Source organism: Hoyosella sp. YIM 151337 (genome assembly GCF_026041215.1).
GTDB lineage: Bacteria > Actinomycetota > Actinomycetes > Mycobacteriales > Mycobacteriaceae > Hoyosella.
Genome location: NZ_JAPEIQ010000026.1, coordinates 115343 through 321315 on the forward strand (window position 1 = coordinate 115343; position 205973 = coordinate 321315).

A 205973-nucleotide genomic window follows, 5' to 3' on the forward strand; every position below is an offset into this window, starting at 1 on the left:
GGCACAGTGCGCGAGAGACACAGTGAGGTGCGGCAGCACTCGTCGATGGCGTCCGCGAACGAAGGGCACACCCGAGGCGGCGTTACCGATTTCGAGTTCCTGCGGATAAATGCCGCCCGGCTGGGTCTGCCAGAGATACTGCCGGACAGCGTCTTTCGCGGCGATGCGGCCCAGCAGCCATTGGCGCCGGCGCCGCGGCGGGATCGCGGCGTACTGTTCCCTTTCACTGCGGCCGAGCATTTTCCGCGCGACGAGTTCGCGGGTGGCGAGGTCTGGCCACATCTCTGTCACCTCCGCCCACCCTTCGGGCCGCAGCGTCGAGAGCGCGTGCTCCTCAGGTGCGCAGTCGGTGGCCCTGATGACCGGGTTGGAATCGAAGCGGCGATCCTGCCAGCCCGTTATTTGTGCCCACACCTGGCCGTGGACAGCGAGTTGCACGTCCGCGGTGATGAACTGGTCGTTGAGTTCGCGGATGACGACGGTGCAGTCCACCGCGGTGCCAGGAGTGGGATGGTCGCCGAAGAACTCGATGCGTCCCATCCCCACGGGAAACACAGTGGACCGCTCGGTGACGGTCGACTGGACCCAGTAGCCAAGGAGTTGGCCCGCGTTGTCGAGCAGTGCGCCCGGTGCGGCCGGGGTGGTGAGCACCCCGCGGACGTGCCGGGCACCGATCGCGGTGAGTTCGGTGACGCCCTGGAATTGGGGTCCGTGGAACATCCACCGCCGCGAATACAGTTCGGAGGCTTTGTCTTTAGGCACGTGCTCACGCTCGAACCGCCAGGACGCGGGCCGCCGCACGGGATAGGCCGGAGCGACGGTGACACGGGCACGCGCGTGGCCCTGAATCGTCACAGCCACAGTGCCGTCAGCCGACGGGACGGCCGTGACGGGCACCGTGACGGACGGGATGACTGGCAGCCACTTGTCGAAGCGAACATCAGTGAGCGTCATCGCGACTCGGCCTGGGGCCGCCTGCCGAGCGAACCCCGTCATGTGGTCAACGAGCGTGGTGGCTGGGACCACTGGCCACCGTTCTTCATGATCCGGCCAGTCCGGCGGAAGTTTGAAGAAGCTGTGGTCGATCAGATACGGCATCGCCCGCAGCGACACATCGAGTGACGTCTCGAGCGACGTGATCGGTGCGATTATGGGTGTGCTGGACCGTGGCGCGGCCGCTGCCGCCATCAGTTCCCGCGCGGCACGCTGCGTGTCCTCCACGAGCGCGGCGAACTCAGTGCCCCACGCGGTTGTGGGCATCTCCTGCGCAGCAGCGGTTTTCACCACCACCCGCTGATCCTGTGGGATGCTGATGAGCGAACCACTGAGATCGATGCGCACCTGCTGTCCCGCACGCACTGGAGCACCGCCTGACTGGTAGCCCTCAACCCACAGCGCGGCGCGGACGCGATCGAGTTGCTCCGCCGCCCCGGCTTTGGGGGCGTGCGCAGGAATCGCGAGATGGTCGCGGCCCTGCAGAATGTCGCCAATCAAGGCACTGACTTGTCCGGTGCCCATTTGGATGAACGCCGCGAACCCCGCGCCGTGCATGTTCGTGATCAGTTCGCGGAACCGCACCGTTTCGACGAGGTGCCGGATGTAGATCCGTCGGATCGTGGCGGGGTCCGCAGGGAAAGGCGCCATCGTGGTCGCTGACCAGACAGGTGTTTTCGCCGGATGCACGCTGAGTGATTCGAAGTCCCGGACGATCGGGCCGAGGAACGGGGCGAGCATCGGCGTGTGGAATCCAGACTGGAACGGCAGCACCTGGCTGATCACCCCGTCAGCCCGGAACCGCTCCACTACGGTGGCGATCGCGTCAGCCGGACCGCAGACGATGGACTGATTCGGTGCATTGTCGTGCGAGAGCACTACCTCCGGCCATTCGGTAATCGCTTGTGCCACATGGGGTGCGGATGCGCCGATCACAGCGAACTCCACGCCCGGCACCGTGACGGAACTCGGGTCGAACTGGTCAAGGAACGCGTCGATCTCAGTGTGGCTGAAAATCCCGCCCTCGGTCATGGCGGACCATTCACCGACGCTGTGCCCAGCGAACCCGTCTGCCCGCACACCCAAACGGGTCAGCGCGCGGTGCAAGATGCGGCCCAGCTGGAAAACCGCTGCGCCGTGGCTGCCGACGTGACCGGCGCCGACAGCCAAGTCACTGACACTCGAGATGCCCAGTTCGGTTGCGAGCGAACCGATATCAGGCGCGAATTCCGCTTCGAGACCGGGAAATACCATCGCGATTTTGCCGCCACCAGGTTCAAGCAGCGGCGTGGGCGTGAACCACATGTTCGACCTGCCGCGCCACGGAACACCACGCGCGACGGCCTTGCGCGCCAGCGCAAGGCGCTTGGGTGTGGGGTCGGCTATGGCAATGCGCACCCTGCCGTCGCCGATGTCATGCTGACGAAGGAGCGAATCCGGTTGGGCGAGAAGCTCCGCCAGGTCGCTCACCGTGCCGGCGGCGAGGCGAACGAGCGCGGCGGGCTCAGTGACCGTGATCGGCGCGGCGCGAATGAGCGACTCTTCGAGGATCACGTGCGCGTTGATGCCACCGAACCCGAATGCGTTCACCCCGGCGCGCCGTGCTGACTGGCCACCTGCCAGTTCCCATGGTTGTGCCGATTCGATTGGAGCGAAACGTGTTTCGCTCAGCGTTGGATGCGGTTCGGCGCAATGCAGGGTCGGGAGCAGGGTCCGGTGGTGGACTGCCAGCGCCGCCTTGATGAGGCCTGCCGCCCCGGCTGCGGGCATGGTGTGGCCGATCATCGATTTGACGGTGCCGATGACGGGGCGTGCCTCGTCGGGGCGGTGCGGACCGAACACTTCAAGCAGGGTTTTCAGTTCGGCCCCATCGCCCGCGACAGTGCCGGTGCCGTGGGCTTCGAGAAGACCAATCGACCCGGGTGCACGCGGATCGAGCCCCGCGGCTGACCACGCTTGCGACACCGCCTGGACCTGACCCGACGGGTCGGGATTGAACAGACTGGCGGTCCGTCCGTCGCTGGCGACACCGGTGCCCGCGATAACCGCGTACACCCGGTCGCCGGCACGTTCAGCGTCGGCGAGCCGCTTGAGGACGACAATCCCCGTACCCTCCCCGATCAGCACCCCATCGGCGCGGCGGTCAAACGGCCGGATCTGCTGAGACGCGGAGAGCGCACCGAGCTGGCTGAAGACACTCCACAGGGTGACGTCGTGACAGTGATGCACCCCGCCGGCGAGCATGAGGTCGCAGCGTCCGCTGAGCAGCGCCGATACCGCCTGATCGACGGCGACGAGCGAGGACGCGCACGCCGCGTCGACCGTGTAGGCGGGGCCGCGCAAATCCAGCCGATTCGCGATCCGTGACGCTGACAGGTTCGGTACCAGGCCGATCGCGCCGTCCGCGTTGGGTGGCCGCAACTGCGCCTGAAACGCGTCCTTCACCTGCTCTAGTACGCCGGGATCAATGCCGGGAACCACTTCGGTGAGCGTGCGCACCAACTGGGTCGCGGTGCGCACCTGCTGGTCTAGCCGGGCGAGACCGGGCGTCAAGTATCCGCCACGTCCCAGGACCACACCGATGCGTGCGCGATCCGCCGGCAACACCGCTGAGCCGCCCGCATCGTCAATCGCTTCCGCCGCGACCTTCAGCGCGATCAGCTGGTCGGGGTCAATGTCGCCGACCGAGTTCGGCATGATGCCGAACCGGGCGGGATCGATGTCGGCTTCGACGAATCCGCCGCGGCGGCAGTAGAACTTGTCGGCTCGCTTCTGGGTGCGGGCCGCCGGATCGTAGAACTCTCCGTCCCAGCGGTGCGCAGGCACATCCGTCACACTGTCGACCCCCTCCGACAGGTTCTTCCAATACTCGTCGAGGTTGTTCGCACCAGGGAAAAGCGCACCCATCCCCACGATCGCGACTTTGTCACCGCCGCGGTCGCGCCCTGTCGCGGACGCGGTCACCACCCGGACGCCGTGTACACGACCGCGTTCGCTGACTCGTCACCCCAGGCGAGTTCCCGAAGCAGACTGGCCGTTCCCTCCTCAGGATCGATCAGCGCGACCCCGCGCTTCGCGTACGACCGCATGAGTTCGGGGGTGACCATGCCGTTGTTCTCCCCCGTCGGCGCCCACGGGCCCCAATGCACGGTGAGTCCGCGACGCTTCCCCGCGACCGACCAGTTGCGGCCGAGTGCTTCGAGTTCGTCGTTCGCAGCGGCGTAGTCGGCCTGCCCGCGGTTGCCCAGCACAGCGGCGATACTGCCGAAGAACACCATGAAGCGCGGGCCGTTCGAAAGGCCCTCGGCGGTGGCGATGAGATGCCGGGCACCGGCGACCTTGGTCGTGTACACCCGGGCGAACGATTCCGGCGCTTTCTCCGCGATCAGTTTGTCCTCGATCACGCCCGCGGCGTACACGATGCCATCGAGGCGGCCATGTTCAGCATGCAAACTGTGCACAAGGTTCGTGACTGACTCAGGGTCGCGGATGTCGGCTGACCGGTATCGCACAGTGGCACCGAGTTCACGGAGGCGCTCTAGTGTGCCCCGCACTTCACGCTCAGCCAGCGTGCGGCTGACAGCGGACTCGATTTCGGCGGGTGTGCGCAACCCCATCTCGATCAGCGCGGCCCGGATATCAGACGCTGACGACGCGGCCGCGATCCGCGGATCCTCCGCCTCCAGCGACAGTGGCGTACGTCCGACGAGTTCGATGTGGCACCGGCTCGCACCAGCCAGTGTTGCGGCGAAACGCGCCGTGATGCCACGCGCGCCGCCAACCATTAAGACGACCGAATCCTGGTCGAGACCGAGCGCAGCGGCTTCTGCCATGCCGACGCCACTCGGCCCCGCGCCGGCCATCGCGGCGGCGCCGAGATCCGCTGACTCCAACGCCAGCCCGGACCGTTCACCGTTGTCGAGCAGCACGACCGGTTCGCCCGGCGCAGCTGCTGTTTCCGCGGCCAGCGCGGCCGCGAACCGGTGCACATCGAGATCGTTCGATTCAACGACGCTGGCATGCAAGTCCGGGTATTCGCGGCTCACTGTGCGGAAGAAGCCGCGCAATCCTTCGCCGGGGCCTGCGGCGAGGAGCCAGCGTGGTGACGCGGCGATCAGTTCACGCAGAATCGGGAACGCGTCCGGAAGCGACGGCGCGTCATCGCGGTCTTGACTACCGAGGTAGAACACCCCGTCAGCGTGCACGTCCATGGCGGCCCGGATGGCGGTGAAACTGGGCGCGGCGATGATTGGTGTCGCGTCGAGCGCGTGCAGCTGGTTCTTCAGCGCTTCGGCGAGCGGTCCGCCACCGATGACGAGAACCCGCAACCCAGCGAGCTGCGGTGCCGACTCGATGGGCGTTATCGGGACGGGGCGCATGAGAAGCCGCTGCGGCGCGATGACGGTGGCCGCGTCAGAAGCAGGGCTGGCGGGGTCACTGATCACTGCCGGTGTCGCCGCCGCCCCGAGCTTGCTCGCGAGCAGTTCCGCGATCGCTGCTGCGGTGCGCGCCTTCGACACTTCCTCGATCTCGCTGTCGTCAGCGGTGTCGAGCCCCAGTTCGGCCGCCAGTTCGCCGGCGATCTCAGCGCGTTTGATCGAGTCGACGCTGAGGTCCGCTTCGAGGTCGAGGTCGGGTTCGATCATGTCGACCGGGTAGCCGGTGCGGCGGCCAATCACCTCGTATACCCGCGACAACACCGACTTTTCGGTGTGCGCAGGGTGCTGCGTTTCGGCGGGTTCCCCAGTTTCGGCGGGCTCCGGCTCGAATGTCACCTGCGCAGGTTGCGGTGCGTTGATGATCGGCGCAGACGAAGGAACGTTCGCGCCCGCGCCGAGGTAGCCGAGCAGAACGTCGCGCTGTGCCGCCACCATTTCGCGACTGGTGCGCAAGAACTCACTGATCAGCGCTTCCGCGCCCGGCGAAGGTGGTGGGGTCGTACTCATGGCAGGCGTCAATCTCACTTGGGTCGCAGGTGCAAGCGCACCCTGGGGGATGGAACCATCAGCAGTCCGGACGAGATGACCATCAACTGTCCAGCCGGGCCGCTTGATTGTGACAGCTGGATCAGGGATCACCGCGTCCCGGCCGTCGAACAGCCAGCTCGTGCGCTGATCGACACCCGCCGCGGCAAGCTGAGCCAGCGCGGTCAACAGCCCCGCAAGGCCAGACGACCGCCCGTCATCGAGTGCCACAGCCGCGTGCTGCTTGCCGGCGAGGATCGAGTTCGTCAGCTTGGTGAGCACCGCTCCCGGCCCGACTTCGATAAACACGCGGGCGCCCGCGTCATACATGGCGCTCACTTGTTCACGGAAGCGGACCGGAGCGCTGATTTGCTGGGCCAGACCGTCACGTACCGCGGAACGGCTGTCGGGATAAACGGCGGCAGTGGTGTTCGAGTAGACGGGCAGTTCAGCCGGATACAGCGGGGTTTCCGCGAGCCGCTGCGCGAACAGTTCGGTGGCTGCAGCGACGACGGGGCTGTGGAACGCGCATGCGACGTTGATGCGTTTCACGGACAGGCCTGCCGCTTTAAGCGCATCAGCGGCGGCCGCGACAGCCGGGGTAGGTCCGGAAATCACGTTCTGCTTCGGCGCGTTCTCGTTCGCGATGACGACGTCGCGGCCGAGTCCTGCCGCATTCAGGACGTCGGATATGCCCTGCGTCGTTGCGGACACTGCCGCCATCGCACCCTGGTCGGTGAGGTCACCGGCGGCACGGACGATCGCCTCGGCGCGGGCGGCACTGAGTTCGAGCAGTGTGTCGGGATCGAGCACGCCGGCAGCGGCGAGGGCGGCGAGTTCCCCGTAACTGTGGCCGCCGACCATGTCGGGAACGATCCCCGCGTCACGCAGCAGATCATGAAACGCCATTTCGACGATCCCCAGCGCGGGCTGGGCCACCCTGGTGTCGGTGATCGCGGCGCGATGACGTTCTGCTGCCGCTTTGCTGAACGCGGCGGCTGGATAGAGGGCGTGCGCATACGCCGCACCGCGCTGCACATGGTGCTGCACGTGCGGGAATGCGACAAGCAGACCGGCGCCCATCCGCGGGCGCTGACTACCCTGGCCCGGGAACAAGAACGCGACTTTCCCGCCGCCTTCGGCCACGGCGTCGCGCACGAACACACCCTTCACCGCGTCCTGGGTCTCCGACGTGATCGACGTCAATATGTCGCGAAGCTCATCGGTGTGCATGGCGACGAACGCGATCCACACCGGCTCGCCACGGCTCGCCGCAGCATCGGAGGTGCGGGCCGCCGCGTACGCCCAATCGCGCAGCGTCCACCCGCCACCGGTGGTAGCGGCGAGGCCGATCCGGCTGAGGAACTCCCGTGCCTCACCCAGCGCGGCGTTTTCTGTCGCACCACGGAACGTGAATAGCTCAACCGGCCAGTCGTTGAAAGTGTGTGCGGGCGGCAGCGTCGCGTCGTGGCCGCTCAGCACGGCATGGAAGTTCGTGCCGCCAAAACCGAACGCGCTGACGCCTGCGATTCGTTCCCCAGGCGCCTTCTCCCAGGGCAGTGGCTCAGCTGTGAAGGCGAACGGATTGTGGTCTTCCTGCCACGCCGGATTGGGCGTGCGGACATGCAGTGTCGGTGGCTTCACACCCGTGTAGATCGACAGGGCAACCTTGATGAGCCCGGCTAGTCCCGCAGCGCATTTCGTATGTCCGATTTGGGATTTCACTGATCCAAGCGTGACTTGGCCAGCACGCACGCCCGCGTCAGAAAACAGTGCTGTCAGGGTGGCCAGTTCGGTGCGGTCGCCAACGACCGTGCCGGTGCCGTGTGCCTCGACGACACCCACCGCGGCGGGCGAAAGGTTCGCGTTGCGGTAGGCGCGTTCAAGGGCGGCGCGCTGGCCTTCGGGCCGTGGCGCAGTCAGCCCGAGCGACTTTCCGTCGCTGGCGCTCCCCACCCCCTTGATGACCGCGTACACCCGGTCGCCGTCACGCTCCGCGTCGGAAAGCCTCTTTAGCACCACGCAACCCGCGCCCTCACCGAGCGCGATGCCGTCGGCGGCACTGTCGAACGTCGCGGAACGGCCCGTGGGTGAGAGCGCGTGCACGGACGCGAACATCAGGTAATCATTGATGCCGTTGTGCAAGTCGATGCCGCCGCACAGCACCATCTCCGCCGATCCGGACACCAGTTCCTTGCACGCCGCGTCAAGCGCGGCCAGCGACGATGCGCACGCTGCGTCAACCGTGTAGTTGGCGCCGCCGAGGTTCAGGCGGTTCGCGATGCGGCCGCTAATGACGTTCGCGAGCACCCCGGGAAATGAATCCTCGGTGAGCTTCGGCAATTGCGCGTCGAGTTCAGTGGGCAGTTCACCGAGGTATGAGGGAAGAACGTTGCGCAGCACCCCGGCGTTGGAGAGGTCGCTGCCCGACTCAGCACCGAAAATCACGGCGGTGCGCTGCCGGTCGAAGGGGCGATCGTCATATCCGGCGTCACGCAGTGCGCGGTCGGCGATTTCGAGAGCGAGCAGCTGGGTCGGTTCGATGCTGGCGAGCGAAGCGGGCGGAATGCCGAAGCGCAGCGGGTCAAACGGAATTGGCGGGAGGAAACCGCCCCACTTGGACGGTGTCTTGCCCGCCTCGCTGCCGGGGCTGTAGTACAGCTCCGGATCCCACCGGTCAGCAGGCACCTCGGTCACCGCGTCAACACCGGCGAGGATGTTGGACCAGAACGCGGACAGCGTCGGTGCCTGCGGGAACATTGCCGCCATCCCGACGATCGCGATGTCGAGCGGCGCGGGCTGCGGCTCCTCGGCAGGGCGCAACCCGAGTGCATGGGTCAGATCGCTGCTTCGGTCGTGGTACCACTGCGCTGCTCCGGTCGTCATGGCGTCGTGGACATCCGCGATACTGACGACACGGTCTCGAAGCAGCGCCACGTCACCGGCCATGTACATGCCATCGCGACGCTGCCGGTCCGCACCTACCGTGACGAGGGCGTCACCGTCGCGGTCGAGACCTTTGCTCGCCACTCGAAGACGGCCGATGTTGAACTGTTCGAGGGTCTCCCACCGCTCGCGGTCGGGCACCCCTTGAGTCGTGAGTTTGTCACGCAGGCCGGCGAACTGCTGCGCGAACTCACTGTCGACGCAGCGTGTCGCGTGGCCGGGAGCAGTTTCCAGCAGCACCGTGTGCGTCGCAGCCACAACCTGCTGCTGAAAACCCGGCACGATCGCGCCACAGGTGACAGCTTCCGCGGTGAAAAGGTACGCCGTACCAGCAAGCAAACCAGTTTTCACGCCCGCAGCGGTGAGTGGATGCGCGAGCGCTGCGACCATCGCCGCAGAACGCTCGTCGTGAATACCCCCGGCGAAAAACACCTGCAGCTCCGCGGCGGCGGACGGATTGTTCTGCAGGAATGACTGCAACTCATCGAGCTGTGCCTGCCACAGCGGGAAACTGTGCCGCGGGCCAACATGACCACCACATTCCGCACCTTCGAAAATGAACTTGCGCGCACCCGCCCCAAGGAACTGGCGCAACAACCCCGGCGACGGAACGTGCAGGAACGTGCTGATGCCTTCGGCTTCTAACCGTGATGCTTGCGCGGGCCGGCCGCCAGCAATAATCGCGTGCGTCGGACGTGTCGCGAGCACCGCCTCGAGTTGTTCCTCCCGCAGCTGCGGGTCCGCGAAACCGAGGATTCCGACACCCCACGGCCGGTCCCCCGCCAGCTGCTTCGTCTCGTCGAGGATTTCACGCGAACGCGCCCCCGAGTTCACGGCGAGCGCGATAAAGGGCACCGCACCTGCGGCGGCGACCGCATGCGCGAACTGTGGCTGATCACTGACCCGCGTCATCGGCCCCTGCGCGAGCGGCAGCGCCGTGCCCAGCGCATCAGCAAGCGGAGATGCTGCCGCAAGCATGCTTGCGGCCGCGCCGGGTGCCGTGACGGAGGAGGTGATCGCGTCGCGCACTGCCCGGACCGCGGCCGCCACAGAACCGAAGCGGGTTTCGAAGGTGCGGGCGAGGTAACCGTCCTCACCGACCGGAAGCTCCACGCGGCCGCCGCGTGCCATCCGGCCGACTGTCCGCCGCCCGCCCTCGACGGCCGATTCCGAGCCGTCAATACCCGCAAGGATGGCGCGCACATCCCCCGGCACCACAGATTCCTGGAGCAGTGCGAGTTGAACGTCGAGGACGACTCCACGCGCACCGCCGATGACCGCTGCCGCGGCGGTGTCCGGCCCGATTCCACCGGCAAGCCACACCGGCCGCGTCCAGGTTTCGTCTGCCGCAAGCTGCTGCAGCAAGACGAAACTACTGAGATCTCCGACGGTCCCGCCGGACTCGCATCCGCGCACGATAACGCCGTCGGCACCGGCGTCGCGTGCAGCACGTGCCTGCTCCTGTGACGTCACTTCGGCCAGAATCCTGCGTCCGCGAAACTCGCTGGCACGGCTGATCGCGTCGACGGTAAGGACAACGAAGGTCGCTTCGCTGGGAAGTTCAGACACACCGATCGCGCAGTCAGCGCTGAGGCGAACACCAAACCCGCTGGATGCCATTCGCGCCGCGCGGGCGAGTTCGCGCCGGGCACCAGAACGCCCGTCAGCGAGGTCGAGAACACCCTGCGCACCGCTATGGGTTGCGGCTGCGACCAACTTTGCGTTCGGGTACCCCAGCGGCCCTACGGCCAGAACGAGGTCGCGGACGGCGTCGGCGATTTGCATACATGGCCTTCAGGATCGTGGGTCTGGGCGCCCAGAGTGACTGTGGAACGACAAGAGCTTAGCCAAGAGTACGTTACAAATTGGGGTTGTTGGCCAAGTACATTTTGAACATTTGGTTGACATCGTTTCGCTTTGTCACTTTGCTCCCAAACTGGGCAAAATACCGAGGTCAGCGCGGTTTATTCGGGCGTGTGAGCGCCATTTGCGAGCGCGGGTTAAGGTCACTCAGATTTAACAGGAGTGTGCTCGTGTCACTGCCAGGTCTGGTCATGTTGTTTTGGGTGTTTAGCACTGTGCTAAACACCCAAAACAACCACACCACTACTTGTCGACCCGGTCTTCCGTGTCCGACCGCACTGCCGACACAAGCAGCCGCGCGACAAGCACCGCAGCGAGCAAAACCACAACAACGACACCAACATCTCCGCTCGGTATTTCGCGGAACGGCAGCGAGGCGAGCGCAGCGAGCGCAAATCCTAGCGTCACGCGTCCCAGCACGTCACTGCTCACCCACCGCACCGGCGGTGTAGCTCCGCCAAGGAACGTCGCCGCGATTAAGAGCAGAAGTGACGACGCCTGCCACATCGACGCGACGGCCACAAAGGAAAGATCGAAGAACTCGATCATCATCTCCGTGTCGCCCAGTGTTGCCGCAACCAGGGCGAGAACGGCCAGCCGGTTTGCGGTCCGCTTCCCCTTTGCCTGGGCAAACCACACGATCGGCGCGAACGCCAGGCCCACGAATTGGACCACAACGGCGAGGAAACCCATCAGCCCGATGAGGGAGTCGACTTCGCCGTCGGCGTCACCGAGGATTTCGTCGATATCCCACAGCACGCCGAGCGCGAGCGCACACCCCGTGATAGCAATCAGATCCATACCCGCAGGGACGAGTTGTGAAGCCACCGGCTTCAACGCTAGCCCGACGATGCCGAGCACGGTAAAGATCGTGGCCAGGTTAAACGAGACCGCAGACACCCAGTCCGGTGAATCGACCCATCTTTCGGCATCGAACGCGATCACCATGTTGCCAAGGCCATTAAGCAACTGCCCCAGCGCGATGAGCTGCCACGGCGCGCGCGCTCCGGGAGTGAGCGACTGCGATGCAAAAGCACAGGCCATAGCCGCGGCAAGCCCTGACCCAACGAGCAGCCAGCCGATGGTCGCCTCGGCGGCGAAACCGACGACGAGCACAATCACGCTCACCGTTATGGCAGTCGCCTGCCGCGTCATCTGCAACCTCGCTTAGTTCGTTTTCCGCGGCACGTCTGCGCGCAGTCCGTCCGTCAGGTTATCGGGAGTGCGCGCGCGGCAGAAACTCACATGGTGTTCGCTAAGTCCGGATCAGGCCCTTGACTTCCTGCCCACATGCGCTAATCTACAACCAAATGGTTGTACATAATGATCCACGCGCTATCGAGCTATCCGACGACGAGGTTGACCGAATCTTCCGGGCACTCGCCGACGCGACCCGCCGGGACATCCTGCACCGCACGCTCACCAGTGACGCATCGGTCTCCCAGCTGGCCGCCCTGTATGACATGTCCTTCGCGGCAGTGCAAAAGCACGTCGCCGTGCTGGAGGGAGCCGGACTCGTGACGAAACATCCCCACGGTCGCGAGCGCCAAGTCCGCGGCAACCCCGAAATGATCCGGCGAGCACAAGCCTTGCTGGACCGCTACGAGCAAATCTGGCGCGGCCGCATCGACCGGCTCGATGCGCTCCTCGCCGAAGACGACCACTGAACTACTGGAAAGGGCCACTGCAATGCCAGTCACGTCTGTCACCCGCGATACCGAGAAACTCACCATGACCGTCGTCGCTGAATTCACCGCGCCTGTCGAACGGCTCTGGAACGCTTACCTCGACCCGCGCCAGCTCGAGCGGTTCTGGGGGCCACCCACCTACCCCGCGCAATTCGTTCGCCACGACGCCGCACCCGGCGGCCGGTCCGTCTATTCGATGACCGGACCCGAGGGCGACACTCACCACGGCTACTGGGAATGGCTCACCGTCCATCCACTGCACAGCTTCGAAGTCCGTGACGGTTTCGCCGCGTCCGACGGCACACCGAACGCGGACATGCCGTCAATGCGCATGGTGTACACCTTCGAGCCGACCGGCAACGGCTCGCGCGTCACCACTGTCACCCACTTCAACTCGCTCGACGACCTAGAGAAACTCCTCGACATGGGCATGGAGGAAGGCCTGCAGGAAGCGATGGGCCAGATGGACGAGGTTCTCGCCGACCTCACGTCCTTCGCCAGGGAGTTGCCCACCTCAGCCCAGATTCTCAGCGACACGCAGGTTCGCATCAGCCGCGTGATTCGCGGCACCACCGAGGACGTGTGGCGTGCCCACAACGACGCGGATCTGCTCCGTCGCTGGCTGCTCGGACCCGACGGCTGGACCATGCCGGTCTGTGAGGTGGCCGCCAATGTCGGCGACTCCTACCGTTACGAGTGGGAGCAAGCCGACACCAGCGAAGGCCGATTCGGCTTCGAAGGCGAACTCCTCGAGTCCGTCCCGCCCTACCGCGCTGTCACCACGGAGCGCATGATCGGCATGGAAGGCGAAGGCACGATCAACGAAATGACCCTGACCCCGGTCGACGGGGGAACGTTGCTCACCATCGTGATCACGTACCCGAGCGCAGAAGTGCGCGACATCGTCCTCGGGACCGGTATGACCGACGGCATGGAAACCAGCTATCAGCGACTCGAGCGGGAGGTGCTTGCCGCCGCTCACGCGTGACTTACTCGCGCGGGTCGTCATCCGGGTCGACATATGTCAGCGTCCAGGGGCCGATTGTGCTGAGCTGCAGCACCGTCTCGCCTTCGGCCTCGACATAATGTGCGTGCCCCGGCGGAATGGTGAGGTAGCTGCCCGTCGGCAGTGACGTTGTCGTCTCCCAGTCAGCTTCCTCACCATGCCCGAAGCTGAGCGTGCCTGCAATGACTGTCACCCGCTCCACCCCTCCGTGATGGTGCGGCGGAATCTGATACCCGTCCGGCAGCTTCAGGCGCAGCAGGAAAAAGCCTTCCGCTGCAGGATCTCCTTCGAGGACAGCGAATTCGGAACCTTCAGGCAGCGACCCGGGGCCCGGCTGGTAGTCGATTGTGTCAGGCGTGAAGTACTGGTGCGCTTCATTACTCGCTGGCTCGATCGTTGTGCCGCAACCCGCAATGAGGGCGGCAGCGGCCAGCATTGTGAGGGAACGTCGCATGGTCTTCTCTCCTTCATTTCTTGACAGCGCACAGCGAAATGCTCTTCACACCCCATTTGCGGGTCGCGTTTACTGCGCTGTCGGACAGGAAGCGGTACTCGTCATTCACCCGTTCAGCGGTGACGCTGAAACCTGCTTCTTCGATCGCTTTCCGGTAGTCATCAATAGGCATGGCACCGCCGATGCACGCCGCCCACAGCGCGGCATCGCACGTGACGCCGTCAGGGAGCTGACGATCTGTGACAATGTCGGCGAGAGCCAGGCGCCCGCCCGGCTTGAGGAGCCGTGACGCTTCAGCGAAAACTGCCGGCTTGTCGGGCGCGAGGTTAATGACGCCGTTGGATATCGCCACGTCAAAGGTTCGGTCAGGTACGGGAATTGCTTCGATAAACGCCTTCCGGAAGCCGACGTTCGCAATCCCCGCCGTGTACGCGAGACGGCTCGCTTTGCCGAGCTGCTCATCTGTCATGTCGACCCCGATGACGCGGTGGGCGTGCAGACCTGCGAGGAAAGAGTCCATGCCAGATCCGCTGCCCAAATCGACCACAGTGTCGCTCGATGCGATGTCGGCGAAGTCAAGGAAGTACCCGACGCCCGCGAAGGACTCGATAGCCCCCGCAGGAATCGCGTCGAGGTCGCGCGCGGGGTAGCCGAGCCGTTCAGCCAGCAGGCGGCCGGTCTCAAAGTGGAAATTGTGTTCGGGGTGCTCAGCGACTTCCCGGTACATCGCCTGTACACGGTGAGTGAGGTCGGGCCTGTTGAGTTCATGCGCCACAGTCATGGAAGGTCCCTTCGATTGTTCTTCTGTCCCCCTCAAGACGTCGATCGATTTGCCGGAATTGCGTTTTTCCGTCAATGCAATAACTCCGCTCGTGGGGACGTCCAAGATGGAGAGGAGGAGTCTGCGAGTGCTGACAAAGCGGAAGGCCGATGCTGTGCCGGAACACCAGTCGAAAGACGCGTTCCAGCAGCTCGCACGCGCGCAACTGCCCCGACTCGTTTCCCTTGCACGTGCCCTGACACGAGACGATGCTGAGGATCTCGTCCAGGACGCGCTGCTTCGCGGCTTTCAGGCGTTCGGCGAGCTGCGCGAGCCTGAGGCGGCAGGAAAATGGCTGCGGGTCATCCTGATCAATACGTTTCGTGATCGGCTGCGCAGACAGTCACACATGAACGAGATTCCGGTGGCTGATCCCGACGACTTTTCACTCTTCCGGACGATCACCGACGAAGACCCGTTTCCCTATTCAGATTCCCTGCACCTCGACTTCCTATGCGCCTTCGGCAAGGAGGATGTCCGCCAGGTGCTGTTGCGGCTGCCAGAGAGGTACCGGGTGCCACTCATCCTGTGTCATATGGAAGGTTTCGCGACGAAGGAAATCGCGAAGATGTTCAATGCGCCGCTCGGTACCGTCCTCGCCCGCCTGCATCGGGGACGAAAAGCGTTCGAGCGGGAGATGTGGAGTTACGCCGAGGAAAACGGCTTGCTCAAGGAAGGGGGACGCAATGAGTGACCATCTCATCCCCTGCCGTGAAGCGGTTCGGCAATTGTGGGATTACCTCGAGGGCGCCATATCTGACGCAAGCCGCGCGCAGATCGAGGCGCACGTCGCATTCTGCCGTCGCTGCTGCGGCGAACTCGAGTTCGTCGAACGCCTCCGCAGCCTATTGGAATCTCAGACCACCTCAGATGGCCCGCCGGAAACGATGAGCCGCCTCGAGCATTTCATCGACGAGCTATAGGGAGACCGCCATGAGCGACGACCTGCTTCACCAGGACGACATCAAAGCTGCCGTGCGCAGCGCGTACACCGCCATCCCGACGGGCGGCGGGGAAGCCGTCACGCGCCGCTCATACCGCCCCCAGGAGCTGGAAATGCTGCCGAACGGTGCGATCAGCTGGGCGCTCGGCGTGGGGAACCCGTTTCCGTACGCGGAGATTCAGCCGGGCGAAATGGTTCTCGACATTGGCAGCGGCGCCGGCATCGACACCATCATCGCTGCGAAGCTAGCCGGCCCGGACGGTCGCGCACTGGGGCTGGACATGCTCGACGAAATGATCGACCGTGCCCGTGCGCACGCGCAGGAAGCTGGCGTCGACGCGGAGTTCATTCAGGGCGAGATGGAGGCCATTCCGCTGCCCGACGCGACTATCGACGTCGTCATCTCAAATGGAGTGATCAACTTGTCGCCACGCAAGAGCCGCGTCCTCGCCGAGATATTTCGCGTGCTGAAACCAGGCGGCCGGATGTGCATCGTCGACCTCACCGTTGACGAGGACCTTCCGGCGCCTGTACTCACCTCACCCGCCGCGTGGGCAGGTTGCGTGTCGGGCGCACTCTCTGAGCAAGTGTTCCGGCGCAAACTCGACAAGGTGGGCTTCGCCGACGTCTGGATCGGAAACCCCGTCGCATTTGGCCTGCGCGAAGCCGCGCTGTACCCGCTGTTCACTCCGGTGCTGCTGGATGAGATGCGGCAGCAGTTGCCCGCTGATCGGCACGATGATGTTGCGACGAGTGTCATTGTGAAGGCTGCGAAGCGGTTGTGAGGTTCGGCGGCTGAACCAGTTGTCTCTTCACACGGTTTAGCACTGTGCTAAACACCCTGCACAAGCAGTCTGTGGTCGGAGACCCCTCACATATCAACGAAAATGTCCCCTACCAGTGGCTCCGCGCCACCGTACGTGGAGAAGTCGGTGATCCCGCGCCGGGCCAGTACCTCGACGTCGAGAAACGTCTGCCCGGTCTCGGTGCCAGCAGGCTGACTGAGAATGTCTATCGCCGCGTCGGCCATGATCTCCGGCGACCTCGAGTGCCGAAGACCTTCCTCGCCCCCGATGAGGTTGCCCACGGCGGCGGTTGCGATCATCGTTTGCGGCCATAGACAGTTACTGGAAATGCCGTCGTTCGCATATTCGGCGGCAATGCCCAGCGCTGCCAGCGTCATACCATATTTGGCCATCATGTAACCGGGATGCGCACCGAGCCACCGTTCTGACATGTTGAGCGGTGGCGACAAGGTCAGCACGTGCGCGTGCGAAGACTTCCGCAGGTACGGAAGACTTTTCCGTGTCAGCGCGAACGTGCCGCGGACGTTGACCTGCTGCATCAGGTCAAAGCGTTTCAGCGACAATTCCTCGGTCGCAGATAAATCGAGAACACTCGCGTTATTGACGATAATGTCGACTCCGCCGAATTCGCCGACGGCGGCGTCAACAGCTCGCTCGATATCAGCGTCGACACGCACATCACCGACAACGCCGAGCGCGTGCCCTCCGAGTTCCTCCAGCTCCCCCACCGCAGTGTGTATGGTGCCCGGCAACCGTGGGTCTGGGGTGTCCGTTTTGGCGAGCAGAACAATATTGCCGCCACGGGCGGCCAACGCGCGCGCGAGCGCGAGCCCGATACCTCGGCTGCCGCCCGACATCACCGTAGTTGTTCCATGGATGGGATTGTCGTGCATTCGATTGCCCTTTGCGTGCGGTGTGAGGAGTTCACCAACCGTAGGTGCGTGTGGTGGGCGGCCGCATCGTCCTGCGAGCACGAGAGCCCACCCAAGCCTTGTCGCGCGGAGACAAATTCACGCAAGCACCGCTGAGCGATACCAATGGCACAGCAGCAACGCGATCTCGACGTCGAGCCTGTCGTCAGCGATTGGCCGCCCCCGGCGGTCGATCGCGCGGCTCACCCGGTATTTCACCGAGTTGAAATGCAGGTTCAGCTTCTCCGCCGCGGCCTTGAAGCTGGAGCCGCAACCCAGGAAAACCCGCAGCGTGTCGCGCAGACGCTCATCATTCTCGTTATCGGAAGCTAGTGGGCCGAGCGTCTCCAGCACCCACACCCGCATGTGATCGATGTTGCCGGCGCTGAGCGCAGCCGCGGCCAATCCGGGATCGCTACTTGCCGCGAATCTGAGATCCTCGGAATCCGCTGCGATGACGACGGCGCGTGCCGCCAGCGCTTGCTGATGTGACCGCCGAAACCCGTCGAGTCCAGCAAGCGGCTGCCCGACAGCAAGGTACGGTGCATCCGTGCGGCTCCGCGCGAAACCGCGGGCACGAGTCTCAGCAAGCGTGGCCGTGCTGCTCTCGACTGGGATCCAGGCCCAGCCAGTCAGCTTGTCCTCCGCCATGAAGAGTGGGGGTGCGCACGCTCCAACGGCCTCGCCGAGGTCGCGAATGAAGCGCTCCATCGGGCCGAGTTCCTCGCTGCTTTCTGTGTGTAAACGCCACACGACAACGGCGAGATGGAACCGCTTAAGCGGATACCGAATCGCCGCCGTCATCGCATCTACATCGATTGATCCCGACGACAGTACCTCCCGGATCCGTAAGGCACGCAGCCGGTTACGATGCTCGACCCAGTGGTCGCGTTCCCGCTGGTAGGTGAGAATCACCTGTTCCGAAATCCAGTCGATGTAGCCGAACGTCACAGCCGTCATCTGCTCGAAGACGTCGAGCCGGAGCTCAGGCGATAGCCCCGAGGTACGGACTTCGTCGAGAACAATCCGCAGTAACGCCTGCTGGCCCACGCGATACGCGCGTACAAGAGCGTTAGGAGAAACCTCGCGCTGCGCGAGTCGGCGTGCGTACTCGAGCGCAGCCGTTGGGGGCTCAACTTGCTCGATCGGAATACCATGCTGGATGGCCGAAAGGATCGTGGTGATATTTCCTTCGACGCTGTCGCGAAGAAGCTCGATCAACTGCGCGTCGCCGCGCAGCTCCGAGACCGCCTCAACGATGTGCTTCTGAACAGTCGCGGTGACCCCGCTGACCCGCGTATCCAAGCGACTGATGATCGCCGCGGCAGCTTCCGCGACGACGGCGGCGTCGCGCTCTTTGTCCAATTCCGCCACACGCTGACTGTAGACCCGCTGCACCGTTACATGTCCCGCATAGCGGGGAAGTTTGTTGTCCGGAGACAAAAGCGTTCGCGAAGTTCATCTCGCCGCGACGGTGTGATCCCCACCACAACGTTCGTACCTTGAGGTTCACCATCACGAACCTTCACTGCGAGGACCTCATGCATCTTTCCGAAATCCCCGACTATCGCGCTCGGCGATATCCCGCGGAGCCTGCCATCGCCGACGACCTCATCGCGCGGGACAACGCCGCGTTCCTCGCCGCCGTGCAGCGCGCATCGGCAGTACTGAACAGGCGTGGTGTTTCGGAAGCAGACGTAGTGGCCGTCATGCTCCCAAACACGGCCGACCTGGTTATTACTCTGTTCGCGGCATGGCGCCTCGGCGCAGCCGTCACGCCGATCAATCCCGCATTAGCGCCCGCTGAGGTGGCGTATCAGGCAAAAGACTCGTCCGCGAAGGTGCTCGTCACCGACCAGCCGATCGACGCGGGCGGGCTGGCCGAAACTGTCACGCCGATCGAGTTCAACGAGTACGGCGCACCGTACGACACGGCGCCGGTGCAGAGTTCTGACGACGCCCTCGCCCTGATCATCTATACGAGCGGCACTACCGGGCGCCCGAAGGGTGTGATGCTCACACACCGCAACCTGAATGCCATGTGCAGCATGATCATTGATGCGTTCACGCTGACCAGCTCGGACCGCAGCCTGCTGGTTCTGCCACTTTTTCACGTCAACGGGATCGTCGTCGGTACGCTCTCACCGCTCATCGTGGGCGGCAGCGTCGCGGTTGCTGGCCGATTCAGTCCGAAAACCTTCTTCGGCCGGATTGAAGAGAGCCGCGCCACATACTTTTCCGCTGTCCCCACGATCTACACGATGCTCGCCAATCTGCCCGACGACATGCGCCCGGACACCTCGTCGGTCCGCTTCGGTGTTTGCGGTGCGGCCCCAGCTAGCGTCGAACTGCTCAACAAGTTTGAATCTCGCTACGGAATTCCGATCGTGGAGGGTTACGGACTTTCCGAGGGGACGTGCGCGAGCACCGTCAATCCCCTCGACGGGGTCCGCAAACCTGGCACGGTGGGAATCGCACTGCCAGGCCAGAAGATTCGCATCGTCGGCCCCGATGGTGTAGATGCCGCGCCTGGCGGGACGGGCGAGGTGTACATCTCAGGTCCGAATCTCATGAGCGGCTATCTGAATCGCCCAGACGCCACTGCGGAAACCATCGTCGACGGATGGCTCCGCACAGGTGATATCGGACGCCTGGACGACGACGGCTACCTCGTGCTCGTCGACCGCGCCAAAGACATGATCATCCGTGGCGGAGAGAACATCTACCCCAAGGAGATCGAAGCCACCACCTACCAGCTGCCCGGCATCGCAGAAGCCGCCGTGGTTGGCCGTCCCAGCGATGTTTACGGCGAGGAGCCAATTCTGTTCGCCGCGCTCAGCCCAGGTGCAGACGTCACCGAAGAAGCGATCCTCGCTCACCTTCACAGGAACCTCGCCACGTACAAGCTGCCAGTTGAGGTCACCATCCTCGATGAGCTTCCCAAGAACGCCGTCGGAAAACTCGACAAACCCACCCTGCGGCGGTCCCTCGCCGTCACTGCCGCCCGCTAACCCCCCAATAGGAGCTATCACCATGGGATTCACTAAACCGCATTTGCCTGCGGTCGACCCAGACACGTTCCTCACAAAGCCGCTGATGGAGCGGATGAGGATCCTGGCCCTTGACTGGGCCGAAAACGGCTTCGGCTCACCGAAAATGGTGCACACGATCTACATCCTCAAAGTTTTTGTGTTCTTTGCGATCGGCGGCCTCACCATCGCAACGTTGACCTCGGACCTGCCCCCGTTCTGGCACGTGTCCGAGTGGTGGAACGAGCCGATCGTGTACCAGAAAGTCATTCTTTGGGTGGTGCTGCTGGAAAGCCTGAACGTGGCTGGCTCTTGGGGGCCGCTCGCAGGCAAGGTCAAGCCGATGACCGGCGGCTTCCACTTCTGGGCGCGTCCCGGCACTATCCGGCTGCGACCGTGGAAGTGGGTGCCACTGACCGCTGGCAACCGGCGCACGTGGGGGGACGTCGCACTCTACATCGCGCTGCTCGGAAGCCTCGCGGTGGCGCTGCTGTCGCCAGGCGTCCCGAGCGCGTCACTGTCAGCGGCCCTGCCTGACAACACAACCGGGCTTGTGAGCCCGTACCTCCTGATAGCGCCGATCGCGTTGCTGATCATCCTGGGCTTACGTGACAAGACGATCTTCCTTGCCGCACGCGGTGAGCAATATCTTCCGGCGCTGCTGTTCTTCGCGATTCTTCCATTCGCCGACATGATCATCGCGCTGAAGATGCTCATCGTGGTCGTGTGGGTTGGCGCGGGGTTCTCGAAGTTCGGTAAACACTTCGCCAGCGTCATTCCGCCGATGGTCAGCAATAGCCCCGGCATGCCATTCAAGTCGGTCAAACGAGCCCATTACCGGGACTTCCCGCGTGACATGAAGCCGTCGCGCCTCGCCAACTTCATGGCCCACGTCAACGGAACTGCAGTCGAGATCGTTGCGCCACTGATCCTGTTGTTCTCCACCAACAAGTGGGTGACCCTCGGCGCGGCACTGCTCATGATCGCATTCCACCTTTTCATCGTGTCGACGTTTCCGCTGGCGGTGCCGCTGGAGTGGAACGTCGTCTTCGCGTTCGCGACCGCGTTCCTTTTCCTCGGTTTCCCCAATTGGGAGGGCTACGCTGTGACTGACATGTCGTCGCTCTGGCTGATCGCACTGATTGCTGCTGGGCTGCTCTTTTTCCCAGTGCTCGGTAATCTGCGGCCCGACAAAGTGTCGTTCCTTCCTTCGATGCGGCAGTACGCGGGCAACTGGGCGTCTGCCCTCTGGGCGTTTACACCGGGCGCGGAAGAGAAACTGAACCGCGTTACTCGTTCGGCTGGCAACCAGATCGATCAGTTCATCGAGTTCGGTTACGAACCGAAATGGGCGGAAGTCACGTTGCAGAAGACCATCGCGTGGCGCTCGATGCACAGCCAGGCGCGCGGCTTGTTCTCACTCCTCATCTCGCGGCTGCCCGATGCCGACCAAAGGACCGTCCGGGAAGCCGAGTTCCTCTGCAACTCCGTGATCGGCTTCAATTTCGGCGACGGGCACCTGCACAACGAAGATTTCATTCACGCCGTACAAGATGAAGCCCAGTTCGAACCCGGTGAGGCGGTGATCGCATGGGTCGAATCGGAAGCGTTTGGCAGTGGTGTGCAGCATTACAAGCTGATCGACGCAGCGCTCGGAGTCATTGAGGAAGGCACCTGGAAAGTTGCCGACGCGGTCGCTGAACAGCCCTGGCTGCCCAACGGGCCAATCCCGCTTCGCCGATCCTGGACGCTCCCCCAGCAGGCCTCACATCAGACTGTTGTGCAGAGCACTCCGAGCAGTGAGGGATCGCCGGCATGAGCACGGCAGTCGTCGTCGGCAGCGGCCCGAACGGTCTGGCCGCTGCCGTCTCCCTCGCCGCCGAGGGTGTACAGGTCACGGTGCTGGAAGCCGCCGACGAGATCGGCGGCGGCACCCGCACCAGCGAAGGAATCGTGCCAGGTCTGCTCCATGACCACTGCGCAGCCATCCACCCGATGGCCGCAAGCTCTCGATTCATCACGGAGATGGGGCTGAGCCGCTACGGTTTGCGCTGGCGCCGACCGGAAATTGACTGCGTGCATCCGCTCGACGACGGCAGCGCGGGAGTACTCCACCGGTCGGTGTCAGACACCGCCGCAGGTCTCGGCGGTGATGGCCGTCGATGGACGATGCTCTTCGAACGGCCCGTCGCGAACTTCGCCGCGATCTCCGACAGCATTATGCAGCCGGTGCTGCGCGTGCCGGACCACCCGCTCGCTATGGCGCGGTTCGGGGCCCCAACAGCCCTGCCAGCCTCAGCACTCGCGAGGGTCTTCCGCACCGAGCAGGGCCGGGCCTTGTTCGGCGGGGTTGCCGCCCACGCGTTCCGCCCGCTGCACTATCCGCTGACATCGGCAATCGGGATGGGCATCCTCACCGCCGGGCATTACAACGGGTGGGTGGTTGCCGAGGGCGGGACCCAAACGATCACGAACGCGATGGCCCGGCTTCTCGAAGATCTGGGGGGCAAGATCGAAACGGGAGTACGGGTCGACTCACTCTCGCAACTGCCGAAAACCAGCATCACCATGTTCGATCTCGCTCCAGACGCTATCGCCCGCATCGTCGGAGATCGTCTGCCGCAGCGAATTTCTCGGGCTTTCACCCGCTTTCGCCGCGGCCCAGGTGCGTTCAAAGTCGATTTCGCCATCGAGGGCGGGGTTCCCTGGAGGAATCCAGACGCCCACCGCGCCGGGACCGTCCACTTGGCAGGCACCTATAAGGAACTCGCGGCGACCGAGCGGGACATCCATGCAGGACGTATGCCCGCGCAGCCTTTCGTTCTGGTTGGTCAACAGTATTTGGCTGACCCGCAGCGTTCAGCCGGCACTATTCATCCGCTATGGACGTACGCCCACGTGCCCCACGGCTATACCGGCGACGCCACTGAGGCGATCATCGCGCAGATTGAGCGTTTCGCGCCCGGCTTCCGCGATCGTATCGCTGGATTCGCGGTCCGCTCGGCGACCGAGATGGCGAGGTACAACCCGAACTTCACCGGCGGAGACATCCTCACCGGCGCCAAAGATATCCGCCAGCTGATGTTCGGGCCGCGCGGCACACTGAAGCCGTACTCGATAGGCGTGCCAGGAATGTACGTCTGTTCAGCAGCTACGCCGCCCGGCCCCGGCGCCCACGGAATGTGCGGCTACAACGCGGCCCGTGCCGCGCTCGCGCACGTATTGAGAACGGATCCACGAACGACGTCGCTTCCCGGGGCGTAAAATAACCCGGGACGACAACGTCCTGCGGGGAGAATGCCATGGGCACAGTAGCGAACCAACTCGCGATGATTCAGGACATGCTGGACACCATGTCGTATGTGCTCGACATTTGGTTCGAGCAGCAGTACGACTTTCTCCTCGGAGTCATCGAAGACCCATTCAGTGCGGGCACAGGATCCGGCTCAGGTTCCGGTTCGCTGAGCTAGGCTTCAGCGGCCGCCAGTTCCCGCTTCCACACCCGGAACGATTCTTCCGTGCGCCCACGCCTCCAGTAACCGGAGATCGATGCCCACTCGGCGGTTACACCGCGTTCCTTGCGCACGTAGCGTCGCAGATTGTGCATAACAGCCTGTGCCTCGCCGTGGATAAACACATGGACGTTGCCTGCCAGCCAAGGGAGCGCGCGGACCGCGTCGATAATGGGAGCGTTATCGCCAGCCTGGTCGTCGGCTACTTCGTTCGATGCGGCACCACGGTGCACCCACTGCACCGTGAGGTCAGCTTCGGTGGCGAACTCGATTTCATCGTCACTCCCGGCGATCTCGATCACCGCCAGCGCTTTCGCGCCCGCAGGCAGCGCTTGAATAGCCGCGCCGATCGCTGGCAGCGCCGACTCGTCACCGGCAAGGAGATGCCAATCGGCGTCCGCGCGGGGGCTGTATGCACCACTGGGGCCGTAGAGCCGGACGCGCGTGCCTGGTTCGACGCTCGCAGCCCATGGCCCCGCGATGCCTTCATCGCCGTGCACCACGAAGTCGATCGCGATCTCGCGGTTCACGGGGTCGACCGCGCGAACGGTGTATGTGCGCAATGTCGGGTCATGCTCGGCACCGAAGTGAAGTTTGACGTAGGAATCGGTGTACTCGCTGGGCTCGAACTCGTCGAAGTCCGGATCTCCCAGGTAGACCCGCACGAGGTGTGGAGTCAGCTGTTCTTTTCTCGATACGTGAAGCGTCGTTATGCGTCTAGCCATGAGACAAGCCTAACCTAACTACGATTCGGCGGGTGTGACGTGGTAGCGCTCGATGTCATCGAGAATCAGCCCGAGGCCGACAATATCCGCGCTGTTCCAGACCCCCGAGCTGACGAAGTGCACGTTCCCGCTCCGCACCGCGTTGAGGGTGGGCCACAGCGGCGAAGATTCGACGGCATCTCGCTCACCCTTCGCATTGTCGTCGACGTACACAAAAAGCGTGTCCGCAGAGTTCAGAAGGGTGAGATTCTCCGGGCTCAGATCAATCCGGAAGTCTTCAGGGTTCCGCTGCCCGTCAGGCTGAGCGATCCCCAGCGCCCGCAGCGCGATACTCTCCGACGTGCCAACCCTGATGGAGTAGTCCCCATCCATGCTGAGCCGAACCACTGACACGGGCTTATCTGTAAGCCCGGCTGCCACAACTCGTTCCCGCAGCGCCGCGATCCTCGCGTCGAGTTCAGCGATAAGTGCCCGCGCCTCTGTTTCCTTCCGCAGCGGCTTCGCAACCTCGTTGAGATTCGTGTGAATGTGCTCGAGGTACACGTAGTTGTACATGTAGCCATACGTCGCCATGGCCGCTTGAGCACGTCGATAGTTGTTCTCGTTCCACGGGTCGTCCTCGGAACCCACGTACGTGATGAACAGGTCCGGGTCTAGCGCGAGCGCCTTTTCGATATCGAACCCGTCCGCGGCGGTGATGTTCGCGATGCCCTGCATCTGACTACCAAGGTGGTGAGGCAATGAGTTTACGTTTACCGCTGCGCCAACGGGTTTCACACCAAGGGCGAGCATGCTGCCGAGCGTGGCATCGTCGCCAGCAATAACGCGCTCCGGACTGTCTGGAATAGTGATCGGACCGAAGTAGTCTTCGACCACCCGCCCATCCTGGGCAGAGGCACGGTCGCTCGAGCAGCCCGCAAGCACCCAGGCTGCGGTGAGCGCGCTAGAACCCCAAAGGAAATCTCGACGGGTGACGTTACGAACATCGAGCAGCGCTGACATAGACATCCTTCACGGCAGCCTGGATTAGGTCAGCATAACCTAATCCAATTGCAGGCCGCGCCACAAGTGTGGGGTTCCTCAAAATCCATCTACACAGGTCAACAGCAAACCCCGAAAACCGGGCGTTGTGGTTGACCTGCGCAGATGGATTTGAGGGGCGGACGGCGGGCGCTATCCGTCGAGCGTGGGCGGGGCGCTGCGGTACTGCGGGGGCGTCGCCGACATCTCAATAGGATTCGCGATCTGCGGGGTGCGCGATCCCGGGACAGCGACGGTCGGTGTGAGCCCGAGCGACTCGGCGAAGCGGATCGCTTCCGCAACATCGTTGATCGGCCCTGCGGGCACTCCAGCCCCGGTGAGAGTTTTGAACCAGTAGTCCGCACCGTGGGGTGCGAGCGCGTCGCTGAGCAGCGTGAACAATTCGTCGCGGTTCTTCACGCGTTGCGGATTGGTCGCGAACCGCGAATCGCCCGCAAGCCCGCTAGCCCCCAGAGCACTGCAGAGCGCTCCGAATTGCTTATCGTTGCCGACCGCGATCGCTATCGGCCTGTCGGCCGTCGGAAACACCTCGTACGGCACGATCGACGGGTGCCGGTTCCCCAGGATGCCGGGCACCACGCCCGCGCCGAGATAGCCTGACGCTTGATTGACCAGCGAAGACAGCAGCGCTGACAGCAGATTAATGTCGATGCGCTGCCCTTCTCCTGTGCGCTGCCGGTGGAACAGTGCCGCCTGGATGCCTGCGAGTGCATGCAACCCCGTCAGCACATCGACCACCGCGACGCCGACCTTTGCCGGTGCGCCAGGTTCCGGTCCTGTGATACTCATCAGGCCGCCGACGGCCTGCACGAGCAAGTCGTATCCAGCGAGCGCAGCGCCTTCCGCGCGCCCGAAACCCGTGATCGCGCAGTAGATGACGTCGTCTTTCACGGCACGCAGATCGTCGTATCCGAGGCCGAGGCGTTCCATGGTGCCCGCACGGAAGTTCTCCACGACGACGTCAGCTCCCGCTACGATCTCCCGCGCACGCGCACGGCCGGACTCTGTGGTCAGATCGAGTACCACAGAGGTCTTGTTGCGGTTCACCGAGTTGAAGTACGTCGCTGTGCCGTCCGCGTCGAAGGGCGGGCCCCACGCACGTGTGTCATCGCCGGTGCCTGGCCGCTCGATCTTGATCACCTCGGCGCCGAGATCGCCGAGCAGCATCGTCGCGTAGGGTCCGGCGAGGACACGGCTGAAGTCCGCGACTACCACACCGTCTAGTGCAGCTCTGGTGCTCATAGCTTCGCCTCTCCTCCGCGCAGGTAGACGGTGGTGGTGTGCGTGAAAAACTCGCGCGCCGCCTGTCCTTGCTCCTTCGGACCATAACCGCTCTTCTTAGCGCCGCCGAACGGCACGTGGGGGTCCGCGCCTGCGGTTTCCGAGTTCACATGCAGGATTCCTACATCGAGGGCATCCATGGCCTCCATTGTGCGCGTCAGATCCTGGGTGAAGATCGCCGCGGACAAACCGAACTCACTGTCGTTTGCGAGGTCGAACGCCTCGTCGACCGTGTTCGCCCTGCGCACCGCCAGGACTGGGCCGAACAGTTCCTCCCGCCACACGTGTGGCTCCCCTGACGACAGTTCGAGGATCGTCGGCGCGACGAAGTACCCGGACGCGAGCGCACCATCGGTGTATGTCTGGCCACACATCCGCTGGGCACCGTCCGCTAGTGCCTGCTCGATGCCGGCGGTGATCGACTCCCGTGCGCTCGCATCGATCACCGGCCCCATCTCGATACCGTCATCAAGTGGGTCGCCGACATTCATCGTTGCGGCTCGTTTCACGAGCTCAGCAATAAAGTCGTCCGCGATATCGGCCGTCACGATCAGCCGTGAGGTGGCCGTACATTTCTGCCCCGAGGAGCGGAACGCGCCGAGCATTACCTGCTCAGCGGCGAGTTCGAGGTCAGCGTCACCGAGGACGATCGCCGCGTTCTTCCCACCCATTTCTGCCTGGATGGGAACCCCGCGCACGGCGGCGGCCGCGGCAAGTTTGCGCCCGACCCCCGTGGAGCCGGTGAAAGTGATCGCGTCGATCCCGTCGTGCGACAGCATCGCGTTACCGACGGCGCTGCCACCGAGTACCAAGTTGAGCACCCCGCCCGGCAGACCGGCCTCCGCCAGTGCCGCCGCGAGACGCATCGCGAGCAACGGGACCGTGCTAGCCGGTTTCCACACCACTGTGTTGCCGTACGCGAGCGCGGGCACGATCTTCCATGCCGGGATCGCGATCGGAAAGTTGAACGGCGTGATGACGCCAACCACACCAACGGGTTTGCGTGTGACGAGGATACGCTCCCCGCGGCGCGGCGACGAAAACATCTCTCCTGCTTGCCGGTCCGCGTCGTTGCCGTAGTAGCGCAGAATTTGCGCGGCGCGCTTCACCTCCCCGACACCCTCGGCTGCGGTTTTGCCTTCCTCACGCGCGAGTTCGCGCCCCCACTGCGCGGCAGCGCCGTCGACGATCGCCGCGGCGCGCACAAGAATGGCGCCGCGCTCATGCGCGGGTGTGGCAGCCCAAGTCTGCTTCGCGCGCCGAGCCGCATCGATCGCGGACTCAGCTTGGGCGATATCAGCCTGTCGGCCTGCCGCGACAACCTCCGCGGGCCGCGCTGGATTCCGGCTCTCAATGGCATCGCCGGCGCCTTGCGCCCACTCGCCGTCTATGAAGCTGTACAACTGAATCGGGCTGCTCATGTCACCCCTCACCTCCACGAAACAATGATCAGCGGAACGCGGCCTGGCCCGTCAGCGCCTTGCCGATCGAAAGCAGATGCATCTCGCTCGTGCCCTCATACGTCAGGACGGATTCGAGGTTGTTCGCGTGACGCAGCGGCGAGTATTCCAGCGTGATTCCGCTGCCCCCGAGAATCGTGCGGCATTCCCGGGCGATGGCGATCGCTTCACGAACGTTGTTCAGTTTTCCGAGACTAATCTGCTCCGGACGCACACCGTCCTCGTCCTTCATGCGCCCGAGTTGCAGCGCGAGCAGCATCCCCTTGCCGAGTTCGAGCGTCATGTTCGCCAGCTTCTCCTGCGTCAGCTGGAAACTCGACAGCGGACGATCAAACACCTCACGCGTCCGCGCATAATCGATTGCGGTTTCCAGGCTGTCCCGTGCCGCGCCGAGCGCACCGAACACGATTCCGAACCGCGCCTCATTAAGGCACGACAGCGGCGCACTCAGCCCGCGCGCCAGCGGCAGCTCCGCCGACGCCGGTAACCGCACATTGTCCAAAACCAGCTCGGAGGTTATAGAGGCACGCAGCGACAACTTCTTATGAATGTTGTTGGCAGTGAATCCCTTTGTTGACGTCGGCACGACGAACCCGCGGACGCCTTCGTCAGTCTGCGCCCACACCGTCGCGACGTCGGCGAGCCCACCATTGGTGATCCACATTTTCGTCCCGTTGAGCACCCAATCGCTGCCGTCGCGCCGGGCCCGCGTACGCATACCGCCCGGGTTGGAGCCGAAGTCCGGCTCGGTCAAACCGAAACACCCGATCGCGTCGCCGGCAGCCAGGCGTGGCAGCCACTCCTGCTTCTGCTCCTCCGACCCGTAGCGATAGATCGAGAACATCGACAGCGAACCCTGCACGGAAACGAAACTGCGGAAACCACTGTCGCCCGCTTCGAGTTCAAGACACGCGAGACCGTAACTCACCGCGTTCGTCCCCGCGCACCCGTAACCCTGCAGGTGCATGCCCAGCAAGCCGAGCTGGCCGAATTCCTTGGCGAGTTCCTTTGGCAGGGTCGCGGATTCGAACCAGTCTTCAACGTTCGGCTTCAGGCGCGTCTCGACGAGCTTGCGAACGGTCCCGGCGATGTCACGCTCATCCTCGCTGAGAAGACGATCGACACCGAAGAGTTCGAGCGGGCGTATTGTTCCGGCCTTCGGAGGCGCGGTGACAGTCATTGCAATCCTTTCAGAACGAACGAGTGATTCAGAGGGCGGCAAACGCCTCGCGAATAACGCCAAAGGCTTCCGCGAGCAAAGCGTCTGAGATCGACAGCGGCGGAAGGAAACGCAGGACGTTGCCGTATGTCCCGGCAGTCAGGGTGAGCACCCCGTTCATCAGGCAGTGTCGGGTAATCGCGGCGACGGCTTCACGATTCGGTGTCCGGGACCCCGGTACGACGAGTTCGGCGGCGATCATCGCTCCGCGTCCCCGAATATCTCCAATAACGGACGTGCCACCAGCGATATCACGGAGTTCGCGCATCATGAAATCGCCGATCTCCTGGGCGCGGATCAGCAGACCCTCCGCCTCGATTGTCTCGAAAACGCCCAGCGCTGCTTCACACGCCGCGGGATTGCCGCTGTACGTGCCGCCGATACCGCCAGCATGTGCGGCGTCCATGACGTCCGCACGGCCGGTGACAGCTGCCAGCGGCATTCCGCCCGCAAGCCCCTTGGCGGTGGTAATCAGGTCCGGAACGATGCCTTCGTGGTCGCACGCGAACCACGCTCCGGTGCGGGCGATTCCGGTTTGGACCTCGTCAGCAACGAGCAGGATGCCGCGGTCGCGGCAGAAATCAGCGGTCTTTCGGAGGAACCCGTCGGCGGGAACGATGAAGCCGCCTTCCCCCTGAATCGGTTCCACCACAACGCACGCGACGTTGTCCGCCCCGATCTGAGCGTCCACCAACAGCTCGAACTGCGTGAACGCCTCATCAGCGGCGTGCTCGGCGCCGCTGGGCCAGCGGTACGGATAGGCCATCGGCGCGCGGTACACCTCGGGCGCGAACGGCCCGAAGGTTGCTTTGTATGGCTGGTTCTTCGCCGTCATCGACATTGTGAGCAGCGTGCGTCCGTGGAACGCATGGTCGAACGTGACCACCGCGGGCCGTCCGGTCGCTGCGCGCGCGTATTTCACCGCGTTTTCCAAGGCCTCACTGCCGGTGTTGAACAGCGCGGTGCGCTTCTCGTGCGTGCCGGGGGTGAGCCGATTCAGCGCTTCTGCAACCTCGATGTACGGCTCGTAGGGCGTCGCCAGGAAGCAGGTGTGCGTGAACTTCTCTAGCTGACGAGAGGCCCGCTCAACGACGCGGGGCGCGGCGTTGCCCACCGTCGTCACCGCGATGCCGCTGCCGAGGTCTATAAACGAGTTGCCGTCGACGTCGACAAGCACACCCCCGCCCGCCGCGGCGGTGTACACGGGGGCCGCGCTCGCGAGTCCCGCGGGCAGCGCGGCGTTCCTACGAGCAGCGAGCTCACGAGAGCGCGGCCCGGGCACTTCGGTGACGACGCGGCGTACCTGCTCGAGTTGCGGGCCGCCTGCGAGTGTCTGCACAGCAGTCATGGTCTTGTCCCTCCAGTCGGGTTAGCGAAACTCTATGCCCGCCCGAGCCGCCCGTGGTATGTCCGCACCGTATATATGGTGAGCGCTCTTTCGACACTCTGGACAATGCACTTCGCTCTGTGACGACTGACACTTAGTGCACCGAATTCAAAGGGAGATCACGCATGAGAACGCACCCGCGGGCGGCCCTGGCAGAAGACCGGGAAGCAGGGGTCAACGGACATCCCCCCGTCTCACCACAGATGACGTTTCTCGCGCCGTCGAGCAAGCAACAGCCAGCACAAATTGCGGCACTCGTGTCGTGGCCAGATGGCGCGCCGCTGCTCGCCGAGATCACCGCGACGTTCGAAAGGTTCGGCCTCCGGGTCGCCGATCGTGAACATCTGCCACCGCGTGATGGCGCCCCTCCCAAGGCCGAGCTCCACCAATTCTGGTTTCGGGCGGAACACGCCACCACAGCTCACGCCCTGGATAGAGTCGCGCACGCGTTCACAGCGGCGCATACCGGTCACTTCGAAGTCGACAATTACGCGGTACTCATCGCGGCAGAAGATCTCTCCTGGCGTGACGTCGTCCTCATCCGTGCCGGCATGAGATTCCTGCGGCAAGCCGGTCTCGGTTTCTCACACACCTATATCATCGCAACGCTGCTGCGTCATCGGGGATTCGCCCGCGCGCTCGTCACGTATTTCGCGGCGCGCTTCGACCCCGCCAGCCCGAACCGGACCAGCGCGACGGAGACGGCAAAAACAACGCTGACCGACATGATCGAGCAGTCCGTGACAGTCGACGACGACCGGATACTGCGGGCCCTGACCTCGTTCGTATCGGCATGCCTGCGGACCAACTGGTATCAACTGAGCGAATCCGGCGCGACCAAGACCTACGCGTCGTTCATGCTGGAGCCCGCACAGTTGGATGCGATCCCAGCGTCCGCACCCATGCCGTCACGAGAGATTTTCGTTCACTCTCCCGAGGTCGAAGGCGTCCACGTCCGAAGCGGACTCGTCGCGCGCGGCGGACTGCGCCTGTCTGACCGGACCGAGGACTTCCGCACCGAGGTTCTCGGTCTTCTCAAGACACAGATCGTGAAGAACTCTCCGATTGTTCCCGTCGGGGCTAAAGGCGCGTTCGTGCGCCGTACGGCCTCGGCAAGTCCCGCTCACGCTTACACGACGTTCATTCGGGGCCTGCTGGACGTGATGGACAACGTGGTGGAGGGTGCTGTCGTCGCCCCGCCTCACACCGTCACGTACGGCGGGCCCGACGCGTATCTCGTGGTCGCTGCCGACAAAGGGACTGCGCGGTTTTCTGACCTCGCGAATTCGGTCGCGATCGAGAAGGGTTTCTGGCTGGGCGACGCGTTCGCGTCCGGAGGTTCAGCAGGCTACGACCACAAAGCGATGGGCATTACCGCACGGGGTGCGTGGGTCTGCGTCCAACAGCATTTCAAAACGCTAGGAATTGACGTTGAACGTGACACAATTCGTGTGGTGGGCATCGGTGACATGTCCGGTGACGTGTTCGGCAACGGGATGCTGCTTTCCCGGTCGCTGAAGCTGGTGGCTGCCTTCGATCACCGGCACATCGTCATCGACCCTGACCCGGACCCTGAGCGCTCCTACCAGGAGCGGGCGCGCCTCTTCGCGCAACCGGGGTCAACCTGGGGCGATTACGATCGGGACGCACTGTCTGCGGGTGGGTGCATCTGGCCCCGCTCCGTGAAGCGCATCCCGCTTTCGCCGACCGCACGTGCCGCTCTCGGTGTTGATACCCATGAGTTGACCCCGGGCGAACTGATCAAAGCGATTCTTGCGGCCCCAGTTGACCTGTTGTGGAACGGGGGCGTGGGCACCTATGTCAAGTCGTCCGCCGAGACGCACGCGGACGCGGCGGATCCCGCGAACGACGCGGTGCGGATCGACGCGTCACAGTTGCGCTGCCGCGCCGTGGGAGAGGGCGGCAACCTTGGCGTGACCCAAGCGGCCCGCATCGAGTACGCGCTGCGCGGCGGCCGGATCAACGCTGACTTCATCGACAACGCCGCCGGAGTTGCGACGTCAGATCGGGAAGTCAACCTGAAGATCGCGCTCGGCGCGGCAGTGCAGCGCAAAGCCATTGACTTGAGGACCAGGGATCGGCTTCTCTATGACGCCCGGGCAACCATCGCCGCGGACGTGCTCGAAACCAACAGCAAGCAGGATCGTGCAATCAGTCTTGCGGAGTCACACGCGCCAGCTCTCGTGCACCGGCATGAGCGGTTGATAAGCCACCTGGAAGGCACGATTGGGCTCGACCGGGCCGCCGAATCCCTGCCTGCGCGGCGCGAACTCGCATCCCGTGCACAGCGTGGGCGGGGCCTCACACGACCGGAAATCGCGGTGCTGCTCGCCCACTCGAAGAATGTTGTCAAAGCCGACATTCTTGCGTCCCCGGTGCCCGACGACACTGCCTTCCGTGACGCTCTATTCAGCTACTTCCCGCCTCCGATACGGGCGGCCGCCCGCGCCGAAATCGAGAATCATCACCTCGCGCGTGACATCATCGCGACGCGCCTCGCGGACGATCTCATCAACCACGTCGGCCCTGGCCTGATTTACCGGCTCGAGGACCGCTTGGCCGTCAAGACCCCTGCCGTAGCGCGAGCGTACGCAGTTGTACGAGCAGTGTTCGGCGTCGACACGCTGTGGACGGCAGCACAACGGTTCGGTGAGCCCGCGCTCCACGCGCTACAGCGGTTTATCGAACACGCGGCGTCGTGGCTGCTGTGCAATCGCGCGGCAGACTTCCAAGTAACCGCGGAGAGCGAACGGTATACCGCCGCTGTCGCCGCACTGACGCGTGAGCACCCCTTGCCGAACGTGAGCACAGCATTCGTGTCCTGGCTGGAATTCATGGTGGACGCTTTCGCGTTCCACGAAACCGCACTGGCGTGCTCTCACCCCGTCGCAGCGGTGGCTGAGGCGTTTCATCACATTGGCACGACCCTCGGTCTTGACTGGGTGGCGGCGGAGATTCGCACGCATCACCCCGTGGACTGGTGGGAGTCCATGGGGCTGGCCTCAATCTGGGACGCGCTCATCGCGCGTCAGCATGAGCTCACGGGCATGGTTGTGGCCTTGCCCGGAGACGCGGTGAACCGCTGGCAATGCGTCGCGGCTGACCCGATCGCGCGGTTCACGCGGCTTTCCACTGAAATGCAGCGGGACAACACCGTCGACGCTGCCCGTGCGTCAACACTGAACGCAGAACTCGCGCTGCTGATCCGGAGCACCCGAGCATGCATCACCACTAAGGAGGGCTGACATGAGTAGCAGCGGAGCAAGCCTGGTCCGCGTCCTCGGCCGATGGGACGTCCTGGCTGTTGCCTTCGGCGCCATGATCGGTTTCGGCTGGATCGTGCTCACCGGAGGATTTCTGGAAGACGCGGGGACGCTCGGTGCCGCGCTGGCCTTCGTCATCGGAGGCGTCATCGTCGCACTCGTCGGACTCACCTACGCTGAACTCGTCTCGGCGATGCCGGAGGCTGGCGGTGAACACAACTACGTGCTGCGCGGGCTCGGTTCGCGCGCGGCGTTCTTGACGTCCTGGACGCTGGTGCTCGGCTATATCGCGGTCTGCGCGTTCGAGGCAGTGGCGTTGCCCCACAGCCTGAAATACCTGATCCCCCAGCTTGATACGGGATACTTGTGGACGATCGCCGACTACGACGTGTATGCGGTGTGGGCGGCAGTCGGTATCGGCGGCGGCATCGTCATGGCCGTCCTCAACTACGTCGGCGTGCGACCAGCGGCAATCTTCCAGACAATCGCGGTGGTTTTCCTGGCAGCAGTTGGGCTGACCCTTGTTGTGGGGTCATTCGTCGGAGGCGAGACCGAACACATGCAGCCGCTGTTCGCCACCGGGTTCTCCGGCATCCTTATCGTGCTGATCGCTGTGCCGTTCCTGTTCGTCGGATTCGACATCATTCCGCAGTCCGCCGGCGAGATCAAACTGCCCTTCAAGATGATTGGCACGCTGCTGATCGTCTCAGTGGCCCTCGCGTCTGCGTGGTACATCCTGATCATCCTCACGGTCGGATCATCCATGCCCGCAGCGGAACTCGCTGGCGCGGATCTTGCTGCGGCCGATGGAATGTCAGCCCTGTGGAACAGCCAAACGATGGGTAACATCCTCGTACTCGGTGGAGTCGCCGGCATTCTCACCAGCTGGAATGGCTTCCTCATCGGTGGCAGTCGGCTCATTTACGCGATGGGTGAATCCGGCATGCTGCCTCGATGGTTCGCCAAAGTTCACCCCCGCTTCCACTCACCAAGCAATGCGATCCTCTTCATCACAGCGCTGAGTGTCATCGCACCGCTGTTCGGACGGCAGACACTGATATGGCTCGTCGGTGCAGGCGGGTTCGCCATCGTCGTCGCGTACATCATGGTCGCGATCACCTTCTTGGTGCTGCGGCGCCGCGAGCCGGGTATGGAACGCCCATTCCGCGTCGGGCCGGGCCGGACCGTCGGTGTTCTCGCCGTGGTGCTCGCGCTCGCTTTGCTGGTGCTGTTCCTGCCGGGCATGCCGGGCGGGCTGTCGGCACCTGAGTGGGTGGTGCTGGCTATTTGGGGGGTGCTCGGGCTGATTCTGCTGACACGCGTTCCGCGCATCACGCCGGGACCCGACGCGGAAGAGCGCATCAGGGCCGCGACCGGTGGGCGCCACCGCTCAACTGCCCCTCAGCGCTGACACCATGCGGCTGGCCTGAAGTGCGAGCCACAGGTCCGCACGCACGTAGGCCGAATCAGGGTCCCGTCCGATCAATTCCGTGATCTTGTGCAGGCGGTTGCGCATCGTGTGTCGATGCACACCAAGCACCGACGCCGCCACCTCAATGTGCCCGTTGCTTTCGAGGTACGCCGCAAGGGTGTCGACGAGTGACGAGCGGTGTTTCCGATCGTGTGTGTGCAGCGCTCCGAGGGCTGTCGCGGCGAGGGCTTCGAGTTCATCGCGGCTGCGGCTGCCGAGAAGCAGACTAAAGGTGCTGGACGTGGCGCAGTCGACGAACCGGCCCGGCTGAAACCGTCCGGTCCGTGCGGCAGCCACCGCTTGCCGCACGGATGTGGCGGTCTCGCTGATCGGCACAAGGAGGCCCGCACCACCGCTGATCTTCCGTTCAAGCTGAGCGCTGATACTGTCTCGCAGCCTCGGCGCCGCCGAACTCGCCGCCGCGGGAAGAATAATCACGATCTCTGTGTCCATGGCACCCATGAGGTACGGGGTGGCTTCCGCTTGCAGCACCTCAGCGGCCCGCCGAAGCGCCGTCAGTATCGGGCCAACGTCAGCGAGGGCAACAGCACCCACCTGGTCATTGCTGTCAAAACCGAAATAGCGCAGCACCGCGTCACTCACCTGGGCCGGTGCTGTGACAAGCGCAGCGGTGACAGCGTTCCGCAGCCGTTCCTCCGCGTCTGCGACCGCGGCTGGTTTGCCGAGCTCAATCGCGACGAGCGACACCGCATGCGCAGTGAGTAGCCGGTCTGGCGGACTCAGCTGCCCAGCAGTGAGCACCCCGAGATACCCGTGATGCTGTTGTGCCGCCACACTCTGGACCGTGCACACACCTGTGGCGCCCTCGACCACGCGGCTCATGCGCTGCCTTTTCTTCGTTCCGTGGCGGGCGATGGCGTGACGCATCAGCTCAGCGAGGCTTTCCGTATTCGCACCAGCCTCGGCGAGCACGCGGTTTTCGTTATCCACCACCATGACTGACGCGGTGAGCGCACGCGACAGCGACGACACAACTGCAGGAATACCGCCACGCAAAGTGGCCCGCACGAGGTTCTCCTGCTGATCGACGACCCGCTGCACCGCACGCACCTGGTCAGCGGTGAGTTCGTCGATCACCGCCCGGGTGATCGCGATGAACGGCGTTTCCGCCGGCACAGCCAGAATCGGAAAACCCAGCGCATCACCGGCGGCCCGGATGCCTTCCGGCACCGCTGAGTACGTGGTGCCCGTGTCGAATGCGAGCGCGACGGTGCCCGCATGAGCAAGCGCGGACACATAGCGAAACTGCTCGTCTGCGCTGCCGCCGATTTTGATGCCGGTGGTCATGACGAGTTCACCGCCGGAAAGCCAGGGTGCAGGGTCAGCTAGCTCGATCGCGTGCGCCCAGTCGATGACACGATCAGCCCCATCGCGGCCAGCAACAAGCGTTAAACCAAGCTCGGGCCGCTGCGTCAGACGGCGGACAGTGATCGCCACGGCTACGATCCTAACGGCCGATGTGGGCCAGAATGTCGTCCTGGAAAACGAGATAGAGGTTCGCGACAACCTGTGCGGATGTTATCGAGCCACCGACGAGATGTTCCACGTTGCGGAGACGGTAGCGCACCGTATTCGGGTGTATGAAGAGCAGCTCTGCCGTGCGCTTGACGTCCTGGTCGTTCGCCAGATACGTCACGATTGTCTCGACCAGATCAGGTGCGGACAGCAGCGCGCCGAACGTGCGATCGAGCCGTGCAGCCACCTGCGCATCGTCGCGGCGGATCAGCAGCCACGCCGCGAAGTCGACTTCGTCGAGACGGACAATCGTCGTGTCGGCGCTACGTTCCCGCCTTCGCTGCACCAGTTTCCACGCAGTGTCAGCCTCATTGAAGTATTGGGGTGCGACAGTAAGGTCGCTGAACGGTCCACTGACGCCCACGAGATGTGTGCGCCCCAGCTCCTCGAGCCAGGCCGTTGCGACTGCGCCCTCGGCGACGACAGCGGTGACTCCGATCGTGGGGTTTTCAGCGTCCTCCGTATCCGACATGACGATCGGAAGATTCTCGAGCTGCGCATCCTCAAGCAGCTGAGCTGTGTCAACTGGATCGCTCCGACCCGGCAGCGGGCTCGCCACGACCACCCGCAACCCGGTGCCCACACGAAAACGAAACGGGCGCAGGCGATCCCAAGTCTGCCTGATCTGCGAGGTGGTAATCCCCTGGCGCAGTGCCGAAATGACTCGGACCGCCTCCGCTCGTTCCTGACTCATGACCAGCGACCGCACCGCGTTCGCTGCCGCAAGAATGCGTTCCGCGGTTTCGAGAAGATCCGGCCCCAAGTCGCCGATCACGGTGCTGCTCCGCGATGCGATCGCGAGCCAGAACGACGTTCCGCGCAGGAAGAGCGGTCGTGTTGTCACCGCCCATTGCCCCACCGAGAAGCGCTGCGGAGAGGTGTCTCGGGCAGCAATCTCTTCCCACATCAGGAGGAGCGGCCCATGCCCAGTTGACGCGGCGATCCGTCCTGAACCTTCGTAGAGCACCGCCGTACCCCGGCACAGCGCACCGAGGCGCGCCACCAGTGAACTCACTGGGTCGGCTGCGGACAGCGACTGCAGAAGATCGTTCTGCAGCCAGACCGTCCGTTTGAGCAGGTACGTCTCCGCAGCCAGGACGCCACGGTTAACGAAATCCTCGATAGTTGCGAATGGAGTATCCGCGGCGACCGTGAGCAGCGGGAACTGCCGGGCCCGTGCCGCGTCCCGGAGTCCCTGCGGGACCTCCGCGAAGTGCACACCGATCCCGAAAAGCAGGGCGACGACACCGGCATCCTGGAGTTCGGTAATGAGTCGTTCCTGCGGCCGTGTGTCATGTGGCTTGTCAGCGAACCGCAGTCCGGTCGTCAGCATCAGTGAGCCCGGGCTCAGCCAGCGTGCTGCATCTTCAATCTCGATGGAATGCGCCGACCTGATCACTTCTGATCCGCCGCCGGACTGAACCACACCGAGTCGCAGACTCGGCTCGTCGATGAGCTGGCGCAGTGTCAGTGGCGTTGTGCGCTCGCTCATCGACCTCACTTTTTCGGACAAGCAAATCGATTTGTTCAATTGAACAAGACTAATTGGCTTCGACTGTAAATCTGACAGTGACATAGAACACGCCACCATGCAACTATCGTCCGCATACCGCAGCCGGCGCGGTGCCCCTCGCCCCATCCGAGCAGCCTGAGGAGGCCCTCACATGCCGAAGCACCGAGTAGCCGTCGACGTCGGCGGCACATTCACAGATGTCTGCGTATTCGACGAAGACGCTAGAGATATCCGGGTCACAAAGGTCCCGTCCACGCCAGACGATCCGATGCGCGCAGTCCTGCGCGGCGTCCAGCGCAGCGGTGTGAACCTCTCCGACGTCTCTCTGTTCTCGCATGGCACGACCGTCGCCACCAATGCGCTCATCACGCGCAACTTCGGCCCTGCCGCGATGGTAACGACAACCGGATTCCGCGACGTCATCGAGATCCGCGACGGGACGAAGGATGATCTGTGGGATGCATACAACGACGTTGCGCCACCATATATCCGCCGCCGGGACCGGTTCGAAGTCACTGAACGAATGGACTACGCAGGTCATGTCGTCACGCCTCTCGACGAGGTGGAAGCACACCGAGTCGCAGCGCTACTGCGTAAGCGCGGCGCCCAAACCGTCGCCGTGTGCTTCATCAACTCGTACGTCAATCCCGCGCACGAGATTCGGATGCGCGAGATCCTCGAGGAAGAACTGCCCGGCGTCGCGATCTCCACCAGCGCTGAGATCCTCCCCGAGATCTTCGAGCACGACCGCTTCAACACCACCGTCGCGAACGCCGTCCTCGCACCGAAGGTCAGCGGGTACGTCAACCGCCTCGCCGACGAACTCCAGGCGGGCGGCTACCGCGGGGACCTCCTTCTGCTGCATTCCGGTGGCGGATCGATGACACCCCGCATGGTCGAGCGGTATCCCGTTCGACTCGCTGCGTCGGGAATCGCGGCGGGCGCGATAGCCGCTCGTCACGTCGCTGCACAGTGCGGCTTCCCGAACGCCATCGGCCTCGACATGGGCGGTACCAGCACCGATATCGCCATGGTCCACGGCGGTGAATTGCGCGTCACCAAAGAATGGTCGGTCGAGTACGGATACCCGATCATCTTCCCGTCCATCGAGGTCCTGACGATCGGCGCCGGTGGCGGCTCGATCGCGCACATCGACAACGCAGGTTCGCTCCGCAACGGGCCGCAATCAGCGGGCGCTGATCCGGGGCCGGCCTGTTACGGCACTGGCGGTACGCTCCCCACGAACTCGGACGCCAACCTCGTCCTCAACCGTCTCGGAACGTCTCTAGCTGGCGGCGCCAAAACGCTCGCACCTGAACTTGCTGAGAAGGCACTGCTCGAGTATGTCGCACAACCCCTCAGCCTCGATCTTGATGACGCCGCAAGTGCAGTTCTGCAGGTCGCGAACGCGAACATGGCAGATGCGGTACGTCTCATCTCGATCCGCCGCGGCTACGACCCGCGGGAGTTCGCCCTGATCGCGTTCGGCGGTGCCGGTGCCCTGCACGGCGCGGAAGTCGCCCGCGAACTCAACATCCCGACAGTGATCGTGCCAGCAAACCCGGGCGTCACCTCTGCGCTCGGCTGTCTGCTCGTTGACATCCGTCACGACCTGTCCGCGATGTTCGACGCCGTCGCCGACGAAGCCGATCCCGACGAGTTCGACAGTGCATTCGCTGGGCTGGAAGCTGAGGCCACAACGCGGCTCCAGCATGAGGGCGTGGAGGGCGAGGACGCGCTGCTGCAGCGCACCGTTTCCATGCGCTACCTGGGCCAATGGCGATCGCTCACCGTCAACTGCGGAAGCGGCCCAGACGGTTTGGCGGAAGCGATCGAACGCTTCCATGAACAGCACGAACGCGAATATTCGTTCCGGCGTGACGAAGTGCCCGTCCAGATCTACCAGCTGGGGCTCACCGCGATTGGTGTGACGCCGAAGCCAACATTCGTGCCGCACGACGCGACCGCGACACCCGCGCCCGCGCCACGCGAAACACGCGAGGTCTACTTCGACGGGCACAAATGGCTCGACACCCCTATCTACGACCGGACATCGCTGCCTGCGGGCACCCAGCTTTCTGGTCCGGCCGTCATCGACCAGTTGGACTCAACAACCGTCGTACCGCCGGAGGCGCGTGCGGAAATCGACGAGTGGCTCAACATCCGCATTCACCTGACCGCCGATTTCACGACGGAGGCCTGATCATGACGACAACACTTCCCGAAAAGACCACGCCGCTGACGCCCGCAGGGCTTGACCCGGTGACGTTCGAAGTGCTTAAGAACGCCTTCGTCACCGCCGTCGACTTGATGAGCGAGCAGATTATGCGCACCTGCTACTCGTTCGTCATCTACGCCCGCGACTTCTCATCCGCGCTCTGCGACGCCGAAGGCAACACGGTGATGCAGGGCAGCGCTGACATCGCCGTGCACGTCGGCACGCTGCACTTCCAGTGCAAGGCAGTAATCGAGGAATTCGGCAACGACATCAATCCGGGGGACGTCTTCGCCATCAACGATCCCTACCGCGGCGGAACGCATTTCAACGACGTCAGCTTCATTCGCCCGATCTTCGTGGGCAACGAGATTATTGGATTCGCGCAAAACAAAGGCCACTGGGCCGATGTCGGCGGCAACGTGCCCGGCTCGTTCGACGTCAACGCGAAGGAGCACTTCAGCGAGGGGCTCCGGATCACTCCCGTCCGGCTCTGGCACCGCGGCAAGCAATTACGCGACGTCGCGCAGCTGCTCGTCTCGAACACGCGCTCCCCGTACAGCTGCATGGGTGACCTCAACGCGCAAGCCGAAGCCACCGCGGTGTGCGAGCGTGAAATACTGCGGCTCGTCGACCGGTACGGCAAAGATACGGTCGTCGCAGCAATGGGCGGCGCACAGGACTACGTCGAGCGCATGGTGCGGCACAAGCTCACCGAACTCCCGCAGGGTGAGTGGCACACCGTCGACTACCTCGATTCCGATCCCAGCAAGCCCGAGGGCCTCATCCCCATCTCGGTGAAGATGCGGATCGACGATGACGGCATCCACTACGACCTCACCGGCAGTGCGCCCGCTGTCGCAACTTTCCTCAACTCTGGTTACGGCACAACGCATTCGGCGCTGTATGCAGGCACGAAGACCTTCTTCCCTGACGTGCCGCTGAACTCTGGCCTCTATCGCGTGGTCCACGCCGATATCGGCCCTGAAGGCACAGTCGTCAACGCTTCGTGGCCCACTGCGGTTACCGGATTCTGTTCTGGCCCATACGAGAAGCTCATGAACGCGCTCTTCGAGATCTGGTCGCAGGTCATTCCGGAACGGGCGATGGCATGCGCGTTCAACCTTGAGTACCTCCTCGTGGGCGGCAAGGACGGCCGGACCAAGGAGCGGCCGTACTTCATGTGGTACGACTGGATGGCCGGCGGCTGGGGCGGGCGGGCCAGCAAAGACGGATCTGGTGCTACCGCACCAGTTTTCGGCCCCGGCCTCGCGGTCCAGCCGGTCGAGGGGCAGGAACGACTCTCGCCTGTCCTCACCAGCGGGCACGCCATCGTCACCGACTCGGGTGGTCCCGGGGAGTTCCGCGGAGGCTGTGGGCTCGAGAAAGGTGGCATCCTGACCGATTGTGAGAGCACGGTGATGTCGTACTGCTGCGACCGCGCCCGCTCCGTCACCTGGGGCATCAACGGCGGACTGCCATCGATCCCCCATGGCGTGTGGCTCAACAAAGGCACACCGGACGAGCGCTTCCTCGGCGCGACATTTTCCAACGTAGGCATCGAACCGGGTGACTCGTTTACTCGGCCGTCCGCAGGTGGTGGCGGGCATGGGGATCCGCTCAAGCGCGACCCGCAGGCCGTCGCTGAGGACGTGATCGATGGCTACGTCTCACTCGCCCGCGCCGCACAAGACTATGGCGTTGTCATCGTCGCCGTGGATCCTGAACTCGACGTTTACGAAGTCGATCTGGCTGCCACTGCCGACCTGCGGGCCACGATCGCGGGTGAGCGCAGCACCTGGTTGCATGCGGACCCACATGACATCGCCCGCAGGTACCGCGACGGCGAACTCGACATGTTCGATCTGGTCCGCCGCTACGGCGTCATCGTCGACTGGGGAACCGGGCAGCTTTTCGAAAGCACCACCCGCCAGTACCGCGAACTGCTTACCAAACGGGCCGCTGCCTACTGGGCACAGCCCGCCTGACCCCCTAACCAACCAGCGTGTCTGGCTGCTCGACAGCCAGACACGCCGGTGAAACCTGCCTTCACCAGATCCTCATTCCCCATGGGCGGAGACCTATGAAAACTTCACAGCAGCTTCAGACACTGCGCACCAGCACCACCGACGACCCCCGCGTACTCGCCGCAGCCGCGACAGAGGACTACTCACTGCACGTCGCCCCACCTACCTGGCGCATGCACCGAGCATCGCTGACCATGGCGTGGTATTCACTGGTCAGCGCGATGTTTTTTCTCTACATCGCGGCGAGCCTCGCGTCCGCGTACGGCACTGTTAACGCGCTCATCGGCTTAGGTTTAGCCGTAGCGGTGTACGGCAGCATCAACGCGGTGATCTCACGCTTCGCGGCGCGGACAGGGCTGACGGTGGCGCTGTTTTCCCGCGCTGTGCTCGGGCGCGCGGGCGCCACCCTCGCAACACTGGTTTTCGCAGCCACCGCGATCTACTACGCCGTCTTCGAGGGCAGCATCATCGGTGTCGCGCTGCACGCGTACTTCGGCGGCAACCTCTCGCTCTGGTATCTCGTCGTCGTACTGTACTCAGTGCCACTCGTCATTGGGGGCGTGCGCCGCTGGCTCGACAAACTCAATGGGGTTCTGTTGCCCATCTACTGGACTGGCTTGATCGCCGCGGTCGTGTGGGCCACGGCAGCGAACGGTATCCCCGAGGGTTTGTTCTCGAACTCTCACGCTGGTGAAGTGGCAATCAGCGCGGGGGGACCCGCCTGGCTGGCCTGCTTCAGCGCCTACATGGGCGTGTTCGTCCTCATGATGTACACAATGGACTTCGCCCGGCTGGCAAGACCTGAAGATGCCCGCTACCACGCCATTGTCACCTTCGGCTGGGTCTACTACTTGCTCGCATTCGGTGCTAACGGCGTGATCGGGATCTATCTGGTCCACGCGACAGGCAGTGACAGCACTGAGGGCGGCGTCGCAGTGGGAATCGTCGGCCTGATGGGCCTTTTTGGTGTGATCCTCGTGTGGGTTTCGCAGACCCGGATCAACACCGCGAACTACTATCTCGCTTCGAGCAACCTCGAAGCCTTCTCCGCACGGGCCCTGCATCTGCACCTTCCCCGCTGGCTGTGGACCACGATTGCGGGCGCCATTATTTATGCGCTGATGCTGACGCCCGTTCTTGAGTATTTGCTCGTCGCGCTGGCGTGGCAGGGCGCCCTCGTAACCGGCTGGGTGGCCATCACGCTGGTTCACATTGCCTTGGACCGGCGCCAGGGCATCGCCCCGGAGTCGGTCGAATTCCGGCCCGGCCGGGTACGTGCGCTCTGGTCGCCTGGACTCGCCGCGTGGGGTGGTTCCGCTGTCACCGGTATAGCCATGATCGAATCCGGCGTGCCCTGGGCAGCCACCTGGAGCTCGATTGTCACCTTCCTGCTGGCGGGTGGAGTTTACGCCGCCCTCCGCACTCGGTCCGGACAGCCTTCGGCCGCTATCGCGCGGCCCCACGATCCCCGTGACGAGGTGAAGGACCCGTGGGAAGTTCGAGTTGAATGCGGCACGTGCGGACTGAGTTACATCGCTCATGAGACCGATCGCGACGTAACTTCAGCTGACCACGCGCCCATTTGCGCCGACTGCGCGAGCAGTCACACCCAGTTCCTTCGGGCTGCGAGCAAACAAGGTTCGCCGCACATGGTTTAGCAGAGTGCTAAACATCCGGAACAGCATCAGTGTGGGGCCAGCCCGGGCCGTCAGCTTTGCCGCGCTGTACTTGTGGAGCTGACCGGACTTGCAGCCGGAATTCATCGGTTACGCCGCACCGGCTGGCAAAAGTGCCCGCACGGCGTCGATGGTGTCCGCTTCGGCTGCGGTTTTGTCGGGCCGGTATCGCAGCACACGCGCGAAACGCAGGGTTACACCGCCTGGGTAGACTCTGCTGACTTGTACACCGTCGAAGGCGATTTCGACAACAATTTCCGGACGCAGGTACACAGCGCGTTCATCCCGGGCCCGCTCGTGACGCGGGAACTCACTTGTCTGCCATTGCAGCAGCGCGTCGGTGAGCCCTTTGAATGTCTTCCCCAGCATGATCGGCGCACCACCGTTGGGGTCCCGCGCTCCCAGATGCAGGTTCGACAAGTACCCTGTGCGCCGTCCGTAGCCCCATTCCGCGCCAAGCACAATCAGGTCCAGCGTATGCACTGGCTTCACTTTCATCCACGCGCTGCCGCGCCGTCCAGCAGCGTACGGCGAGTCCAGTGCCTTCACCATGACGCCTTCATGTCCAGCACCGAGCGAGGACTCAAGCAGCGCGTGGGCTTCCCCGGCCTCAGGCCTGGTAACACCGGGGATGCGGTGTTGCGGCGCGACGTGTTCCAGCGCACCGAGGCGTTCCTCAAGTGAAAGGTCGAGCAGATCGGCACCGTCGACATGCAGGCAATCAAAAAAGAACGGCTGCAGCAGGAGTTCGCTGGCGTCGGCGCCGAATCTGCTCATGGTCTCCTGGAATGGCCGTGGTCGGCCATCGTCGTTCAGCGCGAGTGTTTCACCATCGAGAACCACGCTGCGGCATGGTAACTCGCGCACTAGCGAGACTAGTTCGGGCACGCCCGAAGTGACGTCACGCAAGCTCCGCGTGAAGATCCGCACGTCCCGGCCGTCGCGGTGCACCTGGATCCGTGCGCCGTCGAATTTGTATTCGACCACAATGTGCTGGCCGAGGTCGCGCAGTGCGCCTTCCAGTGATTTCGCCGGCGATGCCAGCATCGGACGCACCGGCCGGCCAACTTCGAGACGCATCGCTTCGAGACCCGATTGCCCGTCGCGCAGCGCTGCGGCGGCGGTAACGGGCAGCCGTCCCGACAACATGAAGGCTCTGCGGACCGCGTCGTGCGGAACGTCGGCTGCGGCAGCTATCGCTTCCGTCATGACGCCTTCCAGCGCGCCTTGGCGCAGCTCGCCGGAGATCAACTGCACCAAAAACTCTTGCTCCGCTACGGTTGCGGCACTGAACAGCTCCGTAAGCAGTTCGCGACGGCGAGCCACAGAACCGCTGCCTGCTTCCGCCGCCACACCGGCAAGAGCCTGATCCACACCGGAGATAGTCAGCGTCGGCGTTGCAGCTGGCTCGGTGCGAGCATCCGCGAGTGCGCGCCACCCAACGCCAATCCGGCCAGCAGTGAGCTCCCCCGCAAGCCAGGCAACCACTATTTCCACCTCACCCGGCTCCGCCGCACTGAGCAGTTCGCTGAGCACACCAATCTTCGACCGGCGAGAGCGCGTTGCGGCGACCGCGTGAGACGCAGCAACCACCGTAGAAAGCAGCATGGTTCGACGGTAGGCGCTACGGACGGTCGTGTCGCGCGAACGAGCCCAGCGCGCGCGCCTCATCCCCGAACAGCACGGTCATCGGCACGGGTGACTTGTGGATCCGCCGTGCGAACTCCTGCGATGGCAGCGGACTGTCACTGACCGCGACCACGACGTTCCCCTGACGCCGACCGCGCAGAACCGCGGCTTCACCGACAACCGCAAGCGTCGCGAATGAGCCGCCTAATGTTGCGATCTCGTCCCGCCAGCCTCGGGGGTCATCGAGGCTGCCCGAGTTCACGGCGAACACTCCACCCGGCTTGAGTATTCGCTTGACGTGGGCGGCAAACTCTACAGTTGTCAGCGCGTAGGGGGTCGCATCGCCAGCGAACACGTCCCGCACAACCAGATCCCGGCTCGCGGGATGCAACTCCTCGGCAACTTGCCGCGCCTCCCCTGCCCGGATACGCAGTAGTGGCGCTTTCGGCAGATCAAACCACTCGCGCACCAGCGTCGCGAGCCGTGCGTCAACCTCGACTGCCACGTGGCGCGAGGCCGGGAACGTCGCAGCAAGATAGCGCGGCAGCGTACACGCCCCCGCGCCGAGATGCAGCATCTTCAGCGGCTCGGGTGTGCTCCAGCGTGTCTCGGCGAGTGCTGCGATCCAGCGCATGTAGCCGAAATCGAGCTGATGGGGATTCGCAAGATTGATGCTCGAACTGGGCACACCATTAATCAGCACGGTCCAGCGATCGCCATCCTGGACAAGTTCGCATGTTCCGGTGTCGATCGTGTGTACGCCGACGGGCGGGACGCGCCTAGCGGATCCGCGGTTAGCCACCGTGCCGCTACAGGTAGAGGCCAGTGCCGTGGTCGGTGCGTTCACTCGCGACGGCATGCAGATCGCGTTCCCTGATCACGTAATACGCCTGCGTCTGGATCTCGACCTCAAATTGGTCATCCGCGCTGAAGAGCACCTTGTCACCGACATTGACGGATCGGACATGCGTGCCCACTCCGCACACTTCGCCCCACGTCAGGCGCTTTGCAACTTGAGCTGTCGCGGGGATGAGGATGCCCCCACCGCTGCGCCGCTCGCCGGATTCGGGCAGCCCCCGAACCATCACCCTGTCGTGCAGCATCTGAATTTCGAGTTTTGGTTCGGACACCGCAATATTCTATCGGCACCCAAAACGCACAGATCTGCACCCCGGTGCAACAGCAAGGCCGCACCGGACGAACTCAGCGCATCAGTAGTGGAACAAGATGTATGGCGTGTTGAGGAACCCGATACAGTTCACGCGCCACTGCCCTGCGCGGACATGATCGATCAGGCCCTGCACGCATTCTTGCTGCGTGTTGTAAACGTGAAATCCGATCCCGGTGTGTGCTGAAGCTGCGGGCGCCGCAACGACTCCTGCACCGGCCATCATCGCTGCTGATGCGGCAATTACCGCGATTCTCCGCCTCATTGCTACTCCTCGAGAATCAACCTTGATCATCTGACTGTATGCCTCTGCGTTGTACGCGTTTCACCGGGGTGGCAGTTACGGGGCTCCCCCATAGATAGCGGGTCGACGTCCATGTGCAATCAGTACAAATTGCTGCACAAAATGGTGTGTCTGTACACGGTGCTCGATCAGGGTACTAGGGGTGGCGGTCCGGGGCTGACGTCTCTGGCATACGGGCAGACCGACGGCTGTCGGCCGGGATCTCATGACGCCGCACCCCGCTCGCCGACAGTCTCAGCACCGTCGCCAGTGCCGGGCGCCCCGGCGGCAGAATCCTTGCCGTGACCGTGGTGTCGGCTGTCGCGTGGTCGAGTTCCGCATGCAGAGCGTTCGCGATACGCGTTTTCGCCGCGTCACGTTCCGCGTCACTGAGCCCATCTAGCCCGCCATCGTCAAGCAGCACGACCGTCGCGCCCCGGGCGCGCGCTTCACGAGCGGCCTCGAGCAGACTTTCAGAGGCGAGACCGCGGGCGCGGATTCGATCACGCAGTTGCGCTTCGGCGAGCGCGATTTCGGTGATATCAGCGTCGCTGAGCGTTTCGGCTTCGATGATTTTGTCGAGCAGCGGCCGCGCCGTCGCATTGAGATACACGAGTTGCCGATCGCGTTCAGCCGTGCGAGCTTCCGCGAGGGCTTGATCGACGCCCACTGACGCTGTGGTTTCGCGGAGTTCGTTGATGACGTTGACTTGATACCGCATCGCAAGCCCGAGCACCGTGCAGGTGCCAAGGAAGCTGATGTTCCACCAGCCTTCGCGCCACGCCTCGGTGACAAGTGTTTCAGCAGGTGCGCGGTACCACCACCACAACATGACCAGGCAGAGAAGGAATTCACCGAGCCACGCCAGTATCGGCCTGCCCCGCAGGACGAGGAAGCACATGATGATAGTTCCGGTCGGCCAGGTCCAGGCCGCGTACAAGCCGAATCCCCCAGGGTCACCGAGCATCATGACGTTCGCGAGCGCAGCGAGCGTCGGCAGCAGCGCTATCAGCCATGACGCACGCAGCGGAACGGGATCAGACTTTGCCCGCAAGAGCAGTCCCGAAGCAATGACAATGAGCGCGAAGGACAGCGCCCACCAGCCTGGCTGCCGAATCGCTGCACCTGTGACTGCGGCGCGCAGCGCTTCGGTCAAAGTCCACGCCGCTGCGATCGCGATTGCACCTCCTGTCCGCAGCCCCGCAAGGGTGGTCGTATCAGCGGGTGGCGGCGGTGCGAGTCTGTCAGGCATGCTGCCACCTCACCGTCACGGTGGTGCCGCGGCCGATCTCGCTGTCGATCGCGATTGACGCCCCCGCCACGTGCGCGACTCGGCCCCTCATCCCGGTGTTGATGCCCAGCCGCAGCGGTGGTACCGAGTCGGGGTCGAAGCCCGTCCCCGCATCGGAAAGCCGCACTTCGACGCGTTCCGGCAGCAACTCTGCCTGCAGCGCGCACTGGGCGCCGGGGCCTGCGTGCCGGAGGCTGTTGCGCGCCGCTTCCGCGATGACTTCCTGAAACATGCGCGCTACGTCGATCGGGTACTTCACCATCGGCGCTGGAATGTGAAAGTCAGCAGTGATGTCGTCACTGATATCGGTGACAACCTGCCGCAGTCGTGCGGAGAACTCCCGAGCGTCAACCGAGCGGTCCACATCGTCGACGTCAGCGAGCCTGTCGAGCGTGTCGCGGCTATGCCTGGCTGATTCGCGGACCGACTCGAGCGGTGCGCGACTGCAGGCGGAAACGAACGTCGATACCACGGTGTCGTGGACGAGCGCGTCGACACGTTCCCGTTCTTGCCAGATCGCAGCTGTTCGCGCGCGTTTGAGTGCCGCTTCCCGCAGGGCGCGCATCGCCTCATCGATGTTGCGTGCATTGTTCTGGACGCTGCGCACGACAGCCGCGAAGATGACGCCGATCATCGCGATCGAGACCCCTTCGCGCAGCGCCCAGGCGTAGGTCATGTCGAACTGGGCCCAGTACGTCGCAACGGAATGGATCCCCGAATAAAACAGTGCGAGCACGAGGACGGAACGCATGGGGAGGACGAACGACGCCGCGATGATCGTCCCCGAACCCACCAGCAGTGGCCACGGGTTATGCATGGGCGGGAGGTCGCGGTACGGGAAGGCCAGTGGAATGGTGAGCGCAACGGGAACGAAGCACAGTGGGTACACCGCGCAGATGGTCCGTACACCGCGCGCTGATCGCCACAGCGCCGCAGCGATCATGCCGCAGTACATTCCGGGTACGACGAGCACCGCGGGTACGAGCCACCACAGCGGATTACCGGACCATTGGGCGAGCACAGATCGATACTCGATGCCGACGAATGCGATGCCCGCGATTCCCAGCGCTAGCCCAAGCACCACGGTGGTGCGGTCGACTGCGCTGGTCTCTCGAGTCCGGCGCTGCAGATTCGGCATGGGAATGCACTTTATGGGACGGACCGCTATCGGCAAATTTATGTAACCATAAGCATTACCCGGGCGGCTAGGGGCGGCTGTAGTCGATGCTGCCGTCCGGATTCCACACCGCCACCGCGCCACTGTGCCCGGCGATCACCGTCTGCCACATGAGCGCACCCGCGCCCGCAACGAGCACCACCGACACAACGATCGCAAGTATCCCCCGGAACACTGACCTCCCAGGTATCGACAGGAGGTACGCGAGCACCGCGACAACCGCGTACGCGAGCGAGTAGTAAAACAGCCGGTCACCGTGTTCCTCATGCGCAACTGCGGCGGCCATTTCCTCCGGGGACGCAGTCGCGCTGATGGCGACCAGCAGGGCCTGCCCACTTTCGCGCGACACGTGCGCGACGGCCGCTCCGGCAAGCGCGACGATCAGCATCGGCAGCCGCGCCCACGCCCGAGTTTTAGGGATAACGAAGAGCACGCCAAGCAGACCGGCAAGGGGTATCAGGAAGACGGCCGCATGCACGATCAGCGGGTGCAACGGCAGGTCGAGCACTTGGTCGAACACAGCACCTCCCGCATGTCCGGTTTGTGACACCAACGTACCTTGCGGAAGTGCACTCACAGGAGCGAATCAGCGCGTGGCATTGTGGATGCCATGACGCACCCTCACCGCAGCCGCGCGGCCGCTCTGCGGCTCGCTGGTCTACTCATCGTCGCGGGCAGCCTTCATTTTGTGGTTCCCCGGTTCTTTGACGCGATCGTGCCGAGGTACCTGCCGGGCGATGTCCGGACCTACACGTACGCCTCAGGGGCTGCCGAGCTTGCGATCGGCGTGTCACTCGTTAACCCGGCGACCCGCCGACTCGGCGCCACCCTGGCGATGCTGCTCTTTATCGCAGTGTTTCCCGCAAATGTCCAGATGGCGGTCGACTGGTTGCGCAACGACCAGATCCCTGCTGCTGGCAAGGCTGGCGTGGTGGCACGTTTGCCGCTGCAAATCCCGCTCATCCTCGAAGCCCGGAAGGCTCGTGGGTAACCCAGGCCCTACAGAACGCCGTAGCCGACAATTCCGGAGTGGGCGGTGTTCACGTTCCGCGCCGCGACCGTTCCATAGAAGAACTCGTTGCCGCCCACCGTCGTGAGCTTGCCGTCGTCATTGCGGACGACGATCGCGGTGTGCTGCGTGAACTTGCTGCGGTTCGAGTACAGCACCACGTCGCCGGGCTTCGGGGCGTACCCGGAATCGCTGGCCCGGAAGCGCCCTTCAGCGCGGAAGTATTCTTCCAGCGTGTACACGCCCGGGATGCGCCACGACCCAGAGTTCGGGTTTGTGAATGGCATCCCGGCCTCACGCATCACCCAGCTCACGAAGTTCGCACACCACGCTTCGTCACTGCCTTCCGAATACTTCTCCCCCGGCGGATTGGCATCGAATTCGGCGCGCAGCACATCAATTACCGCCGTCTGCCGTTCATCGAGCTGCGCGGTTTCCACTTCCGGGAAACTCCGCGGCCCGATCATGTTCCACAGGTTGAAGTAGCTGAACAGGGAAAGGAGGATCGCCAGCGTGAGCAGCAGCGCAGCGGCGAATGTTAGTTTCCGGCCCTGACTGCGTCGCTGGGATGATGCTGAGTAATCCGCTGATGCTGCCCGCACGTCGCCAAGATTAGCCGAAAATCGGGCACATCAGCCGCTCATCTCGGCTCTGGCGGCCTCACTCAACTGGATAATTTGCACATAGTTGCCGTCCGGGTCGATCGCGGTGGCAAAGAAGCTGCCGTCGCGATCCTCTAGTTCGGAGAGCCATTCGGCACCCGCCGCCGTCAACTGGTCTGCCACAGCGCGTGCGTCATCCACATCGAAGTTGATAATCATGCGTCCCGGCTCCGGGTTCTTCGTGCCGACGTCGTCGCGGGAGTCGATCAGTACGTAGAAGCCGCCGAAGTCGAGTACTTGATACCCGCCGTCCGGCGGACACCTCCGCGGACACGCCGAATGCTTTCGAATAGAAGTCGCGCAGACGCTCCGGATCGCTGCTGGCAAGGAGCATGCTGTCGAGTTTTGGGGTTCCCATGTGTCGCCTCCGTACAGGATTGGATCAGTTCACCCGTACTGACCCGCAGCGAGCCGGAATATCATCGCTGCGGCCTCCCGCCTATGCAATCCATCTATGAAGGTCAACGAAAACGTCCGATTTGGGCCCGTTTCTGTTGACCTCCGCAGATGGATTGGCGGGCCGAGCGCCTAGCGGGCGGGGTAGAGCTCACCCATGATGGCCCTCGCGAGCTCGTTGGCGGTGCCGCCCTGCCCTTCGGGCCCATCCTGCAGATTGCACAGGACGATGAGGGTGATCTGGTTATCGGGGTCGTAGCCCATGAACGACTGGAATCCCGGCAGCGAGCCATCGTGTCCGAGCATGTGGCTGAACTGCGCCAGAGCCAGTCCGTAGCCCGGGCTGGCCGGATTGTCCGGGTCGACTGGCTCTATACTGGCGAGCCGCTCCGACTGCAGCCCAGGCGTCAGAAAGGTGTCACTTCCAACGAGCGCCTCCACGTAGTCTGCGAGGTCCTGGGCGGTCGAGATGCCCGCGCCAGCTGCCCAGCCCCACGACGGGTTCATGTCGGTGACGTCGTTAGGCAGCAACTCCCCCGCCTGAGCCGCAGCGATCTCGTCGTCAGTGAGCCTTGGGGATTCAAGCGTCGACACGTTAGTGCCGAAAAGGTAGCCGCGCGGATGTGGGTCCGGGATGGACACGTCGGTTATCGCAGGGAACCGCGTATCCGCGAGATCGAGTTCGCTGAAGATTCGTTCCTCGAGTACTTCCTCGAGTGGCTGCTCCGTTATTTGCTCGACGATAAGACCAGCGAGCACGGTATTCGTATTGGAGTAGTGGTAGCCCTCTCCTGGTGGGAAATAGGGGTCTTCAGCGAGTCCCAGGGCGAGGAGTTCCTCCGGGTCCCAGACCCGGGCAGGATCGTCATCTAGCGTCTGATTGAAGGACTCGAGTTCGCTGTAGCTGTAAAGCCCGCTGCGCATGTCGAGGATCTGGCGAATGGTGATGTTTTCGCCGTTCGGCACATCGTCCCGGTAATCCGAGACGGGATCATCCAGACCAATCTCCCCTTCGTCGACGAGCTGGAGCACCACTGTTCCGGTCATGGTTTTCGTGTTCGAGCCGATCCGGAAATGATCGTCCACCGTCACCGGGTCATCTTCGCCAGCTACTCTCGTGCCGAACGCCTCGATCCATTCGGTGCCGGGCCCGCGGACGAGCACGACAGCCCCGGGCGTCAGCATGTCGTCCATCGTGGATTCGATGACGGGGGTCAATGCGGCGCCAATATCGTCGGGCAGCTCGACGGTTTCGTCCGGTGCTTCCGTTTCCGTTGGGGTGGCGGGATCTGCGGTTGCGATGGTTTCCGGTGCCTCCGGTTCATCGGTGTCCTGCGCTGCGCATCCACTGACGACGAGCGCGAGAGCTGACAGGGTGATGGCTGCGCGGCGGATGGACCTCATGGCGCCTCAATTCATCAGAAGGTGTCAGGAAGTATCTTCCTCCTGAGCCGAGGGCGATGTATCCGGTTTTGCTCAATTACGGACGATGCGGAACCATACGTTCGTCGCGTGCGCCGCGAGGGACACATCGGTCCGCTCGAGCCGCACGTTCGTACCACCGGTGAGGTCGAGCAACCGGACCCCGTCGCCAAGGAGTACGGGCGCGATGCACACCAGCACCTCGTCAAGTTCTCCGCACTGCAAACATTGACGCGCGATCGACGCACCCAGCACATTCACGTACTTCTCACCCGCGGCGCGCCGGGACGCCGCAATCGCCTCAGCCAGGTCGTTCATGAACACCGTGCCTGGTGGGGAACTCGGCGGCGGCCGGTGTGTGACCACGAACTGCGATCCGCTCCATCCGCCGCCGAAAGCCTCGCCCTCGCCCTTGGTGCCTTTGTACGGATCATCGCCGCCGAAGGTGCGCCGCCCAACGAGAAGCGCCCCGACATCGTTAATCAGATTGTCGATAATCGGGTTCGGCCCAAGGTACGGCGCCAGCCACGACATGTCTCCGTCCGGCCCAGCGATGTATCCGTCGAGCGACATTGTCGCGGAGTAAAGCAGCCTGGCCATCGCCGACCTCCCGCCTCAGCGGCTGTGCACAGCGTACTCTTGGGACATTTCTTTTCGATCTTGACGATTCTCGCACGATTCGCAGGCAGGTGACAGATGGCGAGCACGCTGGCAGCTGCGACAGCTACCGGCGTCCTGCATGTTCTTCTCGCTGCGCTGATCTTCGCACCGGCGATGTGGCTCACCGCGCGGGCACGCGGGCAGCGCACGCTGGATCCGGGTGGCGTCCGCTTGCTGGGCGTGGCTGGCCTCATCTACCTCGTGAGCATTATTGTTCTGCACCTGCCGCGCATTGGAGTGTTCGCGCACCTCATGTGGAACTGGCAGAACAAACTCCTCCTCTTCGCCCTGTTGTTGCTGCTCGTGAGCCTGTGGCCCCAGTTGTGGGACCGTGCTGGCTTTACGCGACCGGCGCCGCACTGGTGGTTTCCTGTCCTATCAATCACGCTCGGCGCGCTGGGCGTCCAACTTGTTGCAGGCCCAGTCGCGCATATCCCAGTGACGACCGAAACGTTCCTCTTCCAGGCAATCGTGCCGGGGCTCGATGAAGAATTGCTGTTCCGGGGCGTCCTGTTCGGACTCATTGTGGCGGCGCTGCCGCAACGCGACAACCGTTGGGGTCCCGGTCCCGTGTGGGCGGTAGCGATTACCACCGTCCTGTTCGGGCTGGCGCACGGCATTCAGATGGATCCCTCCTTTACGCTTACTGTCGAACCTCGCGCGATCCTGTACACAGCTGTTACGGGTGCCGTTCTCGGCTGGATCCGGGTGCACACGGGCAGTCTGTGGCCAGCGATTCTGGTGCACAATGGAATCAATACAAGCCTTGTCGTCGCGGCGGCACTCACGTCCGTCTCGCTGGCGTGACGCTCGGGCGCTGGGCAGGCCGTGTCCCGATCACCCTCGTGAGCCGCCATATCGCTATTGCCGCTAGCACGTGCCACACGCCATGGCCCTGGAACCACGACTCCGGATTACACAGCGGCATTCCAGTCCGCGACAGTGTGCCAATAAGCGCTCCCGCACCCAGCACGAGGGCCGCGATGAGTATGGTTCGCCGTGCTGCAGGCCGCTTTACACTGCGCCACAGTGACAAGCCGATGGCCACCGCGCTGATAGCCGTTTGCGCGGCAATCCGCGCAGGTTCGCTGACCTCACTCACCACTAGCACGACGAGCGACGGCAGCACCCACCACGCCCACGAGAGTTCGCGGCGCCGCAGGTCTGACGCGGCATCCACCGCGACGAATGCCAGTAGCGCGATGAGCGGCGCGTCATGCGCAATCCCGCCCCACCAGGGTGAAGGCCCATGTTCGATGAAGGAACCGACGCCCGTGGCGACGGCGAGCACCCCGTAGGTGAAGTGTCCCCGCTCCTGCCGTGACGCCCAGCGCATAAGGATGAAGACACCCGCGAACACCAGCGCCAGACTCGTGACCGTGTTAACGGGCTGGCCCCAGAACCCCCCGATGTACAGCTCACAATCGGGGCTGACCGGCGCGAGCTCGCCGTGCGGCTGAGCTAGTAGGGACACTCCTCCACCGTACCCACCAGCTAGTCCATAGCGAAGAAGGTAATTCGACGGGCCCATGGCACGAATGGCGGCGAACCACCCCACCGGACAGGCCCAGATATGTTCCCAGTCACATGCCCGCCAGGACGCTTGGGTATCGTTAGTCCTGCTCCTGAATCCGCGACAAGGCAGGTTCGAGATGGCGATAATGGTTGTAGTTACTGATACCGACGAGGGCGTGTACGCGCTGTCGACGGCGATTCGTGAGGCGCGGGAATCGCAAGCCCCGCTCATTGTCCTGAATTTGACTAGCAGAAGTGTTGATGTGTCGTCGGTCGGTCCGGGCGTTTCGACCCGCACGATAACGCGCAACGACCCCGCTGATCGCGACCACGCGACCGTGATACTTGAGGAGGTCGGCAAGGCGCCAGATGTCACTAAGCTCGTACTCGGTGTTAGGCGCCGCAGCCCCGTCGGCAAAGCGACGCTTGGCAACGTCGGACAGCGAGTACTGCTCGAAGCGCCTGTTCCGGTGTTGGCGGTAAAAGTTCCGGAGTAGCTGGTTTAGCCCCGCACTGCTTCAACGATTGACGCGGGGCCCACCGTCGCGACTACGCGGGTAAGTGCGAGCCCGGCTTCGCTGAACAGCTCGTCGTATTCCCGCTCGGTGCGTTCCCGTCCGGTTGCTTGCACAAGCATCTCCAGGTCCAGCCATTTACTGAAGTGCGGCGAGTTTCCCTCGGGCACAACAGTCTCCACGAGCAGAACCTTGCTGTCCCGGTGCATGGCGTTGCATACGTTGCGCAGTATGCGCGCTGCGGTTTCGTCGTCCCAGTCGTGCACGATGTTCTTCAGGACGTAGGCGTCACCGTTTTCGGGTACGGACTCGAAAAATGAGCCTGCCACCACGGTGCAGCGGTCGGCGACGCCAGCGTCACCAAGTACCTGGTCCGCGCCCGCTACGACGGCTTCGAGGTCGAAAAGGACCCCGCGGCTTTTCGGTGCGCGCTGCAGGATTCCGGCGAGCAGCTGGCCGTGCCCCCCACCGATGTCCACTATGCGATCGAATTGTGTGAAGTCGTAGCCCGCGAGCACCGGCAGTGTGGCCATTTTGGATGTGGATGTCATGGCGTCGTTGAAGATGGCACCGAACTCGGGGTTCTTCTCCGTGAATTCGAACAGCGGCATGCCGCGAAGCTTCTCGAGAGCAGGCTTTCCCGTTTCTACGGAGTACCCGAGATTGCTCCAGTGTTCCCAGTGCACGGGATGGCCGAACATCAGAATGAGACCGCAAACAGTGTCTGGGGAGTCCTTACGTAAGGGATCTCCCGTTGGCCCGATGCTGAAACGTCCCTCTTTGTCCTCGGAGAAGACTCCGTACGTGGCCAGCGCCCGCATGAGCCGATACGTCGCATCCGGGTTCGTCCCGACTAGCCGCGCAACCTGCTTCGCTGTCCGCGGCTCCTCCGCTACAGCTTCAGCCAGCTCATACTTCGCTGCCACATACAATGCTTGCGCGACCCAGCCGCCGGTTGCCATTTCCAGCAGGGTGACGGGTGCGGGCACCATCCGCTGCGTGATGTGCTGCAGTGCAGTTCGTGCCTTGTTCACCGCGCCGACGAGGCGCTTCGGCGGAATCCAGCGGTCGCTATCGGGCATGATGCCTCCTGAGCCGATCGTGTGCGCGTCGCACTACCGCGACATGCTGTCACGGTACTTGGAGATCGGATACCCGTTGCGGGGATACGCGATACCCGTGCCTAGCCTTTTCTTGCTGGCACGACCCGGCCCGCGACTTCGCCGAATCCGATGCGCGCGCCCCCGGGCCCTGGTGCAGTCGCAGTAATGATGATCTCGTCGCCGTCTTCGAGAAACGTGCGTTTTTCACCGTTGACGGTGACAGGTTCTTTTCCACCGCACGTCAACTCGATGAAAGCCCCGCACTGGTCGCGCTCAGGGCCCGAGATAGTGCCGGAACCGAACAAGTCACCGGTGCGCGTGGCGGCCCCATTGACGGTCGTGTGCGCGAGCATTTGCGCCGGTGACCAGTACATCGGCGCGTATGGTGGGTGCGACACGGCCTGACCGTTCCATTCGATCTCGAGTTGGATGTCCAGACCCCACGCCTCTTCGCCGCGCAAGTACGGCAGCGGTTCAGGGTCCTGGACCGGAGTGGGCACGCGCGCATCCTCGAGTGCCGCTAGCGGCACAACCCACGCCGAGATCGACGTAGCGAAGCTCTTACCCAAGTTCGGGCCGAGCGGCACGTACTCCCACGCCTGGATGTCGCGAGCTGACCAGTCGTTGAGGATCACTGCGCCGAAGCAGTGCTGGGCGAACTCGTCCGGGGCGATCGCCTCCCCCATGCGTGAGCCGACTCCGACGATGAAGCCAAGTTCCGCTTCGACATCGAGACGGACCGTGGGGCCGAACACCGGGGCCGGGTCGTTCGGGCCTTTGCGCTGGCCGTTGGGCCGAATAATGTCAGTGCCAGACACCACGACGGTCGACGATCGCCCGTGATAGCCCACGGGCAGGTGTTTCCAATTCGGCAGCAAGGGATCCGATTCAGGCCGGAAAAGCCGTCCGAGGTTGGACGCGTGGTGTTCGGAGGCATAAAAATCGACGTAGTCAGCCACCTCGATGGGCAGATGCATGGTCACATCGCCGATTGCGAACACAGTGCCCTCGGCGAGGTCTCCCGTCACGAGCTCTCTGATTCGGGCGCGCGTCTTGTCCCATGACGTTGCGCCTTGCGCCATGAAGGGGTTCAGCGACGGCTGTGCGAATACGTCGTCACCGAGACCAGCAGCCAGGTCGACGACGTAGTCAGCAACGCGCACGCCGACGCGCGGGAGGGTGTTATCCCTGGTCGCGAACACACCGTACGGCAGGTTCTCGACCCCGAACAGGGAATCAGCGGGAATGTCGATGCGGGTCATACGCGGGTTTCCTGGCTTTCTTGGCGCAGAAGGCGAGCGGGTACAAGTCCAAGTGCGATCAGATCGGCGAGTGGTTCTGCGATGCTGCATGTTCCGAAGCCAGCGAATGTTGCGCGGATCGCTTGCACGCGGGTGTCATCGAGTTCGGTGATGCGCGCAGCGATGGCGTGTTCGTCACGCAGTGCGAGTTCTGACGCCACTTCGCTGACCGTCTTGCCCCGCAGCGCAGCGTCAACCGCCAGCATGACGTTGAGGAAACCGTGCTGCTCGAAGCCGGTGGCTGGCGCGGTATTACGAACAGCGTGATGCAGGCCAGCGGTGGCCTTGAACGGCAGGCCAGCTCCCACGACCGCCGTAATTGCCAGCGCGAGTTCCGCTTCGTCTGGATGCATGTCAGCTCTGACACCGCCGGTGCGGAACTTCGCCTTGTAGGGCGTCCGCGCGAGCATCTCGAGTATTGGCTGACGCCGGTCGTCACGCGGCACCTCAACGAAGACATCGTGGTCCGTCGCTGTTAGCACGGAAGCGAGGTCCGCGAAAAACTCGTCAGCCGCCCCCGGAACAGCAACCTCGATTGTCTTCACATCAACCGGAAGTTCCGGTACCTGCTTCAGGACCGCAGACAACTGGTGCGGGCCTTTCGGCGCGGTGACCGCGAGCGGAAGCGTGACTGTGCGGTCAGCGAGCAGCGCTGGCAGCTCCGGAACCACGTCAGCACTGACGATGAACGCGCCCACCATGTCGGAGTATGGGGCTCGTTCGTGCTCAGCGTGCGCGGGCACAGCCTGATCGAGTGGCATCAGACCGGGCGGAAAGATCGCGGCGTTGTCGCAAAGGCGCTGCAGCAGCGCAGGAATCACGGATGTCACGTGCCGAGTCCTCTTCCCCAGCTCCAGGCGTACTCGGGGTCTTCGCATGCGAGCCCGCCTTCACCGAGTTCGAGTGGGCGGAACGTGTCCACCATGACGGCGAGTTCGTCGAAGTATTCGACACCGATGCTGCGCTCGACCGCGCCAGGCTGAGGGCCGTGGGCGTGCCCGCCCGGATGCACCGAGATCGAGCCCTGGGAGATCCCCGACCCCTTGCGCGCTTCGTAGTCACCGCCGCAGTAAAACATGACCTCGTCGGAGTCCACGTTCGAGTGGTAGTACGGCACCGGGATCGACTGCGGGTGATAGTCGACCTTGCGGGGCACGAAGTTGCAGATCACGAAGTTGTGGCCCGCGAACACCTGATGCACCGGTGGGGGTTGGTGGATGCGGCCGGTGAGGGGCTCGAAGTCGTGGATGCTGAACGTGTAGGGGTAGAGGCATCCGTCCCATCCGACGACGTCAAACGGATGGTGCGGCACCACATAGCGGGTACCAACGATGCCTTTTGTGGTGCGATGCTTAATCAGCACCTCGACGTCAGTTTCATCAACGAGCAGTGGCTCGGAGGGCGCGTGCAGGTCGCGTTCGCAGTATGGCGAGTGTTCGAGGAACTGGCCGAACCGCGAAAGGTAGCGTTTGGGCGGCACGATGTGGCTGTTCGCTTCGATTGTGTAGGCCCGCAGCGGCTCATCACCTCCCGGGACCCAGCGATGTGTGGTCGCCATGGGAAGCAGGACATAATCACCAGGCTTGGCGGCAAGCTTTCCGAAGACGGTTTCGACTGTGGCGCTGCCGGATTCGACGTACACGATTTCATCACCGACGACGTTGCGATATAGCGGCGAAGGCGTCGTCGATACGGCGTATGAGATGCGCACGTCCGCATTGCCCAGGATGAGCCGGCGGCCCGTAACTACGTCGGTGCTCCCCCAGACATCCGCGAGGAACAGGTCGTGAAGCTTGAGGTGACGCAGCTTCAAGGGGTGGTTCGGTTGTGTGACCTGGCTTGGCAGTTCCCACTCGGTGGCGTCACTGATCGCAGACGGAATACTGCGGTGGTACAGCAGCGAAGAATCCGAAGAGAAGCCCTCCTCACCCATCAGCTCCTCGTAGTAGAGATGGCCCTCCTCATTCCGATGCTGTGTATGGCGCTTCGGCGGAACTGTCCCGACTGAGCGATAGAACGCCATGACCGCCTCCTCAGCGGACCAATTAGTTCACTCATGAATTATCTACATCCCAGGTTAGCTCATGCATGAACCATTGGAAACGGTGAGATGCTAGCTTTTGCCGCGCGCACCGAAGTCGTGGCTGCCCGCGATCAGCTTATTGAGAAGCATCAGCAGAAGCTGCTGTTCGACCTCAGTCAGCGCTGCCGCCCAGGCAGCTTCACGCTGGTTATGTTCGGCGAATACCTCGCGCATTTCTTGTTCGCCCGCCACCGTCAGCGAAAGGAGCGCGGATCGTCCGTCACTGTCTCCGCGCGAACGATGCACCACACCTTCCCCGACGAGCATCTTCACCAGATTCGAGACAGCAGCCCTGGTCATGCCCGACAATGCCGCCACGCGCCGCGGTTCCGCCGGGCCGACGATCCAGATAGTGAGCATCAACCGGAAAGCCGCCCACGATCGGCCGCGCGGGCGGTGAATCACCGATTCGAGGTCATATGTCACCACACTTGACGCACGATTAAGCGTCATCAGCAATTCAGTGGCCTGCGGATGCCCGAAGCCGAACTCCTCCCCGAGCCGCCGCTTCGCCAGCGCGATGTACGACCAGAAATCGAGTTCCTGCGTCTCTGCCGACGACATCCACGCTCCTCCGAAAGTAATTTACACACTAACTATATCCGTTGACTGGCTGAGCGGGCCATGACGGCAGCAGTCAGCGATCGAGCTTGCCTGCAGGGCGCTTAGTCACCTGCCACATCTTCCACATACCCCACCAGCCAGCTGCGGCGATTATCGGCGCGGTAATCATCCCCGGGAAGTAGCCGTAAGGTTCCGGCGTGAGCAATGGAAATACGAAGTGCCACAGCTCAATAACGCCGAATCCAGCAAACACGCTCCACGCCCCGAACTGACCCAGCGGGTGCCCGTAACGCAGCAAGAGCGGACTCAGCATCCACGCCAGAGACAGAACTACCAGTATCAGCGATCCGATTGAAAGAACGTCCACGGCTTCACGGCCCGCCACTTCCTCGATAGCCGGGACGAAGTCCGACACTTCCTCATCGATCCGGTGCACCGCGAACGCACCGAGCGCGACAAGGTAGGGAACCTTGATATCCGAAAAAGCAGCGCGCGCAGGACGCCCCAGCCACCGCGCAAGGCCTACAGCGAACCCCGTCACGTGCACGAATCCAACTAGCGGTGACACTGCGAATGTGAACGCCGCGACCAGTGCCGCAAGGAACAGAACTGCTGTTGCCACATCTCCGAATCGCTTGTCCCGCGTTCGCGTATCCGAGTAGGACATGACGGCCTCCAATTGCATCGGCGTCGGTACCGAATATGGTAGTTTACCTTCGCGACGGTAAGCAACCTTCGCGTAGGTTAATGACTAAAGAGGCATTGATGTCGACTCGACCTGACCGCCGCGACGGTCGCACTACGGACACCCGCGACCGCATCGTTGACGTCGCTCTCGAACTCTTCACACGAAAGGGCTTCGCTGCGACAACGATGCAGGACATTGCGGACGAGCTGGGGCTGACAAAAGCTGCGGTCTACCACTACCACCGCACAAAGGAAGACCTCATCCGAAGCCTCGTTGAACCAGCGATTGAGGACGTTGACGGCTTCTTCCGGCGTGCCGCGGCCGAGAGCTTCGACCGCGGCACGTTTCTCGCGGAGTTTTTCGACGTGAACTACCGAAACCGGCGCATCTTCACCGCACTGACGACCGACCCGACCGGGCTTGCTGTTGCCGACGCGCACGGCTGGGTCACGAGCATGGCCGCTCAGGCTCAGGAGCGTCTCGTTGGCGAGGACGCCACTGCGGATCAGCGAATTCGCGCACTAATGGCGGTGAATGGACTCAGCCGGTGCGCAACGTTGCTCACCCACATCCCCCGCGACCAACTGCGCGCCCAAACCGTTCGTGCCGCTCTCGAGTTGATCGAGAGCGCTGACCGGTCCAGCGAAATCTGACAGCTGCGAACAGTACGGTTGTCATCATGCCGACCTCATACCGCCACATCGTCGCGCTTGGGAGCAGCTTCGCCTCCGGCCTCGGTATTCAGCCGTATGCGGATAAGGCTGCCAAGCGTTCGCGGCTCAATTACCCGTCGATCTTGGCGGATCTCCTCCGAGCTCGGCTCACGGATCGCTCTGTCGCCGGAGCGACAACCGGCCATATCTTGCACCAGCGTCAGCGGACGGGGCTTCGTACCCACCCGCCGCAGATCGAGCACTTCCCCGCCGACGCTGATCTCGTCACCCTCACCGCTGGCGGGAACGACCTTGGCTACATCGGCTCCATGATCAGGCTGGCCTGCGCGGGCCGCCTGACGAACCCACTGGTCCGCCCGATCGCGCACTATCTGGAGACGCTCGACGCGTCCCGCCCGTCCGAAGCTGACGTCGCGCGCGTCTCCGAGTCACTCGCCTGTATCGTCGACACGGTCCGGGAGGCGGCCCCCCGCGCGGAGGTGGTGCTGGTCGAGTACTTGACTCTCGCTGGTTCTGAAACTCAGAGGGACTCTCGATGTCCCGCTGTCCGCGGCACAGCTTGGGGACGTTCGCTTCTACGCGGACTGCCTGAGTCGCGCGTTTCACGATGCCGCAACACTGACCGGGGCTACGCTTGTGCCAATGAGTGCTCTCAGTGCGGCCCACGCGCTTGGCACTGACGAGCCGTGGGTAACGGGTATGCCGGCGAATCTCACAGACCTCCTACGCTATCCCCCATTTCACCCGAACGCCGCGGGCATGAAAGCGACCGCGGTGGCTGTTGCAGAGCATCTCGCCAAGCACTGAAGCGCGCCCCGCTACACAATCGTTGGCGGCGCTAATCTGGTTACTCGCAAGAGGTGCGCATCGACCCAAGGAGGCTCCGCTGCGGTGCAAGCACATCACGACGATGACGCGATAGCAGAACTGGGCCAGGAGTTCGTGCGCTTCTGGCGACAGGGCCGCGCGGAAATGCGCCGAAGTGCCCGCGAGGTACACCCCCGGCTTGAGCCTCCTGGCTACCAACTGATGAACTTGTTGCACGCGGCCGACGCGGTCCCGACGTCTGAGTTGCTCTGTGAGATGGGGGCGGAAAAGTCCACCTTGTCGCGGCAGCTCGCGGCGCTCGAGCGCCTGGGTCTAGCCGAACGCACACCCGACCCGAACGATTCGCGGGCCCGGCTCGTCGCGTTAACAGCCCAGGGACGCACCCTTATCGACCGGCAGCGCGAACGCAATGCGGAACGCTGGCGAGCGAAGTTCGCGACGTGGGACGAGTCAGATATCCGCACGCTGACGGCGCTGCTGCGGCGTTCGCTGGGTGACTAATGCCACGCTCAAACTAGTTGCATATTGCAACTTTAGAGATATCCTTAATTGCAGATAGTTGATAGTTGCAACCTTTTAGGTTCATCTGCTTTAAGGACACGAATGGCCCCGATTACGCCCTCACCGGCCGCGCACGCGGCAATCCCCGTGGAACCCATGACACTGCGTCAGCGCCACGAAGCACTCGCCGCGATCCTGCTTGGCATGTTTGTCGCGTTCCTCTCGTCCACAATCGTTTCCAACGCGCTGCCCACGATCATTCGTGACCTGCACGGCAGCCAGGACCAGTACACCTGGATCGTTGTAGCCACTCTCCTCGCGTCCACGGCGACGACACCCATCTGGGGGAAGCTCGCGGACCGGATGAGCAAGAAGCTGCTCGTGCAGCTTTCTCTTGTCATCTTCACCGTGGGTTCGGTGCTCGCCGGCTTGGCGCAGAACGTACCCGAACTCATCGGGGCACGGGCGGTGCAGGGCCTCGGCCTTGGCGGCATCCAGGCGCTTGCCATCATCGTTATCGCTGCGATGTTCAGCCCGCGCGAACGCGGCCGCTACCAGGGACCCATGGCGATCGTGATGTCCGTTGCCACGATCGCAGGGCCGCTCATCGGCGGCATCATCGTCGACACCTCGTGGCTGGGCTGGCGCTGGACGTTCTTCATCGGGGTGCCGCTCGCACTGGTCGCGTTGATCGTCGTGCAGCGCACACTCAACCTTCCCGTCATCCGGCAACTTCACGGCCACATCGACTACCTTGGAGCCGCCCTCATCACCGCCGGAGTCTCAGCGCTTCTCATCTGGGTGACGCTGGCCGGTAAGCAGTTCGCATGGTCATCGGTGACGTCGTATGGTCTCGTCGCAGCAGGGACGGTGCTGCTCGTCATCGCGCTCCTTGTGGAGCTAAAGAGCCCCGATCCGATCATTCCCCTCCACCTCTTCCGTGACCGCACAATCACGCTCGCGACGATTGCCAGCATCGCGGTGGGTGTCGCACTCTTTGGCGGTTCGGTCTTTCTTGGCCAGTACTTCCAGATCGCCCGCGGCTACTCACCCACCGCCGCTGGCCTCCTCACCCTCCCGATGATGGCCGGCGCGATGCTGTCCGCGACGATCTCTGGCCAGCTCATCACACGTTTCGGACGGTGGAAGCGCTACCTCGTCGCTGGCGCGGCGCTGATGACCGCCGGGTTCGCACTGCTCGCGACACTCGACCACGCGACCGACATGCGTGCCGTCGGTGTGTATCTGTTCGTGCTCGGGGTGGGCATGGGAATGACGATGCAGAACCTCGTCCTCGCCGTCCAGAACTCCGTCAACCCCCGCGAACTCGGTACGGCGAGCGCTACCGTCACGTTCTTCCGGTCACTCGGCGGCGCGGCAGGAGTGTCAGTCCTCGGCGCGGTACTCTCCACCCAGGTCACCAGTTTTACCAACTCGGGCCTGCGTGCAGTCGGTGTGAACGTCCCCGTCGGCGCGGACGCCACTATCGGAAATCTGAACGAGTTGCCCCCGCCCATCGCGGAGGTAGTGCGCGGCGCGTACGGAGACGGCACTGCCAAAATATTCTTCATCGCTGCGATCCTGGCGCTGATAAGCCTCGTCGCGATCGGGTTCATCCGAGAAACTGTCCTCCGCACGCAATCCTGTGATGAGCAGCTGCGTGACGAACTGGCACCTGAGATGCTGCCAGCGGTTGTGCCTGCGCGCTGACGTTGCGGCATGCTGGACTCACCATGCCCACACTCACCGAACGCGTCCGCAATCCGATTGGCACGCACGTCCTCACTGGAAAAGGCCTGGCTGAGGGCGCGTACCAGAATGCCTGCAAGGTGGGGGCTGAGACCATTCAGGTCTTCTGTGGCAACCCACGCGGCTGGGCACTTTCCGCCGGCGATCCCCGGGACGACAGACGCTTCCGCGAGTTGTGTGCCGAAGCACAGATGCGGGTGTTCATTCACACGCCATACCTGGTGAATCTGGGTTCACCGGATCCCGTCTGCTATCAGAACTCGGTGGCCCTCGTTGCGCACAATCTAAAACGAGCTGCCCAGATCGGCGCGGAAGGGGTGGTCGTGCACACAGGCTCGTCGGTACAGCCGGGCTTGTATGACGCGGCGTTGCGTCAGGTCCGCAAGGCGCTGTTGCCAATGCTCGACGTGCTTGACGACAACAGCCCGTGGCTGCTTCTCGAACCGACCGCAGGGCAAGGGCAAAGCCTCTGCTCCCGTGTGGAGGAACTCGCACCGTATCTTGAGGCACTCAACTTCCATCCGCGCGCCGGTATCTGCTTCGATACCTGTCATTTCTTTGCTGCCGGTGAGCCACTCGACGAGCCCGGCGGCACTACTCGGGCGCTTGACCGCATCGTTGAGATCGGCGGTCCTGACCGCCTGCGCCTGGTGCACGCGAACGACTCGATGGATGTCCGTGGCGCTCGCCGCGACCGCCACGAGAAGATCGGTGCAGGCCATGTCGGGGTGGGCGCGTTCAAAGAACTGTTCGCACATCAAGCACTAGCGGGCGTGCCCTTCATTCTGGAGACACCCGGTTCACGAACGCCGGGCGATCCGAGTACCGCACTGCTGCGCGCACTGCGGAGCTCAAGTGCAGACCCTATGTAGAAGTGGATCAGGCGGTTTAGCGTTGTGCTAAACCGCCTGATGTGGGTGTGGGGTGGGGTGGGGTGTTTAGGGTTTGGCGTGGGCGTAGGTTGCTTCCAGTTTGTCCATGTCTTCGAGTTCGACGCCTTTGGTTTCGCGGATGAATTTGACGACGAAAATGATGGCCAGGAATGCGCAGAGGGTGTAGAAGCCATAGGCGACAGCGAGTCCGATGTCGGCGAGGGCGGGGAAGGTCATCGAGATGATGAAGTTGGCGGCCCACTGTGCGGCGGCTGCGACGGAGATGGCCATGGCCCGGATTTTGTTGTCGAACATTTCCCCGAGCATCACCCACACGACTGGGCCCCAGGAGATGCCGAAGAACACGACGAACAGGTTGGCCGCGATCAGGGCTATGGGCGCGGTGGCGCCGAGGTCGGGCACGCCATCGACCACCGGTGCCATGCCGAAGAGCACAGCGAGGGTGCCGAGGCAGACGAACTGTCCGGTGGCGCCGATCAGCAGCAGGGGTTTGCGGCCGATCTTGTCGATGAGCAGGATCGCGCCGATGGTGGTGACGATGTTGGTGACCGAGGTGATGACGGTGATCGCAAGCGCGTGTTGTTCGGTGAAGCCCACGGCCTGCCACAGCACGGTGGAGTAGTAGAAGATCACGTTGATGCCGGTGAATTGCTGGAACACCGATAAGAAGATGCCGACCCACACGATCGGGGCCAGGCCCACCGCGGCCCCGCGGATCACTTTCAGGCTCGGGCGTTCGGGTTTACCTGCGAGTGTTTTGCGGATCTGCTCGATTTTGGCGTTGACGTCACCGCCGACGAACCTGCGCAGCACCTCGGCTGCCTGTTTGAAGTCTTGTTTCGCGACCAGGAACCGTGGTGATTCGGGAATGGTCAGCGCGAGCGCCCCGTAGAGCAGGGCAGGAACGAGTTCGGCGAGGAACATCCATCGCCACGTTTCGAGCCCGAACATGACATTCGCCGCACCCCCGGAGAACGCGACCAGCGAATAGTTACTCAGTAGTGCCACGAAAATACCGACGACGATCGCCATCTGCTGCAGCGAACCGAGCCGGCCGCGCAGATGCGCGGGCGCGATTTCGGCGATATACGCCGGCGCGATGACTGAGGCGGCACCCACACCGAGACCACCGACCACCCGCCACAACACGAGGTCATACAGCGAAAACGCCAGGCCGCAGCCCAGCGCGCTGATCACAAACAGCGCCGACGCAATCAGCATCACCCGGATCCGGCCATACCGGTCCGCGATCCGGCCCGCGTTCCACGCACCAATCGCACAGCCGATCAGCGCCGACGCTACCGAGAACCCCAGCACCAGGCCCGATGCCTCGAACTGCTCCCCGATGGCCCGCACAGCGCCGTTAATCACTGCTGTGTCAAAACCAAACAGAAACCCAGCCAAAGCCGCCGTCGCAGCGACCAGCACAGTCCGGATAGTCCGTGGCCCCTCCGGCCCCCCAGCCCCCGGCTGCCCCCGCACAGGATCCCTACTCGGCGTCACTGACACAACAGCCTCCTCACGCCGGATGTCGCGGCACGCCAACCCATCGCTGACGTACGTGACCGCTCACCCAAACCCTGATTGAGTGTGAGTGAGAGCACAGCTATTGTCAATACTTGAACACATCCACGAGAACGGTCACAAAAACAATCAATCTCGTGAACATGAAGAGACCGGCGAGGCTTACCCGGACTATGGGAAACACAGCCTGACATACTAAGTAACGCCACACGAATACTCGGTGAGAGAAATCGCGAGGAATACATGGACGACACGATGGGCGCAGGGGGGCCTGGTTCGCAGAGCTCGCTTCGCGAAGCAAACCGGCGCAGGGTCCTCAGTCTCCTGCAGTCGGCCGGCGAATTGACCCAGGCTGAAATTTCAAGGCGGACGGGTCTTTCTCCGGCGACCGTGTCGAACATCGCTAAGGAACTCACTGGTGACAATGTCCTCGTAGCCTCTGAAGGTACTGGGCGCCGACGGGTACTCCGTTTGTCCTCGTCCGCTGGACTCGTCGCAGGCATCGACTTCGGCCATACGCATGTAACTGTCGCCGTCGCTGATCGGGCCCACCAGATCCTTGCGTCGCGGCAGGCAGCCCTCGACACGGATATCTCCGCGGAGAGCAGCATTAGTTTTGCAGCTGCGCTCCTCGATAAGGCCGTCCGCGAATCAGGCCATGACCGGGGCGCGATCCTCGCGGCTGGAATGGGGCTGCCAGCGCCCATAGACAGCACCACCGGGGTCGTCGGCGCACCATCCATTCTCCCTGGCTGGGTGGGAATCCCAGCGAACCAAGTGATGTCCGCGGAGCTTGATCTGCCTGTCTATGTGGACAATGACGCGAATCTCGGGGCGCTGGCTGAGCATGCGTGGGGCGCGGGTCGCGGCGCCAACAATGTTGCATACCTGAAGCTTTCGCAGGGTGTCGGTTGCGGATTGATAATCAACGGCGAACTGTTCCGCGGTCCTGATGGCACCGCTGGCGAGGTCGGCCACACAAGCATGGACGAGTTCGGCGCCGTATGCCGTTGCGGCAACCGCGGCTGCCTGGAAACCATCGTTGCGTCGAAAGCGGTTGTCCGGCTGCTGGAACCAAGCCGCGGACCGCTCACCATCGACGACGTGATTCGCAAAGCGAGCGAAGGGGACGTGGCGTGTTCCCGCGTGCTAACTGACACCGGGAGACAGGTCGGAGCGGCCGTCGCGAACCTGTGTAACCTCTTCAATCCCGAACGCATCCTCATCGGCGGCGACCTGGGCCGCGCGGGCGAAATCGTCCTCGAACCCATCCGCAGCGTCGTACAGCGTTCCGGCATCCCAAGCGCCGCACGGCGGCTCAAAGTAATCCCTTCCGAACTGGGTTCACAGGCACAGGTTCTCGGCGCTATTGCCCTCGCGCTGCAGCGTATCCCGAACATCGGCTAACACGAGGCCACGTTCATACGTTGAACACGGCCTGAACACCGTCGCACAATCGTCCTTCGCCCGGGCCACCGCGTCCTTCAGCCAAAGCACCCAACATGCGGTACCGAGTTGTTAACGTTCCAGTCAATACGCCCGCTGTCAGGGAGGCGGACGCATGGCGGTATTCGGATTCGAAGCCCAGGTGTTTGAGAACGCATCGTTCCGCGCCGAGCTTTCGATTCCGCCTGCCATTTTCGCGGCGCTCGTGTACAACCGTGTTCCGCTCGTGCAAATGCTCCGGATCGAGAACGTCGGCGATACCCCGCTTTCCGCTGTCACGGTCACGCTGGGCATCCACGGGCCGTCCGGCACGCTGACGGGGCCGTGGGTGCAAACAGTGCCCGTGCTGACGCGGGGCTCAGCGAGGACGTGGGACACTGTCCACGATCTGCGGCTGCGTGCGCCGGACGAGGTGCTGCGGGCCAGCGCGGCGTTCCCTGTCACTTACATTGCCGAGGTCTCCGCGCCTGGTGCGGAGACGTTGCACATCACTGTTGACTCGTGCGTCCTCGCCTGCAACGAATGGACCGCGTCGCCCAGTGTGTACGAGGCAATCTGCGCGTTCGTGCATCCGAAAGCAGCCGCGGTCGCGTTGGTGCTGCGCCGCGCAGCGAACATACTCCGCGCTGAGACAGGCTCCGAAGCGCTCGACGGTTATCAATTAGGCCCGCGGCGGGCCGCCCTGATCGGCGCCGCGATCTACGAAGCGCTCCGCATGAGTCAGTTGAGCTACGAGCAGTCTGCACCGCTCGACAACAATGCACACCGGATACGCACGGCGCCTGAAGCTCTCGATGAGCGGACCGGGACCGGCCTCGATCTTGTCGTCACCTACAGCGCGTGCCTCGACTCGGCAGGTCTGCGATCACTGATCTTCTTCTCCGGCGGAGAAGCTTTCGGCGGATTTCACCTCCACGACGAGCGACTCAGTGACGTCACGACAACCGACACCAACAGCATCATGTCGCTGATCCAGGCTGGCCGCGTCGTTCCGGTTGACCTGAAAGGCGTGACGATGGGCGGCGCGTCAGCGACGTTCGCCGTTGCGCACCAAGCCGCCGCGCAACGTCTCAATGACCCGCTTCAGATCCGCGGGCTTGTCGACGTGGCGTACGCGCACCGCATGGGGATCCGTCCGCTGCCCGGCACGGACAGCGATCTAACTCCCGCAGCGTCAACCGAATCAACGGGTGATGCCGCCGGTCTTCTTTCGCTTCCGACTGATCTGGCAGCCGTGCTCCGCGAAGCGGAGGACACCGAGAATCTGCAGCGGCGGGCGACAAGCGAGGACAATGCGCCGGACCGGATACTCGCGTGGCGGCGCTCCCTGCTTGACCTTAGTTTGCGCAATCCGCTGTTGAAGCTCCCTTCCTGGCGGGGTGTCGATTGCGCTATCCCCGACGGCTTACTGGCGCTGTTAGATGACGTGGTCCACGACGGCGAACGCCTCGACCTGCTCCCCCACGATCAGCTGACGCGAGCACAAAAGCGGACGGGTGCACGCACTGTCGACGATGTCGAACCCGCGATCCGGGCGGAGGAATTGCGCCGCCACCGCGCCCTGCGTCTCCGGCTGCCGGAGTCGTCCTGCCGCAACAGGATCCGATATCTCAGGTACGAATCCGAGCGGGCACAACAGGAAACCGGTGCGAACTATCTCTATCTCACTCTCGGCTCGCTTGTGCATCCCACCGCGACCGGAGACGCGCACGCGCCACTCTTTCTCCTTCCCATACGCATTCAGGGCGGCGCCGGTAACCGCGCGTACAGCATCGTGATGGATGGCGATGAGATCGCGGCTCCCAACCATTGCCTCGTGCAATGGCTTCGCGTGCGTCACAACGTGCGGATTAGCGCACTGGACGATCCTCCCACCGATGATGCCGGTATCGATATCACGGCATCACTGCGCGCGATCCGGGAGGCACTGGTCCACTATCAACTCGGTTTCCGGGTCGAGGAAACCGCGAGCATCCGGATCCTTCAGTTTTCGACGTTCCAGATGTGGCGCGACCTCGTGGACAATTGGCGCCAGTTCATGCGGAACCCAGTTGTGCGCCACCTTGTCGAGCGTCCAGGCGAGTCCTTTTCCGACCCTGCCGGGCCCGGCGCCGACGTCACCGTCAATGAATCCGCCCTGCAGCTGCCGATCCCAGCCGACGGCTCCCAGATGCGCGCGATCGAGCTTGCTGTCAGAGGCCGTTCGTTTGTGCTGGAGGGACCCCCCGGTACAGGAAAGTCCCAGACCATCGCGAACCTGATCGCACACGCCATGCAGCAGGGCAAGACCATTCTTTTCGTGGCGGAGAAGCAAGCTGCCCTCGACGTTGTGAAGCGACGCCTCGACGACGCTGGCCTCGCCGATTTCTACCTCGACCTCCACGGACGACAGCAATCACTCCCTGCGATTCGTGAACAACTGCAGTCGGCGCTCAACCACCGTCCTGCCGGAGACACAGGTCGTCTCGCCGCAACACAGGCCCAGTATCGCGCTCGGCTCGCAAACCTCTCCGCCTACCCGCTGCGGGTACATGGCCGAAACCCGGCGGAGTTGTCACTCTGGTCTGCGTACGAGCAGCGCAGCGGCCTCGGCACCGGTGCAACCGCGACCGTACCGGCGCGCTACTTCTCGCTCAGCACCACGCAACTACGGACCGTGCAGGACGCGGTGGCTGCGCTGGGCCCGGCGGCTGAATCGGCACAGCTGCGCCCCCACCACCGCTGGCGACTCAGTGCTCTCCGCACGCTTACCCCCAATTCAAACGTCTCAGGGTTTCTCGATGCTGCAGCGAGTCTTGAAGAGGCGCGGCGGATCTTCGATGATCTCCCGGCCGACGTCGCACAGGCACTCCGTAGCGTCACGTCCCCGACGCAGCTGGCGCTCAGTGCGGAATGCGCCACATACGCTGCCGCAGGACTGCTTCCCGATCCGGACCACACCATTCCAGCCGAAGCAATCACAGCGGTGGAACAATTCCACAGTCGCCACACGCCCACGTTGCGGTACTTTTCGGAGCAACTTTTTGTGGATCCGGATTTCGACGCACTGGCTGCCGCGGCGGAAAACGCTACACGGGGCATAATCGGCAAGAAGCGGCGCCGCCGCCACCTCGCCGCGCGGCTCAATTTGTACGTCCCCGGCGGCCATAAGCTCGACGAATCGACGGTGCTTGGTGCGATCGCCGCCGCGGTCCGTGCGCGCGAGGACGCTCAGGAACTCGCGTACCACACTCTGCACGTGCCGGTCGGATGGTTCCCCGCAAACACCAACGCGGTCACCGAACTCGACGCGGCGCGGCGTCGTGCCGAAGCTTCAGCCGTGCTGCACCGGGAACTGCCTGACGTATGGTCATGGCTGCGCGCGACCGGCAAGGGCACGCTCGCCGCGCAGATTCAGCAGATCGGCCGCGCGTGGACACAGTGGATTGACCTTCTGAACACCGATGACGAGAGCGTCAAAGCGTGGCGTGGCGATGCGCATTGGGCTGACGCATGGGACCGCGACGGGGCGTGCTGGCTCGGCGACCTCCACGAGCACGGCGTTCTCGCGTTGCAGCGCTGGGGCCAGCTGCTCACGCTCGCCGACATTCTGGCCGGCAACGGCCTAACTGAGTTTGCGACAGATCTTCTCGGCGGCCGGTTCGCGCCTCATGAGATCGAATTGGCGTTCCTGCGCGGTGTCACGGCCGCCGCTGTTGTGGAGCGCACGGCCGCAGGACGGCTCGAATTCTTCGATCACCACGCTCACGCGGCCGAAATCGAAACGTACCATTCCCTGGCAGCTGACTTGCGTGCCGGTCTGCCGAACACGATCGGCGCGAACGTCATTCAGCACCGGCCACACATCAGCCGCGACTCGGGCGGGGGGTTGGTGCGGCAGTTGCAGCGCAAACGTGGCGGCCTGCGGTTTCGCGAACTCCTCGCGACGTACCCCAGCGAGATCCTGGGCCTCACACCCTGCTTCCTCATGAGCCCCGCATCCGTGGCGAACTTCGTTGACCCCGCTGCCGTGACATTCGACCTCGTCGTGTTCGACGAGGCGTCGCAGATTCGCGTGCAGGAAGCGATCGGCGCGATGGGCCGGGGCAGCGCCGTCGTTGTTGTCGGTGATTCGCGGCAAATGCCCCCGACTAGTGTCATGCATGCGAGCACCACTAGTGATGCTGATGCGGACGACGTCACCGCCCCGGTGCCGGAGGACCTGGACAGCATTCTTGCCGAATGTGTGGAATCCGGTCTGCACCAGGAGTGGCTCACATGGCACTACCGTAGCGCCGATGAAGCGCTCATCGCGTTCTCGAACGCCCACTATTATGACGGGCGCCTCGCATCGCTCCCTTCCCCTGGTCGTGGCCGTGACACCGGCCTTGAGGTCCGGTGCGTCGCCGGTACCTTTGACCGCGGCGCGCGCGGCACTCGTACCAACCGTGCCGAGGCTGACGCGATCGTCGCAGAAGTCACAGCGCTCGCGGCAGCCACTCCCCAGTCGATTGGTGTTGTGACTTTCAATGTGCAGCAACGCGATCTGCTACTGAACCTGCTCGACGACAGCGACGACCCACATATTCAGCAAGCGCTCACCCGCACCGACGGGGAATCGCTCTTCGTGAAGAACCTCGAGAACGTGCAGGGCGACGAGCGCGACATCATCTTGTTTTCGCTCGGCTATTCCCGCGATCCCGAAACTGGAACGCTGCCATTGAATTTCGGGCCGCTCACGCACTCGGGCGGTGAACGCCGCCTCAATGTCGCCATTACACGTGCCCGGCGCAGAATAGTGCTCTTCAGTTCTTTCAGCGCTCGCGATATCGACCTGCGCCGCACAAATTCGGTTGGATTGCAGCACCTTCGCGCGTATCTTGACTACGCATCCGGCGACTCCCCACCGAGCAACGGCAACAGCAGCGGGACTGACGATATCTCCACGATGGGCCGTGCGATCGCATCGCGCCTGCGGGACCGCGGCCTCGAGGTCTGCCATAACCACGGCCTCTCGACCTTCACAGTGGATATGGCGGTGCGGCGCGCGGGATCCCCTCGCTGGGAGGCCGCTGTCCTCCTCGACAGTCCCCGCTGGGCAGGGTGGCCCACGGTCGCCGACCGTGACGGCGCACCCAGGCTGTTGAGCACGATCATGGAATGGCCGCACGTGATTCGTGTGTGGCTGCCTGAATGGCTGATCGACCCAGATGGCTTGATCGACCGCATTGCGGCGGCGCTCCCGCGACACGACGGACACAGCGCTGAGGACGATGATCCTGGGATCAAGAGCACAGCGGTCAGGCGAGATTAGTGAACCTAGGTTTGCGGCGCCGCGAAAAACTCGAGCGCGTTTCCGTCCGGGTCTCGGAAAGAAAGGCCCGAGCCGTACGGGGCATCCACAACTCCACCGTTCTCGACTCCCATTCCGTCGAGCCTTACCTTCCACCCTTCGAGTTCGCTCCGGCTCTCGCAGTGGAAGGACACGTGGTCCAGACCGACGCGGAGTTCGTCGAACCTATCGTCTTTCGGCGTCCCTGGATGCTCATGAATCCCGAGCAAGCCACCGCCAGGCAACGCCCACACCACGTGATACCAGGGGCCAGTGTTCTCATCTATGAGGGGCGACGTGCCAAACAAAGCTTCATACCAGGGACGGCTTACGTCACAGCTCTTCACGGTGAGAGCCACATGACCTAAAGGCGGAAACTCAGACATGGCCGCGCTCCCTTCCGAAACGCTCCCATTGGGCTGGCCCGTATTTTACTCCGTGCACCTCCGTGCGAATAGCAACACCGTACGGCACGTATTCTCCGATCGTGACCGAAAGCGCGGGGATCCTGCTGTACCGGACAAACCAGAGCGAGCCCGAAGTCTTCATCGCACATATGGGCGGCCCATTCTGGGCGCGAAAAACCGCCGGTGCGTGGACGGTACCGAAAGGCGAGTTCTCGCCGGGCGAAGACAAGCTCGCGTGCGCGCGCCGGGAGTTCGCTGAGGAAATCGGAACCGTGCCCCCGGACACCGCGTTTCAGGCGCTGGGGGCGTTCCGCTACAGCTCCGGCAAAGTGGTCCACGTGTTCGCGGGCGAAGCGCCCAGCTTCACCGTCTCGAAGGTCACGAGCAACACGTTTGAGCTTGAATGGCCTCCGCGTTCGGGCCGCCGTCAAGCATTCCCTGAGGTTGATGACGCGCAGTGGGTGCCGTTGAGCGAAGCACGGGGGCTGCTCGTCGCAGGCCAGCGGCCAGCGCTCGATGCGCTGGAGAACCTCATTGCGCCCCGTTGAGCTCCCCCAGTGGCAGCGATTCCCCCGCGAGGTGCACGTCGACCCCATTCTCGGTCACCTCGACGCTTTCCGCCCGCAACCCGTTCGGCAGTGCGGCGACAGATTCCTGCGTGCCGCCGCGGACCGCGGAAAAGATCTCGTCCGGAATCGCGAATCCAAGCACTTCTCCCCCGTCAGTTTCGGTGACGACCTCACCGTTGACGACGAGCGGCGTCACGAAGACGGATGCGACTCCGCCGCCGAGAACCACTTCCAGAGCGCCGCGATCGGGCCTGGCGCGCACGTCATCGATAGTGAGCACCACCCCCAGCGGCAATTGGACACCGCCGCCGCCCTGTGCCTCGATCGCGTTGAAGATCGTGCGGTTGCTGACGCTTACGGTGACGTTCACCCGCTGCGCGACGGGGTTCGAGCGGTCCTTGATGTCGACGTTGTCTAGCGTGGCGGTTACGGAGGACCCGCTCAGGCTGCCAGCTTGAATGGTGTCCGATTCGATCGACATTTCGCCGACCCGGTCGTCAAACAGAGCCGGGAGCAAAAGCTGAGTACCGAACGACGACGAAACTGGGGTCTGCCAGTTTGCCGCCAGCGGCTCGGTCACTTCCCGTCCGACGAAGTAACGTGCCCCCGCCTCGCCGGCCGCCACTGCGACTACCGCGAGTATAAGCAGCCCAACGACAAGTCTGATCAAAGTTCGCATTCCCCGCCCTCTCACAACATTTCGCAACCGGTCCTCCTTAAGGACCGGCCCCGACAATAGGCGGGAATTCGGAGCCCATCAATCAGCCGGGCAGTTGGCAGGCCTGAACTCAACGCTCAACAGGCAACTTTCCGGATTTCACAGCGTCTACGAGTGCCTGGTGATCTTCTTCGGTCTGGTCGGCATAGGCACGTGCGAACGTGGTGAGCGCGTCATCGACCTTGTCACTCTTGCCGACATACCCCGCGATCATCGATGCACCGCTCGTGCGCGCATGTCCTTTGGCGAGAAGATGCCCGCAAATGCGGGCATAATCCGCTAGCGCTTCCGCATCAATCCCCTCGATATCGATGGCGCCCTTCATATTCCGGAACTGCCGGACGTAGAACTGGAAGCCGTCGACAGAGGTCCAGCCCAGCAGCGGATCACTCGCCGTCTGCAGCGCATGCTGATACTCCACGACGCGCTGGCCCTGATGAGCGTGCCACGCAGAGTCACCGTGCACGTACCGGGCGATCACCGAGCGTCGCGCTTGTTTCAACTGCAGGAACAACACATCGTCTGGGCTGCTGCCTTCGCAGAAGACAACATAGGCTCGCAGGCCGACGCTGCCCACACCGACAACTTTGTGGGCGACATCGCGCACCGTGTACCCAGCCAGCACCCGTCGCCACTGTGAGGGCAGCGATGCGAGGTAATCGTCGAGGGCAGCCGTGAGGCGGCTCGCTTCGCCGGGCGAGAGACTCGTGATGAGTGGCGGCTCCTCGACTATGCGCCGTTCGCCATCGCGTTCCTCGGTAAATCGGGGCAGAGCGCGGTCGCTGGTGCGTTTACGGGCGCGCTTCGCTGACCGTTCGATGATTTTGCTCAACCCCGACTTCCCCGCGTTTTCCTGAAGACGCTCAACGTCGAGCCCTTCGAAAGCGCGCTGGAGCAATGGCATGTCGGCAAGCCGGCGGATCTGTTCGCGATAGGCGGCTACGCAGGAGCGCGCCGCGCTGCCACAGTGCTCCTCGGACGCGCTGTTCTGGCGGCCCGCCACCCAGATGCTCGCAACGAGTCTGCGAAGATCCCACTCCCAGCCGCCCGGGTGAGCTTCGTCAAAGTCATTGAGATCGAATACCAATGATCGCTCTGGCGAGGCGTAGAAGCCGAAGTTCCCCATATGCGAATCACCGCAAATGACCGGCATGATTCCGGTAGAGGGAAGGGTCGTCACGTCCGCCGCCATGAGGCCCGCGGTACCGCGAAGAAATCCGTAGGGTGACGCGATCATCCGGCCGACGCGGACCGGAATCAGCGAGTCGAGCCGCCCTTGATGGGAAAGGTTGACCTGATCCACCGGATCAGCACGGTTGTCTGGCTTCTTCCAGTCGGCAAACGACGTGCGGGGGACGTTCTCGCGCAGTGACTTCCCCAGCGCATACCGCTCTTCCCTGGACACTGGCTGTCCGCGCATTGACGCGTATGCGCTGTTGTCTTTTGCGGCGAGCACGCGGTGCATGAAGGCCTCCGTCGACGGTTGACTGCTCTGATCCTAAACCGGAACGAGCCCGCTTATCCCCGAGCCTTGGGCGTAACCGCGTGCTCTAGCGGCTCACCGCGCAAGAAACGGCCCACTTCAGCAGCGCAGATCTTCGCGGCGTTGTGTGCCGTCTGCTTACTCGCCCCCGCCAGGTGCGGGGTCATCACAATGCCGGGTGTGGTGAGCAGTCGTGAACCCGCGGGAATCGGCTCCTCCGGGAACACGTCGAGCGCCGCCGCGAACACATGCCCGGAATCCAGGGCATCGCACACCGCGCCATAGTCCAGCAGCCCGCCCCGTGCACAGTTGACGATGACGCTGCCCGGCGGCATCGCCGCGATCTCCTTCGCTCCGATCATGCCGGCGTTTTCCTTCGTCAGGCGAGCATGCAGTGACACTATCTGTGAGCGGCGCAGCAGTTCATCCAGTTCCACGAGCTCATCGACATCAGTGACGCTGTCCGCCGAAACATAGGGGTCATACACCAGGACGGTGGCGCCGAATCCTTTCAGAATCCGCGCGACGCGACGCCCGATCGCGCCGTACCCGACGAGTCCGACACACGCAGCACCGACTTCGATGCCCACCTCGTCGTACTGATAGTAGTCGCCCCGCCAGGTCCCGCCTTTAAGCTCAGCGTGAGTGTGCGGGATGCGGCGCGCAGCCGCCATCATCATCGCGACGGTGTGCTCAGATGTCGCGACAGCGTTACGGCCCGGGGCGCACGTCACTGTCACGCCGTGACGAGCGGCAGCTTCACTGTTCGCGTTGACGGGCCCGCCGCGGCCGACCGCGAAGAGCTCGAGTTCTGGGCATGCCTGCAGGATCCGTTCGCTGAGCGGCGCCATCTGGGTCACACAGATTCGCACGCCCTGCAGGGCCTCGATCATCTGTTCCTCGCTGCCGGATGCTTCGTCTACCTCAGCAATCCGCCCGAAAGGCTCGACCGGCCACGGCAGTTCGAGCGAGTGGACCGCGATGCCGTCACCGAGTTCACGGCGCAATTCTGCCGAAAACAATTCGGCACGAACGAATTTGTCACCTGCGGCGAGAATGCGGACAGTCATGGGGTGGTGTCCTTTCCAGGATCGTATGCGGGGAAGTCAATGGGGGTGTTGTATTCGATCAGCGCAGCCGGGCCGTTGCCGTCCCAGCGAATCGTCGTGACACCGCAGTTACGAATGAGCGGGAACATGGTGCGGTAGTGGCGCAGCGGGATGCCGAGCAGTGAGCACAGCACCAGACGTTTCACCGTGCCATGCCCAACTATCAAGACACGTCCCGAAAGATGTTTACGGGCAATGTCTCTCAGACAGCCGAGGGCGCGCTCGGCAGCCCGGATCGGGTCTTCCCCGCCGGGCAAATGGTGGGCAACCGGATCGCGTTCGAATGCGTGGCGCGAGTCTCGGAAGCGCGTGAGCATCTCGGTGCTCGTAAGTCCCTCGCCGTCCCCGAAGTCGAGTTCGGTGAGGCGTTCGTCAACGGACGCAGTGAGACCCGTTGCACGTTCGCTGGGGGCAGCGGTGTCGCGTGCCCGGACCATCGGGGAGACCCAGATGGCGTCGAGGTGGGCTTGTTTCGCCCACGCGGCGAGTTGCTCGGCCTGGTGGCGGCCCCGCTCCGTCAGTTCGATGTCAGTGGTTCCGGTGTAGCGGTTGTCCGCGTGCCACACGGTTTCTCCGTGCCGCACCAGCGTCAGATCAGTCACCGGTTGCTCCTTTCCTGAGCGTGGCGAGCCAGCGATTCAGGCAGCCAGCCCCGTGCGTGTAGCTCAGCGATCAGCGACGCGTAACCGTCGTCGTGGAATGCCGCCTCAGCGGTGCTGGGCTCGAAAGTCCGGGCGGGACGGCGGAAACCGTGCACGGCTTCAGTAAGTGAACCCGTCCCGGCGCGGGCAAGTATTGCCATCCCCACAGCAGCGTCGGCATTCTCGGGGACGACGACGCGGCGCTGCAAAACATCCGAACGAAGCTGATTCCAGTAGTTGCTGCGCGCACCACCACCCGTGAGGCTGAGCGTGCCGCCGACTGGCGCACCGAGCAGGTCAAGGTAGTCGAAACACAACCTCTCGACGTATGCGACGCCGCGCAGCAGCGACGCAAAGTAACCGACGTCGTCACGAGCATCGCCGATGGTAAATCGCTGCGCCTCAGGCGCAACGAACGGGAACCTCTCCCCCTGCGACACAATCGGATACGTCACCGCGACGGTTCTGCGCTGTGCGGCGCGAGCGCTCAGCGCATCGAGGTCGGCGTGTGGAAATTCCGCCGAGAGCACACCCGCACCCGAACTAGATGCACCACCCGGCAGCCAGTTGCCGTCAGGCAGGCGATGGCTGTACACGACACCAAGTGGATCGCGCAGCCGCTGCGATGTAACGCCCTTCAGAACCAGGGTCGTACCCAGCACTGCGTTCCACGACCCGGCGGTCAGCGTGCCCGACCCGAGCAGTGCCGCGCAACCATCGGTCATGCCGCCGCAGATGGGCGTGCCCGCCGGAATTCCCGTGTATTCCGCCGCGGATGTGCTCACCACGCCGAGGTGTGTCCCGGGACGCACCACTTCGGGCAGGACCTCCGCGGGGATGCCTAGCGCCTCGAACACGTCCACGGGCCACTTCTCGTTATCGAGGTCATATCCGGTCTTCAGCGCGTGGCTCGAATCTGCCGCTGTCGGTTCACCGACCAGCAGACCGGTGAGGTAGTCCGCTTGGTGCCGCAGCACCGCACCCGCACCGAAACTGGCATTGCGCTGCAGCCACAGCAGCTTCGGCAGTGCCCACGACGCCTGTGGCCGGTAACCGAGAGTGTGCCAGAGTTCGTGCCCCGCCGTCTCCACAGCGCGCACTTCCTCTGCGCCGCGAGTGTCGTCATACATGAGGCCAGCAGTGAGGGGCCTCCCAGTCCGGTCAGTGAGAACGATCGTCCCGGACGTCGCATCCAATGCGACGCCCCGCACCTCGACACGAGCTGTCGCGAGAGCCGCGCGGCATGCTCCCGCTAACGCCTCCCACCACGAGTTCGGTTCTTGTTCATGGCGATTCCCGTCCCGAGTACTCGTCAGCGGCTGCGAACCGCTCCCGACGATGTGCCCCTCGGCGTTCACCGCGACGCACCGCACACTTTGTGTGCCAACGTCGATACCGAGCCACGCTTCGTCAGACATGGGACTCTCCCTTCCGTGCGGCCTGGATGGTCCAGCCGTCGCGCGCTACATCCCGCAAACGCCGGAAATCGCTGTACAGGCGTGTATACATGGCCGCGAGGTGAGGATCCGGATCACAAGACGCGCACGTGCGCACGTACCGAGTCACAGCGGCTTCGAGATCGGGCTGACGACCGGTCGCAACCAGCCCAGAAAGAAACGCCCCTTTCGCGCCGACTTCACTGTCTGCAGATCGGAGCACCCTGACGCCCACGACGTCGGCGATCAACTGACACCACAATGTGTTCGCCGCGCCACCGCCGCAAACTCGCAACTCTTCAGTGTGCGCGCCAGAGGCTTCGAGGCAGTCCCGGATCACCAGGGTCAGGCCTTCAAGAACTGCCCGCGCGAAATCCGCGCGTTGATGTTCGAGACTCAGGCCCCAGAAGGTGCCGCGGGCGCGAGTGTCGAGGAACGGGGCACGCTCCCCGGCCGGAGAGAGGTATGGCAGGAAGACGAGACCGTGCGCGCCGGGCCTAGATTCGCCAGCGAGCGTGATGACATCGCGCGGGTGCGGCACGCCCAGCAGGTTCGCCGCCCACACGAGCACTTCCGCTCCGGCAAGCGTCGGAAAGGCACGCAGCACGCCGCGATCCGAACCGAACGCGATGGTAAGTCCTGCTGGCTCCCCGGAAGTGTCGACGGTGTCGCGCACCACCTCAGTGCAGATTGTGGTGCCGAGAATCGTGCAGGCCCGCCCGGGTGACGTCGCGCCCACCCCAATTGACGTTGACACAATGTCGTAGGGCGCGAGCACAACAGGCAGACCCGCCGTTAGGCCGAGTTCAGCCGCCGCCGCCGGGGTGAGCTTGCCTGCCCGCTCCCCGTCAGCCCGAATCTCCGGCAGCAGGTGCTGCGCCCAGTCCAGCCCGAACAACGACCGGATTTCCTGGGAGTAGGCGCGGGACGCGAGATCGAGGAACGGCGCGGACGCATCGGACTCGTCCGCGACACGTTCTCCGGTGCAGCGGAGAAACAACCAGCCGCCTGCATACAGTGCCGTCGAGGACCGTTGGAGACGTTCCGGATCGTTTTCCGCAAGCCAGGTGAGAATCGCATTGGGGAGCCCTGGGAATGTCAGCGAGCCACTGAACCGGAACGCTTTCTCCAGCAGACCGTCATGTCGCCAGGAATCGACGATCTCCGCGGCACGGCCGTCCGACCACAGAATCGCCGGGCCAGTCGGCGCCCCAGCCTCATCGACAAGCCAGCAACCGTCACCCTGCGCGGTGATCGACACAAAGTCGACCGGTTCTGTGGCTCGCGGGAGCACGCTGCGGATCGTGAAGACAACGGCGTTCCACACGGCCTCCATGTCTTGCTCAGCCCACCCCGCATGCGGGCGCTGGACCTCGGTGGCCTGCCGAGAGACCACGACTTCATTTCCCTCTGCGTCGTACAGCACCGTTTTGATCATCGAGGTGCCGACGTCCACGGCGAGTGCTGTCATCGTGATCTCCTTAGACCTTCTCCGATGGCGCGAACGGAATTGAGCTGGGAGGCATAGGCTCCCGGCCTGCGAAGCGCTCCAGCACGAGCGGCAGTCCGGTCAGCGAGCTGATCACTGCGTCCGGTTCAGATAGCTGACGTTCGGTCGGTGCGGGCGGCGCCTCACCACGGAGCATCCAGACCGCACGCATTCCGAGCGACTGGGCCGGCCGGATATCGGCGTCGAGCCGGTTTCCGACGTACACCGCACGATCGGCGGGGACACCAGCCAGCGCGAGCGCATGCTGGAAGATGCGGCGCTCGGGCTTTTCGGCTCCCACATGTTCAGCGAGCGCTGTCACCGTGAAGAGGTCACGCAGGCCGTCGCGCTCCAGCGCGTCGAGTACGTTGTCGCGGCTGTTAGCAATGATGCCGAGTGTGTACTGCTGGGCGAGGGCCGTCAGGACCGGCTTGACGTCCGGGTACAGCGCCTTTTCTGGATACTCCCAATGCACTCGGGCACGCTGGACGAGTTCGGCACGTCGGCCTGCGGTGAATCGCTCCGCAATTGTGCTCCGCAGCGACCCCTTAGCGTACTGCCGGTGCGCGTCGTAGGCGGCCCAGAACTCGGCATCGAGGACGTCGGGGTTCATCTCGTGCACGCCTTTGAGTAATGCCTGCGCGAAGCAGTCGTCATCGTAAATCGTTCCGCCGATGTCGAAGAAGATCGCGTCGACACGGTCTTCTGGGCTCGGACGGCGCAGCATGATCGGGTGACCAAGGACGCTGCCGCCCGCCATCGATGCCAGGTGACCAACTGGGCTGCCATCGGTTTCCGCACGAGCGGACTCCTCACCTGGAAGTTTCAGGAAGAGAACCAAGATGGCGCTGACGACGTACAGCCCAGCGAAGATCAGCATGACGCCTTGCACGCCGATTAGGCCGAGGAATAGTCCCGCGATAGCCGGTCCGACCATGACGCTGGCGCCAGCACCGAGGTTGAGCGCGGCCATCGCCTGCCCCTTGTGTTGCGGCGCGAGCGAGGGCATGAGCGCGGAAAGCGGAACGTAACCGGCGAGTGTTGCACCGTAGAGACCTGCGACGAGCAGCGCCAGTGCGTAGTTGGCACCTGCGGCAACTGGAACGTAGTAGAGCAGCAGGATGCTGATCGCGGACCCAATTCCGCCGAACCAGCAGACCGTGGTGCGCCAGCCGACTTTATCGCCAACGACGCCGAAGATGAGATTGAAGATGATGTTCACGGCGAACATCACGGTGAGTAGCCTGAGCCATTCACTGAGCGTGAAGCCTATTGTCTCGGTGAAGAAGGTCGGCAGGAACACGAGGAACCCGAATTGTGGTGCCGTGTTGATTGTGCGGACAATTGCACCGGCGCCGATGCGCGGGTTGCGCCATAGGATCGACACGCTGCCAAGCAGAGTTTTGACTGGGTGCTCCCCTGTAGGTGCAAGCCGGTGGAAGCCAGTTCGCTCGCGCACAGCGAGCAGTGCGAGCAAACCGCCGACGATGATGAGAATGAGGGCAAACCACAGGGTCTCGTACTCGCCGACGAGCGGAATCATGCCTGCCGCGACGAGGGCACCGAGCGTCGGCAGACCACCAGTAAACGCGAACCAGAACCACCCGACCGCGGTACCGAGGCGCCGCTGCGGAGTAGCCGCCGCAATCCATACGAGGAAGCCGTACGCGAAGAGCGGGTATCCGAAGCCGCGAAGGCCAAACGCGATGAGAATGAGTGTGAAGTTCATCGTCGGAATCGCGACAGCAAGGAGCAACACCTGTAGCGCTGCCCAGATACCGAGGCCCAGCCACATCACCTTGCGCGGCCCCCACAAGTCCGATAACGCGCCGGACAGCCAGGCCGCGATACCCACGGTGACGCCGTAAAGTGTCCACATCAGTGCGACCTGCTCTCCAGACAGGCCGCGCTCCATCATGAACGGTGACAAGTACCCGGCTTCGACACCGTCACCAATCATAAAGATCAGAAGTCCGACGTAGCCCCAAAGTAGAGCTCTTGGCATCCCGAACCGGTCTGCCCATGAGTGGCGGGGCTCAGTGTCTGGGCCCGGCAGACCAACTGAAGTAGTCATGTCTCTCTCCATTTCCTCGCCTCCAAGCCGGTTGTGTCCGGCCGGGAAGGGCTACTGATAGGAGACATCTCTGACTGTGACCCAGCCAACAGATCTGCGAAAGCAAACGTGAAGTTAGGTGCCTGTGATGTGAAAAACGCGATGCGTTATCGCAGCATGCTGGCAATTAACTAGTCCAATGCTGTGATGACCGAGTTAAAATAACGTGATGATGCCGAGGGCCGAATGAACGACGAAGAAGCCAGTGCGGGACAGGGGCAGCGCCGGGACCGCATCCGCGAACGCGTCATAGGCGAAGGTTTCGTACGTGCCCGCGACCTGGCGGGCGAGTTCGGCGTCAGCATCATGACGATTCACCGCGATCTCGACACCCTGCAGGCCCAGGGCTGGCTCCGCAAAGTCCGTGGCGGCGCAACATCATTGCCCTCCAGCGTTTTTCACGGCAACGTGAGCGAGCGCATGGCGGCGAAATCGGAGATCAAGCAGGCGCTTGCGAAGGCCGCGCTTGACCTCGTTGTCCCTGGGCAAACCATCATGGTGGACGAGAGCACAACGTGTCTTCATCTCGCACAGCATCTCCCCGAACGGACGCCGCTCACGCTGATCACCAATTTCCAGCCCCTGATCACCATGCATGCCGGCACCCCCGGCATCACGCTGATCGCTCTGGGTGGCGAATACTTCCCCGCGTACGAGGCGTTTCTCGGCCTCTACACTGCCGAGGGGGTTGCCAAGGTACGTGCCGATACGTTGTTCATGTCGACGACTGCAATCTCGCGCGGCCGCTGCTACCACCAGTCCCAAGAAACTGTGCAGGTCAAGCGCGCGATGCTGCAGTCTGCCTCGCGCAGGGTACTGCTAGTCGATCACACGAAGTTTCGCCGGGAAGGCCTCTACGCACTCACCGCACTCACGGATTTTGACCTCGTGATCGGTGACGACCGCATCCCGATGGCCGAGCAGCGCGCGATACGCGACGCCGGGGCCGAACTGAAGATTGTCCGCACCACGAGCACATAACGCCCGTCCCCTACACTCGCGCGGGCTGCAGACTGCGTACGGTGAGGATCTGGCTGGCGTATCCGACCTGCCCGTCAACGTCAAATAGACCAGCTGTCGTCGTACCGTGCCCGCTGGCACCGAACACAACTGTCGTCTCCAGGCCGACCCATCGTCCGCGTGGCTGCCGGAATAGATGAATGGTCAGGTCAAGATTGGGGAACATCCACTCCTGTGGCGACTCGCGCACCGAAATACCGTTCGCCGTGTCAACAAAGCCAATGAATTGTGCGAGGGTACTTGCGGATTCATTACCGACGAGCGGAACGTCGCTTGTTACCCACGCCGTCGTTCGGCCAGGTACCGGTGGCGCGGCAGCTCGCACGTCGAGCGAGCCGATGAAGCCACCGGGCCACACGTCAGCCATCCGCCACGATGGCATGGCTTCGGGCGTGGCGGGCGCTTGCTCTGCCCCGCCGGCCACTGTGCTGGTGTCCTGCGCAGAGAGTCGCCAGAAGCGCGCACGCACAGCGGCGCGCCCTCCAGCCACGACCGTCGCCTCGAGCAGTTCAATCGTGCGCCCCGCTCGAACAATGTCGACAGAGATCTCGAAGTCCTCAATGGGCAGCACCCCGAGGATATCGGCACTGATGCGCGCAATGTGGAGGTCGTCAGGTGCACGCTGCGCAAGGAAGCGTTCGACGGCGTGAACCATCAGACCGATGACCGGACTGATGTGCTGCTCGCTCGTCGACCAGGCACCGCTCGTCAGCTCAGTTGGCCGGTAGCGGTGATCGTCTAGCCGAAGAAAGTAACAGTTCTTGCTCGCACCCTCGTTTCGCACACCTCGACGTTACGACCGCTCATTCTGTTTTTCAACCCTAGAGTCGAAAAATCATCTGGAGGGATTCAGCCGTGGTAAGTTCGCACCAATTGCCAGCGCCGCAGCCGAGGAGAAATCTGGTGAGCCCACATCCGGGTCTTGGCAGTCCCGCCGCGACGGAGCAGAGCCAATCCCGACTGTCGCGCCGCCGTGAGCGCCGCAAATCGGAAATTGTCAACGCCGCGATCGCCCTGCTGGCTACCAACGGCTACCAAGGAATGAGCCTTGATGATGTCGCCGAACGTGCGGACATCGCGAAGCCAACCCTCTACCACTATTTCGCCAGTAAGGACGAGCTAGTTTCCGCCGCGCTGGAGGCACTGACCACTGGCGTTCTCACGTGCCTGACCAGCGTCCTCGACGCTACGTCCACTGCTTCACACCACGAGCGGTTGCGCGCTCTCATGACAGAACAGCTCAGGCTCCTGACTGACCAGTTCCCCGAAGTCGGCACTATTTTCTCCTGGCAAACATCCTGGCCGGCTATGCACGACGAAGCTCGCAAATCGATGCGCCGCCGCCATGACGCCGTATTTCGTGACGTCGTCAGCGCTGGCGTCAACGCTGGAGAACTCGACTGCGAGAATATCGACGCTGCCCTCCAGTGCCTGCACGGCACCATCAATCACGCCTCGATTTGGCTGTCGCACATGCGAGACCCGCACCAGGCGGAACGTTCGAAAACTGACCTCCTGAACGCCCTGATGCGGGTCTTCACCTCATCCGCGGCCTAAATCACCACGTCGTCCAGCACGGTGCGCGCCGCCTGGCTGATTCTGCGTACCCGAAGGCGGCGCCGCAGGTGGTCGCTTGGATGCGTCTGGATCAAGTTCAGCCGCCCGCTCAAATTCGCGGCGAACCTCCTCGCGCTCCCGATTCACTTCCGAAACGTCGTCAGTAGCTTTCTGGCGCAAACGCGCGGCCTCCGCTGCCCTCGCATCAGCTTCGGCCTTCGCTTGCTGCGCCCTTGCTTGCGCCGCCTCGGCCGCTGCCTCTCGTTCTGCGAGATCATGTTTATGTTCTACGGCCTCGCGCCGAAGCTTCTGCGCTTTCTGCCGCCGCCGATCTGAGCGAGTCCGCATAAAAACCGCAATGAGAGCGGCAATGACAAGGACTGCGACAATGGCGATGACAATAACTGCGATCGTGGTGTTATCCATTCCGGTTCCTCACACTCGCGCGGCTTGCGCCCGACCCGATGCGTGTACCCCGAAATCTCGTTTCTTACTCATTTATTTTCGCCGAGTCTTTCAGCGCGGGTGCGCAGCATTGCACGCTCCTGCTCGTTCGCCGTCATTTGCGCCGCCCGCAGCAGTTCAGCTTCAGCCTCATCGGTGCGTCCCAGCGCCGCCAGAAAATCAGCCCGAACAGCAGGCAGCAGATGGTATCCACGTAACGCAGGCGCATCACCGATCCGGTCGAGCACGGCCAGGCCCGCCTGCGGACCATGCGCGCGCGCTACAGCCACTGCTCGATTCAGCTCGACTATCGGCGAAGGTGACACCCGGCCCAGTTGTTCGTACAACACAGCGATCGCTGCCCAGTCGGTCTCTCCGGCTGACGCTGACCGCGCATGGTGCGCGGCGATCGCAGCCTGCAGCACGTACGCACCAGGGTTTCCGCCAGCAGCCGCTTGATCGAGCGCCGCGAGGCCGCGCCTGATGTGCGCGTAGTCCCACGTCGACCGATCCTGCTCGTCGAGCAAAATCGGCGTGCCGTCAGGACGGGTTCGTGCCTGCAGCCGCGACGACTGAAACTCCATTAAAGCCGTCAGCCCAAACACCTCCGGTTCACCAGGGGAGACGGCGGTCAGGATCCGCCCGAGCCGCAGCGCCTCCTTGCATAGCAACGGCCGCGTCCACATGTCTCCAGCCGTCGCTGAGTATCCCTCGTTGAAGAGCAGGTACACCGCAGCGAGCACGGCGGTCAGCCGTTCTTCCCGCTCCGCACCTTTCGGCTCTTCCAGCGCCGCGCCCGCCGCCGTCAGGGTGCGTTTGGCGCGAACCAGACGCTGCGCGATAGTGGACTCTGATGTGAGGTACGCACGCGCAATCTCGCGCGACGAGAGCCCAGCAATCATCTTGAGCGTGAGCGTCGTTTGCGCCTCGGGCGTCAAAGCCGGGTGACAACAAATGAACATCAAGCGCAGGACGTCGTCCTCGACCCGATCGACCGCGTCCGTCATGTCGACATCCAGATGCATCGGGATCGAACGACCAACAGTTGCGTAAATCTGCTGACGCCGCTCACTGCGCCGGAACATGTCGAGCGCCCGCCGTTTCGCGACCGTCATCAGCCACGCTCCCGGATTCGGCGGTACACCTTCGTGTGGCCATTGGTCCAGCGCAGCCAGTAACGCGTCTTGTGCAAGGTCCTCCGCGATCGCCAGATCGCGGACAACGCCCACGAGCCCGGCGATAAGACGCGTCGATTCCAGTCGCCAGACGGCTTCGACGGCAGCCCGCGTGGTCTGATCCGTCATCGTTGAATCAGACCACGCGGTAACAGCTCGCGACAACCGGATGCCGTCACGTACGCGGCGCTGAGCACCCGTCCACAGGGCCCTCGGGTTCATACACCTGACGTACCTCGCAGGTCCCTTCCCAGCCTGGCCACGCGTCTTTGTGCACCTGCAGGAATCGGCGGGCCACCTCGACCGCCTCCTCCCGGGAGCGGACATCGACAATGGCGTACCCGCCGATCACCTCTTTCGCTTCGGCGTAAGGGCCGTCGACCGCACTGATCTTGCCGCCAGCAAGCGTGACAATCGCCGCTTCCTCCCCCGGATACAAGCCCCCGTCGTCGACAAGCGTGCCGCTGGCTCGTTCTTCACGCGCAAGCTTGTCCATCGCCTCGAAAAGCTCCGGTGGCGGAGGTCCCGGCAGGTTTGCTTCATTTGCCCGGACTATTGACATGAATCGCATCGCGTTCTCCACTCTCTGTTCGCGGACACCCCATGGTGCGCCGTCACCAACGCATCGAATGCGCGCTCTGATTCTCGACACAGCTCCGAAAAAAATCTTTCCGGGCGCTCGCTGCGCGTGTCCACTACTCTGACGGTCTACCAGTTTCGGGAGGTCTCGCATGTACGCCGTGGTCCGGCTTAACCATTTCGACACCGACAAACTCACATCAAGCGCGGCCGATGTCGCTGAATTTGACCGCATCCACGGCGAACAACCCGGCTTCATCGGCAGCCTCATCGTGGACGTCGGCGACGGCAAACAGGCGACAGTCAACTTGTGGGATTCTGCGGAAAGTGCACAAGCGGCACTTCCGCGGATCGGTCCAGTAGTAGCGCGGTTACTTAGCCCGCTGATGAAAGCTGATTCCCAATTGCTCGGCACGGGAACCGTTATCAAAGGGGCCGACCTCATCAAGCAGTAAATGCCCACAGTTCTGGGGGCATGCCAATAACGGCTGGGTAACATATGTCGCGGCGCCGCAACATTGTTCACCGTTCGGGAGATTTCACGAGTGGAACACCGTCGTATCCACACGTGAGGACTATCTATGCGCTTCTCCAGTCGGCGAGCAGTCACGTTCGCGGCATGCCTACTCGCATTCGGCACCGTTGCGTGCACGACCGGCACCGATGAATTGGCCAGCGCGGACGCCACAACCACTACGGCGCACGCGCCCGAATCTACCGTCGAAGCGACCGCTGATGCCCCCGAACCCCAGGCTCCCGAACCCCACGCTCCCGAACCCCAGGCTCCGGAACCCGAGGTCCCGGTGCCGCCTGCGAACAGTGCCGCTCAATCGGGAACAGTAATCGTCGAGTCCAAAACGCTGACCGGAGCACCAGTGCCGGGTATGCCCGTCACGATCAGGCGTGCGTCCGCATGCAACCCTGAATCGCGCGACATCCCGCTCGACATCACGTACACGCACACCTTCGAGGGCGTCACGGATCACCGTGGCCAAGCATCATTTACGGGGATACCGATCGGCTGCTACGGCGCGCAGGCAACCCCGCCCGAAGGGAGCTACCCAGTGCCTGAGGGGATGCACTCCGTCTTCCTCACGAAGGAGTCGCCCGCGGACACCGTGTGGTTCCGCTTCTATGACGAAGACCCGGGCATCAACTGAGCGTTCCGCTTTTTCCAAGCCCGCACCTCGTCGTCCGGAGCACACTCAGCTTATGAACACGTCAACAGAAGCTCCGGTGATGACAGTCTGGCCGTGTCTGCAGGCGCGTCATGCACGCAGCCTCATCGACTGGCTTGTCACCACCTTCGGCTTTGAAGAAACTGCCGTCTACACCGAGGGCGATACCGTCATTCATGCGCAGCTCGACTGGCCACAAGGCGGCGGAATCATGCTGGGCGACAACGAGCCCACGGACGATTACGCCCGCCCTGCTGGCGCCGCGAGCTGTTACATCGTCACCGTGAACGTGGACGCGCTCTACGAGCGGGCCAAAACCGGAGGTGCTCGGATTGTCCGTGAACTGCGTGATGAAGACTATGGCAATCGCGCTTTCGTCGCGGCCGACCCCGAGGGAAACCTGTGGTCCTTCGGCACCTACCGGGGTGAGCCCCGCCGCTCCTGACGGGCGAGCTTGTGTGCACACATGTGATGGTTCAGTCGCGTTGCCTGCCGAACCAGCGGCGAATCCGGCCGGGCGTATCCGTCGCGGCATGGGTCGTTGCACGCAGAGCCGACATCGCTTCGTCAACAGCTGCCCGGATAGCCGCGCTGACCACAGCACCCGTGATGACCTTGTGGGCTGCCATCGCCGCGACCGGGCGAACACCAGCGGTGACAACATCAGCGACTGACCGGGCGACCGCGTCACGAAGCAATTGCTCGATCTCGATGCGGCGCTTGCCATTTGATTCGATGATCTCCCCCAGAGTTACGACGACAGAGTGCGTCATCGCAACGGGGATCTCGACGATCACCTCACCGGTGACTGTACGCACGATGTCACCGCGTGCCTGTTCCGCCGCACGGCGGAGAATCGGGGCAACCACCACAGCACCCGCCCGCCGGGCGGTCAGCGCCACCGCTTTCGCCACAAACCTCTGTGCCCCCGTCGTTAATCGATTGCCGGTCGCGAAACTGACCGCATCCGTGACGGATTCATGCCCGCGCCCGACCGTTGAAGCACCGTGCAGTGCACCGGCTTTCACTGCCTCGAAAGCCGCGTTGATACCGGCTTCCACAAGCATAGGTACGGCGACATCGACCGTCGCATCAAGCGCGGCATCGACAACCACGCCCAGAGCGGCGTGTGTCGCGTCGTTGACGAGCGCGCCGCCGATAGTCTCTTTCGCTGCCCGGTCGACGCGGCGCGCGATGGGGCTCGCTGCCACAATGCCCGCGACGTCCTTCGCTGCACGGCCCACGGGGGTGCCGGAAGCGAAAAACGCTGCCTTCGTGGCGGTTCGGCCGACGGGACTCGCGATGGTCAGCGCTGCCGCACGTACCGACGCCGCGAAGACAGGACTATCGATCACGAGGCCCGCAACGTCATCTGCGATGAACCCCGCTGTATCCGAAACTGCTTGTGCCGCAGCGTTTTCAGCTGCGTGACGGACGGGTTCGAACGCGCGGTCAATGGCGCGCCCTATGGCTTCCCGGCCAGGTGAGGGTGGCTCAGGCAGCGGCTCAGGCTTTCGCCATCTCAATGGGGCACCACCATCGGCGTTGGGCAGCGCTCCTGCGCGCTCTTCATGATCGGATGATAATCGGTGGAGCGCGAGCGTTGACAACCGTTTGCGGAATTGACCCGCACGCTTCGGGCGTACGGTGGCACCATGAGCGACCACACATCGACAAGTTTCGGCCAGGCAGCGGCGCTGTACGACCAGTCGCGGCCGTCGTATCCGCCAGAGTTGCTCAACCGTGTTCTTGAGACGGCGGACGGTCCGGTCGTTGACTGCGGCGCCGGTACCGGCCTGCTGACCCGCGTGCTCCTCGGGCTAGGGCACGAGGTCGTCGCCGTCGAGCCTGATCCGTTGATGCGGCAGCAGTTGCGGCGAGCATCACCGCAACTGACGGTGTTAGAGGGCAGCGCTGAATCAATGCCGCTTCCTGATGCGTCGGCACGCGCCGTGGTGTTCGGCCAGGCATGGCATTGGGTGGACGTGACCGCCGCATCGCGCGAAGCCGATCGCATACTCACCAGCGGCGGCTGTTTAATTCTCGTGTGGAACATTCGCAACGAGGGGGCCGGATGGGTGCGCGCGCTCACGGAAGTCATGGGCCGCAGCCCAGCTGAGAGTCTTATCCTGGGGCCGGGCCCTGCCGTCGCGGCGCCTTTTCGTCTGGACCGGCTCGAAACGGCCGATTGGGATCGGGTCGTCACACCAGAAACCATTCGGGGGCTCGTGAGAAGCCGCAGCCCTTACCTGAACGCAATACCCGCCGAGCAGCGCCGAGTGGACGCAGCAGTCGACCGCCTGCTCGCCGAGCACCCTGCCATTCAGGGGAAGGTGCAGTTCGCACTGCCGTATCGGACGTACGCGTTTCGCTACACCCGCTAGTTGTGCACCGGGAGATCACTGCAAATTTCGGGCAGCGCCACGACCTGCGCCGCGTACGACAACCCAGCACCGAAGGCAATCAGCAGCGCGATCCCGCCGGCCCGTGCCTCACCCCCGCGGATCAGTGTGTCTATCGCCAGTGGCACCGAGGCGGCTGATGTGTTGCCAGCCTCGGTGATGTCCCGTGCGATAGCGACGTGGGCCGGGATCTTGAGGCTGCGCGCCATCGCCTCCGTGATCCGCATGTTCGCCTGGTGCGGGATAAACGCGTCGAGCTGATCGATCGTGACACCGGCTTTGTCGAGTGCTTTGCGGGCGACCGGAGCCATCGTGAAGGGCGCCCACCGGAACACTGCGGTTCCTTCCATACGGACGGCGGGGCGCTCGATTGTGGGATCGCTGCGGAATTCGCCCCAGCTCGGCTCCTGGCGTATCGCGTGGCTTTGTGAGCCGTCAGACCCCCAGACGACGGGCCCGATCTTCGGAGTACGTGACGGGCCAACAACCACAGCGCCCGCACCGTCCGCGAAGATGAACGCGGTTGACCGGTCAGTCGGGTCCATGTTGTCGCTGAGCTTCTCCGCGCCAATGACAAGTACATGGCCCGCACTGCCTGCCCGCACCATGTCGGCGGCGAGCGCGAGCGCATGGCAGAACCCGGCACATCCAGCTGAGACATCGAACGCAGCCGCTCCCCGGATGTTCAATTGGTGAGCAACTTGTGGTGCGGCCGCAGGCGTTTGATACAGGTGAGTCGAGGTCGCCATGATCACGCAGTCGATGTCGCCCACGCCGATCCCGCTCGCACTAATAGCCCGCTGGCCTGCGCTTACACCCATTGTGATCACGTTTTCCGCGGCTTCGGCGAAGCGCCGCTGACGGATGCCAGACCGGGTCTGGATCCACTCGTCAGAAGAGTCGATCGCACTGGTCAGATCGACGTTGGGTACGACGCGTCGCGGGCGGCAAACCCCCAGGCCAAGCATCTGCGCATGCGCCGCGCCGGTGATGGCGGCAATGTCCGCTGACATTCTTCCCCTCTCCCACTGTGTGCCGCTATTGTCCCGGTTGGCGAGTGAGAACCCCGGGATTGTCGGCACGGCGGGTCCGAAGTGTCTACGCGCCCGAAACTTACTGTGGCGTCGGTTCCGGCGGATCGGCGTATGTCGGCACGAGGGCCGACGCGAAACATCATTTCTGAGTGTGTCAGTTCGCCAGATTTCTGCATGGCCTGAAATTCAGGCAGCGTCACCGGCCCGGATCCTGGGCCAACGATCACCCAATCAGGTTCGGCGAAGGTCGCGCACCTATGCTGACGATGAACGTCATGTGACGCGACGGCAGCCCTCTATGAAAGTCCCGGTGGGTACCCCGCCCTGCGGTATCCGAGGTACGAATCGACGAGCCCGCGTGCGCCCACCATGTCGAGCAGTGGCACGCCGTCTTGAGAACCCCGGGACGCAAACACCAGTATATTTCTGACTTGGACAATGCGACGCACATACGGTTGCAGTTTGTCCGCCACCGTTCACCGGATATGTTTATTAGTCGACGCAACAGGGGCGAAGGAGCCGGGATCAATGGTCAGCATTGCCTCCACAAGAGGCCACCAGAACGTATCGATGCTCGGAATTGGCGCATACCGGCCAAAGCGCCTCATCAGCAACGACGAGCTATGTGAGGTACTCGACTCCTCTGACGAGTGGATCTATGAACGCAGCGGCATCCGCAACCGCCGGTGGATCAGCGGTGACGAGTCATCGCGCCAGATGGCTGTCGCGGCGTCCGAGCGGGCTATCCAGAGCAGTGGTATCGACCGCGCTGAGATCGGCGCCGTGATCCTCGCGACGTCGACGTGGAAGACACTCGTTCCGCACGGCGCCCCGATTGTTGCTCATGACCTCGGCATGAATGGGGTGGCCGCGTTCGATATTACGGCCGGCTGCGCTGGGTTCGGCTACGGCCTGTCCGTCGCGGCAGATCACATCCGCGCGGGATCAGCGAAGTACGTGCTCGTGATCGGCGTGGAGACCATGTCGCTCGGCCTCGACCCCACCGACCGCGGCACTGGTTTCATCTTCGGCGATGGCGCGGGAGCCGTCGTTGTCGGCCCGAGCGAGGAGAACGGAATTTCTCCGACTGTGTGGGGCAGTGACGGTGAGAATTCGACGGCGATCTCGCAGGAGTACGACCTCGTTGAATACATGGATCGCGCGGAACGGCTGCAAGGCACCGGATCGACGGACGAGAAAGTCGGACGGCTCGTGATCCGGATGGACGGGCAGCGAGTATTCCGCTGGGCTGCAATTACTCTTCCGAAGGCGCTGCGCAGCGTCATCGAGAGCTCAGGTGTTTCCGCCGAGGATATCGACGTTTTCATCCCGCACCAGGCGAACGGCCGCATCAATGACCTCATGAAGAAGAACCTCGGGCTTGGCGAGGGCGTACCCGTCGCGAACGACATCGAAAACACGGGCAACACCTCCGCCGCGTCTATCCCCCTCGCAATCGAAGAGATGCTGGTAACAGGCAAGGCGAAGGGCGGCCAGATCGCGCTGCTACTCGGCTTCGGAGCCGGCCTCAGCTATGCCGGGCAGGTTGTGAAACTCCCTCCCGCCCCGGTCGAGCCGAGCTTCTGACTCAGCACCTCAGCCCGCCGTCAGACCGGCTTTGACGGCGGGCGTGGCACCCGCGTGAGTGCGATTGTGGCGCGCCCTTCATCGTCCAGGTAACCCGGCGTACAGAGGCCCTCGATGATGATCTGGCGGGCTTGATAAAGGCAGTCTTCCACGGCGTCGCGGGGAAAACGGAACGCTTCGCCCTGCAGACTCAGCGCGACAACTCCGTTCCAGGATCCCAACAGGAACCGGGCGAAGTACGCGCTATTGACTGGTTTCGCCTGTCCAGCTGCTATCGCCGCGTCAATCCTGCTTTCTAGGTAGTCAAGCAGCGCGGTTATCCGCTCTCGCATTTTTTCACCGACCGAGTCCTCCCCTTGCGCCATGGAACCCGACGCAATGAAGCGGACTAAGAATGGATGGTCGAGCAGCAGATTGAGGTAGGCGCTACCGGTAGCCACCACCTGCTCGATCGGCAGATCGCTCACCGCGTAGGCCATCGCAAGGTAGTCCTGAATGCGGTCGAATATCCGGTCGGCGGTCGCGACAACCAGGCCCTCTTTGTTGCCGAAGTGCGTGTAAATCGAACCTACCGAGACATCTGCGGCGTCGGCGATCTGTTCAACGCGTACCGCTTCGGCCCCCTCTGCAGTGAGTAGTCGCTCCGCCACATTGAGTATGGCTTCGCGGTTGCGCGCCCGGCGCCGACTGACTCGCCGACTCTGTGGTGCCGCACCTCCGGCCTGCTTGTGCTGGGCGTCTGCAGTCATCCCCACAGGTGCCACTCTGAACCGGGAACCCAACGGCGCGCAGCCCAGCCAACGGCGGCAGGAGTAATCCATGAAGAACAGACGGGTCCGCACTGGCATGTGGATCGGAGTGGCGGTCCTTTGCGTCGTCTACGGCCCGATGGCGATCGAATACACGCTGCGCTTCTTCAGCCCGCACGCACCGGCACTGTGGGATACGACATTCGCGTCCGTTGTCGGCGACAGAATCGTCTACGGTGAGGGGTCCGTGCATCGCGATCAGCGCGCAGCATACGAGAACAGCCTCGGATGGCTGCTCGTGCACACGATCGGCGGCGGATTAGCGATCTTGCTGGGCATCACACAGTTCTCGCAGCGCTTCCGTACGCGGTACCCCCACATCCACCGGCGGGTCGGGCGGACCCAAGTGGGCATCGTCATCATCTCGATGATTGCTGCAATTGCCTACCTCATTCGCACTGGACCCGAGGGCACCTTCTCCGGTCCAGCCTTTTATCTGCAGCTCTGGGCCCTGGCCCTCGGGACCTTAGCAACGTCAATTCTGGCTGTGGTCGCTATCATGCGAGGCCAAGTACGTGTTCACCAGGCATTGATGACGGCCAACTTCGCACTGCTGTTATCCGCGCCACTGCTGCGCATTGGCTATCTGGTTTTCGGGCTCGCTTGGCCCGACACCACCCACGATGTCATCAACGTGGCGAGCGCCGAGGCGGTACCACTTGTGCTCTTGCTCGGCGCGTTCGTGGCAATCAGGGCCTCGGACACGCGCCGGATTTCACGAGCCAACCAGCCAATCACCGTACCAATGTGGGTCAGCGCGACGATTTACCTGTCCTCGCTGCTCGCGCTCATTCTTCTCGTCGTAGCCGTTCGCTCGCACATCGGCGCGGTTGACCGTCTGCTGGCCACGCACCTCGTGACCTACGTCATCGCGCTGGCAGTGGTCGCTGTAATGCGGCACCAGGCTCAGCGCGACGGCGATCTCATCGGGGCCGGCGAGTGCAGAGTGACTCATCTGGGTCTCGTCGCCGCCCCGGCTGCTTTCGCCGCGCTGTGGGCAATCTATGCGGTGCCGTTCACGGTCTCGGAGGCCTTCTACGGCGCCACTCTGACCGGCGCAGCAGTCACGTTCTTTGCCGCCTACGGTGTGGTCACGTGGAACCGCCGAACAGTCACGCGCGCAGGTACGGGTTCCGCTGCCCGACAGCCTGCGACGCCGTCGTAAGCGCTGCCGGATAGCTGTGGGCCCGGGCGCGCGCCTCGTAAAGACTAGCGATGAGCTCCCGTTCGAGGGCCGCGAAGTCCGCGCCGATCGCCCCGCGCGCCTGGCGGTCGTAGAGAATCGCAAGTTCTGTGACGACGGCGTGATAGGACCTCACACCTTTGGCCGCCTCCGCTCCCTGGCGCTGCCTGATCGCGGCGCGCCACCGGCCACGACTCGTCAGGCAGGCCAGCGGCGCCACCTCGCCCGGATGAATGAGCCGCGCGGCTACCATTCGCGGCAGTTGCTGGGCGACCACGCGCTGAAGCCGCTTGCGCTGCCACACCACCAGCGCGATCGCACCCAGGAACACCGGCACCATGATGATGACGTAGACGATGAGGAATCCCGCACCGTCCATCACGAGGATCGAGCCGTTCCACAGGCCATGCAGAAGCATCGCGGTAATCAGCCCGAGGGCGGGGGCGATGATCTTCACCCAACTGCGCGATGACTGCACTGCGAGACCCAAACCCACGCCGAACATGATGGTGAACAGCGGGTGCGCAAACGGGCTGAACACGCAGCGGAGCACAAACACGACCAACCCGCCTGCAAGGCCATCTTCTTCCAGCGCGGCACCCAGGTAGAAGATGTTTTCCATAAACGCGAAGCCGAGCCCCACCAGTCCGGCATACACGATCCCATCCACTACCCCATCGATCTCGCGACGCCGGAACCAGAACAGCCACAACAAGAAGAGACCTTTACTGATCTCCTCCACAACGGGGGCTGTAACGGCCAAGCCGAACGCGTAAGTACTGTCCGCGGCGAGCAAGCGAGACCACGTGAGGTTGAGGGCCACGCTGCCGAGCAGTGCGGTGGCGACTGCGATGCTCGCTCCCCACAGGAACGCCGCAAGCAATAGCCGTCCGGGTTCCGGCTCCCAGCGGTCCACCCACAGGAAGAGCATGGCGATCGGAATCACCGGCATCAGTGCGAGGATCGTCGCGGTACCACCTACCGCGATTCCGGCCTGCAGCCCAAATACAGCGATAAGGAAGACCGCGACAACGGCCATGATGACCAGCACCACAATCGGAATGAGCGCACGCCGATTGTGCTCGACCGACCACGGTACGTGGTGCGGACTGTGCGGACCGGCTGGCTGGTTCATCGCATCGCCTCTCAGTGTTGACCCGACGGGAGCACAGTACTAGGCCCGCTGCGGTAGCGTACGGTGGTGGCTTCGTCCGGTGATTTCCTTACCCACCTTCGCGGACGTCTGGGCAGCGCCTTCGACGTTGGGCGCCGGATGGTTCAACGGTCCCTGCGCAACCTTGCGGAGCCCCGCGGAGGCTTCGATAGTGGGCATCACTGGTTCCTGACGAGCAGGGAACGCGGCAACCCAGCGACGAGTTTGTCACCCTGGACCTCCGGGAACACTGTGATACCGCACCCGCATGGCCACTCGTACTTCGCGCGGCTCGCCGCGGCGCTGAACGCCGCGGGCAGCGGTGATCTGGTGCTTTTCACGGATTGGCGCGGCGACCCTGAACAACTTCTCACCGATGACGGTCTGACGATCGTCGAGGCGTTCGTGTGTGCGGCGCAGCGCGGTGCGATCGTCCGCGGCCTGATGTGGCGTTCCCATATTGAAACGATGGGCTTTCACGGGCCCAAGAACCGTGAACTCGCCACGAAAATCAACGATGCTGGCGGCGAGGTCATCCTGGACCAGCGGGTGCTCGCGCTCGGCAGTCATCACCAGAAATTCGTCGTCATTCGCTACCAGTCACCGCGCATCGATGATGTCGCTTTCGTCGGCGGAATCGACCTCGCGCGCAGCCGCCGTGACGACGCCACACACGCGGGTGACCCCGTCGCGCGCCCCTTCCCAGCCGAGTACGGCCACACCCCGCCGTGGCACGATGTGCAAGTTGAAATGCACGGTCCGGCGGTCGCCGACGTCGAGCAGATTTTCCGGGAACGCTGGGAAGATCCCGCTGCGCTGTCCCGGCTCCCCTGGCACGCGATCCCCGACATTATCCACCCGCGAATTCCCCGCGAACCGTCCGCGATTCCGCGTTTCACGGAGGCCCCCGTGCGGCGCGGCACGTGCGACGTTCAACTGCTGCGCACCTATCCGCGACGCAAGCCCGCGTACCCATTCGCGCCACAGGGGGAACGCAGCATCGCGCGTGCATACGCAAAAGCGCTGCACCGCGCCCGTTCCCTCATCTACATCGAGGATCAGTACCTGTGGTCGCTCGACGTCGCGCGCGTGTTCTCCCACGCGCTGCGCACACATCCTGATCTGTACATGGTCGTAGTGGTGCCGAAATACCTCGACGAGGAAGGCGCGCTCACGATACCGTCAGCCCTATTGGGGCACGCCGAAGCGATGAACGAGTTGCAGGCGGCCGGGCCGGACCGCGTTGCGGTCTACAACGTCGAGAACCATGCTGCCGTACCGGTATACGTGCACGCGAAGGTGTGCGTCGTCGACGATGTATGGGTGACTGTGGGCAGTGACAACTTCAACCGCCGCTCGTGGACGCATGATTCAGAACTCACCGCGGCAATCATCGACAAGGAACGGGATCAGCGAGCGCCGTTCGATCCCGCCGGGCTCGGCGATGGCGCCCGGGTGTTTGCCCGAAACCTGAGACTCACGCTGGCGCGCGAGCATCTCGATCGCGCCGACGGCGACGACTCGGATTTGCTGCACCCCGCCGAGTTCTTCGCCGCCATGCAAGCCAGCGCCGACAAGCTTGAGGACTGGCACCTGAGTGGCCGGCGGGGGCCGCGCCCACCTGGGCGGCTGCGCCCGCACGCCGTGGCGCGCTCACCCAGGTGGCAGCGTGTCATCGCGGCCCCTATCTACCGCAACGTCGTGGATCCGGACGGGCGGCCACTGCGGATGCGGCTGACGAAGCGGTTTTAGCGGCTTCGGTGCTTCGCGACCGCTTTCTGGACTTCCTCCTGCACAAGGTCGGCGTTGATCTGGGCACCCGCGGCAGCACCCGCAGCCGCGGCAGCACCAACTTGGGCGGAGAGATCCGTGACATTGCCTGCCGCCCAGACCCCCTGCACCTCAGTACGCCCAGTCGGGTCGACGGGGATGTACTCGCCCATCCCAGATGGATGCGCTTCCGACCGCAGCCCCAACGATTCGAGGAAGCTCGCGCGTGCCACCATCCGCGTCGCCACCACCACGGCCTGCCGTTTGATCACCGTCCCCTCGTCGAGTCGAATGCCCACGATGGCATCGTCGGCGATCTCCAGCGCCCGCACTCTTTCGGGCACGGTGCTCACGCCAAGCGCGGCGAGCTGCTCGGACTCCTGATCGGTCAGTTCGGTGCCGTTGAGAAAGTACACAATGTCGTCACTCAGCTGCCGAAACAACAGCGTCTGGTGCATAGACATCGGACCAGTAGCCAGGATGCCGATCGCCTGGTCACGCACTTCCCAACCATGACAGTACGGGCAGTGAATGACGTCGCGTCCCCAGCGTTCCCCGATGCCCGCTATGTCGGGCAGTTCGTCGGTGAGCCCAGTCGTGACGAGGACGCGTCTGGCACGCACTGATCGTCCGTCTGACAGGCTGATCGTGAAGCCGTCGCCGTCGCGTGCGATACGCGCGACCGTCGCCGTGACAATTTCGCCACCGTAGTGCTGGACCTCGGCGCGGCCCCGCGTGAGCAGGTCCCCCGGCGGGATCCCCTCTCTGCCGAGTAAGCCGTGGACTCCGCTGGCAGGCGCGTTGCGCGGCTCCCCAGCGTCGAAGACGACAACCGAACGGCGGGCGCGCGCCAGCATTAGCGCACCGTTAAGCCCCGCGGCGCCGCCACCGATGACCGCGACGTCGAACACTGTTTCTTGTTCAAGATCCATCATTACCTCCCAGGAACGTATGCCACGATGGTGCAGGCCCCGCTCGTGATTTGGCAAGAATGTTTGCCGAGATGGCAAAATTGCCACTATGGACGCTGATTTTGGTGGGGCTCTCGACCAGGTCGGCGCACACTTGCGCGCGCTGCGGCTGCAACGCGAGATCACGCTTGCCGAGCTTTCGGCAGTGACAGGAATTTCGGTGAGTACCTTGTCGCGCCTTGAATCAGGGAGCCGCCGGCCCGCGCTGGAACTGCTACTCCCCCTTGCCCGGGCGTACGGCGTCACTTTGGACGAGCTGGTGGGTGCACCGGCAACTGGCGATCCGCACATCCATCTGCGGCCGATCACCTCCCATGGCATGACGATGATTCCGCTGACCCGCAGAGCCGGGGGCATACAGGCGTACAAACTGGTGTTTCCGCCGGCGAAAACCGAACGTGAACCCGTGCTGCAAACGCACGAAGGATACGAGTGGATGTACGTGCTGAACGGTAAGCTGCGCGTCCTCCTCGGTGCGCATGACGTCGTGCTGTCGCCCGGCGAGGCTGCGGAGTTCGACACCCGAGTGCCCCACTGGTTCGGCGCGGCGGGGGCCGAACCAGTGGAGATTCTCAGCCTTTTCGGTAAACAGGGCGAGCGCGCCCATCTGCGCACCCGCCCTGCTGACTAGACCAACCCCAACCCCTTGGGGTGCTGGTTTCGAAGGACGACGGGGCGGTGCGGATTCGTCGGGACGCTACCGCGCTCCACCCCCTGTCACGTTGATGATCTCGAGAGCACCCCGCAGGCCCGACTCTATCGCACCGTCAACATAGCCGGGGTGGTCGTTCGCGGTCTCGGTACCAGCGCAGTGGATATGCCCTACCGGCTGGTGCAGGAACGGCAGCTCGCTGGTCGACTCAGGTCTCGTCAGGGCGAGGTAGCCGCCGCCCTCGCTTTCGTCGAGGTGCCACGACTGTGCTTCTTCCGGCGGTCTGCTGGATCGAGCTCGTCGAGTGCACGCGAGGCCGGGCCGGCGACAAGAAACACCAGGTGGCCCGGCCCACCGGGTGAACCGCTATCGAAGACAGCGCGGCCCGGATCGTCGAGGACAATGAAGTCTCCGCCCGCCGTGCGTCGCCAGAACGGAGTGCCGTAAACGGCGATTCCCTAGTAGACCGCTCCACCGTCGAGTCCTGCCATCCGCGTGGCACAGAGATCCGGGTCAGCACTTCGATACCGGCAAGCGCACCCACGCGCGGGGTGAACTGCCTAATCCGAACGGCGCAGCCCCGCGACCGGCCGAGGATCCGCGAATTGAACGAGCATGTCGATTCCGCGCTCGAGATCCCGGCTGGCACGGCTTGGATCAGGATTCGTCACGTACTGGATGATCAGACCATCCATCAGCGCGAGCCACCTGTTCGCAGAATTCGCTGACGAGCACCGTGTACCGGTCGTATTGCAGCCGGGCCAGACCTTCCCGCACGGACTGAATACATGGCGAGTTCGTACTGCATGATGTGCAGTCCTTCGTCTGCCTCAACCGTGGCATCCCAGAATTTGGTGACGCCGTGGCGAAGAGCGTGCTCCACCCCCCAGATCGACCTCCAGCCCGGCACGCACCGTGTCGAGTGCGGTATCGATAATTGCCGCTATCACCGCGCGCAGCAGCTGATCCTTGGATGGGAAGACGTAGTGCGGCGTTCCCAGTGGAATGCCAGCTTCGGCCGCGACAAGGCGCAAGGTCGTGGCAGGGGCCCCCACGGAGCTGAAGACCCGAATCGCCGCGGCGACGATTTGCTCCTCTCGCTCGGCTGCTGTGACGTACGCCACAGCTCCAACCTGCAAAATGTCGGGACAACCGACTAAAAACCCGGCCAAATCGGTGTTGCGATTTTTGTCAGTAGGCGCGTGTAGTATCGCTCATATGTTCGATTTGCTGGTGGGGGCGCTCGACGACGCGGGCGTGGCAGGGTTTGACGAGCTTGACGATGCGGGAGTGATTGAACTGGCCTCTGTGTGGCATCGCCTGGAGTCCGTGGTTGCTGAGCGCAAATATGCGGCTGCAGCGGAACTGTTCCGTCGGTACCGCGAACGCGATGACGCAGATGGCGGCTGGGTTGTGGACGCTTACGACCAGGCCGAAGCTGAAATTGGTGTTGCGCTTGGCATCTCCCGCCGCGCCGCGGGCGATGTCGTGGGCTTCGGGGATACCCTGGCGACGCGTCTGCCCAGGTTTCGCGAAGCTATCGCCGGCGGCCTGCTCTCGGTGTACCAGGCTCGCCAGGTTGAGAGCGCAACCCGCAACGTCTCGGAGGCGATGATCGCCCCGGTGGAAGAGCAAATCCTCGCGCGGATGCTCGCCCGGGGCGGCACGGCGACGGGACGGCGACTACGCGACATCGCCAATCGCGTGATTACAGCACACGACCCGGATGGCATTCGGGCACGTCGGCAGTGCGCGCAGGATGAACGCTACGTCGAGATATCCACCGCCGAGGACGGTATGGTCAACGTGCTGGCCAGCCTCCGCTGCGATGACGGGCGCTTCCTCGACGCACGAGTCACGGAAATGGCGAAAGAGGTGTGCGCCGACGATCCCCGTACATTCATGGCCCGGCGCGCCGATGCCCTCATCGCGCTGGCCCATGGCGAACCACGCCTGGTCTGCCAGTGCGGCACTGCCGACTGTACCCAGCGTGCCGAACTGCCCGCCCGCCGCAAACCTGTCGTGCACGTCATTCTGACCGACACCGCATTATCCGGCCGCGACCAGAACGCCCCCGCCTACCTCGACGGGCACGGCATCATCGACGGCGCACTCGCTCGCGAGATCGCGGCTCAGGCTGTGGTCCGCCCCCTCAACCCCCAAGCTTCCAGCAGTTCAGCAGACCAGCTACCATGTGGGCCTGAAACGGCTGCGTCAGATGACCACGACGCGACACTGATGTACCGGCCGAGCCAGCAGGTCTCCGACCAGTCCCGCGCCGAGCATGGCACCTGCCAGTGGCCGCACTGCGACCGCGCGGCTTGGGAATGCGACCTCGACCATAACGAAGCCTTCAACCACGCCAACCCTAAAGCGGGCGGCCGCACGATCGCAGCGAACCTCGGCCCATTCTGCCGCGGACACCACCGCGTCAAGACTTTCTGCGGCTGGAGCTTCACCCCGGGACCGCGCGGCACCACGCTCCTGCACACACCGAGCGGGCGCCACTACACCCTCTACACCAGCGGACCTGTCGAACTTCTCACCGGAAGGCCGTCCCCAATCACTCTCACAGAATCAACCCTCGCACCGAGGGTAAAGAAATCACGTACCCGGGCCCAGACCCGCGCCTCGCGCGTCCGCGCCGAACGTCGCATTAACCAGGGCATACGTTGCCGCAACAACAACACCGCCGGCGCGGCCCCACCCTTCTAACAGCCACGCACGCAGCACCCGGCAGGACACCTGCCGGGGGCACACTCATGCCCGGAAACTCCGAACTACTGCGGGGTTAGGCCGAGTCCCGCTTGGCTCGGCTTGGGGAAACCCGCGGCGGTTCGTTGGGCATCTTCGGGTAGACGGGCGGCCACGGCGCATCCATCAGTCCGCTCGCCATGTCACGTTCGGACATGTCGAGCAGCGGCTCAAGCGATTGCGGGGTATCCGCCTTGCGGGACCATGGATCGCCCTGCGCTGCGACAAGCTCGGGCACGGTCGCGAGAGTGAGCGCATCCGGTTCGACCGTCTCCAGTTCAGCCCAGCTAATCGGTGTCGACACCTGCGCCCCCACTCTGGGACGCACGCACCACGCACCGAAGACAGTCTTGTGCGGCGCATTCTGGTTGAAGTCGACGAACACTCGTGGACCGCGTTCTTCCTTCCACCACTGCGCGGTTATCAGGGCAGGGTGACGCCTTTCGAGTTCCCGGGCAAGGGCGACCGCGGCCGCGCGAACCTGATAACCGTCCCACCGAGGCTCGGCGTGCACATAAACATGCAGCCCGCGTGAGCCGGACGTTTTGATGTGGGACTCAATTCCCAACTCAGTGAGGAGGTCACGCACGCAGATCGCTGCGTCCTTCACCTGCGTGAAGCTCACTCCCGGTGACGGGTCGAGGTCGATCCGAAGCTCGTCGGTAGCCTCCGGACTGTGCGCATGGTACGGCCAGGCGTGAAAACCAATGCAGCCCAAATTCACTGCCCACAAAATGTGTGCCAGGTCCTTCGCGACAAGCGCATCCGACGTTGTGCCGTTGGGTGTCGAAACGACAGTGGTCGTTAGCCATGCGGGAGCATTCTTCGGAACACGCTTCTGAAAGAACGACTTGCCGCCCGCGCCCTCTGGATAGCGCTCCATCAGCAGCGGCCGCCCACCCAAGGCTGCGAGCAGTGGTTCGGCAACACTTTCGTAGTAGCGCGCGAGGTCCAGTTTCGTCCAGCCGTGTTTGGCGAAGTAGACCTTATCGGGATTCGACAAGGCGACTTCTGCACCTGCGGCTTCGATGATCATGACGGGACCGCGAATATCTCAGTCAGCTCGGCTGGGGCAACCTCGTCGAGTTGGGCATAAGTGCACGATTGGGGTGTGCGATCCGGCCTGAATCTTACGAGCCTGCCGCCGTGCCGGAACCGGCCACTCTGCACGTGTTCATAACGCACTTCAGCCACGAGTTCGACACGCAACGGCTCCCACGTCAAATCCTTGCCTGCGCTCCATCGGCTCTGCCCGCCCGGCATTCGCCCTGTCATCGCGGCTGCCTCATCTGCCCAGGAACGCCACGGGTGGTTCTCGAGGGCATTCTCGCGCCATGGGGCTAGTTCACCCACCAGTGATCGCCGCTTGGCCGCGGTGAAACTGCTTGCGACGCCGACATGGTGCAAGATCCCAGCATCGTCGAACAATCCGAGCAGAAGTGACCCCACCCCCTCGCCGTCCTTATGCCAGCGGAACCCTGCGACAACACAGTCCGCGGTGCGTTCATGCTTGACCTTGATCATGGTGCGCTTGTTCTGCTCGTACGGCAGAGAGGCACTTTTCACCATGACGCCGTCGAACCCAGCCCCCTCGAAACGGGTAAACCAGTCCTCCGCCACCGCGGCGTCAGCGGTAATCGGCGTCAAGTGAACGTAGGGCCCGGTTGTGAGCGCAGCCGTAAGGTGCCGGCGGCGCGTTTCGAAGGGCGCCGTCAGCAGGCTTTCGTCTCCAAGCGCGAGCATGTCGAACGCAACGAACGACGCGGGTGTCGCCTCCGCGAGCTTCCGGACGCGTGACGCGGCTGGATGAAGGCGCAGCTGGAGCAGATCAAAATCGAGGCCGCGCTCTGTGACGATGACGATCTCACCGTCGATGACGCATCGATTAGGTACAGCGTCGCGCAGGACGTCGACGAGTTCCGGGAAGTAGCGTGTGAGCGGCCGGTCGTTGCGCGAACCGAGCTCGATGTTGTCGCCATCGCGAAAGACGATGCAGCGGAAACCATCCCACTTCGGTTCATATCGCAGCCCGTCAGCGCGCGGCAGGTCGGAGGCGGCCTTGGCCAGCATAGGCCGCACCGGCGGCATCACAGGTAGCTGCACACACCGATCGTAGGTCAGGCCGCTCGGCGCCGGTGCGATCTCAGGCGAGTTTTTGCTTCACTGCTGCGGCTACCCGAGAACCATCTGCGCGTCCAGCCACCTCCGCTGACGCGACCTTCATAACCTGACCCATCTGCCGCATACCGGGGCGTTCGCCCATCTCTTTCTCCACTGCGGCAAGCGCGTTCGTCACGACGGCGTCGAGTTCCTCATCCGACAGCTGCCGGGGCAAGTACCGCGCGATAATGTCGCCTTCAGCACGTTCTTTCGACGCGAGCTCTTCGCGACCGGCCTCTGAATACACGGTGGCCGATTCGGCGCGCTTTTTCGCTTCTTTGGTGAGCACCTTGATGACTTCCGCATCCGTCAGCTCTCGCGCTGCGGCGCCAGACACTTCTTCGGTGCGGATCGCCGCAATCAGCATGCGCAGCGTCGCGGTGGTCGCAGAATCCTTTGCTTTCATCGATGCCGTCAGGTCTTCGCGCAGCTTCGCTTTCAATTCAGACATAGTGCAACCCACATTACGCTGCGAGCGCGAAGGCGCGCGTCGTCCGTAGGGTTGAACTCAGTAGGGTCGAACAAGGACCGCAACACTATCGAACCCAAGGAGGTCTGAATGGGACTCGGCGACATCGTTAACAAGGCAAAGAATCTCGCACAGAAAAGCCCCGACAAAGCACGCGAGGCTATTGACCGCGTTGAAGACACGCTCGATAAGAAGACCGGTGAAAAGTACGGAGACCAGATCCGCAAGGGCGGTGACGCAGTCGAACAGAACCTCGGCATAGCCGAAGCAGCCCAGGCGGCGGGCGAGTCACCAGAGCCGGGCACGGGCACGGCCCCGCAGCAGGGCACCGAGAACGAGAATGAAAACCCAACCTAGAAGTTAACGAAGATTCAGAAAACGTCCTTCGGCGTTACGTGATCGTGATAATTTCCCTAAATGGGGGAATCCACACGGTCACAGGCCCGGTACTTCCTGCGCGTCGGAGCGTCGGTGTGTGCACTGGCACTCGCCGCTACAGGTGCTCCGGCTAGCGCCGACCCCGTCGAGAATTTCCTTGAGGTGCACCGGACAGCCGTAGAACGTGCGGACTGCGGGCCTGGCTCAGCCCCCGAAACCGGCCTGCAAGGCCAGGTCCCCGGCCCGGACCGCGATAGCGGGCGCAGCGCACAGGGTTACAGCTGTAACCTCAGCCTCATCGGTCAGCACCAAGGTCCAGGAGCCGGAATCGTTAGCGCGACGTACGACCACTGCTCCTACACTGGGTCGAATATCCCCATCCCTGAGGCGGCAGGCAGTCCAGGCACCGGCGTGCAGGTTATTGACGCCTCCGACCCCGCCAATCCGAAACACGTGAGGTCCCTGCAAGAGCCACCGATGCTCGCGGGCACGTGGGAGTCGCTCGATGTTCACGAGGGCCGCGGCCTGCTAGCGGGGACTGGAGTAGGCATTCTCGTCGGCGCGGGCGGGTTTTCGATCTACGACATATCCGAAGACTGCACCAATCCCCGATTGCTGAACCACCGGGACGGCACGCAGCTGTCCATGCCGCTGCCCATCACCACTCACGAAGGAGCATTCTCCCCCGACGGCAGAACCTACTGGGCCGCAGGCACCGTCGGCGGGCAGCTTTCGGCGATTGATGTGAGCGACCCAGCCAACCCCAGAGTTGTGTGGACCGGAATCACGGGCATCTCCAACCATGGCTTCGGGATCACCGCTGACGGAAACCGCATGTACATCTCAACCCTCGCCGGTATCACCGTCCTCGACATCAGCGCGGTGCAGCGGCGCGACCCCTTCCCCGTTGTGCCGCATGTGGGCCGCCTATTCTGGTCTGACGGGCAGCTCACTCAGCACACCATCCCGGTTACCGTGGACGGCGCGCCGGTGCTTTTCACGGTCGACGAGGGCGGGTCCGGCGGAGTGAAAATCATCGATTCGCGCGACGATCAGAACCTCAGACTGATCAACACGATTAAGCTTGAGGTGAATCTGCCCGAGAATCTTGGATTATGGGCACAAGACAATTCGGGGAACGGCGCGTTCGGTTACGACGCGCATTACTGCACCGTCGACCGCAAGATCGATCCCACTGCCCTTGCGTGCGGCTGGATTCAGTCAGGCATCCGGGTCTTCGATGTTCGCGACCTTCACAACATCAGGGAGATCGCGTACTTCAATCCGCCCGCGCAACTCGGCAAAGCCGGGCAGCTTGTGAACTCGACGCATGCAACGCTAGGCGCGATCGTGGGTCTCCCCCTCATTGGCTCGATCGCGGTGGCTCGTGCGATCGCCGACGGCGACATTGAGCTTCACGATATTGAGAGCCCCCGCGCCCGTCTGCTCGGTATAGACATGTCGGCGGACTGGTGCATGTCACCGCCAGCCTTCCATGGTGATCAGCTTTGGGTGACGTGCATGGATAACGGCTTCATGGCACTGCAGTTTGAGAACGGTGCGTACCCGCTGTCATGAAGTCACGCCTGGCTGCACTGTGTGTGGCATTGCTTCTGCTGGGTGGCGGGTTTGCGGCAGGCTATTTCGTTCCGCGGGAGAATCACGCTACTGCCGAACCACCGGAATTCGGGCCGGTAGAGGTCGGGTTCGCGCAGGACATGGCAACCCACCATGTGCAGGCGATCGAGCTGTGCCACGCGCTGAGTGCCGACGTCGACGAGATGCTGACGGCACTGTGCACGCAGATCCAGACCAGCCAGACGCAGGAAATCGGCATCCTGACTGGGTGGCTCGAGTTGCTCGATCAACCTCTCGCATCGCGTGCGCCGATGGCATGGATGCATGATCATCACGACTCGGCCCATAGCCACACCGGGTCGTCGTCACCGATGCCCGGCATGGCGAGCTGGCTGGAAGTCGACGCGCTGCGCCAATCGAATGGAAACGAAGCCGAAGTCCAGTTTCTGCAGCTGATGCTCCGGCACCATCAGGGTGGCATCGACATGGCTGGTTACGCGGCGCAACATGCGACCGTCCCAGTCGTTGCGCGGCTTGCCACCATCATGATCAAGGAACAAAGCCAAGAGACCGCGGTGATGGAACAGCTGCTGCGCCGCCGCGGCGGGGAACCGCTTCCCTATCCGTAATAGCGGAATTCACAGCTTCGTCAGTGCGATGGGCAGCCCGTCGGTGGGGAACGGCAGCGAACTCGTATCCCAATGCACTTCATAACGGGGCTTGAGCTCAAGCCGGTACGTGCGCAGAAGGTGATGCAGAATCGTCTTTACCTCAAGCATGCCGAAGCGCATTCCGATGCACCGGTGCGCGCCGCCGCCGAACGGAACGAACAAGAATGGATGCTGCTTGTCCTCGCGCCGATGCGGCGCGAAGCGCTCGGGGTCGAAGTTTTCCGGCTCTGTCCAGAATTCAGGCAGCAAATGGTTTACCCAGGGATCAACGAGCAAGAACGTGCCTTTGGGCACATAGAAACCGAGAATGTCGGTATCCTTCACCGTTTCCCGGATAAACGCCGGAACTGGAGCCACCAAACGAAGCGATTCGCTGATGACGTTCTCGAGAGTCGTCAGCCCGTCGAGGTACGCCGGGGAAACCGGTTCTTCGTGCCCGCTGACCTCGGCGCGGACTTTCTCCTGCCACGCTGGATACTTCGCCAGATGGTACGCGGTGGCGGTCGTGGTGATAGTCGCTGTGTCGTGCGCCGCCATCATCAAGAAGATCATGTGATTTACCACGTCGTCATCGCTGAACGTCTCGCCGTCTTCTGACGTCGCATGACAGAGCGCCGCAAAGAGGTCACGCGAGTTTTCGCGCCGCTTCGCCGGAAGGTGAGAGCGAAAATAAGCCTCGAGCAGTCGACGGCCGCGCAGTCCTCGCGACCACCGGCCACCTGGCACTGGGTAGCGCACGAGCGCCGTACCGCCCCGCACTGTTGCGATAAAAGCGTCGTTCAGCTTGGTGACAAGTGCATCGCTCTCGTCACCGGCATCCATGAATACGCGGGTAGCAACTCCGAGGGTGAGTTGTTTCAGCGTTGGGTAGAGTTCGATGCTTCCCCCACGGGTGAGGTTACGCACGTGAGCGCTGATAACCTCGTCGGCTACGGCGGTATATCCCTCGAGACGCTCACGGGTGAACGCAGCCTGCATGATTCGGCGGTGATAGCGATGCTCATCCGCATCGAGCAACATCAAACCGCGATGGAAGAACGCGTCGATCAAATACCGCCAGCCGCCTTGGGAATACGTGTTGTCGCGGTTTACCAGCACGGCCTGCGTTGCTTCCGGGCCAGCGATCGCGACCCCGCGGCGGCCGAAAACGTTCGCCCACGAAACCGGCCCGAACTGATGGTATCTGCGCATTTGATACGCCGGACCGAGCCGCATCATTTCAAAAGTGTGGCCGAGCAGCGGAAGACCAGGATCCCCAAGCACCGGTTTGAGACCGCTGCCCGCAGGTGGGGTGGCGAACGGTTCTGTTCGCCAATTATGGTGCTCAAGCCGGTCGGCGATGAGACGCGTGCCCGGAAGAGTCGCGATTGTTGGCTTGTGCCGGACCACCGCGTTTTTCAAGTTCTTCGGATGCATTACCGTGCTCATCGGAAAGCCTCCCACCGCGTCTTCATTGACGTCCGTTGCCCCTAATGTACGCCTGGACAGCGGCGAAAGAAATGTAAAATCTGCTTTTTGTTACAAGATGTGGGAATCAGTGGGAGTCGCTGTGTTGCTATCGAATTCCACACAGGGCCGTAACTTCATCTTTTGCTAATTGATCTGTAACGGCGACGCTCGCAGCGGGCAACAATCCAGTCGTAGCGTAGGCGGTGGGTCAGGCCGGAAACCAATCGCCGGAGCTCACTGCGCCCCGAGGAGGTAGCAAATGGTATTAGCGAGCTTGCTGGACAAGGCAAAAAGCCTTGCACAGAAAAGCCCTGACAAGGTTCGCACCGTGATCGATCGCGTCGAAGAAACCCTCGACAAGACCACCGGCGGCAAGTACACCGAAAAGATCCACAAAGTCTCCGATACTGTCGAGCAGCAGCTGGGACTTAGTGCTGAGCCGGACACGGAAGAGGCGGCAGAGGACGCTCCCCTGGATGTGGCCGAGGAGACTTCCGCAGACGACACCGAAGCGAAGTAGTCTCACCACCCGTGATGGCATGACGGCCGCATTACGCTGAGCGCGATCTAGGTGGCGAAACCGCGGCGCCAGGCTCACATTTGGTATCAGGGGCTCACGGCGCCCGCTGAGCCTCGACCGCGCACCAGTGAGGCCGTCATGCCATCTGATCTTTTCGCCGAGCCCTCCGAGCCCAGTAAGCGCGCCCTCGATGCGTACTCACAGGTGGTGGTGGCCGTCGCACACGCCCTCACACCCCACGTTGCGAGCATCAGACACCGGCGCGGCAGCGGCTCAGCCGTGGCGTTCACCGATGATGGCTTCCTTCTCACCAACGCGCATGTCGTGGGACGAGAAACGAGCGGCACGGCAGTTGCGGCGGACGGCACCGAGTCGCGATTCGATCTTGTCGGCTCTGACCGGCTCTCCGATCTCGCAGTTATTCGCGCGCGCGGCGACGGGCCACCCGCCGCGACTCTTGGCACTGCTGACGCACTCTTTGTCGGCGAACTCGTCGTTGCCGTCGGGAGTCCGCTCGGGCTTTCCGGCTCTGTGACCGCGGGCGTGGTCAGCGCGCTAGGCCGGTCCCTCCCCGCGCGGGACGGGCGGACAACCCGGCTGATCGAAGATGTCATTCAAACCGATGCCGCGCTGAACCCTGGCAACTCGGGCGGCGCGCTCGCGAACTCGGCGGGCGAGGTCGTCGGCATCAACACGGCGGTCGCCGGTATCGGCCTGGGGCTCGCGGTGCCGATTAATCCAACCACTCAGCGGATTATTAGCACTCTTCTTGGCGAAGGCCGGGTGCGCCGGGCTTACCTGGGCATTGTGGGCGCACCTGCCCCCGTGCCGGCCCCGCTCGCGCAACGGACCGGGCGGCAGGCGGCGCTGCGGCTGGCAGAAGTCATTTCCGGTGGCCCCGCAGACGCCGCCGGACTCAAACCTGGAGATCTGTTGCTGAGTATCGCGCGCACGCCCGTGAGTACCGCCCAAGACATTCAGCGGCAACTCTTCGGCGAGGTGATCGGGGTGGCGCTGCCTGTCACCGTGCTACGCAACGGCGCGATGGTGGACGTCATCGCGGTGCCTGCCGAGCTGACGACGTAACCCTAGATTGGGTGCTAAGTAATCGCCGCCTTCGCGTCCGCGAGGTTGTCGGCGGCGATGACTAGCCGGTTGTTCGTGGCCAGATACGCAAGAGTGATATTCACCTTGGCACTGCCGAGTTTACGAGCCACTTCACCGAGCATCCCTGGCTTGTCTTCCATACGGACAACCACGACCTCCTGTTCGGAGGTGACCTCGATACAGCCGGCTTTCAGCGCGCTAAAAGCGGCCTCGGGATCCGCAACGAGGACGTGAATTTCCGACCGCCCGCCACCGCTTTGCACGGCGCAGAAGCCTTCAATATTCACCCCGCCCGTGCCGAGAACCTCACCCACGTGGGCGAGTTCGCCTGGATGGTCATCGACAAGGATGGTGAGGTCCGTAGCCATAATCGACACCTCCGTTGTGAGTTCGAGGGCCTCAGGACGCGTGGGCGCGCGCTGCCTCCTTCACTGCTTCTGCAACCGCTGGCGCGACCGCAGTGTCGAAGACACTCGGCACGATGAACGATGCATTGAGCCTGTCGCCGACGACATCGGCGATAGCGTCGGCTGCGGCAAGCATCATCGCCTCGTCGATATCCGTCGCGTGGGCGTCCAGAAGGCCCCTGAAAACTCCCGGGAAGGCGAGCACGTTGTTGATCTGGTTCGGATAGTCGCTGCGGCCGGTGGCAACGACTGCCGCATGTTTGTGCGCCTCGACGGGGTCGATCTCTGGGTCTGGGTTGGCAAGCGCGAACACAATCGCGTCGTTCGACATGGTGGCGATATGTTCAGCAGTAAGCAGATTGGGGGCCGACACACCGATGAAAACGTCCGCGCCGGCGATTGCGTCCTGCAATGACCCGGTCATGCGCGTCTTGTTTGTGTGCTCCGCGAGCCAGCGCAGATTGTCGTCCATTGTTTCGCGTCCCGGATGCACAATTCCTTCGATATCTGCCGCGATAATGTCGGCAGGTTTCTGCGGCAGAAGCAGCCGGATGATCGCGGAACCTGCGGCACCGGCGCCGCTCACGACAATTTTGCAGTCCGCCACCTCTTTACCGACGACACGCAGTGCGTTGCGCAACGCCGCGGACACGCAAATTGCGGTGCCATGCTGATCATCGTGGAAGACCGGGATGTCGAGCAGTTGACGCAGCCGCGCTTCGATCTCGAAGCACCGGGGCGCTGCGATGTCCTCGAGGTTGATTCCCGCGTAGACGGGCGCCAGCAGTTGCACCGTCCTGATGATCTCTTCAGTGTCTTGCGTATCAAGGCAGACTGGCCAGGCATCGACGTCCGCAAACTTCTTGAAGAGGGCCGCTTTGCCTTCCATCACAGGAAGGGCCGCTGCCGGACCTATATTGCCCAGTCCGAGCACCGCTGAACCATCGGTGACCACTGCTACGGTATTGCGCTTGATAGTGAGCCGGCGCGCGTCTTCGGGGTTCTTCGCGATCGCCATGCACACCCGCGCAACGCCGGGAGTGTAAGCGCGCGACAGATCGTCACGGTTGCGGAGACTTACCTTCGGTGCCACCTCCAGTTTGCCGCCCAAGTGAACCAGGAACGTCCGGTCCGAGACTTTGCGCACATGGACGTCGGGAAGCGTGTTCAGCGCCGCTGTGACGTCCTCCGCGTGACCCGCAGACAAGACATTGACAGTGATATCGATGACCATCGCATCCGCCTTCGAATCAACGATGTCGAATGCGGTGAGCACGCCTCCAGCCCGTCCCACCACTGTGGTGAGGTCCCCCGCGGCGCTCACGGATGGTGGGACGTCAAGCCGGACAGTGATGGAATAGCCAGGACCCGGAACGGGCATCAAACACCCCCAGCACTTGTTGTGAGTTAGATCACATCAACGATATCGTGTGTGGGGTTCGGTGTCCCGCACTTCACAGACCCGACTGGCTGCGCGCCCGCAGGAGCACAGCGTCGATCATCGCGGGGGTGAGCCGCCCCGTGAATGTGTTGTGCTGACTCGGGTGATAGCAGCCTAGGAGGGTCAGGAGGCGTCCATCCGGGTGCGAAACGGCACTTTCCGCACCATGCCCGAACTTTGGCCGTGGCCGGGGCAGCTCCCAGCCCGCACCAGCCAGTGTCGCGAGCAGCGCCTGCCACCCGAACGCGCCCAGCACAACGGCCACACGCAATGAGGGGCTGAGCAATTCGAGTTCACGCGCGAGATACGGCGCGCAGCGGTCCCTCTCTTCCGGCGTCGGCTTGTTCTCCGGCGGCGCGCAATGGACCGGCGCGACCAGACGCACACCATGCAGTATCAGCCCGTCGTGTTTGCTAACCGACGCAGGCTGATTCGAAAAGCCCGTGCGATACAGCGCCGCGTACAGCACATCACCACTCTGATCACCAGTGAACATCCGGCCCGTGCGGTTACCGCCATGCGCCGCAGGGGCCAGCCCCACTATCACTACGCGGGCCGAAGAGTCTCCGAAGCTCGGGACGCCGCGCGCCCAGTACGTGGCGCCGGCGAAACTCCGGCGTTTCACACGGCCGACATGCTCCCGCCATGCGACAAGTCGCGGGCACGCGCGGCAATCCGCCACCAGCGCATCAACGTCCTTGAGCGTTGCCGCATCTCGGGCACGGGCCGGCCAGTCCATGCAACCCGATGGTAGGCCGCCTGGGGAGGCCGCGGCGGGATTCCGGCAGTCCTCCCCAGGCACTACGTCAGTGCGACGCTAGCTCAGCAGCGCGCGGCCAGAATCCTGAGCCGCCCGAGCGCACCGCGTCAGCCATCCGGCGCTCCGCGATCCGGTCCGCAGCCTTCGCGGCCGGGACGCCTTCCGCGGCCGCCAGAGTGAACACCTCTTTCGTAGTCTCAAAGATCCGGCTGACCTTTCGCTTCGTACGCTCGAAGTCGAAGCCGTGCAGTTCATCCTCCACCATGACAACCCCGCCAGCATTCACGAGATAGTCCGGCGCATAAAGGATTCCGCGTTCGGCGAGGACGTCTTCGATACCGTCGTGGGCGAGCTGGTTGTTCGCGGCTCCGCACACAATCTTCGCGGTGAGCACTGGGACCGTTTCGTCGTTCAGCGCACCACCGAGCGCACACGGCGCGTACACGTCGATGCCACATGCGATGAGCGCAGTCGCATCGGGGACAACCGTCACTTCTGGGTGAGCGTGCTTCACCCGTGCGACGGCTTCCTCACTGACATCAGTGACCGTCACCGAAGCACCCTCGCTGAGCAGATGCCCGACGAGCAACGTCCCGACTTTGCCGACACCAGCGACGCCCACACTGCGTCCGCGAAGCGAGGCGCTGCCCCACAGGAACTCCGCACTTGCGCGCATCCCCTGGTATACGCCGTAAGCAGTCATCACCGATGAATCGCCCGAGCCACCGTGCTGAGGTGATCGGCCCGTCACAAACCGGGTCTCTTCCCCGATCACATCCATGTCGCCCACGTACGTGCCGACGTCGCACGCGGTGATGTAGCGGCCACCAAGCGACTCGACGAAGCGGCCATACGCGCGCAGCAGGTCGTCAGTCTTGAGTAGCCGCGGATCGCCGATGATCACCGCCTTGCCGCCGCCGAGAGGGAGACCGGCCAGCGCATTTTTGTAGGCCATGCCCCGTGAAAGATTGAGCACATCGGTGAGTGCGTCAGCCTCGGATGCATAAGGGTAGAACCTCGTGCCACCCAGGGCCGGTCCGAGTGCGGTGGAATAGATACCGATGATCGCCTTCAAACCGGTCGCGGCGTCATGACAGAAAACAACCTGCTCATGACCGGTTTGGCGTTCGAAAACACCTCGAGTCACTGTAGTGCCTCCACTTAGTCGTGGCGACCGCACGCTTGTGGCAGCGGCCGCACATTCTTGTATGACGGCCTCACCTTTAATGATCCGCCTTTTCTAGTGTGACAGCTATCACCGCGGAAATCTCGCCTTGACTTTGCGCCGGGACTAGGCGTGTCGCTCTCTTATCGCACTCGAAGGGGCGAGCACGGCGGTGTTCACCTCGATTCGGACCCAGTCCCCTGGACTCAATCCCGGCGGTGCGTAAGCGCGGCACTGCACTCCCGCCGTTTCCACCACGTACACCACGTCGCGTCCCTGAAACAACGCATTGGCGACGATGCCCGTCAATGCGTCTCCTATCTCAGCAGGCGCGATGCTCACGCACTCCGGGCGCAGCGGGTAGACACCCTGCTGCCGGAACGCTATCGCCACGTCGCTGCCGTCCCACACAACCGCTCCCCGCCCCGCGGCCGGGCGAAACGCCGCGCCCGCCCAGTCTCCGGGTATGAGTGCAGCATTGCCGAGAAACTCCGCGACGAAGGGCGACGCTGGCTTCCTGTAGATGTCCGCAGGCGCTCCGATCTGCTCGATCTGCCCGTCGCGCATAACTGCGACCCGGTTCGCCATTGCCAGCGCCTCCGACTGGTCGTGCGTGACATACATAATCGACGCGCCGGTGCGCCGGTGGAGATTCTGGATCTCCCTGCGCATGTCATCACGCAACGCGGCGTCGAGCGCCGAAAGCGGCTCGTCCATCAGAAGTCGCCGTGGATCCGCCGCGATCGCCCGCGCGAGCGCGACACGCTGACGCTGGCCGCCGGAGAGCTCATGCGGCCGGCGACTCGCGAGTTTCTGCAGGCCCGTTAATTCGAGAACCTCGCGTACGCGCGCTTCTGGCCGCGCCCGGAGGCTTTCCGGCAGCCCGCGCTGATGACGCAGCGGGAACCGGACGTGCTCCGCCACATCTAGATGCGGCCACAGTGCGAACGATTGAAAGACCATCCCGAGGTGTCGCCGTTCCGGTGGGAGCACGCGACGCTCGTTCGCCACGGTGTGCCCGTCGAACGCGATCGTGCCAGCAGTTGGCGCCAGAAAACCCGCCAGCAGCCGCAGCAGCGTGGTCTTGCCGCACCCGGAGGGGCCGAGAATGGCAAGGAACTCACCGTCGTCAACGGTCAGTGAAACGTCGTTCAGCGCCGTATGCCCACTGAACGTTTTTGTCAGGCCCACAACGTCAGTGGCCACGTGACCTCCCTGGGTTCAGATACCGCGCACAGATAAGCACCAGCAAACCCATGACGCCGTATGCGATGAGCAAAAGAGTCGACAGCGCCGCGGCCAGTGGTGCACTGCCCGCGCGCTCGAAGCCCATCACGACGACTCCGACAGTTTGCGAACCGGCTGAATAGAGTATCGCCGACACCGTTAACTCACTCATCGCGTTCACCGCAATGAGGAAGGCACCAGCGAGCAGACTTCCTGACAGCAGCGGAAGCACCACCCGCCGCCAGGCTGTACCCGCACCTGCGCCACACGCGCGCGCCGCCTCAATCGTCGCCGGGTCCAGCGCCGCGAGCCCGGCAGCACTCGCGCGCACCTGGAAGTACGCGAAGCGCGTCACATACGCGACCAGAAGGATGAGCCAGGTGCCGTAGATGCCCGGGTAAACCCCGGGGAACGGTTGCACCCACGCGAAAATTGCGGCAAGAGCAACCACCACTCCGGGCAGCGCAAACGGTACAGCCACCGCGACATCGACGATCTTGGTGAGTGGTGACGGGTATCGCAGACGAGTGTATGCAACGAACGTTCCAAGAACGAGACAGACGGCCACTGTCAGCACGGTTAACCGCGCGCTTACGGCCAGCGCGGTTCGGACGCTGCTGCTGTGGAGCAGGAACTCATAATGACGAAGCGTCAGGGTGTCCCAGGTCGCCGTGACACCCACGGCGCTTGACAACGAGCTGCGCACCATCGCGTACAGCGGCACGAAGCTCAGCACGGCCGCACCGCCGCCTACAGCGACCGCGACGGCGCTGCGGGCGCGTCCCAAGAAGACCCGTGGTGGCGCGTCCATTCGTACGTCGACATTGACTCCGCCCCGGCGCAACAGAAACCACTGCAGCGCGGTGCCCGCTAATGCGATTGCTCCGAGAAGGAGTGCGAGCACTGCGGCTCGGGTGAAGGCGGCCGGACCGAAGCCAATCACCTGCTGATAAATTGCCGTGCTGAGTACCTGAATATTCGCCGGTGTGCCCAGGAATGCGGGCACACCGAAGTTGTCCAGGCATGATAGGAACGCCAACAAGCCGCCGCCGGCGATCCCGGGCAGCGCGGCGGGCAGCGTCACGCGCACCGCCGCCGCGACCGGTCCCGCGCCACTTGCGCGCGCTGCGTGCTCGATCTCCGAAGGTATCGAGCGCAGCACGGCCACAACCAGCAGGTATACGATCGGCGCCGTCGTCAGCGCGAGGACGAACACAATACCGGCTCGGGTGTAGAGGTTGACGTCCAGGAAGCCGAGCGGGCCGTTTCGCCCGAATGTCCGCACCCATGCGAGCGCAACAACGTAGGACGGCAGCACAAAGGGCAACAGGATGAGGATCTGAATCGCGCGTTTGCCCGGCACATCGGTGTACGCGATGAGCCACGCGAGCGCGACGCCCGCCACCGTGGCGATCGCCGTCGCGGCACCCGCGATGCCGAGTGTCGTACGCACGACCTCCCACGTCGTACGCGAAGCCAGTACCTCGCTGTACGCGCCGAACGCGATACCCTCCGTACCGGCGCTCAAGCGCAAGAGCCGCCAGATCGGCAGCACGAAGAACCACGCGATGACCACCAGGAGAATCGTGCGCGCGACACTCGATCGCGAGCGGGCAATTACCCCGTGGCGCGGGTGCAATCCCAGTGCAGGCAAGTCAGTCTCAGCTGGTTTCGTATATCGCCGCGAACCGCTCCTTAGCCTGTTCAATCCGGGCGGCTAGTGCAGCGGAATCCCCCTGGAGCACAGTGAGTTGTCCGGCGCTACGCAGCCCTCCCGGCGGTTGTGTCTCAGGGTGCAGCGGTACATAACCGAGATCGGCAGCCACTTGTTGCCCCGCAGGGCTGAGAACGAAGTCGATGAACACACGCGCGGCGTCGCTGTCAGCACCCGATGCTGATAGCGCGATTGGTTCCGTGATGACGGGAACACCCTCATCGGGGTACGCGAAAGCCACCGGCGAGCCCTCAGCCGCGGCACGGATAGCCATGAAGTCGACTATCAGCCCATACTCGGCGTCTCCCGACGCGACGGATTCCAGAACCGCGCCGTTACCCTGTACGACCGTTGTCCGCGGTGCCAAATCTTCCCAGAATGTCCACCCGAACGCAGGGTCCTCGGACATGAGTGTCACGTTGTAAGCGGCGGCACCCGAATACAGCGGACTCGGCATCACGACCGACTCGGCCTCCGCCAGTTCAAACCACGAGGCTGGCTCGGCCGCAACACTATCGGTGTTCACGACGAGCCCTGTGCTGATCAGTTTCGTGCCCGTGAAGTAACCGTCTGGATCCGCAAACTCGTGTGGCAGTTCGGCGGCCGCGGGACTCTGATACGGCGACAGCAGGCCGTCGCCCCGCAGCGCCTGCATACTCACTTCGTCTGCTATGAGGAACACGTCACCGCCGAGTGCGTTGTTGGAATGCTCAGCGCGAGCGCGACCCAGTATTTCTTCCGTGCCCGACCGGAAAACGTCAACTGTCACGTCCGGATGTGCGGCGGTGAACGCGTCTACCAGCGCGGCGATGTCCTGATCCGGCTGCGACGTGTACACGGTGACAGTCTGGGAGTTCCCCGCCCCCGAAGCACCGGCAGACATCGGATCGCTGCCCGGATCCCCGCAGCCGGCTGCGGTAAGAATGACACCAAATGTGCACAAGGAAACAAGAGTTCGAACTCTGCGTGTAGTCACGCCCCGAAGCTAGGCGCTCAGTGCCAAGGGAACATGAACTCGGAGTGACTGCGGCGGGAACGCTCAGGTGATCGCGTCAGACATCTATCGCACAGCCGCTTCGACAATCGACGCGGGACCGATGGTCGGCAGTACCCGAGTCACCTCAAGACCGGCGGCGTGCAAAAGGTCCGCGTATTGCGCGGCGGTGCGCTCGCGGCCGCCGGTCTGAATGAGCATTTCGAGATTCAGCCATTTACTGACATGCGGGGAGTTCCCCTCCGGGACAACGGCTTCGATCACCAGCACGCGGCTTTGCTTGCCCATCACCGCGCGTACGTTGCGGAGAATATCCAGCGCCTGGGCTTCGGGCCAGTCGTGAATGATGTTCTTCAAAATGTAGAGCTCCCCACCCTGCGGGACAGCGTCGAAAAACGACCCCGCGACGGCCGTCGCCCGGTCCGCGACACCAGCCTCGACTAGATAATCACGCCCGCCCGGAAGCACTGATTCTAGATCGAACAGAACGCCGCGCGTGTCCGGCGCCTTCTGCAAGATGGCGGCGAGCAACCGCCCGTGGCCGCCGCCGACATCGACGATGCTTCGGTACGGCGTGAAATCGTAAGCCGCAAGGACCGGTCCGATCACCATCTCGGACGTTACCGTCATCGCGTCATTGAAAACCTCCGCGACCTCCTCGTTCTCTTCGAAGAATTCGAACGCACTGACGCCCCGCAGATGCTCGAGACTCGGCTTGCCGGATTGCACCGCGTAGAGCAGATCCCCCCAATGCTCCCAGTGCACGGGATGGCCAATCATCAGGACGAGAGCACGTACCGAGTTCGGCGTGTCCGACCGCAACGGCTGGCCAAGCGAGGTCAACTCGAACCGGCCGTCGCGGCGCTCACGGAATACCGATTTTGCTGAAAGCGCTCGGAGCAGCCGCAAAGTCGCGTCGGCATCCGCGCCCACTTTTTCCGCGACGCGCTGGGCGTCGATCGGGCCGCCCGCTACCGCATCGGGAATGCCGAGCTTCGTCGCGGTGTAGACCGCCTGGGTGACCCAGCTTCCGGTGGCGAGTTCCAGCACGTTGACCGGAGCGGGCGCCAGCCAGTGCGTGAGCTTGATCAAGGCCCCCCGAACTCCTTCGACGGCGCGCACAATTCCGATGGGAGGGAGTCTCGGGAGTCCCAGTCCGATCACGCGCGTCTCCTCACCGTCGGTTTGCTCCCCATTATGGGTTGCTGGGCATGCCGCTCGGTGAATGTTGCCCGAACCAGCCGCCCTCAATCGCGATTGTTACGTGACCTAGCGGGGCGTGCGATCTGCTTCGTGTGGGCTGCGGCACGCCACCAGATCTGCAGAACGATCAGCAGGAGGGCAGTTACGAGGCCCGTTCCTGCCATCACCATGAACGCGCCGGTGAAACCCCAGACCTCTGCCGCTGTGAGCACGATTAGCGGTGCAGCCGCGCCACCGAGATGGCCCACTCCATCGGTGACCGCGATGCCAGTGGCGCGGAACTGGTGCGGGAAATGCTCGGCTGTGTACGTGTATAGCAGCGGGACCAGAAAGCCGATTGTCGACGACGCAATGAACCCGAAAAACATGACGGATGCGGCACCATGAATAACGCCGATCGCGAGTAGCGCCCCCGCCCACACCAGGGCACCCAGTGCCGTGGTGATACGCCGGTCATACCGATCCGCGAGGACCGTCGCGACTACGGCGCCCACCACAAATCCGGTACCGGTTACTACCAAGAAGGTCAGACTCGAGGTGAGGCTGAACCCGTGATTCGTCAGCAGGGTGGGGGCAAGTGTGAGCCACCCATAATTACCGAGGTAATACACCATCCAAATAAGGGTGAACAACGCGGTCAGCCACACGTAGGGAGGACGCAGCAGACTCGCTTGGCTGCCTGGATCCGCTGGTATCGGCGCCACCGGGGCAGGCAGTTCGCGCCCAGTGATCACGCGCGCCCGGGCCTCTGCCTGACTTATCACACGTTCCGCATCGGCGGTGTGACCGCGCGCCAGCAGCCAGCGCGCTGAGGCGGGCATGTCGCGGCGCAGCACCGCGATGGTAAGCCCGCCTGCCGCACCGATGACAAACAGCACGCGCCAGCCCGCGTCGAACGCGGGGATCAAAAACCTGCCGACCAGCGGAACCGCAGCAAAACCAGCGAAGGCCATGACACCGACGATGCAGGTGACCCGGCCGCGCAACTTCTCCGGCGCGAGCTCCCCCACATACGTAGTGACAGCGGCGATCTCAGCGCCAATCCCCATTCCCGCGATAAACCGGAACACGATCAGCCAGACGATCCCCGGGCTTGCCGCGGCAGCGAGCGTTCCCGCAGTGAACACGCACACCGAAATCATCATGCTGAGCCGGCGCCCGCGTGTGTCGGCGATCCGGCTGTCGATGAACGCGCCGACGATGTAGCCGGCCAAGCTGCTCGTGACAGCGAGAGCCGCCACCTTGCTCGAGACCCCGAACTGGTCCGTAATGACCGGAAGTGCAAGGCCGATCGTCACAACATCGAAGTAGGCGAAAAAATACCCGGCCCCGATCACGACCAGCAATCGGTTGCCATAGGGCCATACAGGAATGCGGTCAAGCCGGGCGATCAGCGCCGCGCTGTCCCGCTCCGAGGCGGTCATGCGATTACGCTACGCCTCCCGCAGGTGACCCGTGGCAGAGTCGCCCACATTCAGGCGCGGGCGACCTGAGTGACAGCCATTGCGACGGCGGGAGCGACGCGCGGGTCGAGCGGACTTGGCACGATCCGGTCCGGCGTCAACTCATCAGCCACGACATCAGCGATCGCATCCGCGGCCGCAAGCTTCATCTCCTCGGTGATCATCCGGGCACCGGCATCGAGTGCTCCCTTGAACACACCAGGGAACGCGAGAACGTTGTTGATCTGGTTCGGAAAGTCACTGCGTCCTGTCGCAACGATCGCGGCATACTTGCGCGCGATCTCTGGGTGGACTTCCGGGTCGGGGTTCGACATCGCGAACACGATCGATTGCGGCGCCATCGACGAAATGAGAGCCTCTGGCATTGTCCCGGCGGAAACGCCGATGAAGACATCCGCGCCGGTGAGCGCCTCGGCTGATCCGCCGCTCATTGCACGTGGATTCGTCCGGGCCGCCAGGTCCGTTTTCACCGGCGTGAGATCCGCGCGTGCTTGTGAAACGATGCCTTTCGAATCCAGCACGATCACATCAGAAACGCCCGCCGCCAGGAGGATGTTCGTGCACGCCACCCCTGCCGCACCAGCGCCTGAGATCACGACTTTCAGCGAAGTGAGTGGACGCCCCTGCTGGCGCGCCGCATTCTTCAGGGCCGCGAGCGTCACAATCGCGGTGCCGTGCTGATCGTCGTGCATCACGGGACAGTCCAGCGCTTCGATGAGCCGCTGCTCGATTTCGAAACAGCGCGGGGCCGAGATGTCCTCGAGGTTCACCGCACCGAAACTCGGACGCACACGGACGATAGTCTCCACAATTTCGTCGACGTCCTGAGTGTCGAGCACGAGCGGGATGGAATCGAGACCAGCAAACTTCTTGAAGAGCGCGGACTTCCCTTCCATCACCGGCAACGACGCGCGCGCCCCGATATTGCCGAGCCCCAGAACTGCCGATCCGTCACTCACGACTGCGACAAGCCGTTTGGTCCAGGTGTAGCGGTCGGCAAGCGTCTCGTCGGTGGCGATCGCGCGGCTGACCTGCGCGACGCCGGGCGTATAGGCGATCGAGAGGTCGCGCTGTGAAGCAAGCGCACTTGTCAGCGACACTTCCAGCTTTCCGCCGACGTGGCTGGCAAAAATTTCTTCCGTGGTGATCTCCGGCGTGCTCGATGTTTTCGAGACCTCAGGAGCTTCAGTCATTGCGACAACCCTTCCGTGCCCAGCGCGCGAGACGCGCGCCTCCAAAGACCATGGCTGCACGCCACAGTGTTAGTAGCTCCGCACCGAGTAACTTGCGGCGGCAGCGCCGCACACCATGAGGCGTATGTGTGAGATGGCTCAGCCGTGAGCCGAACGAATATGTTCCAAGATGAGCTGGTTTACCTCGCCCGGTCGCTCCGCGCTGGCGAGGTGCGCTCCCGGGCTCACAATAGCAAGCCTGCCCTGCTGGACAGTTTCGGCGATGAGCTTTCCGTGGTAAGGCGGCGTCGCGGGATCCTCCGCACCAGCAATAACGAGCGTGGGTGTGGGAATTGTCTCAAGCCGATCGAGGATGTCCATCTGCTCAATCGCCGTGCAACACGACGCATATCCTTCCGCCGGTATTGCCGCCACCATCTCGCGGAAAAAAGTGATGCGGCCTGGATTCGCTTCCGCCCAGCCTGGGGTGAACCACCGGCTCACCACCGCTTCGGCGACCGCCTGCGTGCCTTGCTTTCGCACCAGCGCCGCACGCTCGGCCCATCCAGATGCCGGTCCAAGGTCGGCTGACGTGCAACACAACGTGAGCGTCGAAAGGCGTTCCGGTGAGTTTTCGGCGAGCCACATGCCGACCATGCCGCCGAGCGACAGTCCAGCGAAATGAACACGGCGCGCGTTGAGCAGGTTGAGCAGTTCGAGCACGTCACCGCCCAAATCGTCCAGCGAGTACGGGCCGCGCGGCACCGGCGAACCGCCGTGGCCACGGTGGTCATAGCGGATAACCCGGTAGCCGGCGTCAGTCAGCGCCGTCACCTGTGGCTCCCACATGCGGACGTCACTTCCCAGCGAGCCGCTGAAGAGGACGATGGCACCGTCGTCCGGGCCGTCGCTGACCCAGTTCACGCGCACTGCCACGCTCATGCCTCCAACACCACCGCCAGGCCTTGCCCAACGCCAATGCACAGCGCGGCCAGGCCCCACTTTCCGCCACTGCGGCGAAGCTGACGTGCGAGCTGATTGATCACCCGCGCACCCGATGCGCCCAGCGGATGGCCGAGCGCGATTGCTCCGCCATTCACGTTGACGATAGCTGGGTCGAGATCAGGCCAGCTGCGCAGGCACGCCAGCGACTGCGCGGCAAACGCTTCATTCAATTCGACCGCGCTGAGGTCGCTCCACGTGATGCCAGCACGTTTGAGCGCGATGTCGGCTGCACGTACGGGTCCGATGCCGAAAATATCTGGGTCAACGCCAGCGGCTCCGCGGCCTGCGATGCGCGCCAGCGGCGTGACATTGAGCGTTTTCGCGGTCGCCTCGTCTGCGAGCAGCAGCGCGGACGCGCCATCAGTAAGCGGTGACGCGTTTCCCGCCGTGACGGTGCCGGCTCGCCGGAAAGACGGGCGGAGTTTCGCGAGCTTCTCGGCGGTCGTGCCGGGACGCAGTGGTTCGTCCCGTGTGAGTTCCGTGTCCGGAACTGCTGCGACGTGGTCGTCGTAGAACCCGTTGTCCCACGCGTGCGCGGCTTTCCGGTGGCTGCTCGCGGCGAACTCGTCTTGCTCATCACGATCGATGCCGTACTGCTCGGCAAGGCGCTCAGTGCTTTCGCCGAGGGAGATGGTCCACTCGACCGGCATTTCCGGGTTGACGAGCCGCCAGCCCAGCGTTGTCGAATACAGCGTTTCGCTGTCGGCCGGGTAGGCCTTCTCGGGCTTCGCGAGCACCCAGGGCGCGCGGCTCATCGACTCCACGCCACCGGCGACGACAACCGACGCGTCGCCCGTTTCGAGCATCCGGGAGGCGTGCATCATCGCGTCCATGCTTGATCCGCAAAGCCGGTTCACCGTGGTGCCGGTGACAGTGGCCGGCCAGCCAGCCAGCAGCGCCGACATGCGAGCGACATTACGGTTGTCTTCCCCCGCCTGGTTGGCGGCGCCGAACACCACGTCATCGACGAGAGCAGGATCGAAGCCGGTGCGCTCACACAGCGCAGCCAGCACGTGGGCACCGAGGTCATCTGGTCGGACGCCGCTCAGCGCACCGCCATACCTGCCGAAGGGAGTGCGGACGCCGTCTAGAAGAAACGATGCGGTCATGCTGCTGCTTTCAGGGCTCGGAGTTCGTTCAGCTCGGCGGTGGTGGGCGCGGGGGTGGTATCAACGGAGTCTGCGACCTTCAGATCCCAGCCGGTTGCCTCCTTCACCTGCTCAACCGTGACGCCAGGATGTACCGCAACGAGGATCAGCTCTCCGGCGGAATCGGGACGCATGACGCCCAAGTCGGTGATGACGAGGGTGGGACCGTTGCCCCGGAGGCCGAGTGCCGCACGCTCGCCATGGCCGCGTCCGTGACCGAGCGACGTAATGAAGTCGACCTTATCGACGAACGACCGCCGACTCTGTCGCACCACGACGAACACCTCACCACACGAGGCTGCGATCTCAGGCGCGCCGCCGGCACCGGGCAGCCGCACTTTGGGGTCGTGGTAGTCCGGACCAATAACGGTGGTGTTGATATTGCCGTACTTGTCGAGCTGCGCGGCGCCGAGAAAGCCCACGTCGATGCGGCCGGGCTGCAGCCAATAGTTGAACACCTCGGGCACGCTGATCACCGCGTCGGCTGTTTCCGCGAGAATGCCGTCGCCGATCGAGGCCGGCAGGTGATTCGGCTTCGACCCAAGCGTCCCTGATTCGTAGATGAGGACAAGGTCGTGAGCGTGCGTGCGGCGGGCCAGGTTCGCAGCGGTGGACGGCAGACCGATACCCACAAAGCAGCGTTTACCGCTAGTGAGTGCGCGGGCCGCGGCGACGGTCATCATCTCGTCGGCGGTGTAGGTGGTGGACTGCTTGACGGCTTGTGCGGTTACTGCAATTGCTGAGGTCATGCGATGCTCCCGGAGTTCTGATAGACCTTTTCGTCGAGCCAGTCGGCGAACGCGTCCCTATCGCGGCCAATCGGATCCCACGCCGCGTAATAGGCGTTGTCACGCTCGGAGTAGCCCTGTGCGTAGGAGGGGTGGGCACCGCCGGGGACTTCCGCAACCCGTGTCACAACCCAGCTGGGCAGCACAATGCCGCCGGGTACTGGCTCAAGTGTGTCGACAACTTCTTCGACCGTCACGATCGAGCGCTTAGCGGCGAGCACCGCTTCCTTCTGGACGCCGAGCAGACCCCAAAGCTGGACGTTGCCCTGCCGGTCAGCGCGCTGTGCGTGAACTACCGTGACGTCTGGGTTGATCGCCGGCACAGCCGTCAGCGTCTCGCCCGTGAACGGGCAGACGATGGGCTTGATGGTATCGGTGACCGTTGGCAAGTCGGTGCCGCGATAGCCACGCAGCACCGCGAACGGCAGACCTGAAGCCCCAGCAACGTATCGGTTGGCCATTCCGGCGTGACTATGCTCCTCGATTTCAAGGGGAACTGGCCACGCGTTCTGCACGGCGTCGCGGAAGCGGTGCAGCGAACCGACACCAGGGTTGCCGCCCCACGAGAACACCAGTTTGCGGGCACAACCGGCACCGATGAGCTGGTCGTAAATGATGTCTGGAGTCATCCGCACGAGCGTCAGATCGCGCTTGCGCTGCCTAATGATTTCCCGTCCCGCCGCCACCGGGATCAGATGAGTGAACCCTTCAAGCGCGACCATGTCGCCGTCGTTGATCAGCTCTGCGACGGCGTCAGCTAGCGAGGTTATCGTCGCCACATGTACTCCAATGTTCGTATTTCGCACGATTGTTCTTATTATGAACACTGCTACGGCCTGGGTCAATGGCGGGCGATCTGGGTTGTACGCTTGGCCCGTGACGGCGACACACGACGACAGCGACCGGGGCGCACACTTTGTGCAGTCCCTCGAGCGCGGCCTCGCCGTAATCAGATGCTTTGGCGCCGAGCACCCTCGACTCACACTGTCCGAAGTGGCGCACGAAACTGGACTGACCCGCGCCGCGGCCAGGCGGTTCCTGCTCACGCTCGCGGACCTTGGATACGTGCGTTCGGATGGGCGGTACTTCAGCCTCACCGCGCGTGTGCTTGAACTAGGGTTTTCGTACCTATCGAGCCTGACACTGCCCGAAGTGGCGAACCCGCACCTCGAACGGCTCTCAGCGGCGGTGCACGAATCCTGTTCTGTATCAGTGCTCGACGCTGGAGAAGTCGTTTACGTTGCGCGAGTCGCGGCGTCACGAATCATGACGGTGAGCATTAACGTAGGCACGCGCTTCCCCGCCTACGCGACATCAATGGGGCATGTTTTGCTCGCGGGTCTCACGCCTGAAGCCCTTGACGATTACCTTGCCGCAACGACGTTCACCCCATTCACCGATCGTACGATCACGGATGAGTATTCGCTTCGCCAGGAGCTAGAACGTGTTCGCAGACAGGGCTTTTCGATCGTCGATCAAGAGCTCGAAGAAGGGTTGCGCTCCATCGCAGCGCCCATTCGAGACCCCGGCGGGACGGTGATCGCTGCAGTGAATATTTCCGCGCACACCTCCCGCCGCACGATCAGCGCGATGAGGAGCGAACTGCTGCCGCCGCTGCTCACGGCAGCGGAGAATATCCAGGCCGATTTGGCGCGCGGCGGCGTGCGCGCCCGCTAAGCGACCTTCAACTCGGCGAGGTATCCGATCAGCAGCGCGGTCAGGTCGTCAGGGCGCGCGAGCGCGGACAGGTGGCCGCTGTCGATGACATCAGGTTCGATACCGAGCCGTTCACGACTGAGCCCCTGCATGAAACCGAGCGGGAACAAGCGGTCATAACGGCCTGCGATGACTCGGGTAGGCACTGCGGGCCAGTCCGGCCCATCCCAGCCCGCCGCGAACGGTGTTTCCGACTGATCCCGGACGTGCGCGGCACTATCAGTGACGACCTCGCGGGATACGTCGTGCAGAAAGAGTTCCAGCGGGTCGAAGGGTGCGTCGGGGTCGCGGCCCTGCGCATTCGCGTACTCCCGAGCCGCATCCGGCTGGCGAGTACTGGCCCACCATTCGCCGCCGGATTCGCCGGGCCGCGGAATCATTGGACACGTCAGCACAAGTAACGCAGCGGACACCCGCTCACACGTCCGCACCGCGGTGTAAGCACCCATCGATTGCCCGACAACAACGAGCGGCTGCATCACAGGATCCGGCAGCGCGGCGACAGCTGTATCGGTGTACTCGGCGAAGCCCGCGGTGTCATCGTCAACCGGCAGATCCGGTGTGATGACGGTATGACCGTACTGCTCGAGCAGTGGCGCGACGCGGTGCCAGTACCATGGGCCGGCACCGGCGCCAGGTATGAGCAGGAATGTTGCCATGGCTGTCCCTTCCGTCAACCGAGAGTGAAATCCGCGAAATCGAACTCAGGGCTCACGACGCACGTCACCAGCACATCTCCGATCGCGCGAGCAGACTGCCGCGCACCAGCGGGGACCACCGCGTGCATCGGTCCGCCAACTGCGATCGGGCGCAGCCGTTCTGTGTGGTCATCGATCCGTAAATCCAGGTCGCCGGGGCCGTGGACGATCCACATTTCGTCGGATGTCACAGCGTGCGGCTGGGACACCTGCGTCTCGGCGAGGAAGTACAGGATCGCGCTGGCGGTAGCACGGTCGCCGCGTTCGGACCTGACGCGGTGCGAACTCGTCCAGATGCGCCGGAACCAGCCGCCCTCTGGATGCGGCAGCAGGTCCTGCGCCTCAGCGATGGCTGGCCGTTCCTCGAAGGCGAGGAAACGCCCCCCGAGCTCGCGCCGCGCGTACAGCACTTCCCGGACGGCACTCACCTCGATCGGGCCGTAGACGTGGGGGAACACGAGATCCGGCCCGAGCCCAGGCGCAACGCCGACGGGCGCCTCGTACCGGATTTCCGCTGTGATCGCATCCGGGTCGAGCACGAGCACGACAAAGGCACCGGGGTCGTCACGGTAGAAATGGTTCGCAACTTTCACGAGCGTTTCGGTGTCGTCCGTGCAGTGCACGAATCCCTCCTGCTCGAGCGACGGCGGGGCGATCCAGCGCTCAGCGGCACGCCAGTGCGCGAGGGGCAGCAAATGCAGCATATGGGGAGGTCCTTAATGCTCGGCCACGTTCGCTGCACTCCGGCGGCGGCGCAGGATCAGCAGAGTGACGATCGCGGCGATCACGAGTAAGGCGGCAACCGCCAGAAACGGTGATTCAACGAATATCGAGAGCCACGCGGTCATCACCGCCAGGCCGCCGAAGGTGTAGATCGCTGCCCACATCAGACAGCCCAGGAACATGGCTACCAGATAGCGGAAGAAGTGCATGCGCATCGCCCCTGCCGCCAGGTTGATCGCGGTCTGCACTCCAATGGTCAGGAATGACACCGTCACCGCGGGCGGACCGTATCGGTTGATCGCCGCCTCGGCCCGATCCAGTTTGCTGCCCAGCCGTGCACCGAACCGGGAACGATGAACGCCAGCACCCAATGCCCGCCCCACCCAGTAGGTGGCCTGGGCACGCAGAAAAACAATCCCGAGGAGCGAGAAGTACACGACCACGACCGATCGGCCCTCGAGGAACGTGTACTCCATGCGCGCCCCTTAACCCGCTCCTGCCCCATGACCGCGCGGACGCTGCCCCTCTCGAGCAGCGTCCACATCACGACGCTACAGGAGCGGAGTCCGGATGGGCGGCTCCGGCGCTTCAGTAACGCCCACCGTCCCCGTGCGCAGATACTCGATCACCGCGGCGTCGACCGTCGAGTTACCTTTGCCGAACGCGCCATGGTCCCCGCCACCCACGGTGATGAGGTGGGCACCCATCCGGTCGCGCAGGCGCAGACCACCGTCGTACGGTGTTTGCGGATCCTCCCGGGACTGCACCAGCAGCGGCTGAACCTCAAGGCCAGCGTTCTGAACGTTCACTGGCGTGGTGACGGGTGGCGCGCCCGCACACGCGGCACCAGAGCTGAACGTGTATCCGATGAGTTCAAAGATGTCACCGCTGATGAAATTGTGCACGAGGAACGCCGGGTAATCCCACGGCCGCGGCGCCACCTGATTCTCGTTGCACATGATCACATTCTGCATGGCCTGGAACTGCAGGAGTTCGTTCATCAGATCGTCGGAGAGTTCGAAACCGCCGGGATCGACGCCACCGTTGCGGATGGACTGGGCAACGAACGGCCACATGTCCCGCTGCGGCGCCGCGTCGCGTGTGAGCCCGTAGACCGTCGACATCAGCTGGGAGGGTGTGAGAATGTTCGAGAGCCAGCCTTCGAACTGTGCCCGTGCGCCCTCGGTCAGATTGATGCCCGCGATGTATTGCTCGGCAAAATCCCGAAGAGCGGGTGGCACATCCCCGACCTGCGCCGGCGGCGGGGCGAGCGTCGGAGACGCGCCTGCTTCAGCTGCCACCACACCCGCCCAGCGCTGATACACCTGCAGCGGGGTATCGCCAAGGTCGTATACGTCGTCGTTGTCCGCGATCCATTGCATCATCGCGTACACACGCTGCTTGTATCCATCGTTCTGTTGCCACAGGACTTCGTTCCATGCCCAGTCAGGATCCATCGCGGAATCAAGGACGAGGCGGTCGACGTGCTGCGGAAATAGCGTGGCGTACGTCGAGCCGAGGAACGTGCCATAGGAAAGGCCGTAGATGCTGATTCTGTCTTCGCCGAGCTGTCGGCGTACTTCCTCCCAGTCACGAGCTGTGGTTTCAGTCGTGATCGTTGCCGTGTAGCCGGGATTCGCAGCGTCACACATCGCACGAGTCGCGCCACCATAGTTGACCGTGGCCGTTACGATGTCGAGCGGCGGCACGCACTCCACTGGCGTGCCGAAAGGCAAACCGCGCGGCTGGACGCCGATGAGATCCCATTCGTTGCGCAACTCCTGCGGGAACGTGAAGAGCTCGTTGTCTTCGAACATCGGCAGTGCGCTCCCGCCGGGACCGCCCGGATTACCGAAGAGAACACCGCGCTTGTTACCGTGCGCCGGTAGCTTGCTAACCGTGAGAGTGATTGTCGGCCCATCCGGATTCGCGTAGTCACGGGGCACGTCGACCTCCGCGCACTGCGCCGCTTGGACATAGCTTCCCTCTGGGCACGGCCCCCAGCGAAGGGTCTCTGGCTGCGCGAGAGCCTGTGCAGGTAAAGCCACCACCCCACTAGCGATCACAACCGAACTTACTACCGCAGCGCTCCCCCTGCGAACTACGCGCACGCTTCACCCTTCCATGATCACCGACTGTTGCTAAAGGGACTCTAATGGGCTCAGGTCACCCGCGCAGGACCAAGATCCTTACTGCGCAGAACATCCCAATTCGCACGTTGCAGATTCCTGTGGGAGGCGAGCGAAGCCGATGGAACCGATGAGCCACGCGCCGCGTCATCTATGGGTGGATGCAGAAACAAGCATCTACGGGGAAGCGGATGCGCTGCGGTGTGTGGAAGGAGAGGGCCACTGCCGCAGCACATTCGTCCGGTTCAGCAATACCCGTGATAACGACCGAACTGTGCTTGCATCCCGCATACACTCAAAAATCTGATGCATGGATCGTCCCAGCTCGGGGAAAGGACCCCACATGCGGCTCATGGCTCCGAACGATTTCGTCTTCCTGGGTCTCGAAACCCGCGAGCATCCCATGCATGTTGGTGGCCTCGAACTGTTTACGCCACCGGAGGGAGCCGGGGAAGACTTCGCCCGCAACCTCTACAACGAGCTAATATCTGCTCCGGAGGTATCCTCCACATTTCGCCGCCGCCCCGGCACTCCACTCAATACGCTGCGGAATCTCACGTGGCGCGAGGATGCGGAGATAGACCTCGAATACCACGTGCGGCTATCCGCCCTGCCGCGGCCGGGCCGCATCCGTGAACTCCTCGAAACCGTGTCGCTGTGGCACTCGTCGCTGCTCGACCGGCATCGACCGCTGTGGGAAATGCACGTTGTCGAGGGGTTATCCGACGGCCGCCTCGCTGTGTACACCAAGATCCACCACGCACTCGTCGATGGTGTCACCGCACTGCGTCTCCTGCAGAAAAGCCTCACCGACGATGCCTCGGAAACCAGCCTGCCGGCACCGTTCGCACCGCGTCAGCCGAGAACCGCACGGGGCTCGCGGGGATTCAATCCGCTCGGCCTCGCCAAAACCGGACTAAGCCTCACTGGCGACGTCGCAGGCTCGGTGCCAGCGGCGTATCGGATAGGGCGGCAGATCATGCGCGAGCGTGACATCCCGCTTCCGCTGCGGGCGCCGAAATCGATGTTCAACGTCCCGATCGGTGGGGCCCGGCGGTTCGCGGCACAATCATGGTCCCTGGATCGGCTGCGCCGCGTCGCGAAAGCAGCCGGCTCCACACTCAACGACGTCGTGCTGTGCATGTGTGGCGGGGCGTTGCGTGAATACCTCCTCACACAGAATGCGCTGCCGGAGAAGCCGCTCATCGCCTTCGTGCCCGTCTCCTTGCACTCACTAACTGGGGAGGCCGAAGCGGGTAACGCTGTCACCGTGGTGATGGCCAGTTTGGGGACTGACGAGGATGATCCGCTCGCCCGTATGAAAGCAATCAGGCGGTCAATGGGCCAAGCCAAAGAGATGATGGCAGGCTTGTCTCCGCTCCAGTCGATCGCACTCGGCGCGACTCTCGCCGGGCCGTTCGCCCTGACCAGCGCCGCCGGGCTCTCTAGCTTCACGCCACCGACATTTAACGTGATCATCTCGAATGTCCCCGGCCCAAAAAAGCCGCTGTACTGGAATGGCGCGAAACTCGATGGCATCTATCCGGCGTCGATCGTCATGGACGGTCTCGCGTTGAATATCACGCTGGCGAGCAACGTCGATTCCCTCGACTTTGGCGTCATCGGCTGCCGCCAGTCCGTGCCGCACCTCCAGCATCTGCTGCGACACCTCGAAGACTCGCTTGCGAGTCTTGAAAAAGCAGCTGGACTTTAGCGGCGGTTGGGGGGCGCCAGGAACCGCATGGCAGCCCGCAGCGCTGGCGCGGGGATGTGGTCTTTGGCGTTCAGAGCCGCCGCACCAATGCGGGTGCGCAGCGGTGTGCCGCGGCCGAGCTGACGGTTCAGCTGTCCGCCATCCACCGGAAGGTCATAGTGCAGCGGGGTGCCCACAGCGGCCCCCAGTGAGCGGCCGATGACCATCCGCTGGATTTCACTGGTGCCTTCGAAAATCGTGTAAAGCTTCGCGTCCCGATACCACTTTTCGACCGGGTTGTCCGTAATGTAGCCCCAGCCTCCGCACGTCTGAATGGCCTGCTCAGTTGCCCGAACTGCGACCTCACTTGCGGCCAGTTTCGACATCGATCCCTCTGCGTGCCGGAACGGAACGTTGTTCGCCGCCATCCACGACGCCCGCCAGGTGAGCAGACGCGCGGCGTCGAGCTGGGTAGCAATATCCGCCAGCGGAAAGGACACACCCTGGTTATCGATGATCGGGGCGCCAAACGCCTCCCGCTCGTTCGCGTACCCGGCCGCGAATTCGAGCGCCGCGCGCGCGATCCCCAGTGCTTGGGCCGCAACCATCGGCCGAGTCTGCTCAAACGTGCCGAGTGTCGCGGAGCGGCGGCCAGGGGCCGCGGCACCCTCCGCTTCAGCGCGCGCTCGCTCGCGCCGTCTATTCAGTTTGTCGTCCCCACCGAGCAGATGATCCGCTGGTATGCGACAGTCGTGGAAGCGCAGCTCAGCCGTGTGTGACGCGCGGCAGCCGAGTTTATCGAGCTTCCTCACCAATTCGATCCCCGGTGTGTCACCGGGAACGATGAACAACGCTTGTCCGCGGTGCCCGAGATCAGGGTCGACGGTGGCATTGACGACGTGCACGTCCGCGATCCCACCATTACCGATCCACATCTTGTGACCCTCGATGATCCAGTGGTCACCCTCGCGCGTCGCGGTCGTGCGCAGGTTGCGCACGTCGCTGCCGCCTTCCGGTTCAGACACACACAGCGCAGCAAGTTTGAGGTCGCCCGGCGAGCCGAAGCACTCGGGTGCCCAGCGCAGCATCTGTTCAGGAGTGGCCGACTGCCCAATGGATGACAAAGCGAGCGCGGGCATCACGATCGCCAGTCCGATACCAGCGCAGCCCCAGAACAGTTCTTCCATGAACAGGGGCAGGGACAAACCCGTCGGGTCGCCTATTAGATCCCGGTAGAAAAGCGGCGAGTAAAAGCCCTCTTCTGCAGCCTTTTCGAGGACCTCCCAGGGAAATTCCTGAGCTTTGTCGTACTTGGCCGCCACCGGGCGGATGACGTCCTCCGCGAACGCGTGCGTACGTTCGACGAGATCCTGCTGGGCTCCCGTTAGTGATAGGTCGAAACTCATCGGCGCCTCCTTGATCGACCGGGGCATACCCGCGCAAGGCCATTTCTATACGTCTGTTTTCTTTTTCGACGGGCAGCCGAAATCGCCGTCAACTCCGACTACGCTGTGGGAATGAAGCCTGCCTTCCACGTCTCTTCCGTGGACCGGTACCTCGTCGAGCGAACCGCCCGCTGGGGCCCCTCCGTCGTGGACCGCATCATGGCTGCACTGAGCCGGGCTGCGAACCGGGGGATGCTGTGGATCGGGATTTCGTCGATTCTTTACGGGATTGGGGGGAAGTCCCGCCGCGCTGCGGTCCGCGGTGTGCTGTCGCTAGCGCTCAGTAGCCTCATCGCCAACGCCGCGCTCAAGTGGGTGTTTCCGCGACATCGGCCGCCCGCGGACGCGGTGCCGCTCGCACGGCGGACATTTGACGTGCCGCGCTCGTCGTCGTTTCCTTCTGGCCACTCTGCCCTGGCGGCGGCCTACGCGACAGGGATCCTGCTCGAGTCCCGGCCCGTTGGTGCGGCGGTAGCACCAGTCGCCGCAGCGGTCGCGTACTCGCGCGTCCACACCGGCGTCCACTGGCCATCGGACGTTATCGCTGGAGCAGCGGTAGGTTCCATGACAGCACTGGCCACCCGTCGCTGGTGGGCCACTGTCACCGATGAACCTGCGCTGCCCGCCGAGACCGCCCCGGCGCCCGCGCTGCCGCGCGGTGAGGGGCTTCTCGTGTTCACGAACCCGCGCTCAGGGTCTCCGGCGGTAATAGAGACGCTGCACGAGTTACTGCCGGCCGCGAAGTTTGAAACACCGGCGTTCGAAGATTCGCTGTCAGCGACACACGACGCCCTCGTTGCCACCATCCGCGCAGCGAATCCAGCGGCTGTGGGGGTTTGCGGCGGTGACGGGACCGTGCGCACTCTCGCTGCCGCGGCGATGGCGTGTGAGTTGCCGCTCGCGGTTTTCCCCGGCGGAACGCTCAATCATTTCGCGGCCGACACCGGTGTGTGTGACGTCAGCGCTGTAGTGGGCGCTATCGAGAGAGGATCTGCTTATTGCCTCGATACAGCTGAGGTACGGGTGGATAGCGGCGAACCGATCACCTTCATCAACACCGCCAGCATTGGCGGTTACCCCTCCGCCCTCCAAACTCGCAAGAAGTGGCAGCGAGTTGCCGGGAAATGGATACCCCTCGTCACCGCCATGGCTCGCGAGATTGCCGCCTCAACGCCGTTGCCCGCCACCATGAACGGTGAGCGCACCGCGCTTCGCTTGCTGTTCGTTGGCAACGGGCACTATGCGCCAGTCGACCGCATTCCAGTAGGCCGGACCAGCCTTGCCGAGGGCAAACTCGACGTCAGGTACATGCGCGCTGACGCTCGCCTGTCCTATCTGCGCGCCCTATACGCGGTTTTCACGGGGACCCTGCGCGGCTCACACGTGCACCGGCGAGAACAGCTGGAATCGCTCGATATCGAAATCACGAACGGACCGGTTCCGCTCGCCCTCGACGGCGACCCGCTGGCCACCGGCACACATTTCGAGTTTCGTTCGCGACATTGCTCGCTGACCCTGTACGCATCCGGGGGTTCGTGAAAATCCGGGCGATCCCCACCATTCAGCGCGCACATACGTTCAGCTAGTGGCAAGATCAGGTTGATAGCTTCCCGAACGTTCAGGGCAGGAGAAGCATCATGCTGAAGAAGTTTCATGACCTATTCGGCCTGCGCACCGATCCCATAATCTTCTTTGTGTCGGCGGCCATCATGATCGGGTTCGTGTTCGTCGCGATCGCGTTCACCGACACCGTCGATTCCGTTTTCGAAACGGTGAAGGACTGGCTGCTCGCCAACCTCGGCTGGTTCTACATTCTCGGCGTCACGTCATTCCTGCTCTTCCTCATTTGGATCGCGGTGAGCCGATACGGGCATGTCCGGCTCGGTGGCGACGAAGAGCAGCCTGAGTACAACACGGCAACATGGTTCGCCATGCTGTTCGCGGCGGGCATCGGCACCATCCTCATGTTCTGGGGTGTGGCCGAACCGATCAGTCACTACGCGAACCCGCCGCGCGCAGATGTCGAACCGCAATCTATTGCCGCGCAAGAAGAAGCCATGGCGTTCACCCTCTACCACTTCGGGCTACACACATGGACGATCTTCTGTTTGCCTGCACTGGCATTCGCCTACTTCGTGTATAAACGCGGCTTGCCGATGCGGGTGAGTTCCATCTTCCAGCCGATGCTCGGCGAGAAAATCCACGGGCCGATCGGAAAGTCGATCGACATCCTCGCAGTCCTCGGCACGCTGTTCGGTGTCGCAACGTCGATCGGGCTCGGCACGCTGCAGATCAACGCCGGCCTCAACTCCCTGTTCGGGATTCCGCAGAACAAGTTCGTTCAGGTCGTGCTGATCACCGTCATCACGATGATCGCGATCGCCTCGGTGGTAGCAGGTCTCGATAAGGGCATCAAACGGCTATCGAATATCAACATCACGATGGCGATCGGTTTGCTCGTCTTCGTATTTATCGCAGGGTCCACGCTCTACCTGGCTAAAGGCATCATCGAGACCACCGGCACTTATCTGAAGTGGATCGTTCCCCTGGCGTTCTGGACTGACGCCGCGGACGTCAACCCGGGCTGGCAGGGCAGCTGGACGGTGTTCTATTGGGCATGGACGATCACCTGGGCCCCGTTTGTGGGAATCTTCATCGCGCGAATCTCACGCGGCCGCACCATCCGCGAGTTCGTCGGCGGCGTCCTTGGACTGCCCACGGCGTTCACAATTATCTGGTTCAGCGTCTTCGGGCTGTCGTCGTTCGATATTGAGCGCAACCGCGACGGCAACCTGGTCGAGGAGGTCGTCGAACAAGGTGATATCCCCGGCGCGCTCTTCAGTTTCCTGGAGAACTTCCCAGCCACCACGTTTGTCGCCGCAATTTCTGTCCTGATTGTCGTCATCTTCTTCACCACCTCTTCCGATTCCGCTTCCCTTGTCGTCGATATGCTCTGCACCGGCGATGTCGCTGCGGGCCCCACCCGTCAGCGAGTGTTCTGGGCGGCCGCGGAAGGTCTGATCGCGGCGACACTGCTCGCGGCGGCCGCAGGCACCGGGGGGCTCGATGCGCTGCAACAGGTCATCACGGTGGTGGGCTTGCCGTTCTTCCTCGTCGGGTTCTTTACGATGTTCAACCTTGTCAAGGCGCTGCAAGAGGACCACGTCGCGACCGGACGCCCGATTCGCGAACGAAAGCACGCACGGTTGCGGCTGCAGCACCGCTCGAGCGAGGAGAAAAGGAGCGAGAAGCCTCCAGCAGAGTGACGCCGCCAGAACTTGAACTTGAAGTTGGATTCAAGTATACCTGGTGGGGACACCCCTGCACGCAGCGCGATTCCCAGACTCGCCTGCCGCTCGCACAGGAGCTACACATGGAAATCTTCGAACTCTCCGGCCGCGCGGAAGCGTACAGAAGAGACTTGCTCAGCTTCATGGACGAGCACGTTTACCCCGCCGAGGCCGTTTACCACGAGCAGATGACGGAGTCCGGAGATCCCCACTTCCATCCACCCATCCTCGAAGAACTCAAGAAAGCGGCCCGCGCCCGCGGTCTCTGGAATCTCTTCCACCCTCACCCCGAATGGGGGCCCGGTCTGAGCAACCTCGAATACGCGTTTCTCGCAGAGATCATGGGCCGCAGCGAAATCGCTTCCGAGGCCTGCAACTGCAGCGCACCGGACACCGGCAACATGGAGGTTCTCACACTATTCGGCACCGACGAGCACAAAGAGAAATACCTCAAACCCCTGCTTGACGGTGAAATCCGCTCGGCGTTCGCGATGACGGAGCCAGCGGTCGCCAGCTCCGACGCGACCAACATCGAACTCCGTATGGAGCGCACCGGCGATCATTACATTCTGAACGGCCGCAAATGGTTTGCGTCGAACGCGATGCACAAGAACTGTCGGGTGCTCATCGTCATGGGAAAAACTGACCCCGCCGCCGAACAGCACCGGCAGCAGTCGATGATGGTCGTGCCTATTGATGCCGAAGGCGTCACCGTGCTTCGCAATCTCCCCGTCTTCGGATACCACGACCGGGAAGGCCACGCCGAGGTCGACTTCAAAGACGTCAGAGTGCCCGTCAAAGACGTGCTCAAGGGTGAGGGCGAGGGATTCGCGATCAGCCAGGCCCGGCTCGGTCCCGGCCGCATCCATCATTGCATGCGCACCATCGGTATGGCCGAACGCGCCCTCGAGCTCATGTGCCAGCGAGCTGAATCGCGTGTGACATTCGGCCAGAAACTCAGTGAGCGTGCGAACATCCAAGACTGGATCGCCGAAGCACGCATTGAGATCGAAATGACCCGGCTGCTTACACTCAAAGCTGCCTGGATGATGGACACCGTCGGCAATAAGGCGGCACGTACGGAAATAGCGGCAATCAAGGTCGCAGCACCGAAGATGGCGCTGAAGATTGTCGACCGAGCCATCCAGGTACATGGCGGTGCCGGAGTGACCGACGATTTTCCCCTCGCCAGCGCCTACGCGCACCTTCGGACGCTGCGTCTCGCTGACGGCCCCGACGAAGTGCACAAGCGCACCATCGCCAGGCAGGAGCTCCGCAAGTACCGCACTGTGAACTAGAGAATCGTGGAGTTTCACCTCCGGAAAGCGGAGGTGAAACTCCACGATTATGCAGCGGATTCTATACCGCAGGCAGATCCGAGAGCTCCGCGAGCCGCCTGCGGTGCGCACCGGGAGTGCCCAAACCGAGCTGGCTGGCTTTGGCACGCTTGAGGTGGAGATGCGCGGGATGCTCCCACGTCATGCCAATCCCACCGTGCAACTGGATGCATTCCTCGGCAGCGAACACGGCGACCTCCGAGCAGTACGCCTGGGCGAGCGACGCAGCGAGCGCACTGTCCGGATCGCCTGCGGCCACCGCGGCTGCCGCGTAACGGGCTGCCGCGCGGGCAGACTCGACCATCACGTAGAGATCCGCGAGGCGGTGCTTCAGAGCCTGGAACCCGCCCACGACGCGGCCGAACTGTTTGCGCACGCCGAGGTATTCGACTGTCGACGTAAGACACCACTCGGCGACACCGAGCTGCTCAGACGCAAGGAGCGCCGCCCCCACTTCCAGGCCGGCCTGCACTGCGTCACTTGCGGCAGCACCGCGCGCGAGCGGCATTCCCGTGGCCCCCGTCAGCTCGACATCAGCTATCTGCCGCGTCATGTCGAGTGACGTAACAGGTGTGATCCGCACTGAAGCTGCGGCCACCAGCACAAGTTCCAGTTCCGCCCCGCGCATAGCCGGGACGATGAGCACGTCAGCGGAAATCGCGCCGGCGACGCTCGTCACGGTTCCGGTCAGCTCCCCCGACTCCGACGCTAAGACTGCGGTAGTGAATCCCGCGGCCGAAGCGGTGAATGGCAGCGCTAATGCAGCGGTCTTTTCGCCGCTTGCGAGTTCTCCGAGCAGTTCCACCGCATTCAGCTGCGCGGCGACCGTCGTCGCGATGACAGCGCTGGTTAGAAATGGCACCGGCGCCACAAATCGGCCGAGCTCTTCCAGGACGACGGCGGCTTCGCGCGCGCTTGCGCCGGCACCACCGTTGTCCTCACTGATGAGCAGTGCCGCGAGGCCAAGCTCACCACCGAGTAGCCGCCACAACCCAGCGTCGGTGGTGTTCCCCGAGTCGTACACGCCGGTAACCGTGTCTGGCGTGCAGCGCTTGGTCAGGACACTGCGCACGCTCTCGCGCAGCGCCTCTTCGACGTCGGTGTACAGCAGATCGAGTTCGGCGCTCATCGTGGCAGTTCCTTCCACGGAATCTTCTTGTCCGAGCGTGGCTCGGGTGGCAGTTTCAGGACGCGTTCAGACACGATATTGCGCAGTACTTCTGACGTGCCGCCCTCGATGGAGTTGCCCTTGGCGCGTAAGTACCGGTAACCAGCATCGCGGCCGGTCATGCTGACCCGTTCGGGCCTTCGCATCGTCCAGTCGTCGTACCGAAGGCCCTCTTCACCGAGCATCTCGACCTCGAGACCGCTGATCTGCTGGTTGAGACGGGCGAACGTGAGTTTCATCGCGGAACCTTCCGGGCCTGGCTGGCCGGCAATCAGTTTCTGCCGCAGGCGGTTGCCGGCGAGCCGTGCAACCTCTGCCTCCACCCAGAGCCGGAGCAGCCGATCGTGCATCTCCGGCGCTCGAAGCTCGGGCCGCTGCCGCCACAGTTCCGAGACAATGCCGATCATGCCGCCTTCGCGGGGGCGTGCGTAGCCGCCGATCGCAACGCGCTCATTCATCAGCGTCGCGTTGGCGACTTCCCATCCCTGCCCGACCGCGCCGAGACGGTGCGCGTCGGGGATACGCACGTCGGTGAGGAAGACCTCGTTGAATTCCGCTTCGCCAGTGATCTGGCGAAGCGGGCGCACCTCAACCCCGGGGACCGTCATGTCGCACAGAAAGTACGTCAGGCCCGCATGTTTCGGGGCCGACGGATCTGTTCGAGCAACCAGAATGGCCCACTGTGCAAGGTGCGCGCTCGAGGTCCACACCTTCTGGCCATTGACCACCCAGTCGTCGCCGTCACGCACCGCTCTGGTCGCCAGTCCCGCGAGATCAGACCCCGCGCCGGGTTCGCTGAAGAGCTGACACCATAAGTCTTCACCAGTCCACAGTGGACGAAGAAAACGCTCCTTCTGCTCTTCGGTGCCGTATGCCAGAATTGTGGGCGCAGCCATCCCGATACCGATGGCGTTACGCGCCGGGTCACTGCCCACCGCCCCACCGGCCATGAGCAGGTCGTCGACGTATGCCTGATAGGAACGGGGCAAATCCAAGCCGCCCAGGCCATCAGGGAAATGTACCCAGGCCAAGCCCTCGTCGAACCGCGCCCGCAGATAATCCAATTCACCTACGCCGTCGGGGTGCGCACGTGAAAGCAGTTTCTCGACCCGGGCGGAAAGGTCGCGCCGAATATCGTCTGACATCGTTGTCCCTCGTCTCTACTGGTTGTCACGTGCTGCGAGTCCAGCGGCAGAGTCTTCGGTAGGCCGCGCTGTCAAGGCACGACAACCGCCAGGGTTTCCGCCACGCACGCGGGCTTGTCTGAACCGTCCAGTTCGATCGTCACGCGGGTACTCACCTGCGCACCCGCGTTCGTTTGCGTGACTGCGAGCAACTCCACACCGGCCCGGACCCGGCTGTTTACCGGCACCGCGGCGGGAAAACGCACCTTGTTGACGCCGTAGTTGATCCCCATCTTGACGCCTTCAATGGTGTAAACCTGCCACACGAGTTTCGGTATGAGTGACAGCGTGAGATATCCGTGGGCGATGGTTGTCCCGAATGGCCCTTTCGCAGCCTTGTCCGCATCGACGTGGATCCACTGGTGGTCCCCTGTCGCGTCTGCGAAGAGGTTGATCTGCTCCTGGGTGATGGTGTGCCAGTCGCTATACCCGACGTGGGTGCCCGCTGCCGCTTCAAGCTCGGCGATCCCGGTGAAAACCTTCATCGTGACTCCCGCGTTCTAGTTGGTCGGCCCGCCGGCTACGTACAGCACTTGACCGGAGACGTATCCGGCCGCGTCACTGACGAAGAAGGAAACTGCATTGGCGATGTCGTCAGGCTTTCCGGTCCGTGCGACGGGAATTTGTGCCGTCACCGACTTTTTGAAGTCCTCGAAGGACACGCCGACGCGCTCCGCAGTTGCGGCAGTCATGTCGGTCTCAATGAAACCAGGTGCGATCGCATTCGCGGTGACGCCGAACTTGCCCAGCTCGATCGCGAGGGTCTTGGTGAATCCCTGCATACCAGCTTTCGCTGCTGAGTAGTTGGCCTGCCCGCGGTTGCCGAGCGCCGACGTGCTCGACAGGTTGACGATGCGGCCCCATTTCGCTTCCGTCATGTGCTTCTGAACCGCACGCGTCATCAGGAAGGCGCCACGCAGGTGCACGTTCATCACCGCGTCCCAATCCGATGTGGACATTTTGAAAAGCATGTTGTCGCGGATAATTCCAGCGTTGTTCACTAGTACGGTGGGCGCGCCGAGCTCCGCTGCGACACGCGCCACCGCCTGATTCACTGCTTCTTCGTCAGAGACGTCGGCGCCTACCGCTAGCGCGCGGCCGCCCGCCGCTTCGATGTCACTGACGACCTGCTTGCATGCCGTCTCATCCAGGTCGAGGACGGCTACCGCGAAACCGTCATTAGCCAGGCGTTTCGCGGTAGCCGCCCCGATGCCGCGGGCGGCCCCGGTGACGATGGCGGTGCGGAGCTGAGTAGTCATCTGTGTGTACCCCTTCGTTGGTGAGTAGTGATGTTACGAGTGTGGCTGTTCATTCGATCCCCCGGCTAGCACCTGTCACGATCGCCGATATGCCCGCGAATCGGCACATCAGGACATCCTTTCCAGAATCATGGCCATCCCCTGTCCCCCGCCGACACACATGGTTTCGAGGCCGAACTGCTTGTCGTGAAACTGAAGTGAGTTGATGAGCGTGCTCGTGATGCGGGCGCCAGTCATGCCGAACGGGTGGCCAACCGCGATCGCGCCACCGTTGACGTTGACCGTATCGAGGTCAGCGCCAAGCTCGCGATACGACGGGATGACCTGTGCTGCGAACGCCTCGTTGATCTCGACGAGGTCGATGTCATTGATCGCCATGCCAGCACGGCGCAGCGCCTGCCTGGACGCTTCAACCGGGCCGAGTCCCATAATCTCAGGCGACAATCCCGAGACGCCCGTCGCGACGATCCGGGCGAGCGGAGTGATACCGAGTTCTGCCGCTTTTGTGTCCGACATGATGACGACCGCGGCAGCACCGTCATTAAGCGGACAGCAGTTACCGGCGGTGACTGTCCCGTCGGGGCGGAAAACCGGCTTGAGTTCCTGGACTTTTTCCAGGGTCACACCTGGCCGTGGTCCATCATCAGCGGCGACGACCGAACCGTCGGGAAGCGTGACGGGCGTGATGTCCCGCTCCCAGAACCCATTGGCGATCGCCTGCTGAGCGAGGTTCTGGCTGCGAACGCCGAGTTCGTCTTGCTCCGCGCGGGTCACGCCCTTGAACTGCGCGACATTCTCTGCGGTCTGCCCCATCGCGATGTACAAATCCGGAAGCTTGCCGTCCATGCGCGGATCGGACCATTGCAGGCCACCTGCAGTGAACTGCTCCGTACGCTGCTGCGCGTCCGCAAAGCACGGGTTTTGCGTGCCCGGCACATCCGCGAGGCCCTGGGTGTAGCGGCTTACTGTCTCGACGCCTGCGGAGACGAACACGTCACCCTCGCCGGCTTTGATCGCGTGCAGCGCCATTCGGGTCGTCTGCAAGCTTGACGAGCAGTACCTGTTGACCGTCGTACCGGGCACGTGGTCGAGACCCGCGAGAACAGCCACCGCACGGCCGAGATTGTGACCCTGCTCCCCGGCGGGCTGGCCGCATCCGAGGATGACGTCCTCGATCTCAGCCGGATCCAAGGCTGGAACCTTCGCGAGCGCGGCTTTGACCATCTGGACCGTGAGGTCATCGGGGCGCATCTCTTTCAGCGATCCTTTGTGTGCTCGCCCTATCGGTGAGCGGGCTACAGCGACGATTACCGCTTCAGGCACGACGACCTCCATCAATTACTAAGCGCTTGCTTATTGCACCTCCACGTTCGCTGGGAGCCGAGTCACTGTCAAGACCCAAACAACGAAAGAGGAATGTGACCTGAGCCACACCCCTCTCTGCTTGCTAAACATTACAGCTCGCTGCGCTACGGATTTAACCGCAGCGCATTGGTCCAGATCTGATTCAAAGTTGTCAGCAGCACCTCGAACGGCGCGATCTCTGCCTCGTGTTCCAGCACGAACGCGGTGTAAGCCGTTTTGCTGACCATCGCCGAGAGCGCCAAAGCGGTCACCCGAGGATCGAGCTGCGGATCGGCGAGACCCTGCTCTTGCAGACGCGCGATCATACGGGCATTACGCTCCGCAAAAGCCCGTGAGCGCTCCCGGCGCAGTGTGCGAAACGTGTCGTCAATGTGCGCAACCTGCTCGAACAGCGCCATCAGCCGGGCGTTGCGGCGGTATGACTCCAAATAGTCCCTGTTCGCTGCCTCGATAAGGAGTCGCGGATCAGTCACACCGGTGCGTTCGCGCACATGCGGGTGGAGCATTTCCTCTTGGACCCGCTCCACCACTGCGGCGAAGATTTCTTCTTTGCTGTCGAAATACGTGTAAAAAGACCCAGAAGCGACGTTCGCTTCCTTTGAAATGTCCGTGATTCTGGCCTCGAGGAAACCGTCTCGCTCAAAGACCGCGCGCGCAGCTGCGACCAGCGCGTTTCGCGTCCGCATGCCCCGCTTGCTCTTCGGCGCGAAACCCGGCGTAGACACAGTCAAGTACCCTAGCAGCCACGTTTGCTGTGCCCTGCGTGCGTCATACCGGGAACACAATGAACGCGATGAGAACCGCACCCCCGGCCGCCGCGGCGTAACACAGCACACTGATGACCGGCGCCAGCGGCCGCAACCGGAAACCGTCGATCATGACGTGGCGGAACCGGTGCGCCCAGTGAAAGAGCGATAAAGTCAGCACGCCGAAAAGGACAAGTTTGATCAGCGGATTCCTCAGCACCGCGTAGAGGTGGTCGTACTCCGGGGAAGCCGCGCCGAGGGGGACTAGCACACCGAACACCAGCACCAGAACGGGCAGGAACAGTGCGGCCGACATCCCGCCCGCACTGAACAGCAGCCACGCGATCGGTTCCCAGCGCGCGCGCTTGCGCACATGCGGAGCAGTCATCACACGATCACCCACAGAACTAGAAGCGAAACCGCCAGCCAGGCACCGAAATGCGCGGCAACCACCGCGCCCGGCGGCACCGGCTGATCACCCGCTCGCACCACCATCGCCTTGGGGGCGAGCTGGAACCACGTCACCGCATGCACGACCACAAACGCCAGTGCAAGGACGTTGATCGCAAGCACCCATGGCCGCCCGGCGAGTTCGAGGAACTCCGCATAGCGCAGCGGCCCCTGCCCGACTGCGTGCACAAACACCAGCATGTACGCGACAAACCAGGCCACGAAAATGCACGAAAGCTCCCGCAGCGCGAAAATCAGATACGAGCGGCGCCGCGTCCACCACAAGAGCCCGAGCGGTGCGCGATACTGCTTGCTGCCTCCCGAATCACTGAGTGAGTAGTTCGCCGGACGTGTCATCTTCCGCCCGCCTTACGCCTCGCGTCCTTCTGGCTCCACGGCATCAGCAGGTCTTTGACGGACTGCGTCGCAGCCGTCAGTTTGTAGCGCTGAATTGCCCCGGCAGGGTCGACCCCTTTCGGACACGCAACGCTGCATTCACCAACAAATGTGCACGCCCACGCACCCTGTGCAGACGCGAGCACGTCGCGACGGTCGTCGGCACCTTCATCCCGGGAATCGAGGTTGTAGCGCTGACCGAGCGCGATCGCCGCAGGCCCGATGAACTCCGGGTCGAGCGCATACACCGGGCACGCCGAGTAGCACAGCATGCAGTTGATGCACATGCTGTACTTCTTGTATTCGTCGAGTTCAGCTGGGGTTTGGAGGTACTCGAAGTCGTCCGGAGCGTCGTCCGCATGCCGCACAAGCCAGGGTTTGACCTCGGGCAGCTTGGCCATGAAGTCTTCGATGTTGACGACAAGGTCCCGGATGACGGGGAAGTTGTGCAGCGGCTCAACACGCACCGGGCCCGGCGCGTAATCCACCAGGAAAGCTGAACACGAGAGCTTCGGCTCCCCATTGACAGTCATTCCGCAGCTGCCGCAAATACCCATCCGGCAAGACCACCGGTACGAGACCGTGCCGTCGATGTTGTCCTTGATGTGGTTGAGGGCGTCGAGCACCGCCCACTCTTTACGCAGCGGGACCTCGAAACTGTCGAACACAGGAGTTTCCTCCTGCTCTGGCCGGTAGCGGAAGACCTCCAGGGTGATGGTGTCCGCCACGGTTCATCACCTCCCGTACACTCGCTCCGCCGGAGGCCAGCGAGTTATCGTCACTGGCTGATAAGTCACACGCGGGACGTCGCCGTCAAGGTGGACAACGGAGTGCGCAAGATACAGCGCGTCGTCGCGCTTCGGGAAATCCGTGCGCTGGTGAGCACCTCGTGACTCTTCTCGGCGCAGCGCCGAGGCCACGATGCATTCCGCGACATCCAGCATGCCGGCGAGTTCAAGACTGGTCGTCAGGTCCGTGTTGAACGTCCGGCTGTGATCGTCGATCACAGCGCACGAAAATCGTTCCCGGAGTTCAGCCAGCTTACTGGCAGCAGTTTGCATTGATTGCGCATCCCGATAGATGCCGGCTCCCGCCTCCATCGTTTCCTGCATTTCGACGCGAATGTCGGCCACACGGTCTGGCCCACGCTCTTGCCGTCCCGCCAGCTCGCGTTCGAGGCGCCGCTGCTCATCACGGCCCTGTGCTTCCGCTGCGGACGACCGACGTGAACTGCCCGCCGAACGCGCAAATTCAGCCGCGGCAGCACCCGCGCGCGCACCGAATACCAACAGCTCCGGCAAGGAATTGGAGCCAAGCCGATTCGCTCCGTTGATGCTGACGCATGCCGCCTCGCCCGCGGCGAAGAGCCCCGGCAACCCAGTTGCGCCGTTTATATCAGTGTGGACGCCACCCATCATGTAATGGACGACCGGCCGCACCGGGATTAGTTCGTGAACAGGGTCAATATTCTGGTAATTCGTGCATAACTCACGTACAAACGGCAGCTTCGTGTTGATGACGTCTGCACCGAGATGACGCAAGTCGAGATGCACTATCGGGCCGGCTGGGGTGTCGATGGTTCGGCCCTTGTCGAGTTCATGCACGAACGCTTGCGAGAGGCGGTCGCGCGGCCCGAGTTCCATACTGCGCAGAACCGGCTCAGGCGTCGGCGTGCCGAGGTCGTAGTCCTGCAGATACCGGTACCCGTCTTTGTTGAGCAGCCAGCCTCCCTCAGCACGTGTTGCTTCGGTGATCAGAATGCCCGTGAAAGGCAGGCCCGTCGGGTGGTACTGCACAAACTCCATATCTTTCAGCGCCGCCCCCGCGCGGTACGCGAGCGCCATGCCGTCACCCGTCTTGATGGAGGCGTTAGTGGTGAACGGAAACACGCGTCCGCAGCCGCCGGTGCAGATAATGACTGAGTTTGCGAGAAGCGTTTCAATGCGGCCAGTTGCCAGTTCGATCGCGACGACGCCGCGCACACAGCCGTCATCGACAAGCAGTTTCGTCACGAACCACTCGTCGTATCGCACGAGTTCGGAATACGACAGCGCGGTTTGAAACAGTGTGTGCAGGAGGTGAAACCCCGTTTTGTCAGCTGCGAACCAGGTGCGCTTCTTCTTCATCCCGCCAAACGCGCGCACGGCGATTCGGCCGTCCGGCCGACGGCTCCAAGGACACCCCCAGTGCTCCAGCTGCAACATCTCGCGCCGGGCTTCGAGCACGAAGGCTTCGACAGCATCCTGGTCACACAGCCAGTCGCTCCCCGACACCGTGTCGTAGGCGTGCTCATCGAATGAATCGTCATCCCCCGCAACCGCAGCCGCGCCGCCCTCGGCCGACACGGTATGGCTGCGCATCGGGTACACCTTTGACACCACTGCGATATTGAGCGACGGATCCGCTTCCGCTATTGCGATAGCCGCGCGCAGTCCAGCACCGCCGCCTCCCACGATGATGACATCGTGCACTGCCGCCATTCAGTCACCTCCGAACCCGAAGTGGCCCGGCTGTTGAGCACTCACCTAACCGGTAGTGATCCAGTTCACATTACTGTATGGGATAGAGGGGTTGGTGATCTAGGTCTGGATCAGATCTCATGGGACCAAACAGTCGTAGTGACTCACGTCACATTCTCTCGCGGAACCAGATTGCCATCTCGCGCATCCATCCTTGTACACCCAAATCGTGGGTCCGATTCAAGGAGTGCGAATGCAGCCACATACCCCGCCTGGACAGCCAAGCAGCACAATCGAGTTGCGGGGTGCCCACACCCACTATCTACTCACTGCCGTTCCCGTGTTGCTGTTGCTTGGAACGATGGCGGTGCCCGCGGCGGCGACGCTCAAAGCGGGCGGCTCACTTTCCATCACGGGGTGGACGGCACTGGCAATCACTCCCGCGACACTTCTAGTCGCGCAGGCAGTCTGGCTGTACACACGCACCTCCCGGATTGTCCTCACCGCTGATCAGTTCGGCGTCGCCCGGTACGGGAGGACACCGCGGTGGATACGGCGTGACGCAGTCGCGGCGGTTCGCTACCACGAGTATCTCGCGATAGGGCTTTCCACCTGGAACGCGGTGGGCCGTCATACCGCCAAGAAGGGTCCCGCACTGCACGTCATCGACCATTCGGGGCGAGTGATCCTGAAACTGCACGAACAGGTCTGGGGGCGGCAGACACTCGAATGCTTCCAAAGGATGCTGATCCCCGGCTCCGCGCGTGCGGCTAGCGCCGCGTCACACCCACGTGATCGAGCCGGAAGTAGATACGGTGGACACGCAGCCTGATCGTGGTGCGGAAGGAGTGGCGGCACAATGCTGTATCTCCATCGCGCGGAGTCCACAGCGCAACTCGCTGAAGAACTAGCGAGGGTGCTGTCGCGGCCGCTCGCTGATCCCTTCATGCCCGAGGTCATCGCGGTCCCGGCCAAAGGTGTAGAGCGCTGGCTTTGTCAGCGTTTGTCGAGCGTGCTCGGTGCTCATACGCCCGCCGCGACTGATGGGATCGCAGCAAACATCGCATTTCCCTCACCGGCGAGGCTTGTATCGGACACCATCCAAGCCGTGGAGCCGACTACCGACGGCACCGACCCCTGGGATGCTGAGAGCGTCGTGTGGAAATTGCTTGACGTTCTCGACGCCTCGCTAGACGAGCCCTGGTGCCGAGTTCTTGCCCGGCATTTCGGCTACCGCCCCGGAGCGCCGCCCGACTTCCGGGTGGGCCGGCGCTACGCCACCGCCGCACACCTCACCCAGCTTTTTCGCCACTACAGCGCGGAACGGCCAGGACTGCTCGCCGATTGGCTAGCCGGCAGAAACAGCGACGGCGCGGGAGGCCGGCTCGACCCTGATCTCACCTGGCAGCCACACCTCTGGCGCGCGTTGCGCAGCCAGGTCGGACACCCCAGTCTCGCTGAGAGACTGGACTCGATGTGCGAAGTCCTACGCGGCGATCCTGGGACCGTGCCACTCCCCGAACGTGTCTCGCTATTCGGGCCCACTCGCCTCACGACCGAACAACTCCAGGTGATCAGCGCCGTGGCAGCGCACCGCGAGGTGCACATCTGGGTTCCGCATCCAAGCCCGGCCATGTGGTCGCGGCTCGAAAACTGTTCCGTCCCGGGCCGCCGGTCCAGCGACACCACAGTCCGTCAGGTCAGCAACCCGCTGCTCGCCAGCCTTTCCCGAGATATCCGAGAATTCCAGCTCCGCGTCGCCCCGCTCTGCGACGAGGTGCACCACCACGAAACCCACACGGAATCACGATCGCTGCTGGACCATCTCAAATCCACTATCCGGCACGATCAGCCGCCGCAGCCGGGCGTTCGGAGGGACGCATCAATACAAGTTCACTCGTGTCATGGGATTTCACGGCAAGTGGAGGCGCTGCGCGAGAGTTTGCTGCACCTCTTCAGCGAGATTCCCGATCTAGAACCGCGGGATGTCCTCGTCATGTGCCCGGATATCGAGACGGTGGCGCCGCATATTCGCGCGGCATTCGGTCAGGACATCGCGACCCATCCAGGTCAGCAGCTGCGGGTGCGCCTCGCTGACCGAAACTTGCGCCAGACAAACCCGCTGCTCAGCGTCGTATCATCGCTGTTGATGCTCGCTGGAGGACGCGTCACCGCGTCCGAACTCCTCGATTTCGCCGCAGCCGGGCCGGTACGTCGTGCGTTCCGGTTTAGTGACGACGACGTCGAACGTCTGCGTGAGTGGACAGCAACGTCCGGTGCGCGCTGGGGGCTCGGTGAACTGCAGCGAGCGCGCTTCCGTCTCCGCGGATTCCCGCAGAACACATTCGAAACAGGCCTTGATCGCATCTTGCTTGGAGTGGCGGCCGACGAGTCTGATTCAACGTGGATCGACAAAGCACTCCCCCTCGACGACATCGGCAGCGGCGATATCGACCTCGCCGGGCGCTTCGCCGAGTTCATCGAGCGGCTCGAGTCCGTGCTTGGCGGGTTGCAGGGGGCGCGTCCCGCCCGCGAGTGGTCGCAGCAGCTCGTCGACGCGCTGGACCTGCTCACCGACGTCGCACCCGCAGATGCCTGGCAGGCTGGCGAGGCGCACGCCGCACTCGGTGACGCCACACGGTTCAGCGGCGACGTGACTGTGCGTCTATCCGACGTCCGCGCCCTGCTCGACAGAGTGCTGGCGGGCCGGCCGACGCGCGCGAACTTTCGCACTGGAGAACTCACCGTGTGCACGATGGTTCCCATGCGGTCGGTGCCCCATCGTGTCATCGTGCTCCTCGGCCTCGACGACGACAGATTCCCGCGCGGTACGACTACGAACGGCGACGATGTCCTCAACCGCGACCCGTGCATCGGGGAACGTGACCCGCGCAGCGAGGACCGGCAGCTGCTGCTCGACGCGATCATGGCCGCACAGGACCGGCTGTTGCTGTTCTACACGGGTTGCGACCCTGTCACCGGCACTCGCCGGCCGCCTGCGGTGCCGCTCGGGGAACTAATCGATGCGCTCACAGCCATGACTGGGGGTTCGCCGATCGTCACCCATCCCCTGCAGCCGTTCGACGCACGCAACTTCGATCCTGCGGATCCCCGCAGTTTCGATGTACACGCGCTTGCCGGAGCGCAGGCCAACCAACAGCCACCAGTCCCGCTGCCACCGTTCCTTGCAGCGCCGCTGCCCGTGCGCCCCTCGGATATTGACCTCGCTGAACTGGTCGCTTTCTTCACTCACCCCGTGCAAGGTTTCCTCCGTCAGCGGCTTGGCGTCGTTTTGCCGGCCGACGATGAAGAAATCGAGGATACCTTCAGCGCGCAGATCGACGGGCTCACAAAGTGGGACATCGGCGACCGAATGCTTCAAGCCGTGCTTTCTGGCCGCACCATCGGAGATTTCCGCGCCGCGGAAATGCGGCGCGGCACACTCCCCCCGTTCACTCTAGGGATGCAGATCCTCGACGACATCAGCGAAACAGTTGACATCCTCGCGACGACCTCCCGAGCCCTCCATCAGGGGCCGTCCGCGACCTTTGACATAGCAGCTGACCTCGGTGATGGGCGCAGAGTAGTCGGCACCGTCAGCGGTATCCACGGCGAGACGATTGCGCGAACCCTATACTCCCGGCTCAGCCCAAAGCACCGTTTGCAGGCGTGGCTGCAACTCGTCGCCTTAGCAAGTAGCGTGCCCGGGCAGTGGCGCGCCGTCACCACAGGACGCGGCCAGCGGCACCGGCCAGCGTGGCGCTCGGTACTCGTGGCCCCGGAAAACCCCATCGAAATCCTCCGTCATGCCGCGGACCTTCGCGACCGTGGTCTCGCAGAGCCGTTGCCCTTCGCCGCGACCGCCTCCGCTGACTACGCCACACGCAGGCATTCCGGCAGCACAGTCAAGGATGCGATGGAAGGCGCGAGCTCGACATTCAACGACAAGTACGGAGATTGTACCGACGAGCACTATGCGTTTGTGTTCGGAAATGACGCGCCGTTCGAACAGATGACGGCGCTGCTCCCGCGAGTGGACGAGACCACGTGGTATCCGGAGCCCACCCGCTTCGGAGTGCTGGCCTGCAGGGCATGGACACCACTGCTCGACCATGAGTCGCTAGGGGAACCGTGAACTTCAACCTCACCGGCCCGCTCCCAGAGGGAACCACCGTCCTCGAAGCCAGTGCTGGCACGGGCAAGACATACGCGATCGTCGGGCTGGCCACCCGTTACGTCGCCGAGGGTTACGCCGAGCTTTCACAGCTGCTTCTTGTGACATTCAGCCGTGCCGCCACTCAAGAGCTTCGCGAACGGACACGTGAACGCCTTGCCTACACAGCCGCCGCCCTGGCTGACGTCAGCACGGCGATACGACACCGTGACCCGCTCGTCCGGTATCTGGCAGCTAGCGGCCCCGAAGAAACCACGCTCCGACACGACCGCCTCGTACACGCCCTGTCAGACTTCGACGCAGCAACAATCGCAACCACCCACGGGTTTTGCCAGCGCATGCTCGACAGTCTCGGGCTCGCTGGCGAACATGAGCCACACGCCGCATTTACCGAGTCCATCGATGATCTCGCGGCTGAGGCGATCGACGACCTGTATTTGCGGCGATACGCCGGTACCGCCGCCCCCGCTATCTCCCCCGCGAACGCGCGTGGTGCCGCACTCGCCGCGATCCAGGACCGGCAGGCGGAACTCGCACCCCGCAACGCCGCCGAAGACAGCGAATCCTGGCACCTCGTCACATTCGCGGAAGCTGTTCGGACCGAGGTTGAGCGCCGCAAACGCATGGCTGGCCTGCGCACGTACGACGACCTGCTGGTGCTGTTGCGCGACATCCTGGCCGACGAGACACAGGGCGAAACCGCATGCGCCCGAATCCGGCGGCAGTACCGAGTCGCACTCATCGACGAGTTTCAGGACACCGATCCTGTGCAGTGGGAGATCCTTTCGCGCGTTTTTCACGGGCACACCACTCTCGTGCTCGTCGGCGACCCAAAACAGGCGATCTACGCGTTTCGCGGGGCGGAGGTCCTCAGCTATCTCGACGCGGCCCGGCAAGCGGAAAGCTATCAGCAGCTCGGCACGAACTGGCGCAGCGATGCAGGTCTTGTCGATGCGCTCCAGCATCTCTACGGGGGCGCCGCGCTGGGACACGCGGACATCACCGTGAGCCCCGTGGCAGCGCACCACACCGTGCCGCGCCTGGCTGGGACGGTGCCGCTGCGCCTGCGTTACCTGGGCAGGACCGGACATGGACCGCTTAACAAATCCGGCTTCCCCAGTGTAGGGCGTCTGCGCAGCCATATCGCGCGCGACCTCGCAGTCAACATTGCGAGCCTGCTGCGCAGCGAGCGCACGGTGACCATCGATGGCGCAGACCGCCCGGTCGCGCCCAGCGACATTGCAATTCTCGTGCGGAAATGGACGACGATCCCGGCAATACGTGCCGAACTGGACCGCCTCGGTGTGCCTTCGGTTCTCGCGGGCGGTGCCAGCGTGTTCACCACCCCGAGCGCCCGCCATTGGCTGTGGCTGCTGCATGCACTGGAACAGCCACACCGGCCGGGTCGCGTCCGTCTCGCCGCGCTCACTCCGCTGCTGGGATACCGGCCGAACGAACTCGATGATGACGAGATGGCGGCGCTCAGCGGAAATCTGCGTTCGTGGGCTGAACTGTTCGCCACCGCTGGATTCGCCGCGGCGGCTGAACGCATCGCCGTCCACACCGAACTCGACGCACGGCTCCTGCGGCACGAATCCGGCGAGCGTGAACTCACCGACCTTCGGCATCTCGCCCAGCTCCTCAATGCGGCAGCATTGGAGAACGCGTTCGGTATCACCGCCCTCGTACGCTGGCTCGCCCGGCGCATACAGGAGCCGAACACGGTGGGCAGTTCTGACCGGAGTCAGCGACTTGACAGTGAAGCAGCGGCCGTACAGATAGCGACAATCCATAGCAGCAAAGGACTGCAGTTCCCAGTCGTGTACGTTCCACACGCCTGGGATGGTGCGAAAGACCGCTTTCCCGCATCGTTGTTGCTGCATGACGACCACGGCACCCGCATTCTGGACATCGGTCGCAGCAGCGGCCCCGATTACTACCGGCACCGTACCCTCTCTCACCGTGAAGACGCCGGTGAGGAGTTGCGCCTGCTGTACGTTGCGCTGACGCGGGCGCAATGCCATGTGGTCGTGTGGTGGGCTCCCGGATTTGGAACGGATGCCTCTCCGCTCCAGCGCTTGCTGATGGGACGTGCGGCTGGCCAGCCTGGCGCGGCGGCGGAACCAGCGCTGCCGGCGAAAGTAGCGGATGACAACCGGGTCGCAGAGTATCTCCACCAGTGGGCCGCGCAGATGCCGGACCTCATCTCCGTCGAGCCTGCCGCACTCGACAGCGAAACAGCTCTCGTCTGGGAGAGGCCAGAGGAACCCGTGGAGGAACTCGCGGCGGCGCGCTTTCACCGTTCGCTGGACGCACGCTGGCGCAGAACGTCGTACTCGGCCCTCATCGCTGCCGGACACAACACTGCAGGGGTGAGCAGTGAACCGGAAGAGCCCACGATCACCGACGAACCGGACGCGGAAGCATTCCACACGACGAGCGCAAGCGGAGCGCCTTCGCTGATGAATGAGCTTCCCGCGGGCGCGGTCTTCGGCACACTCGTGCACGAAATTCTCGAAACCGTGGACACGTCAGGGGACCTCGCCACGGAGTTGCGCCAACAGTGCGCGGAAGCTATTGCACGGCGCCACTCAGACGCCGATGCGGAGGTCCTCGCATCCGCGCTGCACGCCGTCATGACCACACCAATCGGCGGGCACGGCACTCTGGGGGACATCGCGCCCGGAGATCGGCTACCGGAGCTGGATTTCGAGTTTCCCCTCGCCGGTGGTGACTCGCCAGTCTCGAGTCTTGTCACCGTTTCTGACATCGCACGCCTGCTGGCGAAACACGTGCCCGCCGACGACCCGCTGGCGTCATACCACCGCCGCCTCGTGACGGTGCAGCCGCCGCCGCTGCGCGGGTATCTGACGGGGAGTATCGACGCGGTGTTGCGCGTGCCCGGCCCCCGATATCTCGTCGTTGACTACAAAACGAATCGGCTCGCGCGCGGTGACCTGACCGTCGGGCATTACTCTCCCGGCGCGATGGCGGACGAGATGATGCACGCCCATTACCCCTTACAAGCACTGCTTTACTGTGTAGCGCTGCACCGGTATCTGCGCTGGCGGCAACCCGGCTACGCACCGGAGAGACACCTTGCCGGCGTGCAGTACCACTTCGTGCGCGGAATGATTGGACCGAGTACGCCTGAAGGTCATGGTGTGTTCGAGTGGCACCCACCGGCAGCGCTGATCAGCGAGCTTTCCGACCTCCTCGCCGCACGAGACGGGACCCAGCCATGACAGTCCAATCGGTGCTCAGGGCCAGCGGAATCCTTCGGGAGTTCAGCGAAGCAGGTGTCCTCGCACCCGCTGACGTGCACGTGGCGGTGCGTCTGCAGAAACTTGCTGGTCAACAACCCGACAGTGTTCTCCTCGCTACCGCGCTCGCGACCCGGGCAGTCCGGCTCGGATCGGTATGCGTCGACCTGCACCGACTGGCGGAAGTGACGGTGGAATCCGGCACCGACCTCGACGCCCTCCCCTGGCCCAGTGCAGAGACCGTCGTCGCGGATTTGCGCCGAAGCACTCTCGTCACCGGCGGTGAATTTCCGCTTCGTCCGCTGCGCCTCGTCGACACCACCGAGGGCGAACTGCTATACCTCGACAGGTACTACCGGCAGGAACAGTCGATCCGCCGGATACTCGATGACCGCGCACAAAGCGCGCCCAGTGTCGACGACGGCCAAATCCGCGCCGCGCTCGACCGTCTGTTCCACGACTCGGAGGGTCACCCTGCCCCGCCGCCGGATCGGCAGCGCGTCGCCGCAGCACTGGCCGCCACCCAGTGGACCACCCTGATAGCAGGCGGGCCAGGTACGGGGAAGACGCATACCGTGGCGAGGATCCTTGCCCTCCTATACACCATGCATGGTGCAGGCCTGCGGGCTGGTCTTGCCGCCCCTACCGGCAAGGCTGCCGCGCGGCTCGAAGAGTCGATCAATGAGCAATCGGCCAATTTGGCGCTGCCACCGGGATTGTCGGCGATGACTCTGCACCGGCTCCTTGGCTGGCGGCCGGGCAGCCGTAATCGGTTCCGGCATGACGCGCACAACCGGCTGCCCTACGACGTGATTGTGCTCGACGAGACGTCCATGGTGTCGCTGACGATGATGTGCCGGTTACTTGAAGCGGTCCGTCCAGATGCACGTCTCGTCCTGGTCGGCGACCCTGACCAGCTCACATCTGTCGAGGCGGGCGCTGTGCTCGCCGACTTGGTCGCGCGGCCTGAGACAGCGCCGACGACGCCGAGCCCTGTGCTAAATCGCGTCATCGAGAGAGATATCAATGCGCGAGATGACCCCAGCGAATCCCGGCTGAGCGAATTCGAGGAGCGGCGCCTGCACCGCGGTGTGATCCGGCTCAGCCGCGGGCGGCGATTCGGCGGTAACATCGCCCGGCTAGCCAGCGCGGTCCGGGATGGCCAGGCCGATGATGCACTCGGCATTCTGCACAGCAACTGCGACGACGTCTCGTTGTGCTTGCCCGATGACCTCGACGCTCTGCGCGCGGACACGGTTGATGCCGCGCGCGCCGTCACTGACTGCGCACGCGCTGGCGATATCGGTGGTGCGCTTGCGCAATTGGAGGGTCATCGGCTGCTTTGCGCGCATCGTGACGGTCCGTTCGGAGTGCAGCTTTGGGCGCAGCAGGCCATGGACTGGGTGAGCGAGGCGTCCGGGGAGCGCATCGACCCGTACCACTGGTACCCGGGTCAGCCTCTACTCGTCACAGAGAACGATCACGATGCGAAGGTGTACAACGGCGATACCGGGGTTGTTGTGGCACGCGGCAGCGCCCTGGTGGCGGCCTTTCAGCGTGGCGCTGAGCCATTGCTGCTGCACCCCAACCAGCTCGCCTCCGTTCAGACTGTGTACGCGATGACAATTCACCGCAGCCAGGGCAGTCAGTACGACACCGTGAGCGTCCTTCTGCCGGAAAGTGATTCGCTACTACTGACTCGTGAACTGCTGTACACAGCGATCACGCGTGCCCGGCGGCACGTCCGCATCGTCGGCACGGAAGACTCGGTGTGTGCCGGGATTGCGAGACAGGTGCAGCGGGCAAGTGGGCTGCGCCGCGTGTTCACGTGATGAGAGCCGCCGCCGTCAAAAAATAGATCAGGACAGACAGAACGTCTTGCACCACGGTCGAAAGGGGTCCGGAACCGTACGCGGGGTCAGCGCCAAATTTGCTGAAAACTACGGGCAGAATCATGGCAACCAGCGTCGCGATGGAACTCGCGGCGAGAATCGCGACTCCGACGGCCAGCGCGAGATCCGCATGGCCCCAGCCCCACCAGATCAGGGGCAGCGCGAGAGCCGCGAGGAGCAGTCCAAGTGCTATCCCCGTCACGGCTTCGCGCCCGGCTACACGCGCAATGCTGACACCCACAGAGAGCCCGCGGATCATCAAAGCCTCCGTTTGCGTACCGACCGCGTCCGCGATGTACACCACTCCTGGCACGAATAGCGCGATCAAGACCTGGCGTTCCAGTTGTTGCTCGAACTGGCCCACGATCAGTGCCGAGACCATCGCTCCTGCTAAGCCGACGATCAGCCACGGCACTCGGTGCCAAAGCCGCCGCATGACTGGTTCGGATAACGCGTGGCGCGCGGAACGGGTGGACGCGAGATAACCGGCCAGCCGTGCCACGTCTTCGTCGTGTTCCTCCAACAGCACGCCAATGAGACGCTGCGGCGGAATCAGTCCCACGAAGTTGCCGGCTTCGCTGACAACAGCGAGCCCCGGCTCGCCATGCTGCACCGCGGTCCAAGCCGCATGTTCCTGATCGGCTCCGGGACTGATTGTGGGCGGGTCCGGATCCATCACGCTGCTGATCTCCGCCTGCGGATGCGCAGCGAGCAACCGCTCGAGGGTTACCAGCCCCGTTAGCCGCGGCCCGTCGCAGACGGCGATGACGTCCGCGCAGTCGAAGCTTCTTCCGGGAAGCGTCCCCAGCACGTCCGCTACCTGGTCGCCTGGCCGGGCGATCGGCACCCGCGATGATGCATGCTGAGCCGCCGTCCCAAGTGCATTGCCCGAAAGCCGCGCGTTATCTGCCACCCCGCCGCCCACCTTCTCGCACGAGCCGTTCTTGAATTACCGGCTCCGTCATAGAATTCAACACCTGTCAGCACACTCCCGGCAGAAGAAGGGACCTTGTTGAGCAAAGCCCGCCTGTATTTCATCCGCGCGATCAATGTCGGAGGTGCGAGCCTGCCGATGGCCGAGCTGCGTTCCATCGCAGTGACCCTTGGCGCAACCGGCGTGCAAACGTACATAGCGTCAGGCAATCTGCTGTGTGTACCGCCAGATGACGCGGATGCGTTCGAGCGACAACTCGAGCGCGCCATCAAGGATCAGTTCGGGTTCTTCCGTGAGGTGATCTCGCGGTCACGGCCGGAAGTTCAAGCAGCCCTCGCGGCCTACCCGTTCAACGTCCTCAACCCGAAATTCTCGTACATCACGTTCCTCCAATCGCAGCCCACTCCGGATGCGGTCGCACGAGCGCGCACGTTCGACACCGGCGCCGACCAGTGGGAGGTGATCGGCCGCGAGATGCACATCAGGTACGAAGACGGGGCGGGAAGACCGCAGATGAAAGACGCGTCCATCATGCGCGCCCTTGCAGTCGCGGGAACGGCACGCAATCTCAATACAGTGCGGAAACTGCTCAGCATCAGCGAATAAGAACGCACAACGATAACCTGTTCTAATGAAGCTAGGATTACAGCTCGGGTATTGGGGTGCTCTGCCACCAACTGACACGCTAGAACTTGTTACTGCCGCGGAGGACGAAGGATTCAATGCGGTCTTCGCTGCCGAGTCATGGGGCTCGGACGCCTTCACTCCCCTGGCGTGGTGGGGCTCACGAACGCAGCACGTCCGGCTCGGAACATCCGTCGCCCAGATCTCGGCGCGCACGCCGACGAACTGCGCGATGCATGCGCTGACCCTCGACCATCTCAGCGGCGGCCGCCATATCCTGGGGCTTGGCGTTTCCGGGCCGCAAGTTGTCGAGGGCTGGTACGGACAGCCCTTCGCCAAGCCACTCGCGCGAACCCGTGAGTATGTGTCAGTCGTGCGTCAGGTACTCGCGCGTGAGCATGCGGTTTCCAGCGAGGGGCCACATTATCCGCTGCCCTATAAAGGGGCGGACGCAACCGGGCTCGGCAAGACCCTCAAGCCCATCACACACCCGCTGCGCGCCGACCTCCCGATCTGGCTGGGCGCGGAAGGCCCCAAGAACGTCGCGCTTACCGCCGAGATAGCCGACGGGTGGCTTGCCATCTATTTCTCTCCGCGCCTCGCCCCCATGTACAACGAGTGGCTCGACGAAGGATTTGCGCGCGCAGGAGCGCGGTGCACCCGTGAGTCATTCGAGGTGGCCGCGACCTGCCAGGTCATCGTCACTGCCGATCGTGCGGCCGAAATCGCGAAGCTGAAGCCCATAACCGCCCTCTATGTCGGCGGAATGGGGGCACCCGAACTCAACTTCCACGCTCAGGTGTACCGGCGGATGGGCTATGGCGACGTTGTCGACGAAGTCACTGCACTGTTCCGGTCCGGCAAGAAGTCCGAGGCCGCCGGTGCGATTCCGGATGAAATGGTTACTGAAACGCTGATCATCGGGGACGCCAGCGAGGTGCGGGCCGGAGTGCGGCGATGGCAGGAGGCCGGCGTAACGATGCTCATCGTGACCTGTCCGGACGTTATGCATGTGAAGCAACTCGCAGCAGCCGTGCAGGAGTAGAAAATCAACCCTTGCGCGAATCGAACATTTGTTCGATACTGAGTAGGTGCTGGGGGGAAACATCACAGACTCCGCTGGGCTGTACCGGCTGGCGGACGCCGATCTGGTCGGCTGCTTACAAGAGTCCGAGCGGCAGTTACAGCGTGCAGCTGGATTGCAGGCAGCGGTGATCGCTGAGATAAGCGCACGCGGCACTATGGCTACGTTCGGCTACGCGAACGCCGCCGGGCTGCTGAAGGACGTCCTCAACCTCGACGCGGCCGATGCCCGCCGCCGCGCGCGACGCTCTGAGGTTCTCGCAGGTCAGCCCACAACAGCAGGTGGAGAGAGGATTCCGGTTCTTCCCCTTGCAGCAGCTGCGTTCGCTGCCGCGGAAATTTCCGCGGCGCATGTCGATGCGATCGATGACGTGCTGAGCCAGTTCCCCGCGGCTACCCCACCGGATGCACGGTCCGAGGGTGAAGACATACTCGCGACCCTAGCGAAAACGAACCCGCCTGCCGTGATTCGCAAGGTCGGCCGGGAGATTCTCGCACGGCTCGACCAAGACGGTGTGGAACCTCCCGAGACCGATCTCGCGAAGCCCAAGCGGGAGTTGCGCCTGCGCTGGTCTTCCCGCGGAGATCACCTCAAACTGTCAGGTTTTCTCGACAAGGAGGCCGGCGCGCGACTCGAATCGCTGCTCTCACCGCTCGCGAAACCGCGACCGGACAACGAAACTGGCGCACCGGACGTCCGAACAGTCGACGAGCGGTGCGGCGATGCAGTCGCCGAACTGCTCGAACGCACGGAACGAGCCGCCGACCTGCCAGCGCAGGGTGGTGAGCCGCCCCACGTGATCGTCACAATGACGCTCGACCAGCTGACTAACACCAGCGATATACCACTCGTACTCCTCAACCGCGATCACCTGATCTCGGCCGCACTCGCTCGACAGATCGCGTGCGATGCAAAGATCATCCCCGCGATCCTCGGAAGCAATAGCGAAGTCCTCGACTTGGGGCGAGCAGAAAGAACTGTGAGCGTCGCCCTGCGCCGGGCCCTCGTCATGCGGGACAAGGGATGCATTTTCCCAGGCTGTGACAAGCCTGCCCCGTGGACGCAGGCGCACCACATTCGCGAGTGGCAGGACGGCGGTCCCACGGACCTGAGCAACCTGTGTCTCCTGTGCAGTTACCATCACCGTCTGATCCACCACAGCGACTGGACCGTCCGCATGGGCAGTGACGGACACCCCGACGTGATCCCGCCTGTCTGGCTCGATGCCCAACAAACACCACGGCGCAACACTTTCCATCAACGGTGCCGCACACCAGGACCGCGCCGGTCCGCAGCGAGGAGCTATCATCGCCATCAGGTGTGTCAGCCAGCGTCGCGCCAGCGTAGTTCCCGCGCCGGCACGATGACTACGGGCTCTACTTCTTCTCTTCCTGACCCGTGAGCGCGTCACTCGGCTGCAGTGTTGCGCTCAGCTCGCTTCGCGAAGTGTCTTTCAGGTCGACGCCTGAACGGCCGAGTTCACGCGCGCCGCGGATAAGACTCCTGACGATCCGGGCCGCTTCCATATACCCGAGACCGTCGGGAGGGTGAATGTTCGAAATGCAGTTTCGCTCCGAATCTGCGCACCCCGGCCGCGGCTGGTACGTGAGATAGATCCCGAGGCTGTCCGCCACCGACAGCCCCGGCCGTTCCCCAATGATGACGACCAGGATTTCAGCACCTAACGCGAAACCGATGTGATCTCCGAGAGCAACCCGCGCGGACGTCGCTATCACCGGCGGCGCAAACGAATACGCATCCCCAATAGTTTGAATGATCGCACTCAGGAGGCTGGCACCATGATCATGGAGCGCGCGCGGCGACAACCCGTCGGCGAGCACCACCGCGACATCGGCTGCAGGATGCGCCAGGTCCATCTCGCCCGGCTCGCGGCCAAGGTCCGGGCGCCGCAGATACTCCCCGCGCGTCGAGACCTTACTGCGCACCACCGAAGGAGCGCCGAGACCCAGACGTTCGATTTCTTCAGCGAACGAATCCACGTCGAGCGGTTGGTGCACAGCATCGCGCGCTGCGGCGTGTGCCGCGCGGAATTCGAGGACGCTTTTCGTCGGCAGCCCATCGCCCGCACGGCCCAGTCCGATTCGCGCCTGCGTGGTTGCCCGAAGCGGCGACCAGAAATCGGTCATGTTACTCCCCCTGCCAGTGCACGCAGCGGCGACCGCAAAGGATCTACCGGAAGGATGCGGCCGGCGCCATCAGCCATCCCCAGGCCGGTGAGCCACTCCTCGAACTCCGGGGCGGCCCGCAAGCCGAGAGTCCTCCTGACGAAGAGCGCGTCGTGAAACGACAGACTCTGGTAGCCGAGCATGACATCGTCCGCACCCGGAACCGTGATGACGAACGCGACACCTGCCGCGCCGAGCAGCGTAAGCAGGTTATCCATGTCATCCTGGTCGGCCTCGGCGTGATTCGTGTAGCAGACATCCACGCCCATCGGAAGCCCCAGCATCTTTCCGCAGAAGTGATCCTCGAGGCCCGCGCGGATGATCTGCTTCCCGTCGTACAGGTATTCCGGACCGATAAAGCCAACCACGGTGTTCACAAGCAACGGTTCCAGGTGACGGGCCACGGCATACGCGCGGGCCTCAAGCGTCTGCTGATCCACCGGCTGACCACCGGTCCCGATATGCGCGTTCGCACTCAGTGCCGAGCCCTGGCCAGTCTCGAGGTACATCACGTTGTCACCGACGGTTCCGCGCCCCAGCGACCGTCCCGCTTCATTCGCCTCTGCCAGAAGGTCGAGCGTCACACCAAATCCCTTGTTCGCGCCCTCGGTTCCCGCAATCGACTGGAACACCAAGTCGACCGGGGCGCCCGCCTCGATGAGCCCGACAGTGGTCGTGACATGCGACAAGACACACGACTGCACCGGGATGGCGAAACGCTGCCGCAAATCGTCAAGCAGGTGCAACAAGTCCGCCGTGGCCTGCGGCGAGTCCGTCGCCGGATTGATGCCGATCACCGCATCACCGCACCCCATCAACAGACCGTCCAATGTGGCAGCCGCGATGCCGCGCGGGTTATCGGTGGGATGGTTCGGCTGCAGCCGGGTAGCGATCCGCCCCGGCAGTCCGATCGTCGTGCGGAACGCCGCGGTCACCTCGATCGCCCTCGACACTGCGATGAGATCCTGGTTGCGCATCAGTTTGCTCACTGCGGCCACCATTTCAGGGGTCAGTCCGGGCGAGACCCCACGGAGTGCCACAGCACTATCGGCACCTGTAATCGAGTCGAGCAGCCAATCCCGCAGCCCGCCAACAGTCAGATGCGACACGGCCGCGAACGCATCACGATCATGACTATCGATGATCAGCCGTGTGACCTCGTCGGTCTCATACGGTACGACTTGGTCGTTGAGAAACGTCTCGAGCGGCACATCTGCCAGCGCCCACTGCGCTGCCGCACGTTCCTCATCGGTGTGGGCCGCGCAGCCCGCAAGTTCGTCCCCGGAACGCAACGGGGTCGCCTTCGCAAGCACATCGATAAGGCCATCGAACTGATACGTGGTCCCGCCGAGTTGCTGCGTGTAGCGGGTCATTTCAGTTCAGCCTCCGCGTGTGCGAGCGCAGCGAACTCCTCATCCGGCGAGTTTGCAACAAGGCGGTGGCGGCTGTAGAACCCGAAGTACGCCATGAACCCGCCGAACACAACCAGAGCCAGGAAGGCTGCCAGCGGATCAACAAGGAACGTTGCAATCACCGCGCCGACCGCAATAACCAAGGCAAATGTGGTGGTCGCGATACCACCTGGCGTCCGGTACGGCCGGTGCATCTTGGGTTCGCGGACGCGGAGCACAATGTGGCTCACCATCATCAAAACGTAGCTCAGCGCAGCGCCGAACACCGCCACATTCAGCAGCGTCGCCCCTTCGCCCGTCAAGGAAAGGAGGAAACCGATTACCCCAGGAATAATGAGCGCGAGCACAGGTGCTTTCCGCCGATTGGTGACCGAAAGACTTGTTGGCAGGTAGCCGGCCCGCGACAACGCGAAGGTCTGGCGCGAATACGCGTAGATGATCGCGAAAAAGCTCGCGATCAGGCCTGCGAGGCCAATGTAGTTCACGAGCTTCGCGCCGCCGCCGTCACCGAGCGCGTGAACCAGTGGGTTGTCCGAGTTCGCGAGTGACTCAGCGCCAATCGCACCCGTCGCCAGGAAGAGCACAGTCGCGCATGTCACCAACAGCACCAGCATGCTCGCGATGATGCCGCGCGGAACGTTCTTCTCTGGCTCGGTTGCTTCCTCGGCCGCAAGCGGAACACCTTCAATCGCGAGGAAGAACCAGATGGCGAACGGAATGGCCGCCCAGATGCCAAGCACACCGAAAGGCAGGAACTCCGACGCACCCGCAGCGGTATCAGAGACCGGGATGTCGGTAAGATTCGCCGCATCGAAGCGGCTAATCGCCGCGATCGCGAAAACGATGAGGCCGACTATCGCCACCGCGGTGATGATGAACATCGTCTTCAGCGCCTCTCCGGCGCCGCTGAGATGGATACCGATGAAGACCGCGTAGACGCCCAGATATACCCACCAGCCGTCGGTGATTCCAAAGAGGTTGAGCGATTCAACGTAGGCGCCAATGAAGGTCGCGATCGCTGCGGGTGCAATCGCGTACTCGATCAGAATCGCGGTGCCGGTGGCAAAGCCGCCCCACGGCCCTAAAGCCCGGCGCGCAAAGGTGTAGCCGCCACCGGCGGCAGGCAGTGCCGACGACATTTCCGCCATGCCAAGAACCATCGCGAAGTACATGCACGCGACGATCACTGCAGCAATGAGGAGCCCGCCGAATCCGCCCTCACCCAGTCCATAGTTCCAGCCGGCGTAGTCGCCAGAGATAACAAAGCTGACGCCCAGACCGGCTAACAGAATCCACCCCGCCGTACCTTTGCGAAGGGAACGTTTAGCGAGATAGTCCTTGCTCTCGGTGTGGAAATCCGCGCCGTCGTGGTGCCCCTGCGCGGTTGCGATCTTGTCAGACATATACGTCCTTTGGATGCTAGGGCGGCGGTCACCGCCCACGGTGGCTTTACGCTGAAAGTAGCGGGCTGAAAAGCCCGTAAGAGGATCAGAAACACGCCGTAAACGACTGTTTACATGGCCTCATCGTCAGCCACCGCGGCACTCGACCAGCCGCCCCATACATCCATGTGCTGCGCTCTCATAACTCATCGCCCACGCCTTCCGAAAGTGCGGATTACTGTGAGCTGAGACACTAGAAAGAGCAGCGTTGCAACCCCGTTGCAACGCTTGTGTGCTGCACTTTCACCGGCCTTTGAACTCCGGGTCGCGCTTCTCGAAAACGGCACCGATCGCCTCGGTGAGGTCATGGGAGGGAAGGAAAGCGGCATTCCAGGCGGCGACATAGCGCAGGCCGTCGTCGACTGTTGCGGCTCGCTCGCGGTTGAGGACGTCCTTGACGCCCTGCACGACGAGCGGTGGATTCGCGGCTATCTCGCGAGCCGTAGCGTGGGCTGCAGCAAGCGCAGCCTCCGGGTCCGCGAACACGTCGTTGACGAGCCCGATCTTCTCCGCACGCTGCGCGTCGATGTCCTTCGCTGTGAGCGCGAGCTCACGCAGATGCCCCTCACCGATTATCGGTGGCAGCCTATGCAAGGAGCCGATATCAGCCACGATGGCGACTTTCGCTTCCCGAATGCTGAATTTCGCATCCTCGGATGCGTATCGGATGTCGGCCGCAGCGATCAGATCGACACCGCCGCCGATGCACCAGCCTTGCACAGCGGCCACAACCGGCTTACGGCAGTCCGCGACCGCTGATAACGCGCCTTGCAGCCTGCGGATCTCGCGGTGAAAGTTGGTTCGCGGCTCGGCCAGCGCCCCCGGTTCCATGAGCGGGCCGAACAGCGGCGCCATCGCCGGCAGATCAAGCCCGAAGCTGAAGTGCTTGCCAGATGCTGCGAGCACCACTGCCCGCGTCTCTGGGTCCGCGTCCAGCGCTTGAAAGATACGGGGAAGCTCAGCGAAGAAGTCGGGGCCCATTGCATTGCCTTTACCCGGCCCAGCGAGCGTTACTTGCGTGACGTGGTCGCGCTTCTCCAGTGTGAACGCTTTGTAATCGGTCATTCCTGCACTCTAGCCAGGGCCGTTCTCCAACTAACCGGGACAGGGCGTATCGTCATTCGCAGCGACGTTCAAGGGGGACTTCATGCGGATCGGGTTGTCCATCAACTACTCCGGCGAGTTCAGTGAGGCTGCAGCCGAAATCGCCGACCTCGAGCGTGCTGGCCTTGATATCGCCTTCGTAGCTGAGGCGTACAGCTTCGATGCTGTCAGCGCACTTGGCTATCTCGCTGCGAAAACGCAACACATCCAGCTTGCGTCAGGAATCTTGCAGCTCTACACGCGAACGCCGACGCTGACTGCGATGACTGCGGCGGGTCTGGACTACGTGTCGAATGGTCGCTTCACGCTGGGTCTCGGCGCTTCCGGCCCCCAGGTGATCGAGGGTTTCCACGGTGTCCGGTACGACGCCCCGATAGGCCGCACCCGGGAGATCATCGAGATCTGCCGCATGGTGTGGCGCAGGGAGAAGGTCGTGTACAACGGTCGGTACTACACTCTTCCACTGCCTGAAGCGGAGGGAACGGGGCTCGGCAAGCCACTCAAGCTGATCAACCATCCAGTGCGGGAACGTATCCCAATCTTGCTCGCTGCGCTGGGCCCGAAGAACGTGGAACTAGCCGCGGAACTCGCTGAGGGCTGGCAGCCGATCTTCTTTTATCCAGAGAAAAGCAAAGACGTGTGGGGGCAAGCGCTTTCGAGGGGTTTCGCCAAGCGCGATCCCGCACTCGGAGAACTCGATATCTATGCCGGCCCCCCACTCGCGATTGGCGACGACACGGAGGGCCTGCTGGAGTTGGTGAAACCGCACCTTGCCCTCTACATCGGCGGTATGGGCGCGAAAGGCAAGAACTTCTACCACAATCTCGCCACACAATACGGTTATGGCGCAGAAGCCGATCAGATTCAAGAACTTTATCTTGACGGGAAGAAAGACGACGCCGCGGCGCTCGTCCCCACCGAACTTGTCCGGGCAGTATCACTGATCGGGCCCGAGGGGTTCGTGAAGGAACGCATCGCCGCGTTCCGCGAAGCGGGAGTGACAACCCTCAACGTGACGCCACTAGCGTTCGAGCGCGACGCGCGCGTGCGGCTCATCGAGAAACTCAGGACGCTCATCGGGTGAGCGGAAACAAAACGGGCGGTGACCGCGTCAGCAGACGCAAATCACCGCCCGTGTTGCCCAGGTTTAGCTGGCCTCGCGCATTTCCATCCCGCCGAGCATGATGACGTGCTCGCCGGTAGCCTCATCGAAGATCACGCTGAAGGTCGTGGGGTAGTACCCGGTCCGCTGGTACGCTTCGGGCTGCTTGATCTCTGCCTCGTACGATTCCTTAGACAGCAGGAATTCACGTGTGACCATCGGCTCCATGAACGTGTACTCGCCGTCCCAGGTGCCGTTGATGAAGACGACCTCGAACTCATATTCGCCGGGGACGAGCCCGCCTTCGGCGTCGATCCAGTGAACGCCCATGTTCGGCACCGCCTGTTCAGCGAGCGGCGCATCTGGGAGCGTGGTGAAATCCTGCGGAATGTACTGTGGTTCAGGGACGTTTTCGGCCTTCGCGGCGAAGTCCGGATCCTCAGGGTCGATCGCGGCGACATCCTCAGGCTCGATCATGTAGAAGTGAATGTCGAAGTGCGGCACGTCGAACAGTCCGGGGGGTTCGTGCCCATGGCTTGCCCAGTCGAGCGATACAAACCTGAAGACGGCGTCATCCGCCTCATCCGGCAGCTGCAGCTCCCAGAATTCCGGCGGGCCCTGAGGGGCATCTGGCAAACCGTCGAGCGCAGCCTCAGAGAGCCGCACGCCAATCTCGGTGGGGTTGCCGTCATCGTCTAGCACGACGAAAGTGCGGGCGGAACCTTCGCCCACTTCAACGTCGTCACCGAAGAATGTGCCTTCCGGAGGCTCCGCGACTTCCGCTGTGTCCTCCGCCGGCTCCGCGGGCGTTGCCGTGACGGCCGGTGTGGTGTCATCAGTGGTGTCGTCCGCGGTGTCGGCACCGCAGGCCGAGACCAGCGCGAGAACGAGCCCAGCGGCTGATGCGGCGCCGAGGAGGCGCCTGGAACGAGACCTCATCTTCCCTCGATTCATGGGGCGGAAACTCCGCATTTCGGTTATATGACGTAGTTTGCTCCCGTTTCTCTGCGACGTGGCAGCTTTGGCGAAATCACTCCAAGTGCCGCCGGCGCCCGCTGGTGCTAGCGTGCGGATATGAAGCGGTTCGTTTTTGTGGCAGTGTGTTTCCTTTCGCTTCTCGTTCCAGCACCCGCGCTGGCGCAGTCAACGGATGCGTTCACATTCAGCAACTTCGAAGCCGACTACTACCTCTCGCAGGACGATGACGGACGCGCCGAGTTGCGGGTCGTCGAGCATTTAACGGCAGAATTCCCCACCTACGATCAGAACAAGGGAATCGTCCGCGAGATACCGCGTTACTTCGACGGTCACCACGTCTCGCTGCAGGTGGAATCAGTCACCCGGAACGGGGCAAGCGAACCGATCTACGACCAGTACTCAAGTGGCGACTTCACTGTGGTGGAAACGGGCACCGATGACTATGTTCACGGCACGCAGACCTACGAAATCGCGTACACGATGCGCGATGTCATCCTCGATAGTGGTGATTACCAGGAGTTTTACTGGAACACTAATGGGACGGGCTGGAACCAGCCGTTCGAGAAACTGACCGCGCGCATCCATCTAGACGCCGCTGTCCGCGAAGCGTTCACAGGCGACATCAGGTGCTTCATCGGCGCATACGGCGCATCCGAGGAGTGTGCTGGCCGCGATGATGGGGAGGTCATCACCTTTCAGGCACCACGGCCGCTCGCCCCCGAAGAAAATGTCACAGTGGCGGCTATGTTCGAACCGGCCACGTTCGAGCCGTTCGATGCCGGTCCCGTCGCTCTCGCTGCACGCTTCGCCATGTTCGGATCGGCGATAACCGCGTTTGGCGCGCTGCTCTTCGCCGCCCGGTTTCGTGTGCGACACGGGCGAAGTGCCCCTCGCAACGCACCTGTATCGCAACAATATGTGCCACCGCAAGATCTGTCCCTCATTGAAGCCGCCGCTATCAAGGGAGCGTCAGGGCCGGTGATCCCGGCACAGATTCTCGACCTCGCAGTGCGCGGAAATCTTCGGATCATAGAAACGGAGAAAACCGGTTTCTTGGCATCGGGCACGGAGTACTCAGCAGAACTCGTGAATACCGAAGGTTTGCGGCATTACGAGCGAAGCCTCATCGATATCCTTTTTCCGCGCGGAGAAGTCGGCGAACGGTATGCCTTTGCCGAGCACAAAAGTGACGTGTCGAAGCAACTGCAAGAACTACAGGCGCAGGCACGCCGGGATGCCGTGGAATTCGGTTACCGCAAGCAGATAAGCGTCGGCTGGCCATTATTCGCTATCGCGGGGGCCGCACTCGTGGTCAGTGGAATCGCCGCGGTGCTCCTGATCAATCAGCCCCCGGACTGGCGCTATGGCCTGCTTGCCGCCTCTATCGGATTCGCGATCATCGCTGTCGTCACGGCAATCGACATCAAGCCGCTCACACCTAAAGGCAGAGAACTCGTCGATCACATCGATGGCCTCAAAATGTATATCGAGGCTGGCGAAGCGGACCGCATCAACGCGACTCAATCCCCCGGCGCTGCGCCGACCGCCCCGGTGAGCGCCTTCAGCGCGGACCAGGCGGTGCACATTCACGAACGCTTACTCCCCTACGCCGTTCTGTTTGGCCACGCCAAAAAGTGGGTTCGCGAACTCACCGCGCGTTACGAAGAACATGGCCGCACCTTCTATCCGGTGTGGTACTACGGCACTCAACCGTTCAGCAGCGCATCGTTCGGCGAATCGATGAACAGCTTCGTGAGCTCGCCGGGTGGACCAAGTGGCAGCAGTGGTTTCTCCAGTAGCGGCGGCTTTTCGGGCGGCGGTGGTGGTGGCGGTGGTGGCGGTGGTCGCTGAGCTGGTCTACTGAGTCTTGCCTATCCGCAGGAGTTCGCGCACTTCATCCTCAATACGGCCGCTGTCGGCGGGAAACGCTTCGATCCGGCGCTTTCCCAATTCCGACCGGACCAGATACCGGCCGTCGCCCACCACGTCAATCCAGCAGAACCCACGGTCCGTGGTAAGCGCTCGTGCACCACGGTCAACTCCGGTTGTGGCTGTGATTTCCCCTGTAGCACAACGTTCTTTCGCGAAGAACGCACGGGCACCGCGCTGCTGTGGCAGTGCCGCCGCTTCAGCAACCGTGCCGACCACTCCACGGGTCCGGCCAGGTTCTGAGGCGGGCAGCGTTCTGGCTACTTGTGCTGGGATATCGTTGTGCGCTATGCGACGCAAGGTAATGTCGCCGCCGGACTGTTCGGATTCACCCGGCTGCTGAACAACGACAATCGCCCTGCTGCCGCGCAACGCCGCCAGCGCGCGCAGCTTCCGGACCCGGCCGCCAACCGACACAAATGTGACTGACTGGATCTGCAGTTGCGGCGCGACCAAACACGCCACCGCCTCCTCGAAGTCGTGGCAAAGCGTCTGCTGCACGACCTGCCGAGCGCGCGCAAACATCGCATCACGATCGGCGGGCATCATCTCCGGTGCAACGTACTGCAAGGGATAAGGCAGCCGCTCTCGCCCCACACTGTGCATGAGCACCGAGAACTCGGCGCCGGTAAACGTCCAGGTCATGCTTACTCCCTCCCAGCAGAATCAGACGCACCACACGTGCGTACGGTTCCCGCTGAGGGAAGAATTGCCGGAGTGTTCAGCGAACGAGCTGGAGGTTTGGCCCGAACCCGCGCAGTGCACCGATATGGGTGAAATCGGCAGCAGTGATAAATTGCTCCATAAATGCCATAAATCGGGCATGGTGAGATTCGATGTCAGCCTGAGAGTAAAGCCTCGGATTGCCTTCGAATTCCACTACCAGGGCGTCGCTGACATCCGACCGCAGCGTGACTTTGATGTCGTTCACGAGTCCCCCGGCCAGTTCATGCACCTCGTATGTGGTACCCGAAATTTCTACGGTCGAATCATTGAGGGCGAAATTCAGCACGGGACCGAAATCACCGGCGGCATCACTGACGATTCCAAGTTCGCGAATGATGTCCTCGCGCCGATAGCGCTGGTGGCTAAGCGCCCCGATCGTGGCTTCCGCGACTGCCCGGATGGCGCTGCGCACCGGCGTCGAGGCAGCGATGCCGCTTCGCACCGGCACCATGTTCGAGAGCACACCCGGGGACCTTCGAAGCAGGAGTGTCGGCCGCGCCGCGACTTGTAGCGTCACCAGCGGGTCATCCGCACCGGTAGCGCGCAGATGATACGAGCTGAACGCGGCAGCAACGACAATTGCGATGGTGGTGCCGAGTTGCTCAGATCGGTAGGCAATGCGGTTGTTCACAGCAGCGGGCACCGTCGATCGGGTACGGACCGTGGTCAGGCACGGTTCGGCCGATCTGTGCGCCAGGCTGACCGGTTCGTGCGCACCGTGCAGACGCTCAGCCCAATAGGCGGAATCGCGGACATAATGCGCCGACCCACAATAGTCGTACTCAGCGTCGACCGCGTTGTGCGCGCCAGACCAGACTGAGGCAATAGGATCGACACCGTGCTGCGCGGCGGAGTAGATCTCCCCTGTTCGGCGCATCAGGGCTGCTACCACGAACGTGTCAGCGACAAGGTGATGCACTCGCAAGTACCAAATCACGTGGTCATCGCTCACACGAAGCAGCGCTGCGGTCACCAGATCATCGTTGGCAATGTCTACTGGACGGCTGCGGTCGGCCCACGTCCACCGCTGCGCCGCAGCGTGCGGATCAGGAAGCTGACGCAAGTCAACCAGGTGGACGGGAACTTCATCAGATGTGCGCTCAACCTGATAGGGCCAGCCTTCGCTCTCGACAAAACTCACGGTGGATACGCCCGTTTCCCGGGCAGCCACTCGCACCGCCTGCGCAAACTCCGGCTCATCGAGATTTCCGCGGACGTCCACGACATATGCCAGGTTGTCCGGAACTTCAGGGTGCATGCGCTGCGAAAACCAGACCGCAACCTGGGCTGCAGTCAGTGGCATGCGTGCGCCTGGACCATTAGCGTCACCGTTGACTCGGTTCACGCTTGGTATATCCATCCTCACCCCTCGACCGTTACACCCTGATAGTTAGTCCGACTGTGACACTTGCTTCTTGTCACTGTCCTACCGTCGGCGCTCACGAGATAGACACCTTAGGGTGGTATTCAATCCACCCCGCCCCTCCCCTTCCCTATGTGACGCATAGGCAACCACAAACGATATCGCTGCCCACAAATTGCCGGTATAGCCCGAACACGCGACAGCAATTCTGGCGTCATTCATTCGAGCCACAAATATCGGTCCCTCAATACCTCCACCTCGGTCCAATCTTACGGAGATCGAGTCGCTCAGGAGCAAATTCGGAAAACTTGCGCCGGTTTTGTTTCCCGCTTCCGGCCTGCTGACTGAACAGTCAACGATCTGTGACCGCGGTCACGCTATCTGCTTCCGCGCGCGTGGAACCGCGGCAGGTTTTCCTGCGTCCTTACTCCTCAGATGCCCTGGACAGAAGGAGCGACACCGTGAACGACGTCCTTGTGGACCCAGCTCAACTGCGCGCAACCGCAGACACTCTCAGGTGCACAGCAGACCGGATGACGCACGCACTGCGCGAATTGCAGGATGCGGACATGGCCTGCCTCGGGAGCGACCGGCTCGCCGCATGCGCGCGGCGGCTGCAGTCCCAATGGGAATCAGGCTTGCGCACCCTCGTGGATACCACCGGGACGATGGCCACGGGCCTGGATCGAACAGCCGAACTTTACCGGACGGCCGAAACGTCCAACGCGCTGCGGCTCGGTGACGCACAGTGAACAGTTTCGTGTACACCGCCCTCGGCTTCGACCCCGCTCCCGGTGATGTCGCCGGAATAGAAAGCTACGCAGCAAGTCTCGCAGCAGGCTCCGCGCAAATGAGGGAGGCGTCCCACACACTCGCGACAATCACCCTGGGCCAGCAGCTGTGGAACGGACCGGCAGCAACGGAGTTCTCACGCGCGATCGCTCGCTGCGTGCCGCTCCTGCATGATGCCACCACCGCACTGCACAATTCCGCGTCAGCACTGCACTCGTGGTCGATGCGGCTGACGGAACTGCAGCACCGCGCTCGCGAACTCGAAATAGCGGCTCGCAGCACGGATCAGCGCATCACTGCCCTTCGTGCCCACCCGATCCTTGGACCCGGCGCCGTCATCACGTACGAGAACCAGCTGAATGCTCAGCTGGCACATCGGGAGTTGCAGGCTGCCCTGGACGATCTGGAGCACCTCAGGTGGCGTGCCCGCGAACTGCGCGAGACGCACGCCCGAGAGGCGGCTCAGACGGCACATCTGCTCGACGCAGCTGCCGCACTGGCGCCGGAGGGTGCCGGGTTCTTTGAACGCCTCGGTGCAGAGTTCGGCCGCATCCTCGACATGCTGGTTCATGCACCTGCCTTCGCCTGGGAATTCGTGCAGGAGAACGCCGAGACCATCGCAGAGATCTCCACCATCGCATCGGATGTGAGTACAGCTCTTGGTCTTGCTGGCGGAGCTCTTGCGCTTGTTCCGGGAGCGCAGCCGGTTGCGGGCGCGCTCGGCACCGGAGCTGTGGCACTGAGTGTCGCCGCACTGGCGGGCCACTCGCTCGCGAAAGCCGCGGGCGCGGATGTGAGCTGGCAGACGATCACACTCGATGCCGCAGGGGTGATCCCTGCCGGCAAAATCGCAGCCAGCAGCCTTGGGCGCCTCTCCGACGCATCTGACGTCCTCCAGCGACAAGTAGGCGGCGTGGCGGATCTGCGCCACAACTATCTACTTTCCCTTACTGGCAGTTCGTGGGCCGAACACTGGCAACCGCGGTCACCAAGCGAGGCAGCGCTCGCCATCTTTCACAGCGACAAGTACGCAGTCACTCGGGCGCGCGAGTTCGTGAGCGGCGCGTAGCACCGTGTATGTCATCAAGTTGCCCCCGGGGGCGGTCCAGTTTCCGGCACAAGCGTCGGCGGAAGCGAGAATGCGTGCAGCTGAAGTAGCTCTTGCGCCGACTGGAGCCTACTCCGAAGATCAGGCACGACGCCTTGCAGACCTCGGTCATTTGATTCGCGGCGCTGGCGTCTCACTCGCCAGCGTGCTCCCCGCGCCGCATGCTGGCCCGGACGTCTCGGCCATCTTGACGGTGACGCAATGGGAACATGATTCTTCGACAGCACTACGCGTAGACGAGTTGGCCGCCGCGCACCGGCGCGGAAACACGGCTGCTGCAGTCGAAATCGTCACGTTACGGACGGGACCGGCAGTCCGCGCGGTTCAGGAACACGCACGTACCACCGAATGCGACCATACCGAGCTTGTTGCCCGTGGCGTGACATACATCGTGCCGGGACACCGCGGTGGTCTAACGATCTGTGTGAGCACATGCCACCTTGCGCACTGGGAGTTTTTCGCCCGCCAGGCCACGCTGGTAGCCGAGACAGCTTACTGGAAATCACTGCGGCTATGACGCCATCTCCACACAAAACTGCTGTGTCGAAGCCCACTGAGGCACCCCCCTTGGGCAATTTATGTGAGACAATGCAGACTGGCGACAAGCAAGGGAGCACAATGAGCCTTCGCAAGAACATACCGGCGGCCGCGCGCAATGCGTGGAGCATGACGTTCGGCCCTGATCTTGAGCCCCCGCAGCCAACGCCGTCAACCGTGCTCTACGACGAGCCGCACCGAACGCTGCGCCGCTTCGAGCGACCCGGCTGCGAACCTGGCGATGCTCCGGTACTTATGGTGCCACCACTCGCCGCACCCGCTACCTGTTTCGACCTGCGCCCAGGACAGAGCCTGGCCGAGCATCTGCTGAAAACGGGCCGCACACCGTACGTCATCGATTACGGCACTATCGACTTTGCCGACCGTCACCTCGGTTTCGAGGAATGGATCGACCACATCATCCCGGCCGCGATCCGCCGCGTCTCCGCTGAACACGGCGGCAAGCCGATCGACGTCGTGTGCTGGTGCCTCGGCGGAACGATGACCCTGCTCTCGGCGTCAGCGCATCCTGACTTGCCGATCCGCTCGATCGCCACGGTCGCCACCCCCATCGACTACTCGAAGCTGCCGAGTATCTACCCGCTGCGCACGATCGCACGCATCACCGGCGGCCGGATAACCACGCTCGGCACGAAACTACTCGGCGGCGTTCCCGCACCACTCGTGCGACTTACATTCCGCGCGACGGCCTTCGAGCGTGAGCTGAAAAAGCCAGCGTTCATCGCAAGGAACCTCACGAACACCGAAACCCTCGCACGCATGGAGGCAATCGAACGGTTCATGGGACAGATGCCTGCTTACCCCGGAAAGCTCTACGTTCAGCTGTGGAACCGGATTATGCTCCGCAACGACCTGGCTCACGGCGGGCTGAAGCTTGGCTCTCGGTTCATCGAGTTCAAGCACCTCAAGGTGCCAGTCCTGGCCATTGCGGGCACCGGCGATGCCATCACAACAGTCCCCGCTGCCCGGCATCTGCTTAGCGTGCTCACCGGCTCGCCGATGGTGCGGTTCGAGACTGAGCCAGGCAGCCACCTTGGCGTGCTGGCGGGCCCAGGCGCCAGGGAAACCACCTGGCCGCACATCGATACCTTCCTCACTGAACAGCAGGCCGCCGAACTCATCTCTCATTAATTTCGCAGACGCGTGGCAATTGCGGCCGAAAAGTGTCCGCAATTCTTCATACAGTGGTGTCACCAGGAACGATGAAAGGTGAAGCCAATGCCCGCAGCCCAGCAAACTGTCGTCAGCTCACGCCTCGAAGCCGAACGAGCAGAACTCCTCGAAGCCCTAGCCATGCAGCGTCACTTTCTCCGCTACACCGTCCGGGACCTCACCGACGATCAAGCCCGGCAGCGCACTACGGTCAGCGAATTATGCCTTGGCGGTCTGGTAAAGCATGTGGCGGCGACGGAGCGCGGCTGGGTGGATTTCATCCTGCAGGGGCCATCCGCACTCGGCAACGCAGACGAAGTTGACTACGAAGCACGCGCGAACGAGTTCAGACTGCTAGACGGTGAGACTCTCGAGGGCATCTTGAACGAATATGACGAGGTGGCGGCGCGCACTGCGGCTGTCATTGCGGAGCTTCCGAATCTCGATGTGTCACATCCACTTCCGGACGCACCGTGGTTTCCGCCGGGAGTGACGTGGTCAGCGCGCCGCGTCCTCGTCCATATCCTCGCTGAGACAGCCCAGCACGCTGGCCACGCCGATATTCTGCGTGAATCGCTGGACGGCTCCAAGACTATGGGCTAGATCTGGAAGCGCTCTCGGCCCCAGTCCCCACACTGGCGCCGAGAGCACGCTCCTCACTCAGCCGTGACGGTCGGTAGCCGCTCCGGCCGACATCATCATCGGATTGTGCAGGTCATAGTAGGTGACCTTGCCCATGATGCGCTCTTCTTCCTGCAACATATCGCGCAGGTCGTCAGGCATCTCCATCTTCTCGTGCTCGCGCGCCTCAGCTTCGGAGCGGAAATATACCGCCTCGACATAGCCATCTTCACCATACGTGCCGAGCGTTGCTCCCATAATCTCTGGCCGCAACTCGTGCATGCGAGACTCGGTCTGCCGCAGCAATTCTCGCATTCGATGAGCATCCGGAGTGTGGCCTTCGAGAATCTGGACGAACCCGGCCTCATCGGATCCGCCGTCAAGCCAGAGCGTGACATCCGCGCAGTCCATGAATGCCACTGGCCCGTCGAAACACCGTTCGCACTCGGCCCACCATTCACCCTGCTCTGGGCGATCGCTGTTACGGCGAGCGGCCTCCTCAGACTCGAACCGAACCAGACACACGAACGTCCCGTCGTCACTCATACCGCAAGTGCTGCCAAGATAACCGTGCGCACCCGGTTGTAGTTCTTCCGACCAGCGGTCCATGCAGCGGCGCAGTCCGTCCTCGTCCGCTACTTTGCCCTGAAATACCTGGAGAAACATCGTTCCCTCCTCACGCGCAGACACCGGCCCGCCGCAGTCCACTGCCGGAATCCCCGGTCAGCCATACGATCGCGGCCACTGCACGGATAATCATTCGCTTCACGCGCGCGCAGCGCAAGGGCCGAATTGCCGTGGCATACTGCCGTCATGCGGCCTGACGAACGCTTCACGCTCGCGAGCGAACGCACGTTCCTGGCCTGGATGCGCACCGCTCTGGGGCTCATGGTGGCGGGCATCGCGATCATTCATGTGGTTCCGGACTTCAGCACCCAAACATTCCGCAGCATCATCGGTTTCGCGTTCGTTGCCCTCGCCTGCGTCGCGGCAGTTGAAGGGTTGCGGCGCTGGCGGCAAGTGAGCAACGCCTTGGCGACCGGCTCCGACATGCCTGGTCCGCGTGCTTTGACTGTCATCACGATCGGCGTCACTGTGGTCGGAGTCGGTACCCTCCTCGCCATCGCGATAGATTTCGCCACCTGACCGGTCCAAGATTCGCCTTGCCGAAGAATTCTTTGCCTTCAGTCACAGAAAAAACGCAGGCCAGCGCGATTTAGGTAGCTCGCGCAGACACGGTAACGTCGCCCCCGAAACGTCGGATGAAAGGGAGTGCAGTGACCCCGGAGAGCCAGCCGGAGCCTATTGAGCGTTACAGCGCGGGCAACCGGCCGCCGCCGACCGCGAAAGATATCCGCCGCTGGCGCCGCTACCTCGCAAACGAGCGAGCTGAGGCCGCCGTCTACCGTGATCTGGCTGATCGGCGCACCGGCGAAGAGCGAGAAATTCTGCTCGCGCTCGCCCACGCTGAAGGGCGGCACGAGGAACACTGGCGACAGCTGCTCGGCAATCAGGTGGGTATGCCTCTTCGTGGTGACGTGCGCACCCGAATGCTCGGTTTCCTGGCGCGCCGGTTCGGTTCCGTGTTTGTACTGGCCCTGGTGCAGCGGGCGGAAAAACGTTCACCGTACGCGTCGGATCGCGACGCCACTGACGCGATGAGCGCGGACGAGCATATTCACGAAGAAGTCGTACGGGCGCTCGCGACCCGGGGCCGCAACAGATTGTCGGGCACCTTCCGGGCCGCGGTGTTCGGCGCCAACGACGGTCTCGTGAGCAATTTGGCGCTGATACTGGGATTCGCTGGCAGCGGGGTCGACAACGAGGTCGTATTGCTGGCGGGCGTCGCGGGTTTGCTGTCGGGAGCGCTCTCGATGGGAGCGGGTGAGTATGTTTCGGTTCGTTCGCAGCGTGAATTGCTAGAGGCATCAACACCGAGCGCTGAGACACGCCACGCGGTGCCGAAGCTGGACGTCAATGCGAATGAACTTGCGCTGGTGTACCGCGCACGCGGCATGTCGGCTACCGATGCCGAGCATCGGGCTGCTCAGATCCTCAGGAACTCCGAGCACACCGAGCACGAATCCGGTCCCGCGCAAAGCGAGACACAGGAAGCGGTGGGCACTGGGATCCGGGCCGCTGGCGCGAGCTTTCTTTTCTTCGCATCTGGCGCGCTGATTCCGGTGCTGCCGTACCTCGCAGGATTGCAGGGACTCGCCGCGATGGTGACGTCAATCTTGCTGGTCGGCGCGGCGCTCATGGTGACAGGCGTGACGGTAGGGCTGTTATCCGGTGGCCCCCCGCTGAAGCGGGCGCTACGCCAGCTCGCTATCGGCTACGGCGCCGCGGCGGCGACGTACATGCTTGGCCTCGCGTTCGGCACGGCGCTCGGCTAGCTAGTACCGCTCTCGTCCTCCTCGGGCCGGTCACGATCAAGATCTTCGTCGTTGCCGGGGCCGCCCGCCTCGAGTTCGCTAATCATCTCAGCCAGCGAATTCGCGGCAGTCGTCGCGGCAAACGCGAATGGCTCGAGCACGATATCCGCCCCCGAACGCTGCAACTCATATGCGTCGTGCATCGTGTGCGCCGTCAGTGCGACACAGCCGCGATAGTCGTGGTGACGCAGACCGTGCAGCAGCGCCTTGTTGGTGTCGAGCACTGGCACCGTACTGACCACGTAGCGCGCGCGAGAGAGCGGCAGCGTCTCCAGGAAATGAACATCCTCGGCGCTGCCGAAGACCGCGGAGACGTTTGTCCGATCGTTCTTGTCCACCTTGTGCGGATCGAAATCGACTGCCAGCACCTTCCAGCCAGACTGCCCGAGCCGGTCCGCCACATGACCGCCGAAGCGGCCGAGGCCATACAAGATGACGTCGGTATCTTGTGGTGGATCGCTGAGCGACACTGTGCGGCCTTGCGTCCGGTCAAAGATTCGCTCGAGCCACGGCCCGATCTTCGCGTAGATCTGGTGCGAATACAGAATGAGATACGTTGATCCGCCGATGGTGATCAGGCCAACCACCGTAATGAGGCTTACGGTCGCGTTGCTGATATGTCCGAGACTTAGCCCCAATGCCGCAAGAATCAGCGAGAACTCGGAAATCTGTGCGACTGTGAGGCCCGCGAGGAATCCCACTCGTACCGGATAGCGCATCAGGGACATGATGATCACGACGATCAGCGGGTTTCCGATCAGCACGAACAGCGAGAAGATGACAGCCGCGGTCAGCTGGGCCGCGGCGTCAGTGAACTCGAGCTGCGCGCCGAGGGCAAGAAAGAAGAACAACAGGAGGAAATCGCGGAGACTTACCAGCCGTGCGCCCAGCGCATCCCGGTACGGTGTGGACGCAAGCGAGACGCCGGCTAAGAACGCTCCTACCTCGGAGCTGAAGCCTAGCCAGTCGCTGAAGGCAGCTACCGCGACCGCGTACGCTACGCCGAAAAGAACCAGGAGCTCCTGCGACTGCGCTATATAGCGAATGAGGTGCGGAATGACCCACTTCATCAGCGCCGCGATACCAGCGAGCAGCCCCAGGCCCTTGAGCAGGACTTCGCCAACCCCGAGCGCGATGTTGTCGGTTGCCTCCTGCCCGAACGCGGTGAGGCCGATCATCACCAGCACCACGACGATGTCCTGCACGATGAGGAACCCCACCGCGATCCGGCCGTGCAACTGTTCGAGTTCTCGTTTATCGGAAAGAAGCTTGACGATGATGATCGTTGAGGAGAACGTCAGTGCGACCGCGACATAGATTGCCGTCACCGTATCCATGCCGAGCGCTATGGCAATGAAGTAACCGACTACCGACGTAAAGACAACCTGCCCCAGCCCGGTGGCAAGCGCAATTGGCCCGGTGGTCCTGATGAGATGCAAATCGAGCTTTAGGCCCACGAGGAACAGGAGGATCGCGATACCAAGATGCGCGAGAAGTTCAACAGTTCCTTCGGCGGTGACCCAGCCCAGACCCACAGGTCCCACGAAAATACCCACGCCGATGAACGCAACGATGAGCGGCTGCTTCAAGCGCACCGCAAGCAGCGCTACCACCGCGGCGATCGCGAGCACAGCCGCGATGAGCGAAAAAGCATGCAGTTCCATTGCCCCCCGATCAGCCAGCCGAGTGCTACTCCTACCTTCGCACACTCACGCACGTAAAGTTAAAGGGGACGTAAGGCAGCCCGACTCACACGCGGAAACCGTTGTGTACCAGTACGTCGGGTGCCAAGATCACAGCATGTCACGAGACCAGCGACGAAGCGGGGCGGCCGGTGCCTGACCACAGATCCTCTCCAGTGTCAGAAGTTGCACAGGCGGCTGGGCTCACCGGCGCGGCTCAGGACTCCCCCGCCGAACCGCAGCGTCCCCGCCACCGCGGCGATTTCATCGGTGCCGGCGGGCGCTGGGTCGCCACGTGGAGCCTGCGGCTCATCCTGTTCGCCGCGGCGGCGTACATCGTAGGCTGGGTCGTCGGCAAGATGTGGGTGATCGCTCTGCCGGTCGCCCTGGCGATCATTATTTCAACCGTGTTGTGGCCGATCGCCGGCTGGCTGCACCGGCATCACCTTCCGGCCGCGCTTGCGTCCATGCTGAGCCTGCTGCTCGCGTTCGGCATATTCGGAGGCTTGATCGCGTCGATCGTGCCGTCCGTCGCTGAAGACGCCCCGGCGCTCGCCGAACAGGCAGAGCAGGGAATCATCAGCATCCAGGAATGGATTTCCGGACCGCCGCTGAACATCGAGCCCGAACAGCTCAACGAATACGTTCAGGCAGTCGGAGGCGTCCTTCAAGAGAGTGCTGACCGCATTGCCTCAGGAGTGTTCGTCGGCATCGGTGCCGCCACGTCCATCATCATCACACTCGTCCTGTCGCTGGTTCTGACGTTCTTCTTCCTCAAGGACGGGCTGCGGTTTCTCCCGTGGTTTTTGCGCTCCACAGGCGGCCCCGGAGCGCACCACGTCGCCGAGGTTCTGCGACGCCAGTGGAAGACTCTCGCCGGTTTCATTCGGGCCCAGGCCATCGTGAGCTTCGTCGATGCGTTCTTCATCTGGATCGGTCTCATCGTGATGGGTGTGCCGCTCGCGAATGCCCTCGCGATCATCACCTTCATCGCCGGGTTCGTCCCGATCGTCGGTGCGTTCGTCGCCGGTGCGCTCGCTGTGCTCGTCGCGCTCGTAGCCAATGGCTTGGTGAACGCGCTGATCGTTCTCGGCATTATCGTTGCAGTGCAGCAACTCGAGAGCAATATTCTGCAGCCGATTCTTCAAAGCCGGTCCATGAACCTGCACCCGGTGGTCGTCCTGCTCTCGGTGACTGCCGGTGCCAGGTTGTTCGGTATCGTGGGCGCCTTCCTCGCGGTTCCCGTCGCGGCGATGGTCGCCGTCGCGGTCCGCTACGTCGGTGAGGTCCTGGACGAGCGGACCGAGGCCGAGCAGCAAGCCCTCGACAAGAAGCCGCAAGCGCCACCCCCCGGGCGTACTAATGAGGCTGACAAGGAAGCACCGCTGCAGGAAAGCGAGCTCCCAGATCGGTCGCCGTGAATCTGGAAAATCCCCACCGGGTATCGGACGGCCTTCCGTAGGCTGGTGCCGACATTGGTACGGCAACGGCGATAGGTGAGTTCGAATGACAGGGCTGTCAGGTCCAACTGGGGTGGTGGGCCCAATCGGCGTCCACGGCGGGCGGCTGCTCGCGCGGACCGCTGACGCCGTGCTCGACGGCACCGTGGTGGGCGGCTTCTCACGACTGGGCATTGTCGCGCGGCGCGCACTACCCGCGTGGCCTGCAGATCCCGAGCCGGAAAGCCTCCGGGACCGGACAGCACTTGTGACGGGTGCTGGTTCCGGGATCGGACTGGCAGCGGCAGCCGGGCTCGCCGCACTCGGCGCCCGCGTGCTCCTTGGCGTGCGTTCCCAGGAGAAAGGCGCGGCCGCTGAGCAGCGGATCCGAGTGACGGTGCCGAACGCCAATCTCGCGATCGTCATGAATGACGTCGCCGACCTGGGATCGGTGCGCAGTACCGCACGCGACATCATTTCGAATGAGCCGCGCCTCGACATCATCGTCCACAACGCGGGCGTCCTGCCTCACGAGCGGGAAGAGACCGCAGACGGGCACGAGGTTACTTTCGCGACCCACGTCCTCGGGCCCATTCTGTTGACTGAACTCGCACGCCCGGCACTGCGCGCCTCCGGCAAGAGCCGGGTGATCTTCGTGTCGTCCGGAGGCATGTACACGCAGCGACTGCCTGTCGACGACCCCGAATACCGCGCCGGGGGCTACAAAGGCGCGACTGCCTACGCGCGGACTAAACGCATGCAGGTTGCGCTAACGCCGTTGCTGGCTCAGCGCTGGGGCTCGGAAGGAGTCGATGTGCATGCGATGCATCCCGGCTGGGCTGATACGCCTGGTGTGGTTGACGCTCTGCCTGGCTTTCACAGGGTGATGAAGCCATTGCTGCGCGATGCGAAGGCTGCCGCCGACACGATCGTGTGGCTCGCGGCTGCGCAGCCGCCACCACCGGTCGGGCGATTCTGGCATGACCGGCGATCGCGCGCTGTGCACCGGCTGCCTGGCACCCGCCAATCATCCGAGGATGTTTTGCGAATCTGGCGGTATTGCGCTCATGCACTTGGGATTTCGCCGGTGCATCCCGCGGGACCGTCCTGACAGACCCTAGGCGCGCCGCGCGAGGGATTTGCGCAGCCCGTCCTTCCATGACGCGGCCAGTGCGGCAACGCCGAGCGCTTCGTGAATCTCGCCGGCTGCGACGGGCCCAGGCTGACAGAGCATCGCGAACATTGTGGCGACCGTCGGCGCCGAACTGCGCTCCACCAGTAGCATTCCGCCCCGCACTGGCACTTCCCCTGGCTGCAGTACCCGGGCGTACCAGCCGCACCGGCCGGAGTCAACCATATCGGCGATGATCGCTTTAGTGCCGGTACGCATACCGAGTTTGAAGCAGGGCTGGCGGGGCTGAGAAACCTGGACGAGTGCCTCACCCCATTGCCAGACGTCTCCAATGCGCACCGTGCTTTCCAGCGCGCCGCGCAGCGAGACGTTCTCACCGACCTGGCCCGGCTCGAGACTGTAGCCCTCGGCCGCCCAGTCAGAGTAGTGTTCCGCCGGGTACAGGTACACCGCTTTGTCGGCGCCTCCGTGGTTGATGAGATCTGCCTGCCCGTCCCCATCGAGGTTCGTCGCCCGCAGCGCGACTCGCTCGCTCGTGACAGGGTGCTTCACGATCGCGCTTTGCACACGCTCACGGCCGAACATGCCTAAATCAGCAGGCTGCCCGACGAACACGCCGTCAACGATGAGTTTCTTCGGATGATCGCTCAGGGTGCTCGCCACGCACCCCAGCGTAACGGCGCTACACCGGCCACGCGATGATCCGGCCGCCACGGCGCGGGGTGAGGGTGATGTTGCGCGGCGTCGGAGGTTCGGGGGCAGCCCGGTCGGCGGTGAAGGTGTAGTGACTCAGCGCGGCACGCAGCACCTCAACACCTTCCATCTGCGCGAACCCGGCACCAAGGCAGCGCCGGATGCCGCCGCCGAAAGGAATCCACGTGTTGGGCGCTGGGCTGCTGCCAAGGAAACGCTCGGGCCGGAACGCTTCTGGATCCTCGTGATTCTTCGCATCGGACTGAACAACTCCGATGATGGGCATCACCGTGTAACCGGCCGGAATGCGGTATCCGCCGATCTCTATGTCTTCCGTGAGCTTGCGCGCGACTTCGTAAATCACCGGCCGTAAGCGCAGCGCTTCCTTGAAGATCGCTTCGAGGTATTTGTCGTCGCCGGATAGCGCCGCTTCGCGGCCGAGTCGCTGACGCTCGGGATCGCGCGCGAGTTCATGGAAACACCACGACAGTGCGGTTGCTGTGGTTTCGTGTCCGGCGAGCAAGAGTGTGATCAACTGGTCGCGCAGTTCCTCGTCGGTGAGGCGGTCACCATCATCGTCAACCGAGATCATCTGTGAGAGCACGTCTTTACGATCAGCAAGATCCGGCACACGGCGCCGTTCACGGATCTCGGCGGCAAGCAGTGTGTCGATCTCGCGCTGCATCGCGACGGTTTTCCGCCACGGCGGGAGCCGGCGCAACCGCGGGCTCTGCAGCCCCAGGAACGTCAGCATGGTGGAGCTAACGAGTTTCCCGAGCAGCGTGCGCAATGCATCGAGGCGGGGTCCTTCTGCGACGCCGAACACGACTCGCATGATGATCTCGAGGGTGAGTGCCTGCATCCGCTCGTGCGTCTCGAATCGAGTGCCAATCGGCCACTGCGCGATCTCCTGCAGGGCGAGCCGCTCCACCATCGTGCGATAGCCGCGCAGCGCAGACCCGTGAAACGCCGGCATCAGCAGCGTACGCAGCCTTTTGTGGACGTTTTCATCCGTCGTGAGGACGGAACGCTCCCCCATGATCGGCGCGAGGATCATGTTCCCTTCGCCCGCGTGAAAACGGCTTGCCGGTCCGCTGAATACGGTGCGTATGTCCTCAGGGTTCGCGAGCTGAACGAGGTTGCGGTCGGGATATATATCGAGGGTGAAGACGTCACCGTACCGTTCGCGCAGGGCCGGGAGCCATTCATGGCGGTGCCGCCCAAACCGCCAGGTTTGAATGGCCATCGGGAGTTTCGGCCCGGGCGGAGTCTCGGTGGGCAGTGCCCGAGGCTGTGTGTGCGGTTCGTGTGTGGCGGTCATCGTGGTCCCCTCCCCGGCGAGGCTACTCAGCACTTCCCTTATTTATACATACGTATAGAACGTTCGTATAGATTGTGTCCTAAACTCGCTTACATGGGCCACCGAGAAGACCTGCTCGCGGCGGCGAGGAAGCTGATCAGCGAAAAGGGGTATGCGCGGATCACAGCACGCGACCTCGTTGCGGAGTCTGGGACCAATCTCGCGTCCATCGGCTATCACTTCGGCTCGAAAGAGTCGCTGCTGAACTCCGCGATCTTCGATGCCTTCAGCGAGTGGACAACCTACCTGGCCGAAACCGCCATGCAGGCCGACGTCGAGGCCCCGCATGAGCGGGCGATCATCACCTGGGCCGCGATGCTCGACGGTTTTCGCGCGCAGCAGCCACTCCTCATTGCGTTCGCCGAGGCGCTCGCGCAAGCCGAACGCACCCCCGCGCTGCGCGCGCAGTTCGCCGAGCAGTACCGCACCATGCGGGCACGAGTGGCCGGCTACGTCGCTGAAGCTATCGGTCCGCTCACACCACAGGACCCGCGCGCCAGCGCGATTGCGAGTTTCATGATCGCGGTGTGCGACGGCTTCGCCGCACAATGGCTGATCGATGCCGACAACGCGCCGTCCGCCGCAGACCTCACCGGCGCGCTCTCCCTACTCTTCGGCATGACGCGCGACAGCTAGACCTCGTTCCCGAGGACCCGGAGCAGCACATCAGGCCGGTCGGTGACGAGACCGTCGACACCCATGTCGAGCAACTCCCGCATCTCCGCTTCCTCGTCGATCACCCACACATGAACCTCGGCGCCGATCGAATGCACGGCACGGATGAACCGCTCGTCCACCAGTGTGAGGCCCCGATACGTGCGCGGCACTTGCGCCATGCCGCCCCACGCGACGCGCCTGCTCAGCCGGCCAGGGGTCCGGCCCAGCCGGCTCGCGGACCACAGCGCCAGCACTGCGGCAGGAGTCATTGCCGCGATCGGGACGCGGCCGCCGCGCGCGGTGAACATCGCCCGCATCGCGTGCATCCGGCGTGTCGAGAACGATGCGATGGCCACCCGATCATGCGTCTTCGTCCGCGCGACCACATCAACGAATGGTTCCACCGCCGCTTGACATTTGACGTCGATGTTGAATTTCGTGTCGGGCAGCTCTTCGAGCACTTCCACGAGCCGGCTGACAGGTTCACGGCCCGCCACCAGCGCCGTGCTGAGTGTCTCCCACGACAGCTCGCCGATATGGCCCTTCAAACTGGTCACACGGTCCAGAGTGGGGTCGTGGTGCACCACCACGACCCCATCCGCGGTGACTTGCACGTCGATCTCCAGATACTCGTATCCCCGCTTTACGGCCTCCCGCAGCGCGGCGAGAGTGTTTTCGAGCCCGTCGAACTCCCCGGTGTGCCAGCCACGGTGCGCGAAGGCGCGCGGCGCGGGCGATGCGAGGTATGGATGCGGCGTCATACTGCCAGTGTGCCTACTGACTCTGAGATTTCCTCTCAGAAATCGGGCATGTCCGATTCTGGGAGCGCGTAAAGCGCCGCGTCCGTATACATTTCTCCAATGCCGAACTTTGAGAAGATCCTGGGCGACCTGAGCTCGTTCGTCTGGGGCCCGTGGCTGCTGATTCCCCTGCTCCTGGGGACGGGCTTATACCTGACGATCCGGCTGGGCGGAATCCAGTTCAGAAAACTGGTCCCCGCATTGCGGCTCGCGCTTATCGAACGCCGCGACGACGGCGGTAAAGGTGACATCAGCCAATACCAGGCCTTGACGACAGCGCTGGCGGCGACGGTCGGCGTGGGAAACATTGTCGGTGTGGCTGCCGCGATTGGACTGGGCGGCCCTGGCGCGCTTTTCTGGATGTGGGTAACAGCGCTCGTCGGCATGGCGAGCAAATACTCTGAGGCATTCCTCGGGGTGCGATTCCGGGTTACCGACGCTAAGGGGGAACAGTCGGGCGGTCCACAGTATTACTTGTACCGCGGAATCCAGAACAATTGGGGCCTCGTTCTCAGCATTCTGTTCGCCGTCTTCGCTGTCCTCGCCAGTTTTGGCATCGGCAACATGACGCAGAGCAACGCGGTCGCCGCCCAAATGGAAAACACCTTTGGCGTCGCACCTGCAGTGACCGGGCTGATTCTCTTCACGTTCACGGGGCTCGTGCTGATCGGCGGGATCAAGTGGATCGGCAGGGTTACCGCGGCGTTCGTGCCCTTCATGATCGTGCTCTACCTCATGGGCGGCACCTACATCCTTATCGCAAACGCCGCCGAAATTCCGGGCGCATTCGGTCTCATCTTCTCGGAAGCGTTCACCGGACAATCCGCAGCGGGCGGCCTGCTTGGCTCCGCGTTCCTGTATGCGCTGCAAATGGGCGTCGCGCGCGGCATCTTTTCGAACGAGTCGGGTATGGGCTCGGCTGCTATCGCAGCGGCGGCCGCGAAGACCACGCACCCTGTGCGGCAAGGCCTCGTCTCTATGACACAAACGTTCATCGACACCATCATCGTGGTGTCCTTTACTGGCCTCGTGCTGATCACGACCGGTGTGTGGGATGTGGACCGTGCAGCCTCCGGCACGATGACCGCAAATGCGTTCACGATAGGACTGCCCGGCGAGTGGGGCCATTACATCGTTTCGCTCAGCGTGATGTTCTTCGCGTTCTCGACGATTCTGGGCTGGTCCTACTATGGCGAACGGTGCGTCGAGCGACTGGTGGGCCGCCGTGGGGTCACCCCGTACCGGGTCTTTTTCACCTGCGTTGTTTTCGTCGGTGCTGTTTCACAATTGACGATTGTCTGGACGATCGCCGATATCCTGAACGGGCTAATGGCGCTGCCTAACCTCATTGGTTTGCTTGTGCTTTCCGGGCTCATTGCCCGCGAAACCAAGCACTATCTCGCACATGACCCTGAGTTGCGGGCATCTGCGCGACAGGTACGTGAATTCATGGCGACACTGCCGAGATAGCACCAGGTATTCGCCGCACCGGGTGAGAATGAACGCGTAGCTGCGTCGGCAACAATTTCATCCGGTGCGGTGGGATTCATCACCCTAGGGTGCCCATTCGCATTTCTCTGCCGTAGTTTTGTCGTTCGTGACACAGCAGGGATCGCAGGGCAGCGAGCACGAAAGTCAGTGGGGCACGCACGAGCCACCGACAGCACCTGATGTACCCGCGCCAGGCTCGGGCGCGTGGGATGCACCCCGTTATCCGCCGTACTTTGCGCAGCCGGGCGCCCCATTCGGGTACGACCCAACCACCGGGGCGCCCTACTCACCGAAAAGCCGGCTAGCCGCGGGACTGCTCAATATCCTCATTGCGGGCGTCGGCCGCATGTACGCGGGTCAAGTCGGCCTGGGCATCGCGCAACTCCTTGTTGCCATCGTCACATGCGGCGTGGGATGGATCTGGAGTCTCATCGACGGCATTCTCATTCTCGTCAACGGCGGACGGGACGAACAGGGCCGACCGCTCCGGCCGTAGCGCTGGTAGCGTGACGCCATGACGGACACGCAGCTGCCGGATCCTATACCGGTACCCAAGGTGCCCAGTTCGTGCCTGGTCACCGGGGCCACCGGCTACATCGGCGGGCGTCTCGCGCCACGCCTGCTGGAGGCAGGTCACAAGGTTCGCGTCCTCGCACGCACTCCCAGCAAACTTCGCGATACCCCCTGGGCTGCCGATGCGGACATTGTCGCCGGTGACCTGACCGACCCGGCCAGCCTTCGCAGCGCCTGCGAAGGCATCGACGTCGTCTACTACCTTGTGCACTCGATGGGCGGGTCCGGCAAGTTCGCAGACGTCGAACGAGACTCCGCGCGCAACTTCGTCGCGGCGGCAGAGGCCGCCGGCGTCAAGCGAATCGTCTATCTCGGCGGTTTGCACCCCTCGGGTGGGGACCTCTCACCCCATCTGCGCTCACGGGCCGACGTGGGCGACATCCTCCTGGCGTCGTCGATCCCGACAGTCGTGCTGCAGGCCGGCGTGGTCATCGGATCGGGTTCCGCATCATTCGAGATGATCCGGCACCTCACAGACCGGCTGCCCGTGATGGTGACCCCGAAATGGGTGAAGAACCGTATTCAGCCGATCGCTGTTCGTGACGCGCTGTACTACTTGCTCTCGTTCGCCGACCTCACCGTCGCAGAAGGCGTGAACCGTTCCTTCGACATCGGTGGACCGGATGTGATGGAGTACGGCGAGATGATGCGCACCTATGGCGACGTCGCTGGCCTGCCGAAACGCCGCATGTTGGTGGTTCCTGTATTGACGCCGCGGCTGGCCGGGCACTGGATCAACCTGGTGACCCCAGTGCCGAAGGCGCTCGCCATGCCGCTCATCGAGTCGCTCCAATGTGAAGCAATCACGCACGAGAACGACATCGACAGCTACGTCCCGCAGCCCGAAGCCGGGCTGACCCCCTACCGCCGCGCGGTGGATCTCGCGCTCAACCGGATCGAAGCGGGACAGGTCGAAACACGGTGGTCGAACGCGGCCGTGCCGGACGCGCCCGCGGATCTGCTGCCATCCGACCCAGACTGGGCGGGTGAAACCGTGTACACGGATATTCGCACGCGCACATCGTCGGCGTCTCCTGACACATTGTGGGACCTCGTGGAAGGGATCGGCGGCGAACACGGCTGGTACTCGTTTCCGCTCGCCTGGACGATCCGGGGCTGGATGGACCGGATAGTTGGCGGTGTGGGTCTCCGGCGCGGACGGCGTGATCCCCACCGGCTCTACAAAGGTGAGGCGCTCGATTTCTGGCGGGTCGAAGAAATCGAGCGCGGCTCATTGCTCCGCCTGCGTGCTGAAATGAAAGTGCCGGGCGGCGCGTGGCTGGAAATGCGGGTACGCGCGCACCCAGACGGATCGGAATTGCACCAGCGTGCGGTCTTCTTTCCGCGCGGACTGCTCGGGCGTCTCTACTGGTTTTCGATCCTGCCGTTCCACGGCATCATCTTCCAGGGCATGGTTCGCAATATCACGCTCGCCGCCGAGCGAGCGAAATAGCGTCACACCAGTCACAGCTGTCGCTGGCACCTACTACCCCTGTCCAGCGGGCGTGTACAAAATGCCTAATTCGTGCACGCGATTGCACAAATATGACGTGGTCGCTGCGAACAGTATGGAGGGGGACGGACTAGACCTGAGGTGCCGCTGCCCCGGCGAACTGGCTCATGTACAGCCGGTGGTAAGCGCCCCGTGAGGCGATCAGCTCGTCATGCGAGCCCTGCTCGACAATCCGGCCGTCTTCCATCACAAGAATGACATCAGCGTCACGGATCGTGGAGAGGCGGTGCGCTATGACGAACGCCGTGCGGTCTGCGCGCAACCGAGCCATCGCCTTCTGAATTAACAACTCCGTGCGTGTGTCCACCGAGGACGTCGCCTCATCGAGGATGAGGATCTGCGGTTCCGCCGCGAACGCGCGCGCGATGGTAATGAGCTGCTGCTCCCCCACGCTGACGCTGCCGGACTCTTCGTCGAGAACCGTGTCATACCCGTCAGGCAATGTACGGGCGAATCGGTCGACGTAACTGTCCTTCGCCGCCGCGACTATCTCGCTATCGCCAGCATGTTCAGCTCCGTACCGGATGTTGTCTTTGATCGATGCGCCGAGCAGCCACGTGTCTTGCAGCACCATCCCGATGCGTGAACGCAGCTCAGCTCGGGTCATTCGCCGCGTGTCGATGCCGTCGACCAGAATCGCGCCGGAATCGATCTCGTAGAACCGCATCAGCACATTCACCAGAGTTGTTTTGCCCGCTCCTGTGGGCCCGACGATAGCGACCATCTGCCCCGGCTCAACAGCAAGAGACAAATCCTCGATGAGCGGCTGCTCCGGATGGTAACGGAAGGAGACGTGCTGGAACTGGACGCGGCCGCGCGGGTCGGCAACCACTTCCGGGACCTGCGGTTCCGCTGTTTCTTCTGGTGCGTCAAGAAGCTCAAATACCCGCTCGGCGGAGGCTACCCCGGACTGCAGCACACTGACCATCGACGCGAGCTGTGACAGCGGCTGAGTGAACTGCCGGGAGTACTGGATGAACGCCTGCACCTCGCCGAGGCTCATTGTGCCGCTGGCCACGCGCATACCGCCGATGACCGCGACGAGCACGTAGTTGATATTGCCGAGGAATTGGATAACCGGCATTACCAGACCGGACAGGAACTGAGCTTTGAACGAAGCAGCCTGCAGTTTCTCGTTTCGCTCGGTGAAAACCCGCTGCGCGTCGTCCTCACGCCCGTACGCGAGCACGAGTTCGTGCCCGGTATGTGACTCTTCTACGTGGCCATTCAGCGCGCCAGTGTGGCGCCATTGCCCCGCGTAGTGCGGCTGCGCCCGGCGCATGATGAACGCGGTGACCACCATTGCAGCAGGCACAGTGAGCAGCGCGATCACCGCCAGCAGCGGCGATATCCACACCATCATTGCGAGGACCGCAATAACGGTGAGCAGCGCGTTGAGCATTTGGCTGATCGTCTGCTGAAGGCTCTGCGACAGGTTGTCGATGTCATTGGTGACGCGGCTGAGCACGTCACCGCGCTGGTGACTGTCGAAGTACTTCAGCGGCAGCCGGTGCACCTTGTGTTCCACGTCTGCGCGCAACTGACGGACAACGCCCTGCACGACGATGTTGAGGATGTATCCCGACACCCAGGCGCACAGGGACGCGCCGAGATAGATCGCGAGCGCCAGATACAGCACCCGGGCGAGCGCACCGAAATCCACACCCGCGCCCGGTATCAGGTTCATTCCCGACACCATGTCTGCGAATGTGTCCCGGCCTTCCGCTCGCAACTGGGCGACCGCTTCGTCGCGGGTGACACCGGCGGGGAGTTGCCGGCCGATGACCCCGTTGAAGATGATGTCGGTCCCCCAGCCGAGAATTCGCGGTCCGATCGCGTTCAGGACGACTGACGTCACTGTGCAGGTGAGAACCGCGAGCAAAGCCCACCGCCGCGGCAGCAGACGGCGAAACAGCCGGCGCACGGCCGGGCCGAAGCGGCTCGCCCGATCGTTCGGATTCCCGGGTGTGGTGGCGGGGCCCATCGGTCTGGTCATCGCGTCACCATCTGTGACTCGACGGTTTCCCGGTACTCCGCGCAGGTTCTGAGCAGTTCGTCGTGTGTGCCCGCACCCACCATTCGTCCGCCTTCGAGGACGAGGATCTGGTCGGCATCCTTGATCGTGGCGATTCGCTGTCCGACGATGAGGACGGCCGCATCCGTGGTGTGCGGAGCGAGCGCCGCGCGCAGCCGGGCGTCGGTGGCGACATCAAGTGCGGAGAACGAGTCGTCGAAGAGGTAGATGTCCGGCTTTCGGACGAGCGCGCGGGCTATCGCGAGCCGCTGACGCTGACCGCCGGAGACGGTGGTACCGCCTTGCGCCACGCGGCTCTCCAGCCCGTCCGGCATCGCGCGGACGAAGTCCGCCGCCTGCGCGATCGTCAGGGCTTCCCACAGTTCTTCTTCGGTCGCATCGGGTTTGCCGTATCGCAGGTTGGACGCGATCGTGCCGGAGAAGAGGTACGCGCGCTGCGGTATGTACCCCATCGCGGCGCGCAGTACGGACGGTTCGAGGTCGCGCACATCAGCCCCGCCTACGAGTACGGCGCCACTGGTCGCGTCGATGAGCCTCGGTATCAGCTGCAGCACGGTCGACTTGCCAGCCCCGGTGCCACCGATGATCGCGGTTGTTGTGCCCGGTGACACCGTGAACGATATGCCCTCGATGACGGGCTTTTCCGCCCCCGGATAGCAGAACGCCGTGTCACGGAACTCAACTCGGCCCGGAGTCGGCATCACACGTATCGGGTCTGCTGGGCGGGTGATCGACGAGGTGGTCGCGAGAACTTCCGAGATCCGTTCCGCACAGACCGCCGCGCGGGGCACCTGTGATGCCATGAAGGTCACGAACATGATCGACATGAGGATCAGCATCAAATAGTTGATCATCGCGGTGAGGGAACCGACCTGCATCCGGTCCGCGCTTATTTCGATCCCGCCGAACCAGATCACTCCGACGAACGTCACGTTCAGGATGAGCATCACGGCGGGGAACGCGACAGCCAGCAGTCGGCCAACATGCAGTGCCGTATCGGTCAGTTCCCGGTTGGCACGAGCAAAACGCGCTGTCTCCCACTGTTCGCGCACGAAGGCGCGAACGACACGGACGCCCGTTATCTGCTCCCTGAGTACCCGGTTGACGGCGTCGATCCTGGACTGCATCGACTGATAGGCCGGAATCATCTTCGCGATGATCAGCCCCATCGTGAGTGCCAGTGCGGGCACACTCACGGCGATCAGCCACGCCAGTCGCACCTCTTCGCGGACGGCCATGATGATGCCCCCGATGCACATCACCGGCGCCAGCACGAGCATCGTCAGCACCATCATGATGAGCGTCTGGACCTGGAGGACGTCATTGGTGTTGCGTGTGATGAGCGAGGGCGCCCCGAAAAGGCCCATTTCGCGAGCGGAGAAGCCATTCACGCGCCGGAACACATCGCTGCGCACGGCGGCACCGACGGAGGTGGCGGTGCGCGCGGAAAGGTAAACCGCACCGACGAGGCAGACTATCTGCACAGCCGCGACCGCGAGCATCACCGCGCCGACCCTCAGGATGTACGGAACGTCACCTCGAGTGACACCAAAGTCGATGATGTCGGCGTTAAGCCGCGGCAGGAACAATGCTGCGAACGCGCCGATGAACTGCAGAACAACGATTCCCGCGAGCACCCTCCGGTGCGGCACCAGATACGTTCGCAAAAGGGAAACGAGCACAATTGCAGCCTACGGCCGGTGCCGTGTCCGAATTTCCTGCACCCTGTTACTTTGACGAGTCTGCGCGCGGCGCGCGGGCAATCCACACCATGCCGAAAATGACGGTGGCAACCCCGAGAACGCCAACTGCCGTCAGAGGTTCCCCCAGCAGGGTCACCGCCAGCAATGCAGCCACCAGCGGCTCGGCAAGCGTAACGGTCGCCGCGGACGCTGCCGTCACCCGTTCGAGACCCTTGATCCACAAAATGTACGGAATCGCGGTGGCAGCCACACCGAGCCACAGCACCGCGTAGATTGCCTCACTCGTGAACACCCACGAGTAGTCCGCGCCGAGTTGTGTCGCCACGAGCACGAGCGCGGCGATGACGAAAAGCGACGCGACGATCGTCTCGCCGCGGACCCCAGCCACAAGCAGGCGGCGGGCGAGCACCGTGTACGTGGCGAAGGACAAACCAGCGCCGAGCGCCAATCCAACGCCACCCCAGTCCACCGGGTCCCCACTCCACGGTGCAAGCAGCAGCACGAGTCCAGTCAGCACCATGCCGGTTGCGGTGAGCCAGCGTGCCGTAATACGTTCCCGCAGAAACAAGCCGAGCACACCGGTGAAAATTGGCCCCGACCCGATAGCGACGAGTGTCCCGACAGCGACGCCAGTCGCACGTACGCCAGAAAAGAAAAACACCTGGAACCCGACGATCGCCAGCGCCGACATCGCGATGAGAACACCGACCATCATGCGGCCGAGCGAGCGCGGCGCGTGCACGTGTTGGCGCTGCCCGACGGTGAGCACAAAAAGCCCGAGTAGCGCCCCGCCGATGACGAGCCGCACCGTCGCAGTCTGCTCGGGCTCGACAGCAGCGGGCAGAAACGCCTGCGACGTGCCCGACGTTCCCCACAGGCTCGCGCCGAGCAGCACCAGCACCCACCCTGGGATGGCATTGACTCTCACCTGACAGCACGCTACTGTTGCGACCGCACAAATGCACATAGGTTCCCGTTAGGCGAGGCTCCTGCGTGCGTACGAGTTTGCTACCCAGACCGGTCGAGAGACACTAATGGGTTAACTGGCCCTGCCGAATCAAGGCTTGGCTTAACGCAAACCGGGCTGACAAGCCCTAGGCGCGCAGTGCTGAAGCTCCACGTTGGGTGATGAGCGCAGTGACGCTGCGTCGTGTGTCCACGCCTCCCGGGTTCCCCGCGGGGCGTTTTTTGTTGCCCACGACCAGCGCGTGAGCTGCGCATCGAAAGGAGGTGATGGGCGAAATGCCGTCTGACTTAGGCGACTTATCCAGTTCCACACTGGCATGCCCACACCTCGAGTCAGCTCTAGGCGGTTGCCCGCTCTGACCCGTGGCGGTGGCGCGTGCCCTCATCCCTTGAGGAGTACCCCATGTACACCGCAATGCTGTTTCGCATTCAGAACCGCAACTTCGAGCGCGTCAAGAATGATCTCGCGCAGCTCACCCCAGAGCTCGTGATCGACGTCCTGCGCGAAATGCCGCCCGCCGAGCGCGCACTCGCGTACCGGCTGCTGGGCAAGGACACCGCGATAGAAGTATTCGAAATGGTGACCGACGACGAGCAGGTTCGGCTGCTCGAGGCTCTCGCGCACCCCCATGCCGCGAATGTGCTCAGCCAGCTTGACGTCGACGACCAGGTTCGGCTCATCGACGAGGCACCCGCCAAGATAGCCAAGAAGCTGCTCGCCACGATGCCTGCTGAAGACCGTGATCGGGTCGCGACGATGCTGGCCTATCCCCCGGTCAGCGCAGGCCGTATGGCGAATCCGCGCTACCTCGCCGCACACGTGACAATGACCGCTGCCGAGACGCTGCAGCGGGTGCGGCAGACCGATCTCGGACCTGAGGATGTCACCACGGTGTTCATTGTGGATGACGCACTCCGCTACGCCGGACTGGTGACAGTGGCTGAACTCGTCCGCGCAGACCCTGGGGCTCGGGCCGGCGACTTGGCGCGCCTTCCTGCTGTCGCAGTGATGACCACCGATGACGCCGCGAAAGCGGCACGCATGCTGCAGCGCCGCGACCTCGGCGCGCTTGCGGTGATTGACAGTGAGCGGCGCATGGTCGGCGCGATCACGTACGACGACGCGATGGATGCACTCGAGGACGACGCGTCGGAGACGATGTACCGGAAAGCCGGCATCGGCGACCCCGCGCATGCCAAGGAGGTGCTGCGCAGCGAGAAGCTAGTAACGGGCAGCATCCTGTACCCCGTACGGGTGCGGATCCTCTTTCTGATGATCACGCTTGCTGGCGGACTGATGGTCGGCGGACTCATTGAGCAGTTTGAGGATGTGCTGACAGCCGTTGTTGCGGTGGCAATCTTCGTTCCGCTGATCATGGATATGGGCGGCAACGTCGGCACCCAGTCGACGACGATCTTCGCGCGGGCACTCGCGCTCGGACACATCACGCCGGAGACATTCAAGCGCCAACTGGCGCGAGAGATGGCGGTAGGCGCGACGATGGCGGTGATCATTGGGTCATTGGGCGGCACAATCGCGTACCTCTGGCAGGGCGAGCCGAACGGCATCCCGATGCTCGGTTTGGCTGTTGGTCTCGCATTGTTCACCTCCGTGTCTCTAGCCACGTTCCTTGGGTTCGCCCTACCGTGGCTGATGGTGAAACTGGGTCTCGATCACGCACCCGGGGCTGACCCTTTTATCACGACGATTAAGGACTTCACCGGCCTCGCGATCTATTTCGGGCTGGCCACGGTGCTGCTGGGGGTGGCGTAGATGCTGGAATGGTGGGAGTTCGGGCTGCGCCTGCTGTGTGCCACTGGACTCGGCGCGCTCATCGGCGTTGAACGCCAATGGCGCGCCCGCGGCGCGGGATTGCGCACGAATGCGCTGGTGGCGTCTGGCTCAGCACTTTTCGTGCTGCTCGCGGTGAACACGGCGGAGGAAATCAGCCCTACACGTATTGCCGCGCAGGTGGTTTCCGGTATCGGCTTCCTCGGCGCCGGGGTCATCATTCGCGACGGCATCAATGTGCGCGGCATCAACACCGCGGCGACGATCTGGTGTGCCGCAGCAATCGGTGTGTTGGCCGGCAGTGGGGTGTACATAGGCGCCCTGATGGGCGCGGTTGTCGTGGTTGCGGCCAACGTGGTGCTGCGTCCCATTGCCCGCAGGATTGAGAGTCAGCCCGCCTCCGAATCGTCGGAAGTGCAGACTGCCTACGAATTGCGCGTGACATGCCGGGACGAACAGGAGGCACACGTTCGGGCCCTCCTGCTGCAGGCCCTCGCCGGCAGCGGATTCACTCTCCGTTCGCTCGATAGCGCAGATATTCCGCGCGAGGACCCCGGTAAACCGGCACGAGTTCAAGTGGAAGCGCTGTTGGTTTTGCAGGGCCGGAATGATGCGCTTCTTGAGAACGCAGTGAGTCGGCTGAGTCTGGAGCCGGGAGTTACTGCGGTGCGGTGGCAAGTGGTCGAAACACTGGCAGTTTAACCGTCCACTACCTCTGGCAATTCCCCATTTACATGCGGTTTTGTCATGTAATTTCACGGCTGCAAATTTGCGTGCCCGGGTGCTTCGAAGGTGGCGCCCGGGCAACGTCTTTCGAGGCCACTTTCGCCCCGATTCCCGTTAGCGCAGCGCTCATGCGACACTCAACCCAGACACACCGCTGGAGAACTTCTGTTATCTAATCGTCGCAAAACCGATTCGAAACCGCATTCACCGTGTCATGCTTTTGCTTGCCATGAAAAGAATGCTGACCGTAATCGGTTCCCTCATTGTCGCGCTCGGGACGGCGCTCGCGCTTACTGCGCCAGCGTCGGCCAACACTGCGCCCACGGAATATGTGCCGTGGCTCCAGAAATCCGCACAACAATGTTCCGGAATCACCGCGTCGCTTCTTGCCGCGCAGATTCATGCAGAAAGCGACTTCCGGAAGAATGCCGTTAGCCGGTCCAATGCGCAGGGGCCAGCTCAGTTTATTCCCAGCACGTGGGCGATCTGGGGTGTCGATGCAGACGGCGACGGTAAAGCCGACCCATTCAGCATTCCGGACGCCGTGACCTCGCAGGGTCGTTTTATGTGTCACCTGCTGGCGGAGACCACTGCGGGTGTGAATGCCGGGCGGCTACGCGGTCACCCACTCGATCTCGCGATCGCCGGATACCACGCCGGGCTTGGTGCGGTAACGCGTGCCGGCGGAATGCCTTCGGGCGGAAAGTACACCACGGAAACACAACCGTATGTCCAGAAGATCCGCATGCTCGAACCGAGCTACCGCTACCTGAACACCGGCGGAGATTCGATTGGTATCCCCGCTCCACCGCTCGTCATCCCTGAGGAACTGCTGGATTTCGGTTCACTCTCGTCCTTCTCGCTCAACTGACCCGCTGCTGGGGCTGTGGTGGCGCCGGTGCGATCCGGCGCCACCCATAGTTGTGTGAAAGGGCAAACCACTGCACCGTCACAGGGTCAGCGGCTAGGTTGTGAACGTGGACGTTCAGTTTGGGTACTTCCTCGCTCCTGATGCGGATGATCCGCGCGCACTGCTCTCGACAGCGAAACTGCTCGACGAACTCGGCTTCGACCTCATCGGCATTCAGGACCATCCTTATCAGCGCCGCTTTCTGGATACGTGGACACTGATCAGTTATCTCGCCGCGCACACACAGCGCATCCGGTTTTTCCCTGACGTCGCGAGCCTGCCACTCCGGCCACCGGCGATTCTGGCGAAAAGCGCAGCATCGCTCGACGTCCTGACAGGTGGCCGTGTCGAACTCGGCCTCGGCGCTGGCGCATTCTGGGACGCTATCGAAGGGATGGGAGCCGAACGCCGCTCTCCGGGTAAGGCGCTCCAGGCGCTGCGGGAGTCGATCGACATCCTGCGCCTGATGTGGTCAGACGAACGCTCCGTCTCGTACGACGGAGACATCTACCGCCTGAGAGGGATACACCCTGGCCCTGCGCCAGCCCACGACATCGGTATCTGGCTCGGTGTCACCGGGCCGCGCGCGCTCCGGCTACTCGGTTCGCACGCAGACGGGTGGGTACCGTCGATGAGCTTCGTTCCGCCTGACAAGCTCCCCGAAATGCACGGCAGGATCGACGACGCGGCCGTCAGCGCGGGCAGGGACCCCTCCACGATCCGCCGGATATACAACGTGTGGGGGGAGTTCGATCATGACGAGTGGATTGACCTGCTCGCTGGCCTCGCTGCCGACCAGCGCATGGACACCTTCATTTTCGGCGGCCCCGGCGATGAGGCAACCCTGCGGGGTTTCGCTGAGGACATCGTTCCGAGAGTGCGTGAGGTGGTGTGAGCGCTAGTCCTCGCGCCGCACTTTGTGCTGACTGAGTACGGACACACGATTGAAAGCGTTGATCGTGATCGCGGTCCAGTTCAGGGCGGAGATCTGATCTTTCGTGAAGTGCTCAGCGGCACGGGCGAAGGCCTCGTCACGTCCCCGCTCGTCGGTGATCACCGTGACGGCCTCGGTGAGCGCAAGGGCGGCTTTCTCGCGTGCGTCGAACAGATTCGACTCTCGCCATGCGGGGAGCAGCGTTATCCGCCGGTAGGTTTCACCGTTGTCAAGCGCCGCTTTGGCATGCACATCAAGACAATACGCACAGGCGTTTATTTGTGACGCCCGCAGGTTAACCAATTCCAAGAGACGCCGATCGAGCCCCGCGGCACGAGCGGCACTCCGCACCGTACGCGCCGTGTTGAGGTACGACGTGAAGACATCGGGGTGATGCTTGTCAAGCGAAGGCCGAACCATGCGTCAACCTTACCGGTTGACCTGACCGCATGAACGAACACCGCTAAGTGCTCGAGGATTTGGAGGAAGCCCGTGAAAGTCGCTGTAATCTACTACTCTGCAACGGGACACGGGACGACGATGGCGCACCGAGTCGCCAAGGCAGCCGAGAACGCAGGCGCTGAAGTCCGGGTCCGCCATATCGCGGAAACCGTTGACCCTTCTGTTTTCGCCGAAAACCCGGCATGGAGAAAGAACTACGAGGCCACGAAGGATCAGCCAGAGGCATCCGGCGATGACATCGTGTGGGCCGACGCGGTGATCTTCGGATCTCCGACCAGGTTCGGTGCGACGGCGTCCCAGTTCCAGGCCTTCATCGACCAGCTCGGTGGCTTGTGGGCCGATGGCAAGCTCGCGGACAAGGTGTATGCCGGGTTCACGTCGGCGAAAACCACGCACGGCGGGCAGGAAACCACGCTGATCAACCTGTACACGTCACTGATGCACTTCGGCGGGATAATCGTTCCTCCCGGGTACACCGATGAGACCAAATTCGGTGACGGCAACCCGTACGGCGCGAGCCATGTAACAGGCCCGGACAACACCAATGACCTCAATAGCGACACGGAAGCCGCTCTTGAACACCTGGCAGTGCGGGTCGTGGAAACCACCCAGAAGCTCGCCGCCTAACCGAGACTGGGCCCGGATCTGGTGCGCACCAGCGTCGCTGCGCAGCGGATCCGGGCCCAACCCCTCACAGCTCGTGCTAGGCCGGTTGCAGCTCGAGAAGGAACTCGATCACGCCGTTGTCATCCACCGAAATTCCGGCGATACTGGGCTCCGGAATGCTGAAGTCAGAGAAAACCACCGGAAGAGCGCCGGCTACGTTCACCGCCTCCCCATTCCGCTGTACATCCAGATCAACGGTGACAGTGCGCGTGACCCCCCGCACCGTGAGTTCACCAGTAACTGGCACAGTGAAGCTGTTTTCAGCCGCGGGCATCTCGACGGGTACGGTTTGGACGAACGCCGAGTCCGGATACGTCGCGGTATCCATGATGCGATTGCGGTACTGGTTGTCGCGCCGTTCATCGTCGGTCGTAACTGAGGCCATATCCACCGTCACAGCTACGTCGGAGAGGACGCCGCCAGACACCGAGGCGGAACCAGCGACCTCGCCGGTGCGGCCCACAACCGTGACGTCCCTCCCCCACAGGACCTCGTCGACCCGGTAACCAGCGATAGATTCGCCCGCCACGCTCCAGTCACCGTCGAGCGACACGCGCGCGCCGCTGGCATCTGTATCGGTCACGGGCAAACTGAGTTCCTCCGGCTGATCGCCAACAACAAAACGGTCATACACCCACGGCCCCGCGACAACGACTGCGATGACAATAATGAGCGCGCCGGCTCCGCTGATGACAAGTGCACGTGTTTTGGTCACGCGGCCATGTTATGAGGCGAACCTTAGTGGGCGCCATGTCACCCGGGAACGTTGCGCTCCAGTTCATCGAGCCACACGCGAGCCACCGAGTCACTCGGGGCCCGCCAATCGCCGCGCGGCGAGAGTGAGCCTCCCGAACCAACTTTCGGCGCGTTCGGAATCGCTGAGCGTTTGAACTGACTCGTCTGGAAGAACCGCCGCAAGAACACCGCCAGCCACGACTTGATGTCCGCGAGATCGTAAGCGTTGCGTTTGTTCTCCGGAATCAGGTCCGGCCAGCGCCCCGCGGATACGTCACCCCACGCGTGCTGCGCGAGGTAGGCGATCCGGCTGGGCAGATAACCGAACCGCAGCGTGTAGTACAGATGGAAGTCCTGCAATTCGTACGGGCCTATCGTGGCTTCCGAACTCTGGCCGGGCACTGACGATCCCGCATCGCTCGGAACCAGTTCCGGTGAGATTTCCGTGTCGAGGATCGAGGTAAGTGCTTCGTTCGGCGCCGCGCCGAGCTGGCTCGTCTCTACTTCCCACGCGATGAGGTATCTAATCAGCGTTTTGGGAACGGATGCGTTGACACTGTAGTGCGACATGTGGTCGCCCACCCCGTAGGTGCACCAGCCCAGCGCGAGTTCACTGAGATCGCCCGTGCCGATAACGATCGCGCCGTGCATGTTCGCGAGCCGGAACAAATGTGACGTCCGCTCCCCTGCCTGGACGTTCTCGTATGTGACGTCGTACTGCTTCGCCCCGTCTGCGGCAGGGTGGCCGAGATCCCGGAGCATCTGTGTAGCGGATGGCCGGATATCGATTTCGTGCGCTGTCACGCCGATGGACTCCATTAGCCGCCGGGCATCGTGCAGCGTGCGGTCACTCGTCGCGAAGCCGGGCATCGTGTACGCGAGAATGTTCGAGCGGGGCAAGCCGAGGCGGTCCATAGCCTTAGCGCACACAATGAGCGCTTGCGTGGAATCCAGTCCGCCCGAGACGCCGATGACGACTTTCTCCAGCCCGGCGGCTTTGAGCCGGGTCGAAAGTCCCTCCACCTGGATGTGATGCACTTCCTCGCACCGCTCGTTGCGCGTCGCCGGGTCAGCAGGCACGTAGGGAAAGCGCTCCACGACGCGGCGCAGTGGCACCGGATCCGGCGGGACAGGAAGTTCGAGCTGAATCCTGCGGAATCGTTCCACGCGGTCGTGCAGGTCCGCGACGTTGTCACCGAAGCTCGTCATTCGCATGCGGTCCGCCGCAAGCCGATTCAGGTCGACATCCGCTGTGACCATACGGCCGCTATCCGCGAATCGCGCCCCTTCGGCGAGTTTCGTTCCGTTTTCGTAGATCAACGATTGCCCATCCCAGGCTAAGTCTGTCGTCGACTCGCCGTGGCCCGCAGCGGAATACAAATAGGCGGAAATGTAGCGGGCGGAATGCGACGCGCATAGTTCCCTGCGGTAGTCGGCTTTGCCGATCACCACGTTGCTCGCGGAAAGGTTGACGAGCACTGTCGCACCCGCCAGCGCTGCGAAACCCGCGGGCGGCAGGGGAACCCACGCATCTTCACACACCTCGATTGCGAAGGTGAAGCCGGCGAGATTCGGGGCCTCGAACAGAAGGTCGCTGCCGAACGGCACGGGCTGCCCAGCAATCGTCACCGTTTTCTCCAGCGCTTCGCGCGCGGCCGCGAACTGACGTTTCTCGTAATACTCGCGGTAGTTGGGCAAATAGCTTTTCGGGACGGCCCCGGCAATCCTGCCGCGGTCGATGACCACTGCACAGTTGAACAACCGCTGCGAAATCCGCAGTGGCGCACCCACGATCAGCACCGTATCGATGTCGCGGCTCGCTGCCACGATCCGCTGCAACGCCGCGTCAACACCGGCTTGCAAAGCATCCTGGTGGAAGAGATCGTCAGCGCTGTAGCTCGACAGGCCAAGTTCGGGGAAAACCGTCAGCACCGCGCCCTCGCGTGCGGCATCGCGAGCGAGAGTCAGCGTCTCCGCAGCGTTGTAATCGGGATCCGCCACGCGAAGGTGCGGAACAGCCACCGCGACACGTGCGAATCCATGCCTGTACAGCGAGTCGAATGGCAGCTCCACGTCAGCCCCCTGCCTTAGCGTCGGCGTTTCCGGTCCGTCACGAGCATAGTGGGGCCGCTCTACTGCTCACAGCAATTCATTCCGGGCGCGGTTCCAGGACAACGACTGTCGTCTCTGTCGGCCGAAGTTTCGCGTACGCGTCAACATCGTCACCGACCTCCCGCCACTTAGACCAGAGCCGTTCCCGCTCTTCGCCCGCCGCCGCGCGGGCTCGCACAGCACAGCGCCGTCCAGGCACGTGGACGATGGCATCTGGATTCGTCTTCACGTTGAGCCACCACGCGGGCTCCCCCTCCGCCCATCCGTTCATTGCCATTGTGATGATATTCCGCCCGTCTTCGAAGTAGGCGAGAATCACATGGCGCTCGGTGCCGGTACGGCGACCGGTGGTGGTGAGGCACATCATCCCCCACCGGTCCGGACGCGGGCGCCGGAGCCCGATCGTGCCCCGGCTCAACTGGTAAATCGCGCGGTGCACCT

The 205973-nt window shown here is 63.2% G+C and carries 181 protein-coding genes and 1 riboswitch (1 of these 182 cut by a window edge); of the genes, 74 read left to right on the top strand and 107 right to left on the bottom strand.

Features of this window, described 5'->3' with window-relative positions; genetic code table 11:
* From ONR57_RS23350 to ONR57_RS13130, 3 genes are all read right to left on the bottom strand, one after another.
* Window positions 1–3957 carry the 5' portion of a beta-ketoacyl synthase N-terminal-like domain-containing protein gene (locus ONR57_RS23350; protein WP_265123954.1) on the bottom strand. Its footprint begins 396 nt before the window's first position, so only the first 3957 of its 4353 coding nucleotides appear in the window; it begins with the start codon at window positions 3955–3957; the stop codon falls past the left edge of the window.
* Window positions 3954–10688 (bottom strand): type I polyketide synthase, encoded by a 6735-nt coding sequence (locus ONR57_RS13125; RefSeq protein ID WP_265123955.1) that lies wholly within the window; start codon window positions 10686–10688, stop codon window positions 3954–3956. The genes ONR57_RS23350 and ONR57_RS13125 overlap by 4 nt, the downstream gene beginning before the upstream one ends.
* A 321-nt stretch (window positions 10689–11009) precedes the next feature.
* Window positions 11010–11921 (bottom strand): hypothetical protein, encoded by a 912-nt coding sequence (locus tag ONR57_RS13130; protein ID WP_265123956.1) that lies wholly within the window; start codon window positions 11919–11921, stop codon window positions 11010–11012.
* A gap of 155 nt (window positions 11922–12076) precedes the next feature.
* Between ONR57_RS13130 and ONR57_RS13135 the strand changes: the two genes are divergently transcribed.
* The gene (locus ONR57_RS13135; RefSeq protein ID WP_265123957.1) at window positions 12077–12433 is read left to right on the top strand and encodes a metalloregulator ArsR/SmtB family transcription factor; all 357 of its coding nucleotides are present in this window, start codon (window positions 12077–12079) and stop codon (window positions 12431–12433) included.
* 22 nt (window positions 12434–12455) lie between these two features.
* Complete coding sequence (locus tag ONR57_RS13140) at window positions 12456–13442, top strand: SRPBCC family protein (protein ID WP_265123958.1); 987 nt, start codon at window positions 12456–12458, stop codon at window positions 13440–13442.
* Between the two features lies 1 nt (window position 13443).
* On the opposite strand, the gene ONR57_RS13145 is transcribed toward ONR57_RS13140, so the two are convergent.
* Window positions 13444–13914, bottom strand: a complete 471-nt coding sequence (locus tag ONR57_RS13145) for a cupin domain-containing protein (protein WP_265123959.1) — start codon at window positions 13912–13914, stop codon at window positions 13444–13446.
* Window positions 13915–13927: 13 nt separating this feature from the next.
* Window positions 13928–14695, bottom strand: a complete 768-nt coding sequence (locus tag ONR57_RS13150; protein ID WP_265123960.1) for a methyltransferase domain-containing protein — start codon at window positions 14693–14695, stop codon at window positions 13928–13930.
* 127 nt (window positions 14696–14822) lie between these two features.
* On the opposite strand from ONR57_RS13150, the gene ONR57_RS13155 reads away from it, so the two are divergent.
* The 3 genes from ONR57_RS13155 to ONR57_RS13165 are packed head-to-tail and all read left to right on the top strand — an operon-like array spanning window position 14823 to window position 16462.
* Window positions 14823–15428: a sigma-70 family RNA polymerase sigma factor gene (locus ONR57_RS13155; RefSeq protein WP_265123961.1), complete on the top strand. Its 606-nt coding sequence runs from the start codon at window positions 14823–14825 to the stop codon at window positions 15426–15428.
* Window positions 15421–15657 (top strand): anti-sigma factor, encoded by a 237-nt coding sequence (locus ONR57_RS13160; protein ID WP_265123962.1) that lies wholly within the window; start codon window positions 15421–15423, stop codon window positions 15655–15657. Before ONR57_RS13155 ends, ONR57_RS13160 begins: the two co-directional genes overlap by 8 nt.
* 10 nt (window positions 15658–15667) lie before the next feature.
* Window positions 15668–16462, top strand: coding sequence for a methyltransferase domain-containing protein (locus ONR57_RS13165; RefSeq protein WP_265123963.1), 795 nt, complete (start codon window positions 15668–15670; stop codon window positions 16460–16462).
* A gap of 86 nt (window positions 16463–16548) precedes the next feature.
* Here ONR57_RS13165 and ONR57_RS13170 read toward each other — a convergent pair whose 3' ends face one another.
* Window positions 16549–17376, bottom strand: a complete 828-nt coding sequence (locus tag ONR57_RS13170) for an NAD(P)-dependent oxidoreductase (protein WP_265123964.1) — start codon at window positions 17374–17376, stop codon at window positions 16549–16551.
* Between the two features lie 117 nt (window positions 17377–17493).
* Entirely contained in the window at window positions 17494–18768 is a 1275-nt protein-coding gene (locus tag ONR57_RS13175; protein WP_265123965.1) for a CdaR family transcriptional regulator, read from the bottom strand.
* A gap of 167 nt (window positions 18769–18935) precedes the next feature.
* On the opposite strand from ONR57_RS13175, the gene ONR57_RS13180 reads away from it, so the two are divergent.
* Genes ONR57_RS13180 through ONR57_RS13195 form a run of 4 tightly spaced genes read left to right on the top strand, consistent with a single transcriptional unit; the run spans window position 18936 to window position 23893 of the window.
* Window positions 18936–20405: a class I adenylate-forming enzyme family protein gene (locus ONR57_RS13180; protein ID WP_265123966.1), complete on the top strand. Its 1470-nt coding sequence runs from the start codon at window positions 18936–18938 to the stop codon at window positions 20403–20405.
* Window positions 20406–20427: 22 nt separating this feature from the next.
* The gene (locus ONR57_RS13185) at window positions 20428–22242 is read left to right on the top strand and encodes a DUF3556 domain-containing protein (RefSeq protein WP_265123967.1); all 1815 of its coding nucleotides are present in this window, start codon (window positions 20428–20430) and stop codon (window positions 22240–22242) included.
* Entirely contained in the window at window positions 22239–23687 is a 1449-nt protein-coding gene (locus tag ONR57_RS13190; RefSeq protein WP_265123968.1) for an NAD(P)/FAD-dependent oxidoreductase, read from the top strand. The genes ONR57_RS13185 and ONR57_RS13190 overlap by 4 nt, the downstream gene beginning before the upstream one ends.
* Before the next feature lie 38 nt (window positions 23688–23725).
* On the top strand, window positions 23726–23893 hold the full coding sequence (locus tag ONR57_RS13195; RefSeq protein WP_265123969.1) for a hypothetical protein: 168 nt from the start codon (window positions 23726–23728) through the stop codon (window positions 23891–23893).
* Here the strand turns inward: ONR57_RS13195 and ONR57_RS13200 are convergent.
* From ONR57_RS13200 to gabT, 6 genes are all read right to left on the bottom strand, one after another.
* Complete coding sequence (locus tag ONR57_RS13200) at window positions 23890–24660, bottom strand: siderophore-interacting protein (RefSeq protein WP_265123970.1); 771 nt, start codon at window positions 24658–24660, stop codon at window positions 23890–23892. The two genes, ONR57_RS13195 and ONR57_RS13200, sit on opposite strands and share 4 nt — an antisense overlap.
* 18 nt (window positions 24661–24678) lie before the next feature.
* Window positions 24679–25662, bottom strand: a complete 984-nt coding sequence (locus tag ONR57_RS13205; RefSeq protein ID WP_265123971.1) for an ABC transporter substrate-binding protein — start codon at window positions 25660–25662, stop codon at window positions 24679–24681.
* Window positions 25663–25833: 171 nt separating this feature from the next.
* Window positions 25834–26943 (bottom strand): CaiB/BaiF CoA-transferase family protein, encoded by a 1110-nt coding sequence (locus ONR57_RS13210; RefSeq protein ID WP_265123972.1) that lies wholly within the window; start codon window positions 26941–26943, stop codon window positions 25834–25836.
* Window positions 26940–28403 (bottom strand): aldehyde dehydrogenase family protein, encoded by a 1464-nt coding sequence (locus ONR57_RS13215; RefSeq protein ID WP_265123973.1) that lies wholly within the window; start codon window positions 28401–28403, stop codon window positions 26940–26942. The genes ONR57_RS13210 and ONR57_RS13215 overlap by 4 nt, the downstream gene beginning before the upstream one ends.
* Window positions 28404–28431: 28 nt before the next feature.
* Window positions 28432–29622: an acyl-CoA dehydrogenase family protein gene (locus ONR57_RS13220; RefSeq protein WP_265123974.1), complete on the bottom strand. Its 1191-nt coding sequence runs from the start codon at window positions 29620–29622 to the stop codon at window positions 28432–28434.
* A gap of 28 nt (window positions 29623–29650) precedes the next feature.
* A complete protein-coding gene (gabT, locus tag ONR57_RS13225; RefSeq protein ID WP_265123975.1) occupies window positions 29651–31009 on the bottom strand; it encodes a 4-aminobutyrate--2-oxoglutarate transaminase in 1359 nt (452 codons plus the stop codon).
* Window positions 31010–31173: 164 nt separating this feature from the next.
* Here gabT and ONR57_RS13230 point away from each other — a divergent pair, with 164 nt between their 5' ends.
* Both ONR57_RS13230 and ONR57_RS13235 read left to right on the top strand, forming a co-directional pair.
* Window positions 31174–34314 (top strand): NAD-glutamate dehydrogenase, encoded by a 3141-nt coding sequence (locus tag ONR57_RS13230; protein WP_265123976.1) that lies wholly within the window; start codon window positions 31174–31176, stop codon window positions 34312–34314.
* A 1-nt stretch (window position 34315) separates the two neighbouring features.
* Window positions 34316–35743, top strand: coding sequence for an APC family permease (locus tag ONR57_RS13235; protein WP_265123977.1), 1428 nt, complete (start codon window positions 34316–34318; stop codon window positions 35741–35743).
* Here the strand turns inward: ONR57_RS13235 and ONR57_RS13240 are convergent.
* Together ONR57_RS13240 and ONR57_RS13245 are read right to left on the bottom strand one after the other, a co-directional pair.
* Window positions 35723–37261: a PucR family transcriptional regulator gene (locus tag ONR57_RS13240; protein ID WP_265123978.1), complete on the bottom strand. Its 1539-nt coding sequence runs from the start codon at window positions 37259–37261 to the stop codon at window positions 35723–35725. The genes ONR57_RS13235 and ONR57_RS13240 overlap by 21 nt on opposite strands.
* 10 nt (window positions 37262–37271) lie before the next feature.
* Window positions 37272–38831, bottom strand: a complete 1560-nt coding sequence (locus tag ONR57_RS13245) for a PucR family transcriptional regulator (RefSeq protein ID WP_265123979.1) — start codon at window positions 38829–38831, stop codon at window positions 37272–37274.
* 172 nt (window positions 38832–39003) lie between these two features.
* Between ONR57_RS13245 and ONR57_RS13250 the strand changes: the two genes are divergently transcribed.
* The 3 genes from ONR57_RS13250 to ONR57_RS13260 all read left to right on the top strand — a co-directional run bounded on the left by ONR57_RS13250 (window position 39004) and on the right by ONR57_RS13260 (window position 44752).
* Window positions 39004–41055, top strand: a complete 2052-nt coding sequence (locus tag ONR57_RS13250; RefSeq protein ID WP_265123980.1) for a hydantoinase/oxoprolinase family protein — start codon at window positions 39004–39006, stop codon at window positions 41053–41055.
* A 2-nt stretch (window positions 41056–41057) separates the two neighbouring features.
* On the top strand, window positions 41058–43055 hold the full coding sequence (locus tag ONR57_RS13255; RefSeq protein WP_265123981.1) for a hydantoinase B/oxoprolinase family protein: 1998 nt from the start codon (window positions 41058–41060) through the stop codon (window positions 43053–43055).
* A 95-nt stretch (window positions 43056–43150) separates the two neighbouring features.
* Window positions 43151–44752, top strand: coding sequence for a cytosine permease (locus ONR57_RS13260; RefSeq protein WP_265123982.1), 1602 nt, complete (start codon window positions 43151–43153; stop codon window positions 44750–44752).
* Between the two features lie 108 nt (window positions 44753–44860).
* Here the strand turns inward: ONR57_RS13260 and ONR57_RS13265 are convergent, their stop codons facing one another.
* The 7 genes from ONR57_RS13265 to ONR57_RS13295 all read right to left on the bottom strand — a co-directional run bounded on the left by ONR57_RS13265 (window position 44861) and on the right by ONR57_RS13295 (window position 50868).
* Window positions 44861–46378 carry an ATP-dependent DNA ligase gene (locus ONR57_RS13265; RefSeq protein WP_265123983.1) on the bottom strand — a complete coding sequence of 506 codons (1518 nt, stop codon included), beginning with the start codon at window positions 46376–46378 and terminating at the stop codon, window positions 44861–44863.
* A gap of 16 nt (window positions 46379–46394) precedes the next feature.
* Complete coding sequence (locus ONR57_RS13270; RefSeq protein ID WP_265123984.1) at window positions 46395–47201, bottom strand: spermidine synthase; 807 nt, start codon at window positions 47199–47201, stop codon at window positions 46395–46397.
* A gap of 7 nt (window positions 47202–47208) precedes the next feature.
* Complete coding sequence (locus tag ONR57_RS13275) at window positions 47209–47529, bottom strand: co-chaperone GroES (RefSeq protein WP_265123985.1); 321 nt, start codon at window positions 47527–47529, stop codon at window positions 47209–47211.
* A gap of 81 nt (window positions 47530–47610) precedes the next feature.
* A complete protein-coding gene (locus ONR57_RS13280) occupies window positions 47611–47832 on the bottom strand; it encodes a hypothetical protein (protein WP_265123986.1) in 222 nt (73 codons plus the stop codon).
* 175 nt (window positions 47833–48007) lie between these two features.
* Entirely contained in the window at window positions 48008–49102 is a 1095-nt protein-coding gene (locus tag ONR57_RS13285) for a hypothetical protein (protein WP_265123987.1), read from the bottom strand.
* Entirely contained in the window at window positions 49095–50279 is a 1185-nt protein-coding gene (locus ONR57_RS13290) for a sensor histidine kinase (protein WP_265123988.1), read from the bottom strand. The genes ONR57_RS13285 and ONR57_RS13290 overlap by 8 nt, the downstream gene beginning before the upstream one ends.
* A gap of 67 nt (window positions 50280–50346) precedes the next feature.
* Complete coding sequence (locus ONR57_RS13295; RefSeq protein WP_265123989.1) at window positions 50347–50868, bottom strand: DUF2231 domain-containing protein; 522 nt, start codon at window positions 50866–50868, stop codon at window positions 50347–50349.
* A 60-nt stretch (window positions 50869–50928) separates the two neighbouring features.
* On the opposite strand from ONR57_RS13295, the gene ONR57_RS13300 reads away from it, so the two are divergent.
* A complete protein-coding gene (locus ONR57_RS13300) occupies window positions 50929–51309 on the top strand; it encodes a MauE/DoxX family redox-associated membrane protein (protein WP_265123990.1) in 381 nt (126 codons plus the stop codon).
* 8 nt (window positions 51310–51317) lie between these two features.
* Here the strand turns inward: ONR57_RS13300 and ONR57_RS13305 are convergent, their stop codons facing one another.
* The 4 genes from ONR57_RS13305 to ONR57_RS13320 form a co-directional block, all read right to left on the bottom strand.
* Window positions 51318–51929 carry a CHAP domain-containing protein gene (locus ONR57_RS13305; protein WP_265123991.1) on the bottom strand — a complete coding sequence of 204 codons (612 nt, stop codon included), beginning with the start codon at window positions 51927–51929 and terminating at the stop codon, window positions 51318–51320.
* A 30-nt stretch (window positions 51930–51959) separates the two neighbouring features.
* On the bottom strand, window positions 51960–52316 hold the full coding sequence (locus ONR57_RS13310; RefSeq protein ID WP_265123992.1) for a glyoxalase/bleomycin resistance/extradiol dioxygenase family protein: 357 nt from the start codon (window positions 52314–52316) through the stop codon (window positions 51960–51962).
* Window positions 52317–52517: 201 nt separating this feature from the next.
* Entirely contained in the window at window positions 52518–53789 is a 1272-nt protein-coding gene (locus ONR57_RS13315) for a serine hydrolase (protein ID WP_265123993.1), read from the bottom strand.
* 72 nt (window positions 53790–53861) lie between these two features.
* Complete coding sequence (locus tag ONR57_RS13320; protein WP_265123994.1) at window positions 53862–54407, bottom strand: dihydrofolate reductase family protein; 546 nt, start codon at window positions 54405–54407, stop codon at window positions 53862–53864.
* Window positions 54408–54503: 96 nt separating this feature from the next.
* On the opposite strand from ONR57_RS13320, the gene ONR57_RS13325 reads away from it, so the two are divergent.
* Window positions 54504–55274 carry a CPBP family intramembrane glutamic endopeptidase gene (locus ONR57_RS13325; protein WP_265123995.1) on the top strand — a complete coding sequence of 257 codons (771 nt, stop codon included), beginning with the start codon at window positions 54504–54506 and terminating at the stop codon, window positions 55272–55274.
* Here ONR57_RS13325 and ONR57_RS13330 read toward each other — a convergent pair.
* On the bottom strand, window positions 55252–55941 hold the full coding sequence (locus tag ONR57_RS13330) for a hypothetical protein (RefSeq protein WP_265123996.1): 690 nt from the start codon (window positions 55939–55941) through the stop codon (window positions 55252–55254). The genes ONR57_RS13325 and ONR57_RS13330 overlap by 23 nt on opposite strands.
* Before the next feature lie 187 nt (window positions 55942–56128).
* On the opposite strand from ONR57_RS13330, the gene ONR57_RS13335 reads away from it, so the two are divergent.
* On the top strand, window positions 56129–56479 hold the full coding sequence (locus ONR57_RS13335) for a universal stress protein (RefSeq protein ID WP_265123997.1): 351 nt from the start codon (window positions 56129–56131) through the stop codon (window positions 56477–56479).
* A 5-nt stretch (window positions 56480–56484) separates the two neighbouring features.
* Here ONR57_RS13335 and ONR57_RS13340 read toward each other — a convergent pair whose 3' ends face one another.
* The 6 genes from ONR57_RS13340 to ONR57_RS13365 all read right to left on the bottom strand — a co-directional run bounded on the left by ONR57_RS13340 (window position 56485) and on the right by ONR57_RS13365 (window position 62215).
* Window positions 56485–57579: an acetylserotonin O-methyltransferase gene (locus ONR57_RS13340; RefSeq protein WP_265123998.1), complete on the bottom strand. Its 1095-nt coding sequence runs from the start codon at window positions 57577–57579 to the stop codon at window positions 56485–56487.
* Between the two features lie 101 nt (window positions 57580–57680).
* Window positions 57681–58862, bottom strand: a complete 1182-nt coding sequence (gene fahA / locus ONR57_RS13345) for a fumarylacetoacetase (protein ID WP_265123999.1) — start codon at window positions 58860–58862, stop codon at window positions 57681–57683.
* Window positions 58859–59722, bottom strand: a complete 864-nt coding sequence (locus ONR57_RS13350) for a hypothetical protein (RefSeq protein ID WP_265124128.1) — start codon at window positions 59720–59722, stop codon at window positions 58859–58861. The genes fahA and ONR57_RS13350 overlap by 4 nt, the downstream gene beginning before the upstream one ends.
* Window positions 59723–59727: 5 nt before the next feature.
* Entirely contained in the window at window positions 59728–60924 is a 1197-nt protein-coding gene (locus tag ONR57_RS13355) for a homogentisate 1,2-dioxygenase (protein ID WP_265124000.1), read from the bottom strand.
* 90 nt (window positions 60925–61014) lie between these two features.
* Window positions 61015–61548, bottom strand: a complete 534-nt coding sequence (locus ONR57_RS13360; RefSeq protein ID WP_265124001.1) for a MarR family winged helix-turn-helix transcriptional regulator — start codon at window positions 61546–61548, stop codon at window positions 61015–61017.
* Window positions 61549–61621: 73 nt separating this feature from the next.
* A complete protein-coding gene (locus ONR57_RS13365) occupies window positions 61622–62215 on the bottom strand; it encodes a hypothetical protein (RefSeq protein ID WP_265124002.1) in 594 nt (197 codons plus the stop codon).
* 98 nt (window positions 62216–62313) lie between these two features.
* Between ONR57_RS13365 and ONR57_RS13370 the strand changes: the two genes are divergently transcribed.
* The 6 genes from ONR57_RS13370 (at window position 62314) to ONR57_RS13395 (ending at window position 66860) form a co-directional block, all read left to right on the top strand.
* Window positions 62314–62889 carry a TetR/AcrR family transcriptional regulator gene (locus tag ONR57_RS13370; protein WP_265124003.1) on the top strand — a complete coding sequence of 192 codons (576 nt, stop codon included), beginning with the start codon at window positions 62314–62316 and terminating at the stop codon, window positions 62887–62889.
* A gap of 26 nt (window positions 62890–62915) precedes the next feature.
* Window positions 62916–63590 (top strand): GDSL-type esterase/lipase family protein, encoded by a 675-nt coding sequence (locus ONR57_RS13375; protein WP_265124004.1) that lies wholly within the window; start codon window positions 62916–62918, stop codon window positions 63588–63590.
* The gene (locus ONR57_RS13380; RefSeq protein ID WP_265124005.1) at window positions 63553–63717 is read left to right on the top strand and encodes a hypothetical protein; all 165 of its coding nucleotides are present in this window, start codon (window positions 63553–63555) and stop codon (window positions 63715–63717) included. The genes ONR57_RS13375 and ONR57_RS13380 overlap by 38 nt, the downstream gene beginning before the upstream one ends.
* Before the next feature lie 84 nt (window positions 63718–63801).
* Window positions 63802–64239, top strand: coding sequence for a MarR family transcriptional regulator (locus ONR57_RS13385; RefSeq protein ID WP_265124006.1), 438 nt, complete (start codon window positions 63802–63804; stop codon window positions 64237–64239).
* 102 nt (window positions 64240–64341) lie between these two features.
* The gene (locus ONR57_RS13390) at window positions 64342–65949 is read left to right on the top strand and encodes an MDR family MFS transporter (protein WP_265124007.1); all 1608 of its coding nucleotides are present in this window, start codon (window positions 64342–64344) and stop codon (window positions 65947–65949) included.
* 23 nt (window positions 65950–65972) lie between these two features.
* Complete coding sequence (locus ONR57_RS13395) at window positions 65973–66860, top strand: deoxyribonuclease IV (protein ID WP_265124008.1); 888 nt, start codon at window positions 65973–65975, stop codon at window positions 66858–66860.
* Between the two features lie 66 nt (window positions 66861–66926).
* On the opposite strand, the gene ONR57_RS13400 is transcribed toward ONR57_RS13395, so the two are convergent.
* Window positions 66927–68390: a sugar porter family MFS transporter gene (locus ONR57_RS13400; RefSeq protein WP_374116441.1), complete on the bottom strand. Its 1464-nt coding sequence runs from the start codon at window positions 68388–68390 to the stop codon at window positions 66927–66929.
* A gap of 258 nt (window positions 68391–68648) precedes the next feature.
* Between ONR57_RS13400 and ONR57_RS13405 the strand changes: the two genes are divergently transcribed.
* Together ONR57_RS13405 and ONR57_RS13410 are read left to right on the top strand one after the other, a co-directional pair.
* Window positions 68649–69812 carry an ROK family transcriptional regulator gene (locus ONR57_RS13405; protein WP_265124009.1) on the top strand — a complete coding sequence of 388 codons (1164 nt, stop codon included), beginning with the start codon at window positions 68649–68651 and terminating at the stop codon, window positions 69810–69812.
* A 154-nt stretch (window positions 69813–69966) separates the two neighbouring features.
* Window positions 69967–75144 carry a DUF4011 domain-containing protein gene (locus ONR57_RS13410; RefSeq protein ID WP_265124010.1) on the top strand — a complete coding sequence of 1726 codons (5178 nt, stop codon included), beginning with the start codon at window positions 69967–69969 and terminating at the stop codon, window positions 75142–75144.
* 5 nt (window positions 75145–75149) lie between these two features.
* Here ONR57_RS13410 and ONR57_RS13415 read toward each other — a convergent pair whose 3' ends face one another.
* Window positions 75150–75548, bottom strand: coding sequence for a VOC family protein (locus tag ONR57_RS13415; RefSeq protein ID WP_265124011.1), 399 nt, complete (start codon window positions 75546–75548; stop codon window positions 75150–75152).
* A gap of 98 nt (window positions 75549–75646) precedes the next feature.
* On the opposite strand from ONR57_RS13415, the gene ONR57_RS13420 reads away from it, so the two are divergent.
* Window positions 75647–76117 carry an NUDIX domain-containing protein gene (locus ONR57_RS13420; protein ID WP_265124130.1) on the top strand — a complete coding sequence of 157 codons (471 nt, stop codon included), beginning with the start codon at window positions 75647–75649 and terminating at the stop codon, window positions 76115–76117.
* Here the strand turns inward: ONR57_RS13420 and ONR57_RS13425 are convergent.
* The 7 genes from ONR57_RS13425 to ONR57_RS13455 all read right to left on the bottom strand — a co-directional run bounded on the left by ONR57_RS13425 (window position 76101) and on the right by ONR57_RS13455 (window position 85088).
* A complete protein-coding gene (locus tag ONR57_RS13425) occupies window positions 76101–76817 on the bottom strand; it encodes an LmeA family phospholipid-binding protein (RefSeq protein WP_265124012.1) in 717 nt (238 codons plus the stop codon). The genes ONR57_RS13420 and ONR57_RS13425 overlap by 17 nt on opposite strands.
* 109 nt (window positions 76818–76926) lie before the next feature.
* Window positions 76927–78321 carry a DUF2252 domain-containing protein gene (locus ONR57_RS13430; protein WP_265124013.1) on the bottom strand — a complete coding sequence of 465 codons (1395 nt, stop codon included), beginning with the start codon at window positions 78319–78321 and terminating at the stop codon, window positions 76927–76929.
* 53 nt (window positions 78322–78374) lie between these two features.
* A complete protein-coding gene (locus ONR57_RS13435) occupies window positions 78375–79409 on the bottom strand; it encodes a 2-hydroxyacid dehydrogenase (protein ID WP_265124014.1) in 1035 nt (344 codons plus the stop codon).
* A complete protein-coding gene (locus tag ONR57_RS13440) occupies window positions 79406–80050 on the bottom strand; it encodes a histidine phosphatase family protein (RefSeq protein ID WP_265124015.1) in 645 nt (214 codons plus the stop codon). The genes ONR57_RS13435 and ONR57_RS13440 overlap by 4 nt, the downstream gene beginning before the upstream one ends.
* A complete protein-coding gene (locus tag ONR57_RS13445; protein WP_265124016.1) occupies window positions 80047–81507 on the bottom strand; it encodes an FGGY-family carbohydrate kinase in 1461 nt (486 codons plus the stop codon). Before ONR57_RS13445 ends, ONR57_RS13440 begins: the two co-directional genes overlap by 4 nt.
* Window positions 81500–82996 (bottom strand): FGGY-family carbohydrate kinase, encoded by a 1497-nt coding sequence (locus ONR57_RS13450; protein WP_265124017.1) that lies wholly within the window; start codon window positions 82994–82996, stop codon window positions 81500–81502. Before ONR57_RS13450 ends, ONR57_RS13445 begins: the two co-directional genes overlap by 8 nt.
* A 10-nt stretch (window positions 82997–83006) precedes the next feature.
* Entirely contained in the window at window positions 83007–85088 is a 2082-nt protein-coding gene (locus tag ONR57_RS13455; protein WP_265124018.1) for an RbtT/DalT/CsbX family MFS transporter, read from the bottom strand.
* A gap of 225 nt (window positions 85089–85313) precedes the next feature.
* Between ONR57_RS13455 and ONR57_RS13460 the strand changes: the two genes are divergently transcribed.
* A complete protein-coding gene (locus ONR57_RS13460) occupies window positions 85314–86108 on the top strand; it encodes a DeoR/GlpR family DNA-binding transcription regulator (RefSeq protein WP_265124019.1) in 795 nt (264 codons plus the stop codon).
* Window positions 86109–86118: 10 nt separating this feature from the next.
* On the opposite strand, the gene ONR57_RS13465 is transcribed toward ONR57_RS13460, so the two are convergent.
* The gene (locus ONR57_RS13465) at window positions 86119–86931 is read right to left on the bottom strand and encodes a thioesterase family protein (protein ID WP_265124020.1); all 813 of its coding nucleotides are present in this window, start codon (window positions 86929–86931) and stop codon (window positions 86119–86121) included.
* 119 nt (window positions 86932–87050) lie between these two features.
* On the opposite strand from ONR57_RS13465, the gene ONR57_RS13470 reads away from it, so the two are divergent.
* Window positions 87051–87704, top strand: a complete 654-nt coding sequence (locus ONR57_RS13470; protein ID WP_265124021.1) for a TetR/AcrR family transcriptional regulator — start codon at window positions 87051–87053, stop codon at window positions 87702–87704.
* Here ONR57_RS13470 and ONR57_RS13475 read toward each other — a convergent pair.
* From ONR57_RS13475 to ONR57_RS13485, 3 genes are all read right to left on the bottom strand, one after another.
* A complete protein-coding gene (locus tag ONR57_RS13475) occupies window positions 87690–88130 on the bottom strand; it encodes a hypothetical protein (protein ID WP_265124022.1) in 441 nt (146 codons plus the stop codon). The two genes, ONR57_RS13470 and ONR57_RS13475, sit on opposite strands and share 15 nt — an antisense overlap.
* Window positions 88131–88198: 68 nt before the next feature.
* Window positions 88199–89452: an RNA polymerase sigma factor gene (locus tag ONR57_RS13480; protein ID WP_265124023.1), complete on the bottom strand. Its 1254-nt coding sequence runs from the start codon at window positions 89450–89452 to the stop codon at window positions 88199–88201.
* Between the two features lie 46 nt (window positions 89453–89498).
* Window positions 89499–89894 (bottom strand): YciI family protein, encoded by a 396-nt coding sequence (locus tag ONR57_RS13485; protein ID WP_265124024.1) that lies wholly within the window; start codon window positions 89892–89894, stop codon window positions 89499–89501.
* 160 nt (window positions 89895–90054) lie between these two features.
* On the opposite strand from ONR57_RS13485, the gene ONR57_RS13490 reads away from it, so the two are divergent.
* The 3 genes from ONR57_RS13490 to ONR57_RS13500 all read left to right on the top strand — a co-directional run bounded on the left by ONR57_RS13490 (window position 90055) and on the right by ONR57_RS13500 (window position 91525).
* Entirely contained in the window at window positions 90055–90357 is a 303-nt protein-coding gene (locus ONR57_RS13490) for a hypothetical protein (protein WP_265124025.1), read from the top strand.
* 126 nt (window positions 90358–90483) lie between these two features.
* A complete protein-coding gene (locus ONR57_RS13495) occupies window positions 90484–91062 on the top strand; it encodes a hypothetical protein (protein WP_265124026.1) in 579 nt (192 codons plus the stop codon).
* Between the two features lie 52 nt (window positions 91063–91114).
* Entirely contained in the window at window positions 91115–91525 is a 411-nt protein-coding gene (locus ONR57_RS13500; protein WP_265124027.1) for a VOC family protein, read from the top strand.
* A gap of 31 nt (window positions 91526–91556) precedes the next feature.
* On the opposite strand, the gene ONR57_RS13505 is transcribed toward ONR57_RS13500, so the two are convergent.
* Entirely contained in the window at window positions 91557–92606 is a 1050-nt protein-coding gene (locus ONR57_RS13505; protein WP_265124028.1) for a hypothetical protein, read from the bottom strand.
* Between the two features lie 129 nt (window positions 92607–92735).
* On the opposite strand from ONR57_RS13505, the gene ONR57_RS13510 reads away from it, so the two are divergent.
* The gene (locus tag ONR57_RS13510; protein ID WP_265124029.1) at window positions 92736–93464 is read left to right on the top strand and encodes a class I SAM-dependent methyltransferase; all 729 of its coding nucleotides are present in this window, start codon (window positions 92736–92738) and stop codon (window positions 93462–93464) included.
* On the opposite strand, the gene ONR57_RS13515 is transcribed toward ONR57_RS13510, so the two are convergent.
* Window positions 93461–94495 carry a beta-ketoacyl-ACP synthase III gene (locus ONR57_RS13515; RefSeq protein ID WP_265124030.1) on the bottom strand — a complete coding sequence of 345 codons (1035 nt, stop codon included), beginning with the start codon at window positions 94493–94495 and terminating at the stop codon, window positions 93461–93463. The two genes, ONR57_RS13510 and ONR57_RS13515, sit on opposite strands and share 4 nt — an antisense overlap.
* Before the next feature lie 549 nt (window positions 94496–95044).
* Here ONR57_RS13515 and ONR57_RS13520 point away from each other — a divergent pair.
* Window positions 95045–96103 carry a beta-ketoacyl-ACP synthase III gene (locus ONR57_RS13520; RefSeq protein WP_265124031.1) on the top strand — a complete coding sequence of 353 codons (1059 nt, stop codon included), beginning with the start codon at window positions 95045–95047 and terminating at the stop codon, window positions 96101–96103.
* Window positions 96104–96123: 20 nt separating this feature from the next.
* Here ONR57_RS13520 and ONR57_RS13525 read toward each other — a convergent pair whose 3' ends face one another.
* On the bottom strand, window positions 96124–96852 hold the full coding sequence (locus tag ONR57_RS13525) for a TetR/AcrR family transcriptional regulator (RefSeq protein WP_265124131.1): 729 nt from the start codon (window positions 96850–96852) through the stop codon (window positions 96124–96126).
* A gap of 70 nt (window positions 96853–96922) precedes the next feature.
* Between ONR57_RS13525 and ONR57_RS13530 the strand changes: the two genes are divergently transcribed.
* Window positions 96923–98077 carry a DUF2306 domain-containing protein gene (locus ONR57_RS13530; protein WP_265124032.1) on the top strand — a complete coding sequence of 385 codons (1155 nt, stop codon included), beginning with the start codon at window positions 96923–96925 and terminating at the stop codon, window positions 98075–98077.
* On the opposite strand, the gene ONR57_RS13535 is transcribed toward ONR57_RS13530, so the two are convergent.
* Window positions 98025–99230, bottom strand: a complete 1206-nt coding sequence (locus ONR57_RS13535) for a PrsW family intramembrane metalloprotease (RefSeq protein ID WP_265124033.1) — start codon at window positions 99228–99230, stop codon at window positions 98025–98027. The two genes, ONR57_RS13530 and ONR57_RS13535, sit on opposite strands and share 53 nt — an antisense overlap.
* 138 nt (window positions 99231–99368) lie before the next feature.
* On the opposite strand from ONR57_RS13535, the gene ONR57_RS13540 reads away from it, so the two are divergent.
* Window positions 99369–101000 (top strand): phospholipase D family protein, encoded by a 1632-nt coding sequence (locus ONR57_RS13540; protein WP_265124132.1) that lies wholly within the window; start codon window positions 99369–99371, stop codon window positions 100998–101000.
* Here ONR57_RS13540 and ONR57_RS13545 read toward each other — a convergent pair.
* On the bottom strand, window positions 100997–101950 hold the full coding sequence (locus ONR57_RS13545; protein ID WP_374116443.1) for an NAD(P)/FAD-dependent oxidoreductase: 954 nt from the start codon (window positions 101948–101950) through the stop codon (window positions 100997–100999). The genes ONR57_RS13540 and ONR57_RS13545 overlap by 4 nt on opposite strands.
* Before the next feature lie 88 nt (window positions 101951–102038).
* Between ONR57_RS13545 and ONR57_RS13550 the strand changes: the two genes are divergently transcribed.
* Entirely contained in the window at window positions 102039–102620 is a 582-nt protein-coding gene (locus tag ONR57_RS13550; RefSeq protein WP_265124035.1) for a helix-turn-helix domain-containing protein, read from the top strand.
* Between the two features lie 66 nt (window positions 102621–102686).
* Here ONR57_RS13550 and ONR57_RS23520 read toward each other — a convergent pair whose 3' ends face one another.
* The 3 genes from ONR57_RS23520 to ONR57_RS13560 form a co-directional block, all read right to left on the bottom strand.
* Entirely contained in the window at window positions 102687–102863 is a 177-nt protein-coding gene (locus ONR57_RS23520) for an FAD-dependent oxidoreductase (protein ID WP_374116444.1), read from the bottom strand.
* Between the two features lie 338 nt (window positions 102864–103201).
* Complete coding sequence (locus ONR57_RS13555) at window positions 103202–103336, bottom strand: hypothetical protein (protein WP_265124036.1); 135 nt, start codon at window positions 103334–103336, stop codon at window positions 103202–103204.
* Between the two features lie 135 nt (window positions 103337–103471).
* Entirely contained in the window at window positions 103472–103765 is a 294-nt protein-coding gene (locus ONR57_RS13560) for a TetR/AcrR family transcriptional regulator (protein WP_265124037.1), read from the bottom strand.
* Between the two features lie 94 nt (window positions 103766–103859).
* Here ONR57_RS13560 and ONR57_RS13565 point away from each other — a divergent pair, with 94 nt between their 5' ends.
* Window positions 103860–105356 carry a 13E12 repeat family protein gene (locus ONR57_RS13565; protein WP_265124038.1) on the top strand — a complete coding sequence of 499 codons (1497 nt, stop codon included), beginning with the start codon at window positions 103860–103862 and terminating at the stop codon, window positions 105354–105356.
* 76 nt (window positions 105357–105432) lie between these two features.
* Here ONR57_RS13565 and ligD read toward each other — a convergent pair whose 3' ends face one another.
* From ligD to ONR57_RS13580, 3 genes are read right to left on the bottom strand one after another with little or no spacing between them, the layout of a single operon-like run.
* The gene (gene ligD / locus ONR57_RS13570; RefSeq protein WP_265124039.1) at window positions 105433–106431 is read right to left on the bottom strand and encodes a non-homologous end-joining DNA ligase; all 999 of its coding nucleotides are present in this window, start codon (window positions 106429–106431) and stop codon (window positions 105433–105435) included.
* On the bottom strand, window positions 106428–107498 hold the full coding sequence (locus ONR57_RS13575; protein WP_265124040.1) for an ATP-dependent DNA ligase: 1071 nt from the start codon (window positions 107496–107498) through the stop codon (window positions 106428–106430). The genes ligD and ONR57_RS13575 overlap by 4 nt, the downstream gene beginning before the upstream one ends.
* 40 nt (window positions 107499–107538) lie before the next feature.
* Window positions 107539–108006 carry a GatB/YqeY domain-containing protein gene (locus ONR57_RS13580; protein ID WP_265124041.1) on the bottom strand — a complete coding sequence of 156 codons (468 nt, stop codon included), beginning with the start codon at window positions 108004–108006 and terminating at the stop codon, window positions 107539–107541.
* Between the two features lie 108 nt (window positions 108007–108114).
* On the opposite strand from ONR57_RS13580, the gene ONR57_RS13585 reads away from it, so the two are divergent.
* Genes ONR57_RS13585 through ONR57_RS13595 form a run of 3 tightly spaced genes read left to right on the top strand, consistent with a single transcriptional unit; the run spans window position 108115 to window position 110609 of the window.
* Window positions 108115–108381 (top strand): antitoxin, encoded by a 267-nt coding sequence (locus ONR57_RS13585; protein WP_265124042.1) that lies wholly within the window; start codon window positions 108115–108117, stop codon window positions 108379–108381.
* A gap of 60 nt (window positions 108382–108441) precedes the next feature.
* Window positions 108442–109980: an LVIVD repeat-containing protein gene (locus ONR57_RS13590; protein ID WP_265124043.1), complete on the top strand. Its 1539-nt coding sequence runs from the start codon at window positions 108442–108444 to the stop codon at window positions 109978–109980.
* On the top strand, window positions 109977–110609 hold the full coding sequence (locus ONR57_RS13595) for a DUF305 domain-containing protein (RefSeq protein WP_265124044.1): 633 nt from the start codon (window positions 109977–109979) through the stop codon (window positions 110607–110609). Before ONR57_RS13590 ends, ONR57_RS13595 begins: the two co-directional genes overlap by 4 nt.
* Window positions 110610–110618: 9 nt before the next feature.
* On the opposite strand, the gene ONR57_RS13600 is transcribed toward ONR57_RS13595, so the two are convergent.
* The gene (locus ONR57_RS13600; protein WP_265124045.1) at window positions 110619–112079 is read right to left on the bottom strand and encodes a cytochrome P450; all 1461 of its coding nucleotides are present in this window, start codon (window positions 112077–112079) and stop codon (window positions 110619–110621) included.
* Between the two features lie 280 nt (window positions 112080–112359).
* On the opposite strand from ONR57_RS13600, the gene ONR57_RS13605 reads away from it, so the two are divergent.
* Both ONR57_RS13605 and ONR57_RS13610 read left to right on the top strand, forming a co-directional pair.
* A complete protein-coding gene (locus ONR57_RS13605) occupies window positions 112360–112620 on the top strand; it encodes an antitoxin (RefSeq protein WP_265124046.1) in 261 nt (86 codons plus the stop codon).
* Between the two features lie 138 nt (window positions 112621–112758).
* Window positions 112759–113706, top strand: a complete 948-nt coding sequence (locus ONR57_RS13610; RefSeq protein WP_265124047.1) for a S1C family serine protease — start codon at window positions 112759–112761, stop codon at window positions 113704–113706.
* Window positions 113707–113720: 14 nt separating this feature from the next.
* On the opposite strand, the gene ONR57_RS13615 is transcribed toward ONR57_RS13610, so the two are convergent.
* From ONR57_RS13615 to ONR57_RS13680, 14 genes are all read right to left on the bottom strand, one after another.
* Complete coding sequence (locus ONR57_RS13615; protein WP_265124048.1) at window positions 113721–114095, bottom strand: ACT domain-containing protein; 375 nt, start codon at window positions 114093–114095, stop codon at window positions 113721–113723.
* A 31-nt stretch (window positions 114096–114126) separates the two neighbouring features.
* Window positions 114127–115515: an NAD-dependent malic enzyme gene (locus ONR57_RS13620; protein ID WP_265124049.1), complete on the bottom strand. Its 1389-nt coding sequence runs from the start codon at window positions 115513–115515 to the stop codon at window positions 114127–114129.
* A gap of 73 nt (window positions 115516–115588) precedes the next feature.
* On the bottom strand, window positions 115589–116314 hold the full coding sequence (locus ONR57_RS13625) for a uracil-DNA glycosylase (protein ID WP_265124050.1): 726 nt from the start codon (window positions 116312–116314) through the stop codon (window positions 115589–115591).
* Between the two features lie 67 nt (window positions 116315–116381).
* The gene (locus tag ONR57_RS23355) at window positions 116382–117482 is read right to left on the bottom strand and encodes a Glu/Leu/Phe/Val dehydrogenase dimerization domain-containing protein (protein ID WP_265124051.1); all 1101 of its coding nucleotides are present in this window, start codon (window positions 117480–117482) and stop codon (window positions 116382–116384) included.
* A 144-nt stretch (window positions 117483–117626) separates the two neighbouring features.
* Complete coding sequence (locus tag ONR57_RS13635; protein ID WP_265124052.1) at window positions 117627–118706, bottom strand: ABC transporter ATP-binding protein; 1080 nt, start codon at window positions 118704–118706, stop codon at window positions 117627–117629.
* The gene (locus ONR57_RS13640; protein WP_265124053.1) at window positions 118696–120303 is read right to left on the bottom strand and encodes an iron ABC transporter permease; all 1608 of its coding nucleotides are present in this window, start codon (window positions 120301–120303) and stop codon (window positions 118696–118698) included. The genes ONR57_RS13635 and ONR57_RS13640 overlap by 11 nt, the downstream gene beginning before the upstream one ends.
* A gap of 85 nt (window positions 120304–120388) precedes the next feature.
* Window positions 120389–121417 (bottom strand): ABC transporter substrate-binding protein, encoded by a 1029-nt coding sequence (locus ONR57_RS13645; protein WP_265124054.1) that lies wholly within the window; start codon window positions 121415–121417, stop codon window positions 120389–120391.
* Window positions 121418–121501: 84 nt separating this feature from the next.
* Window positions 121502–122599, bottom strand: a complete 1098-nt coding sequence (locus tag ONR57_RS13650) for a methyltransferase (RefSeq protein WP_308198690.1) — start codon at window positions 122597–122599, stop codon at window positions 121502–121504.
* An 83-nt stretch (window positions 122600–122682) separates the two neighbouring features.
* Window positions 122683–124062 (bottom strand): MFS transporter, encoded by a 1380-nt coding sequence (locus ONR57_RS13655; protein WP_265124055.1) that lies wholly within the window; start codon window positions 124060–124062, stop codon window positions 122683–122685.
* A 50-nt stretch (window positions 124063–124112) separates the two neighbouring features.
* Window positions 124113–125294: an NADP-dependent malic enzyme gene (locus ONR57_RS13660; protein ID WP_265124056.1), complete on the bottom strand. Its 1182-nt coding sequence runs from the start codon at window positions 125292–125294 to the stop codon at window positions 124113–124115.
* Window positions 125295–125432: 138 nt separating this feature from the next.
* The gene (gene pcaD / locus ONR57_RS13665) at window positions 125433–126215 is read right to left on the bottom strand and encodes a 3-oxoadipate enol-lactonase (RefSeq protein ID WP_265124057.1); all 783 of its coding nucleotides are present in this window, start codon (window positions 126213–126215) and stop codon (window positions 125433–125435) included.
* On the bottom strand, window positions 126212–127387 hold the full coding sequence (locus ONR57_RS13670) for a thiolase family protein (protein WP_265124058.1): 1176 nt from the start codon (window positions 127385–127387) through the stop codon (window positions 126212–126214). Before ONR57_RS13670 ends, pcaD begins: the two co-directional genes overlap by 4 nt.
* Complete coding sequence (locus ONR57_RS13675) at window positions 127384–128175, bottom strand: CoA-transferase subunit beta (protein WP_265124059.1); 792 nt, start codon at window positions 128173–128175, stop codon at window positions 127384–127386. The genes ONR57_RS13670 and ONR57_RS13675 overlap by 4 nt, the downstream gene beginning before the upstream one ends.
* Window positions 128172–128993: a CoA transferase subunit A gene (locus tag ONR57_RS13680; RefSeq protein WP_265124060.1), complete on the bottom strand. Its 822-nt coding sequence runs from the start codon at window positions 128991–128993 to the stop codon at window positions 128172–128174. Before ONR57_RS13680 ends, ONR57_RS13675 begins: the two co-directional genes overlap by 4 nt.
* 97 nt (window positions 128994–129090) lie before the next feature.
* Here ONR57_RS13680 and ONR57_RS13685 point away from each other — a divergent pair, with 97 nt between their 5' ends.
* Window positions 129091–129891, top strand: coding sequence for an IclR family transcriptional regulator (locus ONR57_RS13685; protein WP_265124061.1), 801 nt, complete (start codon window positions 129091–129093; stop codon window positions 129889–129891).
* On the opposite strand, the gene ONR57_RS13690 is transcribed toward ONR57_RS13685, so the two are convergent.
* The 4 genes from ONR57_RS13690 to ONR57_RS23360 form a co-directional block, all read right to left on the bottom strand.
* Entirely contained in the window at window positions 129888–130589 is a 702-nt protein-coding gene (locus ONR57_RS13690) for an alpha/beta fold hydrolase (RefSeq protein ID WP_265124062.1), read from the bottom strand. The genes ONR57_RS13685 and ONR57_RS13690 overlap by 4 nt on opposite strands.
* A gap of 14 nt (window positions 130590–130603) precedes the next feature.
* Complete coding sequence (locus ONR57_RS13695; RefSeq protein ID WP_265124063.1) at window positions 130604–131332, bottom strand: cupin domain-containing protein; 729 nt, start codon at window positions 131330–131332, stop codon at window positions 130604–130606.
* 12 nt (window positions 131333–131344) lie between these two features.
* Window positions 131345–131827: a DedA family protein gene (locus ONR57_RS13700; RefSeq protein ID WP_265124064.1), complete on the bottom strand. Its 483-nt coding sequence runs from the start codon at window positions 131825–131827 to the stop codon at window positions 131345–131347.
* 75 nt (window positions 131828–131902) lie between these two features.
* A complete protein-coding gene (locus ONR57_RS23360; RefSeq protein ID WP_265124065.1) occupies window positions 131903–133399 on the bottom strand; it encodes an alpha/beta hydrolase in 1497 nt (498 codons plus the stop codon).
* Window positions 133400–133823: 424 nt separating this feature from the next.
* On the opposite strand from ONR57_RS23360, the gene ONR57_RS13710 reads away from it, so the two are divergent.
* Window positions 133824–135194, top strand: a complete 1371-nt coding sequence (locus ONR57_RS13710; RefSeq protein WP_265124066.1) for a wax ester/triacylglycerol synthase family O-acyltransferase — start codon at window positions 133824–133826, stop codon at window positions 135192–135194.
* Here the strand turns inward: ONR57_RS13710 and ONR57_RS13715 are convergent.
* Complete coding sequence (locus tag ONR57_RS13715; protein ID WP_265124067.1) at window positions 135191–136579, bottom strand: acyl-CoA dehydrogenase family protein; 1389 nt, start codon at window positions 136577–136579, stop codon at window positions 135191–135193. The two genes, ONR57_RS13710 and ONR57_RS13715, sit on opposite strands and share 4 nt — an antisense overlap.
* A 111-nt stretch (window positions 136580–136690) precedes the next feature.
* Between ONR57_RS13715 and ONR57_RS13720 the strand changes: the two genes are divergently transcribed.
* The 3 genes from ONR57_RS13720 to ONR57_RS13730 all read left to right on the top strand — a co-directional run bounded on the left by ONR57_RS13720 (window position 136691) and on the right by ONR57_RS13730 (window position 141206).
* On the top strand, window positions 136691–138157 hold the full coding sequence (locus tag ONR57_RS13720; RefSeq protein WP_265124068.1) for a bifunctional phosphatase PAP2/diacylglycerol kinase family protein: 1467 nt from the start codon (window positions 136691–136693) through the stop codon (window positions 138155–138157).
* 98 nt (window positions 138158–138255) lie between these two features.
* On the top strand, window positions 138256–139884 hold the full coding sequence (locus ONR57_RS13725) for a BCCT family transporter (protein ID WP_265124069.1): 1629 nt from the start codon (window positions 138256–138258) through the stop codon (window positions 139882–139884).
* 107 nt (window positions 139885–139991) lie between these two features.
* Entirely contained in the window at window positions 139992–141206 is a 1215-nt protein-coding gene (locus ONR57_RS13730; RefSeq protein ID WP_265124070.1) for an acyl-CoA dehydrogenase family protein, read from the top strand.
* Between the two features lie 61 nt (window positions 141207–141267).
* Here ONR57_RS13730 and ONR57_RS13735 read toward each other — a convergent pair whose 3' ends face one another.
* The 10 genes from ONR57_RS13735 to frdA form a co-directional block, all read right to left on the bottom strand.
* Window positions 141268–142374 carry an acyl-CoA dehydrogenase family protein gene (locus ONR57_RS13735; protein ID WP_265124071.1) on the bottom strand — a complete coding sequence of 369 codons (1107 nt, stop codon included), beginning with the start codon at window positions 142372–142374 and terminating at the stop codon, window positions 141268–141270.
* Window positions 142371–143558, bottom strand: coding sequence for an acyl-CoA dehydrogenase family protein (locus ONR57_RS13740; protein ID WP_265124072.1), 1188 nt, complete (start codon window positions 143556–143558; stop codon window positions 142371–142373). Before ONR57_RS13740 ends, ONR57_RS13735 begins: the two co-directional genes overlap by 4 nt.
* 71 nt (window positions 143559–143629) lie before the next feature.
* Complete coding sequence (locus ONR57_RS13745) at window positions 143630–144082, bottom strand: MaoC family dehydratase (protein WP_265124073.1); 453 nt, start codon at window positions 144080–144082, stop codon at window positions 143630–143632.
* A gap of 15 nt (window positions 144083–144097) precedes the next feature.
* The gene (gene fabG / locus ONR57_RS13750) at window positions 144098–144856 is read right to left on the bottom strand and encodes a 3-oxoacyl-ACP reductase FabG (protein WP_265124074.1); all 759 of its coding nucleotides are present in this window, start codon (window positions 144854–144856) and stop codon (window positions 144098–144100) included.
* Between the two features lie 108 nt (window positions 144857–144964).
* Entirely contained in the window at window positions 144965–146179 is a 1215-nt protein-coding gene (locus ONR57_RS13755; RefSeq protein ID WP_265124075.1) for an acetyl-CoA C-acetyltransferase, read from the bottom strand.
* Window positions 146180–146325: 146 nt separating this feature from the next.
* Window positions 146326–146946, bottom strand: coding sequence for a TetR/AcrR family transcriptional regulator (locus tag ONR57_RS13760; RefSeq protein ID WP_308198691.1), 621 nt, complete (start codon window positions 146944–146946; stop codon window positions 146326–146328).
* A 43-nt stretch (window positions 146947–146989) separates the two neighbouring features.
* Window positions 146990–147355: a fumarate reductase subunit FrdD gene (frdD, locus tag ONR57_RS13765; protein WP_265124076.1), complete on the bottom strand. Its 366-nt coding sequence runs from the start codon at window positions 147353–147355 to the stop codon at window positions 146990–146992.
* On the bottom strand, window positions 147355–147774 hold the full coding sequence (locus ONR57_RS13770) for a fumarate reductase subunit C (RefSeq protein WP_265124077.1): 420 nt from the start codon (window positions 147772–147774) through the stop codon (window positions 147355–147357). The genes frdD and ONR57_RS13770 overlap by 1 nt, the downstream gene beginning before the upstream one ends.
* Window positions 147771–148541, bottom strand: coding sequence for a succinate dehydrogenase iron-sulfur subunit (sdhB, locus tag ONR57_RS13775; RefSeq protein WP_265124078.1), 771 nt, complete (start codon window positions 148539–148541; stop codon window positions 147771–147773). Before sdhB ends, ONR57_RS13770 begins: the two co-directional genes overlap by 4 nt.
* A gap of 6 nt (window positions 148542–148547) precedes the next feature.
* Complete coding sequence (gene frdA / locus ONR57_RS13780; RefSeq protein WP_265124079.1) at window positions 148548–150293, bottom strand: fumarate reductase (quinol) flavoprotein subunit; 1746 nt, start codon at window positions 150291–150293, stop codon at window positions 148548–148550.
* Between the two features lie 232 nt (window positions 150294–150525).
* Here frdA and ONR57_RS13785 point away from each other — a divergent pair, with 232 nt between their 5' ends.
* From ONR57_RS13785 to recD, 4 genes are read left to right on the top strand one after another with little or no spacing between them, the layout of a single operon-like run.
* Complete coding sequence (locus tag ONR57_RS13785; RefSeq protein WP_265124080.1) at window positions 150526–151104, top strand: hypothetical protein; 579 nt, start codon at window positions 150526–150528, stop codon at window positions 151102–151104.
* A 27-nt stretch (window positions 151105–151131) separates the two neighbouring features.
* Window positions 151132–154407: an exodeoxyribonuclease V subunit gamma gene (gene recC, locus ONR57_RS13790; protein WP_265124081.1), complete on the top strand. Its 3276-nt coding sequence runs from the start codon at window positions 151132–151134 to the stop codon at window positions 154405–154407.
* Window positions 154404–157691 (top strand): UvrD-helicase domain-containing protein, encoded by a 3288-nt coding sequence (locus ONR57_RS13795; RefSeq protein ID WP_265124082.1) that lies wholly within the window; start codon window positions 154404–154406, stop codon window positions 157689–157691. The genes recC and ONR57_RS13795 overlap by 4 nt, the downstream gene beginning before the upstream one ends.
* Complete coding sequence (recD, locus tag ONR57_RS13800; RefSeq protein WP_265124083.1) at window positions 157688–159541, top strand: exodeoxyribonuclease V subunit alpha; 1854 nt, start codon at window positions 157688–157690, stop codon at window positions 159539–159541. The genes ONR57_RS13795 and recD overlap by 4 nt, the downstream gene beginning before the upstream one ends.
* Here the strand turns inward: recD and ONR57_RS13805 are convergent.
* On the bottom strand, window positions 159534–160514 hold the full coding sequence (locus tag ONR57_RS13805) for a magnesium transporter (protein ID WP_265124084.1): 981 nt from the start codon (window positions 160512–160514) through the stop codon (window positions 159534–159536). The genes recD and ONR57_RS13805 overlap by 8 nt on opposite strands.
* Before the next feature lie 99 nt (window positions 160515–160613).
* Here ONR57_RS13805 and ONR57_RS13810 point away from each other — a divergent pair, with 99 nt between their 5' ends.
* From ONR57_RS13810 to ONR57_RS13820, 3 genes are read left to right on the top strand one after another with little or no spacing between them, the layout of a single operon-like run.
* On the top strand, window positions 160614–161141 hold the full coding sequence (locus tag ONR57_RS13810; protein ID WP_265124085.1) for a DUF1697 domain-containing protein: 528 nt from the start codon (window positions 160614–160616) through the stop codon (window positions 161139–161141).
* Between the two features lie 25 nt (window positions 161142–161166).
* Window positions 161167–162204 (top strand): LLM class F420-dependent oxidoreductase, encoded by a 1038-nt coding sequence (locus ONR57_RS13815; protein WP_265124086.1) that lies wholly within the window; start codon window positions 161167–161169, stop codon window positions 162202–162204.
* Window positions 162205–162250: 46 nt separating this feature from the next.
* Window positions 162251–163645: an HNH endonuclease signature motif containing protein gene (locus ONR57_RS13820; protein WP_265124087.1), complete on the top strand. Its 1395-nt coding sequence runs from the start codon at window positions 162251–162253 to the stop codon at window positions 163643–163645.
* On the opposite strand, the gene eutC is transcribed toward ONR57_RS13820, so the two are convergent.
* From eutC to ONR57_RS13840, 4 genes are all read right to left on the bottom strand, one after another.
* Entirely contained in the window at window positions 163620–164390 is a 771-nt protein-coding gene (gene eutC / locus ONR57_RS13825; RefSeq protein ID WP_265124088.1) for an ethanolamine ammonia-lyase subunit EutC, read from the bottom strand. The genes ONR57_RS13820 and eutC overlap by 26 nt on opposite strands.
* The gene (locus tag ONR57_RS13830; protein ID WP_265124089.1) at window positions 164387–165802 is read right to left on the bottom strand and encodes an ethanolamine ammonia-lyase subunit EutB; all 1416 of its coding nucleotides are present in this window, start codon (window positions 165800–165802) and stop codon (window positions 164387–164389) included. The genes eutC and ONR57_RS13830 overlap by 4 nt, the downstream gene beginning before the upstream one ends.
* Window positions 165799–167244, bottom strand: a complete 1446-nt coding sequence (gene eat, locus ONR57_RS13835) for an ethanolamine permease (RefSeq protein ID WP_265124090.1) — start codon at window positions 167242–167244, stop codon at window positions 165799–165801. Before eat ends, ONR57_RS13830 begins: the two co-directional genes overlap by 4 nt.
* Window positions 167245–167526: 282 nt before the next feature.
* Window positions 167527–168348, bottom strand: a complete 822-nt coding sequence (locus ONR57_RS13840) for a crotonase/enoyl-CoA hydratase family protein (protein WP_265124091.1) — start codon at window positions 168346–168348, stop codon at window positions 167527–167529.
* Between the two features lie 82 nt (window positions 168349–168430).
* On the opposite strand from ONR57_RS13840, the gene ONR57_RS13845 reads away from it, so the two are divergent.
* Window positions 168431–169471 (top strand): LLM class F420-dependent oxidoreductase, encoded by a 1041-nt coding sequence (locus ONR57_RS13845; protein WP_265124092.1) that lies wholly within the window; start codon window positions 168431–168433, stop codon window positions 169469–169471.
* Between the two features lie 63 nt (window positions 169472–169534).
* Here the strand turns inward: ONR57_RS13845 and ONR57_RS13850 are convergent, their stop codons facing one another.
* Window positions 169535–170428 (bottom strand): DUF5602 domain-containing protein, encoded by an 894-nt coding sequence (locus tag ONR57_RS13850; protein ID WP_265124093.1) that lies wholly within the window; start codon window positions 170426–170428, stop codon window positions 169535–169537.
* A 135-nt stretch (window positions 170429–170563) separates the two neighbouring features.
* On the opposite strand from ONR57_RS13850, the gene ONR57_RS13855 reads away from it, so the two are divergent.
* Window positions 170564–172318 carry a DUF2207 domain-containing protein gene (locus ONR57_RS13855; protein ID WP_265124094.1) on the top strand — a complete coding sequence of 585 codons (1755 nt, stop codon included), beginning with the start codon at window positions 170564–170566 and terminating at the stop codon, window positions 172316–172318.
* Window positions 172319–172324: 6 nt separating this feature from the next.
* Here ONR57_RS13855 and ONR57_RS13860 read toward each other — a convergent pair whose 3' ends face one another.
* On the bottom strand, window positions 172325–173041 hold the full coding sequence (locus ONR57_RS13860; RefSeq protein WP_265124095.1) for an ESX secretion-associated protein EspG: 717 nt from the start codon (window positions 173039–173041) through the stop codon (window positions 172325–172327).
* Window positions 173042–173117: 76 nt separating this feature from the next.
* A complete protein-coding gene (locus ONR57_RS13865; protein WP_265124096.1) occupies window positions 173118–174425 on the bottom strand; it encodes a condensation domain-containing protein in 1308 nt (435 codons plus the stop codon).
* A gap of 521 nt (window positions 174426–174946) precedes the next feature.
* On the opposite strand from ONR57_RS13865, the gene ONR57_RS13870 reads away from it, so the two are divergent.
* The 5 genes from ONR57_RS13870 to ONR57_RS13890 all read left to right on the top strand — a co-directional run bounded on the left by ONR57_RS13870 (window position 174947) and on the right by ONR57_RS13890 (window position 178698).
* On the top strand, window positions 174947–175237 hold the full coding sequence (locus tag ONR57_RS13870) for a WXG100 family type VII secretion target (protein WP_265124097.1): 291 nt from the start codon (window positions 174947–174949) through the stop codon (window positions 175235–175237).
* Window positions 175234–176346, top strand: coding sequence for a hypothetical protein (locus tag ONR57_RS13875; protein WP_265124098.1), 1113 nt, complete (start codon window positions 175234–175236; stop codon window positions 176344–176346). The genes ONR57_RS13870 and ONR57_RS13875 overlap by 4 nt, the downstream gene beginning before the upstream one ends.
* Window positions 176347–176416: 70 nt before the next feature.
* On the top strand, window positions 176417–176902 hold the full coding sequence (locus ONR57_RS13880) for a hypothetical protein (RefSeq protein ID WP_265124099.1): 486 nt from the start codon (window positions 176417–176419) through the stop codon (window positions 176900–176902).
* 101 nt (window positions 176903–177003) lie between these two features.
* The gene (locus ONR57_RS13885) at window positions 177004–178074 is read left to right on the top strand and encodes an alpha/beta hydrolase (RefSeq protein ID WP_265124100.1); all 1071 of its coding nucleotides are present in this window, start codon (window positions 177004–177006) and stop codon (window positions 178072–178074) included.
* An 87-nt stretch (window positions 178075–178161) separates the two neighbouring features.
* Window positions 178162–178698: a DinB family protein gene (locus ONR57_RS13890; protein WP_265124101.1), complete on the top strand. Its 537-nt coding sequence runs from the start codon at window positions 178162–178164 to the stop codon at window positions 178696–178698.
* Between the two features lie 57 nt (window positions 178699–178755).
* On the opposite strand, the gene ONR57_RS13895 is transcribed toward ONR57_RS13890, so the two are convergent.
* Window positions 178756–179382: a hypothetical protein gene (locus ONR57_RS13895; protein ID WP_265124102.1), complete on the bottom strand. Its 627-nt coding sequence runs from the start codon at window positions 179380–179382 to the stop codon at window positions 178756–178758.
* A 147-nt stretch (window positions 179383–179529) separates the two neighbouring features.
* On the opposite strand from ONR57_RS13895, the gene ONR57_RS13900 reads away from it, so the two are divergent.
* Window positions 179530–179862, top strand: a complete 333-nt coding sequence (locus ONR57_RS13900) for a YidH family protein (RefSeq protein ID WP_265124103.1) — start codon at window positions 179530–179532, stop codon at window positions 179860–179862.
* A 116-nt stretch (window positions 179863–179978) separates the two neighbouring features.
* Window positions 179979–181112, top strand: a complete 1134-nt coding sequence (locus ONR57_RS13905) for a VIT1/CCC1 transporter family protein (protein ID WP_374116442.1) — start codon at window positions 179979–179981, stop codon at window positions 181110–181112.
* Here ONR57_RS13905 and ONR57_RS13910 read toward each other — a convergent pair.
* The gene (locus tag ONR57_RS13910) at window positions 181109–182815 is read right to left on the bottom strand and encodes a cation:proton antiporter (protein ID WP_265124104.1); all 1707 of its coding nucleotides are present in this window, start codon (window positions 182813–182815) and stop codon (window positions 181109–181111) included. The two genes, ONR57_RS13905 and ONR57_RS13910, sit on opposite strands and share 4 nt — an antisense overlap.
* A 194-nt stretch (window positions 182816–183009) precedes the next feature.
* Between ONR57_RS13910 and ONR57_RS13915 the strand changes: the two genes are divergently transcribed.
* Both ONR57_RS13915 and ONR57_RS13920 read left to right on the top strand, forming a co-directional pair.
* Complete coding sequence (locus ONR57_RS13915) at window positions 183010–184254, top strand: AI-2E family transporter (RefSeq protein WP_265124105.1); 1245 nt, start codon at window positions 183010–183012, stop codon at window positions 184252–184254.
* Window positions 184255–184339: 85 nt separating this feature from the next.
* On the top strand, window positions 184340–185383 hold the full coding sequence (locus ONR57_RS13920; protein ID WP_265124106.1) for an SDR family NAD(P)-dependent oxidoreductase: 1044 nt from the start codon (window positions 184340–184342) through the stop codon (window positions 185381–185383).
* A gap of 6 nt (window positions 185384–185389) precedes the next feature.
* On the opposite strand, the gene ONR57_RS13925 is transcribed toward ONR57_RS13920, so the two are convergent.
* Window positions 185390–186067: an MOSC domain-containing protein gene (locus tag ONR57_RS13925; RefSeq protein WP_265124107.1), complete on the bottom strand. Its 678-nt coding sequence runs from the start codon at window positions 186065–186067 to the stop codon at window positions 185390–185392.
* Window positions 186068–186086: 19 nt separating this feature from the next.
* The gene (locus ONR57_RS13930) at window positions 186087–187418 is read right to left on the bottom strand and encodes a cytochrome P450 (RefSeq protein ID WP_265124108.1); all 1332 of its coding nucleotides are present in this window, start codon (window positions 187416–187418) and stop codon (window positions 186087–186089) included.
* A 93-nt stretch (window positions 187419–187511) separates the two neighbouring features.
* On the opposite strand from ONR57_RS13930, the gene ONR57_RS13935 reads away from it, so the two are divergent.
* Window positions 187512–188093: a TetR/AcrR family transcriptional regulator gene (locus ONR57_RS13935; protein ID WP_265124109.1), complete on the top strand. Its 582-nt coding sequence runs from the start codon at window positions 187512–187514 to the stop codon at window positions 188091–188093.
* Here ONR57_RS13935 and ONR57_RS13940 read toward each other — a convergent pair.
* Window positions 188090–188875: a glycerophosphodiester phosphodiesterase family protein gene (locus ONR57_RS13940; protein WP_265124110.1), complete on the bottom strand. Its 786-nt coding sequence runs from the start codon at window positions 188873–188875 to the stop codon at window positions 188090–188092. The two genes, ONR57_RS13935 and ONR57_RS13940, sit on opposite strands and share 4 nt — an antisense overlap.
* Window positions 188876–188974: 99 nt before the next feature.
* On the opposite strand from ONR57_RS13940, the gene ONR57_RS13945 reads away from it, so the two are divergent.
* The 3 genes from ONR57_RS13945 (at window position 188975) to ONR57_RS13955 (ending at window position 192431) form a co-directional block, all read left to right on the top strand.
* Window positions 188975–190384: a sodium:alanine symporter family protein gene (locus ONR57_RS13945; protein WP_265124111.1), complete on the top strand. Its 1410-nt coding sequence runs from the start codon at window positions 188975–188977 to the stop codon at window positions 190382–190384.
* A 127-nt stretch (window positions 190385–190511) separates the two neighbouring features.
* A complete protein-coding gene (locus tag ONR57_RS13950) occupies window positions 190512–190901 on the top strand; it encodes a TM2 domain-containing protein (RefSeq protein ID WP_265124112.1) in 390 nt (129 codons plus the stop codon).
* 18 nt (window positions 190902–190919) lie between these two features.
* Window positions 190920–192431, top strand: coding sequence for an SDR family oxidoreductase (locus tag ONR57_RS13955; RefSeq protein WP_265124113.1), 1512 nt, complete (start codon window positions 190920–190922; stop codon window positions 192429–192431).
* Window positions 192432–192561: 130 nt separating this feature from the next.
* On the opposite strand, the gene ONR57_RS13960 is transcribed toward ONR57_RS13955, so the two are convergent.
* Genes ONR57_RS13960 through ONR57_RS13970 form a run of 3 tightly spaced genes read right to left on the bottom strand, consistent with a single transcriptional unit; the run spans window position 192562 to window position 197157 of the window.
* A complete protein-coding gene (locus ONR57_RS13960; RefSeq protein ID WP_265124114.1) occupies window positions 192562–194487 on the bottom strand; it encodes an ABC transporter ATP-binding protein in 1926 nt (641 codons plus the stop codon).
* Window positions 194484–196208 carry an ABC transporter ATP-binding protein gene (locus ONR57_RS13965; protein WP_265124115.1) on the bottom strand — a complete coding sequence of 575 codons (1725 nt, stop codon included), beginning with the start codon at window positions 196206–196208 and terminating at the stop codon, window positions 194484–194486. Before ONR57_RS13965 ends, ONR57_RS13960 begins: the two co-directional genes overlap by 4 nt.
* A 46-nt stretch (window positions 196209–196254) precedes the next feature.
* Window positions 196255–197157 (bottom strand): DMT family transporter, encoded by a 903-nt coding sequence (locus ONR57_RS13970; RefSeq protein WP_265124116.1) that lies wholly within the window; start codon window positions 197155–197157, stop codon window positions 196255–196257.
* A 37-nt stretch (window positions 197158–197194) separates the two neighbouring features.
* Window positions 197195–197363: riboswitch (M-box (ykoK) riboswitch) on the top strand.
* A 235-nt stretch (window positions 197364–197598) separates the two neighbouring features.
* Here ONR57_RS13970 and mgtE point away from each other — a divergent pair.
* The 4 genes from mgtE (at window position 197599) to ONR57_RS13990 (ending at window position 201518) form a co-directional block, all read left to right on the top strand.
* Window positions 197599–198969, top strand: coding sequence for a magnesium transporter (gene mgtE, locus ONR57_RS13975; protein ID WP_265124117.1), 1371 nt, complete (start codon window positions 197599–197601; stop codon window positions 198967–198969).
* A gap of 3 nt (window positions 198970–198972) precedes the next feature.
* Window positions 198973–199689 (top strand): MgtC/SapB family protein, encoded by a 717-nt coding sequence (locus tag ONR57_RS13980; RefSeq protein ID WP_374116445.1) that lies wholly within the window; start codon window positions 198973–198975, stop codon window positions 199687–199689.
* A gap of 253 nt (window positions 199690–199942) precedes the next feature.
* Window positions 199943–200584 carry a lytic transglycosylase domain-containing protein gene (locus ONR57_RS13985; RefSeq protein ID WP_265124119.1) on the top strand — a complete coding sequence of 214 codons (642 nt, stop codon included), beginning with the start codon at window positions 199943–199945 and terminating at the stop codon, window positions 200582–200584.
* A gap of 106 nt (window positions 200585–200690) precedes the next feature.
* Window positions 200691–201518, top strand: a complete 828-nt coding sequence (locus tag ONR57_RS13990) for an LLM class flavin-dependent oxidoreductase (protein ID WP_265124120.1) — start codon at window positions 200691–200693, stop codon at window positions 201516–201518.
* A 3-nt stretch (window positions 201519–201521) separates the two neighbouring features.
* Here ONR57_RS13990 and ONR57_RS13995 read toward each other — a convergent pair whose 3' ends face one another.
* A complete protein-coding gene (locus ONR57_RS13995; protein WP_265124121.1) occupies window positions 201522–201977 on the bottom strand; it encodes a carboxymuconolactone decarboxylase family protein in 456 nt (151 codons plus the stop codon).
* 72 nt (window positions 201978–202049) lie between these two features.
* On the opposite strand from ONR57_RS13995, the gene wrbA reads away from it, so the two are divergent.
* Complete coding sequence (gene wrbA, locus ONR57_RS14000; RefSeq protein ID WP_265124122.1) at window positions 202050–202646, top strand: NAD(P)H:quinone oxidoreductase; 597 nt, start codon at window positions 202050–202052, stop codon at window positions 202644–202646.
* Window positions 202647–202722: 76 nt separating this feature from the next.
* Here wrbA and ONR57_RS14005 read toward each other — a convergent pair whose 3' ends face one another.
* The 3 genes from ONR57_RS14005 to ONR57_RS14015 all read right to left on the bottom strand — a co-directional run.
* Window positions 202723–203400, bottom strand: a complete 678-nt coding sequence (locus ONR57_RS14005; RefSeq protein WP_265124123.1) for a YceI family protein — start codon at window positions 203398–203400, stop codon at window positions 202723–202725.
* A gap of 38 nt (window positions 203401–203438) precedes the next feature.
* Window positions 203439–205493: an NAD(+) synthase gene (locus ONR57_RS14010; RefSeq protein WP_265124124.1), complete on the bottom strand. Its 2055-nt coding sequence runs from the start codon at window positions 205491–205493 to the stop codon at window positions 203439–203441.
* A 76-nt stretch (window positions 205494–205569) separates the two neighbouring features.
* A partial coding sequence (locus ONR57_RS14015) for a nitroreductase family deazaflavin-dependent oxidoreductase (protein ID WP_265124125.1) occupies window positions 205570–205973 on the bottom strand: 404 nt, incomplete at its 5' end.

Coding starts and splice junctions, on each gene's coding strand:
- ONR57_RS13125 (WP_265123955.1), bottom strand. CDS start 10,688: ATGCAAATCGCCGACGCCGTCCGCGACCTCGTTCTGGCCGTAGGGCCG.
- ONR57_RS13130 (WP_265123956.1), bottom strand. CDS start 11,921: ATGACGCGGCAGGCGACTGCCATAACGGTGAGCGTGATTGTGCTCGTC.
- ONR57_RS13135 (WP_265123957.1), top strand. CDS start 12,077: ATGGTTGTACATAATGATCCACGCGCTATCGAGCTATCCGACGACGAG.
- ONR57_RS13140 (WP_265123958.1), top strand. CDS start 12,456: ATGCCAGTCACGTCTGTCACCCGCGATACCGAGAAACTCACCATGACC.
- ONR57_RS13145 (WP_265123959.1), bottom strand. CDS start 13,914: ATGCGACGTTCCCTCACAATGCTGGCCGCTGCCGCCCTCATTGCGGGT.
- ONR57_RS13150 (WP_265123960.1), bottom strand. CDS start 14,695: ATGACTGTGGCGCATGAACTCAACAGGCCCGACCTCACTCACCGTGTA.
- ONR57_RS13160 (WP_265123962.1), top strand. CDS start 15,421: ATGAGTGACCATCTCATCCCCTGCCGTGAAGCGGTTCGGCAATTGTGG.
- ONR57_RS13165 (WP_265123963.1), top strand. CDS start 15,668: ATGAGCGACGACCTGCTTCACCAGGACGACATCAAAGCTGCCGTGCGC.
- ONR57_RS13170 (WP_265123964.1), bottom strand. CDS start 17,376: ATGCACGACAATCCCATCCATGGAACAACTACGGTGATGTCGGGCGGC.
- ONR57_RS13180 (WP_265123966.1), top strand. CDS start 18,936: ATGCATCTTTCCGAAATCCCCGACTATCGCGCTCGGCGATATCCCGCG.
- ONR57_RS13185 (WP_265123967.1), top strand. CDS start 20,428: ATGGGATTCACTAAACCGCATTTGCCTGCGGTCGACCCAGACACGTTC.
- ONR57_RS13190 (WP_265123968.1), top strand. CDS start 22,239: ATGAGCACGGCAGTCGTCGTCGGCAGCGGCCCGAACGGTCTGGCCGCT.
- ONR57_RS13195 (WP_265123969.1), top strand. CDS start 23,726: ATGGGCACAGTAGCGAACCAACTCGCGATGATTCAGGACATGCTGGAC.
- ONR57_RS13200 (WP_265123970.1), bottom strand. CDS start 24,660: ATGGCTAGACGCATAACGACGCTTCACGTATCGAGAAAAGAACAGCTG.
- ONR57_RS13205 (WP_265123971.1), bottom strand. CDS start 25,662: ATGTCAGCGCTGCTCGATGTTCGTAACGTCACCCGTCGAGATTTCCTT.
- ONR57_RS13210 (WP_265123972.1), bottom strand. CDS start 26,943: ATGAGCACCAGAGCTGCACTAGACGGTGTGGTAGTCGCGGACTTCAGC.
- ONR57_RS13215 (WP_265123973.1), bottom strand. CDS start 28,403: ATGAGCAGCCCGATTCAGTTGTACAGCTTCATAGACGGCGAGTGGGCG.
- ONR57_RS13220 (WP_265123974.1), bottom strand. CDS start 29,622: ATGACTGTCACCGCGCCTCCGAAGGCCGGAACAATACGCCCGCTCGAA.
- gabT (WP_265123975.1), bottom strand. CDS start 31,009: ATGACTGCTGTGCAGACACTCGCAGGCGGCCCGCAACTCGAGCAGGTA.
- ONR57_RS13230 (WP_265123976.1), top strand. CDS start 31,174: ATGAGAACGCACCCGCGGGCGGCCCTGGCAGAAGACCGGGAAGCAGGG.
- ONR57_RS13235 (WP_265123977.1), top strand. CDS start 34,316: ATGAGTAGCAGCGGAGCAAGCCTGGTCCGCGTCCTCGGCCGATGGGAC.
- ONR57_RS13245 (WP_265123979.1), bottom strand. CDS start 38,831: ATGAGCGAGCGCACAACGCCACTGACACTGCGCCAGCTCATCGACGAG.
- ONR57_RS13250 (WP_265123980.1), top strand. CDS start 39,004: ATGCCGAAGCACCGAGTAGCCGTCGACGTCGGCGGCACATTCACAGAT.
- ONR57_RS13255 (WP_265123981.1), top strand. CDS start 41,058: ATGACGACAACACTTCCCGAAAAGACCACGCCGCTGACGCCCGCAGGG.
- ONR57_RS13260 (WP_265123982.1), top strand. CDS start 43,151: ATGAAAACTTCACAGCAGCTTCAGACACTGCGCACCAGCACCACCGAC.
- ONR57_RS13265 (WP_265123983.1), bottom strand. CDS start 46,378: ATGCTGCTTTCTACGGTGGTTGCTGCGTCTCACGCGGTCGCCGCAACG.
- ONR57_RS13280 (WP_265123986.1), bottom strand. CDS start 47,832: ATGAGGCGGAGAATCGCGGTAATTGCCGCATCAGCAGCGATGATGGCC.
- ONR57_RS13285 (WP_265123987.1), bottom strand. CDS start 49,102: ATGCCTGACAGACTCGCACCGCCGCCACCCGCTGATACGACCACCCTT.
- ONR57_RS13290 (WP_265123988.1), bottom strand. CDS start 50,279: ATGCCGAATCTGCAGCGCCGGACTCGAGAGACCAGCGCAGTCGACCGC.
- ONR57_RS13300 (WP_265123990.1), top strand. CDS start 50,929: ATGACGCACCCTCACCGCAGCCGCGCGGCCGCTCTGCGGCTCGCTGGT.
- ONR57_RS13315 (WP_265123993.1), bottom strand. CDS start 53,789: ATGAGGTCCATCCGCCGCGCAGCCATCACCCTGTCAGCTCTCGCGCTC.
- ONR57_RS13320 (WP_265123994.1), bottom strand. CDS start 54,407: ATGGCCAGGCTGCTTTACTCCGCGACAATGTCGCTCGACGGATACATC.
- ONR57_RS13325 (WP_265123995.1), top strand. CDS start 54,504: ATGGCGAGCACGCTGGCAGCTGCGACAGCTACCGGCGTCCTGCATGTT.
- ONR57_RS13335 (WP_265123997.1), top strand. CDS start 56,129: ATGGTTGTAGTTACTGATACCGACGAGGGCGTGTACGCGCTGTCGACG.
- ONR57_RS13340 (WP_265123998.1), bottom strand. CDS start 57,579: ATGCCCGATAGCGACCGCTGGATTCCGCCGAAGCGCCTCGTCGGCGCG.
- fahA (WP_265123999.1), bottom strand. CDS start 58,862: ATGACCCGCATCGACATTCCCGCTGATTCCCTGTTCGGGGTCGAGAAC.
- ONR57_RS13355 (WP_265124000.1), bottom strand. CDS start 60,924: ATGGCGTTCTATCGCTCAGTCGGGACAGTTCCGCCGAAGCGCCATACA.
- ONR57_RS13360 (WP_265124001.1), bottom strand. CDS start 61,548: ATGTCGTCGGCAGAGACGCAGGAACTCGATTTCTGGTCGTACATCGCG.
- ONR57_RS13365 (WP_265124002.1), bottom strand. CDS start 62,215: ATGTCCTACTCGGATACGCGAACGCGGGACAAGCGATTCGGAGATGTG.
- ONR57_RS13370 (WP_265124003.1), top strand. CDS start 62,314: ATGTCGACTCGACCTGACCGCCGCGACGGTCGCACTACGGACACCCGC.
- ONR57_RS13375 (WP_265124004.1), top strand. CDS start 62,916: ATGCCGACCTCATACCGCCACATCGTCGCGCTTGGGAGCAGCTTCGCC.
- ONR57_RS13380 (WP_265124005.1), top strand. CDS start 63,553: ATGAGTGCTCTCAGTGCGGCCCACGCGCTTGGCACTGACGAGCCGTGG.
- ONR57_RS13390 (WP_265124007.1), top strand. CDS start 64,342: ATGGCCCCGATTACGCCCTCACCGGCCGCGCACGCGGCAATCCCCGTG.
- ONR57_RS13395 (WP_265124008.1), top strand. CDS start 65,973: ATGCCCACACTCACCGAACGCGTCCGCAATCCGATTGGCACGCACGTC.
- ONR57_RS13405 (WP_265124009.1), top strand. CDS start 68,649: ATGGACGACACGATGGGCGCAGGGGGGCCTGGTTCGCAGAGCTCGCTT.
- ONR57_RS13410 (WP_265124010.1), top strand. CDS start 69,967: ATGGCGGTATTCGGATTCGAAGCCCAGGTGTTTGAGAACGCATCGTTC.
- ONR57_RS13415 (WP_265124011.1), bottom strand. CDS start 75,548: ATGTCTGAGTTTCCGCCTTTAGGTCATGTGGCTCTCACCGTGAAGAGC.
- ONR57_RS13425 (WP_265124012.1), bottom strand. CDS start 76,817: ATGCGAACTTTGATCAGACTTGTCGTTGGGCTGCTTATACTCGCGGTA.
- ONR57_RS13430 (WP_265124013.1), bottom strand. CDS start 78,321: ATGCACCGCGTGCTCGCCGCAAAAGACAACAGCGCATACGCGTCAATG.
- ONR57_RS13435 (WP_265124014.1), bottom strand. CDS start 79,409: ATGACTGTCCGCATTCTCGCCGCAGGTGACAAATTCGTTCGTGCCGAA.
- ONR57_RS13445 (WP_265124016.1), bottom strand. CDS start 81,507: ATGTCTGACGAAGCGTGGCTCGGTATCGACGTTGGCACACAAAGTGTG.
- ONR57_RS13450 (WP_265124017.1), bottom strand. CDS start 82,996: ATGACAGCACTCGCCGTGGACGTCGGCACCTCGATGATCAAAACGGTG.
- ONR57_RS13455 (WP_265124018.1), bottom strand. CDS start 85,088: ATGACTACTTCAGTTGGTCTGCCGGGCCCAGACACTGAGCCCCGCCAC.
- ONR57_RS13460 (WP_265124019.1), top strand. CDS start 85,314: ATGAACGACGAAGAAGCCAGTGCGGGACAGGGGCAGCGCCGGGACCGC.
- ONR57_RS13475 (WP_265124022.1), bottom strand. CDS start 88,130: ATGGATAACACCACGATCGCAGTTATTGTCATCGCCATTGTCGCAGTC.
- ONR57_RS13480 (WP_265124023.1), bottom strand. CDS start 89,452: ATGACGGATCAGACCACGCGGGCTGCCGTCGAAGCCGTCTGGCGACTG.
- ONR57_RS13485 (WP_265124024.1), bottom strand. CDS start 89,894: ATGCGATTCATGTCAATAGTCCGGGCAAATGAAGCAAACCTGCCGGGA.
- ONR57_RS13490 (WP_265124025.1), top strand. CDS start 90,055: ATGTACGCCGTGGTCCGGCTTAACCATTTCGACACCGACAAACTCACA.
- ONR57_RS13495 (WP_265124026.1), top strand. CDS start 90,484: ATGCGCTTCTCCAGTCGGCGAGCAGTCACGTTCGCGGCATGCCTACTC.
- ONR57_RS13500 (WP_265124027.1), top strand. CDS start 91,115: ATGAACACGTCAACAGAAGCTCCGGTGATGACAGTCTGGCCGTGTCTG.
- ONR57_RS13510 (WP_265124029.1), top strand. CDS start 92,736: ATGAGCGACCACACATCGACAAGTTTCGGCCAGGCAGCGGCGCTGTAC.
- ONR57_RS13515 (WP_265124030.1), bottom strand. CDS start 94,495: ATGTCAGCGGACATTGCCGCCATCACCGGCGCGGCGCATGCGCAGATG.
- ONR57_RS13520 (WP_265124031.1), top strand. CDS start 95,045: ATGGTCAGCATTGCCTCCACAAGAGGCCACCAGAACGTATCGATGCTC.
- ONR57_RS13525 (WP_265124131.1), bottom strand. CDS start 96,852: ATGACTGCAGACGCCCAGCACAAGCAGGCCGGAGGTGCGGCACCACAG.
- ONR57_RS13530 (WP_265124032.1), top strand. CDS start 96,923: ATGAAGAACAGACGGGTCCGCACTGGCATGTGGATCGGAGTGGCGGTC.
- ONR57_RS13535 (WP_265124033.1), bottom strand. CDS start 99,230: ATGAACCAGCCAGCCGGTCCGCACAGTCCGCACCACGTACCGTGGTCG.
- ONR57_RS13540 (WP_265124132.1), top strand. CDS start 99,369: ATGGTTCAACGGTCCCTGCGCAACCTTGCGGAGCCCCGCGGAGGCTTC.
- ONR57_RS13545 (WP_374116443.1), bottom strand. CDS start 101,950: ATGGATCTTGAACAAGAAACAGTGTTCGACGTCGCGGTCATCGGTGGC.
- ONR57_RS13550 (WP_265124035.1), top strand. CDS start 102,039: ATGGACGCTGATTTTGGTGGGGCTCTCGACCAGGTCGGCGCACACTTG.
- ONR57_RS13555 (WP_265124036.1), bottom strand. CDS start 103,336: ATGGATGGTCTGATCATCCAGTACGTGACGAATCCTGATCCAAGCCGT.
- ONR57_RS13565 (WP_265124038.1), top strand. CDS start 103,860: ATGTTCGATTTGCTGGTGGGGGCGCTCGACGACGCGGGCGTGGCAGGG.
- ligD (WP_265124039.1), bottom strand. CDS start 106,431: ATGATCATCGAAGCCGCAGGTGCAGAAGTCGCCTTGTCGAATCCCGAT.
- ONR57_RS13580 (WP_265124041.1), bottom strand. CDS start 108,006: ATGTCTGAATTGAAAGCGAAGCTGCGCGAAGACCTGACGGCATCGATG.
- ONR57_RS13585 (WP_265124042.1), top strand. CDS start 108,115: ATGGGACTCGGCGACATCGTTAACAAGGCAAAGAATCTCGCACAGAAA.
- ONR57_RS13590 (WP_265124043.1), top strand. CDS start 108,442: ATGGGGGAATCCACACGGTCACAGGCCCGGTACTTCCTGCGCGTCGGA.
- ONR57_RS13595 (WP_265124044.1), top strand. CDS start 109,977: ATGAAGTCACGCCTGGCTGCACTGTGTGTGGCATTGCTTCTGCTGGGT.
- ONR57_RS13600 (WP_265124045.1), bottom strand. CDS start 112,079: ATGAGCACGGTAATGCATCCGAAGAACTTGAAAAACGCGGTGGTCCGG.
- ONR57_RS13605 (WP_265124046.1), top strand. CDS start 112,360: ATGGTATTAGCGAGCTTGCTGGACAAGGCAAAAAGCCTTGCACAGAAA.
- ONR57_RS13610 (WP_265124047.1), top strand. CDS start 112,759: ATGCCATCTGATCTTTTCGCCGAGCCCTCCGAGCCCAGTAAGCGCGCC.
- ONR57_RS13615 (WP_265124048.1), bottom strand. CDS start 114,095: ATGGCTACGGACCTCACCATCCTTGTCGATGACCATCCAGGCGAACTC.
- ONR57_RS13620 (WP_265124049.1), bottom strand. CDS start 115,515: ATGCCCGTTCCGGGTCCTGGCTATTCCATCACTGTCCGGCTTGACGTC.
- ONR57_RS13625 (WP_265124050.1), bottom strand. CDS start 116,314: ATGGACTGGCCGGCCCGTGCCCGAGATGCGGCAACGCTCAAGGACGTT.
- ONR57_RS13655 (WP_265124055.1), bottom strand. CDS start 124,062: ATGACCGCCTCGGAGCGGGACAGCGCGGCGCTGATCGCCCGGCTTGAC.
- ONR57_RS13660 (WP_265124056.1), bottom strand. CDS start 125,294: ATGACTGAAGCTCCTGAGGTCTCGAAAACATCGAGCACGCCGGAGATC.
- pcaD (WP_265124057.1), bottom strand. CDS start 126,215: ATGAGCGTGGCAGTGCGCGTGAACTGGGTCAGCGACGGCCCGGACGAC.
- ONR57_RS13670 (WP_265124058.1), bottom strand. CDS start 127,387: ATGACCGCATCGTTTCTTCTAGACGGCGTCCGCACTCCCTTCGGCAGG.
- ONR57_RS13675 (WP_265124059.1), bottom strand. CDS start 128,175: ATGACCTCAGCAATTGCAGTAACCGCACAAGCCGTCAAGCAGTCCACC.
- ONR57_RS13690 (WP_265124062.1), bottom strand. CDS start 130,589: ATGGCAACATTCCTGCTCATACCTGGCGCCGGTGCCGGCCCATGGTAC.
- ONR57_RS13695 (WP_265124063.1), bottom strand. CDS start 131,332: ATGCTGCATTTGCTGCCCCTCGCGCACTGGCGTGCCGCTGAGCGCTGG.
- ONR57_RS13700 (WP_265124064.1), bottom strand. CDS start 131,827: ATGGAGTACACGTTCCTCGAGGGCCGATCGGTCGTGGTCGTGTACTTC.
- ONR57_RS13710 (WP_265124066.1), top strand. CDS start 133,824: ATGCGGCTCATGGCTCCGAACGATTTCGTCTTCCTGGGTCTCGAAACC.
- ONR57_RS13715 (WP_265124067.1), bottom strand. CDS start 136,579: ATGAGTTTCGACCTATCACTAACGGGAGCCCAGCAGGATCTCGTCGAA.
- ONR57_RS13720 (WP_265124068.1), top strand. CDS start 136,691: ATGAAGCCTGCCTTCCACGTCTCTTCCGTGGACCGGTACCTCGTCGAG.
- ONR57_RS13725 (WP_265124069.1), top strand. CDS start 138,256: ATGCTGAAGAAGTTTCATGACCTATTCGGCCTGCGCACCGATCCCATA.
- ONR57_RS13730 (WP_265124070.1), top strand. CDS start 139,992: ATGGAAATCTTCGAACTCTCCGGCCGCGCGGAAGCGTACAGAAGAGAC.
- ONR57_RS13735 (WP_265124071.1), bottom strand. CDS start 142,374: ATGAGCGCCGAACTCGATCTGCTGTACACCGACGTCGAAGAGGCGCTG.
- ONR57_RS13740 (WP_265124072.1), bottom strand. CDS start 143,558: ATGTCAGACGATATTCGGCGCGACCTTTCCGCCCGGGTCGAGAAACTG.
- ONR57_RS13745 (WP_265124073.1), bottom strand. CDS start 144,082: ATGAAGGTTTTCACCGGGATCGCCGAGCTTGAAGCGGCAGCGGGCACC.
- fabG (WP_265124074.1), bottom strand. CDS start 144,856: ATGACTACTCAGCTCCGCACCGCCATCGTCACCGGGGCCGCCCGCGGC.
- frdD (WP_265124076.1), bottom strand. CDS start 147,355: ATGACTGCTCCGCATGTGCGCAAGCGCGCGCGCTGGGAACCGATCGCG.
- ONR57_RS13770 (WP_265124077.1), bottom strand. CDS start 147,774: ATGACACGTCCGGCGAACTACTCACTCAGTGATTCGGGAGGCAGCAAG.
- frdA (WP_265124079.1), bottom strand. CDS start 150,293: ATGGCGGCAGTGCACGATGTCATCATCGTGGGAGGCGGCGGTGCTGGA.
- ONR57_RS13785 (WP_265124080.1), top strand. CDS start 150,526: ATGCAGCCACATACCCCGCCTGGACAGCCAAGCAGCACAATCGAGTTG.
- recC (WP_265124081.1), top strand. CDS start 151,132: ATGCTGTATCTCCATCGCGCGGAGTCCACAGCGCAACTCGCTGAAGAA.
- recD (WP_265124083.1), top strand. CDS start 157,688: ATGACAGTCCAATCGGTGCTCAGGGCCAGCGGAATCCTTCGGGAGTTC.
- ONR57_RS13815 (WP_265124086.1), top strand. CDS start 161,167: ATGAAGCTAGGATTACAGCTCGGGTATTGGGGTGCTCTGCCACCAACT.
- eutC (WP_265124088.1), bottom strand. CDS start 164,390: ATGACCGATTTCTGGTCGCCGCTTCGGGCAACCACGCAGGCGCGAATC.
- ONR57_RS13830 (WP_265124089.1), bottom strand. CDS start 165,802: ATGACCCGCTACACGCAGCAACTCGGCGGGACCACGTATCAGTTCGAT.
- eat (WP_265124090.1), bottom strand. CDS start 167,244: ATGTCTGACAAGATCGCAACCGCGCAGGGGCACCACGACGGCGCGGAT.
- ONR57_RS13840 (WP_265124091.1), bottom strand. CDS start 168,348: ATGACCGATTACAAAGCGTTCACACTGGAGAAGCGCGACCACGTCACG.
- ONR57_RS13845 (WP_265124092.1), top strand. CDS start 168,431: ATGCGGATCGGGTTGTCCATCAACTACTCCGGCGAGTTCAGTGAGGCT.
- ONR57_RS13850 (WP_265124093.1), bottom strand. CDS start 170,428: ATGAGGTCTCGTTCCAGGCGCCTCCTCGGCGCCGCATCAGCCGCTGGG.
- ONR57_RS13855 (WP_265124094.1), top strand. CDS start 170,564: ATGAAGCGGTTCGTTTTTGTGGCAGTGTGTTTCCTTTCGCTTCTCGTT.
- ONR57_RS13860 (WP_265124095.1), bottom strand. CDS start 173,041: ATGACCTGGACGTTTACCGGCGCCGAGTTCTCGGTGCTCATGCACAGT.
- ONR57_RS13865 (WP_265124096.1), bottom strand. CDS start 174,425: ATGCCACTGACTGCAGCCCAGGTTGCGGTCTGGTTTTCGCAGCGCATG.
- ONR57_RS13880 (WP_265124099.1), top strand. CDS start 176,417: ATGCGTGCAGCTGAAGTAGCTCTTGCGCCGACTGGAGCCTACTCCGAA.
- ONR57_RS13885 (WP_265124100.1), top strand. CDS start 177,004: ATGAGCCTTCGCAAGAACATACCGGCGGCCGCGCGCAATGCGTGGAGC.
- ONR57_RS13890 (WP_265124101.1), top strand. CDS start 178,162: ATGCCCGCAGCCCAGCAAACTGTCGTCAGCTCACGCCTCGAAGCCGAA.
- ONR57_RS13895 (WP_265124102.1), bottom strand. CDS start 179,382: ATGTTTCTCCAGGTATTTCAGGGCAAAGTAGCGGACGAGGACGGACTG.
- ONR57_RS13900 (WP_265124103.1), top strand. CDS start 179,530: ATGCGGCCTGACGAACGCTTCACGCTCGCGAGCGAACGCACGTTCCTG.
- ONR57_RS13905 (WP_374116442.1), top strand. CDS start 179,979: ATGAAAGGGAGTGCAGTGACCCCGGAGAGCCAGCCGGAGCCTATTGAG.
- ONR57_RS13910 (WP_265124104.1), bottom strand. CDS start 182,815: ATGGAACTGCATGCTTTTTCGCTCATCGCGGCTGTGCTCGCGATCGCC.
- ONR57_RS13920 (WP_265124106.1), top strand. CDS start 184,340: ATGACAGGGCTGTCAGGTCCAACTGGGGTGGTGGGCCCAATCGGCGTC.
- ONR57_RS13930 (WP_265124108.1), bottom strand. CDS start 187,418: ATGACCGCCACACACGAACCGCACACACAGCCTCGGGCACTGCCCACC.
- ONR57_RS13935 (WP_265124109.1), top strand. CDS start 187,512: ATGGGCCACCGAGAAGACCTGCTCGCGGCGGCGAGGAAGCTGATCAGC.
- ONR57_RS13940 (WP_265124110.1), bottom strand. CDS start 188,875: ATGACGCCGCATCCATACCTCGCATCGCCCGCGCCGCGCGCCTTCGCG.
- ONR57_RS13945 (WP_265124111.1), top strand. CDS start 188,975: ATGCCGAACTTTGAGAAGATCCTGGGCGACCTGAGCTCGTTCGTCTGG.
- ONR57_RS13955 (WP_265124113.1), top strand. CDS start 190,920: ATGACGGACACGCAGCTGCCGGATCCTATACCGGTACCCAAGGTGCCC.
- ONR57_RS13960 (WP_265124114.1), bottom strand. CDS start 194,487: ATGACCAGACCGATGGGCCCCGCCACCACACCCGGGAATCCGAACGAT.
- mgtE (WP_265124117.1), top strand. CDS start 197,599: ATGTACACCGCAATGCTGTTTCGCATTCAGAACCGCAACTTCGAGCGC.
- ONR57_RS13985 (WP_265124119.1), top strand. CDS start 199,943: ATGAAAAGAATGCTGACCGTAATCGGTTCCCTCATTGTCGCGCTCGGG.
- ONR57_RS13995 (WP_265124121.1), bottom strand. CDS start 201,977: ATGGTTCGGCCTTCGCTTGACAAGCATCACCCCGATGTCTTCACGTCG.